This window comes from Adlercreutzia caecimuris B7 (assembly GCF_000403355.2).
Classification (GTDB): Bacteria; Actinomycetota; Coriobacteriia; order Coriobacteriales; family Eggerthellaceae; genus Adlercreutzia; species Adlercreutzia caecimuris.
Map to the genome: position 1 here is coordinate 1 of NZ_KE159646.1, position 187,400 is coordinate 187,400.

154 protein-coding genes, 1 tRNA gene and 1 pseudogene are annotated in these 187,400 nt (G+C 63.7%); 123 read left to right on the forward strand and 33 right to left on the reverse strand.

Features of this window, described 5'->3' with window-relative positions:
* Positions 1–4,230 (reverse strand): annotated as a pseudogene (locus C811_RS04365) (DUF11 domain-containing protein); the annotation flags it as partial.
* 268 nt (positions 4,231–4,498) lie between these two features.
* Positions 4,499–4,633 (reverse strand): hypothetical protein, encoded by a 135-nt coding sequence (locus C811_RS17150; RefSeq protein WP_016308252.1) that lies wholly within the window; start codon positions 4,631–4,633, stop codon positions 4,499–4,501.
* 286 nt (positions 4,634–4,919) lie between these two features.
* Here C811_RS17150 and C811_RS04370 point away from each other — a divergent pair, with 286 nt between their 5' ends.
* Positions 4,920–5,849 carry a leucine-rich repeat domain-containing protein gene (locus C811_RS04370; RefSeq protein ID WP_016308253.1) on the forward strand — a complete coding sequence of 310 codons (930 nt, stop codon included), beginning with the start codon at positions 4,920–4,922 and terminating at the stop codon, positions 5,847–5,849.
* A gap of 65 nt (positions 5,850–5,914) precedes the next feature.
* On the opposite strand, the gene C811_RS04375 is transcribed toward C811_RS04370, so the two are convergent.
* Entirely contained in the window at positions 5,915–6,313 is a 399-nt protein-coding gene (locus C811_RS04375; protein WP_016308254.1) for an RrF2 family transcriptional regulator, read from the reverse strand.
* Positions 6,314–6,465: 152 nt separating this feature from the next.
* Between C811_RS04375 and nifS the strand changes: the two genes are divergently transcribed.
* Both nifS and nifU read left to right on the forward strand, forming a co-directional pair.
* Positions 6,466–7,692 carry a cysteine desulfurase NifS gene (gene nifS, locus C811_RS04380; protein ID WP_016308255.1) on the forward strand — a complete coding sequence of 409 codons (1,227 nt, stop codon included), beginning with the start codon at positions 6,466–6,468 and terminating at the stop codon, positions 7,690–7,692.
* A gap of 61 nt (positions 7,693–7,753) precedes the next feature.
* Entirely contained in the window at positions 7,754–8,227 is a 474-nt protein-coding gene (gene nifU / locus C811_RS04385; RefSeq protein ID WP_016308256.1) for a Fe-S cluster assembly scaffold protein NifU, read from the forward strand.
* A gap of 84 nt (positions 8,228–8,311) precedes the next feature.
* On the opposite strand, the gene C811_RS04390 is transcribed toward nifU, so the two are convergent.
* On the reverse strand, positions 8,312–9,148 hold the full coding sequence (locus C811_RS04390) for a sortase domain-containing protein (RefSeq protein WP_156997036.1): 837 nt from the start codon (positions 9,146–9,148) through the stop codon (positions 8,312–8,314).
* Between the two features lie 246 nt (positions 9,149–9,394).
* On the opposite strand from C811_RS04390, the gene C811_RS15570 reads away from it, so the two are divergent.
* From C811_RS15570 to C811_RS04415, 9 genes are all read left to right on the forward strand, one after another.
* Positions 9,395–11,944 (forward strand): hybrid sensor histidine kinase/response regulator, encoded by a 2,550-nt coding sequence (locus C811_RS15570; protein ID WP_016308258.1) that lies wholly within the window; start codon positions 9,395–9,397, stop codon positions 11,942–11,944.
* A 209-nt stretch (positions 11,945–12,153) separates the two neighbouring features.
* Positions 12,154–13,731: a methionine--tRNA ligase gene (metG, locus tag C811_RS04395; RefSeq protein ID WP_016308259.1), complete on the forward strand. Its 1,578-nt coding sequence runs from the start codon at positions 12,154–12,156 to the stop codon at positions 13,729–13,731.
* A 334-nt stretch (positions 13,732–14,065) separates the two neighbouring features.
* Positions 14,066–15,061: a TatD family hydrolase gene (locus tag C811_RS0102525; protein ID WP_016308260.1), complete on the forward strand. Its 996-nt coding sequence runs from the start codon at positions 14,066–14,068 to the stop codon at positions 15,059–15,061.
* Positions 15,054–16,133, forward strand: coding sequence for a flavodoxin family protein (locus C811_RS15575; RefSeq protein ID WP_016308261.1), 1,080 nt, complete (start codon positions 15,054–15,056; stop codon positions 16,131–16,133). Before C811_RS0102525 ends, C811_RS15575 begins: the two co-directional genes overlap by 8 nt.
* The gene (gene rsmA, locus C811_RS04400; RefSeq protein WP_016308262.1) at positions 16,117–17,085 is read left to right on the forward strand and encodes a 16S rRNA (adenine(1518)-N(6)/adenine(1519)-N(6))-dimethyltransferase RsmA; all 969 of its coding nucleotides are present in this window, start codon (positions 16,117–16,119) and stop codon (positions 17,083–17,085) included. The genes C811_RS15575 and rsmA overlap by 17 nt, the downstream gene beginning before the upstream one ends.
* An 83-nt stretch (positions 17,086–17,168) precedes the next feature.
* Positions 17,169–18,734: a cellulase family glycosylhydrolase gene (locus C811_RS15580; RefSeq protein ID WP_016308263.1), complete on the forward strand. Its 1,566-nt coding sequence runs from the start codon at positions 17,169–17,171 to the stop codon at positions 18,732–18,734.
* Between the two features lie 9 nt (positions 18,735–18,743).
* Positions 18,744–19,364 carry a GNAT family N-acetyltransferase gene (locus tag C811_RS04405; protein ID WP_016308264.1) on the forward strand — a complete coding sequence of 207 codons (621 nt, stop codon included), beginning with the start codon at positions 18,744–18,746 and terminating at the stop codon, positions 19,362–19,364.
* A complete protein-coding gene (locus C811_RS04410; RefSeq protein ID WP_016308265.1) occupies positions 19,361–21,358 on the forward strand; it encodes a RecQ family ATP-dependent DNA helicase in 1,998 nt (665 codons plus the stop codon). Before C811_RS04405 ends, C811_RS04410 begins: the two co-directional genes overlap by 4 nt.
* A 141-nt stretch (positions 21,359–21,499) precedes the next feature.
* On the forward strand, positions 21,500–22,702 hold the full coding sequence (locus C811_RS04415; RefSeq protein WP_016308266.1) for an NADP-dependent isocitrate dehydrogenase: 1,203 nt from the start codon (positions 21,500–21,502) through the stop codon (positions 22,700–22,702).
* A 218-nt stretch (positions 22,703–22,920) separates the two neighbouring features.
* Here the strand turns inward: C811_RS04415 and C811_RS04420 are convergent, their stop codons facing one another.
* Complete coding sequence (locus tag C811_RS04420) at positions 22,921–23,910, reverse strand: C-terminal binding protein (protein ID WP_016308267.1); 990 nt, start codon at positions 23,908–23,910, stop codon at positions 22,921–22,923.
* Positions 23,911–24,105: 195 nt separating this feature from the next.
* Here C811_RS04420 and C811_RS04425 point away from each other — a divergent pair, with 195 nt between their 5' ends.
* From C811_RS04425 to C811_RS04435, 3 genes are all read left to right on the forward strand, one after another.
* Complete coding sequence (locus tag C811_RS04425) at positions 24,106–24,858, forward strand: SDR family NAD(P)-dependent oxidoreductase (RefSeq protein ID WP_016308268.1); 753 nt, start codon at positions 24,106–24,108, stop codon at positions 24,856–24,858.
* Between the two features lie 150 nt (positions 24,859–25,008).
* Positions 25,009–25,335: a Veg family protein gene (locus C811_RS04430; RefSeq protein ID WP_016308269.1), complete on the forward strand. Its 327-nt coding sequence runs from the start codon at positions 25,009–25,011 to the stop codon at positions 25,333–25,335.
* Between the two features lie 66 nt (positions 25,336–25,401).
* A tRNA-Ala gene (locus C811_RS04435) sits at positions 25,402–25,477 on the forward strand.
* Positions 25,478–25,647: 170 nt separating this feature from the next.
* Here C811_RS04435 and pdxR read toward each other — a convergent pair.
* Positions 25,648–27,045 (reverse strand): MocR-like pyridoxine biosynthesis transcription factor PdxR, encoded by a 1,398-nt coding sequence (pdxR, locus tag C811_RS04440; protein ID WP_016308270.1) that lies wholly within the window; start codon positions 27,043–27,045, stop codon positions 25,648–25,650.
* 243 nt (positions 27,046–27,288) lie between these two features.
* On the opposite strand from pdxR, the gene C811_RS04445 reads away from it, so the two are divergent.
* From C811_RS04445 to C811_RS04515, 16 genes are all read left to right on the forward strand, one after another.
* On the forward strand, positions 27,289–27,936 hold the full coding sequence (locus tag C811_RS04445; protein WP_016308271.1) for a 4Fe-4S dicluster domain-containing protein: 648 nt from the start codon (positions 27,289–27,291) through the stop codon (positions 27,934–27,936).
* Positions 27,937–27,955: 19 nt separating this feature from the next.
* Positions 27,956–30,502, forward strand: a complete 2,547-nt coding sequence (locus tag C811_RS04450; protein ID WP_016308272.1) for a molybdopterin-dependent oxidoreductase — start codon at positions 27,956–27,958, stop codon at positions 30,500–30,502.
* Between the two features lie 4 nt (positions 30,503–30,506).
* Positions 30,507–30,839, forward strand: coding sequence for a nitrate reductase cytochrome c-type subunit (locus tag C811_RS04455; RefSeq protein ID WP_016308273.1), 333 nt, complete (start codon positions 30,507–30,509; stop codon positions 30,837–30,839).
* A gap of 59 nt (positions 30,840–30,898) precedes the next feature.
* Positions 30,899–31,153 (forward strand): chaperone NapD, encoded by a 255-nt coding sequence (locus C811_RS0102540; RefSeq protein WP_022926340.1) that lies wholly within the window; start codon positions 30,899–30,901, stop codon positions 31,151–31,153.
* Positions 31,154–31,310: 157 nt separating this feature from the next.
* Entirely contained in the window at positions 31,311–32,213 is a 903-nt protein-coding gene (locus tag C811_RS04460) for a 4Fe-4S binding protein (protein WP_016308275.1), read from the forward strand.
* 134 nt (positions 32,214–32,347) lie between these two features.
* Positions 32,348–33,616 carry an ammonia-forming cytochrome c nitrite reductase subunit c552 gene (locus C811_RS04465; RefSeq protein ID WP_016308276.1) on the forward strand — a complete coding sequence of 423 codons (1,269 nt, stop codon included), beginning with the start codon at positions 32,348–32,350 and terminating at the stop codon, positions 33,614–33,616.
* Between the two features lie 274 nt (positions 33,617–33,890).
* A complete protein-coding gene (locus tag C811_RS04470; RefSeq protein ID WP_016308277.1) occupies positions 33,891–34,559 on the forward strand; it encodes a cytochrome c maturation protein CcmE domain-containing protein in 669 nt (222 codons plus the stop codon).
* 3 nt (positions 34,560–34,562) lie between these two features.
* Positions 34,563–36,926, forward strand: a complete 2,364-nt coding sequence (locus C811_RS04475) for a heme lyase CcmF/NrfE family subunit (RefSeq protein ID WP_016308278.1) — start codon at positions 34,563–34,565, stop codon at positions 36,924–36,926.
* Positions 36,923–37,636 (forward strand): heme ABC exporter ATP-binding protein CcmA, encoded by a 714-nt coding sequence (gene ccmA, locus C811_RS04480; RefSeq protein WP_016308279.1) that lies wholly within the window; start codon positions 36,923–36,925, stop codon positions 37,634–37,636. Before C811_RS04475 ends, ccmA begins: the two co-directional genes overlap by 4 nt.
* Positions 37,637–38,515, forward strand: coding sequence for a heme exporter protein CcmB (locus tag C811_RS04485; protein WP_016308280.1), 879 nt, complete (start codon positions 37,637–37,639; stop codon positions 38,513–38,515).
* A gap of 175 nt (positions 38,516–38,690) precedes the next feature.
* Positions 38,691–39,458, forward strand: a complete 768-nt coding sequence (locus C811_RS04490; RefSeq protein WP_016308281.1) for a cytochrome c biogenesis protein — start codon at positions 38,691–38,693, stop codon at positions 39,456–39,458.
* 9 nt (positions 39,459–39,467) lie between these two features.
* Positions 39,468–39,659 (forward strand): hypothetical protein, encoded by a 192-nt coding sequence (locus C811_RS04495; protein ID WP_016308282.1) that lies wholly within the window; start codon positions 39,468–39,470, stop codon positions 39,657–39,659.
* Positions 39,660–39,859: 200 nt separating this feature from the next.
* Positions 39,860–40,276, forward strand: coding sequence for a DUF454 family protein (locus C811_RS04500; RefSeq protein ID WP_016308283.1), 417 nt, complete (start codon positions 39,860–39,862; stop codon positions 40,274–40,276).
* A 245-nt stretch (positions 40,277–40,521) separates the two neighbouring features.
* The gene (locus C811_RS04505; protein WP_016308284.1) at positions 40,522–42,981 is read left to right on the forward strand and encodes a molybdopterin-dependent oxidoreductase; all 2,460 of its coding nucleotides are present in this window, start codon (positions 40,522–40,524) and stop codon (positions 42,979–42,981) included.
* Between the two features lie 7 nt (positions 42,982–42,988).
* Positions 42,989–43,549, forward strand: a complete 561-nt coding sequence (locus C811_RS04510; protein WP_016308285.1) for a 4Fe-4S dicluster domain-containing protein — start codon at positions 42,989–42,991, stop codon at positions 43,547–43,549.
* A gap of 324 nt (positions 43,550–43,873) precedes the next feature.
* A complete protein-coding gene (locus tag C811_RS04515; RefSeq protein WP_016308286.1) occupies positions 43,874–44,668 on the forward strand; it encodes a Crp/Fnr family transcriptional regulator in 795 nt (264 codons plus the stop codon).
* 216 nt (positions 44,669–44,884) lie between these two features.
* On the opposite strand, the gene C811_RS04520 is transcribed toward C811_RS04515, so the two are convergent.
* Positions 44,885–46,009, reverse strand: coding sequence for a DUF5692 family protein (locus C811_RS04520; protein ID WP_016308287.1), 1,125 nt, complete (start codon positions 46,007–46,009; stop codon positions 44,885–44,887).
* Between the two features lie 321 nt (positions 46,010–46,330).
* Here C811_RS04520 and C811_RS0102550 point away from each other — a divergent pair, with 321 nt between their 5' ends.
* The 3 genes from C811_RS0102550 to C811_RS04530 all read left to right on the forward strand — a co-directional run bounded on the left by C811_RS0102550 (position 46,331) and on the right by C811_RS04530 (position 49,596).
* Complete coding sequence (locus tag C811_RS0102550; protein WP_016308288.1) at positions 46,331–46,924, forward strand: FMN-binding protein; 594 nt, start codon at positions 46,331–46,333, stop codon at positions 46,922–46,924.
* Complete coding sequence (locus C811_RS04525) at positions 46,917–48,761, forward strand: FAD-dependent oxidoreductase (RefSeq protein WP_016308289.1); 1,845 nt, start codon at positions 46,917–46,919, stop codon at positions 48,759–48,761. The genes C811_RS0102550 and C811_RS04525 overlap by 8 nt, the downstream gene beginning before the upstream one ends.
* Before the next feature lie 64 nt (positions 48,762–48,825).
* A complete protein-coding gene (locus C811_RS04530) occupies positions 48,826–49,596 on the forward strand; it encodes a hypothetical protein (protein ID WP_016308290.1) in 771 nt (256 codons plus the stop codon).
* A 127-nt stretch (positions 49,597–49,723) separates the two neighbouring features.
* Here C811_RS04530 and C811_RS04535 read toward each other — a convergent pair whose 3' ends face one another.
* Positions 49,724–50,662 (reverse strand): MarR family transcriptional regulator, encoded by a 939-nt coding sequence (locus tag C811_RS04535; protein ID WP_016308291.1) that lies wholly within the window; start codon positions 50,660–50,662, stop codon positions 49,724–49,726.
* A 370-nt stretch (positions 50,663–51,032) separates the two neighbouring features.
* Positions 51,033–52,064, reverse strand: a complete 1,032-nt coding sequence (locus C811_RS04540) for an FAD:protein FMN transferase (RefSeq protein WP_022926343.1) — start codon at positions 52,062–52,064, stop codon at positions 51,033–51,035.
* A gap of 68 nt (positions 52,065–52,132) precedes the next feature.
* Here C811_RS04540 and C811_RS04545 point away from each other — a divergent pair, with 68 nt between their 5' ends.
* Positions 52,133–52,945: a UTP--glucose-1-phosphate uridylyltransferase gene (locus C811_RS04545; protein WP_016308293.1), complete on the forward strand. Its 813-nt coding sequence runs from the start codon at positions 52,133–52,135 to the stop codon at positions 52,943–52,945.
* 490 nt (positions 52,946–53,435) lie between these two features.
* On the opposite strand, the gene C811_RS04550 is transcribed toward C811_RS04545, so the two are convergent.
* Entirely contained in the window at positions 53,436–55,385 is a 1,950-nt protein-coding gene (locus tag C811_RS04550) for an FAD-dependent oxidoreductase (RefSeq protein ID WP_016308294.1), read from the reverse strand.
* Positions 55,386–55,783: 398 nt separating this feature from the next.
* Here C811_RS04550 and C811_RS04555 point away from each other — a divergent pair, with 398 nt between their 5' ends.
* The 12 genes from C811_RS04555 to C811_RS0102555 all read left to right on the forward strand — a co-directional run bounded on the left by C811_RS04555 (position 55,784) and on the right by C811_RS0102555 (position 72,483).
* Positions 55,784–57,112 (forward strand): helix-turn-helix transcriptional regulator, encoded by a 1,329-nt coding sequence (locus C811_RS04555; RefSeq protein ID WP_198010011.1) that lies wholly within the window; start codon positions 55,784–55,786, stop codon positions 57,110–57,112.
* 87 nt (positions 57,113–57,199) lie between these two features.
* Positions 57,200–58,510, forward strand: coding sequence for a replication-associated recombination protein A (locus tag C811_RS04560; RefSeq protein ID WP_016308296.1), 1,311 nt, complete (start codon positions 57,200–57,202; stop codon positions 58,508–58,510).
* A 198-nt stretch (positions 58,511–58,708) separates the two neighbouring features.
* Complete coding sequence (locus C811_RS04565; RefSeq protein ID WP_016308297.1) at positions 58,709–59,584, forward strand: hypothetical protein; 876 nt, start codon at positions 58,709–58,711, stop codon at positions 59,582–59,584.
* Between the two features lie 39 nt (positions 59,585–59,623).
* Complete coding sequence (locus C811_RS04570; RefSeq protein ID WP_016308298.1) at positions 59,624–61,000, forward strand: AI-2E family transporter; 1,377 nt, start codon at positions 59,624–59,626, stop codon at positions 60,998–61,000.
* Positions 61,001–61,061: 61 nt separating this feature from the next.
* On the forward strand, positions 61,062–63,698 hold the full coding sequence (alaS, locus tag C811_RS04575; RefSeq protein WP_016308299.1) for an alanine--tRNA ligase: 2,637 nt from the start codon (positions 61,062–61,064) through the stop codon (positions 63,696–63,698).
* A 205-nt stretch (positions 63,699–63,903) separates the two neighbouring features.
* The gene (gene radC / locus C811_RS04580) at positions 63,904–64,518 is read left to right on the forward strand and encodes a RadC family protein (RefSeq protein ID WP_016308300.1); all 615 of its coding nucleotides are present in this window, start codon (positions 63,904–63,906) and stop codon (positions 64,516–64,518) included.
* Between the two features lie 109 nt (positions 64,519–64,627).
* A complete protein-coding gene (locus tag C811_RS04585; protein ID WP_016308301.1) occupies positions 64,628–65,194 on the forward strand; it encodes a restriction endonuclease subunit S domain-containing protein in 567 nt (188 codons plus the stop codon).
* Entirely contained in the window at positions 65,194–68,415 is a 3,222-nt protein-coding gene (locus tag C811_RS04590) for a type I restriction endonuclease subunit R (RefSeq protein ID WP_022926345.1), read from the forward strand. Before C811_RS04585 ends, C811_RS04590 begins: the two co-directional genes overlap by 1 nt.
* 8 nt (positions 68,416–68,423) lie before the next feature.
* Complete coding sequence (locus C811_RS04595) at positions 68,424–69,431, forward strand: Fic family protein (protein ID WP_016308303.1); 1,008 nt, start codon at positions 68,424–68,426, stop codon at positions 69,429–69,431.
* A 3-nt stretch (positions 69,432–69,434) separates the two neighbouring features.
* A complete protein-coding gene (locus C811_RS16130) occupies positions 69,435–70,583 on the forward strand; it encodes a restriction endonuclease subunit S (RefSeq protein WP_016308304.1) in 1,149 nt (382 codons plus the stop codon).
* 17 nt (positions 70,584–70,600) lie between these two features.
* A complete protein-coding gene (locus C811_RS04605; protein ID WP_016308305.1) occupies positions 70,601–72,184 on the forward strand; it encodes a type I restriction-modification system subunit M in 1,584 nt (527 codons plus the stop codon).
* 104 nt (positions 72,185–72,288) lie between these two features.
* Positions 72,289–72,483 (forward strand): antitoxin VbhA family protein, encoded by a 195-nt coding sequence (locus C811_RS0102555; protein WP_022926346.1) that lies wholly within the window; start codon positions 72,289–72,291, stop codon positions 72,481–72,483.
* 23 nt (positions 72,484–72,506) lie between these two features.
* Here the strand turns inward: C811_RS0102555 and C811_RS04610 are convergent, their stop codons facing one another.
* Positions 72,507–73,151, reverse strand: a complete 645-nt coding sequence (locus tag C811_RS04610) for a restriction endonuclease subunit S (protein ID WP_084811408.1) — start codon at positions 73,149–73,151, stop codon at positions 72,507–72,509.
* On the opposite strand from C811_RS04610, the gene C811_RS16135 reads away from it, so the two are divergent.
* The 3 genes from C811_RS16135 to C811_RS0102560 are packed head-to-tail and all read left to right on the forward strand — an operon-like array spanning position 73,134 to position 75,556.
* Positions 73,134–73,826, forward strand: coding sequence for a restriction endonuclease subunit S (locus C811_RS16135; RefSeq protein ID WP_198010065.1), 693 nt, complete (start codon positions 73,134–73,136; stop codon positions 73,824–73,826). The two genes, C811_RS04610 and C811_RS16135, sit on opposite strands and share 18 nt — an antisense overlap.
* On the forward strand, positions 73,718–74,971 hold the full coding sequence (locus C811_RS04615; RefSeq protein ID WP_016308307.1) for an ATP-binding protein: 1,254 nt from the start codon (positions 73,718–73,720) through the stop codon (positions 74,969–74,971). The genes C811_RS16135 and C811_RS04615 overlap by 109 nt, the downstream gene beginning before the upstream one ends.
* A gap of 57 nt (positions 74,972–75,028) precedes the next feature.
* On the forward strand, positions 75,029–75,556 hold the full coding sequence (locus tag C811_RS0102560) for a restriction endonuclease S subunit (protein ID WP_022926348.1): 528 nt from the start codon (positions 75,029–75,031) through the stop codon (positions 75,554–75,556).
* Here the strand turns inward: C811_RS0102560 and C811_RS04620 are convergent.
* Positions 75,542–76,468 (reverse strand): site-specific integrase, encoded by a 927-nt coding sequence (locus tag C811_RS04620; RefSeq protein WP_016308309.1) that lies wholly within the window; start codon positions 76,466–76,468, stop codon positions 75,542–75,544. The genes C811_RS0102560 and C811_RS04620 overlap by 15 nt on opposite strands.
* A gap of 209 nt (positions 76,469–76,677) precedes the next feature.
* Between C811_RS04620 and C811_RS15590 the strand changes: the two genes are divergently transcribed.
* The 19 genes from C811_RS15590 to efp all read left to right on the forward strand — a co-directional run bounded on the left by C811_RS15590 (position 76,678) and on the right by efp (position 94,938).
* Positions 76,678–78,219 carry a 5-bromo-4-chloroindolyl phosphate hydrolysis family protein gene (locus C811_RS15590; RefSeq protein WP_016308310.1) on the forward strand — a complete coding sequence of 514 codons (1,542 nt, stop codon included), beginning with the start codon at positions 76,678–76,680 and terminating at the stop codon, positions 78,217–78,219.
* A gap of 106 nt (positions 78,220–78,325) precedes the next feature.
* Positions 78,326–79,474, forward strand: coding sequence for a toxic anion resistance protein (locus C811_RS04625; RefSeq protein ID WP_016308311.1), 1,149 nt, complete (start codon positions 78,326–78,328; stop codon positions 79,472–79,474).
* Between the two features lie 76 nt (positions 79,475–79,550).
* Entirely contained in the window at positions 79,551–79,967 is a 417-nt protein-coding gene (gene ruvX, locus C811_RS04630; RefSeq protein WP_016308312.1) for a Holliday junction resolvase RuvX, read from the forward strand.
* Between the two features lie 81 nt (positions 79,968–80,048).
* Positions 80,049–81,245 carry an endolytic transglycosylase MltG gene (gene mltG / locus C811_RS04635; protein ID WP_022926350.1) on the forward strand — a complete coding sequence of 399 codons (1,197 nt, stop codon included), beginning with the start codon at positions 80,049–80,051 and terminating at the stop codon, positions 81,243–81,245.
* Between the two features lie 30 nt (positions 81,246–81,275).
* Positions 81,276–81,854, forward strand: a complete 579-nt coding sequence (locus C811_RS04640; RefSeq protein WP_016308314.1) for a YqeG family HAD IIIA-type phosphatase — start codon at positions 81,276–81,278, stop codon at positions 81,852–81,854.
* Between the two features lie 19 nt (positions 81,855–81,873).
* On the forward strand, positions 81,874–82,800 hold the full coding sequence (locus C811_RS04645) for a shikimate dehydrogenase family protein (RefSeq protein ID WP_016308315.1): 927 nt from the start codon (positions 81,874–81,876) through the stop codon (positions 82,798–82,800).
* Positions 82,801–82,929: 129 nt separating this feature from the next.
* On the forward strand, positions 82,930–84,369 hold the full coding sequence (asnS, locus tag C811_RS04650; RefSeq protein WP_016308316.1) for an asparagine--tRNA ligase: 1,440 nt from the start codon (positions 82,930–82,932) through the stop codon (positions 84,367–84,369).
* Between the two features lie 125 nt (positions 84,370–84,494).
* Positions 84,495–85,661, forward strand: coding sequence for a chorismate synthase (gene aroC / locus C811_RS04655; protein ID WP_016308317.1), 1,167 nt, complete (start codon positions 84,495–84,497; stop codon positions 85,659–85,661).
* Position 85,662: 1 nt separating this feature from the next.
* Entirely contained in the window at positions 85,663–86,253 is a 591-nt protein-coding gene (locus C811_RS04660) for a shikimate kinase (protein ID WP_244874310.1), read from the forward strand.
* Entirely contained in the window at positions 86,235–87,359 is a 1,125-nt protein-coding gene (aroB, locus tag C811_RS04665) for a 3-dehydroquinate synthase (protein WP_016308319.1), read from the forward strand. Before C811_RS04660 ends, aroB begins: the two co-directional genes overlap by 19 nt.
* Positions 87,360–87,398: 39 nt before the next feature.
* Positions 87,399–87,842 carry a type II 3-dehydroquinate dehydratase gene (gene aroQ / locus C811_RS04670; RefSeq protein ID WP_016308320.1) on the forward strand — a complete coding sequence of 148 codons (444 nt, stop codon included), beginning with the start codon at positions 87,399–87,401 and terminating at the stop codon, positions 87,840–87,842.
* Positions 87,843–88,076: 234 nt separating this feature from the next.
* On the forward strand, positions 88,077–89,156 hold the full coding sequence (locus tag C811_RS04675) for a M24 family metallopeptidase (protein WP_051127462.1): 1,080 nt from the start codon (positions 88,077–88,079) through the stop codon (positions 89,154–89,156).
* Between the two features lie 3 nt (positions 89,157–89,159).
* On the forward strand, positions 89,160–89,882 hold the full coding sequence (locus C811_RS04680) for a response regulator transcription factor (protein WP_022926353.1): 723 nt from the start codon (positions 89,160–89,162) through the stop codon (positions 89,880–89,882).
* Positions 89,883–90,126: 244 nt separating this feature from the next.
* Positions 90,127–91,125 (forward strand): ABC transporter ATP-binding protein, encoded by a 999-nt coding sequence (locus C811_RS04685; protein WP_016308323.1) that lies wholly within the window; start codon positions 90,127–90,129, stop codon positions 91,123–91,125.
* On the forward strand, positions 91,118–91,252 hold the full coding sequence (locus C811_RS17155) for a hypothetical protein (RefSeq protein WP_278799900.1): 135 nt from the start codon (positions 91,118–91,120) through the stop codon (positions 91,250–91,252). Before C811_RS04685 ends, C811_RS17155 begins: the two co-directional genes overlap by 8 nt.
* 2 nt (positions 91,253–91,254) lie before the next feature.
* Complete coding sequence (locus tag C811_RS04690) at positions 91,255–92,103, forward strand: ABC transporter permease (protein WP_016308325.1); 849 nt, start codon at positions 91,255–91,257, stop codon at positions 92,101–92,103.
* A 28-nt stretch (positions 92,104–92,131) separates the two neighbouring features.
* A complete protein-coding gene (locus C811_RS04695) occupies positions 92,132–93,034 on the forward strand; it encodes a sensor histidine kinase (protein ID WP_016308326.1) in 903 nt (300 codons plus the stop codon).
* Positions 93,035–93,566: 532 nt separating this feature from the next.
* Positions 93,567–94,259, forward strand: coding sequence for a YczE/YyaS/YitT family protein (locus C811_RS0102575; protein WP_022926354.1), 693 nt, complete (start codon positions 93,567–93,569; stop codon positions 94,257–94,259).
* 115 nt (positions 94,260–94,374) lie between these two features.
* Entirely contained in the window at positions 94,375–94,938 is a 564-nt protein-coding gene (gene efp / locus C811_RS04700) for an elongation factor P (RefSeq protein ID WP_016308328.1), read from the forward strand.
* 258 nt (positions 94,939–95,196) lie between these two features.
* Here the strand turns inward: efp and C811_RS04705 are convergent, their stop codons facing one another.
* The 4 genes from C811_RS04705 to C811_RS04715 all read right to left on the reverse strand — a co-directional run bounded on the left by C811_RS04705 (position 95,197) and on the right by C811_RS04715 (position 101,009).
* Positions 95,197–96,069, reverse strand: a complete 873-nt coding sequence (locus C811_RS04705) for a DegV family protein (protein ID WP_016308329.1) — start codon at positions 96,067–96,069, stop codon at positions 95,197–95,199.
* A gap of 673 nt (positions 96,070–96,742) precedes the next feature.
* Entirely contained in the window at positions 96,743–98,254 is a 1,512-nt protein-coding gene (locus C811_RS15595) for a helix-turn-helix transcriptional regulator (protein WP_016308330.1), read from the reverse strand.
* Between the two features lie 354 nt (positions 98,255–98,608).
* Positions 98,609–100,333 carry an FAD-binding protein gene (locus C811_RS04710; RefSeq protein WP_016308331.1) on the reverse strand — a complete coding sequence of 575 codons (1,725 nt, stop codon included), beginning with the start codon at positions 100,331–100,333 and terminating at the stop codon, positions 98,609–98,611.
* Entirely contained in the window at positions 100,323–101,009 is a 687-nt protein-coding gene (locus C811_RS04715) for a cytochrome c3 family protein (protein ID WP_016308332.1), read from the reverse strand. Before C811_RS04715 ends, C811_RS04710 begins: the two co-directional genes overlap by 11 nt.
* Positions 101,010–101,274: 265 nt before the next feature.
* Between C811_RS04715 and C811_RS15600 the strand changes: the two genes are divergently transcribed.
* From C811_RS15600 to dxs, 7 genes are all read left to right on the forward strand, one after another.
* Entirely contained in the window at positions 101,275–102,582 is a 1,308-nt protein-coding gene (locus C811_RS15600; RefSeq protein ID WP_016308333.1) for a PDDEXK family nuclease, read from the forward strand.
* 676 nt (positions 102,583–103,258) lie between these two features.
* A complete protein-coding gene (gene accB / locus C811_RS04720) occupies positions 103,259–105,139 on the forward strand; it encodes an acetyl-CoA carboxylase biotin carboxyl carrier protein (RefSeq protein WP_016308334.1) in 1,881 nt (626 codons plus the stop codon).
* 2 nt (positions 105,140–105,141) lie between these two features.
* On the forward strand, positions 105,142–106,494 hold the full coding sequence (gene accC, locus C811_RS04725; protein WP_016308335.1) for an acetyl-CoA carboxylase biotin carboxylase subunit: 1,353 nt from the start codon (positions 105,142–105,144) through the stop codon (positions 106,492–106,494).
* Positions 106,491–106,841 (forward strand): Asp23/Gls24 family envelope stress response protein, encoded by a 351-nt coding sequence (locus C811_RS04730; protein WP_016308336.1) that lies wholly within the window; start codon positions 106,491–106,493, stop codon positions 106,839–106,841. Before accC ends, C811_RS04730 begins: the two co-directional genes overlap by 4 nt.
* Positions 106,842–106,850: 9 nt before the next feature.
* The gene (gene nusB, locus C811_RS04735) at positions 106,851–107,528 is read left to right on the forward strand and encodes a transcription antitermination factor NusB (RefSeq protein WP_016308337.1); all 678 of its coding nucleotides are present in this window, start codon (positions 106,851–106,853) and stop codon (positions 107,526–107,528) included.
* A gap of 4 nt (positions 107,529–107,532) precedes the next feature.
* Complete coding sequence (locus tag C811_RS0102595; protein ID WP_016308338.1) at positions 107,533–107,874, forward strand: exodeoxyribonuclease VII small subunit; 342 nt, start codon at positions 107,533–107,535, stop codon at positions 107,872–107,874.
* A gap of 10 nt (positions 107,875–107,884) precedes the next feature.
* The gene (dxs, locus tag C811_RS04740; RefSeq protein ID WP_016308339.1) at positions 107,885–109,771 is read left to right on the forward strand and encodes a 1-deoxy-D-xylulose-5-phosphate synthase; all 1,887 of its coding nucleotides are present in this window, start codon (positions 107,885–107,887) and stop codon (positions 109,769–109,771) included.
* A gap of 262 nt (positions 109,772–110,033) precedes the next feature.
* On the opposite strand, the gene C811_RS16395 is transcribed toward dxs, so the two are convergent.
* The 3 genes from C811_RS16395 to C811_RS16140 form a co-directional block, all read right to left on the reverse strand.
* Positions 110,034–110,231, reverse strand: coding sequence for a hypothetical protein (locus C811_RS16395; RefSeq protein WP_016308340.1), 198 nt, complete (start codon positions 110,229–110,231; stop codon positions 110,034–110,036).
* Between the two features lie 172 nt (positions 110,232–110,403).
* Complete coding sequence (locus C811_RS15605; protein WP_016308341.1) at positions 110,404–112,644, reverse strand: BspA family leucine-rich repeat surface protein; 2,241 nt, start codon at positions 112,642–112,644, stop codon at positions 110,404–110,406.
* A 15-nt stretch (positions 112,645–112,659) separates the two neighbouring features.
* Entirely contained in the window at positions 112,660–113,199 is a 540-nt protein-coding gene (locus tag C811_RS16140) for a leucine-rich repeat domain-containing protein (RefSeq protein ID WP_084811409.1), read from the reverse strand.
* Between the two features lie 383 nt (positions 113,200–113,582).
* On the opposite strand from C811_RS16140, the gene C811_RS04750 reads away from it, so the two are divergent.
* Together C811_RS04750 and C811_RS04755 are read left to right on the forward strand one after the other, a co-directional pair.
* Entirely contained in the window at positions 113,583–113,873 is a 291-nt protein-coding gene (locus C811_RS04750) for a hypothetical protein (protein ID WP_016308342.1), read from the forward strand.
* Positions 113,866–114,309 (forward strand): PIN domain-containing protein, encoded by a 444-nt coding sequence (locus tag C811_RS04755; RefSeq protein WP_016308343.1) that lies wholly within the window; start codon positions 113,866–113,868, stop codon positions 114,307–114,309. The genes C811_RS04750 and C811_RS04755 overlap by 8 nt, the downstream gene beginning before the upstream one ends.
* A gap of 116 nt (positions 114,310–114,425) precedes the next feature.
* On the opposite strand, the gene C811_RS04760 is transcribed toward C811_RS04755, so the two are convergent.
* On the reverse strand, positions 114,426–115,091 hold the full coding sequence (locus C811_RS04760) for a GNAT family N-acetyltransferase (protein WP_016308344.1): 666 nt from the start codon (positions 115,089–115,091) through the stop codon (positions 114,426–114,428).
* Positions 115,092–115,414: 323 nt separating this feature from the next.
* Here C811_RS04760 and C811_RS04765 point away from each other — a divergent pair, with 323 nt between their 5' ends.
* The 3 genes from C811_RS04765 to C811_RS04775 are packed head-to-tail and all read left to right on the forward strand — an operon-like array spanning position 115,415 to position 117,420.
* Positions 115,415–116,740 carry an ammonium transporter gene (locus C811_RS04765; protein WP_016308345.1) on the forward strand — a complete coding sequence of 442 codons (1,326 nt, stop codon included), beginning with the start codon at positions 115,415–115,417 and terminating at the stop codon, positions 116,738–116,740.
* 42 nt (positions 116,741–116,782) lie between these two features.
* A complete protein-coding gene (locus C811_RS04770) occupies positions 116,783–117,121 on the forward strand; it encodes a P-II family nitrogen regulator (protein ID WP_016308346.1) in 339 nt (112 codons plus the stop codon).
* 5 nt (positions 117,122–117,126) lie between these two features.
* A complete protein-coding gene (locus C811_RS04775) occupies positions 117,127–117,420 on the forward strand; it encodes a TIGR03905 family TSCPD domain-containing protein (RefSeq protein ID WP_474113234.1) in 294 nt (97 codons plus the stop codon).
* Positions 117,421–117,553: 133 nt separating this feature from the next.
* Here C811_RS04775 and C811_RS04780 read toward each other — a convergent pair whose 3' ends face one another.
* From C811_RS04780 to C811_RS04785, 3 genes are all read right to left on the reverse strand, one after another.
* Positions 117,554–118,600, reverse strand: a complete 1,047-nt coding sequence (locus C811_RS04780) for an inorganic phosphate transporter (protein WP_016308348.1) — start codon at positions 118,598–118,600, stop codon at positions 117,554–117,556.
* Positions 118,601–118,927: 327 nt separating this feature from the next.
* Positions 118,928–119,374 (reverse strand): FliH/SctL family protein, encoded by a 447-nt coding sequence (locus C811_RS15610; RefSeq protein WP_051127414.1) that lies wholly within the window; start codon positions 119,372–119,374, stop codon positions 118,928–118,930.
* Positions 119,375–119,450: 76 nt separating this feature from the next.
* Positions 119,451–120,224 carry an IS110 family transposase gene (locus C811_RS04785; protein WP_016308350.1) on the reverse strand — a complete coding sequence of 258 codons (774 nt, stop codon included), beginning with the start codon at positions 120,222–120,224 and terminating at the stop codon, positions 119,451–119,453.
* Between the two features lie 247 nt (positions 120,225–120,471).
* On the opposite strand from C811_RS04785, the gene C811_RS04790 reads away from it, so the two are divergent.
* The 5 genes from C811_RS04790 to C811_RS04810 all read left to right on the forward strand — a co-directional run bounded on the left by C811_RS04790 (position 120,472) and on the right by C811_RS04810 (position 123,945).
* Positions 120,472–120,756, forward strand: a complete 285-nt coding sequence (locus C811_RS04790; protein WP_016308351.1) for a type II toxin-antitoxin system RelB/DinJ family antitoxin — start codon at positions 120,472–120,474, stop codon at positions 120,754–120,756.
* Positions 120,746–121,090 (forward strand): type II toxin-antitoxin system PemK/MazF family toxin, encoded by a 345-nt coding sequence (locus C811_RS04795; protein ID WP_016308352.1) that lies wholly within the window; start codon positions 120,746–120,748, stop codon positions 121,088–121,090. The genes C811_RS04790 and C811_RS04795 overlap by 11 nt, the downstream gene beginning before the upstream one ends.
* 257 nt (positions 121,091–121,347) lie before the next feature.
* Positions 121,348–122,568 carry a 30S ribosomal protein S1 gene (rpsA, locus tag C811_RS04800; protein WP_016308353.1) on the forward strand — a complete coding sequence of 407 codons (1,221 nt, stop codon included), beginning with the start codon at positions 121,348–121,350 and terminating at the stop codon, positions 122,566–122,568.
* Positions 122,569–122,713: 145 nt separating this feature from the next.
* A complete protein-coding gene (coaE, locus tag C811_RS04805) occupies positions 122,714–123,313 on the forward strand; it encodes a dephospho-CoA kinase (protein ID WP_016308354.1) in 600 nt (199 codons plus the stop codon).
* 107 nt (positions 123,314–123,420) lie between these two features.
* Complete coding sequence (locus tag C811_RS04810; protein WP_016308355.1) at positions 123,421–123,945, forward strand: helix-turn-helix domain-containing protein; 525 nt, start codon at positions 123,421–123,423, stop codon at positions 123,943–123,945.
* 7 nt (positions 123,946–123,952) lie between these two features.
* On the opposite strand, the gene C811_RS04815 is transcribed toward C811_RS04810, so the two are convergent.
* Positions 123,953–125,005: a YeiH family protein gene (locus C811_RS04815; RefSeq protein WP_016308356.1), complete on the reverse strand. Its 1,053-nt coding sequence runs from the start codon at positions 125,003–125,005 to the stop codon at positions 123,953–123,955.
* A 187-nt stretch (positions 125,006–125,192) separates the two neighbouring features.
* On the opposite strand from C811_RS04815, the gene uvrB reads away from it, so the two are divergent.
* Both uvrB and C811_RS0102615 read left to right on the forward strand, forming a co-directional pair.
* Positions 125,193–127,310 carry an excinuclease ABC subunit UvrB gene (gene uvrB / locus C811_RS04820; protein WP_051127465.1) on the forward strand — a complete coding sequence of 706 codons (2,118 nt, stop codon included), beginning with the start codon at positions 125,193–125,195 and terminating at the stop codon, positions 127,308–127,310.
* Positions 127,311–127,478: 168 nt separating this feature from the next.
* Positions 127,479–129,068, forward strand: coding sequence for a polysaccharide deacetylase family protein (locus tag C811_RS0102615; protein WP_016308358.1), 1,590 nt, complete (start codon positions 127,479–127,481; stop codon positions 129,066–129,068).
* 131 nt (positions 129,069–129,199) lie between these two features.
* Here C811_RS0102615 and recN read toward each other — a convergent pair whose 3' ends face one another.
* From recN to C811_RS04835, 3 genes are read right to left on the reverse strand one after another with little or no spacing between them, the layout of a single operon-like run.
* Complete coding sequence (recN, locus tag C811_RS04825; protein ID WP_016308359.1) at positions 129,200–130,870, reverse strand: DNA repair protein RecN; 1,671 nt, start codon at positions 130,868–130,870, stop codon at positions 129,200–129,202.
* Between the two features lie 10 nt (positions 130,871–130,880).
* Entirely contained in the window at positions 130,881–131,327 is a 447-nt protein-coding gene (locus tag C811_RS04830; RefSeq protein WP_016308360.1) for a hypothetical protein, read from the reverse strand.
* 3 nt (positions 131,328–131,330) lie between these two features.
* The gene (locus tag C811_RS04835; RefSeq protein WP_016308361.1) at positions 131,331–131,612 is read right to left on the reverse strand and encodes a hypothetical protein; all 282 of its coding nucleotides are present in this window, start codon (positions 131,610–131,612) and stop codon (positions 131,331–131,333) included.
* Positions 131,613–131,862: 250 nt separating this feature from the next.
* On the opposite strand from C811_RS04835, the gene C811_RS04840 reads away from it, so the two are divergent.
* From C811_RS04840 to C811_RS04870, 7 genes are all read left to right on the forward strand, one after another.
* The gene (locus C811_RS04840; RefSeq protein WP_136435523.1) at positions 131,863–133,113 is read left to right on the forward strand and encodes a hypothetical protein; all 1,251 of its coding nucleotides are present in this window, start codon (positions 131,863–131,865) and stop codon (positions 133,111–133,113) included.
* A 409-nt stretch (positions 133,114–133,522) separates the two neighbouring features.
* Positions 133,523–134,584 carry a phenylalanine--tRNA ligase subunit alpha gene (gene pheS, locus C811_RS04845; RefSeq protein ID WP_016308363.1) on the forward strand — a complete coding sequence of 354 codons (1,062 nt, stop codon included), beginning with the start codon at positions 133,523–133,525 and terminating at the stop codon, positions 134,582–134,584.
* 243 nt (positions 134,585–134,827) lie between these two features.
* A complete protein-coding gene (pheT, locus tag C811_RS04850; protein ID WP_016308364.1) occupies positions 134,828–137,278 on the forward strand; it encodes a phenylalanine--tRNA ligase subunit beta in 2,451 nt (816 codons plus the stop codon).
* Positions 137,279–137,282: 4 nt separating this feature from the next.
* Positions 137,283–137,831, forward strand: coding sequence for a holo-ACP synthase (gene acpS / locus C811_RS04855; RefSeq protein WP_016308365.1), 549 nt, complete (start codon positions 137,283–137,285; stop codon positions 137,829–137,831).
* A gap of 73 nt (positions 137,832–137,904) precedes the next feature.
* Entirely contained in the window at positions 137,905–139,113 is a 1,209-nt protein-coding gene (locus tag C811_RS04860) for an IS3 family transposase (protein ID WP_016308366.1), read from the forward strand.
* A gap of 310 nt (positions 139,114–139,423) precedes the next feature.
* Positions 139,424–141,271 (forward strand): glutamine--fructose-6-phosphate transaminase (isomerizing), encoded by a 1,848-nt coding sequence (glmS, locus tag C811_RS04865; RefSeq protein ID WP_016308367.1) that lies wholly within the window; start codon positions 139,424–139,426, stop codon positions 141,269–141,271.
* A gap of 21 nt (positions 141,272–141,292) precedes the next feature.
* Positions 141,293–143,125: an ATP-binding protein gene (locus C811_RS04870; protein ID WP_016308368.1), complete on the forward strand. Its 1,833-nt coding sequence runs from the start codon at positions 141,293–141,295 to the stop codon at positions 143,123–143,125.
* Between the two features lie 73 nt (positions 143,126–143,198).
* On the opposite strand, the gene C811_RS04875 is transcribed toward C811_RS04870, so the two are convergent.
* Positions 143,199–144,125 carry an NAD(P)H-hydrate dehydratase gene (locus C811_RS04875; RefSeq protein WP_016308369.1) on the reverse strand — a complete coding sequence of 309 codons (927 nt, stop codon included), beginning with the start codon at positions 144,123–144,125 and terminating at the stop codon, positions 143,199–143,201.
* 166 nt (positions 144,126–144,291) lie between these two features.
* On the opposite strand from C811_RS04875, the gene C811_RS04880 reads away from it, so the two are divergent.
* The 7 genes from C811_RS04880 to C811_RS04905 all read left to right on the forward strand — a co-directional run bounded on the left by C811_RS04880 (position 144,292) and on the right by C811_RS04905 (position 153,900).
* A complete protein-coding gene (locus C811_RS04880; protein ID WP_016308370.1) occupies positions 144,292–144,831 on the forward strand; it encodes an HdeD family acid-resistance protein in 540 nt (179 codons plus the stop codon).
* Positions 144,832–145,035: 204 nt separating this feature from the next.
* The gene (ligA, locus tag C811_RS04885) at positions 145,036–147,171 is read left to right on the forward strand and encodes an NAD-dependent DNA ligase LigA (protein ID WP_016308371.1); all 2,136 of its coding nucleotides are present in this window, start codon (positions 145,036–145,038) and stop codon (positions 147,169–147,171) included.
* A 138-nt stretch (positions 147,172–147,309) separates the two neighbouring features.
* Positions 147,310–147,888, forward strand: a complete 579-nt coding sequence (locus C811_RS0102625; RefSeq protein WP_016308372.1) for a C40 family peptidase — start codon at positions 147,310–147,312, stop codon at positions 147,886–147,888.
* A gap of 337 nt (positions 147,889–148,225) precedes the next feature.
* On the forward strand, positions 148,226–150,985 hold the full coding sequence (locus C811_RS16805; RefSeq protein WP_016308373.1) for a PASTA domain-containing protein: 2,760 nt from the start codon (positions 148,226–148,228) through the stop codon (positions 150,983–150,985).
* A 63-nt stretch (positions 150,986–151,048) separates the two neighbouring features.
* A complete protein-coding gene (locus C811_RS04895; protein ID WP_016308374.1) occupies positions 151,049–152,167 on the forward strand; it encodes a glycosyltransferase family 4 protein in 1,119 nt (372 codons plus the stop codon).
* 136 nt (positions 152,168–152,303) lie between these two features.
* Complete coding sequence (locus tag C811_RS04900) at positions 152,304–153,113, forward strand: ABC transporter permease (protein WP_016308375.1); 810 nt, start codon at positions 152,304–152,306, stop codon at positions 153,111–153,113.
* Entirely contained in the window at positions 153,103–153,900 is a 798-nt protein-coding gene (locus C811_RS04905) for an ABC transporter ATP-binding protein (RefSeq protein ID WP_016308376.1), read from the forward strand. The genes C811_RS04900 and C811_RS04905 overlap by 11 nt, the downstream gene beginning before the upstream one ends.
* A gap of 96 nt (positions 153,901–153,996) precedes the next feature.
* On the opposite strand, the gene C811_RS04910 is transcribed toward C811_RS04905, so the two are convergent.
* Positions 153,997–155,130 (reverse strand): CDP-glycerol glycerophosphotransferase family protein, encoded by a 1,134-nt coding sequence (locus C811_RS04910; RefSeq protein WP_016308377.1) that lies wholly within the window; start codon positions 155,128–155,130, stop codon positions 153,997–153,999.
* A gap of 83 nt (positions 155,131–155,213) precedes the next feature.
* Here C811_RS04910 and C811_RS04915 point away from each other — a divergent pair, with 83 nt between their 5' ends.
* Both C811_RS04915 and C811_RS0102640 read left to right on the forward strand, forming a co-directional pair.
* Entirely contained in the window at positions 155,214–157,001 is a 1,788-nt protein-coding gene (locus tag C811_RS04915) for a CDP-glycerol glycerophosphotransferase family protein (RefSeq protein ID WP_016308378.1), read from the forward strand.
* A 129-nt stretch (positions 157,002–157,130) separates the two neighbouring features.
* A complete protein-coding gene (locus tag C811_RS0102640; RefSeq protein ID WP_022926360.1) occupies positions 157,131–158,813 on the forward strand; it encodes a right-handed parallel beta-helix repeat-containing protein in 1,683 nt (560 codons plus the stop codon).
* Positions 158,814–158,844: 31 nt separating this feature from the next.
* On the opposite strand, the gene C811_RS04920 is transcribed toward C811_RS0102640, so the two are convergent.
* Positions 158,845–160,077 (reverse strand): DHHW family protein, encoded by a 1,233-nt coding sequence (locus C811_RS04920; RefSeq protein ID WP_016308380.1) that lies wholly within the window; start codon positions 160,075–160,077, stop codon positions 158,845–158,847.
* A 9-nt stretch (positions 160,078–160,086) separates the two neighbouring features.
* A complete protein-coding gene (locus C811_RS04925; protein ID WP_016308381.1) occupies positions 160,087–161,640 on the reverse strand; it encodes an MBOAT family O-acyltransferase in 1,554 nt (517 codons plus the stop codon).
* A gap of 266 nt (positions 161,641–161,906) precedes the next feature.
* Here C811_RS04925 and C811_RS04930 point away from each other — a divergent pair, with 266 nt between their 5' ends.
* The 3 genes from C811_RS04930 to C811_RS04940 all read left to right on the forward strand — a co-directional run bounded on the left by C811_RS04930 (position 161,907) and on the right by C811_RS04940 (position 165,254).
* The gene (locus tag C811_RS04930) at positions 161,907–163,790 is read left to right on the forward strand and encodes a right-handed parallel beta-helix repeat-containing protein (protein WP_016308382.1); all 1,884 of its coding nucleotides are present in this window, start codon (positions 161,907–161,909) and stop codon (positions 163,788–163,790) included.
* Positions 163,791–163,887: 97 nt separating this feature from the next.
* The gene (locus C811_RS04935; protein WP_016308383.1) at positions 163,888–164,409 is read left to right on the forward strand and encodes a helix-turn-helix domain-containing protein; all 522 of its coding nucleotides are present in this window, start codon (positions 163,888–163,890) and stop codon (positions 164,407–164,409) included.
* On the forward strand, positions 164,352–165,254 hold the full coding sequence (locus C811_RS04940; RefSeq protein WP_156997038.1) for an IS3 family transposase: 903 nt from the start codon (positions 164,352–164,354) through the stop codon (positions 165,252–165,254). The genes C811_RS04935 and C811_RS04940 overlap by 58 nt, the downstream gene beginning before the upstream one ends.
* 108 nt (positions 165,255–165,362) lie before the next feature.
* Here the strand turns inward: C811_RS04940 and C811_RS04945 are convergent, their stop codons facing one another.
* Both C811_RS04945 and C811_RS04950 read right to left on the reverse strand, forming a co-directional pair.
* Entirely contained in the window at positions 165,363–167,021 is a 1,659-nt protein-coding gene (locus C811_RS04945; protein WP_016308385.1) for a polysaccharide pyruvyl transferase family protein, read from the reverse strand.
* A gap of 27 nt (positions 167,022–167,048) precedes the next feature.
* Entirely contained in the window at positions 167,049–168,395 is a 1,347-nt protein-coding gene (locus tag C811_RS04950) for a polysaccharide pyruvyl transferase family protein (RefSeq protein WP_016308386.1), read from the reverse strand.
* A gap of 149 nt (positions 168,396–168,544) precedes the next feature.
* On the opposite strand from C811_RS04950, the gene ispD reads away from it, so the two are divergent.
* The 16 genes from ispD to C811_RS16810 all read left to right on the forward strand — a co-directional run.
* Positions 168,545–169,261 (forward strand): 2-C-methyl-D-erythritol 4-phosphate cytidylyltransferase, encoded by a 717-nt coding sequence (gene ispD, locus C811_RS04955; protein WP_016308387.1) that lies wholly within the window; start codon positions 168,545–168,547, stop codon positions 169,259–169,261.
* Positions 169,262–169,280: 19 nt separating this feature from the next.
* Positions 169,281–170,324, forward strand: coding sequence for an NAD-dependent epimerase/dehydratase family protein (locus C811_RS04960; protein ID WP_016308388.1), 1,044 nt, complete (start codon positions 169,281–169,283; stop codon positions 170,322–170,324).
* 125 nt (positions 170,325–170,449) lie between these two features.
* The gene (locus C811_RS04965) at positions 170,450–172,174 is read left to right on the forward strand and encodes a hypothetical protein (protein ID WP_156997039.1); all 1,725 of its coding nucleotides are present in this window, start codon (positions 170,450–170,452) and stop codon (positions 172,172–172,174) included.
* A 176-nt stretch (positions 172,175–172,350) separates the two neighbouring features.
* A complete protein-coding gene (rfbA, locus tag C811_RS04970; protein WP_016308390.1) occupies positions 172,351–173,238 on the forward strand; it encodes a glucose-1-phosphate thymidylyltransferase RfbA in 888 nt (295 codons plus the stop codon).
* Positions 173,239–173,304: 66 nt separating this feature from the next.
* A complete protein-coding gene (gene rfbB, locus C811_RS04975; RefSeq protein ID WP_022926362.1) occupies positions 173,305–174,375 on the forward strand; it encodes a dTDP-glucose 4,6-dehydratase in 1,071 nt (356 codons plus the stop codon).
* Between the two features lie 9 nt (positions 174,376–174,384).
* The gene (locus tag C811_RS04980) at positions 174,385–177,207 is read left to right on the forward strand and encodes a YfhO family protein (RefSeq protein WP_016308392.1); all 2,823 of its coding nucleotides are present in this window, start codon (positions 174,385–174,387) and stop codon (positions 177,205–177,207) included.
* Positions 177,204–178,349, forward strand: coding sequence for a dTDP-4-amino-4,6-dideoxygalactose transaminase (gene rffA / locus C811_RS04985; RefSeq protein WP_016308393.1), 1,146 nt, complete (start codon positions 177,204–177,206; stop codon positions 178,347–178,349). Before C811_RS04980 ends, rffA begins: the two co-directional genes overlap by 4 nt.
* Positions 178,350–178,358: 9 nt before the next feature.
* On the forward strand, positions 178,359–179,348 hold the full coding sequence (locus C811_RS04990) for a glycosyltransferase family 2 protein (protein ID WP_016308394.1): 990 nt from the start codon (positions 178,359–178,361) through the stop codon (positions 179,346–179,348).
* 72 nt (positions 179,349–179,420) lie between these two features.
* On the forward strand, positions 179,421–180,437 hold the full coding sequence (locus C811_RS04995; RefSeq protein WP_016308395.1) for an NAD-dependent epimerase/dehydratase family protein: 1,017 nt from the start codon (positions 179,421–179,423) through the stop codon (positions 180,435–180,437).
* The gene (locus C811_RS05000; RefSeq protein WP_016308396.1) at positions 180,438–181,679 is read left to right on the forward strand and encodes an ATP-grasp domain-containing protein; all 1,242 of its coding nucleotides are present in this window, start codon (positions 180,438–180,440) and stop codon (positions 181,677–181,679) included.
* Between the two features lies 1 nt (position 181,680).
* Positions 181,681–182,148 (forward strand): DMT family transporter, encoded by a 468-nt coding sequence (locus C811_RS0102645; RefSeq protein WP_016308397.1) that lies wholly within the window; start codon positions 181,681–181,683, stop codon positions 182,146–182,148.
* Positions 182,141–182,494 carry an EamA family transporter gene (locus tag C811_RS05005; protein WP_016308398.1) on the forward strand — a complete coding sequence of 118 codons (354 nt, stop codon included), beginning with the start codon at positions 182,141–182,143 and terminating at the stop codon, positions 182,492–182,494. Before C811_RS0102645 ends, C811_RS05005 begins: the two co-directional genes overlap by 8 nt.
* A gap of 65 nt (positions 182,495–182,559) precedes the next feature.
* Positions 182,560–183,708 carry a glycosyltransferase family 2 protein gene (locus C811_RS15620; protein ID WP_016308399.1) on the forward strand — a complete coding sequence of 383 codons (1,149 nt, stop codon included), beginning with the start codon at positions 182,560–182,562 and terminating at the stop codon, positions 183,706–183,708.
* Positions 183,709–183,843: 135 nt separating this feature from the next.
* Positions 183,844–185,076: a nucleotide sugar dehydrogenase gene (locus tag C811_RS05015; protein WP_016308400.1), complete on the forward strand. Its 1,233-nt coding sequence runs from the start codon at positions 183,844–183,846 to the stop codon at positions 185,074–185,076.
* A gap of 1 nt (position 185,077) precedes the next feature.
* Complete coding sequence (gene wecB / locus C811_RS05020; protein ID WP_016308401.1) at positions 185,078–186,172, forward strand: non-hydrolyzing UDP-N-acetylglucosamine 2-epimerase; 1,095 nt, start codon at positions 185,078–185,080, stop codon at positions 186,170–186,172.
* 22 nt (positions 186,173–186,194) lie between these two features.
* The coding region (locus tag C811_RS16810) for a CgeB family protein (protein WP_016308402.1) at positions 186,195–187,400 on the forward strand (1,206 nt) is incomplete at its 3' end.

Genomic DNA, 187,400 nt, shown 5'->3' on the forward strand with positions numbered 1-187,400 from the left:
GCCGACCGCCACGTTGCCGATGTCGGCTCCCGCCGCCTCCCCGGTCACGAGCGCGTCGAACACGAGCACGGCCTCCTGCCCGCCGTAGAGGTGCCCGCAGGCCACGGCCAGGACGCGCGTCTTCGGGTCGTAGGCCGCATCGTCGACGGAGACCTCCGAGCCGTCGGGCAGCGTGAGGCGGATGGTCCCGCTCACGGGCTCCAGGCCGCGGGGCACCTCGTCGCGGATCACCGCGTCCATCCAGCCGGTGCCGGGCTTCGAGTTCGAGAGGGCGATGCGGTAGCGCACCGTGTCTCCCGCGCGGGTGGCGCCGTCGTCCCGCGTGAGGTTCTCGGCGGTCTTGTCGATGGAGACGTCGCCCTCGCCGGGGTCGCCGGGGACGACCGGCCCGGGCACGGCGGGCGGCGAGAAGGCCTCGGGGTCTCCCGCCGGGGGCTCTGCGGGCTCGCCGGGCTTAGGCCCCTCGGGGCGCGAGCCCGGGCTCTCGGAGGGCACCTCGCCGTGGCCGAGCGCGATGTTGGCCGCGTTGGCGCCGAGGGCCGCTTCGCCGACCGTGCACTCGAAGGCCAGGGTGGCCGCGTGCCCGCCCCACACATCGCCGCAGGTTACGGCGATGGTGCGGCTGGCCCGGTCGTAGGCCTCGTCGGGAACCGCGACGGGCTCGCCGCCGTCCAGGGCCAGCCGGATGGTGCCGGGCACCGGCTCGATGCCCGCCGGCAGCGGGTCGGACACGGCGGCGTCCATGAGGCAGCTGTCAGCCGGCCCGTCGTTGCGCAGCTCCACGGTGTAGCGCAGGCGGTCCCCCAGGTGCGTGACCTTGGCGCCCGGCGCGGTCAGGTTCTCCACGCTCTTGGACACCCGGACGTCGGGGTCGGCCGGCGCCACGGTCCCGCCGCCGGGCGGCGTGGCCGGGTCGGTGGGGTCGGGGTTCACGGGCAGGGGCTGCCCGGGGTTGTCGGGGTAGGGCATCGGTCTCTCCGGGTCGGCCGGGTCGGGCCGCGTGCCCGTCGCCTGGGCCACGTTCCCCAGGTCGGCCGCCGACGCCCCCTCGCCGGCCGCGTCGGCGCGCACCGTGCACTCGAAGGTCACTGTGGCCGAGGCCCCGCCGGCGACGTCGCCCACGGGTACCGTCAGCACGGGCCTTCCGTCGGCCGCCGGCGCCGACAGCGAGAACCTCCCCACGTCCGCGCCGCCCACCGCCGGGGCCTTCTCGAGCGCGCGGTCGGCGACGCCGCCGCGGGGGTTGTCCAGCCGCAGGCTCTTCTCGTCCAGGTCGAGGCAGGCCGGCAGCGGGTCGGTCACCACGCCCTGCATCCACAGCGATCCCGCCGCCGTGTTCGACGCCGTGATCGTGTAGCGGATGCGGTCGCCCGGTTGCGTCGGCCCGTTCGGATGGGTCAGGTTCTGCGCCTTCTTGGCCAGCGCGGGCGCGGGCGCGATCTCGGGCCGGGGCAGCACGATGACGTCGTAGACCCAGGTGCTGCCGGTGTAGGCGCCGTTGGGCTCCTGCCTGAAGGTGAGCTCGCCGCGCCCGACGGCCGTCGGGTCCAGCACGAGGGTGTAGGAGCCGTCCTCGCCCCGCACCGGCTGGCCGTCCTCGCCGCGCAGGAAGTCCGCCTCGAACACGTTGCCCTTCGCGTCGGTCACGCTGATCGGCCCCGACGAGGGCGTGTCCACCTTCAGCAGCACGCGGCCCGGGTGCGGGTCGGCCTCGCTCGGCTCGCCCCAGGTGGTGACGATCTCTCCGCGGAACACCTTGTCGCCGGGCTTGGCCGGGTCGGCGCCCGGGTCGGCGGGCTGCCCCGGCCCCGTCGACACCTCGGGCTCGGGCGCGTCGGGGTCGGTGCAGTCGGGGTCGGGCTCGGGCGTCACCGCGGGGTTCGGGTCGATGGGCGAGATGGCCACCTCCACTTCGGGGGCGTGGCTGGGGTCGTCGATCGGGTTCGCGCTGGCCAGGTAGTTCGCTGGCGCCGCATCATCGTCGTTCGGGGGCAGGTACTGCACCGAGATGACGTGGCGGCCGTTGGGGGTGGCCACGGGCACGAGGTGGTCCACCTCGGCCGGCGAGGCGGTGTAGGTGAAGGTGGTCGTGTCTCCGCTGGCCGTGGCGTTGGCCGGCAGCACCGTCCCGTCAGGGAGCGTCTTGTCGGCGAAGAGGATCTCGATGGGGTCGCCCACCTTCTTCCCGTCCACGAACAGCTGGATGTAGCCCGCCGGCGCGGCGCAGGTGGCCTTGGTGGGGGCGCCGGAGGGGTCGGTGTCGGCCCGCTTCACCGTGCAGGTGAGTGACAGCTTGCGATCCGAGGGGTTCTCCTGCACGCTAGCCTGGCCGTTCTCCCAGGTGGCGCTCTTGATGGCCACCTGGGATCCGATGGGCCAGATCTCGCAGCGACCCGTGGCGCGGTGGCCCCAGTAGCTCTCCGAGAAGTTCCCCTCGGTGTCGTCGGAGTACTGGGTCGATATGGCCGTGAACGTCATGGTGCCCACGTCGGCGCCGTTGTCGGTCTCCGCGCCCACAGGGTTGCCCGACGGGTCGAGGCGTTGGTACTTGAAGGTGATCTTGTCGGCCTGGGTCAGGTCGCGCCCGTCGGGCGTGCGCAGCGGCAGGGGGAACACGGGGAAGGGCTCGCCGTCGTAGTACTTGCTGAGGCCGGCGAGGTAGTCGGGGTCCAGCTCGAAGTCCACGTAGCGACGCAGCTTGCCGTCGTTGGTGACGCCGGGCGGCAGCGAGCTGTCGGCGGGGCGGAACAGGGGCAGCGGCGTGACGGGGGTGGGGTTGCCGCTCTCGTCCAGCTTGTCGGTGTCCAGGTAGGTGAACTGCACGGTCACCTCGGAGTCCTTCACGACGCGCTCGGGCAGCCACAGGTACAGGTGCCCCTTGTCGAACTCGGCGGGCGCCCCGTAGTCGTAGGGCACGCCGTCCACCTTGAGCTCCCACTCGCTGAGGGCGAAGGCGCTCTCACCCACGTCGGAGGTGAGGTCCACCTGGATCATTTTTATGGGCTCACCCTCAGCGTTGGTGGCCGTGCCGTCGAAAATGAACGAGTCGACGCCCAGGTTATTGCCGATGGAACCGCCTGTGATGGTCACCTTGGCGCCGGGGGCCCCGATATCGGCGGGTTTGTACTCGCGGCCGCCGGTGGGCAGCAGCGTGCCGCCCGTGAGTACGATCTGGAACTCGGAGCTGTTACCACCTTCGCAACCGGTGCCGAAGCCTCGGCCATGAACACCGCCATTCGAGACAACGTAGCCGCCGTTGATGCAGATGTTCCCCGTTTTTCCTGCGGGTCCTCCTCCGATGCCTGGTCCGTGGTAGGCGCCCTGGGCCGTGATACGGCCGCCGTTGATGGTGATCCACTCGCCGAGGCCCGTTCCGTCGCCGCCTGCGGGTCCTGCCGAGCCGATGCCGGCCGCATAGTCGATGTAGCCACTCCCCCCGCGATCTCCGCGGCCTCCGATTGCCGTAATGATGCCGCCGTCGATGGTTATGCTGCCGCCCGCTTCACCGTAGGGCGCTCCGATGGCCGCCGCCATTCCGTTGGCGTCATTTTGGGCAAGGAGCGCACCTGGATTCTCGCTGTCTAGTTTCGTGAGCGGATCGCCCGCCCTCACCTTTGCGCCGTTGGCTAAAAGATATGGCTCATCTGCCGCGGGATCGCCCGGATTGAGGTCGGGATTTCTCGGCACGACGCCATCCTCGGGGATGACGGGCGTCCCCTTGCTCGTGCGATTAGAGACTGAGTCGTCGATGGAGATGGAAGAGCCCGTTCCGCAGTGAATGGCAGAGTGGTTGTCCGTGGCAGAGGCGGTGGTGGGATAGTTTGTCTTGAAGCTGTTCTTCGTCCCGTCAGCCAGCACGAGGGAACATGAGGCGCCGGTTGCGAGATCCAGGGGTGCCGTGCTGAGGATGCCGACACCGGCCAGTGTGATGTGAGCGTCGCGGCCGGCGGGGATAACGATGGCCGCCGACGAATTCACAGCTAGGTAGCCGTCGGAGTCCTTCGTCTGATCGGCGTTCTGGATGGCGAAGTGCTTGTCGGTGTTCACCGTGAGGGTCTTGGCCGCCTCGTCGTAGGCGAAGTCGGCGGCGGTCACCGCATCGCCGTCGATGCCCCAGATGGTGAAATCGCCAAGGGTGAAGGAGTCTGCGCTCGGGGCTGTAGTGGGCTGAGCGGTGCGGGGGCTTGCGGCCGTCGGGGCCGGCTTGGCGCATCGGAACGCCCTGCCCACGGTCCTCGCGGCGAGGTCGGCCGTCGTCTGTGCGTGATCGCTTCCCTCGGAGGCCTCCGCGTCGGGCGGCTCTGGGAAATCATCGGAAGAGTTGCCGTCGGCGCCAGAGGGGGAGTCCGCGCCGGCAGGGGAGGAAGGTTCGGGCTCCGGGGGCTTCTCGCCGTCGGGGCCCTCGGCCGCCGCGGGCCCGTCCGGGGTGCCGGCGCCGGCGGTGTCGTCCGGGTCGCCGGGCGCGGGGCCCTCGGCAGCGGGGAGGTCGTCTACGACCTCAGAAAACTCGATGGGGGGGGGTCTCTGTGATTTGGTCCTCCGGCTCGGCCGCCGCCGTGGCGGGCAGCATCCCGCAGGCGAGCACGGCCGCCAAGCCGAGGCGCAGAAGCGACCCCCGTCGCTTCTCTCTCATGGTGGTTCTCCTTCTCTCATGGGTAAGAGTCTGCCCGAATATACCCCTTCGCCCCGCTTTCCGCAACCCCGAGCGGGACAGTCGGGGCTGGGGGTGGCGACAGGGCGGGTGGGGGATGTGCACAGCGGAAGGACTGTGCCAGGCTGCGGTAGCGGAGGGCTTCCCGCGGGTGCCGAGTGCGTCTCTCGTGATTCGCGATAAGCCTGCATTTCGTAAACGAAGTGGCTTTTCCGCCAACACCTCCGTATAATGGCGCTATCTGTTGGGCTGCCCGAAGGAGGCCTCTATGACAACTGCCCGTTCCTGTCGCGCCTTTCCCGTTGCGGCTCTTGTCGCCGTCGCCCTCGCCGTTGCGACTCTGATCGCGCTCGGTGCGGCAACGCCCGCCCAGGCCGACACCATCCACCGCTCCTATGTCTACCAGGGTGCGAAGTACAAGATCGAGGCCGACTACAACGATGACGACGATGACGGCCCGCGCGGCTGGTACCTGGAGGCGGAGTACCGCGGCCCGGTGAACAAGAAGAAGACGAGCTACACCATTCCGAAATCTTTCAAGATCACCTACAAGGGCAAGAAGCGCACGGTGCATGTGAAGGAGATCGGCGACAGGGCCTTCTACAAGCTGACGAAGGTGAAGAAGGTCACCTGTAAGGCCAATATCGACTCCATCGGCGACAAGGCGTTCTACGGCTGCAAGAACCTCAAGATCTTCAACGCCTCCAAGGCTGCCATTACCTCTGTCGGCGACAGGGCTTTCTACAAATGCAAGAAGCTGACCACGTTCCGCTCGAAGAACTACCGGATCAACGAGATCGGCCGCGAGGCCTTCTACGGGTGCTCGAAGCTGAAGAGCCTGCCGAAGCTGACGGCCATCGACTACACCGACGACGATGACGACGACTACGAATGCGAGATCGGCACCAAGGCTTTCTACGGTTGCAAGGCCCTGAAGTCGGTGACGGTGCGCCTGCGCTCCTATGAGCTCCTGGTACGTGGCGGCGCCTTCGAGAACTGCACGGCGCTGTCGAAGGTGAAGCTGGAGGGATCGGACGGCGATGTGCATCTTTCAGCCAAGGCGTTTCACAACTGCGGTAAGCTGAGGGCCATCGAGGGCCTCGGCAAGCTGGAATCACTCGGCCTGCGTGCGAACTCCCTGGAAGGCACGCCTCTTCAGGGCAAGGTGACCGGTTTTAACCGCAACCCGTACATCTAAGCTTCGGCGCTGCCGCTGCTCTTTCGATCGTGCGAGGAAGCCGCCTTCGGGCGGCTTCCTCGCGCTTAGGCCACCATGTCGGCCAGGGTCTGGCTGGCCAGGTAATCGTTGACGGCATTTTGCAGGCCGCCCCAGACGCGGCGGCTCGGGCAGCCGTCGGCGCGCTCGCAGGCGAGAAGATCGCTCGTGCACGTCATGAGCTCGAGGCCGTCTTCGGACGCGCTCACCACGTCGGCGAGGGTGATATCGCGCGGCGGCCGGGCCAGCTGGTAGCCGCCCGCGTACCCGCGTGTGACGGTGAGCAGCCCCGCCGCGGCAAGTGGTGCCACCACCTGCTCCAGGTACTTCTTGGAAAGCCCCTGGCGCTCGGCGATATCCTTCAAGGGCGCGCGCCCCTCGTCGTAGCGCGCTGCCAAATCCAGCATGACGCGCATGCCGTAGCGAGTTTTCGTCGAGATCTTCATATCGTTGCCGTTCCCTTCTTGACAAACCCATTTTCCCGTTTATATTAAAACCTAGCAAACCACTAGACTTAGATGGCGCGATCAACGGACGCGATTTCCATAACCGCGGAGAGAGGGCGCCATCGCCGTAAGAACGAGGAACCGTGAGCCCCATGAAGCAGATCTACCTTGACCACGCCTCAACCACGCCGGTGCGTCCGGAGGTGGTGGAGGCCATGTTGCCGTACTTCACCGAGCAGTTCGGCAACCCCTCTTCCATCTACCCGCTCGGCCAGGAGGCTTCCGATGCCGTGGCCGATGCCCGCGAGACGCTGGCCGGTCTTATTGGCGCCGCGCCCCGCGAGGTGTACTTCACGAGCGGCGGCACCGAGTCGGACAACTGGGCCATCAAGGGGTTTGCCCGCGCCAACGCCGGCAAGGGCAAGCACCTCATCACGAGCGCCATCGAGCACCATGCGGTGCTCCACGCCTGCGAGGCCCTGGAGAAGGAGGGCTTCGAGGTGACCTACCTGCCCGTGGACGAGCACGGCCTGGTGCGCCCCGCCGATTTCGAGGCGGCCATTCGCCCCGACACCACGCTTGCCTCCATCATGTTCGCCAACAACGAGATCGGCACCATCGAGCCCGTTGCCGAGCTGGCCGCCATCGCCCGCGAGCACGGCGTGGCCTTCCACACCGACGCGGTGCAGGCCTTCGGCCACGAGCCCATCGACGTGAAGGAGATGGGCATCGACATGCTGTCCGCCTCGTCCCACAAGATCTACGGGCCCAAGGGCACAGGCCTGCTCTACATCCGCAAGGGCGTGAAGGTGGAAAACTTCATCGACGGCGGTCAGCAGGAGCGCGGCCGGCGCGGCTCCACCGAGAACGTGCCCGGCATCGTGGGCTTTGCGAGGGCGGCCGAACTGGCCGCGGCCGACATGGCCGGCGAGCACGACCGGCAGCTGGCCCTGCGCGACCATGCCATCCGCCGCATTTTGGACGAGATTCCCTCGGCGAAGCTGAACGGCAGCTGGGAGAGCCGCCTGGCCAACAACGTGAACTTCTCCTTCGAGTTCATCGAGGGCGAGGGCATGCTCTTGCAGCTGGCGGCCCGCGGCATCTGCGTGTCGTCGGGAAGTGCCTGCACCTCTGGCTCGCTGGATCCGAGCCACGTGCTTCTGGCCATCGGCCTGCCCCACGAGATCGCCCACGGCAGCCTGCGCATGACCATCGGCCGCGACACCACCTTGGAAGACGTGGACTTCGCCGTGGACTCCCTGAAGACCACCCTGGCGAACCTGCGCATGATGAGCCCGCTGTACGAGGACTTCCAGCAGGGCAAGGTGGAATCGGTCATCGAGCGCTTCAAGGCCGACGGCTTCCCCTACGCGAACTAGCCCGGGCGGCGGAACACCCCCCACTTCAACGACGACATTTTGAGCGAAATGAGGAACAACTATGGCAATGAACTACTCCGATAAGGTGATGGAGCACTTCACGAACCCCCAGAACGTAGGCGAGATCGAGAACGCGAGCGGCTGCGGTACGGTGGGCAACGCCGTGTGTGGCGACATCATGCGCGTGTACCTGGACATCGACGATAACGGCGTCATCCAGGATGCGAAGTTCAAGACCTTCGGCTGCGGCGCGGCCATTGCCACGAGCTCCATGGCCACCGTGCTCGTGAAAGGCAAGACCGTGCAGGAAGCGCTCGAGGTGACCAATAAGGCCGTGATGGACGCGCTGGACGGTCTGCCGCCGGTGAAGGTGCACTGCTCGCTTCTGGCCGAGGAGGCCATCCACGCAGCCCTGTGGGACTACGCCGAGAAGCACGGCATCGTCATCGAGGGGCTGGAGAAGCCGGTGACCGATATCGGCGAGCACGACCATCATCACGGCGTGGAGCTCGTGGAAGACGAGGACGATCTGTAGATCTGGGCGTATTCCAGCGGTTTCAGCGGGCGGCCTCGCGGCCGCCCTTTTTGTTGCCGATGCCGGAGGCGGCGGAGCGACTTCCTAGACGGCGACGACGATGGTGTTGGTCAGGCCGTCGCCCGTGCACGTCTGCAATAGGATCGACTCGCCGAAGCCGGTTACCAGGGGCGCAACGGTTTTCCAGGTGGCTGCCGCGCTTACGGTGAGCACCGAGCGCACGTGGTAGGAGCGCTGTTTTCCCGTCCGGTCGGTCAGGGTCACTGCATCGCCGGCCTTCAGGGAGCGCACCGGGGCGAAGCTGCCCGGGTTGTGGCCGACGAAGTAGCCCCAGCTGCCATCGTCTGTGGCATCCGAACCGAGCCAGAGCCCCGCGCCCGTTGCCGGGGTGGTGCCGCCGCGCACATCGCGGTAGGGAATGACGGCGCCGCCGATTGCCAGCGTGCCGGGGGTTTTCGCCGTGGGCGCGGAGCTCGTGCCTGCGGCGGCGGTGCTGCCGGCGTCTTCTCCGAATGAGTTCGCGCCCGCGGCCCCGGTGCCTTCCGCGTTTTCGGCTCTGCCGGCCGGGACGGCGCCCGCCGCCGCGCCGTTACGTTGCCCGAACCCCCGAAGAATCGCCCGGGGCGGGGTGCGCCGCGCGTTGGCTGCCGCGTACGTGGTGACGGTTCGGGGAGGGCTGGCGGCCTTGACGTGGGTGCTGCCGCCGTTTCCCGTAGCGGGCAGCACGGCATCGGCGGCGTCTCCTTGGTCGGCGGCAGCGGGCACGGCGGCCGGAGCGCCCGGGAACCCGACCGGTCCGAGAAGGAGGACGACCAGGGCTCCTGCCATTGCAAGGGCAGCCATCCGCTTCGCGGCAGTGCCTCGAGGCGTTAGCGCCTTTCTCGGGAAAATAACCGATGCCCTCCGTGGGTCTCGATGCACGATCGGCGTCATGGCTCATCCCCTCGCTTCCCGTAAGCGCGCTCGTGTTCGCCCGCGAGCCCCGCTGCTTTTCCAATTGATTGTATTATAGTGCGAGTTTGGGGAATGTAAAGGGAAATTTGCCGAAATGTGCGATGACATTCCGGCGCTTCTGGGAAATCCCGCTCCCGGGCGCCGGCTCCATCCAGTATCATGATTTGCTGAGGGAAACTTTGCTGAGGGAAACGCGACCCCGAGGGGGTGCCTATGGAGAACGAGGGAAGGAAGTACTGGCTGTCGGTGGCGGCCTTCCTCGTCGTCTTCATCGCCGTCGTCGTCACGTTCTCCATGTTCATGCAGCAGACGAGCAATCGCATCGTGTCCCAGACGAGCCAGTACGTCGCCGATGCCGCCAGCCAAACGGCGAAGCTCGTCGGCACGTTCATGCAGAACACCCAGAAGGACATCGAGACCATCGCCGCGCTCGCGTCGGAGGCTCCCGACACCGCCGCCATCGCCACCAGCGAGGAATGGCTGCGCGATGTGGGGGAGACCTCTCCCTTCGACACCATCGACTTCGTCGACGCGGCGGGCATGCAGCATTCGTCGGGCCGCGAGGCGGTGAATGTGAGCGATCGTACCTACTATCAGCGCGCCATGGCCGGCGAATCCGGCATCGAGTGCATCTTCAACACGCGGCTCACCCACGAGAACCTCATCTACTTCTACGCCCCCGTGCGCGAGGGAGCCGACGGCCCGGTTATCGGGCTTTTGCTCGCGCACTACAGCGAGGAGCGCCTCACCGAGCTTTTGCAGGGCAGTTTCTTCGGCTATGAGTCCCACGTGCTTTTGTGCCTGCCCACCGGAGAAGTGGTCGCGGCCTCCGACGGGTCGCTTGCGGGGTCGAATCTTCTCACCGACATCGTCGCATCCGCACTGGCCTCTGGCGCCGCCGGGGATTTCGAGCGCGCCTTCGCCGAGGGGAAGAGCGCCACCTTCACCTATACGGGCACCAGCGGTCTCGGTTCGGCCTGCATTACCCCCGTGGCGGGCTTGGACTGGATTATTTTGGAAACATTCCCTTCGGCGGCCACCGAGCAGATGATCAATGCGGCCAACGAGGGCGGGTGGAGCGCCCTGCTCGTCATCGTGTTCGTCTTCGTGGTGGTCATCGTGGGCATCGTAGTCTTCAACAACCGCCGCCATCGCCGCCTGACGCGCTCCATGAAAGACCGCATCGACGTGCAGACGGGCGTGGGCAAGCTCACCGAGCGGCTGGCGCTCATCGATTTCGACACCGATCGTTTCCGCTACATGAGCGGCCCTCACACTCCCAACGACCCCTACGAGCTGGAAGGCGCCTACCAGCATATGATCGATCGTCTGGAAGGTCTGGTGGTGGGCGACGCGGCTAAGCGGGAGGTCTGCGAGCGCTTCTCGCGCGAGGCCATTGTGAACGCAATGCCGCCCGGTGTGGACAATCTCGGCTTCGAGTATCTGTTCGATCGCGGCGGCGATCGGACGTGGGAGGACATCAACCTCATCTGCGTCGAGCGCGACGACGAGGGGCGTCCGAGGCGTCTGGTGTACACCACCCAGGACGTCACCGTCATGAAAACCCGCGAGAAGCAGCTTCAGCAGGCGATGGAGGACTCCTATCATGCCGCCGTGGCCGCCAACAATGCCAAAAGCGATTTCCTCTCGCGCATGAGCCACGACATTCGCACGCCGATGAACGCCATCATCGGCATGACCGAGCTCGCGCGCATGAGCGAGGGCGATCCGGCGCGGGTCGACGACTGCCTGGCGAAGATAACCCTGTCCAGCAATCACCTGCTCAACCTCATCAACGAGGTGCTCGACCTGTCCATGATCGAGAGCGGCCGGCTGGTGCTCTCGGCGGGCGAGGTGGACCTGCGGGCGCTGGCCTGCGAGATGGAGACGATGTTCGGTTCGCGCTGCGAGGATGCCGGCATCGCGCTTTCCGTGGAGATGGACGCGGTGGCCCACCCGTTGGTGGAGGCCGACGAGCTGCGCCTGCAGCAGGTGTTCATCAACATGCTCGGCAATGCGGTGAAGTTCACCGGACCGGGCGGCGCGGTGAAGGTGCGCATGGGGGAAAGTCCCGGTCGCGTCGAGGGCACGAGCGACTACGAGTTCGTGTTCTGCGACACAGGCTGCGGCATGGCCCCTGAGTTTCTGGAGCACGTCTTCGAGCCCTTCGCGCGCGAGCACGACTCCCGCACGGAGCGCGTGGAAGGTACGGGGCTCGGGCTTTCCATCGTCCAGAGCATCGTGTCGCTCATGGGCGGCGTCATCGAGGTTCAGAGCGTACCCGATGCGGGCACGAAGTTCACCGTGCGCTTGAATCTGCGCCACGGGGCCGGCGAGTCGGATGATGCGCTTCCCGACGCGGAGTCGGCGGCGGACGCCCTTCAGGGCGCGCGCGTGCTGCTCGTGGAGGATAACGAGCTGAACAGCGAGATCGCCGCGGCGCTTTTGGAATCGCTCGGGCTTGCCGTGGAGTGCGCCTTCAATGGGCGGGAGGCGCTCGAGGTGCTCGACGCCGCCGAGCCGGGGCACTTCGATGTGGTGCTCATGGATATTCAGATGCCGGTCATGAACGGCCTGGAGGCCACCCGGGCCATCCGTGCGAGCGAGCGGGCCGACCTGCGCGCATTGCCGGTAGTGGTGCTGTCGGCCAACGCGTTTGCCGAGGATGTGCAGGAATCCAAACACGCCGGCGCTGACGATCATCTCTCCAAGCCCATCAGCGTGAAGGACCTTGCCGCCGCGTTGGCCGCCATCCTCGGCTAACGCGCCTGCGGCCCGGCGCCTTTCGATTCGCCTTCGCGCCGTGCGCGCATGCATCCGCCTCGTCTGTGGCTCGTATCCGCGCAGTGCCCTCCGCGGCGTTCTCGCCCCTGTCGAGTCTCCCCAGTGTTAAGATAGCCTGCATGCGAAAACCCCGAGGGAGCGGCGGCGTCATTGGCCGCGCGCATCCGGAGAGGAGGGTCCGACCAGCCATGGCCAAGGGAACCTTCGGCGTCACCACGCCCATCTACTACATCAACGCCGCGCCCCATCTGGGCACCGCCTACACTACGGTGGCGGCCGACACCATCACCCGCTACCAGCGCATGAACGGCTACGACGTGTCGTTCGTCACCGGCACTGATGAGCATGGCCAGAAGATCGCCGAGACCGCCGAGAAGAACGCCATGACCCCCCAGGCCTGGTGCGATTCTTTGGCCCCGGCCTTCACCGACGCGTGGAAGACGCTGGACATCGACTACACGAACTTCGTGCGCACCACAGAGGATCGCCAGACCCGCGCGGTGCAGAAGTTCTGGAGCGCCCTGCATGATGCCGGCTGGTTGTACAAAAGCGCCTACGAGGGCTGGTACTGCGTCCACGAGGAGACCTATTACGCCGAGAGCGACCTGGAGAAGAGCGACGAGGGCGAGTTCGTCTGCCCCGACTGCAAGCGCCCCGTGCGCTACGAGGCCTCCGGCGAGGAGAACTGGTTCTTCAAGCTGTCCGAGTTCCAGGATCGTCTGCTGGCCTTCTACGACGAGCACCCCGACTTCATCCGTCCTATCACGCGCCGAAACGAGATCGTCTCCTTCGTGAAGGGTGGCCTGAACGACCTGTCCATCTCCCGTTCCAGCTTCGACTGGGGCATTCCCGTGCCGTGGGATGAGGGCCATGTGTTCTACGTGTGGGCCGATGCGCTCATCGCCTACCTCACCGGCATCGGCTACGGCGACGGCGAGCGCGAGGCCGAGTTCGACGGCCGCTGGCCCATCCAGTACCACTTCGTGGGCAAGGACATCACCCGCTTTCACTGCGTGATCTGGCCGGCCATGCTCATGGCCGCCGGCATGCCCATCACCCACACGGTGTTCGGCCACGGTTTCCTGCTCACCAAGGGCGAGAAGATGTCGAAGTCCAAGGGCAACGGCCTTATGCCCGCCGATCTGGTGAAGGTCTTCGGCGTGGACGCCTACCGCTACTACTTCATGAGCGACGTGCAGTTCGGCCATGACGGCTCCATCTCCATGGAGCGCATGGTGCAGGTGTACAACGCCGATCTGGCCAACACCTGGGGCAACCTGGTTTCTCGCGTGACCAACATGACCACGAAGTACTTCGAGGGCCGCGTGCCCGAGGCGCCGGCCGCCGCGGCCGAGAACCCCCTGCGCGAGATCGCCGACACACTGTACGCGGACTATGACGCCTGCATGGCCGAGGTGGACTTCACCGGGGCGGCCGCGGCCGTGCAGAAGCTCGCGAGCCGTGTGAACCTCTACGTGGAGGAAAGTGCCCCGTGGGCCCTGGCCAAGGATCCCGCGCGTGCCGATGAGCTGGCCGGCGTGCTGTACAACTGTCTGGAGGCCATCCGCATCATCGCGCTGTACCTGGCGCCGTTCATGCCCAACACGTCCGCCGAGGTGTTCCGCCGCCTGGGTCTGGGCGACATCGCGGAGGTGACCGACATTAAGGAGGCCACGGCCTGGGGCCAGCTTCCCGCCAGCGTGGCCGTGGAGGTGGGAGACCCTCTGTTCCCGCGCCTGGACGTGGACAACCTGCCGGAGCTGTAAGAAAGTAATACGTTAGTTTGTATGCTATAATGAGCGAGCACTAGCAAAGTCCGACTGCGGGCGGCGCTTCGAGAGATTGGAGTACCGCCTATGTTTGAACAGGTTCTTTTTGCCGCAGCCGCGGCCGCCACCATAGCAGGCTTCCTTTTGGAAGTCTGGCGAGAAACGAAATCAATCGTGCAGGAGGATGACGAGGGGAGAAGCAGAAAAGGCCAGCGCTAACTGACCTTTTCCGAATCGATAACACCCGCGCCGCCCGCCTAGGCTCGCAACCACCGGGCTTTACTGGTGCAACCATTATAGCAGCTTGGGAAGCGGATTGCTAGGAAACTGCATGGATAACGACGAGCCGATATTCTACGACGGGAAGTTCCGCCAGAAGCGCAAGCACGGGGTATGGCGCGAGGTGGAGGCGCCGGTGATCGAGGGGCCGGTGGCCGACACCCACGCGCACTTGCAGATGCTGCGCGACCCGGCGCTGGAGCTGGCCCGCTGCGCGATGCACGGCGTGGCGTTCGTGGAGACCATCGTGGATCCCGCCGATGACGGCTTTGGCGCCTTCGAGGCGTTGCCGGGCTGGCTGATGGAGGCCTCGGCCGACCTGCGGGCCATGATGGCCGCCGAAGGGACCGCCGAAGGAACGGGCGGGAAAGAGCGCCGGGCGCTGCCCCCGCTTCCTGCCGTGCGCATTGCCGCCGGCGTGCATCCGCACAACGCCAAGGACCTCACGGACGATCTGGTCGCGGCCCTGGGTGAGCGTCTGCGGGATCGCCGGGTGAGCGCCGTGGGCGAGATCGGGCTCGACTACCACTACGACTTGTCGCCCCGCCCGGTGCAGTGCGAGGCGTTCCGGGCCCAGATTCGCCTGGCGAAGGCGGCGGGGCTGCCCGTTGTCCTCCACATGCGCGAGGCCCACGACGACGGCTTCGCCATTCTGGCCGAAGAGGGCTTTCCCGAGGCCGGCACCTTGCTGCACTGCTTTAACTTGGACGGGGCCGAGGCGTCTCGCTGGGTGGAAGCGGGCTGCTACATCGCCTTCGGTGGCCCGCTCACGTTCAAGCGCGCCGAGGAAGTGCGCGAGGCGGCCCGGATAGTGCCGGTGGACCGCCTGCTCACCGAGACCGATGCTCCCTACATGACCCCCGAGCCCCTGCGCGGCACCTTGTGCGGTCCGGCCCACGTGGTGTGGACCGCCGCCGTGCTCTGCGAGGTGCTCGGCGCCGATACGCCCGAGGCCCGCGCGACCCTGCTCGCCCAACTGTACGCCAATGCCGAGGCGCTGCTTGACCGCGCCCCCACCCCCTGGCAGAAGGAGCCCTCCCATGCATAGAGTCATCCTGCACGGATCGTGCCGTGCCGACGGCCGCAGCGCGGCCCTCGCCGACGAGCTGTTCAACGCGTGCATCGAGGAGTGCCCCGACGACGGCGTGTCCATCGTGTCGGTGTCCTCCACGGTCGTGGGGCCCTGCATCGGTTGCGACGAGTGCCGCGCCCTCTCGGAGGAGCCTATCCACGTGTTCCAGGAGGGCGACCCGCTCTTGCCCCAGGAGACGGTCGTGGAATCCGAGGCGCTGTTTCATCATTGCGTCATCGACGACGACATGGACGAGGTGCGCAAGCACCTGGATGCGGCCGATGAGCTCATCGTGGTGTGCCCGGTGTACTTCGCCGGCGCCCCGGCCCAGATGAAGGCCCTGCTCGACCGCTTGCAACCCTACTACTTCACCGATCTGCGCACGCGGCCCAAGCGGCCGGCGGTGCTGCACGTAGTGGGAGCCGGAGGCGATCCCCATGGCTTCGAGCCGCTCATCGGCAGCCTGCGCTCGGCCCTGTCCGTGACGGGCTTCACTCTGGAGCTGGTGCTCGACTGGGTGGGCAAGATTCGCGCCGACGGCGAGATCACCGCCGAGGCCGAGGAGTACCCGCTGCCCCCGATAGGCGGCTTCGGCGCGCTCGGCTGGGAGGACGGCGGGTTTGCGGACGAAGAAGCTGATGCGGACAGCGGTGTCGGCACGGACGATGGCGCGGCCTCCTTCGATGAGGTTGCAGACGAATGGGAGCCGGAGGGCGACCCCGTTGCCTTCGTGGGCTTTGCGGAAGAGGACTTCGCCGCTTTCGGGGAGGATGGTGGCTCGGACGGCCTCGACGAGCCGGGTGGGCCCGATGGGCTCGGTGCGCCTGTCGAGTCCGGCCCCCGCAAGCGTCCCCGGCTGTCGGTTGCCGCCTCGGCCCCGAAGCCGAAGGAGGCCTCGCCCCGCAGCGGCGGCCGCACCGCCAAGGGCGGTCCGGCCGGGAAGGGCGCAGGCGCCTCCCACGGCCGCAAGGGCGCGGGCAAGGGCGGTCCGGTCTATGGCAAGAAGAACACCAAGAAGAAGGGCAACGGTCGTGGCGGGCGCCGCTAGCTACGCCGACGACGGGCGCCTGTCGCCCCTGTCCACTCCCAGCGCCACCCGGGCGGTGCTCGAGGCCCATGGCATCGGCACCAAGTACACGCTCGGCCAGAACTTCCTCGTGAACGACGACGTGCTGAAGAGGATCATCGCCCTAGCCGAGGTAGGGGAGCGCGACCGCATCCTGGAGGTGGGCCCGGGCATCGGCACCCTCACCATCGCGCTTCTGAAGCACGCTGCAAGCGTGGTGGCCGTCGAGCGCGACCCCGACCTGCCCGCCGTGCTGGCCGACACCCTGTACCCCTGGCGCGAGCGGTTCGCCCTCATCGAGAAGGATGCCCTGAACTTGACCGCGGCGGACATCGGTGAGCCTCCCCCGAGCAAGTTCGTGTCCAACCTGCCCTACGCCGTGGCGGCCACGGTGGTGCTCGACTACTTCCAGCAGTTCCCCTTCCTGGAGAGCGCCACAATCATGGTGCAGAAGGAAGTGGCCGATCGCATGGCCGCCGAGCGGGGGACCAAGAACTACGGGGCCTACACGGTGAAACTCGGCCTGTACGCCGAGGTGGCGGGTCGCTTCGCGGTGGGTCCGGGCAATTTCTTCCCCCCGCCGCGCGTCGATTCCGCCGTTATCCGCCTGAACCGCCGGGTGCCCCGCATGGCCGACGGCGCTCCGGCTGCCCCCGAGGTCATAGCGGCCGCCTGCCTCATGGCCGATGCCGCCTTCGCCAATCGGCGCAAAACCCTAGCGAACTCCTGCAAGACCTACTTCGCGGGGCGCGGCACATTCGCCCTGCCCGACGGCCGCCTGCTCGAGGGCGCCCCGGTGGTCGGCTTGCTGCCGACGTTGTTCGCTGCGGCCTCCGTTGACCCGCGCCGCCGTGGCGAGACCCTCGATCAGCAGGAGTTCCTCGCCCTCGGCCAGGCGCTTCTCGCGAACGCGGCGGAGCAAGCGCGTCCGTAGGCGTTTCGGGGAGGCGTGGCGCCTTGTGACCCGTGCGGTGTACAATACCGTGTTCTGTGTAGAGCGAGAAAGGGACGGGGACTATGGCTGCAGCCAATCACCAGAAGAAGGGCCGTGCGAAGCGCATTGTCGTGGCGGCGCTCGCGCTCGCGGCGCTTGTGGCCGTCGGGGTGGGGCTTGCCGTTGCGGCCGGCAACGATCCGGGCGAGCCGGACTATTCTGGCCTCGCCGTGGAAACGGCGCCCACGATGCCCCAGCCGCCCAAGGTGCAAGGCGATGACGACGGAGCCGACGATGCCGCGGCCGAGTCTCCAGTCCCTGCGGACGCCGATCCGGCGGCCGAATCGGCACGACCTCTCGCCTCGCCTTCTACTTCCGGCGCTTTGCATGTGGAGGGTTCTCGGCTCGTGGACGCCGCGGGCGAGCCGGTGCAGCTGCGGGGCGTTTCCACCCACGGCCTGGCCTGGTATCCCGAGTACGTGAACCAAGAGTTCTTCGATGAGCTGAAGCGGGATTGGGGCGCCAATGTGGTGCGTCTGGCGCTCTACTCGGCTGAGGAGGGCGGCTATGCCACCGATGCGTTGCGCTCGAAGCTGAACGAGCTGGTGCTGAGGGGGGTGGAGTATGCCACCGCAGCCGATATGTACGTGGTCGTCGACTGGCATACCCTCACCGACGCCAACCCGTTGACCAATCAATGGGCCGCTGCCGAGTTCTTCCGTGTCGTATCTCACGATCTGGCCGATCACAATAACGTTATCTACGAGATCTGCAACGAGCCCAATGGCGAGACCACCTGGGCCGATGTGAAGGCCTACGCTGCCGATGTCATCCCGATCATTCGCGCCAACGACCCCGATGCCGTTATCGTGGTGGGCACGCCCACCTGGTCCCAGGATATTCAGGATGCCGCCGCCGACCCTCTTGCCGAGAGCAACATCATGTACACGCTGCACTTTTACGCAGCTACCCATCAGGCCGATCTGCGCGAGCGCTTGCGCACGGCGGTGGAGGGCGGTCTGCCGGTGTTCGTGACCGAGTTCGGCATCTGCGAGGCCTCGGGTGACGGGAAGATCGACTACGACTCGGCCGATGCCTGGGTGGAGCTGATGGACGAGCTCAACGTCAGCTACATCTGCTGGAACCTTTCCAACAAGAAGGAGACAGCGGCGCTGTTCAAGCCATCGTGCAAGAAGACAGCGGGCTTCACGCTGGATGATCTGTCCGATGCGGGGCTATGGCTCGTGGACACACTGGGAGGCGCCGGCTTCGATGCCAAAGAGGTGATGCTCGCCCGCGCGGACAAGAAGTCGAACAAGACGGGGTCGGCCATGATGGCGTTCTCCAGCGACACGATCCAGTGGCAGCTGAATGTGGCCGACAAATGGAAGGAAGACGACCGCGTCTTCTTCCGCTACGAGATGGCTGGCAGCAATTACAGCGCCGCCACCGAGAAGTGGTCGGTGACCATTCCCTTCAACGAGAACATCCAGGTGGAGGACAGCTGGAACTGCGAGGTGGCAGTCAGTGGCAACGAGCTGACGGTGAGCAATGCGGCCTCCAACGGCAAAGTGGGCGCCGGAGACACAGTAAGCGATGTGGGCTTTATCGTGAGTGGCACGAAAAAGCTCGCTGTCGTCGATCTGTAGGGGCATCCGATGGTGCGCGTGCGCTTGGCTACGGTTGCCGATGCCGCGGGGGTGCTCGGCGTGTATGCCCCCTATGTCGAGGAGACCCCCATCACTTTTGAGACTTCGGTGCCGAGCGAGGAGACCTTCGCCGCGCGCATGAGGGCTGTCATCGGCGACTACCCGTATCTGGTCGTGGAAGACGCCGGCCGCATCGTGGGATTTGCCTATGCGCGCCGTCTGGGAGAACGCGACGCCTATGAGTGGAACGTGGAGCTCTCGGTATACTTTGCGCCGACGCACACCGGACGCGGATGGGGGAGCGTTCTGTTCTGGGCGCTGATCGATTTGCTGGCCCAGCAGGGGGTGCGAAACGCCTACAGCTTGGTGACCGTTCCCAATGAGGCGAGCCGCAACCTGCATCGCAAGCTCGGATTCGAGCTGATGGGCATTCAGCGCTGCGCCGGCTACAAGCTCGGCGCCTGGCACGATGTGGCGTGGCTGCGCAAGGTGGTTGGATCGTTCGAGGGCGCGCCCGGTGCGCGGGTTCCCCTGGGCAGTCTCGACGCGGTGGCGGTGCGCGAGGTGCTCGACGCGGCCGAGGCGGCTATGAACGTAGAGGACGCGGGCGCGGGGAGGGGAGTTGTATGATGGGGGCGCGGGAAGATGCCATGGCGCAGGCGCGCAGCGTGCTGGCGGAGCACTTCGGCTACCGGGACTTCCGCCCCGGTCAGGAGGCCGTGGTGGCTGCGGTGCTTTCCGGCCGCGATGCGCTGGCCGTTATGCCCACGGGTGCGGGCAAGTCGGTGTGCTATCAGGTGCCGGCCGTGGTGCTGCCGGGCATGACCGTGGTGGTGAGCCCGCTCGTGTCGCTCATGGCCGATCAGGTGCGGTCCTTGAAAGAGGCCGGCATCCGCGGGGCGTTTCTGAACTCGTCGCTTACGGCGGCTCAGCAGGCCGAGGTGCTTGCTCGGGCGCAGGCTGGTGCCTACGACCTCATGTATGTGGCTCCCGAGCGCCTGGCCGACCCGCGCTTTACCGCCTTTGCCGCGAGCGCTTCCATTCCCTTCGTGGCCGTGGACGAGGCTCACTGCGTGTCCCAGTGGGGCCAGGATTTCCGGCCGTCGTATCTGGCCATCGGCGAGTTCATCGCGGCCCTGCCCGTCCGTCCCGTGGTGGCGGCGCTCACGGCCACGGCCACCGAGCGCGTGCGGGCCGACATCGTGCGGCTGCTCGATCTGCGCGATCCGGCGCTCACGGTGACCGGATTCGACCGCCCTAACCTGCGCTTTGCCGTGGAGCGCTGCGAGCCGAAGCGCAAGGACGCTCGGCTCGACGCCTTCATCGACGAGCGCCGGGCGGAAAGCGGCATCGTGTACTGCTCCAAGCGCGCCTGCGTGGAAGAGGTGTGCGCTCATTTGCGGGAGCGGGGCATTGCCGCCACCCGCTACCATGCGGGCCTCTCGCCCGAGGAGCGCGAGCGCAACCAGCGGGCCTTCGTGGCCGACGACGCGCCGGTCATGGTGGCCACCAACGCCTTCGGCATGGGCATCGACAAGTCCAACGTCAGCTACGTGGTGCATTACAACATGCCCGGATCGGTGGAGGCCTACTACCAGGAGGCCGGCCGCGCCGGTCGCGACGGGGCACCGGCCGAGTGCCTGCTGCTCTGGTGCGACGGCGATATTGCCACGGGCCGTTTCTTCATCGAGCAGGAGTCGGCCAACGAGGCTCTTACGCCCGAGGAGTCCGAGGTAGTGCGCGCCGGGCGCCGCCGTATGCTGGAGGCCATGGTGGGCTACTGCTACACCACCGACTGCCTGCGCCGCTACCTGCTCCGCTACTTCGGTGAAGACGGGGAAGGCGGAGAAGGCGGAGAAGGGCTCGCGCTCGGCGGCCCTGCCGGCGGCGGGGCTGGTGCGGCTGCTGCGGGCGATGCGGCTGCGGCTGCTGGGGGCGGTTCTGTGGCTGGGGATAGCCCTGCGCTCGCAGCGCCCGACCCCCGTTGCTGCTCCAACTGCGCCGGCGAGATGGAGGCCGTGGACGTGACGGCCGAGGCCCGGGCGGTCATGCGCTGCGTCCACGAGTTGCGCGGTCGCTTCGGCAAGACCATGGTGGTGGACGTGCTGCGCGGGGCCGACACCCAGGCCATCCGCTCCCGGGGCCTGAACCGGGCGGCCTCCTACGGCAGCTGCGACGCCAAGCGCCCCCTGCTCATGGAAGTGGTGGAGCTGCTGGCGGCCGGGGGCTACCTCACCATCACCGAGGGCACCTACCCGGTGGTGTGCGCTGGCGGTCGCTACCGCGAGGCGGCGCGGGACGATTTCTCCCTGAGCATGAAGCGCACGGCTTCCAAGGCGAAGCGGGGTGCGGCAGCGCGCGCGGCCGGTGGCGCCGGCGCGGTGCTGGCCGCGTCCGACGAGGCCCTGTTCGAGCGCCTGCGCGCCCTGCGCAAGCGCCTAGCCGACGCGGCCGAGGTGCCGCCCTATGTGGTGTTTCCCAACACCACGCTCGCCGCCATGGCCTCCGCCCGTCCCGCCACGGCCGCCGAGCTCCTGGCCGTTCCCGGCGTGGGCGAGAAGAAGCTCGCGACCTACGGCGAGCCCTTCCTCGCCGAGATCGCCGCCTTCCAGGAGAAGGGATAGGGGGCAGCGCCCCTGCGTTTCGTCGCTCTTCGGCGCGTCCCTTCTGCGTTACATCCTTGTTTCTGGGCGAATTGCGGGGCGCGGTGGTCATGTTTCGCGGTAGCATAGGCACCGAGCAATTCCGATACCCGAGGAGGCCCTGTGACGAAAATCGCAATGACCACGCCGCTGGTGGAGATGGACGGCGACGAGATGACCCGCATCATCTGGCAGATGATCAAAGACGAGCTGATCTGCCCCTTCGTGGATCTCAAGACCGAGTACTACGACCTGGGCCTGGAGCACCGCAACGCCACCGACGATATGGTCACCATCGAGTCGGCCGAGGCCACCCAGCGGCTCGGCGTGGCCGTGAAGTGCGCCACTATCACGCCGAACGCCGCCCGCATGGACGAGTACGACCTGAAGCAGATGTGGAAGAGCCCCAACGGCACCATCCGCGCCATGCTGGACGGCACGGTGTTCCGCACTCCCATCAACGCGGCGGGCATCGAACCCTGCGTGCGTAACTGGGTCAAGCCCATCACCATTGCCCGTCACGCCTACGGCGACGTGTACAAGAACGTCGAGATCCGCGTGCCCGGCCCCGGCAAGGTGGAGCTGGTGTACACCGGCGAGGACGGCACCGAGATTCGCGAGCTCGTGCACGAGTACGACGGGGCCGGTGTGGCCCAGGGCATGCACAACCTGGACGCCTCCATCGCCAGCTTCGCCACGAGCTGCTTCGAGTTCGCCCTGGACACCAAGCAGGACCTGTGGTTCGCCACGAAGGACACCATCTCCAAGAAGTACGACCACCGCTTCAAGGACATCTTCCAGGAGATCTACGACGACCAGTACGCCGAGCGCTTCGAGGCGGCCGGCATCGAGTACTTCTACACCCTCATCGACGACGCCGTGGCCCGCGTCATGAAGGCCGACGGCGGCTTCATCTGGGCCTGCAAGAACTACGACGGCGACGTGATGAGCGACATGGTGTCCTCGGCCTTCGGGTCGCTGGCCATGATGACCTCGGTGCTCGTGAGCCCAGCCGGCGTCTACGAGTACGAGGCGGCTCACGGCACCGTGCAGCGCCACTACTACAAGCACCTGGAGGGCAAGGAGACGTCCACGAACTCCGTGGCCACCATCTTCGCCTGGTCCGGCGCCCTGCGCAAGCGCGGCGAGCTGGACGGGTTGGACGAGCTGGTTGCGTTCGCCGACCGTCTGGAAGCGGCTACCCTGGATACCATCGAGGCCGGCGAGATGACCGGCGACTTGGCCCGCATCACCACGCTTGAGAATCCGACCACCCTTTCCACGGGCGATTTCATCAAGGCCATCGCCAAGCGCCTGGCCGCTTAGCGCACAAGGGCCCATGCTGCTGGGCCCTTGCTCCTCTTGTTTGGAAATCCTGCTTTTTTGGGACAAATCAGTTGGAAAATATGCTTTTCTGGGTTTGAGAAACCACCACTCTGAACTGCGGAAACTCATAAATCAGCAGGTCAGGGTAGTGTACAGAAAAGCATATTTTCCAACGCCCGACTACGCGAAACGCCCCTGGTCGTGCCCCGCCGCACCCGCTACTTCGCGAGCGCCCGGGGAAGCACCGCGGGGTTCACGCAGGCCTCGGGGGTGCGGCCGAGCACCACGTCGATGGCGTTCTGCGTGCAGCGCTGCCGCAGCTCCACGGCCGATTCCTCCGACCAGTAGGCCGCGTGCGCGGTGAGCACCGTGTGCGGCGCGCGCATGATGGCCGCGTCGGCGGGCACGGGCTCGGTCTCGAACACGTCGATGCCCGCGCCCCAGAGCCTTCCCGCCTCAAGGGCCGCCGCCACGGCGTCGGTGTCGATGACGGCGCCGCGGGAGGTGTTCACCACGATGGCGCCTGGGCCCAGCAGGGCGACGTTGTCGGCGTTCAGCAGGTGGCGGGTCTCGGGGGTGAGCGCCGTGTGGAAACTGACCACGTCGGCAGTGCGTAGGGCCTCGTCGAAGGCGAGGTGAGGAAAGCCCTCGGCCGTGAGGGTGCCCGGCTGGCCGTGACGGTCCCATACGACGACGGAGAAGCCGAGGGCGGCCGCCTTGACGGCTGTGGCCCGGCCGATGTTGCCGTAGCCCACCACGGCGAAGGTGCGGCCGCGCACCTGGCCCAAGGGCCGGCGGCGCGCGAAGTCCCACACGCCGGCGCGCATGTCGGCGTCGATCTCGTTGATGCGTCGCAGGCATGCCAGCGCGAGCGCGATGGCATGGTCGCTCACCACTTCGGTGCCGTAGGCCGGTACGTTGCACACGGCGATGCCGCCGGCTGTGGCCGCCTCCACGTCGATGTTGTCCACGCCGGTGCCGGTCTTGCTGATGACCCGGGCGGCCGGCAGGGCGGCGATCACCTCGGCCGTGAAGCGGCCGTAGGAGGTGATGATCCCGTCGGCACCGGCCGCATGGGCGATGATCTCGTCGGCGGTGCAGTGGCGGCCGTGGCTGAAGCTCGTGAACTCAATGCCCGCCGCCTCCACCATGGCCCGCTCAAAGTCGCAGTCGTCGAAATCGAAGTCCACCATCGCAATGGTTGCCATGGCCCCTCCCTTCCGCAGGTTCGCTGATCCGTTGAGAACGCCATTGTAGCCTCCGCGGGCCGTTCTGCCGACGCACTGGGCGCGGCAACCCTTATACTGACAAGCCCTGTCGCCCAACGGCTCGGCGGCTTTTCCCGTCCGAGCGTGCGGGCCGGGGTGCACCTATCGGTAGATCGATCAGATGGGAGTTCCATAATGAAGAAGCTTGAGGGGCGCGTGGCCATTGTAACTGGGGCCAGCTCGGGGGTGGGCCGGGGCCTGGCCAAGGTGCTCGCCGAGAACGGCGCGAGGATCTGCGCCTGCGCCCGCCGTGTGGAGAAGCTCGAGGAGCTGAAGGCGGAAGTGGAGGCCTTCGGCGGGGAGGTGCTGCCCGTGGCCTGCGACGTGACCGACGTCGACCAGATCAACAACGTGGTGGCCCAGTGCGTCGAGCGCTTCGGCGGCATAGACATCCTCATCAACTGCGCCCAGGGCGCCATGGAGTACCGCGAGATCAACGATGTTGACGAGGCCTATGCGCTCGAGGCCTTCGAGAGCGGCCCGCTCGCTTCCATGATGTTCATGAAGGCCTGTTTCCCCTACCTGAAGGAGAGCGGCCACGGTCGCGTCATCAACACCGCCTCGGCGGCCGGCTACGACGGCAACGCTGGCTTCGGCGCCTACGGCATGGCCAAGGAGGCCATTCGCGCCATCACCCGCACGGCGGCCAACGAGTGGGGCAAATACGGCATCACGGTGAACGTGTTTCTGCCCATCATCGCCACCGACTTCTTCCGCGAGACCCAGCCGGCGGCCCTGAAGAGCCTGGAGGCGAAGACACCGCTCGGCTACATCGGCACCACTGAGGCGGACTGCGCCCCGCTCATCGTGCTGCTCGTCAGCGACGAGGGCGGCTACTTCACCGGCCAGTCCTACATGGTGGACGGCGGCATCCACAAGCATTCCTAAGACTTGCGCACCTCTTGGAGCCGCCTTCAAAAATGGGCCCCGCTAGGGGTTGCGGATATTCCCGCGGCCGAAAAAAGTTGCGGGGCTTGACAATCGTGGTATGATATGGGGCTGTACTTGTACCGTCAGCACACGTGAGGAAGTTAGTCAATGGATTTGGCCAAGCAGGCAAAGATCGTCGACGGCATTCATGATACCCTGAATGATTTCGTCGGTCAACGACTGAAGGTGCGCGCCAACATGGGCCGCTCGAAGATCGTCGAGAGCGAGGGCGTGCTCACCCAGGTTCACCCGCAGCTGTTCATCATGGAGGTCGATCGCAAGCGCGGCCGCACCGCCCGTCAGTCCTACCAGTACGTGGACGTGCTCACCGGCATGGTGGAGCTGTCCCAGAACGGCGAGCCCTTGTTCGCGCCCTTTGTGGACGAGTCCATGGAGCTGATCGACTACGTTATGGAGGAGCGCGTCGTCTCCTAAAGGAGAGTTGACAATCTCCTTCAAATGGGGCAAACTACTGCCCTGCGCGAAAGCGCTTACCTTCGTGGGGATGTAGCTCAGCTGGGAGAGCATCACGTTCGCAACGTGGGGGCCGAGGGTTCGAATCCCTTCATCTCCACCACGAAACTCAAAGACCTCCGATATCGGGGGTCTTTTTCGTGTTCGGGAAACTTCCGGGGGGGGATGCGAGCTCGCGAAGGGGAGTGGCCTGTGGGCTGTTCGGGCTCGGGGCTCCGATCCCGCCCGCGCGCTGCTCGGGCGCAGGGGGCTCCGATCCCGCCCGCGCGCTCGCTACCCGAACCACGCTGCGGCCAAGGCGCGGATGCCGGGTTCGATGTCGTCCTCGGCGATGGAGGAGAATCCTACGAGCACCGTGGAGCTCACGTGCTTCGCCGGATCCGTCCAGTACTTCTTGGTGGGGTACACTGCCACGTCGGCCTCGGCGGCCCGGCGCACCAGCTCGTCTTGGGGCCGGCCGTCGCGTACGCGCACGAGCAGGTGCAGCCCCGTGCCGTTCTCCAGCATCTCCACGTCGTTGCCCATGGTGGCGCTCAGCACTCGGGTGAGCGTCTCGTACTTGCGACGGTTCTTCGCCTGCACGCGACGTAGGTGCCGGTCCCACGACCCGTCGGTCATGAAGCGGGCGAGCACCTGCTGGTTGAGCCACGGCACCGGCGAGTAGGAGCTCGCGAAGGCCTCACGCCACCGGTCGCGCAGCGGCTCGGGCAGCACGAGGTAGTTGATGCGCAGGGCCGGGGAGAGCGATTTCGAGAAGGTACCCATGTAGATGACGCGCCCGCGCCGGTCCATGGAGGCGAGCGGTGGCAGCGAGCGCTCGCGGTAGCGGAAGTCGCGGCAGTAGTCGTCCTCCAGCAGGTAGGCGTCGTGGCGTTCGGCCCACTTTAGCACCGCCTCGCGGGTGTCAGTGGGCATGACGCGGCAGGTGGGGAACTGGCTGGAAGGCGTGAGGTAGGCGAGGCGCGCGCCCGAGGTCTCCAGGTCGTCCAGAAAGGCGGCGGTGCCGAGTCCCACCCGGCATGGAGCCAGCGGGAAGCGCGATCGCTCGATGACCGTGCGCACGCCGTCGTAGCCGGGGTCCTCCATGGCCACTGCGTCGCGGACGGGGTCGAAGAGTGCGAGCAGGTTCTGCACGCTCGTCTGGGTGCCCCCCTGGATGACGATCTGCGCCGGGGTGCAGTCGATGCCCCGCTGGGTGGAAAGCCGCCAGGCGATGGCCGCGCGCAGGCTCTCCTCGCCGAACGGGTCGTTGTAGGCGTCGCAGCCGGCGCTCTCCACCGACAGCAGGATGTCGTCGGTGATGGCGCGCCAGGTCATGGCCGGGAAGGTGCCGGGCTCCAAATCGCCGTAGGTGAAGTCGTAGCGGGCCCGGCTCGCCTTGGCGCCGATGAGCGGCTCGGCCAGCAGGGCGCCGCGGTCGGCATCGGCCTGCACGAAGGCGACGTTCTGCACGATGTAGCCCGAGCCTGGCCGGCTCTTCACGTAGCCCTCCTGGGCGAGCAGCGCGTAGGCGTTCTCCACGGTATTGCGGGCGCAGCCCAGATCGGCGGCCATGCTGCGAATCGGCGGCAGGCGCGAGCCCTCGGGCTGGCCGCCCTCTTCGATGCGGTGGCGCAGCTGGTCGAAGAGCTGTTGGTAAAGCGGCGTGTCCAGGCGGTCGTCCAGGTGCATGGCTCATCTCCTCGCAGGTTCGGCGGCAGCTCCATGATAGCAAAATGAGGACATTTCATGAATGCGTCCCCATTGTTCAAAGAACCGTCCCCATCACTTTCGAGAAAACCGTCCCTAAATTCGTGTATCATCCCCAAATATTCGGGGCAGAGCGTCCCTTTCTCGAAAGATTGTCCCCCTTGTATGCTGGCAGCAGCAAGGGACGGAGAGGAACCGTCCCCAACACATCGGAGGGGGTGCGTTATGAGGATCGTCGCTGCTGCGGGAGCCGCCGCGGTGTTCGCCGCCGGCGTCGCCCTAGCTGCCGCCCCGCCGCCTCTGCCCCTGCTGCGGCCGCCGGGAGCGGCGTCTCCGGTCGATTTCGCCGCCCGCTGCATCCGCTGCGGCCGCTGCCTGGAGGCCTGCCCCTACCAGGCTATTCACGCGGCGCCCCTGAACGCGGGTCGCGAGGCTTCCACGCCTTTCGTGAACGCACGGGCCCAAGCCTGCCGCCTGTGCGTCGATTTCCCCTGCGCCGCCGCATGCCCCACCGGGGCGCTCTCCGTGCCCGCCGAGCGCGCCGACGCCGCCATGGGCACGGCCGTCGTGAACGAGGAGACCTGCCTGTCGTTTCAGGGCATGCGCTGCGAGGTGTGCTACCGGGCCTGCCCGCTCATCGACGAGGCCATACGTATCGACTACCGTCCGCGCGAGGGCGACGACATCCACGCGGTGTTCGCGCCGCAGGTGAATGCCGAGGTGTGCCCCGGCTGCGGCCTGTGCGAGCAGCGCTGCCCGGTGAGCGATCCGGCGCCCGCCATCGTGGTGGTGCCCGCCGGCGCCGATGCGGACGATTACGGGGCCCGGCGCAACGGGCATGCCATTGGGGGACCCGGGGCTGTGCGCCCCTGACCGATAAGGGAGGAATACCATGGAACTCACTCGACGCGCTTTCGTGAAATCCACGGCGGTGGCGCTCGCCTCGGCGGCGGCTGCCGGCACTATGGCCGGCTACTCGTCGCTCGCGGGCACGGGCGCCGATTCGGCCGCCCTCGCCGGCGACACGGTGAAGACCGTGGGCGTGTGCCGCTTCTGCGGCTGCGGCTGCGGCGTTATCGTGGAGGCCAAGGACGGCAAGGTGATCTCGGTCACCGGCGACCCGGAGAATGGCTCGAGCCGCGGCCTCAACTGCGTGAAGGGCTACTACCTGGCCCGCGCCCTCTACGGCGAGGATCGTCTGACCAAGCCGCTCATCCGCGACGATGCGTCCACCAAGGGCACCCCCGACGGCCTGCGCGAGGCCACCTGGGAGGAAGCCCTCGACCTGGTGGCGGGAAAGCTGCGCGACACGTGGAAGGCTGACAAGAGCCGGCTGGCGTTCTGGGGCAGCGGTCAGCAGCCCATCGTGGAGGGCTACTGCACCGCCAAGTTCTGGAAGGCGGGGCTGCTCTCCAACAACATCGACCCCAACGCGCGCCTGTGCATGGCCAGCGCCGTGGTGGGCTTCATGAACGTGTTCCAGACCGACGAGCCGGCCGGCTGCTACGCTGACATCGACGAGACCGACGTGTTTGTCACCTGGGGCGCCAACATGGCCGAGGCGCATCCCATGCTGTACTCGCGCCTGACGGCTCGTAAGCTCGCCGACGGGAACGTGCGCCACTACGACGTGACCACCATGACCACGCGCACCTCGGCCTCGGCCGACAAGGTGATCACCTTCCGCCCGGGAAGCGACATCGCCATCGCCAACGCCATCGCCAACTACCTCATCGTGAACGACAAGTACGATCACGACTTCGTAGCCGACCACGTGCAGTTCAAGCAGGGCACCGAGAATCTCGGCAACGCCACCGACGACGGCTACGACAAGTCCGACATCGGCCAGGCCGTGGACAACGTGGAGCCCATCGACTTCGACGCCTTCGCGGCGCGCCTGGCCCCCTACACCCTGGAGTACGCCGCCGAGATCTCCGGCGTGCCGGCCGAGGACATCCAGGAACTCGCCGAGGTGTTCGCCGACAAGGGCCGCAAGGTGCTGAGCCTGTGGACCATGGGCGTGAACCAGCACAACCGCGGCACGTGGATGAACCACTGCATCTACAACATCCACCTCCTCACCGGCCGCTACGCCCGCCCCGGCGACGGCGCCTTCTCGCTCACCGGCCAGCCCACGGCCTGCGGCACTGCCCGCGAGGTGGGCACCTTCTCGCACCGCCTGCCCGCCGACCTGGTGGTGAAGAACCCCGACCATCGCCGCTACACCGAGGCCATCTGGGACTTGCCCAACGGCTATCTGGATGCCATCGAGACCCCCGGCTTCCACACGGTGAAGATGTTCCGCGAGCTTTCCAAGGGGAACATCGACTTCCTTTGGAGCGCCCACAACAACTGGGCCGTCTCCATGCCCAACCTCACGCGCTTCCTCGGCAAGGGCGATCTTGCGGGCATCAACGACGCCTTCATCTGCGTGGCCGAGGTGTACCCGACACTGTCCTGCCAGTACGCCGACGTGGTGCTGCCCGCGACCATGTGGGTGGAGCGCGAGGGTGCCTTCGGCAACGGCGAGCGCCGCACGGCCGTGTTCGAGAAGGCGGTGGACGCGCCCGGCGAGGCGAAATGGGACCTCTGGATGCTCATGGAGATCGCCAAGCGGGTGCTCGCCGGCGAGCAGATCGGCGGCGAGGACGCCTTCGACCACTTGTTCGGCGCCTGGTACGATGCCGATGCGGCCGCCTTCAAGGGAACCGACCGCGAGGTGTGCGCGAGCATCTGGGAGGAGTACCGCACCTTCAGCAACCCGAGCCTGAACCCCGACGCGGAGGCCATCAACGCCGAGGCCAAGCTGAAGATGGAGGCCAAGCAGCTGGCGCCCTACGAGGAGTACATCCACAACCACGGGCTCACCTGGCCGGTGCGCGAGGTAGACGGGAAGTGGCTGCCCACCCTGTGGCGCTTCTGTGACGGCAAGCAGGAGGACGGCTTCGACGAGCACGGCGTGGAAACCTACGGCGCGCACGACAAGGCCGGCGGCGTGAGCTTCTACAAGTCGGCCGACCAACGCCCCTCGGTGGTGTTCCGCCCCTATGAGCCGCCGGCTGAGGAGCCGAGCGAGGAGTACCCGTTCTGGTTCTCCACGGGGCGCTTGCTGGAGCACTGGCACACCGGGTCGATGACCCGCCGCGTGCCCGAGCTCGCCCGGGCGCTTCCCGAGGCGCTGCTGGATGTGAACCCGGCCGACTGCGAGCGTTTAGGGGTGACCGACGGCGATCGCGTGCGGCTCACCTCGCGCTTCGGCACCTGCGACATCACGGTGTCCACCGCGGGGCGCACCCGGCCGCCCGAGGGTATGGTGTTCGCGCCGTTCTTCGCCGAGGAGACGCTCATCAACCTGGTGGTCCAGGACACCTACTGCCCGCTTTCCAAGGAGCCCGATTTCAAGAAGACCTGCGTTTCCATCGAGAAGATTGAGGGGTAGCGCCATGAAGAGGAAAAAGACGATCGCGGCCGCCGTGCTGGCCGGCGCGCTGGGCCTGGCGGCGCTGGGCGGATGTTCCGAGCCTATGGCCGACACGGGCGCGACCTACAACCCGGGCGAGCCGCCGCTCATGCCGGCGAGCCACGAGGGGCGCTACGAGCGCCTCGGCGCGAATGGCTGCTACGGCTGCCATGGGTCGAGCGATACGGCCGAGGTGCTCTTGAGCATGGCCACGCCGCTGCCCGCCGACCACTATGTGGGAGGCGACGCCGCCACGCGCGCCATCGACGGCCCCCGTGCCGAGTGCATCACCTGCCATCCGGTGAGCCAGGAGTAGTTGCCGTGGTGGGGAGGGCGGCCCCGCTGCCTTTCCCGCTGCTGCAGGAAGGAGCGAGCATGGAAGACGAGAAGCTGGTCATCTCCTCGCTGATTGTAGAGGCGCACCCTGAGGCCGTGCCCGCGGTGACCGAGGCGCTGGCGGCCCTGGAGGGGGTGGAGGTGCACGAGGTGAACGGCTACAAGATCGTCGTCACCATCGAGGCGCCTTCGACGGGAGCATCCCACGAGGTATCGAGCCGCATGGTGGCGATCCCCGGCGTGCTGAACGTGAACCTGGTGTACGTGAACTTCGAGGACGAAACGCTCGGGTAGCGGCTCTTCGCCGGTCGGGACCATGGGGTATTCTGATTCGCTCAGACAGTCCTCGCTTTGTGGAGCAGTCCTCTGGACTGCTCCAGTCGCTGCGGAACTCGCTCGGTCAGAACACCCCATGTTCCCTCTACGCATTGCCATTGTTGAGGAGAAAATTGTGACTCGGTCTATGGGAAAGATAACGCTGGCTCGGCGGATCGTTCAGGTGGTGATGCTCGGGCTGTTCTGCTTGCCGCCGCTGTTGGCCGGATGGGGTTTGGCGGGGCTGTACGCGGGCGGCGATGGGGAGGTTGCCACGCCGGCCGAAGGTGTGTTCTTCGGGAGTCTCTCGTCGTCGGCGGCGGCTGGCATCCCGCTGCTCGACCCGCTCGCGGCCCTCGAGGTGCTCGCTTCCGGCTACGGGCTGGCGGCAGTGGGCCTTGCGGGGGCGGCCCTCGTGGTGGTGGCCTACGGCCTGGTGCGCGGGCGGGCCTTCTGCGGGTGGGTATGTCCGGTGAACCTCATCGGCGAGGGTGTTGACGCCTTGCGTCGTCGCCTCGGCATCGCGGTGCCCGAGCGGGTGCTCGACCGCCACGTGAAGATCGCCGTGGCCGCGGCCGTGGTGGCGGTATCGGCGCTTGTGGGCTTTCCCGTCTTCGAGACCGTCTCTCCCATCGGCGCGGTGAACAAGGGGCTCGCCTTCAGCGGGTTTGCCGGGGCGGGTACGCTTGCGGCCATCGTGATCGCCGAGCTCTTCGTGAGCCGGCGCGTGTGGTGCCGCTCACTGTGCCCGCTGGGCGGCCTCTTCCAGGTCCTCGGCCGCGCGGGCCAGATGAACGTGCACATTAACCACGACGCCTGCGTGCACTGTGGTCGATGCGAGGAGGCGTGTTTGGCCGATCCCGTCATTTTGGCGCCCGCGCTCTCGGGCGATGACGTCATCGTGCGCGCCGGCGACTGCATGGCCTGTGGCGCCTGCGTGGACACGTGCCCCGCTCGGGCGCTGAGTTTCTCCCTCGGCCGCCTTCCCGCGCGGGCGCAGACCCGGCGGGAGGAGCGCGATCCCGTGGCAGAATCCTAGGAAGCGTCGGGTTGGCCCTCGCTCCGTCCCCACCAATGAGCGGAGAACCGTCCCTTTTCGCGGGAGGCCCCTCGCGGTAGTCTCGTGTCAACGGAAGCTGCGCCGATGAGCGCGGCCGATCAAAGGAGGGAACCATGAGAAAGTCGACGATGCGCATCGCTGTCACGGCCGTAGGCACGGTGGCGTTGGTGGCGGCCCTGGCCGCTTGCGCGCCCGCGGGATCCGGCAACCCGCAGGAGCCCGCGACAGGTGCCGGTACGTCCGAGCCTGTGGCCGCTCCGGTCGAGACCCCCGAGGCCGACGAGTTCGGCGTCGTGCTGGCCGACAGCTGGAAGGACATCTACCCGGGCCAGTACGCCACCTACAAGGCCAACGAGGCCAACAGCCCCGAGGGTAAGATGAACTACCTGGAAGAGTACCCGGAGCTGGCCACCATGTACGCCGGCTATGGCTTCGCCAAGGGCTACGACGAGGCCGCGTCCCACAGCTACACGCTGCGTTCCATCTCGGAGACGCCGCGCGTGAACGACAAGACCCTGGCCAACTGCATCACCTGCAAGACGCCGCAGTTCACGGCCATGGTGAACAGCGAGGGCGACGAGGCCTACGCCCGCCCCTTCGCCGAGGTGCTCGCGCAGATGAGCGAGCCCATCAGCTGCTACAACTGCCATGAGAACGACCCCACCCAGGTGGTCGTCACCCAGCGGCACTTCGCCCATGCCATGGGCTCCGATGCCGAGCAGGTGCCCGTGGAGGCCCAGACCTGCGGCCAGTGCCACAACGAGTACTACTTCGATCCGGACACCAAGGCCACGAGCAATCCCTACGAGGGGTTGGCGGCCATGGACGCCGAGGCCATCTTGGCCTACTATGACGAGATGGGCTTCAAGGATTGGGAGCACCCCGAGACCGGCGCGCCCATGCTCAAGGCCCAGCATCCCGAGTTCGAGACCATCTACGGCGCCGAGCAGTCTTCCATGGCTAAGCAGGGCTACAGCTGCGCCGATTGCCACATGGCCCCCGTCTCCGACGAGAACGGCGAGTACAGCTCCCATGAGCTGGTGAGCCCCTTGGAGAATCCCGCGATCACGGAGCAGTGCGGCAGCTGCCACAAGGACATCGCGGGCGAGGTGCGCGGCTGGCAGAAGGAGGTTACCGACCGCGAGCACGCCATCGCCGCCGACATCAAGCGCTACACCGACGAGCTGGCCGCCCAGAAGGACAGCCTGGATGCCGACAAACTGGCCCAAGCCCAGCAGATTCAGCGCCATGCGCAGTTCTACTGGGACTACGTGATGGTGGAGAATTCCGAGGGTGCCCACAACTATAAGGCCGCCCACGCCAACCTCGACAAGGCCGAGGCCCAGTTGGAAGAGGGTTTCGCCCTGCTCGGCATCGCCTAGGTTCGGCTCATTCGTCCACTCGCGCGGGAACCCTTCCTCCCGCGCTTCGGCCCGGCGCGCATCCCCCAGCGGTGCGCGCCGGTGCTTTTTGCGGGACGGCGGCCGGGCGGCTCCGCCGCGCCCAGCCCATTGCGAAAATGTTGCGTTTGCGCTGATCTGCTGGTTTCGGCGGAGTTCCCGCCCGCGCCCGCGCGTGTTTCGGCGATACTGGCCGATGGTATTTTTCAGACCGTCGGGGAGGCCGGTCTGGCTCATCGACGGAAACAGGAGGATTATGAACGCGAAGATGAAGAAGAGGATGATCGCCGTCTCCGGCGTCATCGTCATCGTGCTCATCCTGGTGCTCGCCTTTGTGGGCGGCAACACCGCCGCCACCACGCTTTCGGTGGCCGAGGCGGCGGAGAACCCCCAGGCGGGCCAGAAGGTGCAGGTATCGGGCAACGTGGTGCAGGATTCCTTCGCCACCACCGACAACGTGCTCACCTTCAAGATCTACGATCCGGAGGGCGATCCCGCCACCCATCTGGAGGTGCGCTACGACGGCGCCGCCTCCTCCACCTTCGGCAACGATGTGACCGCCATCTGCACCGGCAAGATCAACGAGGCCGGCGTTCTGGAGTGCAGCAACTTGGTCACCAAGTGCCCCTCGAAGTACGAGAACGCCGACAACGCCCTTCAAGTGTCGCAGCTGCTCGGTTACGGCAACGAGGTGATCGGCAAAGTGGTGAAGGTGACCGGCACCGTGGCCGAGGGCACCCTGACCGCTGCGGGCCAGGGCGACCGTTTCGTGCTGGCCGAGTCCGGCGACAAGAGCGTCGTGCTGCCCGTCACCTTCGATGGGGCCCTGTCGGATGAGGTGACCGATGGCGCCACCGTGGTGCTGACCGGCGCCATGACCGACGACGGCAAGTTCGCCGCCACCGACGTTGCATTGGAGGGTTAGGCCATGGGTGTCTCGATGATCGGCCTGCTCGGCCTTTTAGTAGCCTTCGCGGGCTGCGTGATTTCGGTGCTGTGCCTGGGTGTGGCCCACATCCTGTACAAGAAGCGCTCCTTCGAGCGCTCTGAGACCTTCGCCTGGGGCGGCCGTTTGGCTGCTGTGCTCGTGGCGGCGGCCCTCACGGTGTGCTGCGCCGTGCTCGTGTGGTGCTTCTTCACCGGTGACAACTCCATCCAGTACGTGCTGGACAACCGCTCCAACTCCGTGTCCGACATCGCCTGGCTCTACAAGCTGGCGGGCCTGTGGGCCGGCCGTCAGGGGTCGCTTCTGTTCTGGGCGTGGCTCATCGCCGTGTTCAACTCCGTGCTCGTGTTCGCCACGCGCAGGGATGCGCGCCCCCTCGATAACGGGGCGCTGTGCATCGCCCAGCTCGTGCTGACGGCGTTCGTCTCGGTGCTGCTGTTCTCCGAGGCCAACATGCCCTTCCTGACCACCGATTCCCGCTACTTCGCCGAGAACGGCGTCCTGAACGCCGCCGCTTCCATGCGCTCCATGAACGCGCTGTTGGAGCACTGGGCCATGGCCATCCACCCGCCCACGCTGTTCATCGGCTACGCGGGGCTCACGCTGCCCTTCGCCTACGCCGTGGCGGCGCTTATCGTGGACGACGATTCGGCCCTGTGGGTGAACCGCTCGACCGGCTACCTCATGTTCTCCTGGCTTTTGCTCGGCATCGGCATCGGCCTGGGCGCCGTGTGGGCCTACGTGGTGCTCGGCTGGGGCGGTTACTGGGGCTGGGATCCGGTGGAGAACGCGAGCCTGCTGCCGTGGCTTGTGGGCGTGGCCCTCATCCACTCCTTCACTGTGTATCGCCAGCGCGGCGCCTTCAAGCGCTGGAGCGTGTTCTGCGCCTGCCTCACCTTCTGCTTCGTGGTGCTGGGCACCTTCATTACCCGCTCGGGCCTCGTGCAGTCGGTGCACGCCTTCGAGGGCGACCCAGTGTCGCTCGTGATGTTCGGGGCGCTCATCGTGCTGTCGCTTTTGGCCGGCATCGTGGGCCTTGTCGTGCGCCGCAAGAGCTTCGGCGCGGTCAATGCGGCCGATGACGACATCGAGTCCATGGCGTCGAAGGAGGCGGCCTACTACGTGAACAACCTCATCATGGTGGTGTTCGCGGTGCTTCTGGCCTACATGACCGTGTCCTCGGCCCTGCCGAGCTGGCTGCCCTTCGGCGGCCAGTCCCTGTCGGCGGGCACCTACAACGCCATTGCCCGCCCGCTTGGCATCGCGTACCTGGCCGTGCTGGCCATCTGCCCGCTTCTGGGCTGGCGCCGCACCGACAAGGAGGCCTTCTGGCGCGCCGCCCGGGTGCCGGGGCTGTGCGCGCTCGTGCTGTTCGTCGTGCTGATGGTGTACTTCGCCACGTACCTGCTGCCCAGCTACAATGCCATGATCGCCATGGGCGGCACCACGGCCGAGGGGCTGCTGGAGCAGGGGGCGCCGGCCTACTACAACGGCCTGACCGTAGTGGGCTTCGCCGTGGCGAGCCTGCTCGTCTTCAACGCACTGTTCATGGCCGTGCGCGCTCTCAAGCGCGTGACGGCGGCTACGGTGCGCCGGCGGCTGTCCCTGTTCGGCGGCTCAGTGGCCCACGCGGCCATGGGCATCATCCTCGTGGGCCTCATCGGGTCGTCCATGTACGTGACCGAGGTGACCGACTATGTGCCCTACAGCGAGGACGAGGACGCCACTGTGGAGCCCTTCGTCATTCAGGACTTCGAGCTGCAGTATACGGGCAACAACATCGAGGAGCTGGGCAACGGCAACGTGAAGTACACGGTGTACTTCGACGCCTACCGCGACGGCGCCTTCGTGGGTTCTGTGGCCCCGGCCGTGCAGGTGGTGGGCGCCACCCAGCAGCAGAAACTGGAGGCGAGCGTCATCAGCTTCCCGCTGGAGGATCTGTTCGTGGTGTACCGCGGCGTGAACGAGAACGGCGACTTCTCCATGGACGTGCGGGTGAACCCGCTCATCTCGCTGGTGTGGGTGGGCTTCGGCCTGCTCATGGTGGGCTGCCTCATCCCGCTGTTTGCCAAGCGGGCCTCCAAGCGCGAGGGCGACGAGGGCGACGACGAGCCGGCCCGCGTCCTGGCGGCCGAGGCTGCCACTGCCGACGAGGCTGGCGCGGCTGGTGCGGCCGAACGCCCTGGTATCGTGGAGGCGACCGCGGCCGAGGAGGTGGCCCTCGTGGAAGACGCCGAGGGCGATGGGGCCGCCGGAGCCGATGCTGCCGCTACTGCGGCCGATGCGGCTGGCGCTGCCGATGGCGCTGACGAGGCTGGCGCGGCTGGTGCGGGGGAGGGCAAGTGAACCCCGCCATTACGGTCGAGCATCTGACGAAGTCGTTCGGGGGCCGCAAGGCTGTCGACAACGTGTCCTTCACGCTGCCCGAGGGGGCCTTCCTCTCGGTGTTCGGCCCCAACGGCGCCGGCAAGACCACGCTTCTGCGCATGCTGGCCACCCTGGCGCGTCCCACCGAGGGCGTCATCACCCTGGCCGGCATCAACCTGAAGGAGGAGCCCGAACAGGCCCGCGAGGCCATCGGGCTCATCTCCCACAACCCCATGCTGTACCCCGACCTCACGGCCGAGGAGAACCTGCTTCTGTACGCGAAGCTCTACGGAGTGCGCGACCCGCAGAAGCGTGTGGTGGAGCTGCTGGATGCCGTGGGATTGAAGCACCGTCGCCTCGACCGGGTGCGCACCTTCTCCCGCGGTATGACCCAGCGGGTGTCCATTGCCCGGGTCTTGGTGAACGACCCGTCGGTGGTGCTTTTGGACGAGCCCTATTCGGGCTTGGATCCCCACGCCATGCGCATCTTCGACGAGCTCATCGACAGCGTGCGCGAGAACCGCACCTTCGTCATGGTCAGCCACGATTTGGACAAGGGCCTCGCCCTGGCGAGCCACGTGCTGGTGCTGGCCCGCGGCCGCGTGGTGCACTTCGGCGAGAAGGACCAGATGAGCCCCGGCGAGTTCGCCGACCTGTATCGCACCACCGTGGGAATGGGGGTGAGCTAGATGGAGGATCGCCACGGAGCGGAAGCCTCCGGGAATTCCGATTCGCTCAAACGGTCCTCGCTTGGTGAAACAGCCCACCGGGCTGTTTCAGTCGCTGCGGAACTCGCTCGGTCGGAACACCCGGAGTCTTCCGATGCGTCTTCTGCGGCTGAGCGCGAAGGGACGCGCAGCGCCCTCTGCCAGGCGCCCTCGACCTGGACGCAGTACAAGACCCTGCTCGCCAAGGACCTGAAGGCGGAGTTCCGCACCAAGGACATGGTGGTGTCCATGGGCATCTACGCCTTCTTGGTCATCGTGGTGTTCGGCGTGGCCCTGTCCTTCGCCCGTCCCGGGGCGGAGTTTCTGGAAGTGTCCGGCGGCCTTCTGTGGGCGCTCGTGGTGTTCACGTCGCTTCTGGGCCTGAACCGCTCGTTTGCCAAGGAGACGGAGAACGGCTGTTTGGAGGGCCTGCTTTTGGCGCCGCTCGACCGCGGTGTGATCTTTCTGGCCAAGGCGACGTCGAATTTGGTGTTCCTCGTGTTGGTGGAAGTGATCGCCGTGCCGCTGTACTGGGTGTTCTTCTCCAGCTTCGCAGCCCCGGCCGAGACGGGCTGGCTGCTCGTAGCGCCGCTCGTGCTCGGCAGCATCGGCATCGCCGGCATCGGCACCATGCTGTCCACCATCACCGCCGCCACCCGCGGCAAGGACGTGATGCTGGCGCTGCTGTTCGTGCCCGTGATCTTCCCCTTGCTGTACGCCTGCGTGTCGGCCACCACCTGCGCGCTCGTGGGCGGCGATGTGTTCGCCGACGGGTTTCTCACCTCGCTGGCGCTCGGCGCTGGCTACGATGTGGTTATGATTCTTGCCAGCTGGGTGCTCTACGATTTCGTGGTCAACTGAAGGAGACGACCTGATGCTGCGGTTCCGACAGGCACCCGCCCTTCGCGCTCAGAGCTTACCTTCGCGGCACGAAGGCCGCTCAGCCGCTCTTCAAGCGAATTGCAGGCACCTGTCGCAACCTCGCTGACTTATGCTCAACCGGTACTATGGGAAATAATTTTGGAGAGGAGAACGAGTGACTGATAAAACGTTGAAGCTGCCCGAGGCGGGGCAGTGGCCCGACAAGCTGGTGGCGCCGGCGCTCATTGCGGGTGCGGTGCTGACCACCATCGGGTTCCTCATGGCGTTCTTCTGCGTGGCCCCCGTGGGCGGTGCCACAGTGAACGGCGCCGAGCTCATCGGGGACGTGATGGTGTCCCAGAAGATGCTCCTGTCCCAGAAGATCTTCTACTTCCATATGCCCGTGGCCATCACGTCGTTTCTCGCCCTGGGCTTCGGATGCTACTACGCTGTGCGCTTCCTTATGACGAAGAACCGGCGCTTCGACACCTGCTCGCGCATCTGCCTGGAAATCGCCCTGCTGTTCGTGGTGCTCACCATGATCACCGGCGAGATGTGGACGCGCTTCGAGTGGGGCGTGTGGTGGAGCTGGGAGCCGCGCCTGACCACCTACCTCATCCTCATGCTCATCGTGATCGCCTACTTCGTGCTGAGAAGCTCGGTGGACGAGCCGGAGCGCCGCGCCACCTTCGCCGCCGTGGTGGCCATCATCGCCACTATCGACGTGCCCATCTGCTTCATGATCACGCGGCTCATTCCCTCGTCCATCCATCCGGTGGTGCTGCGCGAGGGCGGCATGAGCCCCGAGATGGGCTTGTGCGTGGGCCTGTGCGCGCTCGGCATGCTGCTTGTGGGCTTCGCCCTGTACCGCGCCCGCTTCAATCAGGTGCGCCTCACCCAGCGCGTTGACGCGATCAAGGAAACCCTCGACGACGAACGCTAGGAGATAGCCATGAATCCCATTCTTGCCGATATCTATTCCACCATCCTGCCCTCGGCCCCCTACATCATCGCGGCCTATGCGCTTTTGTGGGTGGCCCTGCTCGCCTACGTGCTCATCATCTTCCGCGGCACGAAGAAGGCCGAAGCTCAGCTCATGCTGCTGGAGGAGGCCGTGGCCGACCGTGCCGCCAAGGGCGAGTAGCAGCTCGAACGCCTCAAAAGTGGCGCAAAAGTTCGTTTCTGGTGCGGCGCTGATCGCCGGAGCGTCGCTCTCCTTGTCTTTTTCGCGGTTTCAAGGGATATTTCGAGCGATTTTGGTCGAAAAAGCGCTCTGTATGACCTCGATGTGCACCAAAAGCGAAATATTGCGCCACGTTTGCCGTCTATGGGAGACATGAGCCTATGAAGACTGTTGCCAGGATACTCGTTCTCGCCTTCGCGTGGCTCTGTGTGGGTGCGGCTTTCGTGGGCATCTTCGTGCCGGTGCTGCCTACCACGCCGCTGTTGCTTCTGGCCACCTTCCTGTTCGGGAAGTTCTCGCCGCGCTGCCATCGGCTGATCATCTCAAGTAAGGTGTATCGTTCCTACGTGGTGCCTTTCAAAGAGGCCGGCGGTATGCCGGTGAAGGCGAAGATGCGCATGCTGATCATCTCGCTTTCGGTGCTGGCCGTGTCGGCCGCCCTTGTGCAGAAGCCCTTCGTGTGGGTCATCTTGGCCGCGGTGGCGCTGTTTCTCGTGTACCTCATGGTGGTGCGCATCCCCACGGTGGGGGAGAGCGCTGTTGCCTACGAGGCCGCCGAAATCGAACCGGAGGCCTGAGGGACGGTCCTCACCCAAATGGCCCTCGTTCCCGGGCGGCGCGACTTCGGTCGCGCCGCTTGTGCTTTCGGCCCCCTTGCGTTCAGGGCTTTGCCGTTGTCGGGGGGCACCCGCGGCCAGGCCCGTCGCCCCAACACTGGGATCTCCTTGCGCCCAATATTGGGCAGAAGCTGCCACGTCCCCCTTCCTATACTTTCCCTATCCGGCGCCTTGCCGCCGTATCGAGGAGAGAAAAGAGGAGGACTATGGAAGAGAAGGACCAACTGGCCCCCACCGAGTTCGTGCATGACGGGAAGCTCACCCGCCGCACCTTCGTGAAGGGCGCGGGCTGGCTGACCATCACGTCGGCCGTGGGCGCTACGGCTGTGGGCTGTGCGCCGAGCGCTCCCGCCGAGAAGGACGAGCTGGCCGAGACCGGCCCGGTGGCCGACCCCGAGGAGGGCTTCACCTATAAGAGCGCCTGCTGCTCGGTGAACTGCACCTCCCGCTGCCACTTGCGTGCTCGCGTGAAGGACGACAAGATCTACACCGTCACCCCGGGCCAGATGCCCGGCCGCGACGACTACGCCAACTGCTGCTTGCGTTCCATCGGCCTGGGCACCCGCACCCACGACGAGAACGTCCGCGTGATGCACCCCATGAAGCGCACCGGCGAGCGCGGCAGCGGCGAGTTCGAGCAGATCTCCTGGGAGCAGGCCATCGAGGAGATCGCCGAGCGCATGGAGGCCTCCAAGGCGCAGTACGGTGCCAAGGCCTGCGGCTTCTACTCGTTCACGGGCAATCTGTCCAAGCTCTCGTGGGAGGCGCCCACGCGCTTCGCCGGCACCTACGGCGGCACCGCCTTCGACATCGAGGGCATCATGGGCGACCACGGCGCCACCATGGGCATGACGCTCTGCTTCGGCCAGGGCCGTGGCGCTCACGACACGCGCGACTATATGAACTCGAAGATGGTGGTGCTCTGGGGCCGCAACGTGGCCGACACCCACACCTCCGAGTTCCGCTATCTCGTAAAGGCCCGCGAGAACGGCGCCAAGATCGTCGTGGTAGACCCGCGTCTGTGCTCTACGGCCGCCATCGCCGACCAGTGGATTCCCATCAAGGCCCAGACCGACCCGGCGCTGGCCCTCGGCATGATGAACGTCATCATCTCGAACGATTTGCACGCCAAGGACTGGCTCGTCGCGAACTCCGTGGCGCCCTTCCTCGTGCGCGAGTCCGACGGCATGCTGCTGCGCGACGGCGAGGGCGAGGACGCCGCCTGGATGGTGTGGGACGAAGCGGCCGGCAAGGCGGTGCCCAACACCACCGAGGGCGTGACCGCCGCGCTTTCCGGCACCTTCGAGGTGAACGGTGAGACCTGCCGTACCTCCTTCGACCACTTGGTGGACGAGGTGTCGAAGTACACGCTGGAGTACACCTCCGAGATCACCGGGCTCGCCCCCGACGTCATCGAGACCTTCGCTATGGAGTACATCAACGCCCAACCTGCCGGCATCCGCATGGGCCAGGGCATGCAGCGCGTGTACAACTCGCACTCGCCCTTCCGCACGGTGGCCACGCTGGCCGCGGTGGCCGGGTATATCGGCGTGGAGGGCGGCGGCGCGTCCCACGCGGGCGGCACGGCCTCCATCCGCTCCACCCCCGGCATCACCATCCCGGCGTTCAACTACGACGAGTGGGCCGACACCGGCGCCAACGAGGTGAATATGGTGAAGAGCTCCACGCTCTACGACCAGATCATCACCGGCGACCCCAACCCCATCGACTTCATGTGGTTCGCCAACTCGAACTTCATCAACATGAGCCCCGATTCCAACAAGATCATCAATGAGGTGCTGCCGAAGATCTCCACCATCGTGACGGTGGACCCGTACTGGACCTGGACGGCGCGCTACTCCGATTACGTGCTGCCGGCGTGCAACTACTGGGAGAAGTGGGACTTCCTCGACCGCTCGCCCTGGGTGTTCTTCCAGAGCCCCGCGGTGACGCCAGCCGGCGAGAGCAAGTCCGACGTGGAGATCATGTCGCTTCTGGCCGCGAAGGTGGGTCTGGGGGACTTGTGGGCGAAGACCGACGAGGAGTGGGTGCGCAGCTTCGTGAACGAGGAGCACCCGGCCTGGGAGGGCTTTGACTTCGATCAGGCCGTGGCCGACGGCATCTGGGGCCGCCCCGATGGCATCTACGACTCTCAGATCGTCTTCGCCGACGGCGTGTTTCCCACCCCCTCCACGAAGTTCACGTTCTACAACGACGACCTGGTGGAATTCGACGAGCAGGTTCCCTGCTACAAGCCCATGCTGGAGGATCCGAAGGGCCCGCTCGGCGAGAAGTACCCGCTCGTGTTCTTGCAGTACCACGACCGCATGAACGTGCACACCCAGCACATCGGCATCCCGGCGCTCGCGGGCATTCAGGACGAGCCTCTGCTGGAGATGAACCCGGTGGACGCCGAGGCGCGTAGTATCGCCGACGGCGACGTGGTGAGCATTACAAACGACCGTGGCGCCTGCAAGATGAAGGTCTTCCTCACCGAGGGCATCGTGCCCGGCACGGTGGCCACCCAGAGCGGCTGGACCCCCGACTACACCATCGAGGGCAACTACCAGACGCTCACCCATTTGACGTTGAACCCCACGGAAGAGCACATTTCCCAGACCTGCACGGCTTTCTACGACGTGCTGGTGGAAGTAGAGAAGGCGTAGGTGCGACATGGCTAAGCAATACGGAATGGTGATCGATACGACCCGCTGCATGGGCTGCCAGACCTGTGCCGTGGCCTGCAAGGTGTCCAACGAGGTGCCCGGAGACATCTACTGGGCCCACGTGGAGGGCCTTGACGGCGACGTATACCGCCCCACGGGCACGTTCCCGCAGGTGAAGATGAACTTCCGTCCGACGTTGTGCAACCACTGCGCCGAGCCGGCCTGCGCGGCCAACTGCCCCACGGGCGCTATGGCCAAGCGCGAGGACAACGGCGCGGTCGTGGTGGATCAGGAAGTCTGCATCGGCTGCGGCACCTGCGCCCAGTCCTGCCCCTACGGCGTGCCGCAGATCGACGAGGAGGCCGCGGTGTCCTCGAAGTGCACGATGTGCTTCGACCGCCAGGACAACGACCATCGTCCCTGGTGCGTGCAGGCCTGCCCGGCTGAGGCGCGCATCGTGGGAGACTTGAACGATCCTGAAAGCGATGTGGCGAAATACATCGCCGAGAAGGGCGCCGTGCCCTATCTCGAGGAGCACGGCACCCAGCCTTCGGTGTACTACGTATAGGCGCGATCCACGCCGGCGGTTCTGCCTGCGCCCCGGCGCCCGAGCGTTCGGGGGCGCAGCCTGCAAGCGCTGCCCCCTCCCGCATCCGAGTGCCGGGAGGGGCGGGTGCTTGATCGGCAACCCTCCCTCCCTGAGGCGAAACGGCCGTCTGCGCCGTTTCGCCTCGTCGGCATTGGGAGGGGCCGTGGTAAGATGACGGGGCGGGAGCGCATCCGCTCCGGGAAGGCGGCTGTTCGCGCCGCAAGGAGGCGGTGCCGTTTGAGGTGCCGTGCACAAGAGGCGCACCCTAGGGGAGCGTGCCGTTCGAGGGGGAGAGGGGACTTCATGACCTGGACGGGAAAGAACGAGATTCTCGACGAGACGGTGGCCTTCGACGAGTTGGTCGCCATGCTGGAAGAGGCGGGTGCGGCCTACGCGGTGAAGCGCGTGCCCAAAGACGCCATGGTGTTCTGGCACGGCGAAGCCGACGGCAACCACTACTATGTGGAAAGCGGCGCGGTGGAGCTGTTCAGCGTGGATGCGGCCGGTCGCAGGAAGGTCATCGACCGCTACGGGCCAGGCACGTTCTTCGGCTTCCACATCCTGCGCGACACCGATCTGCCCATGTCCACGGCCCAGTGCATCGAGGCGAGCCGGGTGGTGGCCATTCCCAAGGAGTCGTTCTTCAAGCTGCTCCACAGCTATTCGCACTTCGCCGACCGCACGGTGCGCTACCTGTTCGGGCTTCTGTCCATGCAGACCCGCGAGGTGCTGAGCCTGTCGTTCTACGGCGCCGGCCAGCGCGTGCCCATGCTCTTGGCCGAGCTGGTGCGCGAGCGGCGCGAGGTGGCCCGCGAGGCAGCCGCCGCCTCGGTGCGGCCGTCCTCGCTGCGGGCACGCGGGCCGGAGCGGGCTATCTCGGAGCTTTTGGAAGCCGCGCCGCCCGCAGATGGGGGCGACCCGCTTGTACTGCCCTACGGCAACAACGAGCTGGCCGATATGCTGGGGCTCTCGCGCAACTCGGTCACCACGGCCCTCTCGCGCCTGCAGGCCCAGGGCGTCATTGAGAAGCAGCGCAACGCCATCCGCATTCTCGACGAGGGCAAGCTCGCCGACATTGCCCGTCTCGAGGGCGAGTAGGGGGCAGCTGAGGCGCCGCTTTTCGGCGAGCGCGATGGGGATCGTGGCCGCCTCCGCTTCCATCCGCCCTTCCTCGCGGCCCTGCGACCCCTCCGCACGGAAAATAGGAGCGGACCTGCACGAGTCCGCTCTTCGGGGATTTCGAGCCCCCGTTGCAAAAAAGCGGGCCCCGTCAGGGAGCCCGCTCTCAAGCGAGACTTGTGCGTCGCCTCGGCGCTACTTGCGCTGCGGGGTCTCGACGTCGGTCTCTACGGCCACGTACACGAAGCCCGGGGTGCCCTCGGCGGGCAGGTCGTTGTAGGCCACCATCTCGGCGATATCGGCCGCCGTGGCGCTGGAGGGCTCGGTCTCAAGCAGGTAGGGGGTATCGGCGCGGCGCTCCATGGCCTTCTGGAAGTCCTTGGTGCCCACGAACACTTCCTGCTTGTAGGGGTTCACGCCGAGCTTCTTGGCACGGTACATGATGTAGGCCAGGGCGGCGACGTTCGCGAGGAGCGCGATGAGGGACACCGCGAGGTTCACGTTGGGGTTGTTCACGGAGTTCGCCGCGAAGATGGAGTCGTTGGCGAACATCGGCACCATCTGGCAGAACATGCACCACATGGACAAGGTGAAGGCGCGGTTCTGGATCCAGCCGCCCTTGTTCCACAGAAGCCCGGCGATGGTCGGCGCCAGCAGCAGGGCCACGCCGCAGTACCAGGAATGGGTGGGCAGGCAGTTGTAGGTGTAGCAGAAGTTCCACAGATCGTAGGCGATGATGAACACCCAGGTCATATCGGGCCACAGCATGTCCTGGCGCTTCTTGGAGATGTAGATGCCGAACCAGCCGGTCATGCAGGCGATATTAAGCAGGCCGGCGATGCCGTTGAACACGTTGTGCCAGCCGCCGTAGAGCGTGACGCCTTCGGTGGACACCCAGGTGGTGCCCCAAGCGCGAAACGCGCTCTCGAAGTCGCTCACCACGGCGATGAGGATGTTGATGGCCACGATGACGAAGGGGAAGGCCTTGAACCAGTGGGAGCGGCCGATCTTGCCCCAGGAGTACTTGAGCATCATGAAGCCGATGCAGCCGGCGGTAGCGGCATACACCTTGGCATAGTGGAACCAGCTGTTCATGTCGGTGTGGGTGGGGTTGGCAAGCGCCCATTCGGCGCCGGCCGCCGCGCCGATCTCCACGGCGAGGCAGTAGACGGTCATGGCGCCGCACACGCCGAAGAACATGAAGCATCCGCCGAACTTGGTGCGGCGGGCGAACTCGTTCAGCAGGATGAGCAGGACGAGCACCATGGCCAGGCCGAGCCATTGGTAGAGCGCGTTGGGACCGTACACATCGAATAGCATGGGTATCCCTCCTTAATAGATACCGATCGGGCAAGCTCGCCGCGCCTGGACCGGAGACCCGCAGTGTCCAGTCCAGCCGCGGTGGCTTTGCAAGTGACCTTGCAATCGTTGGTGACCACCATACTCGGCTTCCCATCTTCAGTCAATATCCATAAATTATCAGTTTGGTAGTAATTGACGGAATGAAAAACTGCGTCAATATAGCCTTGATATACGGGGAAAATGCTGATATGCTCCGCCTAAATAAGTTCATGAGAGAAAATAAAAGAAAACTTTCATGAAGAAATATTAGGAAAACAAGTCGGAATGATCGGAGGGACTATGAACGGAGTGAAGACCACGGCGGCCCTCGGATGCGCCACCGTGCTCGCTTTCGGGCTGGCCGGCTGCGGCGCCTCGTTCGAGGGCTCGGGGTCGAAGGACGCGGCCTCGGCCGAGCAGCTGGCCCTGCGCGCCGACGACCCGTGGGCGGCCGAGGTGGCCGAAGACCCGTCGGCCCGGGTGGCCGGGGATGTGCGCGACGGGGTGTATACCGGGCGCGGCCGGGGCATGGAGGGGTGGATCACCGTGACGCTGCTTATCGACGACGGGCGCCTGACGTGCCTGGAGACCGCCCAGGACGGCGAGAGCCAGAGCCGCGGCGGCTACGAGGCCATCCGCGACGGCGTGTACGCCCAGATGATCGAAGCGGCCCAAGGGCCTGACATCGACGCGGTGGCCGGCGCCACCATCACCACGGCCGGCGTAAAGCAGGCGGTCGAGGATGCGCTGGCCCAGGCCGGCGCCGAGAACATGACGGACGCCGCCGGCGATGCTGCCGGCGCGGACGGAGCGGCGGGAGCCGATGCCGCGACCGCCGATACCGCCGCGACCGACGGTGCGACTGCCGAGAAGGAGGCTGAGAGCCATGAGTAAGCTCAATCAGGGCGCGCACCTTTCGCGCCGCGACTTTCTGACCGGATCGGCCCTCGCCGCGGCCGGGGCCGCTGCAGCGGGGCTGCTCGCCCCCGAGGCGGCCCTGGCCGCCAGCGCCGAGCGCCGGGGCGACTGGACGCGCGAGGGCGACCCCGTGGCCGCCTCCGATCCGAGTAACACCACCAACGCGAGCGCCGCCGACGGCACCTACCGCGAGCACGACGCCGCGAGCTTTCCCGCCAACGACGCCACGCCCATTCCGCCCCGGGACGTGCCTGCGGCGTGGGACTACGAGTGCGACATCTGCGTGGTGGGCGCCGGGGGCGGCGGCCTGAACGCCGCGGCCCGCGCCTGCGAGCTGGGGGCCGAGGTCATCTGCGTGGAGGCCATGGGGCTTCCCGGCGGCAACGCCCAGGAGGCGGGCATGTGCGGCATCCTCGGCGGCTACTCCGGCCAGGAGGAGAAGAAGTTCGCCTTCCCGAGCTACCCCTTCTCGCCCCAGGCCCTCACCGACTGGGCCATGGACGAGTACCACTACGCGGCCGATCCGAAGCTCATCTACAAGATCGCCTCGGAAGGCGGCAGGAGCCTCGACTGGATGGCCGAGTGCGGCGTGCACTGGCGTCTCGGCGAGGTGCCGGTGTACGTGGCGCCGAAGCGCTCGACGCTCGACCACCACGTGCTGAAGATGAAGGATGCCACCGACGCCATGTACAACTACGCCAACCGGCACGGGGTGGATTTCCACTTCCAGAGCCCGGCGGCCGCACTTGTGCAGGACGACGACGGGCGCATCGTGGGCGTTGTCGTGAACGAGGACTACGGGAACGAGAAGTACATCCACGCCAAGCGCGCCGTCATCCTCACGGCCGGCGGCTTCTGCAACAACAAGGCGCTGCTGGACAAGTACATCCCCACGGCGGCCATGGGCTGCGCCTCCAGCTACCTCACCGCCGGCGAGACCGGCGAGTGCTTCCGCATGGGCCTCGGCGTGGGCGCTGACGTGTCCGGCTTCAACAGCTCGGCTTCCTTCGACGGCGGTGTGGACTGGCAGGCCGAGGGCGGCACCTGGGCGCGCTTCCTCTACGACGGCATGACCCAGCTCTCGCGCCAGCCGTGGCTGACCATCGACCGCTGCGGCAACCGCCTGCGCTACATGGACTCCCGCGTGGGAGAGGACGGCGCGAACGCCATCTATGCCCTGGGGGATTTGGCCACCATCCAGATGACCCCGCCGGGCCACCGCTCCTACATCATCTTCGATGCCAACTACGAGGATCATCTGGCGGGATTCGCCCAAGAGCACTGCCGCAAGCTCATCACCCCCGATCTGGAGCAGATCGAGAAGGTGCCCGAGCACTACCGCGACTGGCACCACGGCGTGCAGGATGCCATCGACGCCGACGTGCTGAAGCGCCGCGACACCTTAGAGGAGCTGGAGGCCGACCTGGGCCTGGCCGAGGGGGTGCTCACCGAGGCGGTGGCGAAGTGGAACGAGGCGTGCGAGCGCGGCGAGGACGATTTCATGTACCCCATGCCGCCCGAGTGGCTGCACGCCATCACCACACCGCCCTTCTACGGCTGCCGCATCGGCGGCAACCTCTACGGCACCAAGGCCGGCCTGCTCATCAACGACCAGATGCAGGTGGTGGGCACGAGCGGCCGCGTCATCCCGGGGCTCTACGCCGGCTGGCACACCGCCGGCGGCGCCTGTGGCGAGAACAGCTACATCGGCGACCCTATCTTAGGCTCGCTCATGGGGGACGTGGGGCTCGCCTTCTGCGGCGGGTACCTCTGCGGCACCTCGGCGGTGGAAAACGAGATGGGCGAGGCCTAAGGGCGCGCTCTCGACGGCGCGGGGCGCAGGACGTTCCGCGGGATTGCTTCGGAAGGAGCTGACTATGAACGATACGAAAGCAATGGCGCGGCCGTTCCTCACGCTGTACGCCATGGGGCTCGTGATAGCGATTCTGGCCCGCATCGGGCTTACCGTGGCCGGGGGCACCGGCGTGCTCGCCTTCGACTACATCTCGGCCTCGGGCGTGCCCATTCTGGATGTGATCTGCTCCATCCTCACGGGCTCGGCCTTCGTGGCCTTCCTGTTCGCGGCGGGATTGGCGCTCGTGGTGTCCACGGCCGGCGCGGTGCTCTACGGGGCCCTTGCGGCCCGTGGCGACGCCCGCCCGCGCCCGGCAACGGCGTTTCTGTGGGGCTGGGCCACGGCGCTTACGGCCATCGTGTGCCTGGTCGTGGTGGTGCTCGGCATCCTGTCGGCGGTGCAGGTGGGCTCCATGAGCTCGAAGCTGCCGGGGCTGCCCGTCATCGTGCTGGGCGTTATCGCCTTCGCGGCCTTCCTGGGCACGTTGCTCGGTGCGGCGTCGATGGTGGTGTGCGCCTGTGTGGCCCGCGCCCGCGCCGGGCATTCCCTGGCGGTGGGCCTCATCGTGGCCTGCGCGGCCTGCGGCGCGGTGGTCATGGTGCTCACGGTGGGCACCTTCTCGGCCCTGAATGTGGCGGCGGTGAGCCTGCCGGCCCTCGGCGGCTGGGCGGCGGCCGACCTGGTCGTGAACGTGATCCTGCTCTTTGGCTCTGCGGCCCTTATCCGCAGGCAGGAGGGCGCCCCGGTGCCGAAGGCGAGCGCGAAACCAGCGGCGGCCGGCGCTGCAGGGTAGGGCGCGGCCGACCGTTTCCTGTGCGGGATGGCGGTCTCGGCCGAGATAGGAGAAGGCCCCGACTGCCGGCATCGTCGCTGGCATCGGGGCCTTTTGCATCGGCTGAAAACGAGTGGGTGGCTAGCTTCTAGATTTCCTGGAGCAGGTCGTAGGCGGCCTGCTCCTTTGCTTGGCGCTGGGCGTCCAGGTCGGCCACCACCACGTGCCCCACCTGCTCGATGGCCTCGCGCTGCCCGGCCGTGAGGTTGGCCCACAGCTTCGTAGCGGCCAGCTCGTTTACCGTGGCGCCGATGAGGAAGCCCTCGTAGACGCCCTCGTCGGTGAGGGCCACGTAGACGGCCTTCTTGTCCGCGGGCGATTTTAGCCGCCGGGCCCAGCCGCGCTGCACGAGTCGCTCGATGGCCCGGGCAGCGTTCACCGGCGACATGCGGAGTGCCTCGGCCAGAGCGCCCACGCGCTCGGGGCGGTCGGTTTCGCCGAGGCGCTGCACGATGCGGCACTCGTTGAATGACGCGCCCGTGGCCTCGCGCAGGGTGCGCTCGGTTTCCGCACGGATGAGCTCCACCGACACGAGCGAGCGCGAGGCGGGGAAGCGATCGGCCACCTCGGCGTTGAGCGGCGGCTCGATGGCGGCGCCGGCGGCCACGGCGGCCTCCAGGATAGTGCGGTAGGTGGGGTTGCCCGTGGGGAAGTTCGCGTACAGGCTCGCGACGAGGGACTCGTTCACCGTGGCGATGTGGGCTCGCCCCGCCTCGGTGATGGCCAGAAAGCGCGTGCGGCCGTCGGACTCGCCGGCGGCGCGGGTGGCGTATCCGCGCGATTCCAGCGCGTCCACTGCCTGGGTGACCACGTTGGGCTTCATGCCCAAAAGCCGTCCCAGCTCGCCTTGGCTGATGGCCCCGTTGGCCTGCAAGAGCTTCGTGAGCACGCGGTATTGGGTGATGTTCAACTCGCTGGCGGCCGCCAGCCCCTGGCGCAGCGTCTCGTGGGCCATCTCGAAGGCCACGAAGTACGTGGAGTCCAGATTGAACTTGTCTTTGGCGGGGGTGGGGCGCGTCTCGGTCATGGAAATCCTCACTTGTCGCGGTCGCCGAGTTGGCGAGCGCTAGATAGTTCACTGCTGTAATAATTGTACTGCGCAGAGCGCGTGCGGCAGAGGTCTGCAAGGTAAACAGTCATAATTTGGCCAGAAAAGCTGTTTTTGGTGCAACAGCGGCATTGCCGAGATGCTGCACAGGTCGGAAATGCACGAGTACCAACAATCGGCATCGTGAATGAGCGGAAAAGCGGGTCGCTCGAAGACGAGGATGACCCCGCTGTGCACCAAAACCGTCAATATGCGCCACATTACAGAGATGGTAGATGCAACATGGCAGCGGCGAACGTTGCAGCGGCGAGCGCGGCGGCCGTTTCCGATGTCGAGCGGGAGCCCGAGTCTAGCCGCGTGCCGGGGTGATAGTGCCCTGGGCGTCGATGAAGAAGGCCTGCTCGATCTCGGGCCGGCGGCGGGCGAGGGCGAGCCCCCGTTCGAGTCCCAGGGCCAGAAGGGTGGTGGAGAAGCCCTCGGCGTCGATGGACTTCTCGCAGATGACGGTGACGCCGGCCACGTCGGTTTCGGCGGGCATGCCGGTGCGCGGGTCCAAGATATGATGGCAGAAGGTGCCGTCGGGCGCCGTGAAGCAGCGCTCGTAGATGCCGCTTGTCACGGCCGAGCCGCGCGCGAGGGGCACGGCCCCGATGAGCTTCTCCGGCTCGGCGGGATTGCGCACGCCGACGTTCCAGGGCCGGCCGTTCGGCTTGGCGCCGCTCACGGCCACGTTGCCCCCGAGGTTCACGATGACGCCCGAAAGCCCGTAGCCCTCCATGGCTTCCACCAGTGCATCGGCGATCCACCCCTTGGCGATGCCGCCCGCATCCACTGCCGCAGCCGGATCGCCGAGCTGCGCGAGGTAACGGCCGTCTTCCCGCCATAGCCTCAGCTGGCGCCAATCGACGTGCCGCACCGCCTCGGCCAAGGCGGTTGCGTCGGGCGCGGTGCCCTCGTGGAAGTCCCACAGGCGCACGGCCGGCCCCACGGTGATGTCGAAGGCGCCCTCGCTGGCCTCGCAGTAGGCCAGTGCGCGCGTGAGCAGATCGAAGGTGAGCGGGTCGATGGCCACGGGCGCCCCGCCGGCGCCGTTCACGCGAGCGATGTCGGAGTGGGGCAGCGTGCGGCTGAACAGCCGCTCGTAGGTGCGGCAGAGCGAGCGGACCTCCTCGAAGGCCGCCCGGCAGGCCGCGGCCTCGCCGTAAGCCTCGATGTCGATGACGGTGTTGAAGGCGAGAAAGCGCACGCCGGCAGGCTTGCCGTCCGCCGCGTCGTGCCACTGCACGAAGGCCTCGTCGGGAATGGGGTCGCAGGCGCCTTCGCCCTCGGCGGCGCGTCCTTGCGGCGCGCCCTCCGTTATTTGTCCGCTGCTGGTTTCCATGGATCCAGTATAGCGCACATCCTGTAGTATCATGGGCGAACGCGAACAACGAAGAGAAAGGCGCTCACGTGAAGGCTCTCATTCCCGCGGCGGGGCTTGGCACCCGCTTTCTGCCGGCCACCAAGGCCCAGCCTAAGGAGATGTTGCTGGTGGTGGATCGGCCGGCCATTCAGTATGTCGTGGAGGAGGGCCTGGCGTCGGCGGCCGACGAGGTGGTCATTGTCAACAGCCGCGAGAAGAAGGCCATCGAGGATCATTTCGCGCCGAACCCCGAGCTGGTGGCGCTTCTGCGCGAGCGCGGCAAGGACGCCTACGCCGACGCTGTGGAGGCGGTGGGCAGCTACCCGGTGAGCTACGTGTACCAGGAAGAGGCCCTGGGGCTGGGGCATGCGGTGCGCTGCGCGGCCGAGAAGACGGCTGGCGAGCCCTTCTACGTGCTGCTCGGCGACGTGCTCGTGCCCGACAACGGGATGCTGCCGGCCATGCAGGCGGTCTCCGACGCCCACGGCGGTGCGAGTGTCATCGCGGTCATGCCCGTGCCCGACGATGAGGTGAGCCGCTTCGGCGTCATCGCCGGCGCTCCCATCTCCGACGATGTGTGGAAGGTGGACGCGCTGGTGGAGAAGCCGGCGCTTGAGGACGCTCCCAGCAACCTGGCGGTGTTCGGGCGCTACCTGCTCTCGCCGCGCGTCATGGAGCTGCTGGCCGACGTCCAGCCCGGCGTGGGCGGCGAGATCCAGCTGACCGATGCGCTCGACGCGGTGCTCGCCGAGGAGGAGATGTACGCGCTCATCGTGGACCCGGCCGACGGCTTCGACACTGGCACCGTGGAAAGCTGGCTCGAGACGAACAACATCTTATTCCAGCGCAAGAACGGTTAGGCGATCCGCTCGCTTCGGCCCCGCCCCCTCCGGCCGCACCGCGGTCGCGGGACGGGGCCGCTTTTTCTGTTACGGCGGGCCTGGATGTAGGCTCGACAACATGTCAGCAACGATGCTGTTATAAGGAATTGTTGCTGCATTCCCGCTGATGGAAATGCTTCTTATTTCTGAAGAATAGCTTAAAGATGACCCTTTGAATCCATAAGTTCCCCACCTTCACGTCATAGGGAATTCAAGGGTGGTTGGTATACTGAGTCCAGCAAGTGAGACAACCCCCTCCGATCACTTGCCTGCTTTGTCTCTGAAAAGCAGAACGCGGCTCTTGCGAGAGTCGCATCCCCCCTCCTTCTGGCCCGGCGGCCCCCTCCGCCGGGCCGCTTCTTTTTTGGCTGACCCCTGGCTTTTCCCGTTTGGTTTCCCGCTCGCAATGCGATGGGCGCCGCAACCGAAGTCGCGACGCCCGCAGGGGAGGGTTATCTGGGGGAGCTGGCTAAGCGCTGAACACTCCGGCGCCGCAGGCGTAGCCGAGGGCCATGGAGCTGACGCCCGACATGCCCACGGTCACCTCTCCGGCGGCGAACAAGCCCTCGATGGCCGTGCCGTCCTCGCGCAGGACCTGCGAGATCTCGTCGGTCACGACACCGCCTTCGGTGATGTGCGCCGCCCAGGTACGCGGGCTCGCATAGAAGGGCGGGTTCTCGATAGGGCTGCGTTCCGTGAAAATCATGCGGCCGAAATCGGGATCCTCGCCGGCTCGCGCGATTTCGTTGTAGCGCTCCACGGTGGCCTTGAACGTGGCCGGATCGCAGCCCATCTGCTCGGCCAGTTCCTCCAGCGTGTCGGCGCGGTGCAGCTGCCCTTGGTCGAGCAGGCGCTGGATGGAGCGGCCGTAGTAGCTGTACTCGCCTTCCACGCGGCTGGTGTCCTTGTCGCTGATGAGGAACAGCACTTCGTCGGGCTGCTTCATCAGCGCCTCGGTCATGGTGTAGCGATCCAGCGTCTCGTCGACGAAGCGCTCTCCGTTCTTGTTCACGAGCAGGCAGTCGGTATCCTCGCCCACGGTGGTCTCGTCGCAACCGTTCTTCACGTCGGCGAAGGGGAACATCATCAGCGAATCCATGAGGGCCACTTCGGCGCCTTCCTCCAGGGCCAGCTTGATGCCGTCGCCATGGTGGCCGTAGACGTTGGTGGTGGGAAGCGGCGTGTTCTCGTCCCACGGCCAGATCGTGTTGTACTCGCGCAGCATGTCGGGATTGCCGGAAAAGCCGCCGGTGGCCAGCAGGGCGCCCCGCGAGGCGCGCACGTGGTAGGTGGTGCCGTCCTCGGCGACCGCCGTGAATCCGACCACGCGGTCGCCATCCTTCAGAAGGGCGGTGACGGGTGTGTTCAGCATGATCTCCACCGGATAGTCATTCTCGGCGATCTGCTTGTCGAAGAAGTTGAAGTAGCCCTGGCCGCAGAAGCCGTCGTCGGGGGCAGACCAATGGGGCCACGGATACCCCACGATGCCGATGCAGGGCTTCCAGGCGAAGCCGTTCTCGTCGAGGAAGGCGTCGAAGGCGGAGACGCATTGGGCGAAATCGAGGCTTCCGTAGTAGCCGTCAGCGCCGTAGAGCAGACACTCCTGCAGGGCCATGAGCTCCTCGCAATCGAAAAGCGTGGTGTCGCCGGAGGCCTGCCATGCCGCATAGCGCTCCTTGATCTTGGCCAGTTCCTCTGGCGGGATCTCGGCGGCGATGGGGTTGGCCAGATCGGCTTCTAGCTGGCGGGTGAGCTCGGGGGTCATGGGAACGCGCAGATCGGCGGGGGCGTTCACGTATTCCAGATAGCCGCCAGACACCAGGGCGTTGCCGCCGACGTTGCTGCCCTTCTCCAGCACGATGACCTTGCCCGCACCCGCTTGGGCCGCTCCTACGGCGGCGCCCATTCCCGCTGCGCCTGCGCCGGCGATGACGAAATCGCATTCCAGTTCCACCACGTCGGCGGAAAGCTCGGGCGCGCGGTAGTTCTTCTCCATGGCGCACACGTCGCCGCCGGCCTGCTTCACGCAATCGGTCACCGCGGCGAGGATGGCCGCGCTCGTGAGCGTGCAGCCGGTGATGGTGTCGATGCCCAGGGCCTGCTGGTCGATGATGGTGGCGGGAATCTCATCGAAGGCGCGATCGGACACGCGCTCCGTTTCCTCGTGCTCGCCGATGGCGATGTCGGTGATGGCGCTGTCGGTGAAGGTGGCCTGCAGGGTCAGCGGGCCGAATTTGCCCTCGCCGGTGCCCGTGTAGGTGCCCGGCGTGAATGCGAGCGTGTCTGTGCCCGTTGCCGCGGCGGGGGTCTTAGGCGCGCAACCGGACAGGCCGAAGACGGCCAGGTTCACGCCGGCAAGCGTGGCGCCCGCCAGAAAGGTGCGGCGGCTCATACGGTGGTTCAGGTAGGCGTAGGTCATGGATGTCCCTTCCCTCGGTCGGTTGGCGGGCCTTGTGCCCCGCTGGCTGGTTGCAGTGTGCCGCGAGGCTGCGCCCGGCGCATCTTCCGTTTGGGAAAAAGACGGTCAACTTTGTAACCCTGCTTGTAACCTCCTGACGTTTTCGCTGATCATCGCCTTGCTTGTGGAGTTTCGTGAAAAGCGGCGCGTTTTGCGAAGTGGCCATCGACAGCGTTCGCGGGTCTTGCGGCCGTGAGCGGATTGCGCCGATGATGGGCTATACTATCCCCATGGGAACGGGTGGACATAGGACGCAAGGCGGGGGAGCGCCACAGGGGACGAGCGCCCTCGGACGGGTTTTTCGCCCGCTGGGGATTTCCGCGCCTTCGTTCGTGCTTCCCTTCTTCGGCTTCGCCTTCATGCGCGCTTACAACGATGGAGTCGCCCGGTGCTTCTCCGAGGCTCCTTTCGGCTCGCAATGGGCGGGGGAGGATCTTTACAGCCTCGTTCTTTTGGCTGTGTTCCTCGGGTGCGCCCTGGGGGCCCGGCGCATCGCGCCGCTCTATCGGCGTCCTGCGGTCGTGGCCCTCGCGACGGGCCTCGCCGTGCTGGGTGCGGCGCTGGCAGGTATTGCGGCCGACGGCCGCTGGGGCGTCGTTCCGCTCGTCGGCGCCATGGGCGCCTCGGGTGTGGCGGGCGCGTTGTTCATTCTCCTGTGGGCCGAGCTGCACAGCTGCCTGACGCCGCTCGGCATTGTCACCTATGTGTCGGGCGCATTCTTGTTCGGTTCGACGGGTGCCTGGATTCTGCAAGGGCTGGATCCAGTACGCCAGACGCTGGTGCTTGCAGTGCTGCCCCTGGTGTCGGTGGCCTGCCTGCGGAAAAGCTTCGCCCGCATCGAGCCGGTGGATCTGCCCCGGGCGAGCTGGGGGCGCTACGACTTCCCCTGGCGGCTCATGGTGGTGCTCGGCGTGTACGAGCTGGCGTACGGCGTGAGGGAGGCGGCCCCGGATTTCCAATGGGATGCCTATACGCTCGGGGTCATCGCGGTGGCTGCCGTCGTGTTCTCGGCAGCGTGCCTCTTCTCGCGGCGCATCGATTTCGCGCTCATTTACCGCACCCCCTTCGCTCTTATGCTGTGCGGTTTGGCCATGGTGCCCCTCACGGCCACATTCGGCGCGTTCGCCTCCGACCTGCTGGTGTCGTCGGGCTACGCGCTCATGTTCCTCGTGCTGACGTTTCTGCTGTGCGACCTGTCCCACCGCTACGGGGTGTCGGTGCTGGTGCTGTGCGGCGTGGAGGAGCTGACGGCCATCTTCCGCCTGATCGGTCATCAGGTGCCCGAGGCCCTGGCCTCCGGTGCGCTGCCGGCTGTCGACGGGGCGGCCGTGTCGGTGGGCCTTACGGTGCTCGTGGTGCTGGCGAGCATGCTCTTGCTTTTCGGCCGCTCGGCGAGCGAGCCATGGGGCGCGGCGTTTTTCGGGGTTGGTGCCATGGCGGCGGAAAGCGACGAGCGCGGGCAAATCGTGGAGCGTTGCGCCGAGCTTGCCCGCGCCCACGGTCTTTCCGCTCGTGAGCGCGAAGTGCTGGAGCTTGTGGCCCTTGGGCGCAGCTCGACTCAGATTGAGCGCGAGCTGGTCATCGCCAATGGCACGCTGAAGTCGCACCGGCAGCGGATATACCAGAAGCTGGGGGTTCATAGCAAGAAAGAGCTGCGGGACCTCGTGGATGTGGGGGACGGGGCCTGACAGTTGCCGGGCCCGCGCTGGGCGGTTGAGCAAAAATATAAACATTTGTTCTGGTTTTAGGAGACGCGCCGTGGTACCATAGGCGCCATGGATACCTTATTTACTGCAATGGAGAACGATCGTCGGGCCGATGTGGCGCCGCTTGCGGTGCGCATGCGGCCGCGTACGCTCGATGAGGTGGTGGGCCAGGCCGAGGCCGTGGGCGAGGGCAGCTGGCTTAGGGCCGCCATCGAGAATGACACTTTAAGCTCGGTCATCTTGTTCGGGCCCGCGGGCACGGGGAAGACCTCGCTTGCCCATGTCATCGCCGAGTCCACCAAGGCCACCTTTGTGGAGGTGTCGGCCATCGGGGGCACCGTGTCCGACTTGCGTCGCGAGATCGCCGAGGCCGAGCGGCGCCTCGTCTCGGGCGGCCTGCGGACCATCCTGTTCGTCGACGAGATCCACCGGTTCAATCGCAGCCAGCAAGACGCACTGCTGCATGCGGTGGAAGATCGGCTCGTGGTGCTCGTGGGCGCCACGACCGAGAACCCGTTCTTCGAGGTGAACTCTGCCCTCATCTCCCGCTCGCGGGTGGTGGAGCTGCATTCCCTGGCCGACGAGGAGATTGCCCGTCTCGTGCGGCGCGCCGTAGCCGATGAGCGGGGATTGGCGAGCTGCTACGCGCTCGAAGAAGCTGCTTGCGACGCCATCGTCACTCTGGCCGGGGGTGACGGGCGCGGAGCGCTCACCACGCTCGAGCTGGCCGCCGGCATGGCGGCGCCGGGCACTCCCGAGGAGCCGGTGGCCATCACCGAGGCCATGGTGCGGGCCGCCACGCCCCATCGGGTGCTGCCCTACGACAAGAACAAGGACATGCACTACGACATCATCTCCGCGTTCATCAAGTCCATGCGCGGCAGCGACCCCGATGCCGCGGTGTACTGGCTCGCCCGCATGATCGATGGGGGAGAGGACCCCAAGTTCATCGCCCGGCGCATGTACATTGCCGCCTCCGAGGACATCGGCAACGCCGACCCGCAGGCACTGCTCGTGGCCGAGGCGGCCTTCCGCGCCGCCGAGGTCATCGGCTACCCGGAGTGCCGCATCAACCTGGCCCAGGCCGCCATCTATTTGGCGCTTGCTCCGAAGTCGAACGCCGCTGAGGCCGCCATCGATGCGGCCCTGCGCGAGGTGCGTCAGGGGCCGGTGCGCAAGGTGCCCGACTACCTGCGCGACCGCCATCGCCCCGGCTCGGAGAACTACGGGCAGTACAAGTATCCTCACAGCTATCCGGGCGGGTGGGTGGATCAGCGCTATCTGCCCGAGGGGCTCGAGCGGGGTTGTTTCTATCAGCCGAGCGAGCGGGGTTGGGAGGCCTACCGCACCGAGGCGGCTGCCCGCGATCGCAAGGGGTAGGGCGCCGGTGCGCTCGCGCTTGCGCAATAGCCGGCACGCCCGGCGTCTCCCGCGGTGCCTGTGCAGTTGACGCAATGCCAACTTCCGTTTACGGAATGGCTACTGTGTGGGTGCCTTCTGTGGAATGGAGCTGGGGACTTATTAGAATGGCCGAGGTAATAGTATAGTCTGGTCTTCGGAATTATAAGGAGGCTCATCATGGATTTCGCCCAGATCGTGGATATCGCGCTGCCGGTCGTGTATGTGCTGGTGGGTGCGGTACTCGTTTGGTTTGTCGTGGAGCTCGCGCTGACTATCCGCTCCACCCGCTCTACTATCGATGATGCTCATGCGGAGCTGACCCCCACGCTCAAGAACGTGGAGAAGATCACCGCCGAGGTGACCCCGCTTGTGGGCAATGTGAATACCCTGATCACCGAGCAGGTGACGCCTCTTATGGAGAAGGCCAATGCCATGGCCGAGGAAGCCAAGCCGGCGGTGGGCCGGGTCGATCCTCTGGTGGAGCGCCTGTCGCTCACGGTGGATGCTGCCAACTTGGAGCTTATGCGGGTCGATCAGATCCTTGAGGATGTGACCCAGATCACCGACTCGGTCTCGAAGGCCGCCGGCGCGGTGGATACCGTGACGAGCGCTCCCATCGATCTGGTGAACTCGCTGACCGGCAAGCTGCGCAACCGCTTCAAGCCGCGCTATGCCTCCGACGAGTCGGTACGCCTCGGTGCATCCGAGGCCTCGGAGCCCGCTCGTTCCGCCACGGTGGCTGACGCCGTGAGCGCTGTGGGCGATGCAGCTAGCGCCGTTGTGTCCGAGCAGAAGGCCCGCATGGCGGCCCGCAAGGCGGCCAATGCCTCGGCCCGTGCCCGGGGCGAGGCCTTCGAGGAGCAGCTCGGCCACACCGCCTCCGCCATCACCAATGCGGCGGTGTCCGCTACCGACGCAGACACTGCCGCGCCAGATTCAGCCGCGACGGCTTCACCGGCTGCCGAGGGTGCCTCTGCTTCCGTCTCGCCCAATGCCGCAGCGGCTCAGGCGGCCTCGGCGCCGGCAGGCGGCAGCCCCTACAGCGTTCAGTAGTTCGCGCCATCCTATCCACCTGCACTGCGAGGAACATCTATGAGAACCGAGGCACCGTCTTCCAACAACCCCCGTCTGACCGCCGATCGCACCCTGACGGCACGGCAGCTGAAGGCGCGCATCCGCTTTCTCGATCTGTGGTCGATCATCGCCGCCATCATTCTCCTCGGCGGCGTGGTGTGGCTTATGGGCGTGCTCTCGGTGCCGGTGGCCATTCTCATCTGGACGCTTATCATCGTGTTCTGCCTGCGCGGCATCGTGAACGGCCTGGAGCGCGTTCACGTGAACCGGGCTATCGGCACCACGGTGGCCTATATCGTGATGGCGCTCGTGCTGGCAGCGGTGGGCTTCCTGCTATTCTCGCCTATGTTCGGCTTGAATTCCCAGTTCAACGACTTGCTCACGAGCATGCCTCATTATGTGGAGGCCATTACGGCCTGGGGCAACGACCTGTACGCCCGCTATGCCCAGTTCTTCGAGGATGACACCGTGAAGAACCTCATCGCCGAGGCGCAGAAGTCGGCAGCCTCCTGGGCGGCTGGCGTGGCCTCGGGGGCGGGCAGCGGCGTTATGGCTTTCGGCACCACGTTGGCCAACGGACTCATGGCTCTGGGCTTCGGGCTTGTCATCGCGTTTTGGGTGCTCATGGAGCTGCCGGCCATCGGGCGCGAGACGCGTCGCCTCATCGGCCCGAGGCATGCCGAGGATGCCGAGTTCTTCCACGCCACCTTCACCCGCGTTATGGGCGGCTACATTAAGGGCACGCTTTTGCAGTGCGCTATCATCGGCGTGGGCTGCGGCATTCTGTTCGCGGCGGCCGGGGTTCCCAATGCGGCGGTGCTCGGGCTTATCACTGGCGTCATGAACATCATCCCCATCATCGGTCCGTGGATTGGCGGTGCGCTGGCGGCCATCGTGGCCATCTTCGCCGGCCCGGTGACTGCGGCCATTGCGCTTATCGGCACCATCGTCATCCAGCAGCTTGTCTACACCTTCGTCTCGCCGAAGATCATGGCGAACTCCGTGGACATTCATCCGGCCCTCACCCTGTTCGCCTTGATGGTGGGCTCGGCTTTGGGCGGCGCTATGAGCGGGCTTCTGGGGTCGCTTGTGGGCATGCTCGCCTCCATTCCGCTTGTGGCCGTGGCCAAGTCGGTGTTCGTGTACTACTTCGAGAAGAGAACCAGCCGTCACCTCGTTGCCGAGGACGGTGTGTTCTTCAAGGGCACCCCCGAGGACACCGAGATGGTGAATCCCATCGCCGACGCCACCGCGCCCGGCACTACGGGTACCTTGAAGCCCATTCGCCTGGAAAACATGGCCGGAATCTCGGGGCGTCTTCCGAAACTGCACATGCAGCGCCATGGCCGCATCACCCCGCGCCACTCCCACGATGAGGGCGACGGTCGCAAGTAACTTGTACTATAATGCTCGGTTGGATATTTTCGACATGCCGTAAAGGACGGACAGGATACCTATGCAGTACATGACCACCGCGGAAATCCGCGAGAAGTACCTCGCCTACTTCCAGGAGAAGGGCTGCAAGCTCGTGCCCTCTTCTTCCCTCATCCCCGACGATCCGTCGCTTCTGCTGACGAGTGCGGGCATGGTGCAGTTCAAGCCCTACTTCCTGCAGCAGAAGCAGCTGGAGGCGCCCTATATCGGCACCACCAGCGTGCAGAAGTGCGTGCGCACCAACGATATCGACATCATCGGCACCACGGGGCGCCACCTGAGCTTCTTCGAGATGCTCGGCAACTTCTCCTTCGGCGAGTACTTCAAAGAGGAGATGTGCGCCTGGGCCTACGACTTCTCCGTGAACGTGCTGGGACTGCCTCCCGAGCGTCTGTACTTCACCGTGTTCGAGGACGACGACGAGACCATCGAGATCTGGAAGAACCTGGGCGTGCCCGATGACCATATCTCCCGCCTCGGCGAGGACGACAACTTCTGGCGTGCCGGCCCCACGGGCCCCTGCGGTCCCTGCTCGGAGATCTACTTCGACCAGGGTCCCGACTTCGGCTGCGGCAGCCCTGATTGCGCCCCGGGCTGCGACTGCGACCGCTTCCTGGAGTTCTGGAACTGCGTGTTCACCCAGTACGACGGCCAGGAGGACGGCACGCTTGCCCCCTTGCCCAAGAAGAACATCGATACGGGCATGGGCCTGGAGCGCATGGCCGCCATCATGCAGGGGGTGCAGTCCAACTACGAGACCGATGTGCTGCGCAGCCTCGTGGCCGTGGGCGAGCGTTTGTCCGGCCGCACCTACGGCGAGGACGCCGAGGTGGATCTGGCCCTGCGCATCATCGCCGACCATTCCCGCTCGGTCACCTTCATGATCGCCGACGGCATCCTGCCGGGCAACGAGGGCCGCGGCTACGTGCTGCGCCGCCTGCTGCGCCGCGCCATCATGAAGGCCCAGCTCATCGGCATTGAGGGCCACTTCCTCAACGAGTACGTGGACGAGATCGTGCGCCTCATGGGAGATGTGTACCCCGAGATCGTAGAGAACCGCGAGCTGGAGCGCGGCCTCATCATGGCCGAGGAGGATCGCTTCGGCGCCACCCTGCGCCAGGGCCAGGCCTACCTGGAAGAGGCCCTGGGCAAGCTTGCGGGCGACACGCTTTCCGGCGAGGAGGCCTTCACCCTGCACGACACCTACGGCTTCCCCGTGGAAGTGACTCAGGAGATTGCCGAGGGCCGCGGCGTGAAGGTGGACATGGAGGGTTTCGAGCGCTCCATGGCTGCCCAGCGCGAGCGCGCCCGTGCGGCCGGTGCCAAGGACGCCGAGGCCGCCTGGTCCACTTACGGCGGCGTGTACGCCGACCTGCTGCGCGAGCTGGGCCCCACGGCCTTCATCGGCTACGACGCCACGGCCGCCGAGACGCGCGTGGTCGCCCTCGTGCGCGACGGCGAGCGGGTGGACGGGCTGGCCGCCGGCGAGACCGGCGAGGCGCTTCTGGCCGCCACCCCCTTCTATGCCGAGATGGGCGGCGAGGTGGGCGACACCGGCCTCATGGAGAACGGTGCCGGCCGCGTAGCCGTGCTGGACACCCGCGCTCCCGAGGCGGGGCTGTTCGTGCACGCGGTGCGCGTGGACGAGGGCGCCCTGGCCGTGGGCGATACGGTGGTGGCCCGCGTGGACGCCAATCGCCGCGCCGCCATCGAGCGCAACCACACCGCCACGCACATCCTGCACGCCGCCCTGCGCCGCGTGCTGGGCGATCACGTGAAGCAGGCCGGCTCCTATGTGGGTCCCGACCGCCTGCGCTTCGACTTCACCCACTTCGAGGCCTGCACGGCCGAGCAGCTGGCCGAGGTGGAGCGCGAGGCCAACGACCACATCATGGCCGCCGTGCCCACCACGATTTACGAGACCTCCCTGGAAGAGGCCCGCGCCGCCGGTATCACGGGGCTGTTCGGCGAGAAGTACGGCGAGGTCGTGCGCGTCGTGGAGGCCGGCGAGGCGTCCCGCGAGCTGTGCGGCGGCTGCCATGTAGGCAATACTGCCGAGATCGGCTTCTTGAAGATCACGAGCGAGTCCTCCGTGGGCGCCAATGTGCGCCGCATCGAGGCCGTGACGAGCTTCGGGGCGCTCGCCTACGTGAACAAGGTGGAGGCCGAGCTGAAGGAGACCGCGGCCATCTTGCGCGTGCCCCCCTTCGACGTGTCCGAGCGCGTGGCCGCTGACCAGAAGGTCCTGAAGGACTTCCGCACCAAGGCCAAGCGCGCTAAGGAGATGGTGGGCGGCGATGTGTTCAACGAGCTGCTCGCCCAGGTGCAGATGGCCCCGGCCGGCTACCCCGTCATCATCGCGCGGACCGAGGTGCGCGACGGCGGTCAGCTGCGTAATCTGTGGGATGTGCTCAAGAGCCGCATGGGGGCGCCCGGAGCGATCGTGGTGGCGGGCGTGAAGGACGGCAAGCCCCTGCTGTTGGCGGCCGGCACCGACGAGGCCGTGGCCGCGGGCTTCGACGCCGGCGCGCTCATCAAGGCCATGGGCCCGGCAGTCCAGGGCGGTGGCGGCGGCAAGCCTACCATGGCCCAGGCCGGCGGCAAGAACGCCGAGGGTATCGATGACGCCCTGGAGATCGCCCGCAACATGGTGCTGTAGGGCTCTTCGCGCCCGAAACGGCTTCATGTCACGAGGCCTTGACCCCCTTGCGGTCGGGGCCTCGTTCTTTTCGGGCAACCCGCGTGAGGCGTTTTCGCGCCATTTCCTCCCTTATGCGCAAACTCTGCTATTGGTATGACGGTATTTCAAATTTCGGCAAAGAACGATATATTACGGCATCTAATATGTGGTCAGGGGGTCTACTATGATGCCAAGGGAAAAGCTAGCCAAGTACGGGACAGCCACTTTGACAGATCTGGAACTACTTCTGCTTGTGATAGGGAGCGGGAACAAGCAAGTGTCGGCGCGAGTGACTGCCACCCAGATCCTCAAGTTGCTTAAAGAAAAGGGCAGCGAGGTAACGTATCGTGACCTTGTAGGGGTAAAGGGTATGGGTGTTGCCAAGACGAGCGAGATGATTGCCCTGTTCGAATTGGGTCGGCGCTATCTTATTCCTGCAGACGAGCCGGTTATTGCTTCTACCGATGATGCTGTGGAGCAGCTAAAAGACCTCCGTTCCAGGAGGCAAGAGTGCTTCGCCGTTCTTACGCTGGATGGTGCCAATCGGCTTATAAGCAACGAGATCATATTCCAAGGAACTTTAGATCGAAGCATCGTCCACCCTCGAGAGATATTTGCTCGTGCAATTGAAGATCGAGCTGCGAGCATCATTGTCGCCCACAACCATCCCAGCGGAAATCCAAGACCTTCCGAGGAAGATATTGCTGTTACGAAGCGGATCCAAGAAGCGGGGGAGCTTCTTGGTATAAAAGTTCTAGAGCACATTATCGTGACAAAAAGCGATCAGTGGAGCATTTAGGGATGCTTATATAATACTGTAATTAGATAAAATTACAAAACCATATTGACAACTCAATCAGTTATATTAGTATACAACTTGTAATTATGGAAAGGCACGGTTGTAAACTATGAAACTGACTGATGTGGTTGAGCTGAAAAGTGGAACGCCGCAGTTTCGCGTTACCGAAACCTTGGACCCAAAGGCTCCTGTCTATCGCTTTTATGGACAGTTGGAGCTTGGGGCGGATTTATCGGGCGGGGACAGTGATACGACTTGCTCGAAGCGGGTTCGCACTTACGATGCGGTTGAGGCTCTTTCTGCGGGTGATCTTGTGTTTAGCCTCATGTCAGGTAAAGCCACGTTGGTGGGTGAGTGTCATAAGGGGTATCTTCTCACGCAGAATTTCGCGAAGCTTGTTCCATCGCCAATGATCGATGCTCGGTATCTCGCATATCTTTTGAACGAGCACAAAGAGGTGAGACGGCAACTCGCTCTTGGCCAGCAGGGTTCCTTCACTATGAAGTATACCGTAAGGCAATTGGCTGACCTGCTGCTCCCTGATCTCCCTTCGCGGTCAATGCAGGAGATCATAGGCAGTCTGTACTTCAATATAAATAGGGTTACAGCTTTAAAGCGCGATGTGGCAGAGAAAGAGAAGCTTGTAGTAATGGGAAGAATTAAGGAGGCGCACTGATGATGGGAGAGCTTCAATTTGAAACTGAACTAATACGGTATCTATGCCATGGCGCAGTTTCTTCGACACAATCGCCGGACGTTGGCTCGGTGGCAGAGCGACCTGTCGACTATGTTGTCAAGACGAAGCTCTGGAAGTACGAGCCTGATATTAAGACAACCGATCAGTTGTGGGAAAACTTCAAGAGCATCCTCGAAAGGCATAATCGGGCAACACTCGATCATCCTCTGAGCGTGATTGAGTTCAATCAGGTCAAGCGTATCATATCTGATTTGCGCACACCGTATAAAGCGGGTCAGTTCCTCTACGGAATGAACGGTGTATCGCAAATCGAGATCGATCTCGATGACGGTCGCCACGTGTTTCTCACGGTTTTTGATCAAAGTCAGATTGGTGCTGGCGATACGATTTATCAAGTAGTGAGCCAAGTTGAGCGCCCAGCAAAAATAACAGGGAAGCAGGATAGGCGATTCGACACGACGCTGCTTATCAACGGTCTACCCATCATTCAGATTGAGGAGAAGAGCGATACCCACAACGTAGACGAGGCGCTGAACCAGATGCACCAATACATCGACGAGGGGCAATATCGCGATATCTACTCGACGCTGCAGATACTGGTCGCCATTACCCCGAACAACGTGAAGTACATGGCGAACACGACGGCCGAGGCCTTTAACAAGGATTTCGCTTTCAATTGGCAGCGCAAAAGCGACAATGCTATTGTGCGCAATTGGAGGGAGTTCGCCGACTCGATGCTTTCCATCCCCATGGCCCATCAGATGGCGACAAACTACATGATTCTCGATGGCACTAAGAATAAAGAAGCGCTGAAGGTCATGCGCCCTTACCAGGTGTATGCCACGCAGAAAGTCATCGATGGCCTCAAACGTATCGATTTCGAATTCGGCGATAATAAAGTGGGTTACATTTGGCATACCACTGGCTCGGGGAAAACGATTACGAGCTTTAAAACCGCTTGGCTTGCTAGCCGCATGCCTAAAATAGACAAAGTTGTATTCCTTGTTGACCGCATCGCGCTCACCAACCAAACGACGGACAATTACCGCGCCTACGACCCGGATGCGCTGATGACGGCAATGGGGAGCTTCGATGAAGATCCGTCGGGGAGCATCCGAGACACCAAGAGCACAGCCGACCTCAGTCGCAAACTGAAATCGAAGGATAACGGCATCATCGTCACGTCGGTGCAGAAGCTTGATAGGCTTGTCAAGCGACCATCGTTTAGCGCTCCCGATAAGAACATCGTCTTTATTGTGGACGAGGCGCATCGTTCGACGGGGGGCGACTCGTTCAAAGCTATCCAAAAAGCATTTAAACGTGCAGCATGGGTCGGTTATACGGGTACGCCTACCTTTGATGATGCGGGGCAGAGCGTTCGCACGGAGGATATCTTCGGGGATATGCTGCATGCCTACACCATTCGAGAAGCTATCGCCGACCAGAACGTCCTTGGATTCAAGGTCGATTTCGAAACGACGATTGACGAGGATGAGATGAGGGGACATTATCTCCCCGGGTTTTATCGCGCTCAACATCCCGATTGGACCGATGAGCAAATACAGCGCAAGATAGATAGCATGACTCCAGAAGACATGGACGACGCTGTTGCCGCGAGCTTCTACGATGAGAACAAAGACCACGTCAGGCTCGTTGTTGCTGATATTTTCAAGAACTGGCGAAACCGCTCCAATGATGGCAAGTACAATGCTTTGCTCACTACGCACGTTGGCGGTGGTAAGGCGAGCACGCCAATGGCAATGATGTACTTCGATGAGTTCCGTAAAGTGAACGTAGAGCGGCGGGCGCGGGGAGAGGCGGAGCTCAAAGTTGCGGTGACATTCAGCCAGAACACCTCGAACAACGAGTTCCAATTAGAGACGAATCGGGGCCTTTATCGAGCGATGCAGGCCTATAACGAGGAATTCGGAACAAGCTTTGGCATGGAAAACGTTGCCGGATATACCGAGGACGTCACATCGCGCCTACGACGAACGACCGATGACGGAAACCACCTTGATATCGTCATCGTGGTTGACCAGTTGCTGACTGGGTTCGACGCGCCAGAGCTCAACACGCTTTATGTCGACCGCACTCTGAAGGGCGCCAGCCTAATCCAAGCTTATTCGCGTACGAATCGCATTGCGGATATGCAAGATAAGCCGTGGGGCCGTATTGTGAACTACCGGTGGCCAGCGCAAAACGAGCGGCTCATGAATGAGGCGCTTGCAGTGTACGCCAACAAGGAATCGGCTGATCTTTCAGATGCCGAGCGAAGCAGGCAGAACGTCCTCGACGGCCTGACAGCCCCGCAATTCGAGGAAGTATTTCAAGCGGTGAAGCGCAAGGTGGAAGAGCTCGATGATTTGACGAGCGGCTTCACTCAGCTACCTGCCTCAGAGAAGCAGAAAGAATACATGTTCGAGCTTTTGCGCGAGTACAATGCCGGCATGGCGAAGCTCAAACAGTTTGAACCTGGAGAAGTTGAAGGAGAGGGCTACGACTACGACGATCCCGACGAGCTCATTGTGGCGCTGGGCATGACCCCCGACCAGGAAATTATGCTGAGGACCGTTCTCACCAACGAGCTCAAGGAATGCATTGCTAAGCAGAAGAACATTCCCGTTTTTCAGCTTGAGCTGAAACTTACCCATGTAAAGGACGTGGAGGTTAACTACGATTATCTGACCGAACTTATCGAAAGGCTGCTCAACCAAGTCCATGACGGCGAACAGACGCAAGCGCAGCGTACCCAATCGGAAATCAGGCAATTTGCCAACGGCTTGGAGGATCGCGCCTATGCTGCAAAGGTAATCAACGCTGCGGCGGCGATTATGCGCGGAGACTATCCGACCGACGCAACCGACTTGACGTACCCTTACAAGCTTAAGGACAGTATGAGGGTTATCGAGGAGGCAAACGATGTGAGCATGGAAAAGACGCTACTTGATTTTCGCTATCAGTGGGGGATTACCGAAGTTGTGAGAAGCGCCGAAATGCGAGAGCTGTTTGCCCGTCATCGGTACGGGCAGCAAGATCTTGACGATACGGGTCGCCTCCGTGCCATCATCGCTGACGCGAGCGAGAGCTATGGTGTTATGGCCAATGATCCAGGAGTGCGCGTATTGTCGAAAATCAAGTACCGTAATGGGCTTCGCGAAGCCATTTACAGGTTGGCCGATACGCTTGTCGAGAGTTAGGGGCTTGCATGTCGTACGAACCGCCGTTCAGGCTGAGCGAAAGGATCCTGCAACTCGTTGCTGATATTGCGCAGAAGGTCGGCCGCGTTGAGATCTTGGGAGAATTCAACACCAGCCCTCAGCTTCGCAAAGAAAACCGCATTCGCACCATTCAGTCGTCGCTGGCAATCGAGAATAACAGCCTCTCCCTTGAACAGGTCACGGCACTTGTGGATGACAAACGAGTACTTGCGCCGCCTAAAGATATCTTGGAGGTGCAGAATGCGATAAGGGCCTATGACGCTCTGCCAACGTTCGATGCGATGTCTTTGGAAGACCTGCTTGAGGCGCATCGGCTTCTCATGTCCGGTCTCACTTCGGAAGCTGGTCGCTTTCGTAGCGGGAATGTGGGCGTGTTCAGTGGGGATCAGCTTATCCATGCTGGCACACCTGCTCATTACGTCCCGGAGATTATGGACGACTTGTTTTCGTGGCTGAGACGTTCCGAGGTGCATCCTCTCGTCGCGTCGTGCGTGTTCCATTATGAATTTGAGTTCATTCATCCCTTCGCGGATGGTAATGGCCGCATGGGGCGCTTGTGGCAGACTTTGATACTCAGTGATTGGAATTCGCTTTTTGCGTGGCTTCCTGTAGAGTCGGTTGTTAAAGATCGCCAAGAAGGCTATTACCGTGTACTTCAGCAAGCGGATAACGCAGCCGACTCAACGCCGTTTGTGGTGTTTATGCTGGAGGCTCTTTCTGATGCTCTTGATGAAATTGCTGTCCAGGAGAATGATGTCGGTATAAATGTCGGTATAAATATCGGTATAAACGATAGCGCGGCGAATGCGGCGAGCCAAGTGCGAGAGAAGCTTCTCGCGCTGGTGAAAGCTAATCCGACTATTACAGCTGCTCGGCTGTCTGAACAACTTTCGTTGAGCAAGCGGCAGGTAGAGCGACTCATGGCCGCGCTGAAAGCCGAAGGAAGGCTCGTCCGTATCGGCGCAAACCGCAATGGCCGCTGGGAAGTGAGGTAGAAAATGGAAGAAAAAAGGAACGTTCCCAAGCTCCGTTTCCCCGGTTTCACTGACCCTTGGGAACAGCGTAAGCTGGGGGAGCTTTTGACATACGAGCAGCCGCAGCCTTACATTGTTGAAAGCACTGAATACAGCGGTAACCCCGGAACCCCCGTGCTTACAGCTGGACAGCGCTTCATTTTGGGATATACCGATGAGGAATATGGAATAAAGATTGCCAGCGAAGATAGCCCCGTTGTTATTTTCGATGACTTCACCACCTCATCTCATTTTGTTGAATTCCCATTTAAAGTGAAGAGTTCAGCGATGAAGCTTTTGAGTCCAAGGGACAAGGAGGATGACTTTCGGTTTATCTTCCATACGTTGGGGAAGATAAACTACACGCCGCAAGGTCACGAACGACATTGGATATCAAAGTTTTCAAAATTTAGCGTTCCTGTTCCGGGCAAAATAGAACAAGAAAAAATAGGTTCTCTCTTCCAGAAGCTCGACTCGCTCATCACCCTTCATCAGCGTAAGTTGGATCATGCCAAGGAGTTGAAAAAAGGACTGCTTCAAAAAATGTTTCCAAAAGAAGGAGCGAGTGTGCCGGAGCTTCGTTTCCCCGGTTTCACTGACCCTTGGGAACAGCGTAGGTTGGGGGAGATAGCGACCGTTACTATGGGCCAGTCGCCAAACGGCGCTTTTTATACCGACAACCCTAGCGACATAATCCTAGTTCAAGGCAATGCTGATCTTAAGGATGGCTGGGTCTGTCCAAGGGTTTGGACAACCCAGATTACCAAAACGGCAAATGCCGGAGATTTGATTATGAGCGTGCGTGCGCCTGTGGGCGCTGTGGGTAAAACTGCATTTGACGTGGTTCTCGGCAGAGGAGTTGCCGGGATTGCGGGTGACGAGTTTCTTTACCAAGCCCTGCAAAAGAAAGCACAAGATGGCTACTGGACAGTTGTTTCGGCTGGGTCGACTTTCGACTCGATTAGTGGGGGCGATCTTAAAGATACACCTATTCCTGTTCCTTCTAGTTCTGCTGAGAGAGCGAAGATCGGAGAGCAACTTCGCAAGCTCGACTCGCTCATCACCCTTCATCAGCGTCAGTTGGATCACATCAAAGAACTGAAAAAAGGCCTGCTTCAGCAGATGTTCGTCTAGGAAAGGAATACGATAAAATGAGTGATTTGAACGAAATCTCCTCCAAGCTTTGGGCGATGGCAAACGAACTGCGTGGCAACATGGATGCTGCGGAGTACAAGAACTACATTCTGGCTTTTATGTTCTACCGCTATCTTTCAGAGCATCAGGAAGAATACTTGGTGACCAATAATGTTTTGGATGTGGAGCCGGGTCAAACGGTTAATCAGGCTTATCTGGAGCAGGCTAACAATGAGGAGCTGGCGGACTATCTGGAGGACATCTCCTCAAGCCTGGGCTATGCAATTGAGCCGCTTGATACCTGGGCCTCTCTCGTTCACAAAATCGATGAGAGCATGGTCATACCGAGCGACTATCAGAGCATGTTCGACCATTTCAATAAGAATGCAGAGCTCAATAAGGAGGCGGAGCGCGACTTTCGCGGGGTGTTCAACGACGTGAATCTTGGCGACTCGCGCCTGGGGTCATCGACGAACGATCGCGCCAAGTCCCTTAACCGTATTGTGAAACTCGTGGATAGCATAGAGTATAAGAGCGAGGATGGCAAAGACGTTCTCGGCGCCATTTATGAGTACCTAATCAAGCAGTTCGCAGCTTCGGCAGGCAAGAAGGGCGGGGAATTCTATACGCCCCACGAGGTGAGCGAGATATTGGCAAAAATCGTGACGATGGATTGGGACGATGCAGATTCCGCCTTCAGCGTGTATGACCCGGCCATGGGGTCTGGCTCCCTCCTGCTGACCGTCGGACAGGAGCTGCCGGACGATCAGCCAATTAAGTATTACGGGCAAGAGCTGAACACCACCACGTATAACTTGGCGCGCATGAATTTGATGCTGCATGGTGTGTCATTCAACAACATGACTCTCTCTAATGCCGACACACTTGAGGGTGACTGGCCGGATGGGCCGGACGAGAAGGGCGTTGATCGCCCGCGCTCTTTCGACGCCGTCGTCGCGAACCCGCCCTATTCCGCACATTGGGACAATAGCGATACCAAGCTTAAGGACGCGCGGTTCAAGGACTATGGCAAGCTGGCGCCCAAGACCAAAGCCGATTACGCATTCATTCTTCACAGTTTGTACCATCTGAAGGATGGCGGCACTATGGCCATCGTGCTTCCGCATGGCGTGTTGTTCCGCGGAGCTGCTGAGGGCGTAATCAGGAAGGCGATCATAGAAAACAAGAACTATCTCGATACTGTGATCGGGTTACCCGCTAACATTTTCTACGGCACGGGTATTCCGACGATCATTCTTGTATTCAAGAAAGGACGCGAGGTTAAGGACATCCTGTTCATCGATGCATCTCGCGAGTTCGAAAAGGCAAAGAACCAGAATCGTCTGACTCCTGCCAATATTGAGAAAATCATTGAAACCTACAGGAATCGTGAAGATGTTGAGAAGTATGCTCATGTCGCCTCTCTCGAAGAAGTGAGGGAGAACGATCACAACCTCAATATTCCCCGTTATGTCGATACCTTTGAGGAGGAAGAAGAGGTAGACCTAGATGAAGTCTTGAAGTTGATCGAGCAGGACAAGAGAGAAATCGCTGAGCTAGAGCAGGAAATCGCAGATCAGCTTAAACTGCTCGGCGTGTAAGTTTTCTGGGCCCGCTGTTTTGCCGAGCGGCAAAACAGCGGGCAATGTGGGAAGACGTGATCGAGGGACGACTGTCCGCCCCTATGCTATCGAGAAGGTGCCACATGGATCGTGAACGCGCAATGCGGGAGGCCATTCATTCTGGAGAAATGGAGGGTGCATGGGTGTCCGCGGAGTTTCGCGGGGATGCTGAAGCATATATCGCTGGTGAAATCACTTTAGAGGAGCTTGGGGAGCGCACGAGGAGGCGTTGGATGAACCGTAGAGAAGCCGCATCGCAAGACAAGGAATTTACTTAGGTGGCGCGGCACCAGGGTCTTAGTCAAATGATGATTCCAGGCTCGATCCGCTCACGCTGATGAAGGGTGATGAGCGAGTCGAGGCTTAACACAAAAGACGATATAGCTCTTTGCTCGTCGATACCTGGGTACGCCAATTCCGTCATCGCGATGTCGGCGTTATGCACATGCACGACTGATTTTCCTTGCGCGCGTTTGGCTAGATCGCCATGGGCGCTTCCGTAGGTTATCCCAAGCGCAACATAGTCGGGATCCAGTGCCCCCTCTGGGGTTAAAACATTCAAGTCGCCACCAAAAATGATGCCTGGCCTGCGAACAGACGACGCAATTGCGATGTCTTCGGCCGTCTCGCCCGAAGCCGGAACTATCACCTCATTGCCGCTTGAGAGCAGCGAGCCGCCCTTATCCGCGGCAAACGTATCAACCTCTTCGATTCTGGTTTGATACTGTGTATAAAGACGCCCGTAGAGAATTAGGGGCATTCCCGTTTCGCAGATATCCATCTTGCTGTAGCCTCGCCCTTTGGCGAACGAGCACAGCTCCCCCAGCTTACGCTGTTCCCAATCATTAGCAAGCGCCTGTTGGATTGATACAAAACTCGAGCATGAAGATGCCGGGGGGGATTCACGACAACTTGGGAACAGCGTAGGTTGGGGGAGATCGCACATCGAGTAATCCGCAAGAACGAAGAGGGGGTGTCCGATCTCCCATTAACTATCTCGGCTCAGCTCGGGCTCGTAGATCAGAGGGACTTCTTTAGCAGCCAAGTTGCAAGCCGTGATTTGCGTGGATATTACTTGCTCAAGAAGGGAGAGTTCGCTTACAACAAAAGCACCTCGGGCGATAGTCCTTGGGGCGCGGTTAAGCGCCTGACGAGATACGAAAAAGGCTGCTTATCGACCCTTTACATTTGCTTCGGGCTCGACGAAGGCGATCCTGCTTTTCTAGTGACTTACTATGAAACCAACCGTTGGCACAAAGGGATTCGAATGATTGCCGCCGAAGGTGCCAGAAACCATGGTCTGCTTAACATAGCACCCATCGATTTCTTTGAAATTAAATTAACTCTACCGAGCGAAATCGAAGAGCAGTCCCGCATCGGCCTTTTCTTCCAGAAGCTCGACTCGCTCATCACCCTTCATCAGCGTGAGGACTTGCCTCCACGCTGCGCCCTCGCTACAATTCTATCTGTGAAAAATGCTACAATCATCACGTTAGAAAGATGGATATCTCCATGGAGTTCTCTCGAGGCGCCTACGTTTCCCAACTCGTATCCCAAATCGGCAGCGGCCAGGTCAAGGTTGTCACTGGCGTTCGCCGTTGCGGCAAGACATACCTGCTAAATACCCTCTTCAAACGCCATCTCATCGAGGCGGGGATCCGCGCCGACCATATCGTCGAGATGGATTTCGACGGATACCGCAACAGCGTTTACCGGGATCCCGATCGCTTCCTCTCGTTTGTAGACGGCAGAATAGCCGACGGGGAGCCGTACTTCCTCCTGCTCGATGAGATCCAGCTCCTCGACCGATTCCCGGAAGTGCTCAACGACCTCCTGCGCATGGAGAACGTCGATGTGTACGCAACGGGAAGCAATGCGCGCCTCCTCTCCAAGGACGTCGTCACCGAGTTCAGGGGCCGCGGCTACGAGATACCGATGCGGCCATTGAGCTTCTCGGAATTCATGGAGGGCTTCAACGGAGACAAGCGCGATGGATACTTGGAATACGCCACCTACGGGGGCCTGCCCGCAGTCGTCCTCCGCAAGAGCGCCGACGAAAAGACGCAGTATCTCACGAGCGTGATGAGCGAAGTTTACCTGGCAGATATCGTCGATCGGTACAAGGTTCGGGACGTCTCCGACCTCAACGACCTGGTCGACATGCTCTCGTCCTGCATCGGCTCCCTCGTGAATCCGACCAAGATCGCAAACACTTTCAAAAGCGAGAAGCACTCCAATATCGCGAGGGAGACCGTGGACAGGTTCCTAGCCCACCTCGAAGACTCATTCCTTTTCGAGAAGGCGGTACGCTACGACATAAAAGGCCGAAAATACATCGGGGCGGGATCAAAGTACTATGCCGTTGACGTGGGCCTGCGCAACGCGCGACTCAACTTCAGGCAGTTCGAGGAAACTCACATCATGGAGAACATCCTGTACAACGAGCTCCGCGGACGGGGTTTCAAGGTCGATGTTGGCATCGTGCCCTCGCAGCGCAGGGACAGCCAGGGCAGCGTGAGGCGCGTCAATTACGAGATAGATTTCGTGTGCAATCTCGGAAGCAAACGGCTCTACATCCAATCCGCCTACGCGTTGCCCACTCAAGAGAAGATGGATCAGGAGCAAGCATCCCTCATGCGAGTCGGCGACTCTTTCAAGAAGGTCATCGTGACAAAAGATGGCATCGCGCCCCACTACAACGATCGCGGCGTGCTGATAATGAACATCTACGACTTCCTCCTCCATCCCTCCTCGCTGGAGATATAAAACCCGCGCCCTACGGCTTCTCTGCAAGCTGCCGCAACAACTTGGGAACAGCGTAGGTTGGGGGAGATCGCACATCGAGTAATCCGCAAGAACGAAGAGGGGGTGTCCGATCTCCCATTAACTATCTCGGCTCAGCTCGGGCTCGTAGATCAGAGGGACTTCTTTAGCAGCCAAGTTGCAAGCCGTGATTTGCGTGGATATTACTTGCTCAAGAAGGGAGAGTTCGCTTACAACAAAAGCACCTCGGGCGATAGTCCTTGGGGCGCGGTTAAGCGCCTGACGAGATACGAAAAAGGCTGCTTATCGACCCTTTACATTTGCTTCGGGCTCGACGAAGGCGATCCTGCTTTTCTAGTGACTTACTATGAAACCAACCGTTGGCACAAAGGGATTCGAATGATTGCCGCCGAAGGTGCCAGAAACCATGGTCTGCTTAACATAGCACCCATCGATTTCTTTGAAATTAAATTAACTCTACCGAGCGAAATCGAAGAGCAGTCCCGCATCGGCCTTTTCTTCCAGAAGCTCGACTCGCTCATCACCCTTCATCAGCGTGAGCGTTTCGCCGATCTAGATGAGACTTGAAATGGAGCGCATTACAAGGTCGACATCCTGGTTCTCAAGTTCTTGGATGATGTGCAGGTAGGTTTTTTGCGTCGTGTTCATGCTGGCATGCCCCAGTCGCTTGGCAACGCTTGCGATGGATACGCCAGCGAACAGCAGGAGCGACGCGTGCGTATGGCGCAGACCGTGCACGGATATCACGGGTATTTCCGCATGCCTGCAGTGGCGCTCTAGCACGTCATTGGCAGTCGAGTTGTAGACCTTCCCGTTCACGAAGATGGGCTCATCGGGGGGAAGCGACTTGGTGAGTTCCGAAAACTGAATGACGAGCTGCCAATCGAGTTGCACCTTGCGAACTGACGAACGGTTTTTCGTGGGCACGAAGCCGCCTCCGCTCTTATAGTCCCAGGTTTTGCTCACCGACACCACCTGCCTTCCGAATTCGAAGTCGGCGGGGGTGAGCGCGATGGCCTCCGAGAACCGCAGCCCTGTTTTGGCGATGAGCAGGATAAGCCAATCCCACGAGATGTCCGTCCCGAGGTTAAGATCGTTGAGCAGGCGGTGGAGTTCAAACTGGTTCAGGTATTTCTGCTTCTTGGCGCGTGGGGTCTTGCCCTTGATGATGGCCTTTCGCGTCGGGTCTCTGTCGACAAGGCCCTCGTCCACGGCGTCGAGGACGGCGCCTTTAAGTTGGTGGTGGAAATCCATAGTGGTTTGCCGCTCGTGGCTTTGGGCGTAGTCGTTGAGAAGCTGCTGGTAGGTGATTCGGTTGAGCTCTGCCAGGGTGAGCAGAGGGATGAGCTTTTGCAGCCATGCGCAGGTGAGGTGGTATTTGCTGAGTGTCACATCGCGCACGGCGCCCTCCTTGTACATGGCAACCCATTGTCGATAGTAATCGCAGAAGGTGTGCTGGGGTGTCATCGCGTTGATCATGGCCTTCTCCTATCTTCGTTTCGGGGTTCGTTTGGATTGCTCACGCTGACGAAGGTTTTACGAGCATAGGCGAAGGGGGCATGGACGCGCAATGGCTTCGGGCTTGCTGATTGCGTGGGATGCGGGCCTGCCGCAGCGGGCGCGTGGTATGATGGCGGCGAAATTACGGAAGGCGCCTGCGACGGCGCCGCGCACGATGAGGATGGACGATGGCAGCGTATAGTACGGGAGGCCCCGGGCCCCAGCAGCCCCACCACGGCCAGGGGAGGCCCGCGGCCGAACCTCAGCAACCGGGGCCCGACGCCATCTACGAGGTGCCCTGGGACGACCCTGCCCCCGCGGGGCGGTCGGGCGGCCAAGCCGAGTCCCGGTCTGGCGCAGGTTCGGCGTTCGCGCCCGGCACCAGCCCGGTGCCCGGCATGCCGGCCAAGGATTTCGAGCGCCTGTGCCACTCGGTGGACAAGGCGTTCTCCCAGTTCGCTAAGGCGGTGGAGAAGGGTGCCGGTGAGGTGGCCGAAGCCCTGGGATCGAAACCCGAGGACAATCTGAAAGCCTACGAGGAGATGGCCCGCAAGCGCCAGGCGAAGGCCCGCAAGCGCCAGGCCAAGCGGGAGCGCAAGGCGGCCGAGGCCCAGTACCGCGCCGCCCAGGCCCAGGCAGCCGCCCAAGCCCAAGCCGCCCAGGCTCGGCCTCCGGCCAACGGCGGCTGGGGCTTCCCTGCCGCTTCCGCTCCCGCGCCGGCCTACCCCGGCCCCACGGCCCTTGCCAAGGGGCGGTTCCGCTCGTCCGGCGGCCTGACGGCGTCCGGTGTCATCATGACGGCCATCGGCGGCGCGTGCACCTTCGCCTTCGGCATTTTTACAGCCGTGGGCATCGTTGCGGGGCTCGCCACGGGTCCTGCCGGCGTGGTGACGGCGGTGTTGTTTGGCACGCTCACGGCGGCCGGGGCGGCGCTGCTGGCCGGAGGCATCGATCGCTTGCGCACGGCCTCGCAGCTCAAGTCGTTCCGGCGCATCTTCGGCGACCGCGAGGCCTGCACCTTCGACGACATTGCCGCCCGCGCCCTGATCAGCCGGCCCAAGGCCCTGGCTCGGGCCCGCAAGCTGATCAGACGCGGGCTCATTCCCCAGGGGCGCATCGACCATGAGGCCACCACCCTCATGGTGACCGAGAACGCATACCGCCAGTACTGCACGTTGCAGCAGCATCAGCGCCAGATCGCCGAGAGCCAGCGGGCTGCCGAGGAGGCCCGGGTCGCTGAGGCGGCCGCGCGCCAGAGTCGCGAGCGCGACCTGAGCGACCGTCTCACGCCGGAGCAGCGCGCCTTCGTTGCGACAGGCCGGGACTACCTGGGCCAGCTGCGCCGCCTGGACGAGTCCATCGACGATGCGGCCGTGAGCGAGCGCATCGTGGCCATCGAAGAGGTGGTGGGCCGCATCCTCGCCCGAGCCGAAGGGGAGCCCTCTGTCATCGCCGGCCTCGATCGCTTGACCGCCTACTACCTTCCCACGACGGTGAAGCTGCTGGCCGCCTACGATAATCTGGAAGAGCAGCCGGTGCAGGGTGAGAACATCGCGGCCTCGCGCCGCGAGATCGAGCATACCTTGGGAGTGCTCCACAGCGCCTTCGAGAAGCTCTTGGACGACACCTACCAGGATCTGTCCCTCGATGTGTCCGCCGACATTGCCGTGCTCCAGGCCATGCTGGCCCAGGAGGGGCTGGTAGACGGCCCCTTCGATGTGAAACCGTAAGCCGATGACGGGCTGTGCCCGGAAGCGAAACACCCCCGAAAGGCGGTCTTTCCCCGTAAGGGCGCCTCACGCTAACGACGTTGTCGAACCTTTGGAAGGAACTTTTATGAACGACGAGCTGACGAACCTCACGAACATTCCCGCCCCCACCCTCACGCTGGACCCGGTGGTCGAGGACGCCGCCGTCAAGGCGTCCATCATCGAGGTGGAGGCCCCGCCCGCCCCCTCTCTCGCCGATTCGCTCTCAGCCGAGGAGCTGGCCCAGGTGGACGCCTTCGCCCGGCAGATCGATATCGCCAACTCCCAGCAGGTGCTCACCTTCGGCTCCGGCGCCCAGAAGAAGATGGCCGACTTCTCCGAAACGGCCCTCGAACGTGTGCGCACCCAGGATCTGGGCGAGGCCGGCGATCTCATCGCCGGCGTGGTGACCGAGCTGAAGAGCTTCGATGCCGATGAGGAGAGCAAGGGGCTGTTCGGCCTGTTCAAGCGCCAGGCAAACAAGATCGTGGCCCTGAAGGCCCGCTACGACAGCGCCGAGGCCAACGTGGACAAGATCGCCCGGGCCCTGGAGGCCCACCAGGTGACCCTCATGAAGGACGCCGCCACCATGGACAAGCTCTACGAGCTGAACCTCACCTACTTCAAGGAGCTGACCATGTACCTCTTGGCCGGCCGCCAGCGTCTGGCCGAGGTGCGCGAGGGCGAGCTGGCCGCGCTGGCCGCCAAGGCCCAGGCCTCGGCCTCCACCGAGGATGCCGAGGCGGTGCAGAAGCTGTCGGCGGCCTGCAACCGCTTCGAGAAGAAGCTCTCCGACCTGGATCTGTCCCGCACCGTGGCCATGCAGATGGCCCCGCAGATCCGTCTCGTGCAGAACAACGAGATGCTCATGATCGAGAAGATCCAGACGACGCTCGTGAACACCATCCCGCTGTGGAAGAGCCAGATGCTTCTGGCCTTGGGGCTGGCCAACAACGAGGCGGCGCTTAAGGCCCAGTCCGCCGTCACCGACATGACCAACGAGCTTCTGCGCAAGAATGCCGAGAAATTGAAGCAGTCCACCGTGGAGGTGGCCCGCGAGTCCGAGCGGGGCATCGTGGATATCGAGACCTTGAAGGCCACCAACGAGAACCTCATCCAGACCTTCGACGAGGTGATGAAGATTCAGGCTGAGGGCCGCGCCAAGCGCGCCGAGGCCGAGGTGGAGATGCGCCGCATGGAAGCAGAGCTGCGTCAGAAGCTGCTGGAGGTGCGCTAACCGCGTGCTGTGGGGCGCCCTTACCGGGTAAGGGCGCCCTATCCAGCGAGGGAGTCCTGCAGAGAAAGGAGCGACGGTGCGCGTTATGGCCCTTGATATCGGGGAAGTGCGCGTGGGGGTGGCCGTGAGCGACCCCGGCGAGCGGGTGGCGAGCCCCGTGTGCGTGCTGCCCGCCTCCGACGTCCTCGCCCACGGCAAGGCGTTCCGTCGCGTGTTGGAGGATTGGGAGCCGGAGCTGCTTGTGTGCGGGCTGCCGCGCACATTGTCCGGGGAAGAGGGCCCTCAGGCGGTCCGCATCCGCACGGCGGCCGCCCGGATCGCGGCTGCGTGCGAGCTGCCCCATGTTTTCGTAGATGAGCGCTTGAGCTCGGCCGAGGCCAAGCGGAGTTTGCGTGAAAAGGGCTGCTCCGAGCGCGATATGCGCGGAAAAGTCGATATGATAGCCGCGAGTTTGTTTCTGCAATCGTGGCTCGACGAGCGCGCCCGCGGCTAGGGGAGTGAGCTTGCCCGCCTGGGCGAGCGATGCGGCGCCTTCCTGGTCGGGTTCGCGGCGGCTATAGAGAAAGGCGTAGCTTTGGCTCTCCATAAAAAGTCGACGACCTATTCTTCCCATCCCACGTGGGCGGCGCGTGCGGCCCACGCCAAAGGCGATCGGGAGTTCCGCACCTATGATACGAGCGCCATCATGCCAAAGCGCGATCCGAAGCCGTTTGTCTTCCTCGGCGTCGTAGCGCTCGTCATTGTAGTCGCCGTGTGCTTCTTCGCCTTCAGGGCCTGCTCGGCCTCGGCCGACCTGCTGCAGCCGGGCCAGAGCGTGGAGGTGACCATCGAGGAGGGGGAAAGCGCCCAGGCCATTGGTGATGCGCTCGCCCAGGCAAAACTGGTGGGATCGGCCCAGGACTTTGTAGGCGAGGTGACGCGCTTGGATGCCGCAGCTGCGCTCATTCCCGGCACCTATACCTTCGAGGGCGGCAGTACTCCCGAGGCGCTGGTGCGGATCATTATGGCCGGCCCGGCCACGGTGGGCGACACCCTGGCGGTACCCGAGGACATCACCCGCGCCGAGTTGTCCGAACTGGTGGCCAGCGCCACGGGCGGCCGCATTACGGCCGAGGCCTTCCTCGCCGCCTCGGAGAAGGCGAGCGCCTACGCGGCCGATTACCCCTTCCTGGAAAGCGCCGGCAAGAACAGCCTCGAGGGCTTCTTGTTCCCCAAGACCTATGCCGTGACCGAGGAGATGGATGCCGAGGCCGTGGTGCGCATGATGCTCGATCAGTTCGGCGCCGAGACCGCCGGCATTTTCGGCGACTTCGCCAACAGCTATCCGGCGAGCCAGGGGCTGTCCCTTTATGAGGCGGTGAATCTGGCCTCCATTGTGGCCAAGGAGTCCACGGGCGACCAGGAGATACGCGATCATGTGGCCGGGGTGTTCTACAACCGCCTCGCCTCAGACCGCCCCTATCTGGAGTCCGATGCCACCACGGCCTACGAGGTGGGCCGCGAGCCTACGGCCGAGGAGGTGCACGCCGAGACGCCCTACGGCACCTATGCGAACCCGGGGCTGCCGCCGACGCCCATCTGCTCGCCGGGCATCGAGAGCCTCATCGCCGTGTGCGAGCCGACGGATACTAAGGACATGTTCTTCTACTTCTATTCCGATGCCGACGGCAACATGCAGGCCGTCTTCAGCCAGACCTACGAGCAGCACCAGCAGGCCATCGCCGACAACCCCGGCACCTCCGCCGGCGACGGCGACGCCGAGGCCGCCTAGGTCCTGGGCCCTGCCGGTGCGGATGTGCCCATGGCGCTGCTGACCCCCGACCGCTACTTCTCGCGCATCACCGCCATCGATATCGAGGCCGACTTGCTCGGCCACGGATATCGGGCGGTGCTGCTCGATATCGACAACACCATTCGGGCTCGGGATACGCATCAGGTGCCCCGTGATGTGGGCCTGTGGCTCGGCCGCGCCCGCACGGCCGGGGTGGATTTCTGCCTCGTGTCCAACAACTGGCACAGCGACGTGTACCAATTCGCCGGCGAGCTTGAACTGCCCATCGTGGCCAAGGCTATGAAGCCCGTGCCCGCTTCCTTCATGGTGGCCCTGCGGAAGCTGAAGGCGCCGCGGAGCGAGGCGGTGGTGGTGGGCGATCAGCTGGCCACCGACGTGCTCGGCGCTCATCTGGCCGGCCTTCCCGCCTATATGCTGCAGCCCCTGGTGGAGCAGGATCTGCCCCATACGCTGCTGTTGCGCAATGCGGAGCGGGTCATTCTGGGAGACCGCAAGCCGGAGCCGGCCGTGCATATGCGCCAAGCTGGTGACGAGCTGGCCGCCTCCTGCGCTCCAGCTGCCGCGGGTTCTCCCTCATCGTCGGAATAGGAGTGAAAGGAGCGCGGCTGTGACCGAGCATCTCTATATTTTGGGGCATCCCATTGCCCATTCGAAGTCTCCCGTCATGTACAACGCCGTCTACGAGCGGGCAGGGCTGCCCTGGCACTACGGCACGGCTGATCTGGCGACCCGGGCCGAGGCCGAGGCCTTCTTGGCGACCCGCGACTTTCTGTCCATCAACATCACGACCCCCTATAAGCCCGAGGCCTTCGCCGCCGCCGATGTGAGGGCCGCCTCGGCGAGCCTTGCCCACGGGGCCAACGTGCTCGTGAACAAGGGCGGCGCGCTCATCGCCTACAACACCGACGGCCAGGGCTGCGTGGCCTATCTGGAGGGGGCCGGCGTCTCCTTCGCGGGGAAGTCCGTGGTCGTCTGCGGTACGGGCCCCACGGCGCTGTCCATCCTGCACGCCGTGGCCCAGGCCGGTCCGGCCGACGTGCTGCTGCTCGGCCGCGACAAGGAGCGGGCCCATCGGGTCATGCGCACCTACGCCGACGAGCTGGGGGCCATGATCGGGCGCACTGTGGACATGCCGGCTTTCAAAGAGGGGCATCTCAGCTTCGCCGAGGTGTACAGGCAGGTGGATTTCCGCTTCGGCAGCTACGACACCTCGCGCCAGGCCATCGCCGGTGCCGACATCATCATCGACGCCACGCCTCTGGGCATGAACGAGGGCGATGGCGCCCCCTTTGATGTGGCCCTGCTCCGCGCGGACCAGACGGTGTTCGACGTGGTGTACGGCCACGGTGAGACGGCCCTGGCCGCGGCGGCCCGCGCTATGGGGTGCACCTTCTTCGACGGAGCCGGTATGCTGGTGGGCCAGGCGGTGGTCACGGTGGGCATCCTGCGCGACATCACCGAGACGGCCGCCCTCGATATTCCCGAGGACGAGTTGTTCGCCATCATGGCCGATGCCGCGGGGTTCGATCTGTAGGGGCGCCGACGCGCCCATGGGCCGTGGGGTTGGGTCTGCAAGATTGCCTATCGGGCCATAGGCGAGCGCGGCCCGTCCTGCTATCATAGCCGCAACGGAAAATACGCTCTGTCGAAAGGTTGCGCCCCTATGAACCGCATTAAGATCGCCCAGCTCTATGCCGATGCCGACGCCTTTGCGGGAAAGACTGTCACCGTGGCCGGATGGGTCAAATCGGTCCGCGATATGAAGAACTTCGGCTTCGTCACCTTGAACGACGGCAGCTGCTTCAAGGACCTGCAAGTGGTCATGGACCGCTCCAGCCTGGAGAACTACGACGAGATCGCCCATCAGAACGTGGCGGCGGCGCTCGTGGCGGAGGGCACGCTGAAGCTCACGCCCGATGCCCCGCAGCCCTTCGAGCTGGCGGCCGCTTCCATTCGCGTGGAAGGGCCCTCGGCGCCGGACTACCCGCTGCAGAAGAAGAGGGCCACGGTGGAGTTTCTGCGCACCCAGCAGCACCTGCGCCCGCGCACGAATCTGTTCCGCGCCGTGTTCCGCATCCGCTCGGTGGCCGCCGGCTCCATCCACCGCTTCTTCCAGGACCGCGGCTTTGTCTACGTGCACACGCCCATCATCACCGCGAGCGACTGCGAGGGCGCTGGCGAGATGTTCCGCGTGACCACCATCGATCCGGCCTGCCCGCCGCTCGTGAGCGCCGAGGCGGCCGCGGCTAGCGAGGGCGCCCTGACGGCCGGCGAAGTGGATTGGAGCGCCGACTTCTTCGGCAAGCCCGCGTCGCTCACCGTGTCCGGCCAGCTGAACGCCGAGAACTTCGCCATGGCCTTCGGCGACGTGTACACCTTCGGCCCCACCTTCCGGGCCGAGAACTCCAACACCGCTCGCCACGCCGCCGAGTTCTGGATGGTGGAGCCCGAGATCGCCTTCGCCGATCTGGAAGACAATATGGAGCTGGCTGAGGCCATGCTGAAGTACGTCATCACCGACGTGATGGAGCGCTGCCCCGATGAGCTGGCCATGCTGAACAAGTTCGTGGACAAGGGGCTCATCGAGCGCCTGACCCACGTGGCCGCCTCCGACTTCGCCCGCGTCACCTACACCGAGGCCGTGGACATCCTGCTGGCCGCCCAGGACAGCGGCCGCGCCTTCGAGTACCCCGTGGAGTGGGGCATCGACCTGCAGACCGAGCACGAGCGCTATCTCACCGAGGAGCACTTCGGCTGCCCCACCTTCGTGACTGACTACCCGGCCGCCATCAAGGCCTTCTACATGCGCTTGAACGACGACGGCCGCACCGTGGCCGCCATGGACTGCCTCGTGCCGGGTATCGGCGAGATCGTGGGCGGGTCCCAGCGCGAGGAGCGCCTGGAAGTGCTCGAGCGCCGCATCGCCGAGCTGGATATGGAGGCGGAGGAGTACCGTGCCTATCTGGACCTGCGCCGCTTCGGCACCTGCTCCCATGCGGGCTTCGGCCTGGGCTTCGAGCGCTTGGTGATGTATCTGACCGGCGTGAGCAACATCCGCGACGTCATTCCGCACCCCCGCACCGTGGGCAACGCCGAGTTCTAGGGTTCGCGCCGCTTCCTTTCCGCACTTTACCGTCCCGAAACGGCTCGGTGCCTGCCAGTGCGCTACAATGGGTGCCGATCTGCCTCGGGCGCCCTATCTGTGCGCCCTGCGAGAAAGCTGTATCTATGGAATACATCACAGCCGGGGAAAGCCACGGGCCGAATCTCACGGCCATCGTGACGGGCGTGCCGGCGGGCCTGCCGGTGTCCGTCGACCATATCAACACCGATCTGGCTCGTCGCCAGGCCGGTTACGGCCGGGGCGGCCGCATGGCCATCGAGAAGGACACGGTGACGGTGACGAGCGGCATCCGCTTCGGGCGCACCATCGGCAGCCCCATTGCGCTGACCGTGGCCAACCGCGATTGGGAGAACTGGACCGGCCGCATGGCCGCCTTCGGGAGCGCTCCGGGCGATTTGGTGCGGGAGGTGACCCCGCGGCCGGGCCATGCCGATCTGGTGGGAGCCCTGCGCACCAACACCGACGACTGCCGCAACATCCTTGAGCGGGCCAGCGCCCGGGAGACGGCGGCCCGAGTGGCCGCCGCCGGCATTGCCCGGGAGTTTCTGGCCGAGCTCGGCGTGGACGTGATGAGCTACGTGGTCTCCGTGGGCGATGTGGCCATGGCCCCCGAGACCATGGCCGATGCCGCCGAGCACAAGCCCCTCGATATCGAGCTGTCGGAGATGCGCTGCCCCGACAAGAAGGCCACTGCCGCCATGAAGCGGGCCATCGACAAGGCGAAGGACGCCGGCGAGAGCCTGGGGGGCACCTTCCGCATCGTGGCCACCGGCCTCGTGCCGGGCCTGGGCACCTATGCCACGGGCGCCGACCGGCTGACCTCCCGCATCGGGGCGGCCCTGTTCTCCATTCCGGCCATCAAGGGCGTGGAGTTCGGCCTCGGCTTCGAGGCGGCGCGCCGGCCCGGCAGCCAGGTGCACGATCCCATCCGGCTGGAGGGCTGCGACTTCATCCGCACCTCGAACAACGCCGGCGGCCTGGAGGGCGGCATGACGAGCGGCATGCCCCTCATCGTGACGGCGGCCATGAAGCCCATTCCCACCCTCATGCAGCCCCTGGAGACCGTGAACCTGGACACCCTGGACGTGGAGGAGGCCTCCAAGGAGCGCTCGGACGTGTGCGCGGTGCCCGCCGCGGCCGTCGTGGCCGAGGGGGAGGTGGCCTTCGCTCTGGCCAACGCCTACATCGAGGCCTTCGGCTGCACCTGCATGGCCGACATCAAGGCCTCTATCAAGGCCTACAAGCAGCGCCTGCGCACCATGGGGCGCTAAGGTGGGGAGGAAGGAAGCGCGTCCGGCTCCCTTGGCGGCGAAGGCCGAGCCTGCGCTCTCGTTGAGCCGGCCGGTGTTCTTCGTCGGCTTCATGGGCGCGGGCAAGACCTCGGTGGCGCGCCGTTTGGCCCGCACCTGCAAGGTGGCCTCGGTGGATATGGACACCTATATCGAGCGGCGCGAGGGCAAGAAGGTGAAGGAGATCTTCGCCGCCGTGGGCGAGGAGGGCTTCCGCGCCGTGGAGACCGAGGTGCTCCGGGAACTGGGCGCGGCAGCCGACCCTATGCTCGTGTCCTGCGGCGGCGGCGTGGTGGTGACCCCCGCCAACCACGAGGTGTTCCGCGAGTGCGGCTTCGTGGTGTACTTGGAGGTGACCGCCGACGAGGCCGCGGGTCGCATCAGCGATACCTCCACCCGGCCCCTGTTCCAGAACTTAGAAGCGGCCCGGGCCCGCTGCGCGGAGCGGCTGCCCCTCTACGCTGCCGTGGCCGATGCCACGGTGAACACGGCGGGCAAGTCGGTGCCGGCTATTGCCCGAGAAGTCCAGCGCATACTCGAGAAGGAGGGTATCCTGTGCCCGCAACGAAGATAGTCGTCAACATTCCCGGCGAGGCTCCCTACGACGTGCGCATCGGCGCCGCCGTGCTGGAAGGGCTGGGGCCCTCGCTCAAGAAGCTGCCCGCCGTGGCCGCAGCGCCCCGGCTGCTCGTCATCACCGATACGAATGTGGGGCCGCTGTACCTGGATGCGGCCAAGGCGTCGCTGAAGGCGGCCGGTTTCGCCGTGAGCGACATCACGGTGCCGGCTGGCGAGGAGGCCAAGTCGCTGGCCGTGGCCGGGGAAGTGTGGAACGCCATGGCGGCTTTGGGCCTCACGCGGGATTGCGCCGTGGTGGCCCTCGGCGGCGGCGTCGTGGGCGACCTGGCCGGTTTCGTCGCCTCCACCTACATGCGCGGCATTCCCTTCGTGCAGGTGCCCACCACCCTTCTGGCCATGGTGGATTCCTCGGTGGGGGGCAAGACCGGCGTGAACCTGGAAGCGGGCAAGAACCTCGTGGGCACGTTCAAGCAGCCGGCCCATGTGGCCGCCTGCACCGCGGTGCTGGCCACCTTGGACGAGCGCGAGTGGGCCTGCGGCTGCGCCGAGATCGCCAAGGCGGCCGTCATCGACTCCGACGAGTTCTTCTTCTGGATGACCGACCACGCCCCGGCCCTTGCCGAGCGGGACACGGTGACCGTCACCGAGGCCATCGCGCGGTCGGTGGTGTTCAAGGCCAACGTGGTGGCCGAGGACAAGACCGAGAGCCGCGGGGTGCGGGAGTGCCTGAACTACGGCCACACCCTGGGTCATGCCGTGGAGGCCCTGGCCGGGTACGGCACCTTCTCCCACGGGGCCGCCGTGGCCGAGGGCATGCGCTTCGCGGCGCGTCTCGGCGCCGCGATCGTGGGCACCTCCGAGGAGCTCATCGCGGCCCAGGACGAGCTGCTGGATGCCCTGGGGCTGCCGGCCCTGGCCTGGTCGGCTCCGGCTGGGGAGATGCTGGCCGCCATGAAGCGCGACAAGAAGACCCGGGCCGGGGAAGTGCGCTTCGTGCTGCCCCGCGACATCGGCGACTGGGAGCTCGTGTCCGTGCCCGACGAGGTGCTGTTGGAGCAGCTGCGGGCATGGGAGGCGTCGAAGGACGGCGCGGCTTCCTAGGCGCTTGGCGGCGGCAAATCTGCGAGAAAGGCTGGTTTCGTGAAAAAAATCCTACTTGTGAACGGGCCGAACCTGAATATGCTCGGTGTGCGCGACCCGGCCATCTACGGGTCGGACACCCTGGCTGCCATCGAGGCCATGGTAGTGGCCTACGGTGCCGAGCACGGCGCCCAGGTGGACTGCTTCCAGTCGAACCACGAGGGCGCGCTGGTCGACAAGCTGCACGAGGCCCACGGGCGCTACGACGGCATCGTGTACAATCCCGGGGCCCACACCCACTATTCCTATGCGCTCCACGATGCCGTGGAGTGCATCGATGTGCCCGTGGTGGAGATCCACATCTCGGACATCAGCCAGCGCGAGGAGTTCCGCCGCACCTCGGTTATCGCCCCGGCCTGCGTGGCCCAGGTGAAGGGCCTGGGGAAGGAAGGCTATCTGCGCGCGTTAGATATACTGTTGGAAGAGACGCCGGCCGAGGGCTGAGGATTCGAAAGGCCTCTCGTTCGGTCGGCGCCGAGACGGGGGCATTCGTGCTCAAACGGTCCTCGCTTGGTGGAAATGCCCACTGGACATTTCCAGTCGCTGCGGAACTCCGCGCGAACGCCCCCGCCCCCAACCTGCCCGCACTCGGTCGAGAAAGGAAGGCTCATGACCGTCTTCGACGAACTGAACAACCCGGTAGCCTGCGAGTGGCACGTGGGCCAGCTGCTGCGCGCCATGAACCAGCTGCGCGACGGGCGTCCCTCGCCCATGGTGGTACGCGATACCTCGAACATCCGCTGGCTCACCGCCTTCGACGGGGTCTTCGACGACGAGGACGCCCATGCCTTGTATGTGGCCCCCGACCGCGTGGTGCTGCATACCGATTCCCGCTATGCCAAGGCCTGCGAGCAGGCGGCCCGGCGCACGCCCATCCGGGTGGACGACACGCGCGAGAGCCACGCGAGCTTCGTGGCGCGCCAGTGGAACGGCTCGTGGCTGCACGGCATGCCCGGGGCCGAGCTGCAGATCGAGGACACGGTGACCCTGGCCGAGTACCGCGCCCTGCAGAAGGCCTTCCCGGCCGATTTCCCCATCGGCGAGACCGACGGGGTGGTGCGCCGTCTGCGCTCGGTGAAGGAGCGCTACGAGGTGGCTCGCATGCGCGGTGCCCAAGCCATCACCGATGCCGCCTTCTCCCACATCGTGGAGTTCATGCGGCCGGGTATGACGGAACGCGAGGTGCAGCTGGAGCTGGACGAGTTCATGCTGCGCCACGGAGCCGAGGGCCTGGCCTTCGCCTCCATCGTGGCCACGGGCGAGAGCGCCGCGAATCCCCATGCGGTGCCGGGCGCGACGATGCTCGAGGCCGGTCAGTGCGTGGTGCTCGACTTCGGGGCGAAGTCCTACGGCTACTGCTCGGATATGACGCGCACGGTGTTCCTCGGCGAGCCCGAGAGCCAGATGAGGTCGGCCTGGGAGGCGGTGCGGGCTGCCAACGAAGCTGTGGAGGCGATGCTGCGCCCCGGCGTGACCGGCAGACAGGCCCACGAGCGGGCCGAGGCGGTGCTCGCCGAGGGCGGCTTCGCCGGTGCCATGGGCCACGGGCTCGGCCACGGCGTGGGCCTCGACATCCACGAGGAGCCGGTACTCTCGCCGCGCAACCCCGAGCCCCTCGTGGAGGGCAACGTGGTCACGGTGGAGCCGGGCATCTACCTGCCGGGCAAGTTCGGCATGCGCCTGGAGGACTTCGGCGTGGTGACCGACGATGGCTTCGAGGTATTCACCAAGTCCACCCACGAGATGGTGGTCATCTAGGCCGTGGTGGCCGGCGCGCGCATACTGGTGGTGGAAGACGACGCGGCCATCAACCGCGTGGTCTGCTCCTATCTGGGGAAGGTGGGCGCGACCTGCACGGCGGCGTTCTCAGGTACCGAGGGGCTTATGCACCTGGGGGGCGGTGGGCCTTTCGACTTGGTCATCACCGATCTTATGCTGCCCGGCGCGTCGGGGGAGGAGGTGGTCGCCGATGCCCGGGGCCGAGGCGTTCCCGCTCTCGTGCTGTCGGCCCGGGCTACGGTGGCCGATCGGGTTGGCCTGCTGCGCATCGGCGCCGACGACTACCTCGTGAAGCCCTTCGATTTGGAGGAGCTGGCGGCCCGATGCGAGGCGGTGCTGCGCCGCAACGGGGCGTTTTCGGCAGATGCTGACGCGGATGGCGGTCGCGGCGGAGCGGCAGGTGCCTCGGTTTTGCGCATCGGTGCCTGGGAGCTGGACGAGGCGGCCCGTTCTTTCACGGCGGCTGGCATGCCGGTGCGCCTCACGCGTACGGAGTTCGAGATCGTGCGCACTCTTATGGCCGCGCCGCGTCAGGTGCACACCAAACGTGCCTTGTCGGCGGCCGCGGCCGGCGACGTGGCGGCTTTAGAGGACAAGACTGTGGCCACCCACATCGGCAATATCCGCGCCAAGCTGCGCGGTACCGGCACCGAGGACTGCATTGAGACCGTTTGGGGCGTCGGCTTCAGGCTGCGCGAGTTATGATGTGGGAAAACGTCGAATACTTGCCAAATCAAAATAGCTATGATGATCAGGCAATACGTACTATAGGCGCAGGTCGCAGCCTTGGCAAGAAATCAGCGTTTTCCAACAGGCAGTCGCGAGGGCGCCGCCGTGAAGGCCGCGCAGAGCCGTTGTCCTTGTCCCTTTCTTGGAACTTCTTGGGAAGTTTCTGAAAACGGCCGCCCTAAGATGGAGGGGAATCGGTATCCGAGAGAAAGGGGCGCCCATGGAGGCGTTGCGTTGCGAGCACTTGACCCGGGCGTTCCGGGGCAGGTGCGTGGTGGACGATGTGTCGCTGGCGCTGGAGCCCGGCGATATCTACGGGCTCGTGGGACGCAACGGGGCTGGCAAGTCCACGTTGCTGAAGGTACTTGCGGGCTATCTGGCTCCGACGGCTGGCACCGTGGCCGTGGGCGGCGAGGTGCTTGGGCCGTGCCAGACGAGCGCGCATCTGGGTTGCCTCATCGAGCACCCCGCTGTGAACCCGGGGCTCACGGGGTTTCAGAACGTGATGGTGCGGGCGCTGGCCCAGGGGCTTCCAAATCCGAAGGCCGAGGTGGCCGAGGTGATGGAGGCTGTGGGACTTGAGGCCGTGGCTGGGCATGTCGCCAGGGGCTATTCTCTCGGCATGAAGCAGCGCCTCGGATTGGCGCTCGCTCTTATCGGACGGCCGGACGTGCTGCTTTTGGACGAGCCGTTCAACGGTCTCGACCCCGAGGGGGTGCGCCAGGTTCGGTGCCTGCTGGCCGACCTCGCCTTGCAGCGAGGGTGCGCCGTGCTCGTGAGCTCGCACGTGCTCGACCAGCTGGAGCGTCTGGTCACCCGCTACGGCGTGCTGCGCGAGGGGCGCCTGGTGGCCCAGATGACCGCGCAGGAGGTGGAAGAGGCCTGTACCGACTACTTGTGCGTGGAAGTGGCCGAGGCGCCCCGGGCGCTGGCCATGCTGGAGCAGGCCCTGCCCGAGGCCGTCTTCACGATGATGCCCGACGACGCCATCCGCGTGGCCGGCGCCACGGCCGATACGGTAGGCGATGCACTGCTGGCGGCGAACGTATCCGTGCGGGGCCTGTACACCCACACCCGCGACATCGAGGACTACTTCGTCGATCTCATGGGTGGCGCGGGCCCTGTGCGCGGTGCCCCGGGCGGAGCCGCCGGCTCCGAGACGGTCACCTGCGCTTCCTCTTTCACCGAGCCCTCGAAAGATGGTGATCCCCGTGCTTAATCTCATCCGCGCTTGCGGCTATCGTCTTGCTTGTCGTCCTGGCACCGTGGTCGTGCTCGGATTCTTCGTCATCGTGTCGGCCAGCGCCCTTTTCGCCCTCTTCATGAGTCGGAAGGAGTTGAGGTAGCTATGCTCAATCTCTTTCGAGCTTTATGGTACTGCCTGGTGCGCAATCGGGCGCTCTGGGGGTTTCTCATTCTGTTTGCGGTCATTATGGTGTGGGATATGGTGTCCCTGGGGCAGAACTACTATGGGCAAGAAGGCTTCCGCAACATTCCGCCAATCTACTACGAAGGCGTGACGGTGACACTCGACCCCGAGGGTTATTTGGGGGAAGGCGGGGTGGTGTATTTCCTCGTTTTGCTCGCGCTCGTGTTCGTGGCGGTGTTCTTCGCCGAGGAGTTTCGCGCGGGAACGTGCCGATCGCTGATGGCGGGGCCGTCTTCCCGGCGGGACTTCGCGTTGGCATTGGCGGTGACGGTGGCGCTGCTGACCATGCTGTTCGTGCTCGTCGGTCTGGTGGCGGTTTACGCGGTCATTCCCCGCTTTCCCCTTCTGGATGTGGGCCTGCCGACTGGGCGTACCTTGCGTTGGGCGCTGCAGTTGGTGCTGATCGTGGAGGTGTACGGGTTGTTGACGGTGGCCGTGGCGGCGGCGACGAAGCGGCCCGCGCCCACCGTAGCGGCGATGCTGCTTCTGGCCACTGGCCAGGTGGAGGTGCTGCTGACGAACCTGTATGTGATTGCGACCCAGCTAGGGGCGGTTGCCGGGTTGCCCGAGCTGCCCGCAGCGACGGACGTGTCATCGGCGTTCTTCGAGACGGCGGCCATGGTGCCCACGTGGTTGCCGGCTGCCCAGCTGCAGTGGATGATGGGCGAGGGCTGCACGCCGGTGGCTGGCGACATCGCGCCGGTGGCGTTGTTGGCCGCGGGGGCCTTTGGTGTCGTCTTGCTGGTGACACGCCGGCGGGCGCTTTGAGGGTGATGGGCTGCGGAAAGGAGTTGCGATGATCTGGCTCGGAGTTCTGTGCGTTCTGCTCGCTGCGGCGCTTGTGGTCTACGTGACGGCTACGGAGCGACAGATGCGCGGCTTGTCGGCGTCGCTGGCCCAGCGTTCCCGCGAGGGGCAGCGCCTGCGGCTGGCCTTTCCCACAGCTGGCGCCCGGGCGTTGGCCCGCGAGGCCAACGGGCTTATCGACGAGGCCGACGACGTCCGGCGCCAAGCCGTCGAGGAGCGGCGCGTGCTACAGGAGAACCTGGCCTCGTTCTCCCACGACGTGCGCACGCCGCTTGCGGGCGCCCAGGGCTTTCTGCAGCTGTACGCCGTGGCTGACGACGACGTCGAACGCGACGAGTGCGTGGCGGCCGCCGTCGAGCGCCTGGGCGCCATGCGCGTTTTGGTGGACGCCCTCTTCGAGTATGCCAAGGCCGACGACGGTTCCCGCGAGCTTGCGCGGGAGCCGGTGGATGTGGCCGCGGTGGTGTCCGACGTGCTGGCGGCGCTGTATCCCGCGTTCGCCGAGCGCGGATGGCAGCCGGAGGTGTCGCTGGTGGAAGATGTGGTGATTGAGGCCGACGGCGAGGCCGTGCGCCGCATCGTGGAGAACCTGCTCGCGAACTGCCTGCGCCACGGGAGCGCTGCCCCGACCGTCGAGCTGCACGCGACTGGGTCCGAGGCGGTTGGCTCCGAGGGCGCCGGCTTCGTCCTCACGATCTCCAACGCTGCTGCGGATCTTGGCGCACTGGACGAGGGCCGCCTCGGCGAGCGCTTCTATCGCGGCGATGCTTCGCGCCGCGCTGGCGGCAGCGGCCTCGGGCTGGCCACAGCTTGCAGCCTGGCCGATGCCATGGGGCTGTGCCTGCTCCCGTCCATCGAAGGCGATCGCTTCATCGTGACACTCTCCTTTTGAGGGGCGGTCGGCCCTCGCCTTCGGGATTCTCCCCTCCCAAGCCGTCTCGTCCCTCGGCCCGCGAGGCCGGTCCTTGTCCGCCGCCCTTCGGCTGCCGTTCGTCGGCGGTGAGCGGCAGGGGGGCTGGCCGTCTGGCCTTCGCGTCGTTGTGCTCGCGTAATTGTGCGCATCTCCGCGCGGTATCGTGCTTTATAACGGAAGGGTAGGAGAAAGCCGCGATGCCGGAGAGGACGGTGAGGAAACGATGACGGAACGGAAGATCAATCGGGGGAGCGAGATTCGGACCAAGGGGAAATCCATGGGACGCGAGCGCTCCGGTTGCGCGACCGATCCGTCTGACAGACCCTCACCTCGGGCTGCCCTAACGGTTTCCGGTCGCCCCGATGCCCCGTCGGCCCCATCGGGCTCCGGGGAGCCGATCGGCTCGCAAAGCCCTCGGCCGGCCAGTCCGGCCCCGAAGCGTTCGACTCCGGGCTGTGCCAGTGCGCACGGCGGCGGTTCTCGGCGCTCCAATCTGCGCCCGGCGCTGTTCATGACTGGCCGCGTGGCGCTCATGCTGGCGGGCATCGCGGTCATGGCCCTTGGCATCGATGTGGTCGTGAAGGCCGATCTGGGCAACTCGCCCATCTCCGCCACGCCCAACGTGCTCGCCCTCGGCTTTCCCGCCGTGAGCTTCGGCACGTTCATGCTGGGCTGGCAGTGCTTCCTCGTGCTCGTGCAGGTGGCCCTTCTTCGCCGGGAATTTCGGCTGGTGGATCTGTGGCAGATTCCCATCTCGGTGTTCTTCGGGCTGTGCATCGACTGGTTCATGGCGCTGCTGGGTGCAGCCGCACCGACCACCTACCTCGCCTCGTGGCTGTGGCTGGCCGTCGGCATGGCCGTGCTTGCGGCGGGCATCGTGATGACGGTGGTCTCGGGCACGGTCATGAACTGCGGCGAGGCTGTGGTGCAGGCCGTGGTGCGCAAGACCGGCGCCCGCTTCGGCACGGTGAAGGTGGGCTTCGACCTGGCCTGCGCGGCCTTGGCGGTGCTGTGCGCCCTGGTCTTCGTGGGACACCTCGCCGGCGTGCGCGAGGGCACCGTGGTCTGCGCGGCGCTGACCGGGGTGGTGGTGAACGGCTACATGGCCCTCTACGGCCGTGTGCGCCAGGGAGCGCGCCGGTGGCGAGCCGGAGCTGGCTCGCGCGCCGACGAGGCGGCGACGTCCCTGGTGGAGCAGAGCTAAGACCATATTTTCTTTGCGGAATGCCCGCAAGATGGCTATAATGTAACGGTTTGAATCAGGCGCGACGTGCGAGCGTAAGGGTTTCCGCGGCGCGTGAGCATGAAAGGAAACATCCGTGGCAAGCATTTCTACCGCCGATTTCAAGAACGGCATGTGCATCATCAACAACGGCAAGATGTGCACCATCGTCGAGTTCCAGCACGTGAAGCCGGGCAAGGGCGGCGCGTTTGTGCGCACCAAGCTCAAGGACATCAAGACCGGCCGCGTGGTGGACTACACCTTCAACGCCGGCACCAAGTTCGATTCCGTGCGCCTGGAGTCCAAGAAGATGCAGTACCTGTACAACGACGGCGCCGACTACTGGTTCATGGACAACGACACCTTCGAGCAGATGCCCATCGCCGCCGATATGGTGGGCGCCGCCTCCGATTGGCTGAAGGAGAACGACGAGGCCACGCTGCTGTACGCCGGCGACGAGCTCATCAGCCTGGAGCCCCAGATGTTCGTGGAGTTGGAAGTGACCCACACCGAGCCGGGCTTCAAGGGCGATACCGCCACCAACACGCTGAAGCCGGCTACCCTGGAGACGGGCAAAGAGGTGCAGGTGCCCACCTTCATCGAGATCGGCGACGTGTTGCAGATCGACACCCGCGACGGCCGCGTCATCAAGCGCGTCTAATCAAGCGGGACAACCTCACAGGTCGAGAAGCCTCCTCCGGGAGGCTTCTTCTGTTTCGGCGATGGTAGAGCGTAGAGGGGGCGCGGGGTGTTCTGACCGAGCGCAGTTCACCCTCCGGGTACTTCCTCGCTTCGCTCGGTCGCCGACACGCGACTGGAACAGTCCAGCGGACTGTTCCACAAAGCGAGGGGGCTGTCTGAGCGAACGGGAATACCCCGCGCTCCCGACCGCGGAGAGTCGCTGGGAGAACGCCCCCCGCTATTTCCGGGCGAAGAAGGCGAAGGCAACGCCGTCGGGGCCGACATGGGTGCCGATGACGGCGCCGACGAGGGTGAGGGGCAGCTCCAGGGCGTCCGGGCTCTCGATCAGGTCTTGCTCGGCGGCGATGGCGAGCGAGTCGGCGATGTACTTGCGGCCGATCTTGTCGGACAGGCCCGAGTAGGCCACCCACACCGGGCGCGTGAAATCGATGCCGCCGGCCTTCTCGATTTCCTCGAACACCATGGAGCGCGATGCCTTCGAGCCGCGGGCCTTCCCCAGAACGACCACCTTGCCGTCCACGACGCCCACCACGGGCTTGATGGACAAAAGGCCGCCGATGGCCGCCGCCGCGCCGGAGATGCGCCCGCCGCGGCGCAGGTACTCCAGGCCGTCTAAGGCCGCCACGAGGCGGATGTCCTTCTTCTCCTGATCGAGGCAGTAGGCAATGTCGGCGGCGGAAAGCCCCTCGTCGCGCAGGGCCCAGGCGCGCTCGGCCAAGATGCGCTCGCCGACGGTGGCGTTCTCGGAATCTACCACGAAGACGGATTCCTTGAAGGGGGCTGCGGCGATGCAGGCGCTCTGGTAGGTGCCCGAGATGTGGCTCGACAGCGTGATGCACACCACGGTGTCGCCGGCGGCCACGGCCTCTTGGAACAGATCCTGGAACACCATGGGGGGAATCTGGCTCGTGCGCGGCAGCTCGTCGCTCTCGATAAGGCGCTCGAAGAACTCGGTGCGGCTGATGTCGACCCCCTCGGCGAACTCCTCGTCGCCGAAAGTGATGGTCATGGGGATGATGGTGATGCCGTGGGCGCAGGCGTAGTCCTCTTCCATGTCCGCCGACGAGTCCACGATGATGCGAATGGCCATGCTGCCTCCAAAGTTGTGTTTGCTTCCCCGTATTCTATAGTGCAGGGGCGCTGGTCGGCCAAATCTCCGAAAAGGCAAGTAAATTGTTCATAATTCGGGCGGCGGTCCTCTGTGGCGGAGGGGTTTGAGCCGAGGGCCGTCCCTGCTGCGGGGCCTGGCCCGATGGGTCGCTGCCGCTGGGAGACGTCTTGATCAGGGAGCCGTATCGGCTGGATGGTGCTTGGGCCGGAACGTCGTAGCGGATGGGCGGTCCGCTGTGGCGATTCGGCGCTTTGGCCGAAGAGTCGCCGCCGCGGATGCTTGGACGGGCCAATTGCGGCTGCAGTAGGATCCTCTTCGCGCCAATCGGGTATTCCTGCGACAAAAGATGCGATCGGGCGACATTTCCCGCGGGGAAAGGCCCTGGAATGCGACAAATCTGTCGATCGGGCGACATTTGACGGCAATGGATGTCGCCCGATCATGCTATCTGTCGCATTTTCCCGGCAAAAGCTTGGGAAGTGGGGAAGCGCGGAAAGCGCAGAGAGTCCGTGGGGCGCATGGGGGCGCCGAACCTGCGGGACCTGCGGGGCCTGCCGAACCTACCGAGCCTGCTGAGCCTGCTGAATCTGCGGCATGCGTCGAGCTCGTGGAGGGGCTCGTTGTCTGCGCGAACGCGTTTCTGCAGCGAGATCTACCCCTCCACGAGGTCGATCAACTCCTGGTGGGAGTGGATGCCGAGCTTGGCGTAGACATGTTTCACGTGGGCCTTCACGGTGTTGCGCGATACGACGAGCGCCTCCTCGATGTAGGCTCGGTCGCGGCCGCGGGCGAGCATGGCGAACACCTCGGCCTCGCGCGGCGTGAGGAAGAACTCGCTGGCGATGGCCTCGCAACGGGCGGTGAAGGCCTCCTCGGGCGCGAGGGTGGCCCCCGATGCCGCCGAGGTGCCGGCATCGGGCACATTCACCGGTTCGATGCCGTCGATGGCCCCGGTGAAGGTGAAGCGCTTCAGCCCCACGAGCACGTAGGCGGCAAACACCAAGAGCAGCACTGCCGGAATCGCCACGCGCAGTGAGGGATTGCCCGCCGCAGCGCCGTTGGCGATCATGCCGGCCGCCGCACCGGTAAGCGACCCCAAGGCCGAAACGCCGTTGCCCCAGGCTACGGTGGTGACGGCGCCCAGGGGGTTGCGGGCGGCGATGGCCACGAGCGCCATCTGGGCCGCCATGGCGAACAGCCCGTTGCCGGCGTTCAGCAGGGCCACATCGGCTGCTTTTCCGCCGATGATGAGCAGGGGCTGGGCCGACAGCAGGAAGCCGGCCATTACCACGAGGGCCGACAGCTGCACCACGCCATCGGCGGGGAAGCGGCGTCGCGAGAGGGCCACGTAGATCGCCACAACCGCCAGCGGGGCTGCCGAGAAGAGCGACATGCGCGGGGTGCCGGCCACCTCGCCGAAGCGCAGGGCGAAACCGAAGGCCACCTGGAACAGGAACAGACAGCCGAACAAAGTCGAGAAGGGCGCCAGGAACGAGGCCGGCCGCGTGACGGACATATCGCTTGGCGAGGGGCGGCCGCGCGCCGCATCGAAGAAGAAGCCGCCGCCGGTCGCCGTAAGGGCGAGCGCGGCCAGGGGGAATGCCAGGAAAAGGGCAATACCCACGGCCGGCGGCACCAGGGCGCACGCCGGGCTGGCGGCCAGCTGCAACATGTAGGCCACTGCGATGGCCATCGCCGCCTGGTGCGATGTGAGCCGTGCCAGGTACAGGGAGGTTGTCGCGGTGGCCGCCGCCCGACCTGCGGCCGCCGCGCTCGCACCGATGACGAGCGGCGCCGGCAGGGCCCAGGCGAGGCCGGCCGCAAGCAGGGTACCGCCGAGGACGATGCATGCGGCCGCCCCTCCGATGATCGCGCCGCGGCGCAGCGCGGACGGTGCGCGGTAGGCCATAAGGCCCAGGGCCAGCAGCGTGATCGCCGAGCAGGTGACGGAGATATCGCGAGCGAACATGAAGACGGCATCGAACTGCGGGAAGATGGACCCGTTCATAAGCGCGGTGGCCCCGAGCACCAGCAGCAGCGCCGCGAACCCGCGCGCCGGGCTCGCAGATGGGGAGGCGTCGGCTCCCGATGGCGCCGCGCCTGCGCGTGCCCCGCGTTCGGACGCCGCCCCGCGGGGCACGTTCTCCAGCTCTCGTTTCTCCATCGTTTCTCTCTTTCGCCGATCTCTCCCATTGTACACGCGAAGACCCCCGGCCCGCGCGGGGCTGGGGGTCTGAAAGCAAACCGCTGGTCGCTGGGAGGGAGGCGCGACGGGCGGTATCCCAAGGAAGGGTGAAGGGGTTGCGGGTGCGGCTTGCGGCTCGTGCGGACGGCCTTGTGGGGCTTTCTCGCTCGGTACGGCCGATGCTGGGCTTCCCGGCCACGCTCCGCCGCTTGCGAGCACGGCCGGGAAGCTGCCAGCTGCGGGCCCGCAAGCGGCGGCGCGGGGTTTGCGGGCCCGCAGGACAGGCGCAGCTTGTACGGACGGCCTGCGATGCGCGAGACGCGAGAGGCGCCCTTAGGCCTGGCCCGTGGCGGCCAGCATGCCGGCGCGTCGCCCGAATGTCATGGTGCGCCCGCAGGCGAGGCCCGTCATCAGGTTCGGATAGCTCACGCTGAAGAAGCCGCCCGAGTCGTTGCCCGTCAGGTACAGGCCCAAAATGGGATCGCCGTTCTCATCGCAGGGGTGCATGTTCGTGTCGATGGTCACGCCGTCCAAGGTGGCCAGGAACCACGCGCCCGTGCGCACGCCATAGAAGGGCGGCGTGTCGATGGCCATGAGGCGGTGCTTCTCCTTGTTGTAGTCCTCGTCGCGCCCGGCCGCGGCCATCTCGTTGTAGCGCTTCCACGAGGCCACGGTGGTCTCCACGGGCAGGTTTAGCTTCTCGGCCAGCTCCTCCATGGTGTCGGCCTGCTGCACGTAGCCGTCCTCGATGAGCTTCTCGATCATGCCGTCCACCACGACCATGGGGATGTTGTTCTTCGCCCCGTTGTCGAAGGGGAACAGCCGGCAGCAGCCCACCTCGTCCATGGCCTCGGCCTGGGCGGCGTGGTTCGCATCCCAGATGTCCACGTAGGTCTGGTGCGGCTGCATGATGGTGGAGTGCAGCATGTAGTCGTAGGGGCCGCTCTCGTTGCAGAAGCGCTCGCCCTTCAGGTTCAGCTTCAGGAAGGGCTGCTCGCCGAACCAGAACCAGCGGCCGAGCACGCCGTCGCCGGCGTACTGGTCGGGCTTCACGCAGGCGCGGTTGAAGGTGCAGGCCGCGCCGAGCGGGTCCATGGTGGCGCCGAGCCACAGCGCCGCCTTGATGCCGGAGCCGGTCGGGTTGCCGCCGGAGCCGGGGGCCGCGATGCGGATCTTCTGGTTCCAGGACTGGCGGTCCTCCATCATCTCCAGGTTGTTGCCGTAGCCGCCCGTGGACAGGATGACGCCCTTGCTGGCGTTGATGCGCAGGTAGCGGCGCTCGCCTTCCACCTCGCGGGCGATGACGCCGGTCACGCGCCCGCCCTCGTCGGTCTCGCACTTGACGAACTCGGTGTACCAGCGCACCTCGGCGCCCTGCTCGGCGGCGTAGGCCAGGATGGACTCCGCGAAGCCCCACTCCTCGTCCTCGGCCACGGCGTCGGTCTTCTGGGGGCTGTGGCCGGTGGCGAAGGCCTTGTCGCGGCCCGGGTCGTCGATGTTGCCCACACCGCCCTCGAACTCCATGACCATCTTGCCGTCGCGCTCTACGATGTCGGTGAGCCAGTCCACCATGGCGCCCGACTCGTTGGCCCACAGCTTCACCAGATCGTAGTCCACGAATCCGTTGGCGTAGCGGACGATCTCCTCCATGGCCTCCATCTTGTCGATGCGGAACTGGGGGAACTCGTCGAAGGACGCCTGCTGCAGGCGAGAGTCGATGGCACCGATGTCCTCGCGGACGTTATGCGGGCTGCCCTGGCGGTCGATGCCGAGCACCCGCGCTCCGTTCTCGGCAGCCGAGATCATGGCCGGGATGCCGCCGGTGCCGACGCCCACGACGAGCACCTCGGTGTCGATCGTCTCGGCGATGGCCGACTCCTCGATGACGGGCGGCGCGCCGAGCCAGGAGGGGCCGCCGAAGTCGCCCGCGCTCGGGTTCGCGGGCTCTTCGGCCGCGTAGCCGTGGCCGCATCCAGATAGCGCGGCAGCGGAAAGACCGCCCAGGGCGGCAAGGCCCGCGCCCTTGAAGAAGCTGCGGCGTGAGACGTTACTCTGCATGGGGGGCCTCCCATCCTTCGGGCAGGGTCAGATCGTGGCACTCGTTGCACACGAGCACCTGGTTCTCGTGGATCTTGTGGCAGTCGCTGCACTCCAGCGCCATGTCCTGGTGGCTCGCGTGGGGGTTGTACTTCTCGTCGTTGCCGGCAAAGCCCCACAGATTCGCGGTGATCTCGTCGAAGGAGGTGCCCGCGGCGTGGTGGCATTCGGGACGGGCGCAGAACTTCTCGCTCGCGAACTGTTTGCCGGTGGCGAGCATGGTGCCGTCCTCGGTCATGGGGTAGGTGTCCGACACCCAGGCGCACACCTCGGCCACCTGGGTGGTCAGCTCGGCGGTGTGGCAGTCCAGGCACGCCTCGCCGGCCTTCGCGTGGGCCGTCACGCCGAGCTGCGGATTGCCGTCGTCGTAGGTCTCCACGTAGTAGTCCATGGGGCTGTGGCAGATGGCGTTGCAGAAGCTCGGCTGCTCGTGCCAGACCCAGAAGCCCGCGCCGGCCACCACGATGACGGCCGCCACCACGCCGGCGACGATCCATCCGCGCCGCCGCGGCTTCTTGGGGGCGGCGCCGAGTGCGCCGTTGGGCGATGCGGCGCCGGATGCAGGGGAGCCGGGCGCGCCGGGCGCCCCCTCCTGCGGTCCGGCCGCGGTTGCGGCCTTTTCCTCGTCGATGCTCATGATCGTTTCCTCCCTTCCTCGTCTTATGCAGAAACAATGGGGCCAGTGTGCGCCCCAAAGGGGTGGAAAGCTATTACCCCAGCGGGGTAAACTTTGCGTTTAGCCTGATGAGTTCAGGGTAAAAGGCAGCTCGGGAGGGGAGGGGAAGGAGGGACGGGCCGGCCGCGGGCGCCCGATACCCGACCTGCCCCATCATCGATGTTGGTTGCGTCGAGGCGCATCTTTCCAGTTGCCGGGGGCCAGTTGGCGGGTAAGGTGTCGCGTTATGAATTTGTACCTCTCCCATAGCACCGCGCTTCGCTTTTGGCGCGCCTGGTCGGCCGCGGCTGCCGTGCCCTTGCATGCCTTCCACGACCTGGGCGCCGCCGAAGCTGCGCTGTTCCCCGATCGCTTCTTCGCCGCATCGGAGGTGCTTTTCCGAGCCGTCCGCACCGATCGAGAGATTCGGGAGGCGTTGCGGCGCGCGGCAGCCCCGGGGGATCCCTCTGCGGCGTCCGCCGCCGAGAAGGCCGCTGATCCGGCGGCCTCCGTCGCGCCGGGCGCCGCTGCCCCGCGGGTGCCGCCGGCCTCCGCCGTGCTAGGGGCTGCAACGTCGTGCGCGGACTCGCTGGAGATAGCGGCCGCCACTGCGCCGGGCGTGGTTGCGCCGGGGGCGCCGGCTGCCGATGCGGCGTCAGCGAGCGACGCGGTGCCGGCGACTGGCGCCGTGGCGGTGGCGCTTCGCACGGCATGCTGTTCCGATAACGGCTCGGTGCATGTTGTGACGACCAGCTGCGGAGGTTTGCGCGACTCGACCGCCGCGACCCGCCATCGGATCGGGGGCGCCCTGCCGCGGGGATCATTTCTCAAAGTGGCCCCGGGCGTGTTCGTGTGCTCTCCCGAGCTCGTCTTCGTCCAGATGGCCGCAAGCGTTCCCCGTGGCGCCCTTCTCGCGCTCGGCTACGAGTTGTGTGGCTGCTATCCGGTCGGGGGCGATCGGGCGGGCGCCCCCGTGCGTCGGCCCCTGACCGCCCCGCGTCGCCTGTCGGCATTCGCCGCCCGCGCGACGGGGCTCACGGGCGTGACGGCGGCCCGCGCGGCCGCAAAGCAGGTGCTTGCCAAATCGGGCTCGATCATGGAGACAGAGGTGTCCATCGTGGCCTTCTCCTCCGTGGCCCAGGGCGGGTTGGGGCTTGTGCCGCCGAAGCTGAACGAGCCGGTGATGCTGTCCGCCCGGGCGAAAGAGGCGACGGGCCTGAGCCGCGTTGTGTGCGATTGGCTGTGGCCCGAGGCGCGGGTGGCTGTCGAATACGACGGACGCGACTCCCACGCCAGCCCGCAGCAGCAGGCCCGCGATGCCCGCAAGCGCGATGCGTTGCGCATCGACGGTTTCGACCTGACCGTCATCACGAGCTCTCAGTTTCACCACGTGACCCAGTGCACGGCGCTGCTGCTGGGCGTGGGCCGTCGCGTCGGGCCGAGGAAGCGCAAGCTGAGCGCCGAGCACGCGCCCCGGCATTTGACGCTGCGCAAGCAGGTGCGCGCGCATCATCGCGAGCATTTCCCCTTTCGCTTCAAGAAGAGCCGCCCGTAGAGCCCGCTGAGTTTCCGGGGGCTCTCTCCAAGAGCGTTCGAGGGCCGCCAGAAGTCGTCATGGGCCGCCAAGGGGTCGCTAGGAGCCTCCCGGCGCCCCGATATTCTAGCCGAACTCGCGAAAATGCGACAAATCGGCTGATTGGGCGACATCGCGGAGCACTATATGTCGCTCGATCGACACATTTGTCGCAGACCGGGCCTTCTTTCGAGAAAAATGTCGCCCGATCGTGATATTTGTCGCATTTTCCCGACTTTGCTTGGGAAAAGCGCGTCCGTGCGCGGAGGCCCCGCTTCTGTCGTGCGCGCCGGTCTGCCCTCGCTGGCCCGCTTCTTTCGTGCGTGCTAGCCCGCCCTTGCCGATCGCGTTCCTTTCTCGCCCATGGCTCTCCCCAGCCTCTTCGATCGCGTCATCCGCTGCTCCGCTTGCTTTCTCCTCTCCCTCTTTCGTGCTGCTTGCACCCACCCCTTGTCACCTGCGCTCTTCTGCCTCCCGGCGACCTTCCGTTGCTTCTCCTGCCACCCCACACTCCCGGCCCTTCCTCGCTGTTTGCGTCCTCCTGCCGCTTCGTTGATGTTTCTTGTCGGCAAATCGCGCGTTCGCACTGCGGGGCGTGCGGGGCGTCGCCTATAATGCAACACTTGATCTTTGACTATCTATAAGGAGGTGTGAGTTCATGCCACGGCTTCAGATCATGGATACGACCATCCGCGACGGTCAGCAGAGCCTGTGGGCCACCCGCATGCAGATCGGCGACATGCTGCCGATCCTGCCGAAGATGGACCGCGTCGGCTACTGGGCCATCGAAGCGTGGGGCGGTGCGACGTTCGACTCGTGCCTGCGCTTTCTGGACGAGAATCCCTGGGAGCGCCTGCGCGCCATCAAGGCCAACACGCCCAACACCCCGCTTGCCATGCTGTCGCGCGGCCAGAACCTGGTCGGCTACAAGCATTACTCGCGCGAGATCGTGAACCGCTTCATCGGCGCGGCGCATCGCAACGGCATCGAGGTCTTCCGCGTGTTCGACGCGCTGAACGACATCCGCAACGTGGTGGACAACGCCGAGGCCATCAAGGAGCACGGGGGGCTGTTCGAGGGCGCCATCTCCTACACCATCTCGCCGGTGCACACGCTGGACTCCTACCTGGAATACGGCCAGCAGCTGAAGGATCTGGGCGCCGACACCATCGCTATCAAGGACATGGCCGGTATGCTCACCCCGTACCGCGCCGAGCGCATGGTGAAGGCCTTCAACGAGGAAATCGGCTTGCCGGTGCACATCCACTGCCACTACGTCGGCGGCATGGCCCCGGCCAATATCCTGAAGGCCGCCGAGGCCGGCGTGGCCGTGGCCGACACCGCCCACGCGCCGCTCGCCTTCGGCAACTCGCACCCGGCCGTCGAGATGATCGTGGCCGCCCTGAAGGAGAGCCGCTACGACACCGATCTGGATCTCGATCTGCTCTTCGAGATCTCCGAGTACTGGGAGGAGATGCGCAAGCGCGGCCACTACAAGCGCGGTGTGTCCTCGCTCATCCACATGCAGGTGTACTCCCACCAGGTGCCGGGCGGCATGATGAGCAACCTCATCAGCCAGTTGGAGGTGCAGAAGGCGGCCGACCGCCTGCCCGAGGTGATGGCAGAGATTCCGAAGGTACGCGCCGAGGTAGGCTATCCGCCGCTCGTGACCCCCATGTCGCAGATCGTGGGCACGCAAGCGGTGTTCAACGTGCTCACCGGCAAGCGCTGGAGCGTCATCTCCAAGGAGATGAAGGACTACGTGTGCGGCTACTACGGCAAGGCCCCGGGCCACATGGACAAGGAGATCGTGGCGAAGGTGGCTGGCGACTCCGAGATCCTGGATCCGAGCATCGCGCCGGGCACGCTCGTGACCACCACCTACGACGAGGTGGCCAACGAGATAGGGGATTTGGCCCACAGCGAGGAGGACGTGCTCATGTACGCCCTGTTCCCCAACGAGGCCCGCACCTACCTTTCCAAGCACCGGGTATCCGAGAAGGTCGACTTCATGCTGGAGCAGGAGTCCAGCGGCACCAAGGAGGATGATTACGTGGACATCAATCAGATTCGCGAGCTGGTTCGCGTTGCCGAGGAGAGCGGCGTCGGCGAGATCGTCGTCGAGGAGGAGGGCGTCCGCATTGCCGTGCGCATGCCCGGCCAGGGCGCTCCCGTGGCGGCCCCCACTGCCGCCGCCCCGGTGGCCCAGGCCGCGCCGGCCCCTGCTGCCCCCGCGCCGGCCGCCGAGCCGGCCAGCGACCGCCCGGCCAGCTGGGTGCCCGTGGTGGCTCCTATGGTGGGCACCTACTACGAGGCGCCCGCGCCTGGCGAGCCGCCCTTCGTGAAGGTGGGCGACGAGGTGGCCGCCAACGAGACGCTGTGCATCGTGGAGGCCATGAAGCTCATGAACGAGATCACGGCCGAGGAGATGGGCACCGTGCGCGAGGTGTGCCTGTCGGATGCTACGCCCGTGGAGTACGGCACCGTGCTCTTCTACGTGGAGCCCCACGAGCCCGTGCAGACCCTCCCGGAGAACTAATCATGTTCAACAAGATTCTCGTCGCGAACCGCGGCGAAGTGGCCCTGCGCATTATGCGCGCTGCCCGCGAGCTGGGCGTGAAGACCGTGGCCGTGTACTCCACCGAGGACGCGGACACCTATCCGGTGCAGTATGCCGACGAGGCCGTGTGCATAGGTCCCGCCCAGTCGGCCAAAAGCTACCTGGTGATGCCCTCTATCATCGCGGCGGCGAAGAACACCGGCGCCGAGGCCATCCACCCCGGCTACGGCTTTTTGGCCGAGAACGCCGATTTCGCCCGCGCCTGCGCCGACAACGACCTCGTGTTCATCGGTCCGGCCGCCGAGTGCATCGAATCGATGGGCGACAAGTCGAGTGCGCGGGAGACCATGAAGAGCTGCGGTGTGCCCACGGTGCCCGGAAGCGATGGCTGCCTGGACACCGTGGAAGAGGCCGCCGCTTTCGCCGAGCAGGTGGGATACCCCGTGCTCATTAAGGCCACGGCCGGCGGCGGCGGCAAGGGCATGCGCGAGGTGCACGACCCGGCCGATCTGGCCGCCCAGTACAAGGCCGCCCGCACCGAGGCCGGCGCCGCCTTCGGCAACGACGGCGTGTACCTGGAGAAGCTCGTGCTGCGCCCCCGCCACGTGGAGGTGCAGGTGCTCGCCGACGACCATGGCAACGCCGTGGCGCTCTGCGAGCGCGACTGCTCCATCCAGCGCCGTCATCAGAAGCTTCTGGAAGAGGCCCCCTCGCCGGCGCTTACCGATGAGCTGCGCCGGGCTATGGGCAAGGCGGCCCTGAAGGCCGTGCGCGCCGTGGACTACCGAAACGCCGGCACCATCGAGTTCCTGCTCGACGAGCGCGGCGAGTTCTACTTCATGGAGATGAACACCCGCGTGCAGGTGGAGCACCCCGTCACCGAGGAGATCACCGGCACCGACATCATCAAGGAGCAGCTGCGCATCGCTGCCGGCGAGCCCATGAGCTGCGCCTCGCGCGCGCCGTTCGCCCCTGCGGGCCATGCCATCGAGCTGCGCATCAACGCCGAAGATCCGGCCCATGGTTTCCGCCCGTGCCCCGGCACGGTGAGTGCGTTCATTCCGCCAGCGGGACCGGGCGTGCGCGTGGAAACTTATTTACGGCCTGGTTCTAAAATCTCGCCGCACTACGATTCCCTCGTCGCAAAGGTTATCGTACATGGACAGGATCGCGACGAGGCCGTGGCCCGGGCGCGCCGCGCTTTGGACGAGTTCGTGATCGAGGGCATCGCCACCACCATCCCGTTCCATCAGCGCGTGCTGGAAAACGAGGCGTTTCTGGCCGGCGAGGCCACGACGGACTTCATCGAAACCCAGATGGGAGACGTACTATGACCAGTGAAATGAACGTGGAAGGGCTCTCCATCGCCCCTGGCGTCATGGAGACCATCATCTCCGTGGCCGCCAGCGAGGTGGATGGCGTGGCCTCTCTCGGCAACTTCGCCACAAGCGGCATTCGCTCCATGCTGGCGAACAAGCCCTCCACGAGCGGCATCGAGACGAAGATGGGCGAGGACGGCAAGCTGTACGTGGCCGTTCACGTAGAGGTGTACTACGGCTACGTGCTGCCCGAGCTGGCCGCCGCGCTGCGCTGCGCCATCGCCGAGTCGCTGGCCACCCAGGCCGGCGTGGAGGTGTCGGCGGTGGACGTGTACATCGACGGCATCCAGTTCAAATCCTAGGGAGCGTTGATGGCTTCGAGGAAACACGAGAGGACCCGCGATCGCGCCTTCGCGGTGCAAGTCCTCTATACGAGCGAGCTTCAGGGGGAATCGCCCTCGAAGCTTCTTGACGAGGGGCTCTGTCTGGTGGCCACCGAGGCCGACCCGGAGCCCGCGCCGCCCGAGGCCGCCGACGAGGCGCCCTCGGAGTTCGGTCGCATCTGCGAGGGCGCGCTTTCCGAGTACGCCCTCGGGCTCATCCGCGGTGTGCAGGAGTACCAGGCCGCTATTGACGAGCGCTTGGAGGGGGCGTCCGAGAACTGGGCGCTCTCCCGCATGCCTATCGTGGACCGCTCCATTCTGCGCCTGGCCGTCTACGAGATGTTCCAGCGCGAAGATGTGCCGGTATCGGTGTCCATCAACGAGGCGGTGGAGCTGGCCAAGGCCTTCGGCGGCGAGGACGATTCCCCGCGCTTTGTGAACGGGGTGCTCGGCCGTATCGCCCGCTCCATGGCCGAGGCCCCCGAGCTGGCTGTGGCCGACGCGGAGGAGGACGAGTTAGAGGCGTCGGACGACGGTGCCGCCGAGGGTGAGGTTGCCGAGGGCGCGCCCGCAGCCAGCGTGATCGAGGCCGCCGCGACGGCCGAGGCGGTTGACGCCGTGGTGGGCGCCTCGGGCGCGGCCGCGTGCGTGCAGGGGGAGGTGTAGCTCCATGGCCGATGTGGAGGGCCGCACCTTCGAGGGCGTGCACGAGCGCCTCTCCCAGATCGTGGACGAGGTGTCTGCTGAGGACATCTCGCTCGACGACGCGCTCAAGCTGTACGAGGAGGCCGTGAAGCTGGGCCTTTCCGCTTGCGATCTGTCCGAGCAGGACATCGAGGCGCACCTGGCCGTCGCCGAGGGTGCCTCGGGCGCGGATGCGCCGGCTGCCGCGGGCGATGGCGCTTCCGCCGCCGAAGATGCTGCTGCCGACGTTGCAGCCTCGGCCGCCGCTACGGCTGAGGCTACCGTTTCCGATGCGCAGCCCTCTGCGCCGACCGGCGAGCTTTCGTAAGGATATTCCCATGGCCGCACTGCGCATACTCGATGCTATCAGCTCTCCTGCCGACCTGAAGGTGCTCAACAACGACGAGCTGGCCATCCTTGCCCGTGAGATTCGCCAGGAGATCGTCGCCACCACCTCGGTGACCGGGGGACACGTGGCATCCTCGCTCGGCGCGGTGGACATTATCGTGGCCCTGGAGAGCCTGCTCGACATGCCGCGCGACCGCGTGGTGTTCGACGTGGGGCATCAGGCCTACGCCCACAAGTTGCTCACCGGGCGCCGGGAGGCGTTCAAGACCCTGCGCACCTACGGGGGCATCTCCGGCTTCACCAAGCCCCATGAGAGCCCCTACGACGTGCACTACTCCGGCCATGCCTCCGACTCGCTGTCCATTGCGACGGGTCTGGCGAAGGCGCGCCAGCTGAAGGGCACCGACGAGAAGGTAGTGGCCCTCATCGGGGATGCGTCGCTGGCAGGCGGCATGGCCTTCGAGGCGCTGAACTATATGGGCAACGAGCAGCTGCCCCTGGTCGTCATCCTGAACGACAACGAGATGTCCATCTCCCGCAACGTGGGCGCGCTCATGAAGCACCTGGGCAACATCCGCGCGAACAGCCACTACCGCGAGGCCCGCGAGGGCCTGCAGGCGGCTATGGAGCAGGGAGGCCCCGCTGCTCGCGGCCTGCTTGGCTTCGGGAAGAACATGAAGGAATCGCTCAAGCAGATGGTGATTCCCCACACCATGATCTACGAGTCGCTCGGCATCGTGTGCACCCATCCCGTTGACGGTCACAACATCGCCGAGCTGCGCGACATTTTGTCCCTCGTGCTGGAAATGGACGGTCCGGCCCTCGTGCACGTGGTCACCCGCAAGGGCGAGGGCTACGAACCGGCGCGGCAGGATCCGGAGCGCTTCCACGGCACGGGCCCTTACGACATCGCTACGGGCAAGGCGGTGAAGAAGCCCGCGAAAGCCCCCAGCTATACCGAGGTGTTCGGCGCTGCCCTGGCCGATGAGGCCGCTCGCGACAAGGACGTGGTGGCCATTACGGCGGCCATGACCGGGGGCACGGGGCTGAAGGATTTTGCCGCCGAGTTCCCCGAGCGCTTCGTAGATGTGGGCATTGCCGAGGAGCAGGCCATCGGCATGGCGGCCGGGCTTGCCTCGGGAGGCAAGAAGCCCGTGGTGGCCCTGTACTCCACCTTTATGCAGCGGGCGGTGGACCAGCTTATCATCGACTGCGCCCTGCTGGATGCGAACGTGGTGTTCGCCTTCGACCGCGCGGGCTTGGTGGGCGATGACGGCCCCACGCACCACGGCGTGTTCGACATGGTGTACTCCCGCATGGTGCCCAACGTGCGCGTGCTCGCCCCCTCCGACGAGGCGGAGCTCGTGCACGCCCTGCACACGGCGCTCTCGCTGCCCGGCCCGGTGACGCTGCGCTACCCGCGCGGCGAGGCCGAGGGGGCGTGCCTGCCCGATGCGCCCGAGCTTCTGGAAGTGGGGCGGGCCCGCGTGGTGCGCGAGGGGGGCGATGCGGCCCTGCTCGCCTTCGGGCGCATGGTGGGATGTGCCCGCGCTGCCGCCGACCTCTTGGCCGCCGAGGGCATCGAGTGCCGCGTGGTGGACATGCGCTGGGTGAAGCCGCTCGACGAGGATACCATCGCTGCCGCGGCCGCCACGAGGCTTGTGGTCACCGTGGAGGAGGGCGTCGTTACCGGCGGTGCCGGCCAGGGCGTGCTCGAGGTGCTCGCCCGCCAGGGCTCGCAGGTGCCGGCTGTTACTCTGGGCATTCCCGACCATTTCGTCGGCCAGGGCCCGGTGGGTCGCCTCTTCGCCGATTTGGGCCTGGATGCCGAGGGTATCGCCGCCACGGTGCGCACGAAGCTGGCCGCTGCCCGCTAGTTCGGCGCGGGTTTTCGGAACCAACCATAATTGCTCCCGACGGTTCTTGCGGGCAATCGAGGGTTTGCCCGCAAGGCGGAAGAGAATACCTCAGTCATTCCTATCGACGCGCTGACGGATTAAGCCGCGGATCTGTCTCGTGGCTGCGTGCGAGCGGGGAGGAGTCTCAAAATTGCGACGTGTCCAATTTTGAGACTGTGGGGTGCCTGCGACACATACGCAGGCGCCCCTTCGTGTTTTCCTGGCTGTGGCGTTTGCGGCCTCAGCGCTCGTAGATGTAGTCGAAGTCGAGGAGCTTCTTGTAGGAGTTGAACATCTGGTGCGGGCCGAGGGCCACATCGCGCGGGCGCATCTCGTAGCGCTTAGGCGCTAAGGCGGGGAGCGAGGCCGCCGCGGCTGGCGGCGCCATCGGAGCTGCCGGAGCCTCGGCGACGGCAGGGGAGGGCGCTGCTGCTTCCATGCAAGCCTCTGTCGCCGATGCCGATCTAGCCGAAGAGGCCGCCCTCGCCGATTAGCGCCGGACGGCATGATCTTCCTTGTCGGAGCATGCCCGCAAAAAAGAGGGGTCCCGCGCATCTGCGGGACCCCTCTGGTGCTTCTGGCGCTGAAAGGCTATCTCAAGCGCTTGCGTCCTACTTTGCAGTTCGAACGGTTTTCGCCTTGGACCAAGACGAGTAATAGGTCTTCCCGCCCGCCTTCTTGTAGGTGCGCACTTGCACGTAGTACTTCTTACCGCCTTTGAGCTTCGCTATTTTGAGGCTGCTCTTGGCGCGCCCCTTGGCAGTTTTCGCTTTCGCGCCTTTCATCGACTTGCTCGTGCTGTAGCGAATCTGATAGCCGTCGGTTTCCCGGGCCTGCTTTTTCCAGGTGACTGTAAAGCCCTTTCTCGCCTTCTTGAGTTTGGAGAGGGAAGTGCCCTTGGGGACGATCTTGAACGTCGCGCTTTTCGAGCCCCGGTAGGCACCCTTGCCCTTAATGGTCACTTTGTAGGAGCCGACCTTTTTTCCGCCCTTGCAGGAAACTGTGTAGTCAACGTTCTTCCGCAAGGTCTTCCCGCCGAGTTTCACAGTGATCGAGGAGGGTTTCAGCGTCTTACCCGTATAGGAGCGGTCTTTAACGGTAATGCTCGCCTTTGAGAGGGAAGTCGGCGTCGTGATGGCCGGAGGCGTTGTCGGAGAAGTCGCGCCGGGCTTGGCGTCCGTCGGCTTTTGGGGGGGAGCAGGTAGGGTGGGAGATGAAGGAATGGATGGTGCAGAGGGTTCCGTAGGAGCTGTGGGCTCGTTGGGCACCTTGATGTAGGTGGCGGCGGTCCAGGCGGGGATTTCATCAACTGCAAAAGAGAGGCCGTCTGACTCCCTCTTCCATTCATTCATGTAATTTGGTAAAAGCCCAGTGAGCTTGCCTGAGGATCCAACGGTGATCCTCTCCAGTGCCATACAGTTGGAGAACATGGAGCTGGTTTCAGTGGCGTTTTTCATGTTAAAGGACGAGAGATCGAGCTCCTTGAGCGAAACGCACCCCCTAAACATTGAGCTCATGCTGAGGGCGTTTGCGGTGTCAAATGAAGAGACATCGAGTGTTTCAAGTGACCGACATCCAGACAATAGGCTGGAGAATATCTTCACACGAGAAGTGTCAAAGGTGGAGAGGTCAAGGTGCTTAAGCGAGGAACAGTTTACGAACATTCCAAGCCCTTCACTCATGTATTCAAGATGAGGCGTTTTGAAGGTTGAAAGGTCTAGCTCGCTGAGAGATGAACAGTTATTGAACATCTCGTTCATTCTCGTGACTCTGGAAGTATCGAAGGATGACAAATCGAGGAGGCGCAACGAAGAGCATCCATCAAACATTCCATCCATATTTGTGACTTCGGATGTGTTGAGCTTGCTGAGATTGATGTTGCTCAAAGACGAGCAATTCCGAAATATATAGGACATATCGGATACATTCGACGTGTTAAATGCCGATAAGTCAAGTGATGTAAGCGAGGAGCACTCAGAGAACATATTGCTCAAATTCACAACGCCTGAGGTGTCAAGATGGGAGAGATTCAGTGATTCCATCTTCCTGCAATTTGAGAACAAACTACTCAAACTGATGGCATTAGACGTGTCGAAGGAGGAGAGATCCAGATGCGTAAGAGAGCAACAGCAAGAAAACATTCCACCCATATTGGTTGCATTTGTCGTTTTGAACGAAGACAGATCGAGAAGCTTTAGTGAGCAGCAATCACCAAAGATGCCACTCATGTTGGTTACGCTGGACGTGTCAAGAGACGAGAGGTCGAGAGACTCTAGCCGCTTGCATCCGCTGAACATGAAACTCATATCGGTTACGTTCGAGGTCTCGAAAGAGGAGAGATCCAGTTCTTCTAGCGAAAAGCACCATTCAAACATTTCCTTCATATTTGTTACATTGGAAGTGTCGAACGTGGAAAGATCTAACGATTCTAGGCTATTGCAACCCATGAACATCCGGCTCATGTCCGTGGTCCTACTTGTATCAACTTTATCCAGGCCCTCGATCGAGCGCAAATTACCCCAGTAGGTGAAACGTAAGCTCTGAGAGAAAGGGATGCTGTCAGAGATCACAACTCTTTTAACCAAATCACGTGCATCGTCAGGCCAGTAGATAGCTCCATTCTGCGTGATTCCCGGTGACACCACTGCCCTCACTTCTCCGTAAAGATCCTCCTGCGGTTCTGTGCCTGCCTGAAGTACGAGTGTGCCATTTTTATAGAGAATGATGGTGTCTGCATCTGCGGCATAGGCGGCAGTGGGCTTGAGGGCAAGGGCCGCAATGACGATAAAGGCAACGACGAGCATCGTAAATAGGGAACCGCGATTGAATTGCCTAAACATGACCTTGTTCATGACGATCTCCTCTCCCTATCTCTCGGTTGTTGAAATATCGTGCTGACGGGCAAAATTGGCAGCATACGAATCAGCCGGAGCGAAAATGACCAAATGAGGACAGCTCTCGAAAGCGTTTTCGGCAATGTAATGTGCCGATGCAGGAATTCGCACCTCATTCAAATTGGGACATTTGGCAAAAGCTTGGATGTCGATAGATTCAACACCATCCTCTAAAACGACTCTTTCCAAGGTGGGAGATCCTGAGAAACTCCAGTATGAGATATTTCTTACGCTTCCCGGGATGCTCACTTTGGTAAACCGATTACCCGAAAACGCCTCTCCCTCAATAACTTGAATATTGGGTGGGAATTCGATCTCTTCCAAATTCTCGCAACATGAAAACGCTCCGTTGCCTATTACCCTAAGACTAGAAGGCAAAGTGATGGATTTGATATCTTGGCGACCTAAAAAACAGTTGCTTACAATGCAGGTAAAACCGTCGGGAATTGTGTAATTGCCATCTGGCGAATAGCCGACATGCATTACGCCTTGGCGCAGAACAACATCTTTCATGGCGACATCCTCTTCTCTCGAAGTTCTGGATGCTCTGCTATGGGAGTCTCATGAAGAAGAGCATCCACCCTGTCGCCAAACAACAAGAGTTTTCTCACGCGGAGACCAACATCTTGAAAGCAGATGCTCTTCTGCTCGAGAGTTGGCCTTCGGTGAAATGAAGACGTGAGTATAGTCGTACCGCCTGGGCGGAACTCTTGTTGTTTGGCGCATAGATTATACCGCCCCATAGGTTTTGCATTCAAGGTGGGGCTGATCGCGGTTGCCGGAGTTGGATGAGAAGACAGAATTTTCGAGTCGATGGCTTTCTTATCCTATGAATGTAAACATGTTTACATTCTCCGATAGAGGGAGTATTATGGGGTGAGTTGAAGGAGGTTGCTATGGCGACGAAGACGTTTTCGAGTCGGGCCGATGCGGAGCAGCTGGCTTTTGCCGAGGCGCTTGCGCGGCAGGAGTACGGCATGTCCTTCGGGCAGTATTGCGGGACGGTTTTGCTCGGCGCCATTCGGCAAGAGGGAAAAATGCCGGATCTCCCGGCGAAAAAGGCTGGTGCGCGAAAGAGGCAGGCCCTTGCTGTTATCAAGGGTTTCTCCAAGCGCCCCCATAATGCCGAGATCGGCAAAATGAACGATGAGGAAATTCGCGAGCTTATTGCGAGCCGCTATGAATAGGAAGCTCCTTCTCGACACGAACATTCTGCTGGATGCCGCCATGGAAGAGCGTCCGGAGTGGGCGAGCGCATCGCTTCTCATGGACGAGTTTCTCTACGAGGGCGTAACGGGTTACGTGTCGGCGCTTTCCCTGAAGGATATCTACTACATTCTGACGAAATACGCAGACGAGGTAGCAGCTCGCCAGTACATTCTCGCCCTGATGGATCTCTTTGAGGTAATTCCCGTCGATGGAGCGCTGTGCCGTATCGCCGCCTTGTCCAATGAGCCGGATTTCGAAGATGGCGTCGTGCGTGCCTGCGCCGAGGGCGTGCCGGTTAGTTTCATCATTTCCCGCGATGCGAGCGCGTTTGCCAATTCGCCGATTCGGCGCTTGTCGGCTCGGGAATACCTCGATCTCTTCTGCGATGTTGAGGAGGTCGAGCTGCCCGAATAGCGGGCATTGCGTTGAGGGCAAGAGGCCGGAAGCTACCTCGGCGACTGCGTGAAAAGAGAAAGCGAGCGGGACGCGTTCGTGTCCCGCTCGCTTGGGCGTAAGGGGATGCTACCGGGCTACTTCAGCCTCTTCTCCATGATGTAGTCGTCCATGATGAAGCCCTCGCCGATGTCGGTTTCCACGGCATCGATGATCTCGAAGCCGTGCTTCTTGTAGGCGCGGATGGCCATCTCGTTTTTCTTGTTCACGGTCAGATACATCGCGTCCAGTCCGCGCTCGCGGCACAGGCGCTCGTAGAAGCGCACGACGCTGGCAATAAGCCCGCGGCCGCGATGCTCCTTCAAGAGGTACACCTTCGAGATGAAGAAGCGGTTCGTGCCCGCTTCCACGTGGCCGCCGGTATAGCCGATGATGCGCGGCTTGGCAGCCTCGTGGGCGAAGTCCTCGGCGTCGTGGGCCAGCTCTCCATCGCGGTCAGATTCCACGGCGTCGTCGGCGCCGGCCGGCGCGGGCCTGCCCTCGTCGTGGATGTCGGCACCGTGGACGGCCTGGTCGAGCTCGCGCGGGGTGGCGTTCTCGCGGTCCATGATGAAGAAGTACTCGTAGCCGTTGTCGGCGATGTCGGCGCGGAAGGCGTTCAGGCTCTGGAACTTCTCCACCATGTAGTCGGTCTGCTCCTGGCCGATGAGGGCCGGCCAGTACTCGTTCCAGATATGATGGGCCATGTGGGCCAGCGCCTCGACCTCTTCGTCGCGCTCGATCTGACGGAATGACACGCTCATGGGGCTTTCCTTCCCGAAATGGCTTGCGTTGCAGCTCCATTGTAGGCGTTCCGGGCGCGGCAAGCCTCCGCGCGGCCAAATGTTTCCCGCCAGTAACAAGGAATGGTCGGGGGCGTTAACACTTCTTTTTGAGGGGATTAACAATCATCGATGAGTCCGCTGGTGAGCGGGATGCGTGGAACAATCGGGTTGTTCCCGATCGTCGGACTGTCTGGCGGTAGGGGATGGAGAGACATGAAACGGGTAGGCCGGTTGGTATCGGTTGCGGTGGGAAGGGTCTCTCCATCCCTTTCCACCGCAGTCCCCTAAGGAGGTTGATTGCCATGCTCGATACTGGCTCGACCGGCTTCATGCTCGTGTGCACCATGCTGGTGCTGCTCATGACACCCGGTCTCGCATTCTTCTACGGAGGGCTATCGCGGCGCAAGAACGTGGTGAATACCATGGTCATGATCTTCGCGGTGCTCGGCATCGTGGGGGTGGCATGGGTTGCGTGCGGCTGGTCGTTCGCCTACGGCGGCGACGGCGCCATCCCCGTTTTCGGTGGCTTGGACCAGCTGGGGTGCTTGAGCGCGGTGAACGACATGGTGGCCGAGGCCGCGGGCACGCCCGATGCCTTCGCGATACTTTCAGGCCAGGGGGCGCTGGCCGCTGACCCGGAGCTGGCGGCAAGCTACCCGGCCATTATCGATATCGTCTTCCAGATGGCCTTCGCGATGATCACCTGCGCCATCATCACCGGCGCGGTGGCCGGGCGCATGAAGTTCGGCGCGGTGTGCGCTTTCGTGGCAGTGTGGGTGCTTGCGGTGTACGCGCCGCTCGCCCATATGGTGTGGGGCGGAGAAGGGTCGCTCATCGGCGAGGTGATCGGCGCGCTCGACTTCGCTGGGGGTGACGTGGTGCACATCTCCTCGGGACTTACGGGCCTCGTGCTCTGCATCATGCTCGGTCGGCGCAAGGGCTTCGCCGTGCTGTCCTACCGGCCCCACAACGTGCCCTTCGTGGCCCTCGGCGCGGCGCTTCTGTGGTTCGGGTGGTTCGGCTTCAACGCGGGCAGCGAGTTCGCCGCCGACGGGGTGGCGGCCCTGGCGCTGCTGAACACCGTGACGGCCAGCGCCGCCGGGGTGCTGTCGTGGCTTATGGCCGAGCGGCTGCACGTGGGGAAGTGCACGCTCGTGGGCGCGGCCACGGGGCTTGTGGCAGGGCTGGTGGCCATAACGCCGGCGGCGGGGTTCGTGGAGCCGTGGGCGGCGCTTGTCATGGGCGCGGTGGTGAGCCCGGTGGTGTATGCGGCCATCTCCCAGGCTAAGCGCCGCATCGGCTACGACGACGCTCTCGATGCCTTTGGGTGCCACTGCGTCGGCGGCATCGTCGGCGGCGTCCTGACGGGGCTCTTCTGCGTGCCGGAGCTCTCGTGGACCGGTGCGGGCGGCCTTCTGTACACGGGCGACTGGTCGCTTCTGGGCGCCCAGGTGCTCGGCATCGTGGTGACGGTGGTGTTCGTGGTGGCGGCCGACGTGGTGCTCGGGCTCATCGTGCGGGCCTGCTTCGGCGGCAGCCTGCGCGTCTCGGCCGCCGACGAGGCAGCCGGCCTGGACGTGGCCGTCCACGGCGAGTCGGCCTACCCGGCCTATCTGGGCCTGGACTAGCGGCGCAGAGCACGGCAAGCAACAAGTAAGGAGCTGAGACCTATGAAGCGAGTGACGGCCATCGTGCGGCCCGAGAAGATGGAAGCCCTGAAGGACGCGCTGTTCGCGGCAGACGTGAGCGGCATGACCATATCCCAGGTGCACGGCTGCGGCGCCCAGCACGGCTGGAGCGAGTACGTGCGCGGCACCGAGGTGCTGCTGAACATGGTGCCGAAGGTGAAGTTCGAGATCGTCGTGGACGATGGGGAGGTGGACGGTCTCGTGGACGTTATCGTGGCGGCCGCGCGCACCGGGGAGGTGGGCGACGGCAAGATCTTCGTGGCGCCCATCGAGGAGGTCGTGCGCATTCGCACCGGCGAGCGGGGCGCAGCCGCTGTGTAGGGGGCGTGCGTGCTACAATCTCTCGCGAGAAAACGAGAGAAAGGAACCCCATGCACAGCTATACCCCCCGCGGCGTGTGCTCCCGCCAGATCGATGTGGAAGTGAACGGCGACACGGTGGAGAGCGTCCAGTTCACCGGCGGCTGCGACGGCAACCTGAAGGCCATCTCGAAGCTGGTGACCGGCATGAAGGTGGATGACGTGGCCGCGCTTCTGGAGGGCAATACCTGCGGGCGGCGCTCCACCTCCTGCGCCGACCAGATGGTGCGCGCTCTGCGCGAGGCCCAGGCCGCCCAGTAACGCAGCCTCAAGGACAGCGCAGGCGCAAAGCGCCCGGCATCGACGACAACAGGGCCCGGGATGCGTTCCGGGCCCTGTTGGTGCACATAGACGGAAGCGCTATGAAGCGGCATTCCGCTTAGAAGGCGGTTGCCTAGAGCATCATGAACAGCTTGGCGAGGGCCCAGCCGATAAAGCCGCAGCAGGGGAAGGTGAGCACCCAGGCCCATACCATGCGCCGGGCCACGCCCCAGTTCACACGGCGGAAGCTGCGGGAAGCGCCCACGCCCATGATGGAAGCGGTGGAGCAGTGCGAGGTGGACACGGGCATGCCGGTCATAGAGGCTACGAACAGGGTGATGACCGTGGACACCGAGGCCGCCACGCCCTGGTACTTCTCGAGCGAGACCATGTCCATGGCCACTGACTTGATGATGCGCTTGCCGCCGAGCAGGGTGCCGAGCGACATGGCCAGCGAGCAGATGACCATGAGCCACAGGGGGAAGTCGGCGGCGCCGCTCGTCTCCATGCCGAAGGCGAGCGCTATGCCCAATAGGCCGATGGACATGAACTTCTGGCCGTCCTGGGCGCCGTGGAGAAACGACAGCGCGCAGGCGCAGATATCCTGCAGCACCACGCACACCCTATTGCCGCGCTTGCGGTCGGCGCAGGAGAAGAAGAACTCGATGATCTTGGTAGTTGCCATGCCGAGGATGAAGCCTCCCACGAGCGAGAACGCCATGCCGTAGATGACGAGCATCCACTCGGAGAGCACCACGCCGGCCAGACCGTTCAAGGCGATGGCACCGCCCGTGACGCCGGCGATGAGCGAATGGGACTTGCTGGCGGGGATGCCCCAGAACCAGCAGAACACGCCCCAGCCGATGGAGCCTATCATGGCGGCGATGAGCGCGAGGAGCGCCTGGTGGGTGTTGCCTGAGAAGTCCACCATGTTGAACATGGTGTGGGCCACGGCCGTGGAGATGTAGGTCATGCCCACGAGTCCCATGAAGTTGAAGACGGCCGCCAAGATGAGGGCCGCGGTGGAGGAAAGGCAGCGGGTGGACACCGCCGAGGCGATGGCGTTGGGGGCGTCGGTTGCCCCCGAGATGATCGTCACTCCGATGACAAGCGCCAGAATGCCGAGCAGGACGGGGTGATCGCCTGCCTGCGCAAGAAACATCGAAAGCGTCAATTCCATGCAGAGCCTTATCTCGATGAAACCGATCTGAAGAAACGCACAGCTTCTTATTCTAACGCAAGAGCTGAGCGGGAAGGTCGAGGAAGGACGGTCCGAGAAAACGGCTTGGAAACGAGGGCTCCCCGACCGCTGATAGGAGGAGGCGGTCGGGGAGCAGAAGGGGAAGGAGGGGTCGGATGGGTCTAGTAGAACACGAACATGGACAGATCCGAGGCGTAGAAGGCCATGCGTGCTCATGTTCCCGAAGCACCCGCTCCTTCTGGGTCGATGCGGGGGTGAAGCCGGCCGTACTGGCCCACCCCGCATCTCCCGCGCGGCGTGCTGCAGCTACTCGATGCCGAATTCCTCGATCATCTGCTCGCGGTATTGCGCGTCAGTTGCCGCGCGACGGGCATCCTCGAGACGTCCGGCGTCTATAAGCTGGACCACGAGCGCTCCGAGCTTGTCGGCTCCCTCGATTCGACCCGCGGCTCGACCCTCGGCCCGTCCCTCGGCGAGACCCTTTGCCAGGCCCTCTTCGCGGGCTTCCTCCATCATAAAGCGGGCTTGCGCGCGCATATCCTCTTCAATGGTCAACATGGTGAGGGCTTCCTCTCTCCAGGCGGCATCTTCGTTCGCCGCCTCCACGGCGGCTGCAAGGTCGGCCGCGAGCTTATCGTCGCCGACCTCCTCGGTGGCAACATATCGAAGTAAACCACGAAGACCCCCTTCTGGCAACGCTCGCCAGGCGGATGCGTTCAGCACGACCCATGAGAAGCCGTGCCCGAGGCCCACGCCGCCATCCTCCGCGCATGCCATGTCAAAAGTGTAGACGGGGCAGCCGGCGCCGAACTCGAAGCTCCTATGTATGTCAACTCGCTTCTTTCGCCTGAGACTTCAGCCAGGTATCGTACTTTTCCAAGAACTGAACGTTCATTAGCCGTCCCGTTTCCGCATAGCTCACCTTCTGGAAGCCGACGTTGAGGGCGTTGCCAGCCTCGACCAGAGTGATGCCCAAAGCCCGCCTGGCGGGGCGCAGGTCCTTCCATGAAGGACCCTTGACCTCGAACGGATGGCGCAGGGCCCTGAACACCTCGCGCGCAATGTAGCGCTTGAGGCACCTTATGGTCTCCTTCTTGGACTTTCCGTCGCCCTTGCGCTTCTCGACGTAGTCCTTGGTTCTCTGGTCGTACGACATCCTGGTCACCGCGATCTGGTAAAGCGCCCTGCTGGCCTTCCTGTCGCCTCCTCTGTTCAGGCGGTGGCGCTCCGTTTTTCCGGAGCTCGCCAGAAGCGGGGCGGCGCCGCATAAGGAGGCGAACTCGGCCTCGCTGTTCAGCCTTTCCGGGTTTCCCCCGCCCGCGACGGCGAGAGCCGCGGCGGAAACGGTGCCGCATCCGAAGATCGCAAGCAGCGCAGGGGCGTTCGCTTCCAGGATCTCCTTCATCTTGCCCTCTACGGCATCTGCCTCTCGATCCTGGAGATCCCAAGCCCTCCCCAAGGACCCCAGGGCCAGAACAACGCCGTCGGCGCCGGGGTCAAGCGCCGGGAGAGCGCTCCTCAGGTCCTTTCTGGAGAGCTTCGCCAGGGACCTTCTCAGATCCTCGGGCGCTGTTACGATCAGGGATTTCGCCGCGTTTATCATCGCCGATGGTACTCGCCGACAGCGCGATTCCCATTATCAGTGTTCTTCTAGCCCGCCGTCCGGTTTCCTGCGGCGGGGGCAACCTTACCAGGTGGAGCCGCCCCGCCCTCGTCCGGCTGCCAGCCCCTTTCGCCCCGGCGCGCCCTCTCGCGCCGGGGCGCTTCTGTGTCTTGGTCAGTAAACGGCATCGCTTGAAAAGCATGCCCAAAGCGGGTACACTTCGGGTAATAAAGGAAAGGAGCCTGATATGGCGACTGCAACGGCTGCCCCCGCGCGCAGGGCTGAAATCAAAACGCGGACAACGGCTGAAGTGAAGGCCGAAGCGACGAGCGTCTATTCTCATTGGGGCCTCTCCCTGTCCGATGCCATCAACATGTTCCTCATCAAATCCATCGAAGTAGGCGGCCTGCCCTTCAACCTTCGTGCCGAGGTCCCGTCCTATCGCGCACTGGCCGCAAAGGCCTATCAGGCAGAATTGAATGAGGACGGCGTAGTCGTTCTTCCCGCAGATTGGGCCGACGATGACGAGTGAGGACGGTCCCGGGCCGTGGGAAATATGGCATGCGCGGTTTGATTTCTCCGATGGAAAAGGCTACAAGTATCGTCCGGTTGTCGTGGTGGGACGGGAGGAGGACGGCTCTCTGGTCATGATGGTGACTTCGGCAACGAACAAGCTGCAGCTGCCCCACGATTATCCCATTCGTCATTGGGAGAAGGTCGGCCTGCAAAAGCCCTCGATCGCGCGTGCGGATAGAATTGCGCGGATTCCCACCGACTACCTAGGGACAGCGGGCTATATCGGACGCTTGGACGAAGAGGACAGGGCGGCGCTCGTCGTCGTTCTGAGGGAAATAGCAGAGGGGTAGGCCTCCCCGCGCCGGGGCGCTTCTGTGGACGTTTGGTTGAGGATGGAAAAATAGCGTCCTTGCGGCAAAATCCACAAAACGGGTCGGTCCATCGGTGCTATACTGGGCGAGCTTGCCCAAACGGGCAAGTGAAAGTATCTGTTGGCCCCCGAGACATGTTTGTTGCACCGCGATCCCTTGCTTCTGCAAGCGAACATGGGTAAGTATCAACCATCATGACGAAGGGTCCCCGATTTAGTTTTTGAAAGGGGTCCGTTTTGACCGAAATCAAGAACACGTCTGTGATCGACTTCTCCGACATCTCCGACGAGCAGATGAACGAGATGATCGACGGCACGCTGACCGAGTTCGACGAGGGCGATCTGGTCGACGGCACGGTCGTCAAGCTCGAGCACGACGAGGTGCTGGTGGACATCGGCTTCAAGAGCGAGGGCGTCATTCCCTCCCGCGAGTTGTCCATCCGCAAGGACGCCGATCCGTCCGACATCGTGAGCCTGGGCGACAAGATCGAGGCCCTCGTTCTCCAGAAGGAGGACAAGGACGGCCGTCTCATCCTCTCCAAGAAGCGCGCCGAGTACGAGCGTGCCTGGATTTCCGTCGAGGAGAAGTTCAAGGCTGGCGAAGTGGTCACCGGCGAGGTCATCGAGGTGGTCAAGGGCGGCCTTATCCTGGACATCGGCCTGCGCGGCTTCCTGCCGGCCTCTCTCGTGGACCTGCGCCGCGTGAAGGACCTGGACATGTACCTGGGCACCGAGATCGAGGCCCGCGTCATCGAGATGGACCGCAACCGCAACAACGTTGTGCTGTCCCGCCGCGTGCTGCTGGAGGAGGGCCGCAAGAACGAGCGCGCCGAGATCCTCTCCAAGCTCTCCAAGGGCATGCGCCTCAAGGGCAACGTGTCCTCCATCGTGGACTTCGGTGCCTTCGTGGACCTGGGCGGCATCGACGGCCTGGTGCACATCTCCGAGCTGTCCTGGAACCACGTCAACCATCCCTCCGAGGTCGTCAAGGTGGGCGACGAGGTGGAGGTCGAGGTGCTCGACGTCGATCTGCAGCGTGAGCGCATCTCGCTCGGCCTCAAGCAGACCACGCCCGACCCGTGGATCAAGCTCGTGGAGAACTACCCGGTGGGCACCATCGTCGACGGCAAGGTCACCAAGATCGTGCCCTTCGGCGCCTTCGTCGAGCTGGGCGACTCCATCGAGGGCCTGGTGCACATCTCCGAGATGGCCGGCCGCCACATCGACACCCCGGCGCAGGTCGTGCACGCGGGCGACGATGTGAAGGTGAAGGTCATGGAGATCAACCCGGATCGCCGCCGCATCTCCCTGTCCATGAAGGCCGCCGCTGAGGAACTCGGCTTCGAGATCGACGTGGACGAGTCGGTGCAGGCCGAGGAGAAGCCGGCCCGCCGCAAGAAGGCCGACGAGGCTCCTGCCGAGGCCGAGGTCGTCGAGGTGGAGACCACCGAGGAGTAAGCAACCTCGGATGCCCATAGCCGCTGTATTCGACTAGCGACTTTCAGAAGGCCGCCCTTCGGGGCGGTCTTCTCGTGTATTATGAGAGTGATGAAATGTTTGCGCAGGATCGCGCGAAGGGGCGCGGTTTCGGAGGAGGTACTGCATGAAGAAGCTGTTTCTGATCGGCGGCATGGGAGCCGGGAAGTCCACGGCGCGCAAGGCGCTGACCGACGAGGGCCTGGCCTGGATCGATCTCGACCAGGTGGGGCACGAGGTGCTCACGTGGGATACGGTGAAGGACGATTTGCGCGGCGCCTTCGGCGACGGCATCTTCGACGAGAACGGGGAAGTGGTGCGCGCGCAGCTGGCCGCGGTGGCCTTCGCGAGCCCGGCGGCCACGCGCAAGCTGAACTGCATCACCATGCCGCGTATCGAGGAGCGCTACACCGACCTCATCGACGAGTTCGAGTACGAGGGGAAGCCGGCTGTGGTGGTGGAGTACTCGGTGTTCCGCAACCGCCAGCAGTCACTGGCCTACGGGGCCGATGTGGTCATCGCCGTGCTCGCGCCGCTGGAGGTGCGCATCGAGCGTGCCGTGGCCTCGGGCTTTACCGAGGAGGACGTGCGCGCCCGCATCGCTCGTCAGATTACCGATGCCGACCGCATCGAGGCGGCCGACGTGGTCTTCGACAACGACGGCACCCCCGAAGAGCTCCGCAACGAGGTGCTCGCCTGGTGGAACGAATATAAGAAGACCGTCTAGGCGCGTTCATCTGACGGCAATTCGGCAAGGGCCATCCCCGGCCCTTGCTTTTCTTTTTGATGGAAAGTATTATTTCTAGGAAATAATACTTTTGGAAAGCGGTTGTCATGAGTCGATCGTTTAAGGGGTTTCTGCAGGCTTATGCGCAGGAGCTCACGGGCTGCGGAACGTCCAGTATCAAGAAACTCTTCGAAGCCGTTGTCGGGGATTCTCCCCGGGGTGCCGAGGCTCTGCTTCTTCTAGCCCTTGCGAGCGGCCGTGCGGACTACCTGATGCGTCAGGCGGATGGCACGTCGTTCGAGGCTGCCTATCGAGCCGCGCTGGCCGATCTGGATCGAGCCGGCGGCATGCTCGAGAAATGGCTCGAGCAACTGCCAGGCCAGAACCGCTACCGCAAGGTGTGGAATGCGTGGCGGTCGGAGGCAACGAGGCTGGAGCGGGATCGCCGCATGCTTCCCGGAGTGCGCGATGCCATCGACCGCGTTATGGCGGAGCGCGGGATGACGCGGGCACAGGCATGCCGCCTGACGGGTTTGAACAAGGGTAACTTCTACGCTTTTATGAAAGGCGACGTCGCCAAGTTGAGCCGGGAAACGGCCGTGAACGCCTATCGAACTCTTGCGAACGGGTAGAAGGTTCCTACCACAGTCCGAGCGTGTGCTGCATGGCGAGGCTGGCGGCGGCGATGCAGGCCCAGCAGATAAGGCCCATGAGGATGGGCTTGGCACCGCTTCTCACCAGCTTCACGAGGTCGGTGTTCAGTCCGATGGCGGCCATGGCCATGACGATGAAGAACCGGCTCAAGGTCTTCAAGGGCGCGAAGGTGGCCACGTCGGCGCCGGCGGCCACGGCAACCGTGGTGATGACCGAGGCTGCTAAAAAGAGCAGGATGAAGGTGGGGAAGGCGCGCTTCAGCGAAAAGCCGCCGAGGAGCTTCGCGCCCGTAGTCGCATTGTCCGCCGCCGCGTTCTCCTTGCGCGCCATCATGATGGCCAGCACGAGCGTGATGGGGATGATGGCGAGCGTGCGCGTGAGCTTCACGATGGTGGCGTCGTCAAGCGCGTTGGCACCGGGGTGCATGCCGTCCCAGGCGGCCGCGGCGGCCGTGACCGACGAGGTGTCGTTCACGGCGGTGCCGGCGAACAGGCCGAAGCCCTCGTTGGACATGCCGAGCGCGCTTCCCAAGGTAGGGAAGATGAGCGCCGCGATGACGTTGAACAGGAAGATGACCGAGATGGCCTGGGCCACCTGCTCGTCTTTCGCCTTGATGACCGGGGCCGTGGCCGCGATGGCACTGCCGCCGCAGATGGAGGACCCCACGGCGATGAGCGTGGCGATGGCCGAGTCCATGCGCAGCACCTTGTACAGGATGTAGCCGACGATGAGCGCCGTGGCGATGGTGGAGGCTATGATGGGCAAGCTCTCGGCGCCCACGGCGGCGATCTGGGCCAGGTTCAGCCCGAAACCGAGCAGAATGACGGCGTACTGGAGCACCTTTTTCGCCGTGAAGGCGATGCCGTCTTGCACCGTGCCGCGGCTCGGCTGCTTCCACAGAAGCGCGATGGCCATGCCCGCGAGGATGGCGAACACCGGACCGCCGACGACCGGCAGCGCCTCGCCGAGAAACCAGCAGGGCACAGCGATGGCCGCGCACACCCCGATGCCGGGAACCACGTTCTTCAGATTCGCCACAGCCTTCTCCTTCACGCTCCGCCGATGACGATTGCGAAGTATAGCACTCATGAATGGAGAGACGCAGGTAATGGAAACGAACATCTGTTCAATTATATCGGGCCGTGCTAAACTGGGCTCCTTCTAACGACATTTTGAGAAGGAGACGCGCGTGTCCACTCATCTTTCCAATATCGAGGGCATCGAGATGGCCGGCAAGCTTCCCGAGGTGCGCCTGGCGGGCACGCCGTTCAAGGTGGTTTCGCCCTTCGAGCCATCGGGCGATCAGCCCGAGGCCATTTCAGCGCTCGCAAAGGGCATCGAAGAGGGGCTGCGCTACCAGACGCTTCTGGGCGTGACCGGCTCCGGCAAGACCTTCACCATGGCCAAGACCATCGAGGCGGTGCAGAAGCCCACGCTCGTCATGGCGCCGAACAAGACGCTCGCGGCCCAGCTGGCCGCCGAGCTGAAGGAGTTCTTCCCCGACAACGCCGTGGTGTACTTCGTCAGCTACTACGACTACTATCAGCCCGAGGCCTATGTGCCTGCCTCGGACACCTTCATCGAGAAGGACGCCTCCATCAACGAGGAGGTGGAGAAGCTGCGCCATGCGGCCACCTCGGCCCTGCTGTCGCGTCGCGACGTGATCGTGGTGGCGTCGGTGTCGTGCATCTACGGTATCGGCAGCCCCATGGACTATGCCGGCATGGCCGTGTTCGTCGACAAAGAGAAGGAGATGGATCGCGACCAGGTCATCCACGAGCTCATCGATATCCAGTACGACCGCAACGACTACGAGCAGAAGCGCGGCACCTTCCGTGTGCGGGGCGATGCGCTCGACGTGTTCCCGCCCTACGCCGACCACCCCATCCGCATAGAGTTCTGGGGCGATGAGATCGAGTCCATCGACGAGATCGACCAGGTCACCGGCGAGGTGCTGAGCAGCTACGAGGCGCTGCCCATCTGGCCGGCGTCCCATTACGTGACGGCGCGGCCGAAGATGGACAAGGCCCTGGTCACTATCCAAGACGAGCTGCGCGAGCGCCTCATGCAGTTCAAGGAGGAGGGCAAGCTCTTGGAGGCCCAGCGCCTGGAGATGCGCGTGAACTACGACTTGGAGATGCTCGAGACCATGGGCTTCTGCTCCGGCATCGAGAACTACTCGCGTCATCTGGACGGACGGGCGCCGGGCGAGCCGCCCTACACGCTCATCGACTACTTCCCGAAGGACTTCCTCTGCATCATCGACGAGTCCCATGTCACCGTGCCGCAGATCCGCGGTATGCACGAGGGCGACCGCTCCCGCAAGATCACCCTGGCCGAGCACGGCTTCCGCCTGCCCAGCTGCCTGGACAACCGCCCCTTGCGCTTCGATGAGTTCGAGGAGCGCATCCCCCAGTTCGTCTACGTGTCGGCCACGCCGGGCGACTACGAGGAGAAGGTGAGCTTGGCCCAGGTGGAGCAGGTCATCCGCCCCACGGGCCTGCTGGATCCCGAGATCGTCGTGCGCACGAGCGCGAGCCAGATCGACGACATCATTGACGAGGCCAAGGACCGGGCGGCCCGGGGTGAACGCGTGCTCATCACCACGCTCACGAAGAAGATGGCCGAAGACCTCACCGACCATCTGCTCGACCAGGGAGTGAAGTCCCGCTACATGCACTCGGACATCGCCACCTTGGAGCGCACTGAGATTTTGCGCGATCTGCGCCGGGGCGAGTTCGACGTGCTTGTGGGCATCAACCTGCTGCGCGAGGGCCTGGATCTTCCCGAGGTGTCGCTCGTGGCCATCCTGGATGCCGATAAAGAGGGCTTCCTGCGCAATCACCGCTCGCTCATCCAGACCATCGGGCGCGCGGCCCGCAACGTGTCGGGCCAGGTCATCATGTACGCCGACCGCATCACCGACTCCATGCGCCGCGCCATCGACGAGACGCGGCGGCGCCGCGAGATCCAGATGGCCTACAACAGCGAGCACGGCATTGAGCCCCAGACTATCCGCAAGGCCATCAACGACATCATGGGATTCATCACCGAGGATGTGGAGGGCAGTACGGCCGAGCAGGTGAACAAGGAGCTGGCCGAGCTGTCCCGCGAAGAGGTGCTGCGCATCATCTCCTCCATGGAGGACGACATGGCGGCGGCCTCCCGCGATATGGACTTCGAGGAGGCGGCCCGCTTGCGCGACCAGGTGGTGAAGCTAAAGAGCTCGGTGGAGGACAAGTCCGAAGACGACGTGCTGAAGGACCTGAAGAAGTCGGCCCGCAAGGGGAGCGCCTACGGCAACCGCAAGCACGCCGCCTACGGCAGCAGCCGCGCCAACTAGGGGCCGCTCCCTCATCGATATTCTGTGGAGATCGCGATGATTGCGAACTTTACGGAAATGTAAGGGGATGCGGGCCGTCTTACGGGAAAAGAACGCTTATAATCGGCCTGTTCGAACAATGTCATTCGCCGCCCCCGAGCGGCGCGCGTCACCTGTGAAGGAAGAACAATGCCCGACCAGTCGATGCCTCCCGCCGGCACCCATAACCCTCGCAACAACCTGCGCCAGCACAAGCGTCCCACGCGTCGCCATCCTGGCAGCACCTCGGCCCATGCACCCGTTTCCACCGAGGCGGAAGCTTCGGCGATGCAGGGGGGCGCGTCGGCGGAGGTGGGCTATCCGGCGGGTCGCGACGCCGCCTCCCAGGAGGCTGCGGCCCGAGCGGCCTACGAGGAGTACGCGGCCGCTACCTATCAGCCGCATCCCGGCGCGGCCAATCATCCGCAGTACGGCTCCCGTTACCAAAGCGAGTCGGGTTATGCGGGCTTTGCTGCTACGGCGGGCAACCCGCGGGTGGCGCCGGCTCGTCCGACGTCCGGGCAGATGTCGCCCTATGACAGCTCGCGGTACAGGAAGAAGGGGCGCAAGAAGGCTGGTATCGCCGGCATCGTCGCCGCTGTGGTCATTCTGGGTGCCATCGGCGTGGGCGTGTACCTGTATTTAAATCCCACGACGTTCAACATGACCGTGAACGGCATGACGCGCACGGTGGACACCGGTACTACGGTGGCCGACCTTGTCGCCCAGGGCGTCGTGAGTCCCAAGGCGGGCAATCTCATCGACGTGGAGGGCGAGGTGCTCGAGGAGGGCGGCGGTAATCCCTTCGACGGCACCATCAACGGCAATCCCATCGACGATCCGAACACGCAGGTTCACAAGGGCGATTCGGTGCAGATCGGCAACGGCTCCGATGTTATGGAGGAATACGACGCGGAGACGGTGGAGAAGAAGCCTAAGAACAAGGAGCTCGGCGAGGGCGCCATTCACGTGTACATCCCCGGCGAGACGGGCCAGGTAGAAAAGCGCACGGGCAAGGTGTCGGGCAAGACGGCCAAGGAGGTGGTCAAGAAGGCCACCAACAACATCTACTTCAAGTACAACGCCAACCCCGGCGACGACAAGGTGGTCGCGCTCACCTTCGACGACGGCCCGTGGGACACCACGGGCGACTTGCTCTCCCTGCTAAAGGAGTATGACGTGAAGGCCACGTTCTTCACGATTGGCAAGCAGATATCCGGCCAGCCTGAGACGATGGAGAAGATGGCTGCCGCGGGGCATCAGATTGCCACCCACAGCTGGGACCATGCGGAAACCGGCGGCGGCAACAGCGTGGATATGACCCGTCAGTCTCCCGAGAAACAGATCGAGGAGGTGCAGCAGGGCCAGCAGGCCATCACGGATGCGACGGGCAAGGAGGCCTCCAAGGTGTTCCGCTCGCCCGGCGGCAACTACCACGACGACATCATCTGGAACTTGCAGCCCTACGTGACGGCGGAGATCGGCTGGAACATCGATACCGAGGACTGGCAGCGCCCGGGCGCCGAGGCCATTGCCGAAGCCATCATGAGCGCGAAGTCGGGCGATATCATTCTCATGCACGACGGAGGAGGCCCCCGCACCCAGACTATCGATGCCTTGAGGATAGCGTTGCCCTATCTGAAGGAAAAGGGCTTCAAGTTCGTGACGATCGATGAGCTTTTGGCCTACGATGATGTGAAGGCGCTCGCCGATGCCGCCGAGGAGGCTGCAGCCAAGTAAGGCGCATGATGGCTGCGGGCAGCCGCGACGGGATGGGCAGTACGGTTCCCATCTTGTGCAGATGGCGGCTCGGACGTGTGGTGAACGAGGATCGGGCGGGGCGGCTCTTCAAAGTCGCCCCGCCCGCTTTTTTATACGGATGCGGCCTTCCGATCCTGCGCGGCGGCGAGCATCTCGCGGGCATGGGCGAGCGAAGTCTCGGTGGCGCTGCCCGAAAGAAGCCGCGCCACTTCGCGTACCCGCTCCTCGCCGGACACCTCGCGCAGAAGCGTCTCGGGGGCGTCTCCTCCCGTTTTCTCGACGGTGTAGTGGGCGTCGGCCATAACGGCCACTTGGGCCAGGTGTGTGATGACGATGACCTGATGACTCTCGGCCACCTCGGCCAAAACCCCTGCGAGAGCATTGGCCGTGCTGCCGCCCACGCCGGCATCCACTTCGTCGAAGACGAGCGTCTCGGTGCCGTCCTTGGCGCCGAGCACCACCTTGACGGCGAGCATGACACGGCCGATCTCACCGCCCGATGCGATGCGCGCGAGCGGTCGCGGCTGCATGGATTTGCCGGGCCTGAACTCGAAGGTAACGGCGTCCGGGCCGCTGCGGCTCCATTGATCGCGGTCGAGCGCCTCTACCGTGCAGATGAGCTCGGCGCTGCCCATGTCGAGGCGCGCCATGACGGCGCTTACGGCCTTGGCGAACGCGGGGGCGGCGCTGCGGCGGGCATCGGCATAGGCGCGGGCGGCGGCTTGCAGGCCTTCCTCGGCTTCGGCAAGCTTTTCCTCGGCCGCCTGGATTTGCTCGTCGGCGTCGTCGACGAGCGAGACGAGGGCGGAGGCCTCTTCCCAGCGGGCGAAAACCTCGTTCATCGAGGGGCCGAACGAGCGCATCAGCCCCTGGAGGGCGCCCATGCGCTCTTGGGCATGGGCGAGCGAGGCGCTGTCGAAATCGATGTTGTCGCAGTACCCGGCCATATCTCGGGCCACATCCTCCACGACGAAGCAGGTCTCTCGCAAGGATGCGGCATAGGGGGCGAGTTCCTCGTCGACTCGGGCGGCCTCGTCGAGCAGGGCAATGGCGCTGTTGAGGGCGTCGAGGGCTCCTCCCTCGTCGGAGAGGGCCGCGGCGGCTCCGTGGGAGTTGCGGGCGAGCGTCTCGGCGTGCTCGGCGCGGCTCAGGTACTCGCGCACCTCCTCGTATTCGCCGGGGCCCGGGTTCACGCCCTCGATGTGCTGCAGGGTGAAGCGGGCCTCGTCGAGCTGGGTGTGGGAGGCGCTGGCCCGAGCCCGGACGGCTTCCAGGGCAGCTGCCGCCTCGGCATGGCGCTCGAAGGCCATGCGATAGGCTGCGGCGGCATCGCCGGCCTCGCAGGACCATGTGTCTAGAATGCGGCCGTGCCCCGCCGGCTTCAGAAGCGTTTGGAACTCGTGCTGGCCGCAGAGCTCGATAAGAGGGCCGATCGTGCGAGCCAGCTCGGTCGCACTTGCCATGGCGCCGTTCAGCGTGGCGCGCGAGCGGCCGTCGGCGCCCACCTTGCGGCAGACGACCACCTCGTCGTCCCCGTCGGGGCCTTCGCCCGTCCCGGCTGCGGCGGGGCTGGCGAACAGGCGCCCCGACACCTCGGCCGCCCCCGACCCTTGGCGCACGAGAGACGAATCGGCCCGAGCGCCGATGATCAGCTTGCAGGCGGAGATGAGCGCCGTCTTGCCCGCGCCGGTCTCGCCCGAGATCACGGTGAGACGTGGGGAGGGCGCCAGCGCCGCCTCCTTGATGAGGGCGAGGTCGCGTACGCGAATCTCGTCGATCATGAGCGCCTCCTTAGAAATCGACGAGGTCGAACACAATGCCGCGCTCGGCCTCGATGTCGTCGAAGAGCTCGGTCGGGGTCACCCGCTTGATGGCGCGTGAGACGGCAAGGGGACCCTGGTTGGTGACCACGTAGTCAGCCTGGATCTTGCGGGCGCAGGCTTCGGCGATGGCGGCCTCGTAGGGTAGGTCTGCATGGTCGAGGGCGAAGCGAACATCGGAGCCGTCTACCGAGCAGATGGTGATGAAGCTCATAGTGGAGCGTAGGGCGGAGCGCACGTCCGCATCGTCGATTACCTCGGCGAGCTGGGCGCGCAGCGCGTCATAGGAGGAGGCTGCGGCCCACAGTTCGGCCGAGCCGGTCAACTCGAGGGCGTTGAGCTTGTTCCATGCCTCAATGGACTCGGGGCGCTCGGCGATAAGATCGAGCAGCATATCGGTGGCAATGAGCAGTCGCATGGGCTAGGCCTCCCCTCGAGTGCGGGCGGCGGTTTCCCAGAACGAGGGCGGCACGGTGCGCGTGACGTGCTTGAGGCGGAACCGAAGCTCGTTTTCCTGGGCCTCGGTGAGCGTGATGCACAACGGCGCCTCATCGTTGTTCACGTCGGGCAGCCGTCCTGCTTGCAGCACATAGTCGTAGGCGGCGTTGACCAGCTCGGTAGGGGAGGACCCGATGGCCTTTAGCTTGGCGTTGACTTGGTCGCGAATCTCCTGGGGAACCCGCGCGGTTACCATTGCGTGCATCGCAGCTCCTTTCGTAGGGGAAGCAGTATAGCCGATCTCGAGTAAAAATACAATAATAATACGAACAAATATTTGCAATACGATGAGAGTTCTGCTAAGGTTCGTGGTTGGAAGGGCGCGGACTCGTGTCTTTTTCGGCAAAGCGCTTGTCACGAGCGGGCAAATTCAGGAAGATTAAGCGATGCGTTTTCCCGCTGCGGGTTCTTGCTGGGGAAAATGCGCGGCTTATTGGAAAAGGGAAAGGGACACCTTGGTACAGCTGCAACGACAGGGACAGCGTGCGCTCGCCGTCTTGACGGCTCTGCTGCTCGCCTTCTCCCTTGTGGGGGTCACCCCTTCTGCGGCTTTGGCAGATCCCGTCGATGACGGCCAGGCCGCTGTCGATCAGGCCCAGGCGACGCTCAGCGACGCCGAGGCCCGCATGGCCCAGATCAACGAAGAGTACGAGGCCCTGTCCGCGCAGGTGGACGAGCTTCAGGGAAAAATCGACGAAACAAGCGCATCGGCCCTCGAGGCTCAGCAGGCCATGCTCGAAGGTCGGGAGAATTTGGGCGATGTGGCGGTGGGCGAGTACCGCAACGGCAGCGCAGCCAGCTTGCTCATGATGGTGCTCGACTCCAAGAGCTTCGCCGATCTTCTCCGCAACATGGAGTATGCCACGCAGATTATGGCCTTCCAAGCCGACGAGATCGCCAAGCAGGAAGAGCGCAAGCGTGCCTTCGACGAAGTATCCAACGAGCTGAACACCCAGAAGAACGAGCAGGAGCAGGCTCTGGCTGCCCAGGCGGAGAAGCGGGCCGAGGCCGAGGCCATTGTGGACGATGCCGCAAGCCGTCTGGAGAGCGCGAAGGCCGATCATGCGGCCCGACTGGCCGAGTTGGCCGCTCAGGCCGAAGCGTTGCGCAAGCAGCAGGAAGAGGCCGAGGCGGCAGCGGCGCGCAAGGCCGCCAAGGAGAGTCCGGACGCGAATACGGGCGATCGCGAGCCGGTGGTGGGCGACGATGCGCCGGTCGAGCCCGATCCCGACGACGGGGGCGACGAGGGCTCCTCGGGCGACGACTCGTCTTCGGGCGATTCGGGAGAATCGGAGGGCGATGCGGATTCCTCGGACGACAACGCCGGCTCCTCAGATGACGATGAGGGCTCGGCCGGTTCGTCTGACACATCGAACGAGGGCTGGCTTTCCGGCACAGCCTCGGCCTACGGCGGCAAGACCGACCCCTCCACGCCCAATCCCGGCACCACAGCTACCGGCGCGGTGTGCGATGACAACTCCATGGGCGTGGCCGTTCCCAAGTCGCTGAAGAACTATCGCAGCTACTTCGGCCGCACGGTGGAGATCAAGTACGGCGGCAAAACGGTGTATGCCACGGTAAACGACTGCGGCTCCATGGGCGGCGGTAGCCGCGTGCTCGACCTCCAGCCCGGTGTATGGAAGGCCTTTGGCTTCTCCAGCTGCAAGGGATGGGGTCTGCGAACGGTGAAATACCGCTTCCTGTAGGAGCGCGCCGCGCGGCGGGAAATTCTCCCGCACCGCCCGGCGAAGTGCGCTATACTTCACTGCTACATGCGATGACGAAGACAAGGTTCGCGTATTCGCGGTCTTCAGAGAGGGCCCCCTGGCTGAAAGGGCCCGGCCGGCGATGCGAGTCCGTTCCCTTCCGAGCAGCGCCTCTGAACCCGGACGCGGCACTTCCGCGAGACGGCCAGTAGGGGGCGACGGTTCGCTTCCGTAATCGGGCGATAACGAGCGGGCGGCTTGTCGGCGGCGCCATGGGCGCGGCGGCGCGTCGCCAACCGAGGTGGTACCGCGAGAGCCCTCTCTCGTCCTTGGGTTTCCGGGCAAGTTGCCCGGCCGAGGCGAGAGAGGGCTTTTTCTGTTGGAAGCAAGAGCGAAAGGCGAAGCAGCTATGGCAATTGCAGAGGAACTGGCCGCCCTGCGCGAGCGCACTCTGGCCGAGATCGAGGCGGCCTGCGACTCGACGGCGCTGGAGGCCGTGCGCGTGGCGGTGCTGGGCAAGTCCGGTACGCTGACCGGGTATTTGCGCTCCATGGGGTCGGTCCCCCCCGAGGAACGCGCCGCCGTGGGCAAGGCCGTGAATGCGGCCCGCGGCGAGATCGAGGAGGCCCTTGCGGCCGCCAAGGCGTCCATCGCCGCGGCGGAGCTGGCCGCCTCCATCGACGCGGCGGCTGTGGATGTCACCCTGCCCGGCCGTGCCCAGCAGATGGGCACGCGCCATCTCATCAACGGCATCATCGACGAGGTGTCCGACATCTTCTTGGGGCTCGGCTACAAGGTGGTGGAAGGCGCCGAGATCGAGACCGACTACTACAACTTCACGGCTCTGAACGCCCCGGCCGACCATCCGAGCCGTTCCATGCAGGATACCTTCTACGTGCGCGACCTCTCGGGCGATGCCTCGCGGGTGCGCGGCGAGTCCGACGTGCTGCTGCGCACTCAGACCTCCGGCGTGCAGGTGCACGTGATGGAGGACTGGGATCTGCCCATCTACATGATCGCGCCGGGCAAAGTGTACCGCCGCGATGTGGCCGACCCGTCCCATCTGCCCCAGTTCCACCAGATCGAGGGGCTGGTCGTGGATAGGGGCATTACCTTCGGGGACTTGAAGGGCACGCTCGACTATATGTGCAAGCAGATCTTCGGCCCTGACCGCAAGACGCGTTTTCGCGCCCACTACTTCCCGTTCACGGAGCCCTCGGCCGAGGCCGACGTGAGCTGCGGCATCTGCCACGGCGAGGGCTGCCGCATGTGCAAGGGCACCGGCTGGATCGAGATCCTGGGCTGCGGCATGGTGGATCCGAACGTGCTGTCCATGAGCGGCATCGATCCGGAGGAGTACTCCGGCTTCGCCTTCGGCATGGGGGTGGAGCGCATCGCTTGCCTGAAATACGACGTGCCCGACCTGCGCATGCTGCTTGAAGGTGACATGCGCTTCCTGCGCCAATTTTAGCTGTGGCTCTGCCGGGGCGGCGACACTGGACATTCCGATTCGCTCGGCAGTCCTCGCTCGGCAGAACAGGACATTGAGCCCTGTTCTGTTCGCTGCGGAACTCGCTCGGTCGGAACACCCAGTGCCGCCTGCGAAGGATGGTGCCGCTGCGGAACTCGCTTGGCGAGCACCACCCGAACCCCCCTGGGCATTGATTTTTTTGAATTCAAGTTTGGAGCTTTGGCTCAAGAGAAGGAAATCATCATGAAGGTATCTTTGAAGTGGCTTTCGGAATATACGCAGGTGCCGGGCGATTTGAAGGCGTTCTGCGACCGGCTCGATCTTACGGGCACGGGGGTGGAGGGCGTCGAGCAGACCGGCGAGGCCTTCGAAGGCGTCGTTGTGGCGCGCGTGCTCACCTGTGAGCCCCATCCCGATTCCGACCACATGCACGTGGTGACGGTGGATGTGGGCGCGGGCGAGCCGGTGCAGATCGTCTGCGGCGCGCCAAACATCGCCGCTGACATTCTCGTGCCCGTGGCGACGGTGGGCGCGGTGCTGCCCGGCGATTTCAAGATCAAGAAGTCGAAGCTGCGCGGACAGGTCAGCTGCGGCATGTGCTGCTCCCAGCGCGAGCTGGGGCTGGGGTCGGACCACTCGGGCATCTGGATTCTGCCCGAGGGCACGCCCGTGGGCACACCCATTGCCGAGGTGATCGGATCGGGCGACACCGTGCTCGATCTGGAGATCACCCCGAACCGCCCCGATTGCCTGTCGGTGGTGGGCATGGCCCGCGAGGTGGGCGCCATGTACCAGCAGCCGGTGACCTATCCGCTCGCCGCCGATGTGGCGAAGCTGCCCGCCGTTACCGCCGGTCCCGACGTGGCCGACGCGGTGAGCGTCACGGTGGCCGAGACCGACCGCTGCCCGCGCTACACCGCCCGCGTCATCGACAACGTGAAGGTAGGTCCCTCGCCCGACTGGCTCGCCGAGCGCGTGAGCGCGGCCGGGGGCCGTCCCATCAACAACGTAGTGGACGTGACTAACTACATCTTGTACCTGTACGGCCAGCCCCTGCACGCCTTCGACCTGGACACCCTGGCCGATGCCGACGGCAAGGTCGCGGTGGTGGTACGCGCCGCCGAGGAAGGAGAGGAGCTTGTCACCCTCGACGGTGAGAAGCGCGTCCTCTCCGAGGATATGACCGTCATCGCCACGCCGCAACGCGCTGTGGCGCTCGCCGGCGTGATGGGTGGCCTCGATACCGAGGTGACCGAGGCCACCACCACCGTGCTTCTGGAGTCGGCCGACTTCTGCAACGGGCGCACCTCCCGCACGAGCCGCAACCTCGGGCTCATCTCCGAGGCCTCCATGCGCTACGAGCGCGGCGTGGACGAGAACCTGTGCGAGCTCGTGTCCCAGGCGGCCGCGGCCCTGCTCGCCGAGGTGTCCGGCGGCACCGTGCGCCCCGGCGTGGTGGACGTCTACGGCCGCGAGGCCGCCCCGCGCCCGCTCACCTTCCGCATCCCGCGCTTCAACGCCATGATGGGCGCCGACATCCCCGCCGACTTCATCGAGGACATCCTCGTGCGCCTCGGCTGCGCCGTGGAGGCTACCGCCGACGCGGACGTGCTCTCGGTGCTCGCCCCCACCTTCCGGCCCGACCTGGAGCGCGAGATCGACCTGTACGAGGAGGTGCTGCGCCTGTGGGGCATGGACCGCATTGCTCCCACGTTGCCTGGCGGCCGCGAGCGCGTCGGTACCCGCACGCCGGAACAGCAGGTGGCGCGCCGCGTGAACGACGTGCTGCGCGCCGCGGGCCTGAACGAGACCATGACCTACTCCTTCGCCGAGCCGGGCGATGTGGAGCGCTTGGGCCTGCCTGCCGACGGCCTCGGGCTGGCCGTGGAGCTTCTGAACCCGCTCAACGCCGACATGTCCGTCATGCGCCAGTCCATTCTGCCCGGGCTTCTGCGCTCGGTGGCCTACAACCAGGCCCGTGGCGTGAAGAACATCCAGCTCTACGAGATCGGCACGGTGTTCACGGCCCATGAGGGCAAGAAGCGCGCCAAGGAGAAGCGGAAGCTCGTCGGCGTGCTCGCCGGAGCCATGGCCGATACGGCTTGGAACGCGCCGTCGGTGCCCTTCGACTTCTTCGACGGCAAGGGCGTGCTGGAGAGCATCGCTCGCGAGCTGGCGTGCCCCAAGGTGCGCTTCCGGGCCGTGTCCGCCGATGAGGCGCCTCAGCTGCAGCCGGGCCGCGCCGCCGAGATGATGAGCAACGGCGCCGTGATCGGCTGGGTGGGCGAAGTGCACCCGCTTGTATGCGATGCCTTCGACGCGGCGGCTCCCGTGGTGGCCTTCGAGCTGGACATGGCGGCGCTCACCCGCGCGTCGCGTCCCGCCCGCGACTACGTGGACGTGCCCACCTTCCCTGCCGTGACGGTGGACCAGGCCCTCGTCGTGGCGGAGGACGTGTCCCACGAGAAGCTCGTGCAGGTGATGACCTCGGCTGGCGGCAAGCTTCTGGAATCGGTGGCGCTGTTCGACGTGTACCGCGATGCGGAGCGCGTGGGCACCGGCAAGAAGTCCATGGCCTACAGCCTCACCTACCGCGCCGCCGACCGCACGCTCACGAGCGAGGAGGTGGAGCGGGCCCACGGCAAGCTCGTGGACAAGGTGCAGAAGGCCACCGGCGCGGAAGTGCGGGCGTAAATCCATGGCCCGCTCCAAGAAATCCCAGGCCATCGTTGACGGTGCCCTGTCCATGACCGTGCCCGACGAGTCGGTGGGCCTCGGCGTGGACATCGTGGAGATCGGGCGCATGGAAAAGATCCTGGCGCGCTCGCCCTCATTCGCCGAGAAGGTGTACTCGGCCGCCGAGCGCGCCTACTGCGACGCCCATGCGCATCCCGAGGTGCACTACGCTACCCGCTTCGCTGCCAAGGAGGCGGTGCTGAAGGCGCTCGGCACGGGCTTTTCCGAGGGTATCGGCTGGCTCGACGTGGAGGTGCGCCGCACGGCCAAGGGGCGGCCTTACGTGGTGCTCACGGGCCGCGCCCGGGAGGTGGCCCGCGAGCGCGGCGTGCGCGAGATTCCCATCTCCCTGTCCTACACGCACACCGATGCGGTGGCCTGCGCCATGGCCATCACCGATGACGCGGTGGCCGCCCAGGAGCGCCGGCGCGACCCCATGGAGGAGCTCACCCGCCAGTTCAAGGAGGCCCGCACTATGCTCGACGACCTGCCCGCCGGGCCCCCTGCCTAGTTTTGGCTTGAAAAGCACGGTTTGGAGGTGCGGACAAAAACTTGGACCGGCGTCGGTCCGGGAAGGAGTCCGCATGTACGACAGGGACACGATCGAGCTGGCGCTGCTCGCGCTGGAGGAGGGGATGACCCAGGTGGAGGCCGCCGAGCTCTGCGGCGCGTCCAGGGGCGCGGTCCAGCGCTGGGGGCGGGGCCTGCTGCCCCACGCGCGATGGCGGGCGTCCGGCTCCGCCGCAAGACCTCCACGGGGAGCTGCTAGGATGGCCCCTCCCGATGCGGAGGAGGACCCGTTGAACGAGGCGGAGAGGGCGGCCTACGAGGCCGCCATGAACGAGAACATGCTGCTCAGGGCGGTGTTGGACGACCTAAAAGGGGCAGGCTCGCACCCGGGTTCGATATCGAACAGGAGAAAGTGCGAGCTGGGCGAGAGATTGCGCGCGGCGACAGGCCTGCCCCTCCGAGAGATCACCGCTTTCTTGAGGATCTCGAGGAGCTCCTATGAGTACCACCGGGCGCGCCTGGGGCGGCCCGACAAGTACGCCGGGCTGCGGGCGCGCGTGCGCGAGCTGTTCGACGAGGGCTCCCGCGCGTGGGGCTACCGCACCATATGGGCCCGCCTGCGCCGCGAGGACGTGCGCGTGTCGGAGAAGGTGGTGCGCCGGCTGATGCGGGAGGAGGGCCTGTCCGCGGCCTACAACAGGCGCCGGCGCAGGGGGTGGAGCTCCTACGAGGGCGAGGTGTCCGCCGCCCCGCCCAACCTGGTCGCCAGGGACTTCTCGGCGGCCGCCCCGGACGAGCTGTGGGTCACCGACATAACCGAGTTCCGCATCCCGGCCGGCAAGGCCTACCTGAGCGCCGTGGTGGACTGCTTCGACGGGCGCCCCGCCGGCTGGAGGATAGGGGCGTCGCCCACGGCCGACCTGGCCAACGGGTCGCTCGAGGACGCGCTCGCCGGCAGGCGCCCGGGGGCGCGCACCGTGGTGCACAGCGACCGCGGCGGCCACTACCGCTGGCCCGGCTGGATCGCCCTGTGCGAGGGGGCCGGCCTGGTCCGCTCCATGTCGGCCAAGGGGTGCAGCCCGGACAACGCGGCGTGCGAGGGGTTCTTCGGCCGGCTCAAGAACGAGTTCTTCCACTACAGGGACTGGGAGGGCGTCTCCCTGGCGGAGTTCTCCGGGCGTCTGGACGCCTACCTGCGCTACTATTGCTCGGGGCGCATCAAGCGCTCGCTGGGGTGGCTGAGCCCCGACGAGTACCGCGCCTCGCTTGGGTACGCCGCCTAGGCGGTACGGAAAAACGTCCGCACCCCCTTTGGGAACTCGAACGGGTTTTAACCGTGCTTTCTTGAAGACGTCACCAGGCATAACTCCGTACGCGACGCTTCGGCAACTTCTCCATGCGCCCCGTTGGGCCCAATTCGGTTCCCAGGTCGTGCTTTTCAAGCCAGAAGCGGCTGCGGGCATCGGGCGATTACCTGCGGGCGTTTCGTGAAAGGGGCGGCGGCTCGCCGCGTCGGACGCTACAATAGCCCCATCGCTTGAGAGAACCGAGGGCGGCCTGCGCGGTCGCCCCTTTTTGCTAAGGAGCAGAACTATGTGCGGAATCGTCGGGTACACGGGAGCATCGGCCGCCGAGCCTATTTTGGTGGAAGGCCTCTCCCGCATGGAGTACCGCGGCTACGACTCGGCCGGCGTGGCCATTCAGGAGGGCGACGCCATCCAGGTGGTGTGCCGCAAGGGGAAGGTGAGCGAGCTGGCCCACACCCTGGAGCACTTCGACTTCGCCGGCACCTGCGGCATCGGGCACACCCGCTGGGCCACCCACGGCAAGCCGAGCGAGGCCAACGCCCACCCGCACACCTCCTGCGCCGGCGATATCGCCGTGGTGCACAACGGCATCATCGAGAACTTCGCCGAGCTGCGCGAGGAGCTTACCAGCCGCGGGCACGTGTTCTCCTCCGACACCGACACCGAGGTGGTGGCGCATCTGGTAGAGGAGTCCTACCACCGCATGCGCGCGGCCGGCGAGGGCGATCTGCGCGCCGCCGTGGCTGAGGCGACCGGGCGTCTGGTAGGCGCCTACGGCCTGGCCGTCATGGCCGATGCGGAGCCCGGCACCATCGTTGCCTGCCGCAAGGATTCCCCCATCGTGGTGGGACGTGGCGAAACGGGCAGCTACGTGGCTAGCGACATCATCGCCATGATCGACGCCACCCGCGATGTGGTGGTGCTCGCCGACAACCAGATGGCGCGCCTTACGGCCGACGGCATCGAGTACTTCGACCTGGAGGGCAACGCCATCGCCCCCGAGGTGACCCATGTGGATTGGGACATCGACGTGGCCGAGAAGGGCGGCTACCCCGACTTCATGCTGAAGGAGATCCACGAGCAGCCCCGCGTCATCCGCGACACGCTGGCCGGGCGCCTTTCGGGCGGAGCTCTTTCCATCGACGAGCTCGATATGACCGCCGAGGAGCTGAACCTCATCGACCGCGTCTACGTCATCGCCTGCGGCACGTCGTATCATGCCGGCCTTATCGCCAAGAACCTCATCGAGGCCTGGGCGCGCATCCCCTGCGAGGTGGAGGTGGCCAGCGAGTTCCGCTACCGCAACCCCATTATCACGCCGACCACGCTGGTGGTGGCCGTGTCCCAGTCCGGCGAGACGGCCGACACCCTGGCCGCCATCCGGGATGCCCGCGTGCGCGGTGCGAAGGTCTTCGGCATCACCAACGTGGTGGGAAGCCCCGTGGCCCGCGAGTCCGACGGCGTCATCTACACCAAGGCCAACAAGGAGATCGCCGTGGCCTCCACGAAGAGCTTCCTGGGCCAGGTGGCTTCCCTCACGCTTCTGGCCATGCTGCTGGGACAGTCCGCCGGTAAGCTGACGACGGCCCAGATCAAGCTCCTGTTCAGCGAGCTGGCCGACACCGCCGAGCAGGTGGAGCGCATCCTCGCCGATTGCGGCCCGGCCGTGGAAGAGGCCGCCCGGGCCATGGTAGACGCCCAAAGCGCGCTCTTCATCGGCCGCGGCATGGGCGCCGCCACCTCCTACGAGGGGGCGCTCAAGCTCAAGGAAATCAGCTACCTGCACGCCGAGGCCTATGCTGCCGGTGAGATGAAGCACGGCCCCATCGCGCTTATCGACGAGAACTTCCCGGTCATCGCCATCGCCACCAACAGCCCGGTTTACGACAAGGTGGTGTCGAACCTGCAGGAGTCCCGCGCCCGCGGGGCCTGCATCATCGCCGTGGCCACCGAGGGCGACGAGGAGATCTTGAAGCACGCCGACCATGTCATCTACATTCCGAAGGTACGCGACGCCTTCAGCCCCATCACGGCCAGCGTGCCCTTGCAGCTGCTCGCTCGCGAAGTGGCGGTGCTGCGCGGCTGCGATGTGGACCAGCCACGCAACCTGGCGAAGTCCGTTACCGTGGAATAGCCCGGCGGGAGTCCGGCGGTTATGAGGCAGAGGTTCGACTCGCGCTATATCTTCGCGGCCGTCGCGGCGGTCGTGGTCATGCTCGCCGTGGTCATCGCCGCCACGAGCCTGTACTACTTCTCTACCATCCACGGTTTGGTGGTGCAGGCCGACTCCATCACGCCCAACGACCAGGCCGAGGGCGCCGCCATCGTCGGCGTGACCGCGCGCATGGTCATCATCGTCGTAGGGGCCACCCTTCTGGCCGTGACCGCCATCGGCGCGCTGCTCATCTACCGCAACCGCCGCGAGTTGCGTGGCGAGCGCCACGTGCAGAGCATCTACCAAGCCATCGGCGAGAACATCGACACGGCCATCTTCATCGTGGACTGCGAGGACCAGGTGGTTGAGGCCGTCTTCGAGAATGTGCAGGACATCCTGGGAGTGCCCGCATCGAAGTTCTTCGCCGTGGATCGTCTCTCCTCCAACGAGGCCTACGCGAAAGTGGCGGCCATCGTGCACTCGGGCGCGCCCGCCGAACGGCGCACCTGGGAATTTCAGTGCTTCAACGCCGTCTTCGGCCGCGATATGTGGCTGCGCATCACGAGCTGCCCGGTCACCCTCGGCGGTGACGCGAAGGTCATCTACTCGCTTACCGACATGACCGACGAGCACGATATCCGCCAGCGCCTCATGGACTCGGTGGCCGCCGCCGAGGACGCCAACCGCGCGAAGAGCAACTTCCTCGCCTCCATGAGCCACGACATTCGCACGCCCATGAACGCTATCCTCGGGTTCTCGGAGCTTATCGACCGCGAGGCCGGCCACGAGGAGGCGGTGCGCGAGTACAACCGCAAGATCGCCCTGTCGGGAAGGCATCTGCTCGGGCTCATCAACGACGTGCTCGATATGTCGAAGATCGAGTCGGGTAAAACGGAGCTCACCGCCGAGCCGTTCTCTCTTGCCGAGACCGTGGCCGCCGTGGAGGCCATGATGCGTCCTCAGACCGATGCCAAGGGCCAGACGTTCACGGTGGAGGTAACGGGCATCTCCCACGACCGGCTCGTAGGCGACGAGGGCCGTCTGCGCCAGATTCTCATGAACGTGCTCTCGAACGCCATGAAGTACACCGGCACCGGCGGCAAGATCCTCCTGCGCATCGACGGGTCGCTTGCGCGCCACGGCACCCTGCAGCACGTGCGCATCCTCGTGCGCGATAACGGCATCGGCATGTCGGATGACTACCTGGCCACCATCTTCGACTCGTTCTCGCGGGAAGAGTCCACGCTCACGAACAAGATCCAGGGCACCGGTCTCGGCATGGCCATCACGAAGAACCTCGTCGATCTTATGGGCGGCGCCATCACCGTGCGCAGCAAGCTGGATGCAGGATCGGTCTTCATCATCGATCTCGATTTCCCGCCAGCCGAGGCGGAGTCGGAAGAGCGCGAGGAGCCCGTTTCCGCCCCGGCGACGGATGCGGATGAGGCCCTTGGCGGCAAGCACTTCCTCGTGGCTGAGGACAACGACTTGAACGCCGAGATCATCGGCGCGATCCTTACCATTCACGGCGCGACGTGCGAAGTGGCCGAGAACGGCCAGGTGGCGGTGGACAAATTCAGCCAAAGCGAGCCGGGCGCCTACGACATGATCTTCATGGACGTGCAGATGCCAGTGATGAACGGCCATGAGGCCGCCCGCGCCATTCGCGCCCTCGATCGGCCCGATGCTCGGGAGATTCCCATTATCGCCATGACGGCCAACGCCTTCGCCGAGGACGAACGGGAAGCGTTGGCGGCGGGCATGAGCGCGCATGTGGCCAAGCCCATCGATGTGGCCGTGCTCGCGTGTACCGTGGCGAGCCTGGCGCGCTAGAGTCGCGAGCGCCGCAGCCGCCGTTCTGCATGCCCGCCGTGCTGTGCCGCGCCGGCCTTTTCGGGAGCGTCCGCTAATGGGCGCCGACGATGGCGCGAACGGCCTGGGGCAGAGCGGCGATCACATCTTCGGCGGACACGCAGATCTCGGTGAGTTCCTGGGCGGCGGCTCGGCCGGCCTCGGCGTGCAGGGCGCAGCCGAGGGCTGCGGCATCGCGCGGTGCGAGCCCCTGGGCCAGCAGCGCGCCTATGATGCCCGCGAGTACATCGCCCGTTCCCGCCTTGGCGAGCGCGGCCGTGCCGCGACCCATGGTCTCCACGATGCCTTCGGCGTCGGCGATGAAGGTGATCGGCCCCTTGAGCACGATGAGGGCCCTGTAGGCCCGGGCGAGACCTACGGCGAGCTCGGGCCCTCCGAGCGCCCCTTCCAGCTCGGCGCCCCGGGCCAGGCGCGCCGCCTCGCCGCCGTGGGGCGTGAGCACGAGGGGGCCCACTCCGCGCTCGGCCCGCTCGCGCGCCAGGCGCTGCCCTGCCTTATCGGCCATGAGGCCGATCGCGCCGCCGTCTATAAGCACCGGGCCTGTGGCGGCTCGCACCGTCTCAGCCACGAGCTCCCGTTGGCGCGCGTCTCCGTCGAAGCCGCAGCCGATGACGCAGGCACCTGTCCGGTCCGCGCACCGGGCCTCTTGTCGGGCGGGGTGCCATTCGCGCCAGTCGCGCGCCACGAGGGAAGGGCGGAAGGACCGTACTGCGAGCAGCGACTCGCCGGCGCAGAACACCTCGGTATAGCCGGCACCTGCCCGCTCGGCGGCCGCACCGGCCAGGCAGGCGGCTCCCGGGTAGGCGGCGGCGCCCGCCACCAGGGAAAGCTTGCCGCGCGTGTACTTGTTCGCCTGCGGGTCGGGCCAGGGCGCAAGGGCGGCCAGGGCGGCGTTGTCCCGGGAGGGGAGGGGCGTGCCGGCGGTGTTCGGCGCGGAGGCGGGATCGGTGGGGCTGCGCATGGGAAACTCCTCGGCTCGTCGGGGCTTATCTTCCGTATAACATCGCGTCAACACGGAGCATTCCCGTTGTCAACGGGCTAAAAGGCGCGCCGACGCGGCGCTCCGGGCGCTCCTAAAATAGTTCTCGCTACAGTATACCTTCGGGGTTAAAGGAGCGTGGTGACGTATGGATATCAAAGTGGGACGCAACTGGGGCCTGTTCGCTGCCGGTATCGCGCTGATCCTCATCGGATTCGTGCTGCTCATGGTGCCGGGGCTGACGCTCGTGAGCATCGCCGTCATCGCCGGGTGCATGTTCTTGGCCGCCGGCATCGTGGATGCGTGGGCGTACTTCAAGTATCGCCGTGCGGAGGGGCTTTCGGCCTGGGCGCTTGCCTATGCAGCGTGCGATATCATCCTCGGCGCGCTCTTCATTGCCCATCCCGTGGTATCGGCGGTGGTGATCCCCTGGGTGATGGGCATCTTCGTTATTGCCTACGGCATTTTCGAAGTGGTGGCCGCCGTGCGCTTCCATCGCGAGATACCCGGCTGGGGCTGGGTGCTGTTCGCCGGTATCGTGAGCCTGTTCTGCGGCATCGCGTTCATCGTGGCTCCCGGCACCTTCGCGCTGTTCCTGGGCTTCTTCCTTATGGCCCGCGGCGTGCAGATGGCCGTCTTCGGCGTGTCGCTGCCCCAGGCGCGGGTGACAGTCGCCCACAACCACTAGCACCGAGCGGCTGCAGCCGCTCGGCGCGGGTGCGCCCGCGCTGCTCCGGCAGCTCCTGGCGTGCTCACTCGGCTTCGACCGCCACGCTCGCTCGGCGGCCCGGCGGCTGAGCCTGTGGACGCAAAGCGGTGGTATCATTACCGCTGCGAATGAACCGAGGGCCCGGATTCGTCCGGGTCCTCTTTTGACGGAAGGGACAGGGCCATGGCCGAAGATCAGGAAGCCCTCTTCAGCGGGGCGGATAGAGCGCAGACGGTGAGCGATCCGGCGGCGCGGGCCGCCGCGCTGAGGCGTGAGATCGAGCATCACAGCTACCAGTACTACGCGCTCGATGCCCCCACCATATCGGACGCGGCCTTCGACTCGCTCATGGGCGAGCTGCGCGAGATCGAGGCGGCCCATCCCGAGCTTGTCACCCCGGCCTCGCCCACCCAGCGCGTGGGCGGCTACGTGGGCGAGCAGTTCGCGCCCGTAGTGCACGAGCGGCGCATGTACTCGCTCGACAACGCTATGGACTTAGGCGAGCTGGACGCATGGCTCGGGCGCGTGGAAGAGGCCTGCGGGGGCGTGCTGCCGCCGCTTTGCTGCGAGCTGAAGATCGATGGCAGCTCCATTGCCCTTACCTATGAGGACGGCGTGCTTGTGCGGGCGGCCACCCGCGGCGACGGCACCACCGGCGAGGACGTGACCGTGAACATGCGCACCGTGCGCGATGTGCCGCTGCGCCTGCGCGAGGGGGCGCTTGTCGCCATCGCGCCCGGCACCGACGCGCTTGAGCTGCGGGGCGAGGTGTACATGCCCAAGAGGAGCTTCGAGGTGCTCAACGCCGCCGCCGTCACCGAGGGGCGCCCTCCCTTCGCCAACCCGCGCAATGCCGCGGCGGGCTCGCTGCGCCAGAAGGACGCGCGCGTCACCCAGGGGCGCGACCTGTCCACCTTCATGTACGCCATCGCCGACGAGGGGGCGCTCGACATTGCCGGTCAGTGGGAGCTGCTCCAGTGGCTGCGCGAGGCCGGCTTCCATGTGAACCCCGACGTGAAGCTGTGCGAGACGGCCGAGGAGGTGCGGGGCTTCTGTCGTACGGCCATCGAGCGACGCGACGCGTTGCCCTACGAGATCGACGGCGTGGTGGTGAAGGTGAACTCCTTCGCCCGCCAGGCGGCCATGGGATTCACCGCCCGCGCCCCGCGCTGGGCCATCGCCTTCAAGTTCCCGCCCGAGGAGAAGACCACCCTTCTACGCGACATTACCGTGCAGGTGGGCCGCACCGGCGCGCTCACACCCGTGGCGGAGCTGGAGCCGGTGTCGGTGGCCGGGTCCACCGTGGCCCGGGCCACGCTGCACAACTTAGATGAGGTGCACCGCAAGGACGTGCGCGTGGGCGATACGGTCATCGTGCGCAAGGCCGGCGATGTGATCCCCGAGGTGCTGGGACCGGTGCTGTCCCTGCGCAGCCCCGAGGCCCGCATCTGGGAGATGCCGAGCGCGTGCCCCAGCTGCGGCAGTCCTGTCGTACGCGACGAGGGCGAGGTGGCCTTCCGCTGCATCTCCATCGACTGCCCGGCCCAGGCTTTGGAGCGGCTGCTCCACTGGGCGAGCCGCGGGGCGCTCGACATCGACGGCATGGGGGAGGAGATCGTACGCCGGCTCGTGGAAAGCGGACGGGTGGCCGATGTGGCCGACTATTACTCGCTTACCGAAGACGAGCTGGCCGCCACGAGCACCGGGCGCGTGAACAAGGACGGCGAGATCATCCACCTCGGCCACACCATCGCCGCGAAGCTCGTGGCGGCCATCGAGGCCTCCAAGACCCGCCCGTTCGCGCGGGTGCTCTTCGGGCTGGGCATCCGGCATGTGGGCAAGACCACCGCCGAGCTTCTGGCCGATGCCTTCCCCTCCATGGAGGCGCTCGCGGCCGCCGGCGAGGGCGAGCTCGCGGAGGTGAACGGCATCGGGCCGAAGGTGGCCCACGGGGTATGGCTGTTCTTCCGCACGCCGGACAACGTGTCGGTCATCGAGCGTTTGCGTGCCGCCGGCGTGACCATGGCCGCCGAGGCCATGGCGCCGGGCGAGGAGGTGCCCCAGGTGCTCTCGGGGCTCACCTTTGTGCTCACGGGCACCCTCGCGTCATCGGGCATGACCCGCGACGAGGCTGGTGCGCGCTTGCGTGCCATGGGGGCGAAGGTGTCGGGGTCGGTGTCGAAGAAGACGAGCTTCGTGGTGGCGGGGGAGAGCGCCGGCTCGAAGTACGACAAGGCGGTGTCGCTCGGCGTGCCCGTGCTCGACGAGGCGGCGCTTCTGCACCTGCTGGAGACCGGCGAGGTGCCGCGGGATATCTGAGCGGGCCTATTGGGAATGGAGGTTGTGCGGAGCGGTTGCGCAGGGCCTGCGAAGTGAACGTGGGCGCCCTGTCGGCATCTCGCGCGGGACTTGTGAAGGGCCTTGGCACAGCTTAGCGCGCCTTATAGACTCGCCGGCATGCTTATTCACAGAACATTCCCCCAGCGGGTGCGCACCCTTGTGCTCGCCTGCGCCCTTTCCGCGACGATGGTCGCGATGAGCGCTCCGGAGGCTTCGGCCGACCAGGGCGCGATTGAGAGTCCCTTCACGAAGGTGGAGGACTTCGCCAGCGATATCAAGGACTATGTGGGCTCGGTGGCCGACAAGGCCGAGAAGGAGGCTGCCCGCAAGCAGCGCGCCGCCGACCGGGCGGCTGTGGTGGCCGAGGCCGACGACCAGCTCGGCGTGCCCTATGTGTACGGCGGCACCACGCCTTCGGGCTTCGACTGCTCCGGCTTCACCCGCTGGGTGTACGAGCACGCCCTCGGCATCGATCTGCCCCGCACCGCCGCCGAGCAGAGCGCGCTCGGGAAAAGCGTGCCGATGGACAAGCTCGTCCCCGGCGACCTGCTGTTCTGGGGCAGCGGCAGCGGCGTGTACCACGTTGGCATCTACGCGGGCGACGGCGAGTACATCCACGCTTCCACCGGCGGCGGCCGGGTGATGCGCGCCACCTTCGATTACTTCGCGCCTTCTTTTGCCAAGCGTCTCATTTAGGGCAAGTCGATGGGCGAGGCCTAACCATGACCCCGCTCATCAATGAAAACAGCACGTCAACATAAGAATTACGATTTCTCCAAAAGTGCCCTCGCGATGCTAAGCCGAATCACTCCCAATGAAGGAAAACCAGTTCAGCACCATCTTTTTACTGCAAGGGAACGCCAGAGACGTCGCTTCAGGTTTGTGATGACCCTTTTTGTGAACTTCCCGTTCGCTAGACAGCGAGATCAGTCGCGTTATAATGCGGGTTTCAAGGCATCTTTTTGTCTTGGGTTCGCGCACCCAAATGCGGGGTGGGCGATGTTAAAGGGAGATGAGAAACAAAGGAGGCACCATGACCTCACCGAAGAACGCAGTCTCGCTTCTGACGGCTGCTGCCTTGGTCGTTGCCCCTGTGGGCGGCGTTGCCGCGACATACGATACCGGTTATGCCGACGATGGCGGCGACAAGGGCAAGGACGAGGACGGTAGCCTTGCCATCCCCGATAGTGCCGAGCAGGCCATCGAGTGGATCCAGAGCGGCAAGCTCACCAAGGAGGCGGCGCTGGACAAGGCGTGGGCCGACGGCAAGATCGCCGATGTGGATATCGACAATCTGCGCCAGTACCTGAAGGACTACCTCGCCGCCGTGGCAGAGGCCAAGGCCCAGGCAGAGGCCGAGGCGGCCCGCCAGGCCGAGCGCGAGGCGGCCGAGAAGGCTGCTGCCGAAGCTGAGGCGAAGGCTGAAGCGGAGCGCGAGGCCGCCGAGAAGGCCGAAGCCGAGGCGCAGAAGAAGGCCGAGGCCGAGAAGGCGGCGGCCGAAGAGGCTGCCAAGGCCGAGGCTGCGGGCGCCGACGACGACGCCGAGGCGGCCGAAGCTGACGATGCGGCCGGCGCCGACGCCTCCGATTCTACCGGAGCGGGGGACGGGGCCGTCTCCGACGAGGCGAGCGGTCCTGCGACCGATGGTGATGCCGCCGGGGCCGATAAGCCGCCGGCTCCCGATGCGACGATTCCCGAGCCGCCGAAGGGCGAGGAGGAGAAGCCCGCCGAGCCGGTGGCCGATATCGAGGTTCCCGACATTACCGGTCTTTCGGCCGACGAGGCGCGCCAGGTGCTGGAGGAGAAGGGCCTCAAGCTCTCCGACGGCGAGCCGGCCCATGCCTTCCACGACACGGTGAAGCGGGGCGGCGTCATCAGCCAGTCCCCGGCGGCCGGTGCGAAGGTGGCCGCGGGCACGGCAGTCGACATTCTGGAGATCTCCGACGGTCCGGCGCAGTTCGCCATGCCCGATCTTACCGGCATGACGGTGGACGCTGCCATGGAGAAGATCCAGGAGGTGGGCCTCACTGTTTCCGACGAGGCTCCGGAGCACGAGTACAGCGACACCGTGGCCAAAGGCGATGTCATCCGCACCACGCCCGCTGCCGGCGAGGTGATTCCGGCTGGTTCCGCCGTGAGGTTCGTCATCTCCGATGGCGCGAAGCCGGCCGACCCGAAGCCGCCCGTCACGCCCGAGAAGCCCGATCCGGCGCCACAGCCCACGCCCACCCCCGAGCCGGAGCAACCGGCCAAGCCGAGCGAGCCGGTGGACACCGACAATCCGGTGGACAGCGGTCAGCAGAAGCCCAAGCCCGATGGCGCGGGCGGCAACACCCAGGGCAGCCACGCGGCGGCGGTGAACAAGGGCAATGCGCAGACGCCCCTCAAGCAGGTGGCCGTGAAGGTGCCCTCCATCAGCTTCACGCACATGGATAACTCCTCCTATGTGGCGCGCCACTACAGCGAGGACCTCACCACCGAGAAGTTCATCTCGCTGGTGGGCGAGTCGGCCCGCTCCATTGCCGCCGACAACGACCTGTACGCCTCGGTGATGATCGCCCAGGCTATTCTTGAATCGGCCTCGGGAAATTCCACCTTGGCTCAGGCCCCGAACAACAACTTGTTCGGCATCAAGGGCACCTACAAGGGCCAAAGCGTGCAGCTTCCCACCAAGGAGGACGACGGATCGGGCAGCACCTATTCCATCAACGCCGACTTCCGCCAGTACGATACGGTGGAAGAGTCATTGTCCGACTACGCCGACCTGCTCAGCAACTCCATGGGCGACTTCTACGCCGGCGCGCGCAAGTCGAACACCGATTCGTTCGTGGATGCGTGCGACTTCCTCGTGGGCCGTTATGCCACCGATATCTTCTACTCCGAGAAGCTGCAGGATCTCATCGAGACCTACGACCTCACGCGCTTCGACGTGCCGCTGACCTACGAGATGACCGAGACCTTCGTGCTTCCGGTGAAGGACGAGGTCACCGGGCTCGACTTGGTGCTCGATCCCGAGGCCGACAAGGAAGCCTACGATGCGCTCGTGGAAGAGTACCGCGCCTATGTGGACGCCAACCAGGAGTACCAGGCCTCGCTGCGCGAGTGGGAGGCGCAGATGGCCGCGGCCGAGGAGCTCTACCATGTGCCGGTGTATCTGGAGAAGCCCTCGGCGCCAACGGCCGACACGCCCATGCAGCAGCATCAGAACGAGATCGATGCGGCCCGCTTCGAGGGCTTCGAGGAGCTCATCGAGAACCGCGAGCCGCTGCCGGTGCGCGAGGCGCGCGATCTGAACGACCTCACCACGTTGGCCACCTCCTTTTTGGGCGTGCCGTACCTGTGGGGCGGCACCACCCCGAACGGCTTCGACTGCTCGGGTCTGGTGCAGTACTGCTATCGCGAGGTGTTCAACATCGAGCTGCCCCGCACCACGTACTACCAGTGCGAGGTGGGCGTCGAGGTGCCCTTCGAGGAGTTGCTTCCGGGCGACTTGCTCTTCTTCGACGACGGGGGAGATGTGCACCATGTGGCCATGTACCTCGGCGACGGCTACTATGTGGAGGCCCCGCACACCGGTGACGTTGTGAAGATCACGGCCATGAACGACAAACTGCCCGACTTCGCCAAGCGCGTGGTGGAGGCTCGCGACATCGACCTGTCGGAGTACAGCGACGAGCAGCTGGCCATGTTCGTGGAGCGCGAGAAGTACCTGCAGGAGCGCGAGCAGCGCCTGGGCGTGTCGGACGAGGCCCTGGAGGAGCTCACCGAATGGCTGCAAGGTCTTGAGTTCTAGGGCGCGTAGCCTCGGTTCTCGTTTATACTAGACCACGTGGGAGTTACATTACGACATTTAATCGTGCTGGGCCTGATTGCCTTCGCCGTGACGTACATCTGCGTCCCGTTGGCAAGAAGGCTCGCACTGCGTTTGGACGCGGTGGACTATCCGAGTGAGCGACGGGTGAACAAGCGCCCGACGCCGCGGATGGGCGGCATCGCCATGGCCTGCGGCATCTTCGCGGCTATTATCGTGGAGGTGCTCGGCGAGTACTTCTTCGGTTGGGCCGGATTCTACATCACCGGCGACAACCGCGGCATTAACCATCTGGGCGTCATGGTAGGCCTGCTCGTCATCGTGCTCATCGGCGCGATGGACGACGTGTACTCGCTGAAGCCGGGAGTGAAGCTGGCCGGCCAGGCGCTCGGCTCGACGATCATCGCCGCTTCCGGCTGCCTGCTCTCCAGCATCGCGAACCCCTTCGGTGCCGGCTTCGTCGAATTCGGCTGGTTTGCCTACCCGCTCACGGTGCTCTACCTCGTGTGCTTCATGAACGTGATGAACCTTATCGACGGTTTGGACGGCTTGGCGGCGGGCATTGCAGCTATCGCGGCGTTCTTCCTCTTCGTTATCGCCTGCGACAAGGCGCTGGAGGAAACGGCCATGCTCTCCATCGTGCTGCTGGGGGCCACGCTGGCGTTTCTGCGCTACAACTTCGCGCCGGCCAGCATTTTCATGGGCGATTCCGGCTCGCTGATGCTGGGGGCCATGATCGGCATCATCTCGCTCATGGGCGTCATGCGCTCGCCTACGGTCATCGTTATGGCGGTGCCCATCGTGATCGCGGCCATTCCCATTGCCGACACCGGGGCGGCCATCGTGCGCCGTCTGTACCACCATCAGCCTATCCAGCAGGCCGACCGCAAGCACCTGCATCACATGCTGCTGCGCAAAGGCTACGGCGTGCGCAAATCGGTGGTCATCGTGTACGCCTGGACGGTGGTGCTGGGCGTGGGGGCGTTCCTCATGTCGCACTCCCACGGCGTGGCCGTGTTCATGGTTCTCGGCGGTCTCATGATCATCTCGTTCTTCATTCTGTGGAAGCTCGGCATGTTCGACAAGGTGCTGCGCCACCACTACCATGGCCGTCACCTGCGCCAGGAGGACAAGCCCCGCTGGTACGGCAAGCACGGGCGTTGAAGCGCCGCCCTTGCCGGGGCGACGGCTCTGCGGCGTCTGGCGCGCCGCTGGCGTAGCGGCCCTGTGCAAATCCTGCGGTATCGATGGGGGAATGGTAAAATAGAACCTCGCCTATTCGCTTGGAGAATCGAGGATCGTGTCAACACTGCTGAACATCATCCGCTCCCAATGGGAACGCCGCGAGCAGATTTTCACTCTGGCCATGTTCGACCTGCGCAAGCAGGGGCGTGGCACGGTGCTCGGACCTGTCTGGCTGTTCGCGAAACCGGTCGTCTACATCGCGGTATTCTGGTTCGCCCTTGAAATCGGTCTGCGCTCGGGATCGGGAAGCTCCAACGGCGCCCCGTATCTGCTGTGGCTCATGGGCGGCTTGGTTCCCTGGTTCTATATCCAGACCATGCTCGGCACCGGCTGCAGCGTGCTGGGCCGCTTCAAGTACCTGGTCAACAAGATCAAGTTTCCCATCGCGGGTATTCCCACCATTTTCGCCTTGGCGGAAATGGTCATCCATCTCGGTATGGTGCTGCTCCTTCTCGTGGTGTACTTCCTGTTCGGGCAGCCGCTCGACGCCTACCTCCTGCAGATTCCCGTGGCCATCGTGCTCATGTTCGTGTTTTTCTACATGTTCTCGTTCACTGCGAGCTTGCTCTCGGCTGTGAGCAAAGACTTCAAGAACCTCATCACGACGCTCTCGACGCCTCTGTTCTGGCTCTCGGGCATTATCTTCAACGTGTACGACCTGGGCATTCAGTGGCTTCAGGTCATTCTCATGTTCAATCCCATCACGTTCATCGCCACGTTGTTCCGCTATGCGGTGTACGACAAGATGTGGATCTGGGAAAACCCCATGGCTATCATCGGTTTTGCGGTGGTCTTCATTGCCATGATGGTCGCCATGGTGGTCGTGTACAAGCGCACCTACGAGGAGGTGCCCGATGTCATCTAACGAGACGGCGCCGACGTCTGAGCAGATAGCGGCCGACGCACGCCAGGCGGCCGTATCCGACGAGATCGCCATCGAATTCGATCACGTGACGAAGACCTACAAGCTGTACAAGGATGACAAGCAGCGCTTCGCCAGCATCTTCTGGGGCAAGAAGAAGCGCGAGCTGGTGGCCTCCATCAACGCCAACGACGATCTGTCCTTCCGTATTCGCAAGGGCGAGGCGGTGGCATTCCTGGGATCCAACGGCGCGGGCAAGTCCACGGCGCTGAAGATGGTGACCGGAGTGGCCTATCCCACCAAGGGCACGGTCACGGTAAACGGGCACGTGAGCGCCCTGCTCGAGTTGACGGCTGGCTTCGATAAGTCGCTGACGGGCCGCGAGAACATCTATCTGCGCGGCCAGGCCCTCGGGTTCACCAAAGAGCAGCTGGAGGAGCTGGTGCCGAAAACGGTGGAGTTCGCCGATCTGGGCGTGTACATCGACCAGCCCATCCGCATGTACTCATCGGGTATGAAGGCTCGTCTGGGCTTCGGATTCGCCGTGTCCTCCGATCCGGAGATTCTCGTGGTAGATGAGGCGCTGGCCGTGGGCGATAAGAAGTTCCGCGAGAAGTGCTATGCCCGGGTGCGCGAGATCATGGAAGACGAGAAGGTGACCGTGCTGTTCGTGACCCACTCGTCGAGCGCGGCCGAGGAGTTCTGCCAGCGCGGCATCGTGCTCGACCACGGTCGCAAACTCTTCGACGGCACTATCGAGGAAGCCTCGGCGTTCTACGAGGCGATGTAAGAGGCGCGCGTCGTCTGCGGTTGGAATGTGAATCGGAAGCGGCCTTAGGGTCGCTTCTCTCGTTGAGGGCCGGGATTACCGTTGCGGGCGTTTGCCTTAGGAGAGCGAATCGCGCTCGGCGAAGGCGATGAGGCGCCGGCACATCTGCTCGGTGCAGGTGCCCTCGGCGGGCAGGGTAACATTGCGGGCCATGAAACGGGCGTAGGCGTCGTGGTCGAACGAGCCCTCGTCGATGGCGGCTATGATGGTCGCGGCATCGTCGGTGAACAGCGTGGGCACTTCATGGGAGATATCGAAGTTGAAGCCGCGCTTCTCGTTGTAGGTGTCCCAGTCGTAGGCGTACAGGTACACGGGCACGCCCAGCAGCCCTGCTTCGTAGATGACCGTGGAATAGTCGCTGATAACGTAGTCGGCCGCGTACAGGGCATCGGGGCTGGTGCCCGCAATGGTGATGACGCGGGGGTCGTCGAAGATAAGGCGGCTTAAGGGGTGGGGCTTGAACACGAAGTGATAGCGGTCGAAGTCCACGGCTGCCAGCAGGCGCTCCATGGCTTCATGTTGATTTGCGGGCACGTCCTTGCGATAGGTGGGGCAGTACACGATAACAGGCCGTCCGTCGGCCAGAGCCGGATAGGCCTCCCGCACGGCCCGGCGCTGCCGCTCTCGATGGACGGGGTCGCGGAACAGATCGACGCGGGGCAGCGGTGCCTCGAAGATGATGGCGGGATCCACGTTGAAACCGGCGGCGAACTGCTCGCGGAAGTCCATCGACGAGATGGCCACGGCGTCATAGCCGGTGTGCATGCGGGTGAGCTCCATTACCTCGGAGGAGTGGCCCTCAGGCGTGTCGACGACGGTGTAGCCGAACTTCTTCATGTTTCCCACAGCGTGCCAGATTTGGATAACCGGCGCTGCGATGCGGTCGCCGAGCAGCGATACAACGATGCAGATGCGCTCAATGACCACCGCGCGGCTCGTGGCGATGTAATAGGTCTCCCGCAGCATCTCGAAGAGGTAGCTGAGGGGATTGACGGTGGGCTTGGCGAGCACGGTCACTTCCCACGACGGCTCATGCTCGGCAAGCCAAGTGCGGATGAGCGTAAAGTCGAGAGGGGCGGCGTTGTCGGCGCGGGTGATGCACACGATGCGGCGGCGGGTGGGGAAGAGCCGGCACAGATAGTACACGCAGGAGAGAAAGCCCGCAGCCAGCGAGATAATGAGCCTTCGCACGTGTTGTTCCCTTCGGCTTGTCGGTACAGCGATGGTGACAATGGTATCATGATTCGCGTTATTCTTAAGATTTGGAGGACTGCGTGAGCATTATCGTCGAGGACATCTCCTGGAACCGCGTATTTCTGAACGTGCGCTATCGGGCTACCGAAGGCGAGACGCTGAAGCTGTATCGCATCAGGCAGGAGGCCTTCATCGAGTTTCGCGAGCAGGGGCGCGAGGGCGATGTGGTGTGGGCGCAGCTGAACCTGGCCGATGCGGGCCATCGCGAGCCTCCGGAGGCCGGCGAGTGGATTTTCTGCTGTCAGCTGAGCGAGCGGGAGGCTACCCTTGCGTGGGCGACCGCTCATGCACCCTATTTGATCCGGCTCGCGCGCAAGCGCCTGTGGAACGAGCTGCCGAAGCGCAAGCAGCGCCGTGCCCGCGAGGTGGAGATCACCTTCGACGACTACTCCTTCACCGACGCCGAGATCGACGCCGAGATCGCGCGTCACCCTTTCGCCACCCATGATGTCGCCTACGACCCCGCGCTGTTCGGCGACTTGCAGAGTCTCTCGCGGGTGTTCCGCTATTTCGGCGGCCGCTATGCGGTGGCGGCGTCTATTCTGCCGCGCACCGATGCCACCGATTTCCCCTTCGTGGTGCTGGCGGTGGACTTCTTCATCAAGAACTACCATCCGCGTATCCGCCGCGTGAGCCGCGTGTTCTTCGAGAAGCAGTGCTTCATCGCGTTCCACAAGGTCATGCGCTTGCTGTTCCCAAAGCACGGAAACCGGGTGCTCTTCCTGAAGACCAACGGCGACGAGCCCACCGACAACATGGCGGCCATTCGCGACCGCATGATCGAGCGTGGTCTGGACGGACAGTTCAAGATCGCCGAGCGCTACCGCAACACGCTGGAGGGGCATCAGAACGTGTTCTCGTGGTGCCGTGACATCATCCAAATTGCCAAGAGCGATTACGTGTTCATCGACGACTACTGCCCGGTGTTCAACTTTCTCGACCCGGGTGATAAGGCGGTGCTCACTCAGGTATGGCATGCCGGCGTGGGCTTCAAGTCGGTAGGCTACGCCCGCTTCGGCATTACCGGCTCGCCCGATCCCTACCAGTCGGGTCACCGCCGCTACGACTACGCGCTGGTGGGCAACGAGCATTTGCGCGAGATATACTCGGAGGTGTTCGGCATCGAGCCGGAGGCTCTGCTGGCCACCGGTATGCCGCGCTTGGACCACTTCCTGGAGGAAGACCGCGGCCGCGCTATTCGCGCCGAGCTCGTCGAGCGTTTCCCCTGGATGGAGAAGGGGCGCGTCATCGTGTTTGCGCCCACGTTCCGCGGCACAGGGCAGAGGACGGCGTTCTACCCCTATGGCACCTATCTGGACATGAAGGCGCTCTACGAGATGTGCGAGCGCACCAATTCCTACTTCGTGTTCGAGATGCACCACTTCATCGAGGAGCGTCCGGTCATCCCCGAGAAGTATCGGGACCGCCTGATCGACCTGTCTGACGAGAATCTCAACCACTTGTACTTCGTGGCCGATGTGCTCGTGACCGACTACTCGTCGTGTTTCTACGACTACCTGCTGCTGGAGAAGCCCGTGGTGTTCTACGTGCCCGACAAGGACGTCTACCAGGCAACCCGCGGGGTGCAGCGCACGGTGGACGAGCTGGCGCCGGGCGTGGTGTGCGAGACCATGGACGATTTCGTGCGCGTGCTGGAGACCGAGGCCTATGCGGAGGTGGAGCCCGACCCGTCGGTGCTCGATCGATGCCTGGAGCGCTCGGGGCTGGCGAGCGACCGCGCTATCGACACCATTTTGCTCGGACGAGACGTGCCGGGCGTGAAGATGGCGTCGAAGGGTCGCGGCTAGCAGGCGCCGAGGGATGCAAAACGGTTTGCTTGTAGAAGAACCTGCCGAAACCTCGAACGTCAATCCTTTTATTGATCTGGGAAAACGTGCTATAATGGCACGAATTATTGACGCAGCGAAAGGGGTTTGATGCGCAGGTTCTCGATGGTTGCCGCAGCTGCGGCCCTCGCCATGATCGGCGTGCTCGTCTCTGTATCGCCGGCTTTTGCCGAGACGGTCTTGGAGGTGACGCCTTCGCAGGACGATCCTCGCTACGACATTCAGGTCAAATTGAACAAGGCGCATAAATATGCCACCGACGACAACCCCTACGTTATCAAGGTGGCGCCAGGCTCTTACACCATCAGTCGCACTTTGCGGCTTTACAGCAACACGACGCTTTGGCTTGAGGGGGTGACCTTGCGGCTTGATCCCGCGGCTGTTTCGAACATGATCCGCATCGGCGATACGCCCACTGATAATGCGACAGGCTATTACTATCGGAATATCAAAGTGGTAGGTGGCGATTTGGACAATACGGGCCACTCGAACACCTGCATCAAGATAGCCCATGCCAAGAATGTGAGCTTTGAGGGTGTCGTAGCACACAATGCCCGCAACGGGCACTTGATGGAGGTCGCGGGTGTGGCGGGTTTGACCATTAGCGGCTGCGAGTTCCGTGATCAGGTGCAAACGGCCGGTGCGGCTATTCCGGAAGCGGTGCAGATCGATGTGCTCAACCAGAAGCACATGCCAACTTATCGCTCCGAGGACTTGCCTACCAAAAACGTGACCATTGCGAACTGTATATTTTCCAATGTGCCTCGCGGCATCGGCTCCCATACAGCGGTGATGAACCGCTATACAAAAAACGTAGTCATCAAGAACAACACGTTCATGAATCTGAGTAGTGACGCTATCCGCCTCATGAACTACTACAATTGCCGCATTGAGGGGAACGTGATCAAGAATGCGCCACGCGGCATCGCAGTGTACATGGGTCATGCGAAGGGCCTGTACTTCGGATCGTCGCTCGCAAAGGAAGGCGGTCTGACTACCACGACTTCCAATGTGTACAAGGCTCCACCTAAGAACCAGCGTATTGTCATCAAGAACAACACCATTGTCACCGGGGGCGCCGACTGCTATACCGGGGGCGCCAACGAGGGTGTTTTCCTGTGCGGTTACAGCTTTAGCCGCAAGTTGACGAAGACCGTGGAACGCGATGCTATTCCCAAGGGGAACTACTACGCTAGCGGCATTAAGGTGACCAACAATACGATCAAGACGCGCGGCCACGGTATCCGGCTCGACGATGCCCGCAACTGCACGGTCAAGGGCAACAAGATCACGTTTGTCGGCAACCGCTCGGCCAAGGCCAACTACCACGGCATCTACCTGCTCAGCGGAAGCAATCGCAACACCATTGCCAGTAACAAGATCGTGAAGGCTCGCGCCCACGGCATCTTCGTCGCATCGAAGTCGAAGAACAATGTGGTGAAGGGCAACACCATCTCGGCGCCGGGGCGGTACGGCATCAGCGTGCAGAGCGCCCAGGCAAAGACTATCTCCAAAAACACTATCACGAAATCGGGGTCTCACGGTATTGTCGTGCTGGCTGCTAAGGGGTCTATGTTCATTTCGTCGAATAAGGTATCCCAAAGCAAGAAATACGCTGCTCTCGTCGATGGTAAGAGCAAGACCTATCGAATCGTGTTCAAGGCTAACAAGCTCTTCGCCAAGAAGAAGGCCTATTCAGTTGTGAGGGTCGAGTCGGGCCGTGTGGGGGTTTCGGGTAGTAAGAAGATGGTGGTGACGAGGAAGGCGAAATAGCGGGGGCAGATCACTCTCGATCTGCCTTTCGTTACTTCGTCGTTGCGATGACGTCGCTGCGGCTGAGAGCCGTGGAGTTGAAGAGGAAGACTACGTCATCGAAACCGCCGTAGGCCTCGATGATTTCCGAGACGGTGGTTCCATCGTTACCGGCCGTGTCACGTGGATCGAACACTACGGTGGTCTGGAAGTGGCTTGCCAGCAAACGTTCGATGCAATCGGTGAATGAGTCGCCGACGAGAAGTAGCTTGCTCTGGTCGTGCTTTTCCGGATTGGTGATCTGGATTTGCGCGTATTCATGGTGGAACCGGTTGGAGTAGCGGCTGGAGAACTTCACGTCGGCCTTCTTGTCCGTATCGTGTACGAGGCTATCCATGCTCTTTTCTTTGCCGTTGATCTTCACGCCGTAATCCGGGAGATCGAATCCGTAGTCATAGAGAACCTCAGACTCGCCGTCGAAGAGTCCATCGCGGGCATAAGCGCCGTAGAAGAGGGGACTCTCATAGACCACACCGCCCTTCTCCACGATCTCATCTCCGAAACCGAGGGCCTCGGCAATGGCCTTGTACCCCTCATAGGCGCCATCCATATTCCAATGGTGATCGGTACGGTAGAACCATTTGAGGCGTGTCTCGTAATCAGAGGGATAGTCGATGACCACCGAGTCACGAGTTGCGCCTGAGAGGATCTCCTTGACATCATCTTGTCCGATGGCATCGGGAACGAGGGCGGTGAGGGGCGAGTTGTCCACGTAGTTGGCCCGCGGGGGCGACATAACGAAAAAATTCGTCTGGGGATACGATCCGGCGAGGCCCTCGAAGTTCCGCGCAAAGGACTCGAGTTTTTTGCGCAGTTCGGGGGTATCTTGAGCGGGTATATCGGAAAGCGTGCCGTCTTCGCTGTTATAGACGATGTCCGAGTCGAAGAAAGTAGGATAGGCCTTGTAACCGAGGGGAAGGGCTGCAGTGCTGATCACCGAGCCCTGCAGGCGGGCGTTCAGCACCAGGGCGCTTTCGCGGAAGGGAAGGTTGTCGGCCAGGTAGCCCTCGCATTGATCCTGGAAGTCGCCAGACTGGAAGGAGGAGAGGCTGGGTTTGGGCATCTTAGTGTAGGTGCGTCCCTCAAGGGCGGTCTTCTTCTGTCCGATGCCGGTCCACGTAGGAAAATCAATTCCCATGTGCAAAAGGGCCTCGGTGCCGATGACGCTGAGGAGCACGGCTGAAAAGAGGACGATCGTGAGTGTATTGGCAATCTTGTGCTGCATGGTGCGTCCTTAGAATCGGAAATAGATGAAGGGGTTGAAGGATCCGGAGATAACTGAAATGACCGAGAGGCAGAGCATGGTAAGGCATGCGATGTCCGTTAGTGTAAAAACGGCGCGTACGGTGAGGGAGCGCTGTTTGGAGGGGTATGCGTCTGCCACTTCTCCGAGCCAAGCCTCGTTGTCGCACTGGAGATCGGACACCTTGCATTTTTGGGCAGCTAGCCCCGTCTGCACAACATTTGTTGCAGGGCGACGGCACGCCCAGGCAACGAGGCATTCGCGCAGCTGGGGCACGAGAGGAGTGGAGGCAAGTACACAGGGAATGAGCAGCGGCCAGTACTCCCATGCGCCAAGCGCCCAGAGGCTCGATGATCCCGTGAAGCCAAAGGCGCCGAACATGGCGGCGACATACTCGGTAAATACCGCGGGATCCTCAATCCAGAAGATGAGCCAGCCGAACATGAATACGGCAATGCACCAAAGGCGTCGGATGGCCGATGGTAGACGGTCAAGTGCCTTGAGCAGGAACAACTTCTCGCATATGAGCAGGGCGCCGTAGTATAGGCCCCACAGCAGGAAATTCCAGGCTGCCCCGTGCCAGATGCCCGTGAGTCCCCAGACAACCGCGATGTTGAACACCCAGCGACCTTGGGAGCTGCGATTTCCTCCGAGGGGAATGTACACATAGTCGCGGAAGAAGCCGCCAAGCGTCATGTGCCACCGCCGCCAGAATTCCGTGGCGCTGTGGGATATATAGGGATAGTTGAAGTTTCGAGGGTAGTTGAAGCCCATCATCTTTCCCATGCCGATAGCCATATCGGAATAGCCCCCGAAGTCGAAGAATATCTGGAACGAATAGGCCGCTAGTCCTGCCCAGGCGCCGATAGCTCCGATGGAGGCGCCTCCGGAAGAGAGCATGTCGGTGGCCAGGATGGCCACGGTGTTGGCGAGAAGGACCTTCTTGCCAAGTCCGATGCAGAACAGGCGGATTCCCGCGCAGAAGCCCGCAAGGGTGACATGGCGGTCATCTATCTGGTCCTCGATATCCGAATATCGGACGATGGGGCCAGCGACAAGCTGGGGGAACATGGCGATGTACATGCCGAGATAAAGGGGGTTCTTCTGGGCGCAGGTGTCTTTGCGGTAGACGTCGATGACGTAGGACACGGCCTGCAACGTGTAGAAGGAGATGCCGATGGGCAGCGGCAGCTCATAATCGGGGATGAGGTTTGCTCCCAGCAGCGCGTTAATATTCTCTGCAATAAAGCCCTCGTATTTGAAAAAGCCCAGAATGCCCAGGTCGATCACGAGGGTTGCTGCTAGGATGAGCTTGCGTGTCGCAGCACCTTCGCAGCGAGAGGAAGAGAGCGCTACGCCGCCGGCCCAGTTGATCGTCATGGAGAATACCATGAGCCAAATGTAGACGGGCTCTCCCCAGGCGTAGAAGAGAAGCGAGGCAAGAAGGAGCACGACGTTTTTGGCCGGCCTCCAGGGGATAACGAAGTAAGCGATGAGGAACAGGGGTAGGAAGGCCAGCAGGAACGTGGCGCTTGAGAATATCAACTCAGTCTCCTAGCAGTTCTGGTTGGGGCGAAGCCATCATGAAGGACAACTTGCCCATTATACGTTACGCAGCTTGGTGTGCGAGTTGCGCTTTGGTGTCTGATGAAAAACTATGGTGATCCTCCGCCGATGCCGCCGTCTGGCGATAATTGCCATCGCTCCAGATGGTAAAGGGATTCGTCAGGATATTGACGAGAGGCCAATATGGAATAGCTATCCGGCGCATGTTAGAATTCTCATGGATTCGTTTACGAGAGGAGAAAGACATGGGAGTACTTGCAAAGCGTGTTTCGGTTTTCGCGCTGGGCGCTATGGCGGCCTGTTGCCTGCTCGCCACAGCTCCTGCTCTGGCCTTCGCCGATTCGGTGACGGTCAACATGGCAAGCGACCGCAACGCCGCGCGAGCGATTCAGGCCGAGCTGGATAAGGCTGCCAGCAAGGGTACGGCAGCCAATCCGTACGTCGTTACGGTGCCCAGGGGCACCTATGCGCTCGATCGGAGCCTTAAACTGAATAGCAATACCACCCTCAATCTCGCTGGCGTTACCTTCAAGTTGAATGCCAATGCCGGTTGCAACATGCTTCGTGTGGGCGAGAGCGACGACAGGAAGACGGGCTACTACTATCAGAATATTGTCGTGAATGGCGGTGTGTTTGACGGCAACAAGACGAATAGCACCGTCATGAAGGCGGCCCATGCCAAAAACGTCGCCTTCAACAACGTCGTCTTCAAGAATGCTCGGGACTCTCACCTTGTGGAGGTGGCCGGCATCGACGGCCTGCGTTTTATCGGCTGTACGTTCCAGGATCAGACGCGCAACAATGCGAGCGCCGCCAAGGCCATGAGCCCCGAGGCACTGCAGATCGACATTCTGAACAAGACCCACTTCCCGACCTACCGTGCCGAGGATCTGACGATGAAGAACGTCGTTGTCGATCGCTGCACGTTCAGGAATGTGCCGCGAGGTGTGGGAAGCCATACGGGCGTGTACAACAATCCCATGGACAACATCGCGGTCACCAACTGTACGTTCACGGGCATTGATACCGTTGCCATTGAGTTCTACAACACGGTCAATCTGAAGATTACCGGCAACACGATCAATAGTGCTCCTCGCGGCATCGCCGTCAACTCCATCGGAGAGCAGGGCATGTTCTTCTCGAAGAGCATTGCTGCCGAGGGCAAGACCTCTTCGCGCTATTCCAGCGGCTTTGTGAAGCCCTCTCGGAACCAGAACATCGTTATTTCGGATAACACGATCATCTCTAAGGGCAAGGATCCTCATAGCGGCTTTGAGAACGAGGCTATTGTGGTCAAGGGTACTTACCTGACCAAGGCAATGAAGAAGACGAGTCAGATGGATGCCATTCCGAAGGGCGATCATTTCATTGGAGGCGTGACCGTGACCCGCAACACGATCACAACGGCTGGTCATGGCATTCGTTTCCGCGATGTGAAATACTCCACCATTGATGGCAATAAAATAACCTACACTGGCTCTCGGTCGGGCGGCGCGAACTACTACGGCGTCCAGACTATCGACCACTGTGCCGACAACGCTATCAACAAAAACACTATTGCGAAGATCAAGACCAACGGCATCTACGTGTCCGATAATTCCAAGGCGAAGACGATCAAGGGTAACAAGATTTCCTCTTCTGGAAAGTATGGCATCGCCATCGACACGAAATCCCGCGCCACGGTGATCTCGGGCAACAAGATCACTTCTCCTAAGCAGCACGGTATCTACCTGCGCAAGAGCTCCGTTGTTGCGAAGATCGACGGCAATACCATCTCCTCTCCTAAGAAGTACGGTATTTTCATCGAGTCCTCTACGGCCAATGCCATCAGCAAGAACAAGATCACAAAGCCGAAGGATTCGGGCATTTTCGTGAAGCCCACCTCCAAGGTGAAGTCGATAACCGGCAACACCATCACGAGTGGCGGCACGCGGGGCATCTCGTTCTACTCGGGGAAGATCAAAGCCACGATCTCTAAGAACGTGATTAAGAAATGCAAGGGCAACGCCATCTACATCGATGCTAAGACGAAGAAGTACAAGATTGTCGTGAAGTCCAATAAGATTGCGGGCAAGGGGGCTAAGATCGCTTCCGGTAAGGTGGCCATCTCGGGCACCAAGAAAGCCTAACGTCTCTAGGCGCTCGAACGCCGGCTGCGTGAATAGAAGGCCCCGTCGCTTTGTACTGCCTCCCATTTCTTGGACACGAGAAATGGGAGGCTTCTTTATGCCATCAGACCTTAGGATCAGATACGACGTCGATGTCCGCAGGGCCGCAGCGGAGCTCTTCGAGGAGGGCTATGGGTATCACGCGGCCGCGACCGTCCTAGCGCTTCCTCCTTCCGTTGCGAAACAATGGTGCTACAAGTTCGGCGCTGTTGGATTGGACGGATTGCTGCAGATGGGCGGACGACAGGTCAGATACACCTACGAGCAGAAGCTGGCCGCCGCGAAAGCGGTGGTCGAGGACGGCGAGAAGGTCCCCGATGCCATGGCGTCTTTCGGCATAGCCTCGAGGTCGGCGCTCCTCAAGTGGTGCAAAGCGTATCGGGAGGGCGGCGCTGAGGCGCTGAGACCGAAGCCGAAGGGCCGGCCCAGAAGAAGCAGCACGGCGAAGGAGGAGCCGACTCGCGAGCAAGAGCTCGAGGCCCGCGTCCGAAAGCTCGAGGCGGAGAACGCCTACCTAAAAAAATTGGCGGCCCTGAGGGCGGAGAAGAGCCTTCGAACCGGGAGAAGGCAGCGGCCGTAGCCGCGCTCTCAGGGCATTACCCGCTCGCTGATCTGCTGGAAGCGGCGGAGATGGCGCGATCGAGCTACTACTACGCGCTGTCGCATCCGAAGGCGCCGACCCGACCGGAGCTATGGGACGCCATAAGCGAGATATTCTCACGGACTCCCAACGGCTGCGGACATCGGCAGATCGCCATGTGCCTGCGCGCCGAGCGCGGCGCGCGCATCGCGGACAAGACGGTGTTGAAGGTCATGCACGAGATGGGGATCAGCTGCGGCATCCGCCGCGAAACCGACTATCGCAAGTACAATTCGTACAAAGGCCTCGTCGGCGAGACCTTCGAGAACGTGCTGGGGCGCGACTTCGGAGCGGAGGGCCCTTGGCAGAAGATGGGCACCGACGTCACGGAGTTCAAGCAGGCGTGGGGCAAGGCCTATCTCGCGCCGATATACGACTTCGGGAGCAAGGAGACAATAGCGTGGTCGGTGTCGAAGAGCGCGAGCATGGCCCAGCAGCACGATATCCTCGATCAGCTTTTCTCCAGGATGCCGAAGGGCGCGACGCCGATCCTGCACTCGGACATGGGCTGGCAGTACCAGCAGAGGGCCTGGGCCGAGCGGCTGAGAGAGCACGGCATCGTGCAGAGCATGTCGGGAAAGGGCAACTGCATCGACAACGGGGCTACCGAGCAGATCTTCGGTCATATCAAAGACGAGTTCTTCAAGGGTCGGAAATGGGCCACCTTCGAAGAGTTCAAGAAAGATCTGGACGCTTACATCGTTCATTGGAATACGAGGAGACGACAGGTTAAACTGAAAGGACTGACTCCGGAGGAATTCCGAAATCAGTCCTTAGCAGCTTAGTCCTTACTAATTCGTCCAGGTTTTGGGACGCAGTTCACTTGGAGGCGACGGGGCCTTCTTCTTGCCGAGGAGGTTGTTGGCCTGCGGGCCGGTGAAACGGCTTGTAAGCTATCGGTGCTTCAGCATGTGGCGGAGTTTCCTCTTGATCCGCGTGCTGAGAGTCTGCTCCCAAACGCCTTCGGCCACGGCCACATCGATGTGGCCGACGTCAACAAAGGGGAGGGCGGCACCGTCTCCCAGCAACGCGCGCGCCTTTCCGTCTTCGGCGCTTTTCTTGTCTTTGAGTTGGAGGGAACCGTCCTCCATCAGCCAGAACCAGCGGTTGTCTATCTTTACCCGCACGTTCCAGCCCTTAAAGCGCCAGCCCTTCAGGGCAAAGTGGTTCTCGGCAAGGTGGCTCTTGCCTGTGTTGGACATTTCCGCGTTTGTGGGAACAAATTCGAAAGAGCCGCTCTTCAGCTTCTTCACGACGCCCTTATCCTCGGGATAGTCCCAAGTGAACAGTTCTTTCTTGAGCTTGGTGTTGTAGAGGATGGGGTAGGTTACGCGCTTCTTGAGGGCCCGGTAGTCGATGGGCTCCTTCTCGGCGTCCTCGAGATTGTGTATGGCATTGAGGATGAAGTCCGAGGACTCCTGCCGCTTAGCCCTCAGAATGGCGCCCACCGTCTCGTAATCGATGGGCGCGAGGGGCGGATCCAGGAGATTCGTGTCTTTGTTGAACCGGCGATTCTCCAGTCCGAACTGTTTCAGGACGTTCGTCACCTTGTCTCCGTTGCGCGAGCCGACGTAGAACTCTTTTTCGAAAAGGATGCTGAAGCAGGAGGCATGAAAGGAATTGGTGAAGACCACGTCGGCGTATTTGAAGTATCCGAGCCATTCCTCGATGCCGATATCGTAGCGGTAGGTAACGTCGAGGTCCTTGTATTTCGAGAGTTTTCCCTGCGGAATGGGCCGGTCGGTGGCTTCCACAATCTTCAGGTTGTGGGCTCGGGCATAGGCGGCCGCCTGCTCAAGGGTGTCCTCGGCCTGCTCCATGACGTAGTAGACGAAAAGATATCCCCCTTCTTCGGGCTTGACGGCCATATCGTCGTAGAGCGAGCGGTCATTGAGCATGACGGGGTCGAGCACCAACGAGACGTCCTTGTCCATATGGTCCTCGATGTAGTCCTTGAGGCTCTCCTCTCGCACGCCAATGTAGTCGATGTCGCTCAGATAGCCGAAGAACTGCTCCTCGTCGTGCTCATTCTCGGCGAAGAAAACCCCGCGGCTTGCGGCGTAGGCGATCTTCTTCTTGCCCTCCATGGCCTTCGAGGCAAGGAAGAATCCCCGGTCGAAGCCCTTCTGGGGTTCCTTCTTCCAAATGACGTCGGTTACGCAAATGTAGCAGTCGAACCCAGGGTCCCTCACCTCGAGGAGATCGGAGTCGTAGCACGCGTCGGTTTTGACATAATGCTCGTCGATGAACTTCTGGAACTTGTCGTAGCGAACCTCGCGCTCGTGGTAGAGCGCCCGATAGCCGTCGCGCTTGGATCTCAGCTCGTCGATGCGATCGAGATTTCCGGTGCGTTCGCGGTGAGCGCAGAGCCGTTCGTAAAAGTCAGCCGGATGGCGTAGGTCGAAGTTGCCATAGTAGACGGGCTTGTAGTCGATGATAGTGGTTTCCACGCCATTGTCACGCAGGAATTGCTGGAATGCGAAGGTGTGGAGCGGGCAGGCGAAATTCAGCCCTTTGGTGTACATGTTGATGGAGATCAGTCCGATGTTCACAGGTGGCCTTTCGTTTGCTGGGGGCGGCTACTCGGAGGCTTGGCCATTGCGTCGAAAGCGCGCGGTGGCGTTTCGGAGTTGATCGAGCAGGGTTGTGCGCTTCTTCGGCTGCATCTCGGCCTGCCGATCAAACAGCTCGTTGTATTTGCCGTAGGCACGTCTCATCTTGCGTCGTAGCTTCTCCTCGTGCTCTTCTTTCGTTGTCCCGGCATAAGGGACAAGGATGTCGCAGAGGTTGGCCAAGGGGTAGGGCTCAATGTTCTCATCAGGAGCCAGAATGGCCTTGATCTGCCGGAAAAGGAAGTCGTAGACGCTAGCGAGGTAGGTTTCGTCTTTGGCTAGAGGGGAGAGGCTCTCGTCCGAAAGACGCCGGGCAATCTTGGCAGCTGCCTCGGTGCCGGGGTCGATGAGCCGGTCTGTTTGGTTCGTTGACTCGTAGAAGTGCCTGACCTTGTCGTTCCATATAATGCCGAGCGAGGGAACGCCGAGTGAGTAGGCGATGATGCTTGGGTGCAGTCGGCAAGAGACGATTGCCCTGTAGGAGGAGATGGCCTCGGCAAGCTTCTCGGGAGTATTCATGGCGAATACGCATTTCGAGGCAGGAATGCCGTGATTGCGGATCAGATAATCCATGAAGGCTTCATCGCCGAAGTGGCCGCTTGTGATGAACTCGTAGTCGATTCCCTGCGCATCAAGGTTGTGCGCGAGATCGGTCCAGAGTTTCGTAGCAGCGGCGCGATCGAAATCGATGCCGTTGTCGGTGAAGGCGTTCGAGCGCATGACGAAGATTCCGATCTTGTCCGTGCGCCCTGAAGCCAAAAACGGTGCGAACACCTGCTCGGAAAATACCGCGGGGTCAGCAACTTTTGCAATGGGGATCGACAGGCCGCGTGTGTAGCACTCAAGGGCCTCGAAGTCGTCGCGGGTGCTGATGGCCTTGACGCAATCGAGCGCAAGGGCATCGCGCAATTCGATGCACTTCGGATTCTCCTCGTCGTAGCCCTCGATGCCGATGGCGGAGAACAGCACGGGAGTTGCGAATTCCTCGGCGACCCGCACGGTGAGGGCGGTTCTCTCGGCGAAGATCTGGTACTGAAAGTTGAACAGTGGCGCCCCGCCGAACACGACGATATCGGCGTTTGCGATGAGCTTGCGCGCCCGTTCGCGCCCTTTGAGATCGCTGTTGTCGAGGTACTTGCGAAAAACTACGCCAGCGGCGCGGCTAACGATCTTGTACTGGTCCCGGGTGCAGCCGAGGTTTTCCATGGCTGCTTCCAGCAGGGAGATGTCGCACGCCTCAATGACCTGATCACCCAGGTTGTCTGAGTCGCGATTGGTGAGCAAGAGGATGCGGATTTTTTTGTGGGGGGCCATAGGCAGGCATTCCTTGCGATCGTGGCGGCGCCATAGTGCGTATCAAGCAATTATACCTTTTATCTTTGGATACGGCGAGAAGGATGATAGGCCATCGAGCGTCTGGTATCTTGTGGGTGAACGGTAAGGTATCGATGTGGAGGCGATTGGTGAACACAGCCCTTATCTTTGCCGGTGGCACCGGCCAGCGTATGAACACGAGGACCCGGCCCAAGCAGTTTCTGGAGCTGCACGGCAAGCCCATCATCCTGTACACCATCGAGGTGTTCGAGAATCATCCCGACATCGACGCCATCGCGGTGGTGTGCCTGGAGGACTGGATTCCGTTTTTGCAGAAGAAGCTCGCGCACTACGACATCGCCAAGGTGGTGGCCGTGGTACCCGGCGGTGCTACAGGGCAGGAGTCCATTCGCCACGGGTTGGACGCGCTCATAGAGAAGGCCGGCCCTGGCGCTACGGTGCTCGTGCACGACGGGGTTCGTCCGCTCGTGCGGCCCGAGACCATCTCCGATTGCATTCGATCGGTGGCCGAGCGGGGGAGCGCCATTACGGTGACCCCGGCCATCGAGACCATCGTGCAGGAGGAGGACGGCGAGATCGTGAACGTGATCGACCGCTCGGTGTGCCGTCTGGCCAAGGCGCCCCAGTGCTTCAACCTGGGCGAGCTGTATGCCGCCCACGAGCGCGCTGAGGCCGAGGGGCTGGGGGACTTCATCGACTCGGCCAGCATGATGCGCCACTTCGGGCATTCCCTGTACACGGTGGAGGGCACGCCGGAGAATATCAAGATCACCACGCCGTCGGATTTCTACATCTTCCGTGCTTTCGTGGACGCGCGGGAGAATTCGCAGATATTCGGCCTGTAGCCGGCAAGGGAGCTGAGCCATGTTTGATGTACGGGAAGAGGCGCGGGCCATCGCGCAGGCAGATGACGTCGATTGGGTCGGGCTCGAGGGCTCTTCGGTATTCGTGACCGGCGCGACGGGCCTGGTGGGCTCGGCGCTCGTGCGGGCCCTCCTGGAGCGCAACCGGATTGCGGGCTCAGGGATTGCCGTGCGGGCGCTTGTGCGCGACCGGGCCAAGGCCGAGGCGGTGTTCGCTGGCTACGGCACCGATGACGGGCTTTCCTTTGTAGAAGGCGATGTGGCCGCCGTGGCGCCCGAGGCCTGCGCGGCCGATTACTTCGTGCACGCGGCCTGCCCCACCGCCTCCCAGTTCTTCATGAACCGGCCGGTGGAAACGGCCCAGGCCATTGTGGGGGGTACGGTGAACATGCTGGAAGCGGCGCGCCTGTGCGATGCGCGCTCGTTCGTGTACGTGTCCAGCATGGAGGTGTACGGCGACGGCAACGCCGCGCCGGGCCTCGACCACCCGCTCGGCGAGGGCGACGTGGGTTATGTGGATCCGCTCTCGGTGCGCAGCTGCTATCCGGAGGGCAAGCGCATGGCCGAGTTGTACTGCGCGGCTTACGCGTCCGAGTACGCGGTGTCGGCCAAGGTGGCGCGCCTGGCCCAGACCTTCGGGCCGGGCATTCCGAAAGACGACAAGCGCATCTTCGCCATGATCGCCCGGGCTGCCCTGGCCGGCGACGACGTGGTGCTGAAGACGACTGGCGCGAGCACTCGCATGTACGTCTACATCGCCGATGCGGTGCGCGGGCTTCTCGCAGTGCTGCTCTCCGGTGCAGCGGGGCGCGCCTACAATGTGGCGAACCCGGCTACCTACTCCTCGGTGCGCGGCATGGCCGAGGCGGTGCTCGCGGAATTTGCGCCCGCGGCTCAGGTGCGCCTGGAGCTGGATCCGAACGCGCCGTATCCGCCCGAGCACCATCTGCCTTTGGACGTGTCGGCTCTTAAGGCGCTGGGCTGGCAGCCCCAGGTGGACCTGCTGGGCATGTACGGCAACCTGATGGCCTATTTGCGCGATTAGGCGGTGCAGAGGTGGACTCCCTGCTTCAAAGGGCGCGAGAGGCGTTTGGGCGGTGGGGGAGCGATGCTTCGTGCGCGGCACCGTGCGGTGCCAGCTGGTGCTGCGCGGCGGCGGCAACTCTTGCCGTGGCGCTCTCGGTGCTGCTTATTTTCAACGACGTCGGACGCGGACCCGATGATGATTTGGGCATCGCCATGGTACTGTCGGGGCTGTATCCCGACAGCGGCCAGTGCCCCTTCACCAATGCGCTGCTGAACAACGCTCTCTACGGATTGAATCTTGCCTTCCCGGCAATCAATTGGACTCTGCTCATCGAGCGGCTCTCCGCGCTGGTTGCGCTCTTCGCCGCAGTGTTTGTTCTTCTACGCTCGGTGCCGCCGGCCGTTTCGCTGACTGTCATTGGCTTCCTGTCGTTTCTCATTTACCCGCTTTGCACGGTTTCGGCCAATTTCACAGTGGTGGGCGCTCTGTGCGTTTTCTCCGGAGAGGTGCTTATAGCGTACGCGGTATACAGGGGGCGTCCCCTGCCGGCTTGCGCCGGCATTGCCCTCGCCGCGCTCGGCTTTATGTGGCGCTCTAGCGTCTTCCTTCTCTCGCTGCCCTTCTTTCTCGTCGCTCTTGCCGTTCCGGTGCTCTCGGCGGCGAGGAGCCGCACGGCTGCTGGCCGGAAGCTGGTCGTGCGTGTCGGCGTCTCCGCCGCCCTTGTGCTCGCCGTGACGGGCGGTCTCTTCCTTTACAACCAGGCGGTGTGGACCGCGCCGGAGTTGGCCTCATGGCAGCAGTACAGTCATGCGCGATCCCAGCTCTGCGATTACCCGGTGAAGCCGTACGACGACATCGCATCGGAGCTTGATGAGTTGAGGGTATCGGAAAACGACTACTGGTGCATGACCCATTGGGTCACTGCCGACCCCGATTTCTTCACGGCGGAGCGCCTGCAGGCGGTAGCGAATGTGGCGGCCGAAGACAAAGGCGCTACGATGGTTCGCGCCCTCAAGGACGAGGCGCGCGCTCTGCTTTCGGATCGTATTGCGCTGTTGGCGGCCCTGGTGCTTGTTGGCGTCGTCGTCGGCTTGCGGGGAGGGCGGAGGGCTTTCGGCTGGCTGGCTTTGTCCGCTGTGACGTGTTTCGCGGTGTGCGTTTACTTTAGGTGGACGGGGCGGTTTCCGATACGCGTCGAGTATCCGGCGTGGATGTTCTCGTTGATGCCCGTCATCGCGTGTTTTCTCGCTTTGCCGCCCTCGCCGACTCTTCCGCCGCAGAGCGGCCGCAGCGCCGGAAAGCGCAATCCCTGCGGCCGTCGAGGCGCCTTGGCGGCGACAGTCCTCGGGGTCGCGGTGCTATCGCTGGCGTTGGGTATTCTTACGGTGTGGTACGGCCCTACGATGAACGTGCGCGCCCTCGAGCAGTTCCAGCAGGAAAGCCAGTTTGCCGATTCTCGTCCGCTGGTTACGGCATTTCGCGATGCGGGAGGCGTGAGTGTTTGGGATCCGTTGGCCTTCGCCTTCGCCGAGCAGGAGTTGCGCTATAGAAGTCTCCCGCCCCGCTCGTTTATGGAGCACACGGCCTTTGCAGGCGGCTGGACGACCGGTTCTGCGCTGAAGGCGCGCCATGACGAGGAGATCGGCGTAGCCAACCCTCTGCGGAGCTTGGTGGAACGCCGCGACGTGCGCTTCGTCACTTCGAAACGAGAGACGATCGAGCACGTGCGGCGCTATCTCGAAGAGCACTGCGGGGCGCGGGTCGAGTCGTTCGTCGATCTTGAGATTCCCGTGGATCCGCAAAAGCCCAGCGGCGAGAGCAAGATGTTGTATGCGGTGTCTTTCCACCAGATTGGGGCAGAAGATTAGGGGTGGCGCTCTGCGCCTTTCCTTTTCTTAACAAAATGTATCGACAAAGCGAAGAACCCTTAGAGTGCCAAGGGAACGGCTATAATCGATAAGATTGGAGCGCTCGGCGTCGCCCAAAAGGCTGTCGCCGTGCGATGAAAGCACGGTTCAACGAGAGTACTGCGAAGGAAGGCGCTATGAAGGGCATTGTATTGGCCGGCGGATCGGGCACGCGCCTGTATCCCATTACCAAGGCGGTGAGCAAGCAGCTCTTGCCTATCTACGACAAGCCGCTGGTGTACTACCCCTTAAGCGTGCTCATGCTGGCGGGCATTCGCGAGGTGCTCATCATTTCCACGCCCCAGGACATCGGCGGCTTCGAGAAGCTGCTTGGCGACGGATCTGATTTGGGCATGGAGCTGTCCTATGCGGTGCAAGAGCATCCCGACGGCCTGGCCGAGGCCTTCGTCATCGGCCGCGATTTCATCGGCGACGACAACGTGGCGCTTGTACTCGGCGACAACATGTTCCACGGCCAGGACCTGACGGCCACGCTTGTAAGTGCCCGCCGCAAGGTGGAGCAGAAGGGCGGCGCGGTGGTGTTCGGATACCCCGTGGCCGATGCGCGCGCCTTCGGGGTTGTGGAATTCGACGAGGCCGGGCATGTCATCGGCATTGAGGAGAAGCCGGAGGCGCCTAAATCGAACTTCGCGGTGCCGGGGCTGTACTTCTACGACAACCGCGTGTGCGACATTGCTGCCGCTGTTGAGCCCTCGGCGCGCGGCGAGAAGGAGATCACGGCGGTGAACAGCGCCTATCTGGAAACGGGCGACTTGCGCGTGGAGCTGATGGGCCGTGGCATGGCGTGGCTCGACACCGGCACGCCCGAGGGGCTGCTGAAGGCCGCCGAATATGTGGAGGCAGTGCAATCGCGCCAGGGCTTCTACATTGCCTGCTTGGAGGAGATCGCCTACCGCCGTGGGTTCATCGATGTGGCGCATCTGATGGCCCTGGGCGAGGGGCTGAAGAAGACCGCCTACGGGCGCTACCTTATGAGTATCGCCCGTGAGGGCGGTGCGCAGTAGCGCCTGCGGGATGCTCGACAGTGATGGGAGGCGGGGCTTATGCGGCCCCGGGCAAGGAGTTGTGCGTTGAAGACCTATCTGGTTACCGGCGGGGCCGGATTCATCGGCTCGAATTTCGTGCTGTATATGCTGGGGAAGTACGACGACATTCGCATTGTGAACGTGGATGCGCTCACCTATGCGGGCAACCGCGAGAACCTGCGCTCCATTGAGGGCGATCCGCGCCACATCTTCGTGCAGGCCGACATTCGCGACACCGAGCGTATTGCCGGGCTTATGGAAGACTACGACCCCGATTACGTGGTGAACTTCGCCGCCGAAAGTCATGTGGACCGCTCTATCTTGGATCCGGGCGCCTTCGCCGACACCAATGTGCTCGGCGCGGTTTCCATGCTGAACGCCGCTCGCCACACGTGGGAGCGCGCCGACGGCACCTGGCTGCCGGGCAAGCGCTTCCTGCAGGTGGGCACCGACGAGGTGTACGGCTCGCTGCCTTTGGATGACCCCGAGGCTTTCTTCCGCGAGGACACGCCGCTTTGTCCCCACAGCCCCTATTCGGCCAGCAAGGCCGCGGCCGACCAGTTCGCCCTGGCCTACCACGACACCTACGGGATGCCCGTGCTGGTCACGCGCTGCTCGAACAACTACGGCCCCTTCCAGTTTCCCGAGAAGCTCATTCCGCTTATGATCCGCAACTCGCTCGCCCACGAGAAGCTGCCGGTGTACGGCGACGGCTTGAACGTGCGCGACTGGCTGTTTGTGGAGGACCACTGCAAGGCTGTCGACATGGTGCTCGAGAGGGGCCGCGTGGGCGAGGTGTACAACGTGGGCGGCCACAACGAGCGGCCGAACCTGTTCATTGTCGGGAAGATCATCGAAGAGTGCGCCGCTGCCACGGGGGACGCGGCCATTACCGAAGAACTCATCTCGTTTGTGGAAGATCGCAAGGGACACGATCGCCGCTACGGCATCGCGCCGGACAAGATTCGCGAGGAGATCGGCTGGGAGCCGGAGACGGCCTTCGAGGACGGCATCGTGCGCACTATCCGCTGGTATCTGGACAACCAGGAGTGGATGGATCACGTGCTGTCGGGAGAGTACCGCAGCTACGAGCCTGCGGACGCGACGCAGGTCTAGGCTGCTGCCATGAAAGGGCTCATACGTACTCGCGGTCGGTACTTCGCGCTGCTCTTTGCCGCGTGTTTGGCGACATTCGCCCTGATGTGCGCAGTGTTTATCGAAAACGGGCGTTCGCTTCTGTGGCAGAACGACAGCCTCTCGCTGTACTATCCACTTTTCGTCTACGAGGGGCAATGGCTGCGGGATGTGTTCGGCTCCATCGGCCAGCCCGATTTTGCCGTGCCGTTGTATTCGCTGGATATCGGTTACGGGGCCGATATCTTGGCCACGGCAGGCGGCTGCTTCAACGATCCGCTGAATTTGATCTCGGCGTTCTGCCCGCCCGAATACGCCGAGTATCTGTTCGAGGCGCTCATCTTCGTGCGGTTCTTTCTGGCGGCTGCCGCCTTCTCGCTGTATTGCTTCGGTCATGGCCGAGGACAGGGGCCCACGCTGTGCGGCTCGCTGGCCTATGTGCTCTGCGGTTACGTGGTGATGTGGGGCGTCATGCGCCATCCGAACTTCATCAACTTGGCCATACTGCTGCCCCTTATCCTGTGGGGTACCGATAAGGTGTTCGAGCGGAAGAGCCCGGCGCTGCTCATGGTGTCCATGGGATTGCTGTTCTTCTTCTCGGTGTACTTCTCCTACATGACGCTCATTGCGCTGTTTATCTACTGCCTTATCAAGTACTTCCTCGTGCCGCGGAAGCGTTCGCTGCGCGATTTCGCGGCGTTGCTCGGGCGGTTCGTGCTGTATCTGGGAACGGCGGCGCTTTTGGCGGGCCTGTTCCTCGTACCCATCGTGCTGGTGCTTACCTCTATGGGACGCGTGGGCTTGACGCGCGAGATTCCGCTGTTGGAGACGCTCAACTTCTATTGGCAGTTGGGTAGCAATCTGGTGGGCGGCTCGTTTAACAAACGCGGTATGTTCTTGGGCATCGTGCCGGTTCTGGGCGTTATCGCCTTCTTGATCGGTCGCCGCCAGCTGGGGCGCTCGTGGGCGCCGTGGGCGTTGGGATTCGGACTCTGCTTTGTGGGCGCGCTGCTGCCCCCGGTGGGCTCGGCCATGAACGGGTTCGGTTATGCGACCGATCGCTGGCTTTTGGTGCTGGGCTTCTGTGCCGCGTACATGCTCGTGCTCGTGGTGCCGCAGCTGCGCCGTTTTGGGCGTCGGCAGTGGGCAGTCTTTACGCTCGTCGGTGCATTGCTTGCTGTGTGGACGGGAGCCTATGCCTTCGACGTACTCTCGAAGCAGGCGGCGATGGCTTGCGTGCTGCTGGTGGCGATTGCCATTGTGTTCGTGCTTGTTCCGCGACGCGTGAGCGTTGCCGCAATGAGCGCGGTGGTGGCGGTGTGCCTCGCGGGATCGTCGGCGGGGCTGGTGGTCATCGGCAGCTCGAAATGGGGTACTTCCTTTGCGAGCAGCTTTGTCCCGTCAGGTGAGGCCGTCGAGTTGACCCGAGCCTTTGCCGTGGCCGATGAGGCCGCTCTGCTCGATAAGGACTATCGCATCGATCGGGCGGGAGCCTATGGGGCGCGCAATCAGACCATGGTTTCGGGTTTCAAGGGCTTCGACTTTTTCTCTAGCTACTACAATCAGAAGCTGGACGATTCCCGTTACGATTTGGGCGTGGCGAGCCATTGGACCAACTACATCTACAACGGCGTCGATCGTCGGTTGGCGCTGGAGCTGCTCGGGGGTGCGCGGTATTTTGTGGCCAACGACGACGATAGGGACAAAGTGCCTTACGGCTATGCGCCCGTGGCCGATCTGGGTGAAATGCCCATATGGGACGATGATGAGGAGGGAGGCGCGAAGGAGCTGCGCATGAGCCCCGTGCGCCTCTACGAATCAGATGTGGCGCTTCCGCTGGCCTTTACCTATGACGAGGCGGTGCCGGAATCAACCTACCGCTCGCTTCCCCTGGTGGAGCGCCAGGAGCTTCTCACCCGGGTCTGTGTGTTGGCGGATGAGCGGGTGGCGCGCAATGAGGACGAGGTCCTTCGGATGGCGACGGTGGAACAAGAAGCCGACATCGTCAAAGAGAAGGGGCTCGTGGTGCGCAACGGCGCCATCGAGGTGGCCAAGCGCGGGGCACGGTTGCGCATTGCCGTTGAGGGGGTTTCGGATGCCGAGAACTACGTTGTATTTGAGAATCTCGTGTTCAACCCGCTGGGTCCTGCGGGTCAGCGGGCTTTGGCCGAGGAAACCGGCGTCAAGATTGAGCCGAAGAAGACGGATCGCGGGCCTGAATGGTGGACCGACCTGAAATGGGCTCCCGACCGGAGCGCCCCCCTGCAGATAAAGGCGGGTGATCGCGAACGCTCGCTCAAGATTGCGAACAGTCGCAACGCCGGTTACGGCGGCAAGGTGGACTGGGCGGTGAATATGGGATATTCCGAGAAGCCCGTCAAGTCGTTCACCATCAAATTCGGCAAGCCGGGCGTCTACACCTTCGACAAGATGTACGTGGCCTCGCAGCCGGTGGCGGCTATCGAGGAAAACGTGAAGAAGCTCCAGGATGAGAACGCCGCCTCGGTGTCTTTCGGCACGAATCGCATTTCGGTGGACGTGGCGGCTGAGAAGGATGGCAGCGACGATGAGCGCTACGTGTTCTTGTCGGTGCCCTACTCGCCGGGCTGGTCAGCCACGGTGGACGGGCAGCCCGCTGAGATTCTGCAGGCCAACGTGGGCTTCATGGCTCTGGCGGTGGATGGGGCGGGCCACGATGTTCAACTGACCTATGTGACGCCAGGCCTTGTGGCCGGGGCTTGGTGCTCGGTGGCGGGCATCGCGCTGTTTGCCGGTATTCTATTGGTTCGCAAGAAGATGAGGAAGCGAGCATGATTCCTTTCAACATTCCGCCCTACGTGGGCATCGAGATGGGCTACGTGCGCGAGGCGGCCGAGGCCAATCGCAAGATCTGTGGCGACGGTCCCTTCACGAAGCGGTGCAGCCAGTGGCTGGAAGAGCGCTTCGGGGCAACTAAGGCGCTGCTGACCACGAGCGGCACCACGGCGCTCGAGATGGCCGCCATCCTTTGCGAGTTGGAGCCGGGCGATGAGGTGATCCTGCCGAGTTTCACGTTCTCCACAACGGCGACAGCCTTTGTGCTCGTCGGCGCGAAGCTGGTGTTCGTGGACATTCGCCCCGACACCATGAACATTGACGAGACGAAGATAGAGGCTGCCATTACCGAGCGCACGCGGGTGATCGTGCCGGTGCACTACGCGGGGGTGGCCTGCGAGATGGATGCCATTATGGACATCGCGCGTCGCCACAACCTGAAGGTTGTGGAGGATGCGGCCCAAGGCGTGATGAGCACCTACAAGGGACGCGCGCTGGGCACCATTGGCGATTTCGGCTGTTACTCGTTCCACGAGACCAAGAACTACTCCATGGGGGAAGGCGGTGCTATTCTGGTGAACGATCCGGCCTGTATCGAGCGGGCCGAGATCATCCGCGAGAAGGGCACGAACCGCGCGCGGTTCTTCCGCGGTCAGGTGGATAAGTACACCTGGGTCGATTACGGCAGCAGCTACCTTCCGAGCGATATGAACGCGGCTTACCTGTGGGGGCAGCTCGAAGCAGCTGATGCCATCAACGAGAACCGACTCGCCACCTGGCGCGCCTATCGCGAGGCCTTCGCCGACCTGGAGGCGGCAGGGCTTGTGCAGCTGCCCTGCGTGCCCGATGATCGCGAGCACAACGCCCACATGTTCTATCTGGTGTGCGACAGCCTAAAGGAGCGCACGGCCCTCATCGATTCCCTGAAAGCGCGCGACATCTTCCCCGCGTTTCACTATATTCCCCTGCATTCCTCCCCGGCGGGCGAACGGTTCGGGCACTTCCACGGGGCCGACGAATACACAACGGCCGTGAACGAGCGCTTGGTGCGCCTGCCGCTCTACTACGGTCTGACGGAGAAAGATCGCGACGCGGTGATTGTGGCGGTGCGCGATTTCTACGCCGACAAGGCGAGCGAGTAGGGGGCGGCCATGGCAGTGGATATCTCAGTGGTCGTGCCGGTGTACGGCTGCCCGGGCGCGCTGCCGGAGCTGCATCGACGCTTGGTGGCGGTGCTCGAGGGCATGGGCAAGAGCTTCGAGATCGTGCTCGTGGACGATCATGACCCCCAGAACTCCTGGGAGGGCATCGAGCGGCTCTGCGCGCTGGACGAGCGTGTGGTGGGCGTGCGGCTGTCGCGCAATTTCGGGCAAATTCGCGCCATCACGGCAGGGCTCGATCTGTGCCAAGGCGACTGGGTCGTGGTGATGGATTGCGATTTGCAGGACCGCCCCGAGGGCATCCCCCAGCTGTACGAGAAGGCCCAAGAAGGCTACGACGTGGTGTTCGCCCGTCGGGTGCAGCGCAAGGACTCGGGGGTGACCAAGCTGTTCTCGCGGGCCTTCTACAAAGTATACGAGTACTTCACCGACGGCACCTACGATGCGTCGTTGTGCAACTTCTCCATCTCGCGGCGCATCGTCATCCAGAGCTACTGCTCCATGCGCGAGCGCAACCGCGCCTACACCATGTTCATCAAATGGCTCGGCTTCAAGCAGACGGCCATCGATTTGGTGGGCGATGAGCGCTTCGAGGGCGAGTCGTCCTACAGCTTCAAGAAGAAGCTGGTCATGGCCTTCGAGCTGATTACCGCGCAATCCACCAAGCCGCTGAAGTTCGCGGTGACCGTAGGCTTCTTCTTCGCGCTGGTGTCGCTGCTCGTGATCGTGGCCACGGTGGTGAACCATTTTCTGAACACCGACGACGTGCTGGCCGGCTGGACGAGCACCATTGCCTCCATCTTCTTCATGGGCGGCCTTATTTTGGCCTCCGTGGGCGTGGTGGGGCTGTATGTGGGCAACATCTTCGAGGAAGTGAAGGGCCGGCCCCTGTACGTGGTGGCCGAGGTGCTGAACGGCGATGTGACGGCGGAGGATATTCTGGATGCACGGGCGCTTGGACGCCGGCATCATTTGGGTTAACGAACGGGAAGCCCGGACGGATCTCGCGACGGTTCGGGCGCGACAAGCTGAGGAAAGGAAAGGCGGCGCGGAATGGTTATCGTTATCGGAGCGACGGGCTTTATCGGCATGTACACGGTGGATTACCTGCTGTCCCAGGGCAAGCAGGTGGTGGCGACGGGGCGCAACAAGGCTCTTGGCGAGAAGCTGGAGACCATGGGGGCGAGGTTCGTTCCCTTCGACATGACCAATCCCGATGATCTGGCGAAGCTGCCGTGCGAGGACGTGGAGGGCGTTATCGTGCTGGCGGGGCTTCTGCCGGCGAACGCGACGGCCGACCTGGACGCGGAGGAGAACGCCGCCGAGTACTTCGAGGTGAACGTTATCGGGCTCATCAACATCTTGGAGTGGTGCCGGGCCCATGGCATTCCCAAGGTGATCGCCACCTGCAGCTACTCGGATGTGTCGGGGGCTTGGGGCACGGGGCGCGTCATCACCGAGGACGAGCCGCGCGACTTCAAGTTCACGGGCGATCACGCGGTGTACGTCATCAGCAAGAACGCTGCCAACGATGTGATGGAATACTACAACCAGCAGCATGGCATGCGGTGCGCGAGCTTCCGCTTCCCGCCGGTGTACGGCGTGGGCCCGCACGGCACCATCCTGGTGAACGGCAAGCCCTACAAGTCGGGCATCCAGACGTTCATCGAGCGCGCCCAGGCGGGCGAGGACATCGAGCTGTGGGGCGACCCGCATATCAGCCGCGACATCATCTACGTGAAGGACGTGGCCCGCGCCTTCGCCATGGCCTTGGAAAGCGAGAAGACGTGCGGCCTGTACAACATGACGAGCGGTGTGGGTCTCGATTTGGAGGATCAGGCACGGGCGGTCATCCAGGTGTTCGGCGACGGTGCCGGCTCGCAGATCGTGTACCGGCCCGACAAGCCGAACCACACGCCGTCGTACCTGTACTCCATGGAGAAGGCCAAGCGCGACTTCGGCTTCGTGCCCGAATATACCGACTACGTGGCCATGATGGAAGACTATCGTGACGAGCTGGAGAGCGGCCGCTGGGAGGCCCTGGTTGATTCCCGGAAACGCGAGGCGTAAATGGGGGAGTGCGAGAAAACCTCCGGTGCGGCCATGGGCGACGCACGTGATCTGCATGCTCCTTCGGAGCATGCAGATCAGCTTAGGCGTACGCCTAAGCTGGCCATCATCGGCGCGAACGAGTTTCAGAACCCGCTTATTCTAGCGGCGAAGGCGCGTGGCATCGAGACCCACGTGTTCGCCTGGGAAGCGGGGGATGTCGGCGAGACGACGGCCGACTTCTTCCATCCCATCAGTATTACCGAGGTGGATGCCATTGCCGAGGCGTGCCGCGCGATCGGTGTGGACGGCGTGGCCAGCATCGGGTCCGATTTGGCGAATATCGCGGTGGCCGGCGTGGCTGCGGCGCTGGGCCTTACGGCCAACAGTGTGGACTGCGTGGCCAAGAGCACGAACAAGGAGCTCATGCGGCGTACTTTTGAGGCGTGTGGCGACCCATCTCCGGCCAGCATTCCCGTGACGGCGAAGACGGACCTGCGCGCGCTTGATGTGGCGTATCCGGTTATCGTGAAGCCGGCGGACCGCTCGGGCAGCCGCGGCATTACCAAGCTAGAGTCGCCTGCGGGGTTGGGCGCTGCCGTAGCCCGGGCTCTGGACGAGAGCTTTGCCGGCGAGGCGCTGGTAGAGGAATTCGCCTGCGGCGATGAGTACAGCGTGGAGTATATTTCCTGGGAAGGCGAGCATCGATTTCTAGCAGTGACAGAGAAGTTCACCACGGGTGCGCCCGGGTTCATCGAGCGCGGGCATTTGGAGCCGGCGCGTATCAGTCCCGAGCGTGAGGCGGCCATCCGTGCGGTGGTGGAGCACGCGCTTGACAGCTTGGGCGTGCGTTTCGGGGCGTCCCATTCCGAGGTGAAGGTGGATGCCGACGGGGTGGTGAAGATCATCGAGATTGGCAGCCGCATGGGCGGCGATTGCATCGGGAGCCATTTGGTGTCCCTGTCGTGTGGCTACGACTTCGTGGGCGCGGTCATCGATGTGGCGCTGGGTGTAGAGCCGCCGCAGCCGACGGGGGACGTGCGCCGTCCTGCCGCCGTGCGTTTCGTGTTCGATAAGGGGGACGAGCGGGCGCTTGCCATGTTGAGCGACGAGCATCCCGAGGCCCTGGCTTATATGAGCCCTATCGAGCGCGACGACCATGCCATCGTGGACAGCGGCTCGCGCCGGGGCTTCTTCATCTTCTCCGCCGACGATGCGGCTACGGTGGAGCCCTACCTTCCCGAAGTGGAGGACGAGAACTAGCATGTCGTCTCGGATCAAAACGTTGTTTGCCCTGCATTTGCTGCTGATGGTGTATTCCACGAGCGGTATTTTGAGCAAGCTGGCTGCCGGGGTTGACTTTCTCAGTTGGCAGTTCGTGGGGCTATATGCGGGCATTATCGCGCTTCTGGGCGTGTACGCCATCGGGTGGCAGCAGATTTTGCGGCGCATGCCGCTCACGAGCGCGTTTTCCAACAAAGCCGTCACCATCGTGTGGGGTATCGTGTGGGGCGCCCTGTTCTTCAGCGAGCCGATTACGGTGAGCAAGGTGGCCGGTGCGGCACTTATCATCGCCGGCGTGGTGCTGTTTGCTCATGCCGACGGGGAGGGGCCTGACGTGGGTGCTGAGGGTGCCGACGATGCCGGCAGCAGCGGAGCGGCGGCCTCGCAAGGTGCCTCACGTGACGAGAATGCGCTTTTGGGTGCGGACGGGGTGATCATCGATGGATAACTCGCTTGTCCTGTACTCGGGCATTCTGCTTTTGGGCACGTTCATCAGCGCTGTATCCCAGGTCATTCTGAAGAGGGCGGCGCAGAAAACCTATCCGTCGAAGCTGGCGGAGTATCTGAACTTTCCGGTGATATTCGCATACACGCTGTTCGTGGCGACAACGCTCATGTGCATCATCGCCTATCGGGTGGTGCCGCTTTCCTTCGGTCCAGTGCTGGAATCCACGAGCTATCTCTACGTCACCATCTTCGGCGTACTTATCTTCAAAGAGAGGATCACCAAGAAGAAACTGCTGGCCCTGGCGCTCATCCTGGCCGGCATAGCCATCTACGCCACAGGGGTGTGAGGGAGTGAGTGTGAGAGCCATCGGCTATAATGGATGAGCTCAAGATCGCCGAAGAAGGAAATTTCATGGCAGATGATATCAAAGTATCGGTAATCGTTCCGGTGTACAACTCGGCGCCGTACTTGCGGCAGTGTTTGGACAGCATTGTGGAACAAACGCTGCGCGAGATCGAGATTATCTGTGTGGACGACGGCTCCACCGACGAGTCGCCATCCATTCTTGAGGAGTACGCCGCCGCCGATGCGCGCCTAAGCGTGCTGCACCAGCAGAACCAATATGCTGGCGTGGCTCGCAACAACGGCATGGCCCAAGCGAGTGGCAAGTACCTCATGTTCTGGGACTCCGACGACTACTTCGACCTGACGGCGCTGGAAAAGATGTACAACCAATGCGAGGCCGACAATGCAGATATCTGCGTGTGCGGTGCGAGTCGTGTTGTCGAGGGCGTAGACATTCCCGTGCGCGAGCCAGTGTATCTTCGAATGAAGATGCTTCCCGAACAGATACCCTTTAATCGAAAGGATATACCGAAATATATTCTTAACTTTACCAATGCGGCACCATGGAACAAGATGTTCTCCCGTTCATTTGTTGAGCGAGAGAGCATCCGTTACAGTTCGGCTCAGAATGCCGAAGATGTCTTCTTCGTCGAAACTGCCCTCTGTTGCGCCCGAACGATTAGTGTCGTCAACGAGTCTCTCATCGTCTATCGTCGCGACCGGGTGGGAAGCTTGACAAATACCATTACGGATTCCTATCTGGTGCCGCTTGAGACATGGGTCGAAACAGCGCGCGAATTGAAGCGGCGGGAAGTCTATCCCGAGGAAAGCTTTGCGAATCGCGCCTTGGGTAACTTGATCTATATGCTGCGCAATCAGAAAAACTATCTCTCGTTTGAAGGCATCGTTGCAGCGCTTCAGGATTACGCACTCGAAGAGCTGTCCCTATCGGACGCCTCCGTTGCTCGCCATGATTGGCAGCGGGAATGCCTAGACATCATGCTGAGCGGCTCAGCCGGCGACGTCTTGATGTATTTGATGAATTACACCTATCGCAAGCAGACTGAGTCGGCCATGAGGGAGCGCTTGCAATCAAAAGAAAACAGAATCCTTCTGAAGAAGTTGAAAAAGAAGGATACCGAAATCGCCCGATTGAAGGGAGCTGAATCGAATAGGGCTAAGCTGAAATGGCTTAAAGGGCTCCTGGGACGATGAGGGCGCCGACGGTTTTGCTTGCAGCCTAAACTGCATGTGCCGTTCATGAGGGATTTTATCGTGCCATGACTCATGGTCCAATCCGTTCGCGTATAATGAAATGTGTATGGCTAGGTTTTCGGTTAGGAGAACACAGTGAAGGTATGCGTTGTTGGCCTCGGGTATATCGGGCTTCCCACGGCACTGATGATGGCTTCTCACGGGGTTGACGTTATCGGCGTGGACTATTCCGAGAAGGTTGTGTCCGAGCTTCAGTCCGGGCAGCTTACCTTTGAGGAAGATGGTCTTGAGGAGACGTTCCAGAGCGCTCTGGATGCGGGTATCGAGTTCCAGAAGGATTATCCCAAGGCTGATCTGTATGTGGTTGCTGTTCCGACGCCTTATGACAAGGACACCAAGAAGATCGATGCGGGCTATGTGGTGAGTGCTGTGAATTCCGTTCTCGATGTGTGCGATCCCGGTGCTATCGTAGTCATCGAGTCGACGATTTCTCCTGGCACGGTAGATCGCTACGTTCGTCCTGCTGTGGAGGATCGCGGGTTTGAAATTGGCCGGGATGTGCATCTGGTGCATGCTCCCGAGCGCATTATCCCAGGCAATATGATCAACGAGCTGGTGCACAACAATCGCACGATTGGTGCCGATTCGGATGAGATTGCCGAGAAGGTGAAGAAGGTCTACCAGTCTTTCTGCGAGGGATCGATCGCGATTACCGATATTCGCACTGCTGAGATGACCAAAGTGGTCGAGAATACGTTCCGTGACATCAATATCGCCTATGCCAACGAACTGGCGAAGATCTGCCGTATGGCGGGCATGGACGTGTACGAAGTTATCAAGATCGCAAACTGCCATCCCCGCGTGAATATTTTGTCTCCGGGCCCCGGCGTTGGAGGCCATTGCATCTCCGTTGATCCGTGGTTCTTGGTGGGCGATTATCCGGAGCTGGCTCACATCATTCGGCAGGCTCGCACCATTAACGATTCGATGCCCGAGTTCGTCTTGAACCGCACCTACGAGATCATGAAGGCAAATGGTATTGAGGACGTATCTCGCGTGGGTTTTTACGGTCTGACGTATAAGGAGAATGTCGATGACGTGCGTGAGAGTCCCACGCTGCAGCTGCTAGAAAGCATGGAGCGCCATTTGTGTGCGAACGCAAACTCGGTCAAGGTATACGATCCCTACATTGCCGATGACGTCGTTTCTGGCCAAATGCATGATCTGCGCGACTTCTTTAACAGCGTGGATGTGGTGGTTGTGATGGTGGGCCATGACGAGATTAAGGAAAATGAGGATTTGCTGAAGGACAAGATCGTTCTTGATACGCGCAAGTGCCTGTCCCATACGGAAGCTGAGAGTCTGTAATATGAAAAAGATCATGCTTGTCTTCGGGACTCGTCCCGAAGCCATCAAGATGTGCCCGCTGGTAAACGAGCTGAAGGCGCGCCCCGAGTTCGATGTTGGCGTGTGCGTGACTGGCCAGCATCGCGAAATGCTCGAGCAAGTGTTGCGCGTGTTTGGCGTGGAGCCCGACTACGATATGTCCATTATGAAGTCTGGACAGACTCTTTTCGACATCACATCGCTGGTTCTGTTGGGTATGAAGGAGATTCTGGAGGACTTCGAGCCCGATATCGTGCTGGTGCACGGCGATACCACAACCAGCTTTGCCGCAGCGCTTGCCTGCTTCTATCTTCAGATCCCGATCGGCCATGTGGAGGCGGGGCTGCGTACCTACAACTTGAAGTCTCCCTTCCCGGAGGAGTTCAATCGCCAAGCGGTTGACCTGATAACGAACCTGTACTTCGCTCCCACGGAGCAATCCCGCCAGAACTTGTTGAAAGAAGGTCGGGATCCGCAGAGCATCTTTGTGACGGGCAATACTGGCATTGATGCCCTTGCCACGACGGTTCGGGATGACTATGAAAACGAGCATCTGGAATGGGCCAAGGAAAGCCGTCTTATCCTCATCACCGCCCATCGCCGGGAGAATCTCGGCGAACCGATGCACTGCATGTTCCGCGCGATCCGACGCTTGATGGACGAGCGCGACGATTTGAAGGCGATTTACCCCATCCATATGAATCCGCTTGTGCGGGAGGCTGCCCATGCTGAGCTTGATGGTTGCGACCGCATCAAGCTGATCGAACCCCTTGAGGTATTGGATTTCCACAACTTCCTTGCGGCGAGCCACCTGATCCTGACGGATTCCGGCGGCATCCAGGAGGAGGCTCCCAGCCTCGGAAAGCCCGTTTTGGTTATGCGCGATACTACGGAGCGCCCTGAAGGCGTTGCGGCCGGCACGCTGCGCCTGGTGGGCACCTCTGAGGAGGAAATTTACAAGCAGGCCTCGCGCTTGCTGGACGATGAAGCCGCCTATGCTGAGATGTCCCATGCGTCGAATCCTTATGGCGACGGTACGGCCTCTCGACAGATCTCGGATATTCTCGCAAACCTATAGTGCCAGATTGTGGGTGTGTTGTATGGATCAGAGTCCGCAGGGAAATTTGCGCGAAGGTTTGCGTTGGGAAAATATCGAGGATGCTCGTGAAGATATTGCGCTTATGCGCACATGGCTCGACCAGCTTGACGATATTTCGGTGAGCGTCCGAGAAGAAGCCGTCGCAGCAAAAAAGAATTACCAAAAGCTTATCGGCAGCCGTATGGTTCAGCTTTGGATCGAATGGCGCAAGAGACTTCACAAGCCGTATGGAGTTTATGAAAGAAAAATCCCGGATGTAGATGCATACGCTCCCTCCACTCGCGAGAATGCAAGGAAGCGATGGAATCAAGTCGTAGAAGAGGCTGCGACGCTTTCCAGCAGCAACGGAACGGGTTATTACCAGAAGAGCGAGTACCGCATCGGTGTTATTGCGGATGAATTCAACTATCGAATGTATGCAGATGCGGTTCATGTCGTATATATTTCTCCCGATAACTTCCTTGAAGTTATCGGTAAGGGGGAAATCGACTGCCTGTTCGTCATGTCCTGTTGGCGCGGAATCGGCTCTTTTGTGGATGTTGGTGAAAAGGAGTTCTGCCACTACTTTGGAAAAGAGGGACTCGAGCTCATAGAGACCATTGTGGATTATGCCAATTCTCGCGGGGTTCTCACCATCTTCCAAAGTACCGAGGATCCTGTCGACTTCGATCGTTATGCGGGCATATCGAAGCAATGCAGCTATGTGTTCAGCTCAGATGTTGATTCCATCGAGGCCTATAAGGCATTGCGAGACGACGACAATGTGTTCCTTTTCGAATATGGTGTGAATCCCTTAATCCATAATCCGATCGGGTTTTGCAACAAAAGCCCCCTGAAGCGTGGGGTGATGTTTGCTGGCTCGTATTATTCGAAAAAGTTTCTCGAGAGGCATGAGGCACAAGCGCGCATCTTTGGCGGCATCCTAGCTGCAAAACGACCGCTGTGGATCGTCGATCGCTTCTATAATGAAGATGGCCGCCTCTTTCCCTCAAAGTACCGGAAGTACGTTCTCCCGTCATTGCCCTACGGCGACCTCCAGAAGGCCCACAAGCTGTTCGACTACTCCGTCAACCTCAACAGCGTGACCACGAGCCCGACCATGTGCGCCCGAAGGACCTACGAGGTCCAGGCGCTCGGGGGCCTCATGCTGTCCAACTACTCCCTGGCGGTGTCCAACCAGTTCCCCGAGATACCCATCGTGCTGGAG

Excerpts from the sequence above, each read along its gene's own strand:
- C811_RS17150 (WP_016308252.1), bottom strand. The coding sequence starts at position 4,633 with ATGAGAGAGAAGCGACGGGGGTCGCTTCTGCGCCTCGGCTTGGCGGCC.
- C811_RS04370 (WP_016308253.1), top strand. The coding sequence starts at position 4,920 with ATGACAACTGCCCGTTCCTGTCGCGCCTTTCCCGTTGCGGCTCTTGTC.
- C811_RS04375 (WP_016308254.1), bottom strand. The coding sequence starts at position 6,313 with ATGAAGATCTCGACGAAAACTCGCTACGGCATGCGCGTCATGCTGGAT.
- nifS (WP_016308255.1), top strand. The coding sequence starts at position 6,466 with ATGAAGCAGATCTACCTTGACCACGCCTCAACCACGCCGGTGCGTCCG.
- nifU (WP_016308256.1), top strand. The coding sequence starts at position 7,754 with ATGGCAATGAACTACTCCGATAAGGTGATGGAGCACTTCACGAACCCC.
- C811_RS15570 (WP_016308258.1), top strand. The coding sequence starts at position 9,395 with ATGGAGAACGAGGGAAGGAAGTACTGGCTGTCGGTGGCGGCCTTCCTC.
- metG (WP_016308259.1), top strand. The coding sequence starts at position 12,154 with ATGGCCAAGGGAACCTTCGGCGTCACCACGCCCATCTACTACATCAAC.
- C811_RS0102525 (WP_016308260.1), top strand. The coding sequence starts at position 14,066 with ATGGATAACGACGAGCCGATATTCTACGACGGGAAGTTCCGCCAGAAG.
- C811_RS15575 (WP_016308261.1), top strand. The coding sequence starts at position 15,054 with ATGCATAGAGTCATCCTGCACGGATCGTGCCGTGCCGACGGCCGCAGC.
- C811_RS15580 (WP_016308263.1), top strand. The coding sequence starts at position 17,169 with ATGGCTGCAGCCAATCACCAGAAGAAGGGCCGTGCGAAGCGCATTGTC.
- C811_RS04405 (WP_016308264.1), top strand. The coding sequence starts at position 18,744 with ATGGTGCGCGTGCGCTTGGCTACGGTTGCCGATGCCGCGGGGGTGCTC.
- C811_RS04410 (WP_016308265.1), top strand. The coding sequence starts at position 19,361 with ATGATGGGGGCGCGGGAAGATGCCATGGCGCAGGCGCGCAGCGTGCTG.
- C811_RS04420 (WP_016308267.1), bottom strand. The coding sequence starts at position 23,910 with ATGGCAACCATTGCGATGGTGGACTTCGATTTCGACGACTGCGACTTT.
- C811_RS04425 (WP_016308268.1), top strand. The coding sequence starts at position 24,106 with ATGAAGAAGCTTGAGGGGCGCGTGGCCATTGTAACTGGGGCCAGCTCG.
- C811_RS04430 (WP_016308269.1), top strand. The coding sequence starts at position 25,009 with ATGGATTTGGCCAAGCAGGCAAAGATCGTCGACGGCATTCATGATACC.
- pdxR (WP_016308270.1), bottom strand. The coding sequence starts at position 27,045 with ATGCACCTGGACGACCGCCTGGACACGCCGCTTTACCAACAGCTCTTC.
- C811_RS04445 (WP_016308271.1), top strand. The coding sequence starts at position 27,289 with ATGAGGATCGTCGCTGCTGCGGGAGCCGCCGCGGTGTTCGCCGCCGGC.
- C811_RS04450 (WP_016308272.1), top strand. The coding sequence starts at position 27,956 with ATGGAACTCACTCGACGCGCTTTCGTGAAATCCACGGCGGTGGCGCTC.
- C811_RS04455 (WP_016308273.1), top strand. The coding sequence starts at position 30,507 with ATGAAGAGGAAAAAGACGATCGCGGCCGCCGTGCTGGCCGGCGCGCTG.
- C811_RS0102540 (WP_022926340.1), top strand. The coding sequence starts at position 30,899 with ATGGAAGACGAGAAGCTGGTCATCTCCTCGCTGATTGTAGAGGCGCAC.
- C811_RS04465 (WP_016308276.1), top strand. The coding sequence starts at position 32,348 with ATGAGAAAGTCGACGATGCGCATCGCTGTCACGGCCGTAGGCACGGTG.
- C811_RS04470 (WP_016308277.1), top strand. The coding sequence starts at position 33,891 with ATGAACGCGAAGATGAAGAAGAGGATGATCGCCGTCTCCGGCGTCATC.
- C811_RS04475 (WP_016308278.1), top strand. The coding sequence starts at position 34,563 with ATGGGTGTCTCGATGATCGGCCTGCTCGGCCTTTTAGTAGCCTTCGCG.
- C811_RS04485 (WP_016308280.1), top strand. The coding sequence starts at position 37,637 with ATGGAGGATCGCCACGGAGCGGAAGCCTCCGGGAATTCCGATTCGCTC.
- C811_RS04495 (WP_016308282.1), top strand. The coding sequence starts at position 39,468 with ATGAATCCCATTCTTGCCGATATCTATTCCACCATCCTGCCCTCGGCC.
- C811_RS04500 (WP_016308283.1), top strand. The coding sequence starts at position 39,860 with ATGAAGACTGTTGCCAGGATACTCGTTCTCGCCTTCGCGTGGCTCTGT.
- C811_RS04505 (WP_016308284.1), top strand. The coding sequence starts at position 40,522 with ATGGAAGAGAAGGACCAACTGGCCCCCACCGAGTTCGTGCATGACGGG.
- C811_RS04510 (WP_016308285.1), top strand. The coding sequence starts at position 42,989 with ATGGCTAAGCAATACGGAATGGTGATCGATACGACCCGCTGCATGGGC.
- C811_RS04515 (WP_016308286.1), top strand. The coding sequence starts at position 43,874 with ATGACCTGGACGGGAAAGAACGAGATTCTCGACGAGACGGTGGCCTTC.
- C811_RS04520 (WP_016308287.1), bottom strand. The coding sequence starts at position 46,009 with ATGCTATTCGATGTGTACGGTCCCAACGCGCTCTACCAATGGCTCGGC.
- C811_RS0102550 (WP_016308288.1), top strand. The coding sequence starts at position 46,331 with ATGAACGGAGTGAAGACCACGGCGGCCCTCGGATGCGCCACCGTGCTC.
- C811_RS04525 (WP_016308289.1), top strand. The coding sequence starts at position 46,917 with ATGAGTAAGCTCAATCAGGGCGCGCACCTTTCGCGCCGCGACTTTCTG.
- C811_RS04530 (WP_016308290.1), top strand. The coding sequence starts at position 48,826 with ATGAACGATACGAAAGCAATGGCGCGGCCGTTCCTCACGCTGTACGCC.
- C811_RS04535 (WP_016308291.1), bottom strand. The coding sequence starts at position 50,662 with ATGACCGAGACGCGCCCCACCCCCGCCAAAGACAAGTTCAATCTGGAC.
- C811_RS04540 (WP_022926343.1), bottom strand. The coding sequence starts at position 52,064 with ATGGAAACCAGCAGCGGACAAATAACGGAGGGCGCGCCGCAAGGACGC.
- C811_RS04550 (WP_016308294.1), bottom strand. The coding sequence starts at position 55,385 with ATGACCTACGCCTACCTGAACCACCGTATGAGCCGCCGCACCTTTCTG.
- C811_RS04555 (WP_198010011.1), top strand. The coding sequence starts at position 55,784 with ATGCGCGCTTACAACGATGGAGTCGCCCGGTGCTTCTCCGAGGCTCCT.
- C811_RS04560 (WP_016308296.1), top strand. The coding sequence starts at position 57,200 with ATGGATACCTTATTTACTGCAATGGAGAACGATCGTCGGGCCGATGTG.
- C811_RS04565 (WP_016308297.1), top strand. The coding sequence starts at position 58,709 with ATGGATTTCGCCCAGATCGTGGATATCGCGCTGCCGGTCGTGTATGTG.
- C811_RS04570 (WP_016308298.1), top strand. The coding sequence starts at position 59,624 with ATGAGAACCGAGGCACCGTCTTCCAACAACCCCCGTCTGACCGCCGAT.
- alaS (WP_016308299.1), top strand. The coding sequence starts at position 61,062 with ATGCAGTACATGACCACCGCGGAAATCCGCGAGAAGTACCTCGCCTAC.
- radC (WP_016308300.1), top strand. The coding sequence starts at position 63,904 with ATGATGCCAAGGGAAAAGCTAGCCAAGTACGGGACAGCCACTTTGACA.
- C811_RS04585 (WP_016308301.1), top strand. The coding sequence starts at position 64,628 with ATGAAACTGACTGATGTGGTTGAGCTGAAAAGTGGAACGCCGCAGTTT.
- C811_RS04590 (WP_022926345.1), top strand. The coding sequence starts at position 65,194 with ATGATGGGAGAGCTTCAATTTGAAACTGAACTAATACGGTATCTATGC.
- C811_RS04595 (WP_016308303.1), top strand. The coding sequence starts at position 68,424 with ATGTCGTACGAACCGCCGTTCAGGCTGAGCGAAAGGATCCTGCAACTC.
- C811_RS16130 (WP_016308304.1), top strand. The coding sequence starts at position 69,435 with ATGGAAGAAAAAAGGAACGTTCCCAAGCTCCGTTTCCCCGGTTTCACT.
- C811_RS04605 (WP_016308305.1), top strand. The coding sequence starts at position 70,601 with ATGAGTGATTTGAACGAAATCTCCTCCAAGCTTTGGGCGATGGCAAAC.
- C811_RS0102555 (WP_022926346.1), top strand. The coding sequence starts at position 72,289 with ATGGATCGTGAACGCGCAATGCGGGAGGCCATTCATTCTGGAGAAATG.
- C811_RS04610 (WP_084811408.1), bottom strand. The coding sequence starts at position 73,151 with ATGTGCGATCTCCCCCAACCTACGCTGTTCCCAAGTTGTCGTGAATCC.
- C811_RS04615 (WP_016308307.1), top strand. The coding sequence starts at position 73,718 with ATGGAGTTCTCTCGAGGCGCCTACGTTTCCCAACTCGTATCCCAAATC.
- C811_RS04620 (WP_016308309.1), bottom strand. The coding sequence starts at position 76,468 with ATGATCAACGCGATGACACCCCAGCACACCTTCTGCGATTACTATCGA.
- C811_RS15590 (WP_016308310.1), top strand. The coding sequence starts at position 76,678 with ATGGCAGCGTATAGTACGGGAGGCCCCGGGCCCCAGCAGCCCCACCAC.
- C811_RS04625 (WP_016308311.1), top strand. The coding sequence starts at position 78,326 with ATGAACGACGAGCTGACGAACCTCACGAACATTCCCGCCCCCACCCTC.
- C811_RS04640 (WP_016308314.1), top strand. The coding sequence starts at position 81,276 with ATGGCGCTGCTGACCCCCGACCGCTACTTCTCGCGCATCACCGCCATC.
- asnS (WP_016308316.1), top strand. The coding sequence starts at position 82,930 with ATGAACCGCATTAAGATCGCCCAGCTCTATGCCGATGCCGACGCCTTT.
- aroC (WP_016308317.1), top strand. The coding sequence starts at position 84,495 with ATGGAATACATCACAGCCGGGGAAAGCCACGGGCCGAATCTCACGGCC.
- C811_RS04675 (WP_051127462.1), top strand. The coding sequence starts at position 88,077 with ATGAACCAGCTGCGCGACGGGCGTCCCTCGCCCATGGTGGTACGCGAT.
- C811_RS04685 (WP_016308323.1), top strand. The coding sequence starts at position 90,127 with ATGGAGGCGTTGCGTTGCGAGCACTTGACCCGGGCGTTCCGGGGCAGG.
- C811_RS04690 (WP_016308325.1), top strand. The coding sequence starts at position 91,255 with ATGCTCAATCTCTTTCGAGCTTTATGGTACTGCCTGGTGCGCAATCGG.
- C811_RS04695 (WP_016308326.1), top strand. The coding sequence starts at position 92,132 with ATGATCTGGCTCGGAGTTCTGTGCGTTCTGCTCGCTGCGGCGCTTGTG.
- C811_RS0102575 (WP_022926354.1), top strand. The coding sequence starts at position 93,567 with ATGACTGGCCGCGTGGCGCTCATGCTGGCGGGCATCGCGGTCATGGCC.
- C811_RS04705 (WP_016308329.1), bottom strand. The coding sequence starts at position 96,069 with ATGGCCATTCGCATCATCGTGGACTCGTCGGCGGACATGGAAGAGGAC.
- C811_RS15595 (WP_016308330.1), bottom strand. The coding sequence starts at position 98,254 with ATGGAGAAACGAGAGCTGGAGAACGTGCCCCGCGGGGCGGCGTCCGAA.
- C811_RS04710 (WP_016308331.1), bottom strand. The coding sequence starts at position 100,333 with ATGCAGAGTAACGTCTCACGCCGCAGCTTCTTCAAGGGCGCGGGCCTT.
- C811_RS04715 (WP_016308332.1), bottom strand. The coding sequence starts at position 101,009 with ATGAGCATCGACGAGGAAAAGGCCGCAACCGCGGCCGGACCGCAGGAG.
- C811_RS15600 (WP_016308333.1), top strand. The coding sequence starts at position 101,275 with ATGAATTTGTACCTCTCCCATAGCACCGCGCTTCGCTTTTGGCGCGCC.
- accB (WP_016308334.1), top strand. The coding sequence starts at position 103,259 with ATGCCACGGCTTCAGATCATGGATACGACCATCCGCGACGGTCAGCAG.
- accC (WP_016308335.1), top strand. The coding sequence starts at position 105,142 with ATGTTCAACAAGATTCTCGTCGCGAACCGCGGCGAAGTGGCCCTGCGC.
- C811_RS04730 (WP_016308336.1), top strand. The coding sequence starts at position 106,491 with ATGACCAGTGAAATGAACGTGGAAGGGCTCTCCATCGCCCCTGGCGTC.
- nusB (WP_016308337.1), top strand. The coding sequence starts at position 106,851 with ATGGCTTCGAGGAAACACGAGAGGACCCGCGATCGCGCCTTCGCGGTG.
- C811_RS0102595 (WP_016308338.1), top strand. The coding sequence starts at position 107,533 with ATGGCCGATGTGGAGGGCCGCACCTTCGAGGGCGTGCACGAGCGCCTC.
- dxs (WP_016308339.1), top strand. The coding sequence starts at position 107,885 with ATGGCCGCACTGCGCATACTCGATGCTATCAGCTCTCCTGCCGACCTG.
- C811_RS16395 (WP_016308340.1), bottom strand. The coding sequence starts at position 110,231 with ATGGAAGCAGCAGCGCCCTCCCCTGCCGTCGCCGAGGCTCCGGCAGCT.
- C811_RS15605 (WP_016308341.1), bottom strand. The coding sequence starts at position 112,644 with ATGAACAAGGTCATGTTTAGGCAATTCAATCGCGGTTCCCTATTTACG.
- C811_RS16140 (WP_084811409.1), bottom strand. The coding sequence starts at position 113,199 with ATGAAAGATGTTGTTCTGCGCCAAGGCGTAATGCATGTCGGCTATTCG.
- C811_RS04750 (WP_016308342.1), top strand. The coding sequence starts at position 113,583 with ATGGCGACGAAGACGTTTTCGAGTCGGGCCGATGCGGAGCAGCTGGCT.
- C811_RS04755 (WP_016308343.1), top strand. The coding sequence starts at position 113,866 with ATGAATAGGAAGCTCCTTCTCGACACGAACATTCTGCTGGATGCCGCC.
- C811_RS04760 (WP_016308344.1), bottom strand. The coding sequence starts at position 115,091 with ATGAGCGTGTCATTCCGTCAGATCGAGCGCGACGAAGAGGTCGAGGCG.
- C811_RS04765 (WP_016308345.1), top strand. The coding sequence starts at position 115,415 with ATGCTCGATACTGGCTCGACCGGCTTCATGCTCGTGTGCACCATGCTG.
- C811_RS04770 (WP_016308346.1), top strand. The coding sequence starts at position 116,783 with ATGAAGCGAGTGACGGCCATCGTGCGGCCCGAGAAGATGGAAGCCCTG.
- C811_RS04780 (WP_016308348.1), bottom strand. The coding sequence starts at position 118,600 with ATGGAATTGACGCTTTCGATGTTTCTTGCGCAGGCAGGCGATCACCCC.
- C811_RS04785 (WP_016308350.1), bottom strand. The coding sequence starts at position 120,224 with ATGATAAACGCGGCGAAATCCCTGATCGTAACAGCGCCCGAGGATCTG.
- C811_RS04790 (WP_016308351.1), top strand. The coding sequence starts at position 120,472 with ATGGCGACTGCAACGGCTGCCCCCGCGCGCAGGGCTGAAATCAAAACG.
- C811_RS04795 (WP_016308352.1), top strand. The coding sequence starts at position 120,746 with ATGACGAGTGAGGACGGTCCCGGGCCGTGGGAAATATGGCATGCGCGG.
- coaE (WP_016308354.1), top strand. The coding sequence starts at position 122,714 with ATGAAGAAGCTGTTTCTGATCGGCGGCATGGGAGCCGGGAAGTCCACG.
- C811_RS04810 (WP_016308355.1), top strand. The coding sequence starts at position 123,421 with ATGAGTCGATCGTTTAAGGGGTTTCTGCAGGCTTATGCGCAGGAGCTC.
- uvrB (WP_051127465.1), top strand. The coding sequence starts at position 125,193 with ATGGCCGGCAAGCTTCCCGAGGTGCGCCTGGCGGGCACGCCGTTCAAG.
- C811_RS0102615 (WP_016308358.1), top strand. The coding sequence starts at position 127,479 with ATGCCCGACCAGTCGATGCCTCCCGCCGGCACCCATAACCCTCGCAAC.
- recN (WP_016308359.1), bottom strand. The coding sequence starts at position 130,870 with ATGATCGACGAGATTCGCGTACGCGACCTCGCCCTCATCAAGGAGGCG.
- C811_RS04830 (WP_016308360.1), bottom strand. The coding sequence starts at position 131,327 with ATGCGACTGCTCATTGCCACCGATATGCTGCTCGATCTTATCGCCGAG.
- C811_RS04835 (WP_016308361.1), bottom strand. The coding sequence starts at position 131,612 with ATGCACGCAATGGTAACCGCGCGGGTTCCCCAGGAGATTCGCGACCAA.
- pheS (WP_016308363.1), top strand. The coding sequence starts at position 133,523 with ATGGCAATTGCAGAGGAACTGGCCGCCCTGCGCGAGCGCACTCTGGCC.
- pheT (WP_016308364.1), top strand. The coding sequence starts at position 134,828 with ATGAAGGTATCTTTGAAGTGGCTTTCGGAATATACGCAGGTGCCGGGC.
- acpS (WP_016308365.1), top strand. The coding sequence starts at position 137,283 with ATGGCCCGCTCCAAGAAATCCCAGGCCATCGTTGACGGTGCCCTGTCC.
- C811_RS04860 (WP_016308366.1), top strand. The coding sequence starts at position 137,905 with ATGTACGACAGGGACACGATCGAGCTGGCGCTGCTCGCGCTGGAGGAG.
- glmS (WP_016308367.1), top strand. The coding sequence starts at position 139,424 with ATGTGCGGAATCGTCGGGTACACGGGAGCATCGGCCGCCGAGCCTATT.
- C811_RS04870 (WP_016308368.1), top strand. The coding sequence starts at position 141,293 with ATGAGGCAGAGGTTCGACTCGCGCTATATCTTCGCGGCCGTCGCGGCG.
- C811_RS04875 (WP_016308369.1), bottom strand. The coding sequence starts at position 144,125 with ATGCGCAGCCCCACCGATCCCGCCTCCGCGCCGAACACCGCCGGCACG.
- C811_RS04880 (WP_016308370.1), top strand. The coding sequence starts at position 144,292 with ATGGATATCAAAGTGGGACGCAACTGGGGCCTGTTCGCTGCCGGTATC.
- ligA (WP_016308371.1), top strand. The coding sequence starts at position 145,036 with ATGGCCGAAGATCAGGAAGCCCTCTTCAGCGGGGCGGATAGAGCGCAG.
- C811_RS0102625 (WP_016308372.1), top strand. The coding sequence starts at position 147,310 with ATGCTTATTCACAGAACATTCCCCCAGCGGGTGCGCACCCTTGTGCTC.
- C811_RS16805 (WP_016308373.1), top strand. The coding sequence starts at position 148,226 with ATGACCTCACCGAAGAACGCAGTCTCGCTTCTGACGGCTGCTGCCTTG.
- C811_RS04905 (WP_016308376.1), top strand. The coding sequence starts at position 153,103 with ATGTCATCTAACGAGACGGCGCCGACGTCTGAGCAGATAGCGGCCGAC.
- C811_RS0102640 (WP_022926360.1), top strand. The coding sequence starts at position 157,131 with ATGCGCAGGTTCTCGATGGTTGCCGCAGCTGCGGCCCTCGCCATGATC.
- C811_RS04920 (WP_016308380.1), bottom strand. The coding sequence starts at position 160,077 with ATGCAGCACAAGATTGCCAATACACTCACGATCGTCCTCTTTTCAGCC.
- C811_RS04930 (WP_016308382.1), top strand. The coding sequence starts at position 161,907 with ATGGGAGTACTTGCAAAGCGTGTTTCGGTTTTCGCGCTGGGCGCTATG.
- C811_RS04935 (WP_016308383.1), top strand. The coding sequence starts at position 163,888 with ATGCCATCAGACCTTAGGATCAGATACGACGTCGATGTCCGCAGGGCC.
- C811_RS04950 (WP_016308386.1), bottom strand. The coding sequence starts at position 168,395 with ATGGCCCCCCACAAAAAAATCCGCATCCTCTTGCTCACCAATCGCGAC.
- C811_RS04960 (WP_016308388.1), top strand. The coding sequence starts at position 169,281 with ATGTTTGATGTACGGGAAGAGGCGCGGGCCATCGCGCAGGCAGATGAC.
- rfbA (WP_016308390.1), top strand. The coding sequence starts at position 172,351 with ATGAAGGGCATTGTATTGGCCGGCGGATCGGGCACGCGCCTGTATCCC.
- C811_RS04980 (WP_016308392.1), top strand. The coding sequence starts at position 174,385 with ATGAAAGGGCTCATACGTACTCGCGGTCGGTACTTCGCGCTGCTCTTT.
- rffA (WP_016308393.1), top strand. The coding sequence starts at position 177,204 with ATGATTCCTTTCAACATTCCGCCCTACGTGGGCATCGAGATGGGCTAC.
- C811_RS04990 (WP_016308394.1), top strand. The coding sequence starts at position 178,359 with ATGGCAGTGGATATCTCAGTGGTCGTGCCGGTGTACGGCTGCCCGGGC.
- C811_RS04995 (WP_016308395.1), top strand. The coding sequence starts at position 179,421 with ATGGTTATCGTTATCGGAGCGACGGGCTTTATCGGCATGTACACGGTG.
- C811_RS05000 (WP_016308396.1), top strand. The coding sequence starts at position 180,438 with ATGGGGGAGTGCGAGAAAACCTCCGGTGCGGCCATGGGCGACGCACGT.
- C811_RS0102645 (WP_016308397.1), top strand. The coding sequence starts at position 181,681 with ATGTCGTCTCGGATCAAAACGTTGTTTGCCCTGCATTTGCTGCTGATG.
- C811_RS05005 (WP_016308398.1), top strand. The coding sequence starts at position 182,141 with ATGGATAACTCGCTTGTCCTGTACTCGGGCATTCTGCTTTTGGGCACG.
- C811_RS15620 (WP_016308399.1), top strand. The coding sequence starts at position 182,560 with ATGGCAGATGATATCAAAGTATCGGTAATCGTTCCGGTGTACAACTCG.
- wecB (WP_016308401.1), top strand. The coding sequence starts at position 185,078 with ATGAAAAAGATCATGCTTGTCTTCGGGACTCGTCCCGAAGCCATCAAG.